216 protein-coding genes and 1 pseudogene (2 of these 217 only partly in view) are annotated in these 230,686 nt (G+C 44.7%); 85 read left to right on the top strand and 132 right to left on the bottom strand.

Annotation, left to right across the window (positions count from 1 at the left end; genetic code table 11):
- The 11 genes from tmk to ABXT70_RS06665 form a co-directional block, all read right to left on the bottom strand.
- Nucleotides 1-31 carry the 5' portion of a dTMP kinase gene (gene tmk, locus ABXT70_RS06715; protein WP_443642401.1) on the bottom strand. The gene continues 602 nt to the left of window position 1, outside the view, so 31 of the gene's 633 nt are visible here — the first part of the coding sequence; the start codon lies at nt 29-31; its stop codon lies beyond the left edge, outside the window.
- A 10-nt stretch (nt 32-41) separates the two neighbouring features.
- Complete coding sequence (gene mltG, locus ABXT70_RS06710; protein ID WP_443642400.1) at nt 42-1,046, bottom strand: endolytic transglycosylase MltG; 1,005 nt, start codon at nt 1,044-1,046, stop codon at nt 42-44.
- On the bottom strand, nt 1,040-1,939 hold the full coding sequence (gene pabC / locus ABXT70_RS06705; protein WP_443642399.1) for an aminodeoxychorismate lyase: 900 nt from the start codon (nt 1,937-1,939) through the stop codon (nt 1,040-1,042). Before pabC ends, mltG begins: the two co-directional genes overlap by 7 nt.
- Nucleotides 1,940-1,960: 21 nt before the next feature.
- Nucleotides 1,961-3,199, bottom strand: a complete 1,239-nt coding sequence (gene fabF / locus ABXT70_RS06700; RefSeq protein ID WP_443642398.1) for a beta-ketoacyl-ACP synthase II — start codon at nt 3,197-3,199, stop codon at nt 1,961-1,963.
- A gap of 166 nt (nt 3,200-3,365) precedes the next feature.
- Nucleotides 3,366-3,596 carry an acyl carrier protein gene (acpP, locus tag ABXT70_RS06695; RefSeq protein WP_046483788.1) on the bottom strand — a complete coding sequence of 77 codons (231 nt, stop codon included), beginning with the start codon at nt 3,594-3,596 and terminating at the stop codon, nt 3,366-3,368.
- 207 nt (nt 3,597-3,803) lie between these two features.
- On the bottom strand, nt 3,804-4,547 hold the full coding sequence (gene fabG / locus ABXT70_RS06690; protein ID WP_443642492.1) for a 3-oxoacyl-ACP reductase FabG: 744 nt from the start codon (nt 4,545-4,547) through the stop codon (nt 3,804-3,806).
- A 16-nt stretch (nt 4,548-4,563) separates the two neighbouring features.
- Complete coding sequence (gene fabD, locus ABXT70_RS06685) at nt 4,564-5,496, bottom strand: ACP S-malonyltransferase (RefSeq protein ID WP_443642397.1); 933 nt, start codon at nt 5,494-5,496, stop codon at nt 4,564-4,566.
- 42 nt (nt 5,497-5,538) lie between these two features.
- Entirely contained in the window at nt 5,539-6,540 is a 1,002-nt protein-coding gene (gene plsX / locus ABXT70_RS06680; RefSeq protein WP_443642396.1) for a phosphate acyltransferase PlsX, read from the bottom strand.
- A 1-nt stretch (nt 6,541) separates the two neighbouring features.
- A complete protein-coding gene (rpmF, locus tag ABXT70_RS06675) occupies nt 6,542-6,721 on the bottom strand; it encodes a 50S ribosomal protein L32 (RefSeq protein WP_443642395.1) in 180 nt (59 codons plus the stop codon).
- Between the two features lie 24 nt (nt 6,722-6,745).
- Nucleotides 6,746-7,255, bottom strand: coding sequence for a YceD family protein (locus ABXT70_RS06670; protein WP_443642394.1), 510 nt, complete (start codon nt 7,253-7,255; stop codon nt 6,746-6,748).
- 131 nt (nt 7,256-7,386) lie between these two features.
- Entirely contained in the window at nt 7,387-8,331 is a 945-nt protein-coding gene (locus ABXT70_RS06665; RefSeq protein WP_443642393.1) for a S49 family peptidase, read from the bottom strand.
- Between the two features lie 154 nt (nt 8,332-8,485).
- Here ABXT70_RS06665 and ppnN point away from each other — a divergent pair, with 154 nt between their 5' ends.
- Nucleotides 8,486-9,844: a nucleotide 5'-monophosphate nucleosidase PpnN gene (ppnN, locus tag ABXT70_RS06660; protein WP_443642392.1), complete on the top strand. Its 1,359-nt coding sequence runs from the start codon at nt 8,486-8,488 to the stop codon at nt 9,842-9,844.
- A gap of 15 nt (nt 9,845-9,859) precedes the next feature.
- Here ppnN and ABXT70_RS06655 read toward each other — a convergent pair whose 3' ends face one another.
- From ABXT70_RS06655 to ABXT70_RS06620, 8 genes are all read right to left on the bottom strand, one after another.
- Entirely contained in the window at nt 9,860-11,089 is a 1,230-nt protein-coding gene (locus ABXT70_RS06655; RefSeq protein ID WP_443642391.1) for a CaiB/BaiF CoA transferase family protein, read from the bottom strand.
- 10 nt (nt 11,090-11,099) lie between these two features.
- Nucleotides 11,100-12,278 (bottom strand): acyl-CoA dehydrogenase, encoded by a 1,179-nt coding sequence (locus tag ABXT70_RS06650; RefSeq protein ID WP_443642390.1) that lies wholly within the window; start codon nt 12,276-12,278, stop codon nt 11,100-11,102.
- Between the two features lie 169 nt (nt 12,279-12,447).
- A complete protein-coding gene (locus tag ABXT70_RS06645) occupies nt 12,448-13,200 on the bottom strand; it encodes an SDR family oxidoreductase (protein WP_443642389.1) in 753 nt (250 codons plus the stop codon).
- 4 nt (nt 13,201-13,204) lie between these two features.
- Nucleotides 13,205-14,110 carry a 3-hydroxyisobutyrate dehydrogenase gene (gene mmsB / locus ABXT70_RS06640; RefSeq protein WP_443642388.1) on the bottom strand — a complete coding sequence of 302 codons (906 nt, stop codon included), beginning with the start codon at nt 14,108-14,110 and terminating at the stop codon, nt 13,205-13,207.
- A gap of 19 nt (nt 14,111-14,129) precedes the next feature.
- The gene (locus ABXT70_RS06635) at nt 14,130-15,236 is read right to left on the bottom strand and encodes an enoyl-CoA hydratase/isomerase family protein (RefSeq protein ID WP_443642387.1); all 1,107 of its coding nucleotides are present in this window, start codon (nt 15,234-15,236) and stop codon (nt 14,130-14,132) included.
- Nucleotides 15,236-16,012 (bottom strand): enoyl-CoA hydratase, encoded by a 777-nt coding sequence (locus tag ABXT70_RS06630; RefSeq protein ID WP_443642386.1) that lies wholly within the window; start codon nt 16,010-16,012, stop codon nt 15,236-15,238. The genes ABXT70_RS06635 and ABXT70_RS06630 overlap by 1 nt, the downstream gene beginning before the upstream one ends.
- A 51-nt stretch (nt 16,013-16,063) precedes the next feature.
- Nucleotides 16,064-17,221 (bottom strand): acyl-CoA dehydrogenase family protein, encoded by a 1,158-nt coding sequence (locus tag ABXT70_RS06625; RefSeq protein WP_443642385.1) that lies wholly within the window; start codon nt 17,219-17,221, stop codon nt 16,064-16,066.
- Between the two features lie 58 nt (nt 17,222-17,279).
- The gene (locus tag ABXT70_RS06620; protein WP_443642384.1) at nt 17,280-18,458 is read right to left on the bottom strand and encodes a thiolase family protein; all 1,179 of its coding nucleotides are present in this window, start codon (nt 18,456-18,458) and stop codon (nt 17,280-17,282) included.
- A 110-nt stretch (nt 18,459-18,568) separates the two neighbouring features.
- Here ABXT70_RS06620 and ABXT70_RS06615 point away from each other — a divergent pair, with 110 nt between their 5' ends.
- From ABXT70_RS06615 to ABXT70_RS06580, 8 genes are all read left to right on the top strand, one after another.
- The gene (locus ABXT70_RS06615; RefSeq protein WP_443642383.1) at nt 18,569-18,970 is read left to right on the top strand and encodes a MerR family transcriptional regulator; all 402 of its coding nucleotides are present in this window, start codon (nt 18,569-18,571) and stop codon (nt 18,968-18,970) included.
- A complete protein-coding gene (locus ABXT70_RS06610) occupies nt 18,967-20,136 on the top strand; it encodes an isovaleryl-CoA dehydrogenase (RefSeq protein WP_443642382.1) in 1,170 nt (389 codons plus the stop codon). Before ABXT70_RS06615 ends, ABXT70_RS06610 begins: the two co-directional genes overlap by 4 nt.
- A gap of 1 nt (nt 20,137) precedes the next feature.
- Nucleotides 20,138-21,745 carry a carboxyl transferase domain-containing protein gene (locus tag ABXT70_RS06605; RefSeq protein ID WP_443642381.1) on the top strand — a complete coding sequence of 536 codons (1,608 nt, stop codon included), beginning with the start codon at nt 20,138-20,140 and terminating at the stop codon, nt 21,743-21,745.
- A 14-nt stretch (nt 21,746-21,759) separates the two neighbouring features.
- A complete protein-coding gene (locus ABXT70_RS06600) occupies nt 21,760-22,569 on the top strand; it encodes an enoyl-CoA hydratase-related protein (protein ID WP_443642380.1) in 810 nt (269 codons plus the stop codon).
- A gap of 5 nt (nt 22,570-22,574) precedes the next feature.
- On the top strand, nt 22,575-24,500 hold the full coding sequence (locus ABXT70_RS06595) for an acetyl/propionyl/methylcrotonyl-CoA carboxylase subunit alpha (protein WP_443642379.1): 1,926 nt from the start codon (nt 22,575-22,577) through the stop codon (nt 24,498-24,500).
- 2 nt (nt 24,501-24,502) lie between these two features.
- Nucleotides 24,503-25,420 carry a hydroxymethylglutaryl-CoA lyase gene (locus ABXT70_RS06590; RefSeq protein WP_443642378.1) on the top strand — a complete coding sequence of 306 codons (918 nt, stop codon included), beginning with the start codon at nt 24,503-24,505 and terminating at the stop codon, nt 25,418-25,420.
- A gap of 98 nt (nt 25,421-25,518) precedes the next feature.
- Complete coding sequence (locus ABXT70_RS06585; protein ID WP_443642377.1) at nt 25,519-27,480, top strand: acetoacetate--CoA ligase; 1,962 nt, start codon at nt 25,519-25,521, stop codon at nt 27,478-27,480.
- Nucleotides 27,481-27,489: 9 nt separating this feature from the next.
- Entirely contained in the window at nt 27,490-28,263 is a 774-nt protein-coding gene (locus tag ABXT70_RS06580) for a class I SAM-dependent methyltransferase (protein WP_443642376.1), read from the top strand.
- 10 nt (nt 28,264-28,273) lie between these two features.
- Here ABXT70_RS06580 and ABXT70_RS06575 read toward each other — a convergent pair whose 3' ends face one another.
- The gene (locus ABXT70_RS06575) at nt 28,274-29,116 is read right to left on the bottom strand and encodes a DMT family transporter (RefSeq protein WP_443642375.1); all 843 of its coding nucleotides are present in this window, start codon (nt 29,114-29,116) and stop codon (nt 28,274-28,276) included.
- A 9-nt stretch (nt 29,117-29,125) separates the two neighbouring features.
- The gene (locus ABXT70_RS06570) at nt 29,126-29,647 is read right to left on the bottom strand and encodes a hypothetical protein (protein WP_443642374.1); all 522 of its coding nucleotides are present in this window, start codon (nt 29,645-29,647) and stop codon (nt 29,126-29,128) included.
- A gap of 110 nt (nt 29,648-29,757) precedes the next feature.
- Here ABXT70_RS06570 and ABXT70_RS06565 point away from each other — a divergent pair, with 110 nt between their 5' ends.
- Nucleotides 29,758-29,973, top strand: coding sequence for a DUF1289 domain-containing protein (locus ABXT70_RS06565; RefSeq protein ID WP_443642373.1), 216 nt, complete (start codon nt 29,758-29,760; stop codon nt 29,971-29,973).
- Here the strand turns inward: ABXT70_RS06565 and aceK are convergent.
- Both aceK and tcdA read right to left on the bottom strand, forming a co-directional pair.
- Nucleotides 29,970-31,706 (bottom strand): bifunctional isocitrate dehydrogenase kinase/phosphatase, encoded by a 1,737-nt coding sequence (gene aceK, locus ABXT70_RS06560; protein WP_443642372.1) that lies wholly within the window; start codon nt 31,704-31,706, stop codon nt 29,970-29,972. The genes ABXT70_RS06565 and aceK overlap by 4 nt on opposite strands.
- A 9-nt stretch (nt 31,707-31,715) precedes the next feature.
- Nucleotides 31,716-32,516: a tRNA cyclic N6-threonylcarbamoyladenosine(37) synthase TcdA gene (gene tcdA / locus ABXT70_RS06555; RefSeq protein WP_443642371.1), complete on the bottom strand. Its 801-nt coding sequence runs from the start codon at nt 32,514-32,516 to the stop codon at nt 31,716-31,718.
- A 102-nt stretch (nt 32,517-32,618) separates the two neighbouring features.
- On the opposite strand from tcdA, the gene ABXT70_RS06550 reads away from it, so the two are divergent.
- A complete protein-coding gene (locus ABXT70_RS06550; RefSeq protein ID WP_443642370.1) occupies nt 32,619-33,236 on the top strand; it encodes an IMPACT family protein in 618 nt (205 codons plus the stop codon).
- Nucleotides 33,237-33,267: 31 nt separating this feature from the next.
- Here the strand turns inward: ABXT70_RS06550 and ABXT70_RS06545 are convergent, their stop codons facing one another.
- The 8 genes and pseudogenes from ABXT70_RS06545 to ABXT70_RS06510 all read right to left on the bottom strand — a co-directional run bounded on the left by ABXT70_RS06545 (nt 33,268) and on the right by ABXT70_RS06510 (nt 40,702).
- Nucleotides 33,268-33,606: a zinc ribbon domain-containing protein YjdM gene (locus tag ABXT70_RS06545; RefSeq protein ID WP_443642369.1), complete on the bottom strand. Its 339-nt coding sequence runs from the start codon at nt 33,604-33,606 to the stop codon at nt 33,268-33,270.
- A 66-nt stretch (nt 33,607-33,672) separates the two neighbouring features.
- Nucleotides 33,673-34,053 carry a hypothetical protein gene (locus ABXT70_RS06540; protein WP_443642368.1) on the bottom strand — a complete coding sequence of 127 codons (381 nt, stop codon included), beginning with the start codon at nt 34,051-34,053 and terminating at the stop codon, nt 33,673-33,675.
- A gap of 1 nt (nt 34,054) precedes the next feature.
- The gene (gene dbpA / locus ABXT70_RS06535) at nt 34,055-35,443 is read right to left on the bottom strand and encodes an ATP-dependent RNA helicase DbpA (protein WP_443642367.1); all 1,389 of its coding nucleotides are present in this window, start codon (nt 35,441-35,443) and stop codon (nt 34,055-34,057) included.
- A 177-nt stretch (nt 35,444-35,620) separates the two neighbouring features.
- Nucleotides 35,621-36,850, bottom strand: a complete 1,230-nt coding sequence (locus tag ABXT70_RS06530; protein WP_443642491.1) for an FAD-dependent oxidoreductase — start codon at nt 36,848-36,850, stop codon at nt 35,621-35,623.
- Nucleotides 36,848-37,036: pseudogene (locus ABXT70_RS06525) on the bottom strand (rubredoxin); the annotation flags it as partial. The gene ABXT70_RS06530 and the pseudogene ABXT70_RS06525, both read right to left, overlap by 3 nt.
- A gap of 10 nt (nt 37,037-37,046) precedes the next feature.
- Entirely contained in the window at nt 37,047-38,492 is a 1,446-nt protein-coding gene (locus ABXT70_RS06520) for an aldehyde dehydrogenase family protein (RefSeq protein WP_443642366.1), read from the bottom strand.
- Nucleotides 38,489-39,703: an aromatic ring-hydroxylating oxygenase subunit alpha gene (locus ABXT70_RS06515; protein ID WP_443642365.1), complete on the bottom strand. Its 1,215-nt coding sequence runs from the start codon at nt 39,701-39,703 to the stop codon at nt 38,489-38,491. Before ABXT70_RS06515 ends, ABXT70_RS06520 begins: the two co-directional genes overlap by 4 nt.
- Nucleotides 39,704-39,805: 102 nt before the next feature.
- On the bottom strand, nt 39,806-40,702 hold the full coding sequence (locus tag ABXT70_RS06510) for a LysR substrate-binding domain-containing protein (RefSeq protein ID WP_443642364.1): 897 nt from the start codon (nt 40,700-40,702) through the stop codon (nt 39,806-39,808).
- Between the two features lie 121 nt (nt 40,703-40,823).
- Between ABXT70_RS06510 and ABXT70_RS06505 the strand changes: the two genes are divergently transcribed.
- A complete protein-coding gene (locus ABXT70_RS06505) occupies nt 40,824-41,690 on the top strand; it encodes a LysR substrate-binding domain-containing protein (RefSeq protein WP_443642363.1) in 867 nt (288 codons plus the stop codon).
- Here the strand turns inward: ABXT70_RS06505 and ABXT70_RS06500 are convergent.
- Nucleotides 41,679-42,302, bottom strand: a complete 624-nt coding sequence (locus ABXT70_RS06500; RefSeq protein ID WP_443642362.1) for a LysE family translocator — start codon at nt 42,300-42,302, stop codon at nt 41,679-41,681. The two genes, ABXT70_RS06505 and ABXT70_RS06500, sit on opposite strands and share 12 nt — an antisense overlap.
- A gap of 287 nt (nt 42,303-42,589) precedes the next feature.
- Nucleotides 42,590-42,772, bottom strand: coding sequence for a hypothetical protein (locus ABXT70_RS06495; RefSeq protein ID WP_443642360.1), 183 nt, complete (start codon nt 42,770-42,772; stop codon nt 42,590-42,592).
- Nucleotides 42,773-42,821: 49 nt separating this feature from the next.
- Between ABXT70_RS06495 and ABXT70_RS06490 the strand changes: the two genes are divergently transcribed.
- Nucleotides 42,822-43,031 carry a cold-shock protein gene (locus ABXT70_RS06490; RefSeq protein WP_443642359.1) on the top strand — a complete coding sequence of 70 codons (210 nt, stop codon included), beginning with the start codon at nt 42,822-42,824 and terminating at the stop codon, nt 43,029-43,031.
- A gap of 82 nt (nt 43,032-43,113) precedes the next feature.
- Here the strand turns inward: ABXT70_RS06490 and ABXT70_RS06485 are convergent, their stop codons facing one another.
- Together ABXT70_RS06485 and ABXT70_RS06480 are read right to left on the bottom strand one after the other, a co-directional pair.
- Complete coding sequence (locus ABXT70_RS06485; protein ID WP_443642358.1) at nt 43,114-43,539, bottom strand: DUF934 domain-containing protein; 426 nt, start codon at nt 43,537-43,539, stop codon at nt 43,114-43,116.
- Nucleotides 43,511-45,181 (bottom strand): nitrite/sulfite reductase, encoded by a 1,671-nt coding sequence (locus ABXT70_RS06480; RefSeq protein ID WP_443642357.1) that lies wholly within the window; start codon nt 45,179-45,181, stop codon nt 43,511-43,513. Before ABXT70_RS06480 ends, ABXT70_RS06485 begins: the two co-directional genes overlap by 29 nt.
- Before the next feature lie 234 nt (nt 45,182-45,415).
- Here ABXT70_RS06480 and rsxA point away from each other — a divergent pair, with 234 nt between their 5' ends.
- From rsxA to ABXT70_RS06440, 8 genes are all read left to right on the top strand, one after another.
- Complete coding sequence (gene rsxA / locus ABXT70_RS06475; protein ID WP_443642356.1) at nt 45,416-45,997, top strand: electron transport complex subunit RsxA; 582 nt, start codon at nt 45,416-45,418, stop codon at nt 45,995-45,997.
- The gene (gene rsxB, locus ABXT70_RS06470) at nt 45,998-46,588 is read left to right on the top strand and encodes an electron transport complex subunit RsxB (protein ID WP_443642355.1); all 591 of its coding nucleotides are present in this window, start codon (nt 45,998-46,000) and stop codon (nt 46,586-46,588) included.
- A complete protein-coding gene (gene rsxC / locus ABXT70_RS06465) occupies nt 46,581-48,542 on the top strand; it encodes an electron transport complex subunit RsxC (RefSeq protein WP_443642354.1) in 1,962 nt (653 codons plus the stop codon). The genes rsxB and rsxC overlap by 8 nt, the downstream gene beginning before the upstream one ends.
- A 2-nt stretch (nt 48,543-48,544) precedes the next feature.
- Complete coding sequence (locus tag ABXT70_RS06460; protein WP_443642353.1) at nt 48,545-49,579, top strand: RnfABCDGE type electron transport complex subunit D; 1,035 nt, start codon at nt 48,545-48,547, stop codon at nt 49,577-49,579.
- On the top strand, nt 49,579-50,226 hold the full coding sequence (gene rsxG, locus ABXT70_RS06455; protein ID WP_443642352.1) for an electron transport complex subunit RsxG: 648 nt from the start codon (nt 49,579-49,581) through the stop codon (nt 50,224-50,226). Before ABXT70_RS06460 ends, rsxG begins: the two co-directional genes overlap by 1 nt.
- A 1-nt stretch (nt 50,227) precedes the next feature.
- Nucleotides 50,228-50,938, top strand: a complete 711-nt coding sequence (locus tag ABXT70_RS06450; RefSeq protein WP_443642351.1) for an electron transport complex subunit E — start codon at nt 50,228-50,230, stop codon at nt 50,936-50,938.
- Nucleotides 50,939-50,962: 24 nt separating this feature from the next.
- Entirely contained in the window at nt 50,963-51,598 is a 636-nt protein-coding gene (gene nth / locus ABXT70_RS06445) for an endonuclease III (protein WP_443642350.1), read from the top strand.
- A gap of 87 nt (nt 51,599-51,685) precedes the next feature.
- Nucleotides 51,686-54,421, top strand: a complete 2,736-nt coding sequence (locus tag ABXT70_RS06440) for an intermembrane phospholipid transport protein YdbH family protein (RefSeq protein WP_443642349.1) — start codon at nt 51,686-51,688, stop codon at nt 54,419-54,421.
- Here ABXT70_RS06440 and ABXT70_RS06435 read toward each other — a convergent pair.
- Nucleotides 54,390-57,347, bottom strand: coding sequence for an FAD-binding and (Fe-S)-binding domain-containing protein (locus ABXT70_RS06435; RefSeq protein ID WP_443642348.1), 2,958 nt, complete (start codon nt 57,345-57,347; stop codon nt 54,390-54,392). The two genes, ABXT70_RS06440 and ABXT70_RS06435, sit on opposite strands and share 32 nt — an antisense overlap.
- Before the next feature lie 171 nt (nt 57,348-57,518).
- On the opposite strand from ABXT70_RS06435, the gene ABXT70_RS06430 reads away from it, so the two are divergent.
- Entirely contained in the window at nt 57,519-58,889 is a 1,371-nt protein-coding gene (locus tag ABXT70_RS06430) for a DEAD/DEAH box helicase (protein ID WP_443642347.1), read from the top strand.
- A gap of 156 nt (nt 58,890-59,045) precedes the next feature.
- Here the strand turns inward: ABXT70_RS06430 and ABXT70_RS06425 are convergent, their stop codons facing one another.
- Nucleotides 59,046-59,246 (bottom strand): hypothetical protein, encoded by a 201-nt coding sequence (locus ABXT70_RS06425; protein WP_443642346.1) that lies wholly within the window; start codon nt 59,244-59,246, stop codon nt 59,046-59,048.
- A gap of 160 nt (nt 59,247-59,406) precedes the next feature.
- Nucleotides 59,407-60,627 (bottom strand): argininosuccinate synthase, encoded by a 1,221-nt coding sequence (locus ABXT70_RS06420; protein WP_443642345.1) that lies wholly within the window; start codon nt 60,625-60,627, stop codon nt 59,407-59,409.
- A 187-nt stretch (nt 60,628-60,814) separates the two neighbouring features.
- Between ABXT70_RS06420 and pyrC the strand changes: the two genes are divergently transcribed.
- Both pyrC and rnt read left to right on the top strand, forming a co-directional pair.
- Nucleotides 60,815-61,840: a dihydroorotase gene (gene pyrC, locus ABXT70_RS06415; protein WP_443642344.1), complete on the top strand. Its 1,026-nt coding sequence runs from the start codon at nt 60,815-60,817 to the stop codon at nt 61,838-61,840.
- 7 nt (nt 61,841-61,847) lie between these two features.
- Nucleotides 61,848-62,483, top strand: coding sequence for a ribonuclease T (gene rnt / locus ABXT70_RS06410; protein ID WP_443642490.1), 636 nt, complete (start codon nt 61,848-61,850; stop codon nt 62,481-62,483).
- Nucleotides 62,484-62,541: 58 nt separating this feature from the next.
- Here rnt and yidD read toward each other — a convergent pair whose 3' ends face one another.
- The 4 genes from yidD to trpS are packed head-to-tail and all read right to left on the bottom strand — an operon-like array spanning nt 62,542 to nt 67,009.
- Nucleotides 62,542-62,826, bottom strand: coding sequence for a membrane protein insertion efficiency factor YidD (gene yidD / locus ABXT70_RS06405; protein WP_443642343.1), 285 nt, complete (start codon nt 62,824-62,826; stop codon nt 62,542-62,544).
- 4 nt (nt 62,827-62,830) lie between these two features.
- Nucleotides 62,831-64,963: an ATP-binding protein gene (locus ABXT70_RS06400; protein WP_443642342.1), complete on the bottom strand. Its 2,133-nt coding sequence runs from the start codon at nt 64,961-64,963 to the stop codon at nt 62,831-62,833.
- On the bottom strand, nt 64,963-65,667 hold the full coding sequence (locus ABXT70_RS06395; RefSeq protein ID WP_443642341.1) for a response regulator: 705 nt from the start codon (nt 65,665-65,667) through the stop codon (nt 64,963-64,965). The genes ABXT70_RS06400 and ABXT70_RS06395 overlap by 1 nt, the downstream gene beginning before the upstream one ends.
- A 19-nt stretch (nt 65,668-65,686) precedes the next feature.
- On the bottom strand, nt 65,687-67,009 hold the full coding sequence (gene trpS, locus ABXT70_RS06390; RefSeq protein ID WP_443642340.1) for a tryptophan--tRNA ligase: 1,323 nt from the start codon (nt 67,007-67,009) through the stop codon (nt 65,687-65,689).
- Between the two features lie 278 nt (nt 67,010-67,287).
- Between trpS and msrA the strand changes: the two genes are divergently transcribed.
- The 4 genes from msrA (at nt 67,288) to ABXT70_RS06370 (ending at nt 72,312) form a co-directional block, all read left to right on the top strand.
- The gene (gene msrA, locus ABXT70_RS06385; protein ID WP_443642339.1) at nt 67,288-67,761 is read left to right on the top strand and encodes a peptide-methionine (S)-S-oxide reductase MsrA; all 474 of its coding nucleotides are present in this window, start codon (nt 67,288-67,290) and stop codon (nt 67,759-67,761) included.
- A gap of 163 nt (nt 67,762-67,924) precedes the next feature.
- A complete protein-coding gene (locus tag ABXT70_RS06380) occupies nt 67,925-70,450 on the top strand; it encodes a GcvT family protein (RefSeq protein WP_443642338.1) in 2,526 nt (841 codons plus the stop codon).
- A 172-nt stretch (nt 70,451-70,622) separates the two neighbouring features.
- Nucleotides 70,623-71,372 carry an electron transfer flavoprotein subunit beta/FixA family protein gene (locus ABXT70_RS06375; protein WP_443642489.1) on the top strand — a complete coding sequence of 250 codons (750 nt, stop codon included), beginning with the start codon at nt 70,623-70,625 and terminating at the stop codon, nt 71,370-71,372.
- Between the two features lie 10 nt (nt 71,373-71,382).
- Nucleotides 71,383-72,312 (top strand): FAD-binding protein, encoded by a 930-nt coding sequence (locus ABXT70_RS06370; RefSeq protein WP_443642337.1) that lies wholly within the window; start codon nt 71,383-71,385, stop codon nt 72,310-72,312.
- 485 nt (nt 72,313-72,797) lie between these two features.
- Here ABXT70_RS06370 and ABXT70_RS06365 read toward each other — a convergent pair whose 3' ends face one another.
- Complete coding sequence (locus tag ABXT70_RS06365) at nt 72,798-74,561, bottom strand: acyl-CoA dehydrogenase family protein (RefSeq protein ID WP_443642336.1); 1,764 nt, start codon at nt 74,559-74,561, stop codon at nt 72,798-72,800.
- 155 nt (nt 74,562-74,716) lie between these two features.
- Between ABXT70_RS06365 and ABXT70_RS06360 the strand changes: the two genes are divergently transcribed.
- Complete coding sequence (locus ABXT70_RS06360) at nt 74,717-75,145, top strand: MaoC family dehydratase (protein WP_443642335.1); 429 nt, start codon at nt 74,717-74,719, stop codon at nt 75,143-75,145.
- Between the two features lie 6 nt (nt 75,146-75,151).
- On the opposite strand, the gene ABXT70_RS06355 is transcribed toward ABXT70_RS06360, so the two are convergent.
- The 3 genes from ABXT70_RS06355 to rluC form a co-directional block, all read right to left on the bottom strand.
- Nucleotides 75,152-76,258: a hypothetical protein gene (locus ABXT70_RS06355; RefSeq protein WP_443642334.1), complete on the bottom strand. Its 1,107-nt coding sequence runs from the start codon at nt 76,256-76,258 to the stop codon at nt 75,152-75,154.
- Between the two features lie 81 nt (nt 76,259-76,339).
- A complete protein-coding gene (locus tag ABXT70_RS06350; RefSeq protein ID WP_443642333.1) occupies nt 76,340-77,953 on the bottom strand; it encodes an acyl-CoA synthetase in 1,614 nt (537 codons plus the stop codon).
- An 87-nt stretch (nt 77,954-78,040) separates the two neighbouring features.
- Nucleotides 78,041-79,006 carry a 23S rRNA pseudouridine(955/2504/2580) synthase RluC gene (gene rluC / locus ABXT70_RS06345; RefSeq protein ID WP_443642332.1) on the bottom strand — a complete coding sequence of 322 codons (966 nt, stop codon included), beginning with the start codon at nt 79,004-79,006 and terminating at the stop codon, nt 78,041-78,043.
- A 628-nt stretch (nt 79,007-79,634) separates the two neighbouring features.
- Between rluC and rne the strand changes: the two genes are divergently transcribed.
- On the top strand, nt 79,635-82,433 hold the full coding sequence (gene rne / locus ABXT70_RS06340) for a ribonuclease E (protein ID WP_443642331.1): 2,799 nt from the start codon (nt 79,635-79,637) through the stop codon (nt 82,431-82,433).
- 7 nt (nt 82,434-82,440) lie between these two features.
- Here the strand turns inward: rne and murB are convergent, their stop codons facing one another.
- The 5 genes from murB to ABXT70_RS06315 form a co-directional block, all read right to left on the bottom strand.
- Nucleotides 82,441-83,499 carry a UDP-N-acetylmuramate dehydrogenase gene (gene murB / locus ABXT70_RS06335; protein WP_443642330.1) on the bottom strand — a complete coding sequence of 353 codons (1,059 nt, stop codon included), beginning with the start codon at nt 83,497-83,499 and terminating at the stop codon, nt 82,441-82,443.
- Nucleotides 83,499-84,269, bottom strand: coding sequence for a 3-deoxy-manno-octulosonate cytidylyltransferase (gene kdsB, locus ABXT70_RS06330; RefSeq protein WP_443642329.1), 771 nt, complete (start codon nt 84,267-84,269; stop codon nt 83,499-83,501). Before kdsB ends, murB begins: the two co-directional genes overlap by 1 nt.
- Entirely contained in the window at nt 84,269-84,451 is a 183-nt protein-coding gene (locus tag ABXT70_RS06325) for a Trm112 family protein (protein ID WP_443642328.1), read from the bottom strand. The genes kdsB and ABXT70_RS06325 overlap by 1 nt, the downstream gene beginning before the upstream one ends.
- Nucleotides 84,452-84,480: 29 nt before the next feature.
- Nucleotides 84,481-85,488: a tetraacyldisaccharide 4'-kinase gene (gene lpxK / locus ABXT70_RS06320; RefSeq protein WP_443642327.1), complete on the bottom strand. Its 1,008-nt coding sequence runs from the start codon at nt 85,486-85,488 to the stop codon at nt 84,481-84,483.
- Nucleotides 85,489-85,651: 163 nt separating this feature from the next.
- Complete coding sequence (locus tag ABXT70_RS06315; RefSeq protein WP_443642326.1) at nt 85,652-88,081, bottom strand: DNA internalization-related competence protein ComEC/Rec2; 2,430 nt, start codon at nt 88,079-88,081, stop codon at nt 85,652-85,654.
- A gap of 117 nt (nt 88,082-88,198) precedes the next feature.
- On the opposite strand from ABXT70_RS06315, the gene ABXT70_RS06310 reads away from it, so the two are divergent.
- The gene (locus ABXT70_RS06310) at nt 88,199-88,705 is read left to right on the top strand and encodes a DUF2062 domain-containing protein (RefSeq protein WP_443642325.1); all 507 of its coding nucleotides are present in this window, start codon (nt 88,199-88,201) and stop codon (nt 88,703-88,705) included.
- Between the two features lie 4 nt (nt 88,706-88,709).
- Here the strand turns inward: ABXT70_RS06310 and ABXT70_RS06305 are convergent, their stop codons facing one another.
- The 14 genes from ABXT70_RS06305 to ABXT70_RS06240 form a co-directional block, all read right to left on the bottom strand.
- On the bottom strand, nt 88,710-89,387 hold the full coding sequence (locus ABXT70_RS06305; RefSeq protein WP_443642324.1) for an ABC transporter ATP-binding protein: 678 nt from the start codon (nt 89,385-89,387) through the stop codon (nt 88,710-88,712).
- Nucleotides 89,380-90,621 (bottom strand): lipoprotein-releasing ABC transporter permease subunit, encoded by a 1,242-nt coding sequence (locus ABXT70_RS06300; protein ID WP_443642323.1) that lies wholly within the window; start codon nt 90,619-90,621, stop codon nt 89,380-89,382. Before ABXT70_RS06300 ends, ABXT70_RS06305 begins: the two co-directional genes overlap by 8 nt.
- Before the next feature lie 63 nt (nt 90,622-90,684).
- Nucleotides 90,685-92,088, bottom strand: a complete 1,404-nt coding sequence (gene sthA, locus ABXT70_RS06295; RefSeq protein ID WP_443642322.1) for a Si-specific NAD(P)(+) transhydrogenase — start codon at nt 92,086-92,088, stop codon at nt 90,685-90,687.
- Between the two features lie 47 nt (nt 92,089-92,135).
- Nucleotides 92,136-92,384: a (Na+)-NQR maturation NqrM gene (gene nqrM, locus ABXT70_RS06290; RefSeq protein ID WP_443642321.1), complete on the bottom strand. Its 249-nt coding sequence runs from the start codon at nt 92,382-92,384 to the stop codon at nt 92,136-92,138.
- The gene (locus tag ABXT70_RS06285; RefSeq protein ID WP_443642320.1) at nt 92,385-93,455 is read right to left on the bottom strand and encodes an FAD:protein FMN transferase; all 1,071 of its coding nucleotides are present in this window, start codon (nt 93,453-93,455) and stop codon (nt 92,385-92,387) included.
- Complete coding sequence (nqrF, locus tag ABXT70_RS06280; protein WP_443642319.1) at nt 93,415-94,644, bottom strand: NADH:ubiquinone reductase (Na(+)-transporting) subunit F; 1,230 nt, start codon at nt 94,642-94,644, stop codon at nt 93,415-93,417. The genes ABXT70_RS06285 and nqrF overlap by 41 nt, the downstream gene beginning before the upstream one ends.
- Before the next feature lie 25 nt (nt 94,645-94,669).
- Nucleotides 94,670-95,281: an NADH:ubiquinone reductase (Na(+)-transporting) subunit E gene (gene nqrE / locus ABXT70_RS06275; RefSeq protein ID WP_443642318.1), complete on the bottom strand. Its 612-nt coding sequence runs from the start codon at nt 95,279-95,281 to the stop codon at nt 94,670-94,672.
- Between the two features lie 11 nt (nt 95,282-95,292).
- Nucleotides 95,293-95,940, bottom strand: coding sequence for an NADH:ubiquinone reductase (Na(+)-transporting) subunit D (locus tag ABXT70_RS06270; protein WP_443642317.1), 648 nt, complete (start codon nt 95,938-95,940; stop codon nt 95,293-95,295).
- A 2-nt stretch (nt 95,941-95,942) separates the two neighbouring features.
- Nucleotides 95,943-96,713 (bottom strand): Na(+)-translocating NADH-quinone reductase subunit C, encoded by a 771-nt coding sequence (locus ABXT70_RS06265; RefSeq protein WP_443642316.1) that lies wholly within the window; start codon nt 96,711-96,713, stop codon nt 95,943-95,945.
- Nucleotides 96,706-97,911, bottom strand: coding sequence for an NADH:ubiquinone reductase (Na(+)-transporting) subunit B (locus tag ABXT70_RS06260; protein WP_443642315.1), 1,206 nt, complete (start codon nt 97,909-97,911; stop codon nt 96,706-96,708). Before ABXT70_RS06260 ends, ABXT70_RS06265 begins: the two co-directional genes overlap by 8 nt.
- Before the next feature lie 2 nt (nt 97,912-97,913).
- Nucleotides 97,914-99,257: a Na(+)-translocating NADH-quinone reductase subunit A gene (locus ABXT70_RS06255; RefSeq protein WP_443642314.1), complete on the bottom strand. Its 1,344-nt coding sequence runs from the start codon at nt 99,255-99,257 to the stop codon at nt 97,914-97,916.
- Between the two features lie 198 nt (nt 99,258-99,455).
- Nucleotides 99,456-100,892 carry a glyceraldehyde-3-phosphate dehydrogenase gene (locus ABXT70_RS06250; protein WP_443642313.1) on the bottom strand — a complete coding sequence of 479 codons (1,437 nt, stop codon included), beginning with the start codon at nt 100,890-100,892 and terminating at the stop codon, nt 99,456-99,458.
- Between the two features lie 178 nt (nt 100,893-101,070).
- On the bottom strand, nt 101,071-101,757 hold the full coding sequence (locus tag ABXT70_RS06245; RefSeq protein ID WP_443642312.1) for an aspartate/glutamate racemase family protein: 687 nt from the start codon (nt 101,755-101,757) through the stop codon (nt 101,071-101,073).
- 8 nt (nt 101,758-101,765) lie between these two features.
- Nucleotides 101,766-102,734: a LysR family transcriptional regulator gene (locus tag ABXT70_RS06240; RefSeq protein ID WP_443642311.1), complete on the bottom strand. Its 969-nt coding sequence runs from the start codon at nt 102,732-102,734 to the stop codon at nt 101,766-101,768.
- A gap of 42 nt (nt 102,735-102,776) precedes the next feature.
- Here ABXT70_RS06240 and ABXT70_RS06235 point away from each other — a divergent pair, with 42 nt between their 5' ends.
- The 7 genes from ABXT70_RS06235 (at nt 102,777) to ABXT70_RS06205 (ending at nt 112,482) form a co-directional block, all read left to right on the top strand.
- Nucleotides 102,777-104,027 (top strand): NAD(P)/FAD-dependent oxidoreductase, encoded by a 1,251-nt coding sequence (locus tag ABXT70_RS06235; protein ID WP_443642310.1) that lies wholly within the window; start codon nt 102,777-102,779, stop codon nt 104,025-104,027.
- 35 nt (nt 104,028-104,062) lie between these two features.
- Nucleotides 104,063-105,037, top strand: a complete 975-nt coding sequence (locus ABXT70_RS06230; RefSeq protein WP_443642309.1) for a TRAP transporter substrate-binding protein — start codon at nt 104,063-104,065, stop codon at nt 105,035-105,037.
- A 61-nt stretch (nt 105,038-105,098) separates the two neighbouring features.
- The gene (locus tag ABXT70_RS06225) at nt 105,099-105,812 is read left to right on the top strand and encodes a TRAP transporter small permease (protein ID WP_443642308.1); all 714 of its coding nucleotides are present in this window, start codon (nt 105,099-105,101) and stop codon (nt 105,810-105,812) included.
- A complete protein-coding gene (locus tag ABXT70_RS06220; protein WP_443642307.1) occupies nt 105,809-107,113 on the top strand; it encodes a TRAP transporter large permease in 1,305 nt (434 codons plus the stop codon). The genes ABXT70_RS06225 and ABXT70_RS06220 overlap by 4 nt, the downstream gene beginning before the upstream one ends.
- Before the next feature lie 30 nt (nt 107,114-107,143).
- Nucleotides 107,144-108,142, top strand: a complete 999-nt coding sequence (locus ABXT70_RS06215) for an isopenicillin N synthase family dioxygenase (RefSeq protein ID WP_443642306.1) — start codon at nt 107,144-107,146, stop codon at nt 108,140-108,142.
- Nucleotides 108,143-108,259: 117 nt separating this feature from the next.
- Nucleotides 108,260-111,703: a transcription-repair coupling factor gene (gene mfd / locus ABXT70_RS06210; protein ID WP_443642305.1), complete on the top strand. Its 3,444-nt coding sequence runs from the start codon at nt 108,260-108,262 to the stop codon at nt 111,701-111,703.
- A 62-nt stretch (nt 111,704-111,765) separates the two neighbouring features.
- Nucleotides 111,766-112,482 (top strand): CsiV family protein, encoded by a 717-nt coding sequence (locus ABXT70_RS06205; protein ID WP_443642304.1) that lies wholly within the window; start codon nt 111,766-111,768, stop codon nt 112,480-112,482.
- Here the strand turns inward: ABXT70_RS06205 and ABXT70_RS06200 are convergent.
- The 3 genes from ABXT70_RS06200 to ABXT70_RS06190 are packed head-to-tail and all read right to left on the bottom strand — an operon-like array spanning nt 112,457 to nt 114,806.
- Nucleotides 112,457-113,053, bottom strand: a complete 597-nt coding sequence (locus ABXT70_RS06200) for a gamma-glutamylcyclotransferase family protein (protein ID WP_443642303.1) — start codon at nt 113,051-113,053, stop codon at nt 112,457-112,459. The two genes, ABXT70_RS06205 and ABXT70_RS06200, sit on opposite strands and share 26 nt — an antisense overlap.
- The gene (locus tag ABXT70_RS06195; RefSeq protein WP_443642302.1) at nt 113,050-114,153 is read right to left on the bottom strand and encodes a mechanosensitive ion channel family protein; all 1,104 of its coding nucleotides are present in this window, start codon (nt 114,151-114,153) and stop codon (nt 113,050-113,052) included. Before ABXT70_RS06195 ends, ABXT70_RS06200 begins: the two co-directional genes overlap by 4 nt.
- The gene (locus tag ABXT70_RS06190) at nt 114,153-114,806 is read right to left on the bottom strand and encodes a TetR/AcrR family transcriptional regulator (protein WP_443642301.1); all 654 of its coding nucleotides are present in this window, start codon (nt 114,804-114,806) and stop codon (nt 114,153-114,155) included. The genes ABXT70_RS06195 and ABXT70_RS06190 overlap by 1 nt, the downstream gene beginning before the upstream one ends.
- 157 nt (nt 114,807-114,963) lie before the next feature.
- Here ABXT70_RS06190 and ABXT70_RS06185 point away from each other — a divergent pair, with 157 nt between their 5' ends.
- Entirely contained in the window at nt 114,964-116,148 is a 1,185-nt protein-coding gene (locus tag ABXT70_RS06185; protein WP_443642300.1) for an MFS transporter, read from the top strand.
- Here ABXT70_RS06185 and ABXT70_RS06180 read toward each other — a convergent pair.
- On the bottom strand, nt 116,132-116,830 hold the full coding sequence (locus ABXT70_RS06180) for a glycerophosphodiester phosphodiesterase (RefSeq protein WP_443642299.1): 699 nt from the start codon (nt 116,828-116,830) through the stop codon (nt 116,132-116,134). The genes ABXT70_RS06185 and ABXT70_RS06180 overlap by 17 nt on opposite strands.
- A gap of 344 nt (nt 116,831-117,174) precedes the next feature.
- On the opposite strand from ABXT70_RS06180, the gene ABXT70_RS06175 reads away from it, so the two are divergent.
- Together ABXT70_RS06175 and ABXT70_RS06170 are read left to right on the top strand one after the other, a co-directional pair.
- Nucleotides 117,175-118,776 (top strand): GMC family oxidoreductase, encoded by a 1,602-nt coding sequence (locus ABXT70_RS06175; RefSeq protein ID WP_443642298.1) that lies wholly within the window; start codon nt 117,175-117,177, stop codon nt 118,774-118,776.
- Between the two features lie 144 nt (nt 118,777-118,920).
- Entirely contained in the window at nt 118,921-120,315 is a 1,395-nt protein-coding gene (locus ABXT70_RS06170; RefSeq protein WP_443642297.1) for an 8-oxoguanine deaminase, read from the top strand.
- 130 nt (nt 120,316-120,445) lie between these two features.
- Here ABXT70_RS06170 and ABXT70_RS06165 read toward each other — a convergent pair whose 3' ends face one another.
- Nucleotides 120,446-121,666 (bottom strand): M24 family metallopeptidase, encoded by a 1,221-nt coding sequence (locus ABXT70_RS06165; RefSeq protein ID WP_443642296.1) that lies wholly within the window; start codon nt 121,664-121,666, stop codon nt 120,446-120,448.
- 366 nt (nt 121,667-122,032) lie between these two features.
- Between ABXT70_RS06165 and speB the strand changes: the two genes are divergently transcribed.
- Nucleotides 122,033-122,971, top strand: a complete 939-nt coding sequence (gene speB, locus ABXT70_RS06160; protein WP_443642295.1) for an agmatinase — start codon at nt 122,033-122,035, stop codon at nt 122,969-122,971.
- 15 nt (nt 122,972-122,986) lie between these two features.
- Here speB and ABXT70_RS06155 read toward each other — a convergent pair whose 3' ends face one another.
- A complete protein-coding gene (locus ABXT70_RS06155) occupies nt 122,987-123,622 on the bottom strand; it encodes an immunity 22 family protein (RefSeq protein WP_443642294.1) in 636 nt (211 codons plus the stop codon).
- 96 nt (nt 123,623-123,718) lie between these two features.
- Here ABXT70_RS06155 and ABXT70_RS06150 point away from each other — a divergent pair, with 96 nt between their 5' ends.
- Nucleotides 123,719-125,128 (top strand): pyridoxal phosphate-dependent decarboxylase family protein, encoded by a 1,410-nt coding sequence (locus ABXT70_RS06150; RefSeq protein WP_443642293.1) that lies wholly within the window; start codon nt 123,719-123,721, stop codon nt 125,126-125,128.
- Here the strand turns inward: ABXT70_RS06150 and ABXT70_RS06145 are convergent.
- Entirely contained in the window at nt 125,125-125,442 is a 318-nt protein-coding gene (locus ABXT70_RS06145; RefSeq protein ID WP_443642292.1) for a VF530 family DNA-binding protein, read from the bottom strand. The genes ABXT70_RS06150 and ABXT70_RS06145 overlap by 4 nt on opposite strands.
- Before the next feature lie 126 nt (nt 125,443-125,568).
- On the opposite strand from ABXT70_RS06145, the gene ABXT70_RS06140 reads away from it, so the two are divergent.
- From ABXT70_RS06140 to ABXT70_RS06120, 5 genes are all read left to right on the top strand, one after another.
- Nucleotides 125,569-126,312, top strand: a complete 744-nt coding sequence (locus tag ABXT70_RS06140; protein ID WP_443642291.1) for a class II aldolase and adducin N-terminal domain-containing protein — start codon at nt 125,569-125,571, stop codon at nt 126,310-126,312.
- Nucleotides 126,313-126,539: 227 nt separating this feature from the next.
- A complete protein-coding gene (locus tag ABXT70_RS06135; protein WP_443642290.1) occupies nt 126,540-127,322 on the top strand; it encodes an ABC transporter ATP-binding protein in 783 nt (260 codons plus the stop codon).
- Nucleotides 127,319-128,023, top strand: a complete 705-nt coding sequence (locus tag ABXT70_RS06130; protein ID WP_443642289.1) for an ABC transporter ATP-binding protein — start codon at nt 127,319-127,321, stop codon at nt 128,021-128,023. Before ABXT70_RS06135 ends, ABXT70_RS06130 begins: the two co-directional genes overlap by 4 nt.
- A gap of 3 nt (nt 128,024-128,026) precedes the next feature.
- Nucleotides 128,027-129,049: a branched-chain amino acid ABC transporter permease gene (locus ABXT70_RS06125; protein ID WP_443642288.1), complete on the top strand. Its 1,023-nt coding sequence runs from the start codon at nt 128,027-128,029 to the stop codon at nt 129,047-129,049.
- Nucleotides 129,049-130,434, top strand: coding sequence for a branched-chain amino acid ABC transporter permease (locus ABXT70_RS06120; RefSeq protein WP_443642287.1), 1,386 nt, complete (start codon nt 129,049-129,051; stop codon nt 130,432-130,434). The genes ABXT70_RS06125 and ABXT70_RS06120 overlap by 1 nt, the downstream gene beginning before the upstream one ends.
- 33 nt (nt 130,435-130,467) lie before the next feature.
- Here ABXT70_RS06120 and ABXT70_RS06115 read toward each other — a convergent pair whose 3' ends face one another.
- Nucleotides 130,468-131,193 (bottom strand): pseudouridine synthase, encoded by a 726-nt coding sequence (locus ABXT70_RS06115; RefSeq protein ID WP_443642286.1) that lies wholly within the window; start codon nt 131,191-131,193, stop codon nt 130,468-130,470.
- 82 nt (nt 131,194-131,275) lie between these two features.
- A complete protein-coding gene (locus ABXT70_RS06110) occupies nt 131,276-132,475 on the bottom strand; it encodes an ABC transporter substrate-binding protein (protein WP_443642285.1) in 1,200 nt (399 codons plus the stop codon).
- A gap of 340 nt (nt 132,476-132,815) precedes the next feature.
- On the opposite strand from ABXT70_RS06110, the gene metA reads away from it, so the two are divergent.
- Complete coding sequence (gene metA / locus ABXT70_RS06105; RefSeq protein ID WP_443642284.1) at nt 132,816-133,745, top strand: homoserine O-succinyltransferase MetA; 930 nt, start codon at nt 132,816-132,818, stop codon at nt 133,743-133,745.
- A gap of 32 nt (nt 133,746-133,777) precedes the next feature.
- On the opposite strand, the gene ABXT70_RS06100 is transcribed toward metA, so the two are convergent.
- Both ABXT70_RS06100 and ABXT70_RS06095 read right to left on the bottom strand, forming a co-directional pair.
- Nucleotides 133,778-134,827 carry a PLP-dependent cysteine synthase family protein gene (locus tag ABXT70_RS06100; protein WP_443642283.1) on the bottom strand — a complete coding sequence of 350 codons (1,050 nt, stop codon included), beginning with the start codon at nt 134,825-134,827 and terminating at the stop codon, nt 133,778-133,780.
- Between the two features lie 31 nt (nt 134,828-134,858).
- Nucleotides 134,859-135,767, bottom strand: coding sequence for a DMT family transporter (locus tag ABXT70_RS06095; protein ID WP_443642282.1), 909 nt, complete (start codon nt 135,765-135,767; stop codon nt 134,859-134,861).
- A gap of 124 nt (nt 135,768-135,891) precedes the next feature.
- On the opposite strand from ABXT70_RS06095, the gene ABXT70_RS06090 reads away from it, so the two are divergent.
- Nucleotides 135,892-136,089: a 4-oxalocrotonate tautomerase gene (locus tag ABXT70_RS06090; protein ID WP_443642281.1), complete on the top strand. Its 198-nt coding sequence runs from the start codon at nt 135,892-135,894 to the stop codon at nt 136,087-136,089.
- A 4-nt stretch (nt 136,090-136,093) separates the two neighbouring features.
- Nucleotides 136,094-137,167 carry a polysaccharide deacetylase family protein gene (locus tag ABXT70_RS06085; RefSeq protein ID WP_443642280.1) on the top strand — a complete coding sequence of 358 codons (1,074 nt, stop codon included), beginning with the start codon at nt 136,094-136,096 and terminating at the stop codon, nt 137,165-137,167.
- 27 nt (nt 137,168-137,194) lie between these two features.
- Here the strand turns inward: ABXT70_RS06085 and ABXT70_RS06080 are convergent, their stop codons facing one another.
- From ABXT70_RS06080 to ABXT70_RS06045, 8 genes are all read right to left on the bottom strand, one after another.
- A complete protein-coding gene (locus ABXT70_RS06080; RefSeq protein WP_443642279.1) occupies nt 137,195-137,404 on the bottom strand; it encodes a hypothetical protein in 210 nt (69 codons plus the stop codon).
- Nucleotides 137,405-137,451: 47 nt separating this feature from the next.
- Nucleotides 137,452-138,726 (bottom strand): MFS transporter, encoded by a 1,275-nt coding sequence (locus ABXT70_RS06075; RefSeq protein WP_443642278.1) that lies wholly within the window; start codon nt 138,724-138,726, stop codon nt 137,452-137,454.
- A 200-nt stretch (nt 138,727-138,926) separates the two neighbouring features.
- Entirely contained in the window at nt 138,927-140,423 is a 1,497-nt protein-coding gene (locus ABXT70_RS06070) for an aldehyde dehydrogenase (NADP(+)) (RefSeq protein WP_443642277.1), read from the bottom strand.
- A 96-nt stretch (nt 140,424-140,519) separates the two neighbouring features.
- On the bottom strand, nt 140,520-141,275 hold the full coding sequence (locus ABXT70_RS06065; protein WP_443642276.1) for an SDR family NAD(P)-dependent oxidoreductase: 756 nt from the start codon (nt 141,273-141,275) through the stop codon (nt 140,520-140,522).
- A 48-nt stretch (nt 141,276-141,323) separates the two neighbouring features.
- Nucleotides 141,324-143,009 carry a thiamine pyrophosphate-binding protein gene (locus ABXT70_RS06060; protein WP_443642275.1) on the bottom strand — a complete coding sequence of 562 codons (1,686 nt, stop codon included), beginning with the start codon at nt 143,007-143,009 and terminating at the stop codon, nt 141,324-141,326.
- Entirely contained in the window at nt 143,009-143,665 is a 657-nt protein-coding gene (locus tag ABXT70_RS06055) for a hypothetical protein (protein ID WP_443642274.1), read from the bottom strand. The genes ABXT70_RS06060 and ABXT70_RS06055 overlap by 1 nt, the downstream gene beginning before the upstream one ends.
- A 57-nt stretch (nt 143,666-143,722) precedes the next feature.
- A complete protein-coding gene (locus ABXT70_RS06050) occupies nt 143,723-144,049 on the bottom strand; it encodes an NIPSNAP family protein (protein WP_443642273.1) in 327 nt (108 codons plus the stop codon).
- Between the two features lie 2 nt (nt 144,050-144,051).
- Nucleotides 144,052-145,509 (bottom strand): NAD-dependent succinate-semialdehyde dehydrogenase, encoded by a 1,458-nt coding sequence (locus ABXT70_RS06045; protein ID WP_443642272.1) that lies wholly within the window; start codon nt 145,507-145,509, stop codon nt 144,052-144,054.
- A gap of 147 nt (nt 145,510-145,656) precedes the next feature.
- Here ABXT70_RS06045 and ABXT70_RS06040 point away from each other — a divergent pair, with 147 nt between their 5' ends.
- The 5 genes from ABXT70_RS06040 (at nt 145,657) to ABXT70_RS06020 (ending at nt 151,526) form a co-directional block, all read left to right on the top strand.
- Nucleotides 145,657-146,532, top strand: a complete 876-nt coding sequence (locus ABXT70_RS06040; RefSeq protein ID WP_443642271.1) for a helix-turn-helix domain-containing protein — start codon at nt 145,657-145,659, stop codon at nt 146,530-146,532.
- A 196-nt stretch (nt 146,533-146,728) separates the two neighbouring features.
- Entirely contained in the window at nt 146,729-147,844 is a 1,116-nt protein-coding gene (locus ABXT70_RS06035; protein ID WP_443642270.1) for a Bug family tripartite tricarboxylate transporter substrate binding protein, read from the top strand.
- Between the two features lie 56 nt (nt 147,845-147,900).
- Nucleotides 147,901-148,383: a tripartite tricarboxylate transporter TctB family protein gene (locus ABXT70_RS06030; protein ID WP_443642269.1), complete on the top strand. Its 483-nt coding sequence runs from the start codon at nt 147,901-147,903 to the stop codon at nt 148,381-148,383.
- A 2-nt stretch (nt 148,384-148,385) separates the two neighbouring features.
- Nucleotides 148,386-149,888, top strand: coding sequence for a tripartite tricarboxylate transporter permease (locus ABXT70_RS06025; protein ID WP_443642268.1), 1,503 nt, complete (start codon nt 148,386-148,388; stop codon nt 149,886-149,888).
- Between the two features lie 78 nt (nt 149,889-149,966).
- A complete protein-coding gene (locus ABXT70_RS06020) occupies nt 149,967-151,526 on the top strand; it encodes a sulfatase-like hydrolase/transferase (RefSeq protein WP_443642267.1) in 1,560 nt (519 codons plus the stop codon).
- A gap of 220 nt (nt 151,527-151,746) precedes the next feature.
- On the opposite strand, the gene ABXT70_RS06015 is transcribed toward ABXT70_RS06020, so the two are convergent.
- Both ABXT70_RS06015 and ABXT70_RS06010 read right to left on the bottom strand, forming a co-directional pair.
- Nucleotides 151,747-152,691: an HpcH/HpaI aldolase/citrate lyase family protein gene (locus tag ABXT70_RS06015; RefSeq protein WP_443642266.1), complete on the bottom strand. Its 945-nt coding sequence runs from the start codon at nt 152,689-152,691 to the stop codon at nt 151,747-151,749.
- 454 nt (nt 152,692-153,145) lie between these two features.
- Nucleotides 153,146-154,024, bottom strand: a complete 879-nt coding sequence (locus ABXT70_RS06010; RefSeq protein WP_443642265.1) for an NAD(P)-dependent oxidoreductase — start codon at nt 154,022-154,024, stop codon at nt 153,146-153,148.
- A gap of 213 nt (nt 154,025-154,237) precedes the next feature.
- On the opposite strand from ABXT70_RS06010, the gene ABXT70_RS06005 reads away from it, so the two are divergent.
- The 6 genes from ABXT70_RS06005 to ABXT70_RS05980 all read left to right on the top strand — a co-directional run bounded on the left by ABXT70_RS06005 (nt 154,238) and on the right by ABXT70_RS05980 (nt 161,582).
- On the top strand, nt 154,238-156,259 hold the full coding sequence (locus tag ABXT70_RS06005) for a hydantoinase/oxoprolinase family protein (protein WP_443642264.1): 2,022 nt from the start codon (nt 154,238-154,240) through the stop codon (nt 156,257-156,259).
- Between the two features lie 3 nt (nt 156,260-156,262).
- Entirely contained in the window at nt 156,263-156,925 is a 663-nt protein-coding gene (locus ABXT70_RS06000) for a hypothetical protein (protein WP_443642263.1), read from the top strand.
- A gap of 132 nt (nt 156,926-157,057) precedes the next feature.
- Nucleotides 157,058-157,786, top strand: a complete 729-nt coding sequence (locus tag ABXT70_RS05995; RefSeq protein WP_443642262.1) for a GntR family transcriptional regulator — start codon at nt 157,058-157,060, stop codon at nt 157,784-157,786.
- Between the two features lie 17 nt (nt 157,787-157,803).
- Entirely contained in the window at nt 157,804-158,988 is a 1,185-nt protein-coding gene (locus tag ABXT70_RS05990) for a M24 family metallopeptidase (RefSeq protein WP_443642261.1), read from the top strand.
- Nucleotides 158,989-158,999: 11 nt separating this feature from the next.
- Nucleotides 159,000-160,031, top strand: coding sequence for a N(2)-acetyl-L-2,4-diaminobutanoate deacetylase DoeB (gene doeB / locus ABXT70_RS05985; protein ID WP_443642260.1), 1,032 nt, complete (start codon nt 159,000-159,002; stop codon nt 160,029-160,031).
- 147 nt (nt 160,032-160,178) lie between these two features.
- Nucleotides 160,179-161,582, top strand: coding sequence for an aspartate aminotransferase family protein (locus ABXT70_RS05980; protein WP_443642259.1), 1,404 nt, complete (start codon nt 160,179-160,181; stop codon nt 161,580-161,582).
- A gap of 10 nt (nt 161,583-161,592) precedes the next feature.
- On the opposite strand, the gene ABXT70_RS05975 is transcribed toward ABXT70_RS05980, so the two are convergent.
- The 4 genes from ABXT70_RS05975 to ABXT70_RS05960 all read right to left on the bottom strand — a co-directional run bounded on the left by ABXT70_RS05975 (nt 161,593) and on the right by ABXT70_RS05960 (nt 165,331).
- Entirely contained in the window at nt 161,593-161,925 is a 333-nt protein-coding gene (locus ABXT70_RS05975; protein ID WP_443642258.1) for a TfoX/Sxy family protein, read from the bottom strand.
- Between the two features lie 18 nt (nt 161,926-161,943).
- The gene (locus tag ABXT70_RS05970) at nt 161,944-162,237 is read right to left on the bottom strand and encodes an HlyU family transcriptional regulator (RefSeq protein ID WP_443642257.1); all 294 of its coding nucleotides are present in this window, start codon (nt 162,235-162,237) and stop codon (nt 161,944-161,946) included.
- Nucleotides 162,238-162,398: 161 nt separating this feature from the next.
- Nucleotides 162,399-163,889, bottom strand: a complete 1,491-nt coding sequence (locus ABXT70_RS05965) for a CoA-acylating methylmalonate-semialdehyde dehydrogenase (protein ID WP_443642256.1) — start codon at nt 163,887-163,889, stop codon at nt 162,399-162,401.
- Nucleotides 163,890-163,993: 104 nt separating this feature from the next.
- Complete coding sequence (locus ABXT70_RS05960; RefSeq protein ID WP_443642255.1) at nt 163,994-165,331, bottom strand: aspartate aminotransferase family protein; 1,338 nt, start codon at nt 165,329-165,331, stop codon at nt 163,994-163,996.
- Between the two features lie 105 nt (nt 165,332-165,436).
- On the opposite strand from ABXT70_RS05960, the gene ABXT70_RS05955 reads away from it, so the two are divergent.
- The gene (locus tag ABXT70_RS05955) at nt 165,437-166,348 is read left to right on the top strand and encodes a LysR family transcriptional regulator (protein WP_443642254.1); all 912 of its coding nucleotides are present in this window, start codon (nt 165,437-165,439) and stop codon (nt 166,346-166,348) included.
- Here the strand turns inward: ABXT70_RS05955 and ABXT70_RS05950 are convergent.
- From ABXT70_RS05950 to ABXT70_RS05940, 3 genes are read right to left on the bottom strand one after another with little or no spacing between them, the layout of a single operon-like run.
- Nucleotides 166,345-167,538: a M24 family metallopeptidase gene (locus ABXT70_RS05950; RefSeq protein ID WP_443642253.1), complete on the bottom strand. Its 1,194-nt coding sequence runs from the start codon at nt 167,536-167,538 to the stop codon at nt 166,345-166,347. The genes ABXT70_RS05955 and ABXT70_RS05950 overlap by 4 nt on opposite strands.
- 29 nt (nt 167,539-167,567) lie before the next feature.
- Entirely contained in the window at nt 167,568-168,767 is a 1,200-nt protein-coding gene (locus ABXT70_RS05945) for a diaminopropionate ammonia-lyase (RefSeq protein ID WP_443642252.1), read from the bottom strand.
- A gap of 34 nt (nt 168,768-168,801) precedes the next feature.
- A complete protein-coding gene (locus ABXT70_RS05940; RefSeq protein WP_443642251.1) occupies nt 168,802-169,704 on the bottom strand; it encodes a DMT family transporter in 903 nt (300 codons plus the stop codon).
- 348 nt (nt 169,705-170,052) lie between these two features.
- On the opposite strand from ABXT70_RS05940, the gene ABXT70_RS05935 reads away from it, so the two are divergent.
- Nucleotides 170,053-170,631, top strand: a complete 579-nt coding sequence (locus ABXT70_RS05935; protein WP_443642250.1) for a gamma-glutamylcyclotransferase — start codon at nt 170,053-170,055, stop codon at nt 170,629-170,631.
- Here the strand turns inward: ABXT70_RS05935 and ABXT70_RS05930 are convergent.
- Both ABXT70_RS05930 and ABXT70_RS05925 read right to left on the bottom strand, forming a co-directional pair.
- Nucleotides 170,628-170,771 (bottom strand): DUF2164 family protein, encoded by a 144-nt coding sequence (locus ABXT70_RS05930; RefSeq protein WP_443642488.1) that lies wholly within the window; start codon nt 170,769-170,771, stop codon nt 170,628-170,630. The two genes, ABXT70_RS05935 and ABXT70_RS05930, sit on opposite strands and share 4 nt — an antisense overlap.
- Before the next feature lie 100 nt (nt 170,772-170,871).
- A complete protein-coding gene (locus ABXT70_RS05925) occupies nt 170,872-171,324 on the bottom strand; it encodes a MarR family winged helix-turn-helix transcriptional regulator (RefSeq protein WP_443642249.1) in 453 nt (150 codons plus the stop codon).
- A gap of 88 nt (nt 171,325-171,412) precedes the next feature.
- On the opposite strand from ABXT70_RS05925, the gene maiA reads away from it, so the two are divergent.
- Nucleotides 171,413-172,039, top strand: a complete 627-nt coding sequence (gene maiA / locus ABXT70_RS05920) for a maleylacetoacetate isomerase (protein WP_443642248.1) — start codon at nt 171,413-171,415, stop codon at nt 172,037-172,039.
- Here maiA and ABXT70_RS05915 read toward each other — a convergent pair whose 3' ends face one another.
- Nucleotides 172,040-173,164, bottom strand: coding sequence for an MFS transporter (locus ABXT70_RS05915; protein WP_443642487.1), 1,125 nt, complete (start codon nt 173,162-173,164; stop codon nt 172,040-172,042).
- 223 nt (nt 173,165-173,387) lie between these two features.
- Between ABXT70_RS05915 and ABXT70_RS05910 the strand changes: the two genes are divergently transcribed.
- Nucleotides 173,388-175,160, top strand: coding sequence for an ABC transporter transmembrane domain-containing protein (locus ABXT70_RS05910; RefSeq protein ID WP_443642247.1), 1,773 nt, complete (start codon nt 173,388-173,390; stop codon nt 175,158-175,160).
- An 8-nt stretch (nt 175,161-175,168) separates the two neighbouring features.
- Nucleotides 175,169-176,233, top strand: coding sequence for a hypothetical protein (locus tag ABXT70_RS05905; protein ID WP_443642246.1), 1,065 nt, complete (start codon nt 175,169-175,171; stop codon nt 176,231-176,233).
- Here ABXT70_RS05905 and ABXT70_RS05900 read toward each other — a convergent pair.
- From ABXT70_RS05900 to ABXT70_RS05885, 4 genes are all read right to left on the bottom strand, one after another.
- Nucleotides 176,199-177,095: a DUF808 domain-containing protein gene (locus tag ABXT70_RS05900; RefSeq protein WP_443642245.1), complete on the bottom strand. Its 897-nt coding sequence runs from the start codon at nt 177,093-177,095 to the stop codon at nt 176,199-176,201. The genes ABXT70_RS05905 and ABXT70_RS05900 overlap by 35 nt on opposite strands.
- Nucleotides 177,096-177,132: 37 nt before the next feature.
- Nucleotides 177,133-177,981, bottom strand: coding sequence for an alpha/beta fold hydrolase (locus ABXT70_RS05895; protein WP_443642244.1), 849 nt, complete (start codon nt 177,979-177,981; stop codon nt 177,133-177,135).
- Nucleotides 177,982-178,136: 155 nt separating this feature from the next.
- Nucleotides 178,137-179,330 (bottom strand): amino acid aminotransferase, encoded by a 1,194-nt coding sequence (locus ABXT70_RS05890; protein WP_443642243.1) that lies wholly within the window; start codon nt 179,328-179,330, stop codon nt 178,137-178,139.
- 137 nt (nt 179,331-179,467) lie between these two features.
- Nucleotides 179,468-180,415: a GlxA family transcriptional regulator gene (locus ABXT70_RS05885; RefSeq protein WP_443642242.1), complete on the bottom strand. Its 948-nt coding sequence runs from the start codon at nt 180,413-180,415 to the stop codon at nt 179,468-179,470.
- Between the two features lie 165 nt (nt 180,416-180,580).
- Here ABXT70_RS05885 and ABXT70_RS05880 point away from each other — a divergent pair, with 165 nt between their 5' ends.
- The 3 genes from ABXT70_RS05880 (at nt 180,581) to ABXT70_RS05870 (ending at nt 183,722) form a co-directional block, all read left to right on the top strand.
- Nucleotides 180,581-181,921, top strand: coding sequence for an NAD(P)/FAD-dependent oxidoreductase (locus ABXT70_RS05880; protein ID WP_443642241.1), 1,341 nt, complete (start codon nt 180,581-180,583; stop codon nt 181,919-181,921).
- Between the two features lie 109 nt (nt 181,922-182,030).
- Nucleotides 182,031-182,921: a DMT family transporter gene (locus ABXT70_RS05875; RefSeq protein ID WP_443642240.1), complete on the top strand. Its 891-nt coding sequence runs from the start codon at nt 182,031-182,033 to the stop codon at nt 182,919-182,921.
- A gap of 117 nt (nt 182,922-183,038) precedes the next feature.
- Nucleotides 183,039-183,722 carry a glutathione S-transferase N-terminal domain-containing protein gene (locus ABXT70_RS05870; RefSeq protein ID WP_443642239.1) on the top strand — a complete coding sequence of 228 codons (684 nt, stop codon included), beginning with the start codon at nt 183,039-183,041 and terminating at the stop codon, nt 183,720-183,722.
- Nucleotides 183,723-183,742: 20 nt separating this feature from the next.
- On the opposite strand, the gene ABXT70_RS05865 is transcribed toward ABXT70_RS05870, so the two are convergent.
- From ABXT70_RS05865 to ABXT70_RS05855, 3 genes are all read right to left on the bottom strand, one after another.
- Nucleotides 183,743-184,222, bottom strand: a complete 480-nt coding sequence (locus tag ABXT70_RS05865; protein ID WP_443642238.1) for a methylated-DNA--[protein]-cysteine S-methyltransferase — start codon at nt 184,220-184,222, stop codon at nt 183,743-183,745.
- A 3-nt stretch (nt 184,223-184,225) separates the two neighbouring features.
- Complete coding sequence (locus ABXT70_RS05860) at nt 184,226-184,903, bottom strand: GntR family transcriptional regulator (protein WP_443642237.1); 678 nt, start codon at nt 184,901-184,903, stop codon at nt 184,226-184,228.
- 85 nt (nt 184,904-184,988) lie between these two features.
- A complete protein-coding gene (locus tag ABXT70_RS05855) occupies nt 184,989-186,308 on the bottom strand; it encodes a uracil-xanthine permease family protein (protein ID WP_443642236.1) in 1,320 nt (439 codons plus the stop codon).
- 210 nt (nt 186,309-186,518) lie between these two features.
- On the opposite strand from ABXT70_RS05855, the gene dapA reads away from it, so the two are divergent.
- The gene (dapA, locus tag ABXT70_RS05850; protein WP_443642235.1) at nt 186,519-187,385 is read left to right on the top strand and encodes a 4-hydroxy-tetrahydrodipicolinate synthase; all 867 of its coding nucleotides are present in this window, start codon (nt 186,519-186,521) and stop codon (nt 187,383-187,385) included.
- Between the two features lie 18 nt (nt 187,386-187,403).
- Here dapA and ABXT70_RS05845 read toward each other — a convergent pair whose 3' ends face one another.
- Both ABXT70_RS05845 and ABXT70_RS05840 read right to left on the bottom strand, forming a co-directional pair.
- A complete protein-coding gene (locus ABXT70_RS05845) occupies nt 187,404-188,507 on the bottom strand; it encodes a phosphoribosylaminoimidazolesuccinocarboxamide synthase (protein WP_443642234.1) in 1,104 nt (367 codons plus the stop codon).
- 64 nt (nt 188,508-188,571) lie between these two features.
- A complete protein-coding gene (locus tag ABXT70_RS05840) occupies nt 188,572-189,477 on the bottom strand; it encodes a LysR family transcriptional regulator (RefSeq protein ID WP_443642233.1) in 906 nt (301 codons plus the stop codon).
- Between the two features lie 107 nt (nt 189,478-189,584).
- On the opposite strand from ABXT70_RS05840, the gene kynA reads away from it, so the two are divergent.
- The 6 genes from kynA (at nt 189,585) to ABXT70_RS05810 (ending at nt 197,362) form a co-directional block, all read left to right on the top strand.
- Nucleotides 189,585-190,436 carry a tryptophan 2,3-dioxygenase gene (gene kynA / locus ABXT70_RS05835; RefSeq protein WP_443642232.1) on the top strand — a complete coding sequence of 284 codons (852 nt, stop codon included), beginning with the start codon at nt 189,585-189,587 and terminating at the stop codon, nt 190,434-190,436.
- Nucleotides 190,437-190,463: 27 nt separating this feature from the next.
- Nucleotides 190,464-191,699 (top strand): kynureninase, encoded by a 1,236-nt coding sequence (gene kynU / locus ABXT70_RS05830; protein ID WP_443642231.1) that lies wholly within the window; start codon nt 190,464-190,466, stop codon nt 191,697-191,699.
- A 715-nt stretch (nt 191,700-192,414) separates the two neighbouring features.
- Entirely contained in the window at nt 192,415-193,326 is a 912-nt protein-coding gene (gene cysD, locus ABXT70_RS05825; protein WP_443642486.1) for a sulfate adenylyltransferase subunit CysD, read from the top strand.
- Nucleotides 193,326-195,221 carry a sulfate adenylyltransferase subunit CysN gene (gene cysN, locus ABXT70_RS05820; protein WP_443642230.1) on the top strand — a complete coding sequence of 632 codons (1,896 nt, stop codon included), beginning with the start codon at nt 193,326-193,328 and terminating at the stop codon, nt 195,219-195,221. Before cysD ends, cysN begins: the two co-directional genes overlap by 1 nt.
- Before the next feature lie 2 nt (nt 195,222-195,223).
- On the top strand, nt 195,224-196,012 hold the full coding sequence (cysQ, locus tag ABXT70_RS05815; RefSeq protein ID WP_443642229.1) for a 3'(2'),5'-bisphosphate nucleotidase CysQ: 789 nt from the start codon (nt 195,224-195,226) through the stop codon (nt 196,010-196,012).
- Nucleotides 196,013-196,150: 138 nt separating this feature from the next.
- Complete coding sequence (locus tag ABXT70_RS05810; RefSeq protein ID WP_443642228.1) at nt 196,151-197,362, top strand: mandelate racemase/muconate lactonizing enzyme family protein; 1,212 nt, start codon at nt 196,151-196,153, stop codon at nt 197,360-197,362.
- 126 nt (nt 197,363-197,488) lie between these two features.
- Here the strand turns inward: ABXT70_RS05810 and ABXT70_RS05805 are convergent, their stop codons facing one another.
- On the bottom strand, nt 197,489-198,064 hold the full coding sequence (locus ABXT70_RS05805; RefSeq protein WP_443642227.1) for a GNAT family N-acetyltransferase: 576 nt from the start codon (nt 198,062-198,064) through the stop codon (nt 197,489-197,491).
- Between the two features lie 356 nt (nt 198,065-198,420).
- Nucleotides 198,421-199,050, bottom strand: coding sequence for a carbonate dehydratase (can, locus tag ABXT70_RS05800; protein WP_443642226.1), 630 nt, complete (start codon nt 199,048-199,050; stop codon nt 198,421-198,423).
- 140 nt (nt 199,051-199,190) lie between these two features.
- On the opposite strand from can, the gene ABXT70_RS05795 reads away from it, so the two are divergent.
- Entirely contained in the window at nt 199,191-199,769 is a 579-nt protein-coding gene (locus ABXT70_RS05795) for a 5-formyltetrahydrofolate cyclo-ligase (protein ID WP_443642225.1), read from the top strand.
- Nucleotides 199,770-199,780: 11 nt separating this feature from the next.
- On the opposite strand, the gene ABXT70_RS05790 is transcribed toward ABXT70_RS05795, so the two are convergent.
- The 3 genes from ABXT70_RS05790 to ABXT70_RS05780 form a co-directional block, all read right to left on the bottom strand.
- Nucleotides 199,781-200,227 (bottom strand): copper chaperone PCu(A)C, encoded by a 447-nt coding sequence (locus ABXT70_RS05790; protein ID WP_443642224.1) that lies wholly within the window; start codon nt 200,225-200,227, stop codon nt 199,781-199,783.
- Nucleotides 200,228-200,702: 475 nt separating this feature from the next.
- Entirely contained in the window at nt 200,703-201,656 is a 954-nt protein-coding gene (locus tag ABXT70_RS05785; protein WP_443642223.1) for a D-2-hydroxyacid dehydrogenase, read from the bottom strand.
- Between the two features lie 26 nt (nt 201,657-201,682).
- Nucleotides 201,683-203,044, bottom strand: a complete 1,362-nt coding sequence (locus ABXT70_RS05780) for a hypothetical protein (RefSeq protein ID WP_443642222.1) — start codon at nt 203,042-203,044, stop codon at nt 201,683-201,685.
- 67 nt (nt 203,045-203,111) lie between these two features.
- Between ABXT70_RS05780 and ABXT70_RS05775 the strand changes: the two genes are divergently transcribed.
- Nucleotides 203,112-203,585 (top strand): peroxiredoxin, encoded by a 474-nt coding sequence (locus ABXT70_RS05775; RefSeq protein ID WP_443642221.1) that lies wholly within the window; start codon nt 203,112-203,114, stop codon nt 203,583-203,585.
- Here ABXT70_RS05775 and ABXT70_RS05770 read toward each other — a convergent pair.
- Complete coding sequence (locus ABXT70_RS05770) at nt 203,563-204,621, bottom strand: AI-2E family transporter (protein ID WP_443642220.1); 1,059 nt, start codon at nt 204,619-204,621, stop codon at nt 203,563-203,565. The two genes, ABXT70_RS05775 and ABXT70_RS05770, sit on opposite strands and share 23 nt — an antisense overlap.
- An 8-nt stretch (nt 204,622-204,629) precedes the next feature.
- Nucleotides 204,630-204,875, bottom strand: coding sequence for a sulfurtransferase TusA family protein (locus tag ABXT70_RS05765; RefSeq protein ID WP_443642219.1), 246 nt, complete (start codon nt 204,873-204,875; stop codon nt 204,630-204,632).
- A gap of 171 nt (nt 204,876-205,046) precedes the next feature.
- Between ABXT70_RS05765 and ABXT70_RS05760 the strand changes: the two genes are divergently transcribed.
- Entirely contained in the window at nt 205,047-206,432 is a 1,386-nt protein-coding gene (locus ABXT70_RS05760; RefSeq protein WP_443642218.1) for a M48 family metallopeptidase, read from the top strand.
- On the opposite strand, the gene nadA is transcribed toward ABXT70_RS05760, so the two are convergent.
- The 12 genes from nadA to ABXT70_RS05700 form a co-directional block, all read right to left on the bottom strand.
- Nucleotides 206,425-207,471, bottom strand: a complete 1,047-nt coding sequence (gene nadA, locus ABXT70_RS05755; RefSeq protein WP_443642485.1) for a quinolinate synthase NadA — start codon at nt 207,469-207,471, stop codon at nt 206,425-206,427. The two genes, ABXT70_RS05760 and nadA, sit on opposite strands and share 8 nt — an antisense overlap.
- Before the next feature lie 22 nt (nt 207,472-207,493).
- Nucleotides 207,494-208,354: a tol-pal system protein YbgF gene (ybgF, locus tag ABXT70_RS05750; protein WP_443642217.1), complete on the bottom strand. Its 861-nt coding sequence runs from the start codon at nt 208,352-208,354 to the stop codon at nt 207,494-207,496.
- Nucleotides 208,355-208,488: 134 nt separating this feature from the next.
- Nucleotides 208,489-209,160 carry a peptidoglycan-associated lipoprotein Pal gene (pal, locus tag ABXT70_RS05745; protein WP_443642216.1) on the bottom strand — a complete coding sequence of 224 codons (672 nt, stop codon included), beginning with the start codon at nt 209,158-209,160 and terminating at the stop codon, nt 208,489-208,491.
- 101 nt (nt 209,161-209,261) lie between these two features.
- Nucleotides 209,262-210,605, bottom strand: coding sequence for a Tol-Pal system beta propeller repeat protein TolB (tolB, locus tag ABXT70_RS05740; protein ID WP_443642484.1), 1,344 nt, complete (start codon nt 210,603-210,605; stop codon nt 209,262-209,264).
- A complete protein-coding gene (locus ABXT70_RS05735; protein WP_443642527.1) occupies nt 210,605-211,651 on the bottom strand; it encodes a TonB C-terminal domain-containing protein in 1,047 nt (348 codons plus the stop codon). Before ABXT70_RS05735 ends, tolB begins: the two co-directional genes overlap by 1 nt.
- Nucleotides 211,652-211,707: 56 nt before the next feature.
- A complete protein-coding gene (tolR, locus tag ABXT70_RS05730) occupies nt 211,708-212,142 on the bottom strand; it encodes a protein TolR (RefSeq protein WP_443642215.1) in 435 nt (144 codons plus the stop codon).
- An 8-nt stretch (nt 212,143-212,150) separates the two neighbouring features.
- On the bottom strand, nt 212,151-212,822 hold the full coding sequence (gene tolQ, locus ABXT70_RS05725) for a protein TolQ (protein WP_443642214.1): 672 nt from the start codon (nt 212,820-212,822) through the stop codon (nt 212,151-212,153).
- Between the two features lie 228 nt (nt 212,823-213,050).
- Nucleotides 213,051-214,079, bottom strand: coding sequence for a Holliday junction branch migration DNA helicase RuvB (gene ruvB / locus ABXT70_RS05720; RefSeq protein WP_443642213.1), 1,029 nt, complete (start codon nt 214,077-214,079; stop codon nt 213,051-213,053).
- A gap of 82 nt (nt 214,080-214,161) precedes the next feature.
- The gene (gene ruvA, locus ABXT70_RS05715; protein WP_443642212.1) at nt 214,162-214,773 is read right to left on the bottom strand and encodes a Holliday junction branch migration protein RuvA; all 612 of its coding nucleotides are present in this window, start codon (nt 214,771-214,773) and stop codon (nt 214,162-214,164) included.
- A gap of 27 nt (nt 214,774-214,800) precedes the next feature.
- Nucleotides 214,801-215,364, bottom strand: a complete 564-nt coding sequence (gene ruvC, locus ABXT70_RS05710; protein WP_443642211.1) for a crossover junction endodeoxyribonuclease RuvC — start codon at nt 215,362-215,364, stop codon at nt 214,801-214,803.
- Between the two features lie 167 nt (nt 215,365-215,531).
- Nucleotides 215,532-217,304 carry an aspartate--tRNA ligase gene (aspS, locus tag ABXT70_RS05705; protein ID WP_443642210.1) on the bottom strand — a complete coding sequence of 591 codons (1,773 nt, stop codon included), beginning with the start codon at nt 217,302-217,304 and terminating at the stop codon, nt 215,532-215,534.
- Nucleotides 217,305-217,342: 38 nt separating this feature from the next.
- Nucleotides 217,343-217,585 (bottom strand): FmdB family zinc ribbon protein, encoded by a 243-nt coding sequence (locus tag ABXT70_RS05700; protein ID WP_443642209.1) that lies wholly within the window; start codon nt 217,583-217,585, stop codon nt 217,343-217,345.
- A gap of 204 nt (nt 217,586-217,789) precedes the next feature.
- Between ABXT70_RS05700 and ABXT70_RS05695 the strand changes: the two genes are divergently transcribed.
- The 4 genes from ABXT70_RS05695 to ABXT70_RS05680 all read left to right on the top strand — a co-directional run bounded on the left by ABXT70_RS05695 (nt 217,790) and on the right by ABXT70_RS05680 (nt 221,371).
- The gene (locus ABXT70_RS05695) at nt 217,790-219,520 is read left to right on the top strand and encodes a proline--tRNA ligase (protein WP_443642208.1); all 1,731 of its coding nucleotides are present in this window, start codon (nt 217,790-217,792) and stop codon (nt 219,518-219,520) included.
- 2 nt (nt 219,521-219,522) lie between these two features.
- A complete protein-coding gene (arsC, locus tag ABXT70_RS05690; RefSeq protein WP_443642207.1) occupies nt 219,523-219,873 on the top strand; it encodes an arsenate reductase (glutaredoxin) in 351 nt (116 codons plus the stop codon).
- Nucleotides 219,873-220,229, top strand: a complete 357-nt coding sequence (locus ABXT70_RS05685; RefSeq protein WP_443642206.1) for a DUF2069 domain-containing protein — start codon at nt 219,873-219,875, stop codon at nt 220,227-220,229. Before arsC ends, ABXT70_RS05685 begins: the two co-directional genes overlap by 1 nt.
- Before the next feature lie 209 nt (nt 220,230-220,438).
- The gene (locus ABXT70_RS05680; protein WP_443642205.1) at nt 220,439-221,371 is read left to right on the top strand and encodes a cation diffusion facilitator family transporter; all 933 of its coding nucleotides are present in this window, start codon (nt 220,439-220,441) and stop codon (nt 221,369-221,371) included.
- Nucleotides 221,372-221,488: 117 nt separating this feature from the next.
- On the opposite strand, the gene rluB is transcribed toward ABXT70_RS05680, so the two are convergent.
- The 4 genes from rluB to ABXT70_RS05660 are packed head-to-tail and all read right to left on the bottom strand — an operon-like array spanning nt 221,489 to nt 224,644.
- Nucleotides 221,489-222,367, bottom strand: a complete 879-nt coding sequence (gene rluB / locus ABXT70_RS05675; RefSeq protein WP_443642204.1) for a 23S rRNA pseudouridine(2605) synthase RluB — start codon at nt 222,365-222,367, stop codon at nt 221,489-221,491.
- A gap of 42 nt (nt 222,368-222,409) precedes the next feature.
- Entirely contained in the window at nt 222,410-223,012 is a 603-nt protein-coding gene (gene scpB, locus ABXT70_RS05670; RefSeq protein ID WP_443642203.1) for an SMC-Scp complex subunit ScpB, read from the bottom strand.
- On the bottom strand, nt 223,009-223,806 hold the full coding sequence (locus ABXT70_RS05665; protein WP_443642202.1) for a segregation and condensation protein A: 798 nt from the start codon (nt 223,804-223,806) through the stop codon (nt 223,009-223,011). The genes scpB and ABXT70_RS05665 overlap by 4 nt, the downstream gene beginning before the upstream one ends.
- Nucleotide 223,807: 1 nt before the next feature.
- Nucleotides 223,808-224,644, bottom strand: a complete 837-nt coding sequence (locus ABXT70_RS05660; RefSeq protein WP_443642201.1) for a PHP domain-containing protein — start codon at nt 224,642-224,644, stop codon at nt 223,808-223,810.
- 202 nt (nt 224,645-224,846) lie between these two features.
- Between ABXT70_RS05660 and ABXT70_RS05655 the strand changes: the two genes are divergently transcribed.
- Entirely contained in the window at nt 224,847-225,242 is a 396-nt protein-coding gene (locus ABXT70_RS05655) for an H-NS histone family protein (protein WP_443642200.1), read from the top strand.
- Here the strand turns inward: ABXT70_RS05655 and pgi are convergent.
- The 4 genes from pgi to smc form a co-directional block, all read right to left on the bottom strand.
- Nucleotides 225,239-226,921, bottom strand: coding sequence for a glucose-6-phosphate isomerase (pgi, locus tag ABXT70_RS05650; protein WP_443642199.1), 1,683 nt, complete (start codon nt 226,919-226,921; stop codon nt 225,239-225,241). The two genes, ABXT70_RS05655 and pgi, sit on opposite strands and share 4 nt — an antisense overlap.
- Nucleotides 226,922-226,976: 55 nt before the next feature.
- Nucleotides 226,977-229,061 carry an NAD-dependent DNA ligase LigA gene (gene ligA, locus ABXT70_RS05645; protein WP_443642198.1) on the bottom strand — a complete coding sequence of 695 codons (2,085 nt, stop codon included), beginning with the start codon at nt 229,059-229,061 and terminating at the stop codon, nt 226,977-226,979.
- A 24-nt stretch (nt 229,062-229,085) separates the two neighbouring features.
- On the bottom strand, nt 229,086-230,495 hold the full coding sequence (gene zipA, locus ABXT70_RS05640; protein ID WP_443642197.1) for a cell division protein ZipA: 1,410 nt from the start codon (nt 230,493-230,495) through the stop codon (nt 229,086-229,088).
- Nucleotides 230,496-230,673: 178 nt separating this feature from the next.
- Nucleotides 230,674-230,686, bottom strand: the final stretch of a protein-coding gene (smc, locus tag ABXT70_RS05635) for a chromosome segregation protein SMC (RefSeq protein ID WP_443642196.1). The gene runs 3,506 nt beyond the window's last position; the window shows 13 of its 3,519 coding nt (coding positions 3,507-3,519); its start codon lies beyond the right edge, outside the window; the stop codon is at nt 230,674-230,676.

Below are 230,686 nucleotides of genomic sequence, written 5' to 3'. Positions count from 1 at the left end.
CACCTTCAATGGATATAAATAATGGGGCCATGAAAACTCTCTTAATTTTTTAGCTGATATTTACGCACATTAATCTGATGTTGCGGGTAGGTATCCGCAAACTCGTGACTGCCATCGCCCTTAGCGACAAAAAACAAACTCAAGCCATCTGCTGGATGCAACGCTGCGTGTATAGCAGCACGACCCGGTAACGCAATTGGTGTAGGAGGAAGGCCACGATGAACGTAGGTATTGTAAGGTGTATCTGTGGTTAAATCGGAGCGACGAATATTACCTTTGAAGTCTGCACCCATACCATAGATCACTGTGGGATCGGTCTGTAGCTTCATGCCTTTTTGTAAACGTCTAACAAAAACACCAGCGATGATTGCCCGCTCATTGGCTAAACCCGTTTCTTTTTCAATAATAGAGGCCATAATAAGGGCTTCATAAGGCGTATCATAGGGTAAATCCTCTGCCCTCTCCGCCCAGGCAGATTGTAAAATCTGCACTTGTTTTAAGTGGGCTTGCTTTATAATGTCTAGGGGCAAATTATGCCGAGCAAACCGATAAGTAGAGGGAAATAGCAAACCTTCTGGATGCTGCCAGCGGCTGTGCATACTGGTGAGCCACTGATTAGCCTCCGGTATGGGTTTACCTTGCATGGCAGGGTGTTGGCTCAAGAGTGTAACAAAATCCTTATATCGAAGTCCTTCTGGAACCGTAAACTGGTACTCCAAAACCTTACCTGATACCAGTTGCGCAAGCACTTCTGCACTATTAATAGAACCACTGAATTGATATTCACCAGCTTTAATATAACGATCTAACTGACGCCATTTTGCGTAATATTTAAAACTATTAGCATGGGCAATAACCCCCACTTTTTGTAGTTTACCACTAATACTGCCTAACCCAGAACCAGCAGAGATAGTAACTAATATGGGTTCTGAAAGTGGCATGGGTTCATACAGCCATACTTGTACTTGTCGTATCGCACCGTAAGTGAATAAAGCCATCACTAGAATGCCAGCCATGAGAACCCAAAACCATATCTGCTTTAACATAGGTCAGCTACTGTCAATTGCTCAGACAAATGTTGAGCAAGAGCTTTTTGAAGTTTAATAATTAGCGGAGAGATGGGCCAGTAAGCGGGTGTTGAAGTACACCTAGGTGTATAAGATGCTAGCTCTATGATGGGCCAAATGCCATTAAGACTATTGGTAATGAAGGCCGCATCTGCATTAATAAGCGCATCCAAAGTCACCTCATGCTCTACTAATTTAATACCACATTGTTTGGCTATGGCACGCACTAATTGCGCCATAGTGCCTTTAATACCACATTGATCAAGTTTAGGCGTCATGAGTGCACCGTCGATTTCTATGAATATATTACTCATTACACCAGAAATCACATGGCCTCGCTGGTTAAGCATGATACCTTCGTGGATATCAATATCGGTCCACTCATTACGGGCCATGACTTGATCTAAACGATTAAGGTGTTTAACACCCGCTAAAGCCGCATTATTTGACCATCGATGTTGGCAGACTCGAACCCGCACACCTTCAGAAGAAAGGTGATTCCGATCTGGTGGCCAGGGCAACATAGAAACAATACGTGTAGGATGGGGCAAACTTGGAGCAGCATAACCACGCCCACCACTGCCCCGAGTTATAGTAATTTTGATCACCCCCTGAGGGTGACCAAACAAGAGGTAAGCGATTTTTATATCGTCAACGATGGTGTTGACCAGGTTTACAGCAGCAGCTTCATCAGCAACGATACCTAAGGTCATCAATCCAGTTACTAAGCGTTGTTGGTGACCTTGCCACAATTGCACTTGACCTTGCTTTAAAGCAATGGTTTCAAACACCCCATCACCATAAGCCAAACCACGATCACGAACATCCAAGGTATGTGATGGTTTACCATTAACTAAGGTTGTTGCATCCATAGCGCCAGCCTAACTTGTAGGTTAAATACGGGAGAAAATCAAAGTGCCGTTAGTGCCACCAAAGCCAAATGAATTGGACATCGCTGAGTCTATACGTGCTTCTTGTGGCTGGTGCGCCACGTAGTTAAGGTCACATCCTGGTGAAGGGTTATCTAAATTAATAGTAGGTGGTGCTACTTGGTCGCGGATAGCCAAAACCGAGAAGATGGCTTCTACAGCGCCAGCTGCACCAAGCAAGTGTCCAATCATAGACTTGGTTGAACTCATCCGGACATTTTCTGCAGCTGTACCTAACACCAATTTAGCGGCATTAGATTCGGCAATGTCTCCAGCTGGTGTAGACGTACCGTGAGCATTGATGTAATGAATATCATCACCATTCAAACCGGCATCTTTCATGGCGTTGCGCATCGATGCTGCAGCACCACGTCCATCTTCTGGTGGCGACGTCATATGGTATGCATCACCACTCATACCAAAGCCCGTAAGCTCAGCGTAAATTCTGGCGCCACGAGCTTTAGCTGATTCATACTCTTCTAGCACCATTACACCTGCACCATCACCTAATACAAAACCGTCACGGCCTACATCCCAGGGGCGACTTGCAGCTAAGGGATCATCATTGCGAGTTGATAGTGCACGAGCTGCACCAAAACCACCTAAACCTAACGGCGTAGTGGCCATTTCAGCACCCCCACACACCATAACGTCGGCATCACCATAAGCAATCATACGTGCAGACGCACCAATGTTGTGGGTTCCCGTAGTGCAGGCTGTGGTAATAGCGATATTAGGGCCGCGTAAGCCATACATGATCGACAAATTACCAGAAATCATATTAATGATGCTGCCGGGCACAAAAAACGGAGAGATACGACGAGGGCCACTCTTGTTGAGAGCGTCATGGCATTTTTCAATCAGGGGTAAGCCGCCAATTCCAGAGCCAATAGCAACACCAATACGGTCTGCATTTTCGTCGGTGACTTCTAGATTAGCATCCTTAATAGCTTGGATTCCTGCAGCCATACCATATTGAATAAACAGGTCCATCTTTTTGCCTTCTTTTGGTGGCAAGTAGTTGCTGAGATCAAAATCTTTTACACTAGCAGAAAAGTGCGTACCAAAACCTTCAGTATCGAAATGAGTAATATTTGCCACACCACTTTTTGCGGCTATTAGACTGCTCCAAGTGTCGTTCATGGTGTTGCCAACTGGGCTCAACATACCCATGCCAGTAACTACAACGCGTTTACGACTCATTCGAATCTCCTTTCTATGATAACCCACGCAAATTACGTAAGTGATGCTTCTATTATGGCACTTTTCTGCCATCAAGCAGATGTTTTAAAAGCTTTAGATGCAGAAAAGCCGCACCAAGTGGCGCGGCTTTTCTGACTTCACTTCGAAGTGCAAAAACTAAGCTAGCTTATTGATTAGCATTAACGTAGTCGATTGCAGCTTGAACGGTGGTGATCTTCTCAGCTTCTTCATCTGGAATCTCTGTTTCAAATTCTTCTTCCAAAGCCATTACTAGCTCCACGGTGTCCAAAGAATCTGCGCCAAGGTCGTCAACGAAAGAAGCGGTGTTGGTCACTTCGTCTGCTTTAACACCTAGTTGTTCAGCAACAATTTTTTTAACGCGATCTACAATACTCATAGTTTTTCCTAATTGGTTCTTATACGCCGTTAACATCTGCAATCCGCTAACGAATGTCCTAGAAAACAGTGGCCGGAGAATTCCGCTACATAGTTCTATTTTCTACTCAGTATAGAGTGGAGCTATTATCTACAAATCAGCCCAAAAAGCAACCTAAAACACTAATTTTTGCGACACAAAATAGCCTTAAAAGCAAAACCCTTAGGTTTAACTCATATACATACCACCATTGACATGAATTGTTTCTCCAGTGATATATGCGCCCGCGTCACTAGCCAAAAATCCTACTAGCTGAGCAATGTCTTCTGGTGTACCTAAGCGTTGTAATGGAATCTGTGTACGTAACGTGTCTTTTTGCTCTTCGCCTAATGCATCTGTCATATCCGTGGCAATGAAACCAGGCGCAATGGAGTTAACTGTAACATTACGTGACGCTACTTCGCGTGCCATGGCTCGGCTAAACCCTTCAACACCGGCTTTGGCAGCTGCATAGTTGGCCTGCCCTATGTTGCCCATGGAACCTACTACAGAGCTAATGTTAATGACACGACCCCAGCGCGCTTTTGTCATGCCACGTAAACAACCTTTAGACATACGAAAAATGGAGCTCATATTGGTGTTAACTACGTCATCCCATTCATCATTTTTCATACGCATTAATAGATTATCGCGAGTAATACCTGCGTTATTAACCAATATGGTAGGTGCACCATAAGCTTCAACAATTGCTTTGAGCATACACGTCACTGAATCAGAGTCAGAAACGTTAAGCACCATGCCTGTACCCGTATTGCCGATTGCAGTTAACGCTGTAGTAATAGCTTGAGCTCCTAATTCAGAAGTAGCAGTACCTATAACGGTTGCGCCTTGGGAAGCGAGTTGCAGCGCAATGGCATTACCAATGCCACGAGTTGCGCCTGTAACCAATGCTATCTTGCCGTCAATTGCCAACATAATTTAATCCGTCTTATTGTTCTAGTGTGGCTGCAAGTGACGCAGCATCATTAATGGACGCAGTTTGTAACGTCTTTTTAATACGTTTCGTTAAACCATTCAAAACTTTACCTGGGCCACATTCTACCACAAGGTCAGCACCATCAGTTGTAATACACTCTACACATTGGCTCCACAATACTGGCTGAATTAAATGAGCAACGAGGTTGCTGACGATAGCGTCAGCCGAACCAGCCACTTTGGCATCTACATTCTGTACCACGGGTATTGTAGGAACCCTAACCTGTATACCTGCAAGCATTGTCCGTAGCTTATCCGCTGCCGGTAACATTAGCGCACAATGAGACGGTATGCTTACGGGTAACGGCAAGGCACGTTTTGCACCTGCTTCTTTACAGGCAACCATGGCCCGCTCTACCGCTGACTTAGCACCAGCAATAACTACCTGCCCTGGTGAATTGTAATTAACAGGCACTACAATTTGCCCTTGGGCACTAGCTTCACAGACTGAGACAATTACATCATTATCCATGCCGATGATCGCCGCCATAGCGCCTTCTCCTGGTGGTACCGCGGCTTGCATAAATTGACCACGGGCCTCCACTAATCGCACAGCATCAGCAAAGTCTAACGCCCCAGCACAGACTAACGCCGAATACTCCCCTAAACTATGGCCAGCCACAATGCTTGGTGTTAAACCACCCTGCTGCAACCACAAACGCCACAGAGCCACACTAGCAGTAAGCAACGCAGGCTGGGTAATGTGCGTTTGGTTGAGCTGACCTTCTTCGTCATGCTGCACCAATTGCCATAAGTCGTAACCTAACACCTCACTTGCTTGGGCAAACGTTTCGATCACAATAGGGTGATTAGCACCTAACTCGGCTAACATGCCAACGCTCTGCGAGCCTTGTCCTGGGAATACAAATGCAATCTTAGTGCTCATTACAGTACCTTTTTCTAAATTCGATATCATATATCTGTAAACTTAACAGTCGTCCTGCAGACGCTCTGCAACTTGCATTTCAACATAATTCTGTGTCGCCTCGATGGCATATCGCAAGGCCGTGGCATTAGCATAACTATGGGACTTAACAACAAGACCCTGCAAACCTAATAAAAACGCGCCATTTAGCCGATCTGGATCAAACTGGAACTGCCAAGCTTGCATGATTTTTTCTATTTGAGCTGGCGTTAAATCGCTGCTGGTTAAATTATCCCTAAAGCCACAAGCCAACATATTGCTGACCCCTTCGCCCGATTTAATCAAAATATTGCCAGCATAGCCATCACAAACAACGACACTAGCCTGACCTTCAAAGACTTCTTGCGGTTCTATATACCCCAAGTAGTTAAGCTTAGGGTCTGATTCTAACAATGAGTCCGCTGCTTGCACTTGAACTTGCCCAGTACCCGACTCAGTGGCAATATTAAGTAACTTTAAACTTACATTAGGGTTTTGTTGCAAACTAGCCTCTAGCGCTTGGCCTAGTTGACCAAATTGATATAGCTGTTGGCCAGTTGAAGTAAGATTGGCCCCCATGTCCAGCACTAAGCACGTGCCTTTACGGGTTGGAATGTGGCTGGCAAACGCGGGCCTTTCGTAACCTGGTAACATTTTGATCAGATGACGACTGAGTGCCATTAATGCCGCAGAGCTCCCACCACTAATACAAGCATTAGCTTTACCTTCTGCCACTAAGGCTAAGGCAAGGTACATAGAAGAATTTTGTTTTTGACGCAAAATCACCATTAAATCATCGGTTTTTTCTACCACTTGGGGAGCATCAATAAAGTGTAGTCGCTGCAAGAGCGGCGCTTGTTTCTCAGTAACGGCAGCCAGTAATGGTGCAAGTATGACCTGAGGTCCAACCCAAAGGAGGGTTAAGCGGGGATGGCGCTCGAGGCAAGCTAATGCTGCCTCGAGGCTGGTGCTGGGACCTAAGTCCCCACCCATAGCATCGAGTGCTAGGGTGTAATACGCCGACAAATTACTCGGCGTCTTGGTTAACTATCTGACGGCCTTTGTAAAAGCCATCTGCAGTTACATGGTGACGACGGTGAGTTTCACCTGTAGTAGAATCTACTGATAGAGTAGCTACTTCCAATGCATCATGTGAACGACGCTGCCCACGCCTGGAACGGGTTACTTTGCTCTTTTGTACAGCCATGACTAAAAACTCCTAATTGGTAAACTAATCTTTTTGCAGTAAAGCCTGTAATCCCTCGAAAGGATTAGGCATTTCCTGCACGGTTTCTTTGTGGCCGTATTCAGTTGCAATTTCACAATCTGAATGATAGGCCACAATGGGTATATTTAAAATCATTTCGTGGTCAATAAGTTCACGCATATCAAGCTTCTTATCTTCCAATAACCAAGGGTCATATTCAGTAGGAAGTTTTTCAGCCTGCTCTTCGTTTAAAACTATGGCCACGTTCATGTCACCTATTATATCAATGCCAATGGCATCTAAACAACGCTGACAACTAATTTGTACGTTTTTTATGGCAGCGTTGCCCTTAATAATTGGCCGATGGGCGTTATCACGGGAAAAGTGCAACTGCACACTCACCTGGCCTTGGTCCGACTGAAGGTAGCTACAAAAACCGGTTAATGCTGATAATTCAACGTGTCCAGTAATGGTTTGCTGACCATCGCATAACTTACGCGGGTCTAAAAAACGAGGCAATACTATCTCAAACATGGCGCGATATGATATTCATGTAGCTTCCTTATGTCAAAGAAAAATCCTATTAAAGGTCAAAAATATGCACTTTATTGATAGCTTTCTACAGTTTTTGGCCAAATAATGGAAATATTACGCTTATCAACAATTTAGTGTATGACTAAGCTTTGGTTTAAGCCCCAACTGATGGCGGTTTTCGTTTGCGCACCTAACTCTTCCATTACTTCTTCTAATGGAGTTTTCTCAGGAGAGTACCACAACACATCTGCCACTCCTATCTGATCCCTTGCCACACTATGCAAATTACCTAAACCGTCTATCAAGCCCAACTCAAGGGCGCGTTGCCCATGCCAAACAGCACCAGAATATAAGTCTTCATGGGGCACCAACCGATCCCCTCTGCCTAGTTCTACTTGGGAAATAAACTGCAGATGAATTTGATTGAGCAGGTCTTCGAACATGGCCTTTTGTTTAGCCTTTTCTGGTAAAAATGGGTCCAAAAAGTCTTTATTACCACCCGCCGTGTATGTACGACGCTCAACGCCTAACTTTGCAATCAGTTGATCAAACCCAAAGCCACTGCCAATAACCCCTATGGAACCCACAGTGCTAGCCTTATCGGCATAAATATAATCCGCCACCGCTGCGATATAATATGCACCAGAGGCGCCGACATCACCAATCACGGCATACAGGGGCTTTGCTGGGTGAGCTTGTTTAAGAAGCTGCAATTCATCAAATAAAATACCCGCTTGTACAGGACTGCCACCTGGACTATTAATATTAAGCACCACGGCTTTGGCATTAGGTGCTGCAAAGGCATCAGCTAAGGCGGGCAACAAACGCTCCGAACTTGCCTCAGCACCTGTCATAATCGGCCCAAATATATCAACCACTGCCACATGATCTTGTGATGCTGACAAGGTTTCGACATCATCTCCAGACATAATGATGGCTAACACGCTAAACAGGAAAACAAAGGTTAGGCTCTTAAAAAAAATACCCCAGCGCCGAGACCGTCGCTGTTCAATCTGAATGCTCGATACCAATTGGCCAATCACTTGCCATTCTGGTTTATTTAACTCTTCACTCATGGACCCAACCTATGGAATGTATTTCTGAGATATACCGTTTATGGGCCCAAATGTTTGTTTTAAAAGCCCTTACGTTTGTATTTTTCTCTGTTATGCTAATCACTTAAGCACGCAAAACAAGACAACCCAAACGCGTACACATCAAAGGAACTATATGCACACTATTGACGCCCTCATTTCGCCTCAAGGAAGCCTAGATATACTCACCCTAGAGGAAATCAATCAGTTACACAAATCCGCTTCTACGGGCTTACACGAGCTTTTTAGACAGTGTTGCCTTGCCATTCTCAACTGCGGCACAGAAGAAGATGATATTGCGGCGTTACTGGAACGTAATGAACAGTTTGACGTCGATGTAGTGCCACAGACTCGTGGCGTATTATTACAGCTCAATAATGCTCCCATAAGCGCCTTTGTGGATGGTGAAATCATTCTAGGCATCAAGGAAAACCTCTATTCAGTGTTGCGGGACATCATCTACCTGAGCAACAGCTTACTGCATAATGAGCAGCCCCGCACAGGCACTGAGCTAACCGCATTGGTGTTTCAAATACTGCGCCATGCTCAGGCCTTAGCACCCAGGCGAAAACCTAACATTGTGGTTTGCTGGGGTGGGCACTCCATTAATCCTATTGAATACGACTACACAAAAAAAGTGGGTTACGAGTTAGGGTTAAGAGGTTATGACATTTGTACAGGCTGTGGGCCTGGTGCTATGAAAGGCCCTATGAAAGGCGCTCATATAGCCCATGCTAAACAACGGTGTCATGATTATCGTTATATCGGCATCACTGAACCTGGCATTATTGCAGCTGAGTCTCCTAACCCCATGGTTAACGAATTAATCATCATGCCTGATATTGAAAAACGGCTCGAAGCCTTCGTTCGACTTGGCCACGCCTTTATCGTATTTCCTGGTGGTGTCGGCACGGCCGAAGAAATTTTGTATTTATTAGGCATATTACTACACCCCAACAATGATCAGCTCACGGTGCCTTTAATATTTACCGGCCCCGCCAGTGCAATAGCATACTTCGAACAGATCGATGCCTTTATTGGCGCTACCCTTGGGCCAAAAGCTCAAGCCAAATACCAGATTATCATCGAAGACCCAAGCGCTGTGGCTATCGCTATCAAATCCCAAATGGAAGATGTGGTTGAACACCGGCAAACAGTTGGTGACGCCTATCATTACAATTGGCAGCTACACATCGAAGAGGATTTCCAGCGCCCGTTTATTCCCACTCACGCTAATATGGCAAATCTCAAGCTCGAATCTAGCCTACCCACTGCAACACTGGCAAGTAATTTACGCAAAGCTATGAGCGGCATAGTGGCAGGTAATGTTAAGACGTTTGGATTGGAACAAATACGTTTACACGGCCCTTACCAGCTTAAAGCGGAAGCAAAAATGCTCAATAAGTTAGACGTATTATTACAAAGTTTCGTGGCCCAGGACCGTATGAAACTCCCTGGCAGCAAGGTTTACCAGCCCTGCTACCGTGTAAGCTAGGGGCTAACTAACTGCTTAAGCAATCACCTGAGCACTTAATAAGGCATTATACTCAGGTTCTTCCATGGCCAGCCAATCTTGCAATACGGCAAGGGTATGCTCACCCAACATAGGTGGAGCTTGGCTGTACTGCAAAGGTGTAGCAGACAGCTTAATAGGGTTAGCTACGCTTTCTACCTTACCTAGTTGCAAATGGTCCAGCGCTATTTTCATTTCCCGAGCTTGGATTTGTGGGTTATCAAAAACCTGGTCGATAGTGCAAATAGGCCCACAGGGCACCCCAACTTCATTAAGCGCAGTTAACCACCATTGTGTTGTCTGTTGCTTTAGCAATTGGGAAACCTCTGGTACCAATTTATTACGATTAGCCACCCTGAGTGCATTACTGGTGTATTGCGGATTACTGAACAGCTCATTTGCTCCAGCCACTTGGCAAAATCTCTGAAATTGACCATCATTACCCACCGCCAAAATGATATGGCCATCGGTAGTGGCAAAGGCTTGATAAGGGACGATATTAGGGTGTGCGTTACCTAGGCGTTTAGGGTTATCACCTGTGGCTAGGTAATTCATAGCCTGATTGGCCAAGGTAGCCACTTGAACATCAAGCAAAGCCAAATCGATATGCTGCCCTTGCCCTGTGCGTAATTGATGAATGAGGGCAGCCTGTATGGCGTTAGAGGCATACAAACCAGTCATGACATCCGCTACGGCGACACCCACTTTCATTGGTTCACCGCCTTCACTGCCCGTGACGCTCATCAAACCACCCATGGCTTGAATCATAAAATCATAGCCTGCACGGTCTTTATAAGGCCCCGTTTGGCCAAAACCGGTAATTGAGCAATACACCAACCGCGGATTGATTTTGCCTAAAGTTTCAAAACCTAAGCCATACTTGGCTAAGCCACCCACTTTAAAGTTTTCAATCAATACATCAGCTTGTACAACCAATTGTTTGATAATGTCTTGACCTTTTGGTTGAGACATATCTACGCATAACGAGCGTTTGCCTCGGTTAGCAGTTTGGAAATAAGCGGCTTCTCTGGACTCAGAGTCTTCAAAACCTACTGAAGCAGGCATGTATGGAGGCCCCCATGAACGAGTATCATCGCCTGTCCCTGGTCGTTCTACTTTAATAACATCGGCCCCTAGGTCTGCCAGCATTTGCCCAGCCCAAGGACCTGCCAAAATACGACTGAGATCAAGTACTTTAATACCCTGCAACGGCATGGTGATACTCATAATTTGAGACCTAGTAGAAGGCTTGAATGCCTGTTTGTGCACGACCTAAGATCAAAGCATGTACGTCATGAGTGCCTTCGTAAGTGTTAACGGCTTCAAGATTCATTACGTGGCGAATTACACCGAACTCATCACTCACGCCGTTACCCCCATGCATATCACGGGACTGACGAGCCACGTCCAAAGATTTACCACAGTTATTACGCTTCATTAAGGAAATTAGCTCAACAGGACAGTTATCATCATCCATTAAACGCCCCATTTGTAAGCAACCTTGCAAACCAATGGAAATTTCTGTTTGCATATCGGCAAGTTTCTTTTGGATCAACTGAGTAGCTGCCAAAGGCCGGCCAAACTGAGACCGGTCCAGGGTGTACTGACGCGCAGCATGCCAACAAAATTCAGCAGCACCAAGAGAACCCCAAGCAATACCATAGCGAGCCTTGTTCAAACAGCCAAAGGGCCCTGCAAGGCCTTTAATAGTAGGGAATAGATTTTCTTCCGGCACAAATACGTTATCCATGACGATTTCACCAGTCTCAGATGCACGCAACGAGAACTTACCTTCGATCTTAGGAGTGGTTAAACCATCCATACCACGTTCTAAAACAAAACCACGAATCACTCCTTCTAACTTAGCCCAAACCACCATAACATCGGCAATAGGAGAGTTAGTAATCCACATTTTTGCTCCAGTAAGACGATAACCACCGTCAACAGCTTCGGCACGGGTAATCATACTACTTGGGTCTGAGCCAGAACCAGGTTCAGTTAAACCAAAACAACCCACCCACTCACCGCTTGCAAGCTTTGCTAGGTACTTGATACGTTGCTCTTCGGTGCCGTAGGCATAGATCGGGTGCATTACCAAAGACGACTGTACGCTCATAGCTGAACGGTAACCACTATCTACACGCTCTACTTCTCGAGCCACCAAACCGTAACTGACGTAATTGACACCTGCACAGCCATACTTTTCTGGGATTGTGGCTCCCAACAAACCTAACTCACCAAATTCTGTCATTATTTCACGATCAAAAATTTCTTCACGATTGGCCTTTTGTACCCGACGGGCAAGCCCGTCCTGACAGTAATCACGGGCTGCATCACGAATCATGCGCTCTTCTGAGGTCAGTTGCTGGTCTAAAAAGAAAGGGTCTTGCCAAGAAAATTCGGTGCGAGTTGCCATGATTAAGTCTCAAGTTTAAATACGCCAGGTAAGTTGACTCCTTGGCTGAAGTTTTAATGTATCGCCATTTATCAAAAATGTCGACATTTTTATGAAAAAGAAATATAAACTAAGTGTTAGTTTCTGGTTACTGTATGCGCGTGGAAGTGGGATTAATTTAGCGGCGGATTTAAAACCGCAAACCACCGTCAAGCTCAATTAATCGACCATTTATATAGTCATTTTCGATGATAAACATGGCTGTATTAGCCAGTTCGTTGCGTTCGCCTAAACGACCTGCAGGAATGGCTTTCTCAATGCGTTCAAGGGCTTCAGGTCTCATAGAGTCAGTCATGTCCGTACAGATAACGCCTGGAGCAATGCCTGCCGCACGAATACCAAAGCGCTTAAGTTCACCTGCCCAGGTGGTTACAAGGGCAGCAACACCAGCTTTGGTAGCAGCATAGTTGCTTTGGCCTATGTTGCCAGCCTTAGCAATGCTAGAGATGTTGATAATAACCCCACCATTGCCGGCCTTTGCCATGGCTATGGCGCCTTCACGGCCACACAAAAAGGTCCCCGTTAGGTTGACGTCGATGACAGACTGCCATTGGCTAAGGCTCATTTTACCCTGCACTTCGCCGTCTTTAAATTTGATCAACATGCCATCCCGCAATAGGCCTGCGTTATTAACTAACCCGTCTACACGGCCAAAATCTGTTAACACTTGCTCAAACAAGGCCTCAACTTTAGTTTCTTGAGTGATGTTACAGGCATAACCCTTACTTTTAGTGCCGCATGCGGATGCTGCTGCATCTACCGCAGCTTGGTCTAAGTCGACCAAGGCACATACACCACCCTTGCTAGTAATGGCTTGGGCGATGGCCAAACCTAAGCCACGTGCACCACCTGTAATAACAAACACCTTACCTTCAACATTCATTAAATCAGACCTTTTTATTGGAATAGCGTTGATAAATACTGGAAAAATCCAATCCACCATGGCCTTCTTCGCCGTGGCTCTTGAACAGTTCAGATGCTTTTTGGCCCAAAGGCACTGCAGAATCTGATGCTTTTGCAGCCGCTAAAGCTAAACCTAAATCTTTGTTCATTAGGTCTACCATAAACCCACCTTGGTAACCGTTGCTAGCTGGTGTGCCTTCCATTACACCAGGTACTGGGTTGTAAATTTCTAAGGCCCAGTTACGGCCAGAGCTTTTAACCATAATATCCGACAGCACCTTAGCATCTAGGCCATTTTCTACCCCCATACGTAGGGCTTCGGAAGTTCCTGCCATTAAAACACTTAACAGCATGTTGTTACACATCTTAGCCACTTGACCGGCTCCTGCGGGCCCCGCGTGGAAGATGTTTTTCCCCATGGCATTAAGAATAGGTTCGGCGCGTTCAAACGCCTCTACTTCACCGCCTACAATAAAACTTAAAGTGCCAGCTTTTGCGCCTGCGGTACCACCTGACACAGGGGCATCTACAAATTTTATACCTAAGTCATTGGCGCAAAGCCCCACATCACGCGAAGTTTCAGCATCTATAGTACTAGAATCTATTACTAAGGAATCCTTAGGTAGTTGAGCTAACAGACCCCCACTACCATGTTCGTCCCCTAAATAAAGGCCCGCTACGTGCTTGCCTGCAGGTAACATACTGATCACTACTTCAGCGTCAATTACAGCTTGGGCCGCTGAACTTGCAGCCTCACCACCTACCCTAACAAACGCATGCAATGCAGCTTCAACCAAGTCGAAAGCCACCACGTGATGCCCTGCGTTAACCAAGTTAGCGGCCATAGGGCCACCCATGTTGCCTAAACCTATAAATGCTATATTTGTCATGTTTGTTGTCCTGCCTTAGCTAAAAATGGGCGTCGGCCACATTCTTTGTTACAAAAAACTTTTCTATCCACGCGTCTGGTGTGCTTTCAACCGTGTCATAACGCCAACTTGGCCTACGGTCTTTGTCGATCAATAAGGCCCTCACACCTTCTTTAAACTCACCTAAGCGTGTGGCGTTGACTCCAACAATGTATTCATGGTGCAGCGCGTCAGTCACATTGGTAAAGTTGGCGCGAAACGCGTGGTAAAACAGGTGTAAGCTGGTGGGTGAACCATGGGCCATCGTCTGCAAGGCTTTATCTAGCCACTTATCTTGGCCTTTCAAGCTTGCCAAGCTAGCTACAATGCCAGCAAGGTCGTTTTGGCTTAGGGCAGATATTATGTTTTGACGATGGGCTGCTAGGTTAGAAACTGGTGCGTCTGCACTCGCCTTAGTCTCTAGCCCTGCAATAAGTTGCTTGAGGTTGCTTAGAGTGTCTGCGCCAGACTGCTTAGGCATCTCAGTTAGGGCTTGCATTACTTGTGAGTAATCGCTGTCATCTACTAAGCCATCTAATAAGCCTAGCTGGCGTGCGTCTGTGCCATTTAGCATTGCGCCTGTTAAGCCCAAAAAAAGCCCTAGGTTGTCTGGCACCTGACGTAAGAAGTAACTAGCACCTACGTCTGGAAATAAACCAATGGTGATCTCTGGCATAGCCAAGCGGCTAGAATGGGTACCAATGCGCAAAGCAGCGCCTTGCAGCAGGCCCATGCCACCACCGATCACATAACCACTGCCCCATACCAATAATGGCGTAGAGAGCTTGTGCAGCATTAAATCCATTTCATATTCGTGGTTAAAGAAGATTTCGCCAACGTTTTGGCTGCCTTTAGCCATTTTATGATACAGCTGACGTACATCGCCACCTGCACAAAATGCCTTGATGCCTGAGCCTCGCATTATAATAGCGATCACATTTTCATCAGCTTCCCACAGAGGTACATGCGCCAATAATAGGTCTACCATGTCGCCATTTAGGGCGTTAAGAGCTTCTGGAGTGTTAAGTGTCAGTTCCACCACTTGCTGTCCAGCAATTGTTTTGTAGACCTTTACTAATAATGGTCCTTGGTATAATTCGGTAACCATTATGAGTTAGTCCATTGTGGCTTTCGTTTTTCTAAAAAGGCTTGCACACCCTCTTTTTGGTCATTGGTGTCAAAAAGGTTGATAAACTCATCTCTCTCATATCCCATGCCTGCAAACATTGGCTCTTTACGTGCATTTTGAATTAAGCGTTTGCACGCTGCAATGCTGGTAGGGCTTTGTCTTTCAGAATTTTGTGCCCATTCAATAGCCTTAGCTAAGGCATGGCCTGGCTCGGTTACATCTTCTACTAAACCGATGTCTAGTGCTTGTTGTGCACTGACTCTTTCGCCACATAGAATCATACGTTTAGCCCAGCCCTCACCCACCAACCATGCCAAGTTTTGAGTTCCACCAGCGCAAGGCAATAAGCCTACGGCAGCCTCTGGCAAGGCCATCTGAGCTTGGCTTTCAGCGATACGTAAATCACAGGCTAAGGCCACTTCTAAACCGCCTCCCATGGCATAACCGTTGATTGCCGCAATGCTTAAGCCCCTAAACTGACTTAGCACTTCAAAGGCTCGCCCGAAGGCGGTAGACATGTCTGCCGCAGTTTGTTTGTTACCATCGGCAAACAGCTTAAGGTCTGCACCCGCGCTGAAGAATTTATCGCCTTCGCCAGTGATCACTAAGCTGTAGATATTTTTATCAGCGTTAAACGTCTGTATCAATTCTGCCAAGGCGTCTAGGCTTAAACCTGTCCATGTATTTGCCGGTGGGTTTGACATGGTGATGACAGCTACGTGCCTTTCAATGGTATAAGGTATTGATGTATTCATGGTTAGGTCCTAAATTGGGTCCATAGCTGACTTAATAGCTAAGAAAAGCAGTTATAAAATAGCTTGGGAATCTTTAAGTAATATGCGCCTGGCAATAATCACTCGCATTATCTCATTGGTGCCTTCTAAAATGCGATGTACTCGGCTGTCTCGCAAGTAACGCTCCATAGGGTATTCTTTAATGTAACCGCTACCGCCAAAGCACTGCAGTGCTTCATCACACACCTGATAGCCAATGTCTGTGGCGAAGCGTTTGGCCATGGCGCAATAAGTGGTAGCGTCTGGGTGTTTGTTATCTAGTTTAAAAGCTGCCAAACGCACCATCTGACGGGCAGCTACAAGCTCGGTATTCATGTCGGCAAGCTTAAACTGTATGCCTTGAAAAGCCGCGATAGGCTTGCCAAACTGCTTTCTGTCATTCACAAAGGCCAAGGCCTCAGTTAGGGCTTGTTGCGCAGTACCTAAGCCTACGGTGGCAATATTGATACGACCGCCGTCTAAGCCTTGCATAGCAATGGTAAAGCCATCACCTTCATTACCTAATAGGTTTGTGGAAGGCACACGCACCTGATCAAAACTCACCATGCGTGTCGGTTGTGCGTTCCAACCCATTTTTTCTTCTCTGCGCCCAAAGCTAATGCCGGCACTGTCTGAATCCACTATAAACGCCGAAATACCTTTAGCACCAGGTTCACCGGTGCGGGCCATTACAACTAATACTTCTGTTTCGCCAGCACCAGAAATAAAGATTTTATTACCAGTAATGACATATTCATCGCCTATTTTTACCGCCTTGGTCGTCAGCGATGCCGCATCAGAACCTGCATTAGCTTCTGTAAGGCAATAGGACGCTAACCACTGGCCACTAGTGAGTTTTTCACCATAGAGTGCTTTTGCTGCTTCGGAGGCATTGGCTGACACCATCCATGTAGCCATGTTATGTATGGTCAACATGGCTGTGGTAGTGGTGCAGCCCATGGCTAGCTGCTCAAAAATAAGTGATGAGTCTAACCGAGACAAGCCCAAACCACCCATTTCTACGTCGCTGTATAACCCACAAAAACCTAACTCTCCTGCTTGTTTAAGCGTGGCTTTAGGGAAAATAGCTTCTGCGTCCCACAAGGCAGCATTGGGAGCTAGCTCGTTGGCGGAAAACTGTTGAGCCAGATCTATATAGGCAATTTGGTCTTCATTCAAATCAAAGTTCATGTTTATTCCTAGTTAAACTTATCCTGTACCCACGTCAACGCTAGGCACCTGGTGGTCGCTAAACAAGCTCTATAGCAACCGCAGTTGCTTCTCCACCACCGATACACAGTGCAGCCACACCACGTTTCAGACCTTTATTCTTTAACGCCGTCATCAAGGTAAGAATAATGCGAGAGCCGGTAGATCCAATAGGATGCCCCTGAGCACAAGCGCCGCCATATACATTCACCTTACTAGCATCTAATCCAAGCTCCTGGGTTGCTAGCATGGTTACCATGGCAAAGGCTTCGTTGATTTCAAACAGGTCTACATCGTCAACTTGCCAATCTAATTTGCTCAACAAGCCCTGAATCGCTCCAATAGGTGCAATGGTGAATTCATCAGGCTCGCGGGCAAAGCTTTGCACGCCAAGTATGCGAGCCATAGGGGTTAAGTTGTTTTGAGCCACTGCATCAGCACTAGCAAGCAAAAGGGCCGACGCGCCATCAGAAATTGAGCTAGCATTAGCAGCAGTGATAGTACCGTCCTTTTTAAAGGCTGGGCGTAAATGTGGAATTTTGTCGATACGGGCCTGACCAGGCTGTTCATCGATGGTCGCGGTAGTTGTGCCCCTTCGAGTGGTCATTTCTACGGCTTCAATTTCGTTTTCTAACACGCCATCCGCTATTGCTGCATTGGCCTTAGATAATGAATTGATAGCAAAGTCATCCATAGCCTCACGAGTTAAACCAAATTCATCGGCTGTGGCTTGAGCGAAGCTGCCCATCAGGCCGCCTTTATAGGCGTCTTCTAAGCCATCAAGAAACATATGGTCTAGCATTTGCCCATGGCCCATACGCAAACCTTGGCGCACTTTAGGCAATAAGTAAGGAGCGTTGGTCATGCTTTCCATGCCACCACATACCATAATGTCCGCAGAGCCCGCTTTTATAGCATTAAAGCCCATGATGGTGGTTTGCATGCCAGAACCACACATTTTGTTTACCGTAGTGCATGGTGTATTTTTTGCAAGCCCTGCGCCTAAGGCGGCTTGGCGAGCTGGCGCCTGACCTTGGCCTGCCGCTAATACGCAGCCCATATACACTTCGTTCACCTGTTCTGGTGCTATGTTTGCTCGTGTTAAAGCGCCCTTTATTGCCACCGAACCCAGCTGTGATGCGGTTTGACTTGCAAGGCTACCATCGAGGCCTCCCATTGGCGTGCGACTGCCACTGACGATGTAGACGTATTGACTCATTTGAAGGCTCCAATAAAAGCGAATTAAACAGAATAAACATTTTGCTTGACCTTTACGTCAACGTCAACCAAAATATGTAGCAATAGATTAATAACTAGGGCGCATTATCCATGTCACCCACCACATTCACAATTAGCGAATTGTCGAAAGAGTTTGTCATTACAACTCGCAGCATACGTTTCTACGAAGACCAAGGCCTGCTATCACCAAAGCGTGAAGGCCAGAAACGCATTTACTCTAACCACGACAGAACCTGGTTGAAGCTGATACTGCGTGGCAAGCGACTAGGTCTTACCCTGGCTGAAATCAGCCAAATTCTAGACCTTTACGACTCGTCCTCCACCAACAATGATCAGCAATTAATTGTTTTTATTGAAAAAATTAAAACTAGAAAAATGGCATTACAACAACAGATGGAAGACATCAAAGCTCTAGAAGATGAACTAAATGCCGCGCAAGTGCGCTGTACTAACGCCCTTTCTAGCAATCAATCCTTGGAGACTCATGCATGATAAGCACTTACACCAGCCTCAATTTTGACCTAGGCGAAACCAATGACATGTTACGAGAGCAGGTTAATCAATTTGCTGCTGCTGAAATTGCTCCTTTAGCCCAGGCTACAGACCAAGATAATGAGTTCCCTAATGAGCTGTGGAAAAAAATGGGTGACATGGGTTTGTTAGGCATTACCTGTGATGAACAATATGGTGGTGCTGGCATGGGTTATTTGGCCCACAGTATCGCCATGGAAGAGATTAGTCGTGCTTCAGCAAGTATTGGTCTAAGCTATGGTGCCCACTCTAACCTTTGTGTCAACCAAATCCATCGCCATGGTACAGACCAACAAAAAGCCACATATTTGCCTAAATTAATTAGTGGTGACCATATTGGCGCCCTTGCCATGAGCGAACCTGGCGCTGGTTCAGACGTAGTAAGCATGCAGCTTAAAGCTGATTTAAAAGGCGATAAGTATGTACTAAATGGCAACAAAATGTGGATCACCAATGGCCCAGACGCCAACACCTACGTTATCTACGCAAAAACAGACATGTCAGCTGGCGCTAAAGGCATTACCGCATTTATTGTAGAGCGAGACTATGTAGGTTTTAGCCGTTCTCCAAAGCTAGATAAGCTAGGCATGCGTGGTTCCAATACCTGTGAATTAGTATTTATCGATTGTGAAGTGCCTGTAGAAAACATTCTTGGCCAGCTAAACGGCGGTGTACGAGTGCTAATGAGTGGCCTAGATTATGAGCGAGTTGTGCTTTCTGGCGGGCCGTTAGGCATTATGCAGGCTTGTATGGATATAGTCGTACCCTACGTGCATGACCGTAAACAGTTTGGTCAGGCCATTGGTGAGTTTCAGCTAGTGCAAGGCAAGTTAGCCGACATGTACACACAAATGAACGCGGCTAAAAGTTATGTTTATAATGTGGCAAAATCTTGTGACCGTGGTGAAACAACGCGTAAAGACTCTGCTGGCACTATTTTGTATTCTGCCGAACTAGCCACAAAAATGGCACTAGATGCTATTCAGCTTTTAGGTGGCACTGGCTACACTAACGAATGCCCTACAGGAAGGCTTTTACGTGATGCGAAGCTTTATGAAATTGGTGCTGGCACCTCAGAAATCCGCCGTATGTTAATAGGGCGCGAACTATTTAACGAGTCGCACTGATATGGCTACGTTATCTAGCAGCATTAACACCCAAAGTGACGAGTTTAAAGCTAAGTCTGACGCTATGCAGGTGTTGGTAGACGATCTAAAGTGCCAAGTTGGAAAACTGCAACTAGGCGGCGGTGAAGCCTATCAAGCCAAGCATTTGGGTCGTGGAAAGATGCTACCGCGCCACCGAATAGATGCTCTGCTTGACCAAGGCTCGCCCTTTTTAGAAGTAGGCCAATTGGCTGCCCATGAAGTGTATGACGTGGCAGTGCCTAGTGCAGGTATTATTTGTGGTGTGGGTTTAGTGAACGGCCGTTATTGTATGGTTATCGCTAACGATGCAACTGTAAAAGGTGGCACCTACTTTCCGTTAACGGTAAAAAAACACTTACGCGCGCAAGACATCGCCTTGCAAAACAATCTTCCATGCATTTACCTAGTAGATTCAGGTGGTGCAAACTTACCGCAACAAGATGAGGTGTTTCCAGACAAACTGCATTTTGGGCGTATTTTTTACAACCAAGCCACTATGTCTGCTCAAGGCATTCCCCAAATCGCTGTAGTTATGGGCTCTTGTACTGCTGGCGGTGCATATGTGCCCGCTATGGCAGATGAATCAATTATTGTAAACCAACAAGGCACTATATTTTTAGCTGGCCCACCGTTAGTGAAGGCAGCCACAGGTGAAGAAGTGAGTGCTGAAGAGCTGGGTGGCGCAGACACCCACTGCCGTGTATCAGGTGTGGCTGACCATTATGCGCAATCAGATGAGCACGCGTTATTGATAGCTCGTCAGTGCATTGCCAATTGCCCCAAAACCGCAGGCAATCCTTTGCTGCGTAAACCCAGTGCACAGCCTCGTTACTCTTGCGATCAGATTTATGGCGTGGTGGGTACAGACCTGCGTAAGCCATTTGATGTGCGCGACGTGATAGCACGGATAGTGGACGACTCCCAGTTTGATGAATTTAAAGCTTTATATGGCACCACATTAGTGTGCGGCTTTGCTCACATTGATGGTTATCCTGTAGGCATCGTCGCCAATAATGGTGTTTTGTTCTCTGAATCAGCCCAAAAAGGTGCTCACTTTATAGAGCTGTGCTGTCAGCGACAAATTCCTTTGGTATTCTTGCAGAACATCACAGGTTTTATGGTAGGTAAAAAATACGAAGCCGAAGGCATCGCTAAACACGGTGCAAAAATGGTGATGGCAGTTGCTTGCGCTAAAGTACCTAAATTCACCGTTATTATTGGCGGCAGCTATGGTGCTGGCAACTATGGCATGTGTGGTCGTGCCTTTGAACCTAATTTTATGTGGATGTGGCCTAACGGTCGGATCTCTGTAATGGGAGGAGAACAGGCTGCCGGAGTTTTGACCCAAGTAAAACGAGATCAACTTACCGCTCGTGGTGAAACCTTTAGTGATGCAGATGAACTAGCGATGCGTGAGCCAGTGCTTAACCAATATGAACGCCAGGGACACCCATATTACGCCAGTGCGCGTTTATGGGATGATGGCATTATTGATCCAAAGGACACCCGTGCAGTACTCAGCTTTGCTCTGGCTACTGCCCTCAATAAACCCGCCCAAGAAACGCGCTTTGGCGTGTTCCGCATGTAACTTAAGGTGTCAACATGAACCCATCACCACAGTGGTTAACATCTGAACTGAGCCAGTCTGGTATCGCTACTATCACTCTCAACAGGCCAGATAAACACAATGCATTTGATGACCAGCTAATTGAGCTGTTTATCGTACAATTACAAAGCTTGGCAATCGATGCAAGGGTTCGAGGGCTAATCCTTACCGGCACCGGTAAGAGTTTTTCAGCAGGTGCAGATTTAGCTTGGATGCAGCGCATGGCAGAATACGACGAAGCCACTAATATAGCAGACGCTGAGCAATTGGCTCTGTTGATGCAACTGTTAGATAGTTTCCCTAAACCTACCCTAGCCCTTGTTAATGGTGCAGCTTTTGGCGGCGCCGTGGGACTCATCGCCTGCTGTGATAGTGTAATTAGTGCCAACAGTGCGTCTTTTTGCTTTAGTGAAGTACGCATTGGACTCATCCCTGCCGTCATCAGTCCATTCGTAATCAACAAAATGGGTATGTCATGGGGCCGTCACCTCATGACCAGCGCCATAGTATTTACCGCAAATCAGGCCCACACATACGGTTTAGTGCATCAAGTAGTTGCACTAAACGACCTACACAGCGCTAGAGAGCAATGGGTTTCAGTGACATTGGGCAATAGCCCAGACGCAGTCACACACATCAAACAGCTACTGCAAGTGCTTAACACCCACTCACCTATTGCAAAGGATAACTTAACAAAAACTACAGCGCGCACCACCAAAGCCATCGCCAATAGTCGTGTGAGCCTGAGCGGCCAAGCCGGCTTAAAGGCTTTTTTAACTAAATCCCAAGCCCCATGGAAACAGTGAAGCCTATGTTGAAGTCTGTATTGATCGCCAATCGTGGGGAAATAGCCTGCCGCATAATGCGCAGTGCCAAAGCAATGGGTATGCGTACCATAGCCGTTTATTCAGACGCTGATGCCAACGCCCTCCATGTACAAGAAGCTGATGAAGCCTGGCACATTGGCCCTGCAACGGCGACGGACAGTTATTTGAGAGGCGACAAAATATTGGCCATTGCTACTCAAACTAGAGCTGACAGTATTCACCCAGGGTATGGCTTTTTGTCAGAGAATGCAGACTTTGTTGCAGCATGTCAGGCTCATAACATTGTATTTATTGGCCCAGATGTACCCGCCATCGAACAAATGGGCAGTAAGAGCGCCGCAAAAATTATTATGACTGAAGCTGGTATCCCTCTTGTGCCTGGCTACCATGGCGCTAACCAAGAAGATGAGGTGCTGCAACGTGAAGCTGATCAGATGGGTTACCCTTTGCTGATAAAGGCAGTGGCTGGCGGCGGTGGCAAAGGCATGCGTGTGGTTAATAACAGTTCAGAGTTCCTCACCCACTTAGCCGGTGCAAGGCGTGAAGGTTTAGCTAGCTTTGGTAATAGTGATGTATTAATAGAAAAATACCTTATCGCCCCACGCCACGTAGAAATTCAAGTCTTTTGTGACCGTCATAGTAATGGCATTTATCTTGGTGACCGGGACTGCTCGGCACAACGCCGGCACCAAAAAGTAATTGAAGAAGCGCCCGCACCTGGCCTATCTGATGACTTGCGTCAAAAAATGGGCACCACAGCTGTGGAAGCTGCCCAAGCCATCCAATATGTGGGCGCAGGCACTGTTGAGTTCCTACTAGACAGTGATGGCTGTTATTATTTTATGGAGATGAATACTCGTTTACAGGTTGAGCATCCTGTGACCGAAATGGTGACCGGAGTCGATTTAGTCACGTGGCAGCTTAAGGTGGCTGCAGGAGAGCATTTACCACTGTCTCAAGACCAAGTGTGCCTCTATGGGCACTCCTTTGAAGCCCGCATCTATGCTGAAGATCCAACCCAAGATTTTCAGCCTTCTACAGGCCGTATAGTGCATCTGCGCACTCCCACAACAGATGACTCTATCCGTATAGATACTGGCGTAGGTGAAGGCGATGAAATTAGCCCGTTTTATGACCCCATGATTGCCAAGTTGATCGTTTGGGCTCCAAGCCGTGCGCAGGCCTTAGCCAAACTAGACCTTGCGCTGCAGGACTATCATTTAGAAGGTATTCATACCAACATCGATTTTTTGCGACGCCTCGCGACATTAGATGAGTTTGCCGATGCGATTTTACATACGGGCCTTATCGAGCAACACCAAGACTACCTTATGGCACCTTCTTTGCAAGACGAGAATATAATTCTAGCCATGGCAGGGTTTGTCTTTGGCCAACAGGCCCAAAACCAATATGGCGAATTGACAGGGCTTAGGCTTAATCAGTTGAGTCTAAATTACTCTTGGACCTTGGAGGTTGAGTACTTAAATGACACCATTGTGATACCGACGAACATTGAAGGTGAGCTGAACACAGATTATTTGATATTACAGCACGCGGGTGGCCAACATAAGGCTGGCTATTGTTTAAACGGTGATAGACTGTGCTTATTTACCCCCCAGGGTAAGGCTGTAGTGACCGTTAAAACGCCTAGAATTGATGATTTTGTGGCTAACAATAAATCCAATACTGGAGGCATTAAGGCTCCTATGAATGGCAGCCTCATTGCTTGTTTTGTAACCAATGGGCAACAGGTTTTAGATGGAGAAGCTTTGATGGTAGTAGAAGCCATGAAAATGGAACATACCATCACAGCGCCCAATGCAGGCCTAGTTGGTGAAATCTATTTTAAAGTCGGCGACTTAGTGGACGCCGATTCTCAGCTTTTAGAACTCATTAACGAGGACGCATAAGCATGACGTTTAAAGCTGCAAGACCCATAACAAAACAGGTAAAAGTTGTGGAAGTAGGTCCCCGTGATGGTTTACAAAATGAATCAGGCCCGATGCTTGGTGCTGCAATAAAATCCACCCTCATTAATCAACTAGCAGCAGCCGGCCTTACCCATATTGAAGCAGCTGCATTTGTGCACCCTAGGTGGGTGCCACAAATGGCCAATAGTGCTGAAGTGATGCAACTTATAACACGTCATAACCACGTCTCCTATAGTGCCCTCACACCCAACATGCAAGGGTTAGAGCGAGCCTTAGAAGCCGGCGTTGATGAAGTTGCCGTATTTGGTGCCGCAAGCGAAAGTTTCAGCCAGCAAAATACTAACTGCTCCATTGCAGAGGCGCTAACACGCTTTGAACCCGTGGCTAAAGCGGCCCTAGACGCTGGCATAAAAGTACGAGGCTACGTATCCGTGGTGGTAGACTGCCCCTATGAGGGAGTGGTTTCACCAAGTGCAGTTGCACAGGTTGCCGAGCAATTAATACAAATGGGCTGTTACGAGGTATCCCTAGGCGATACCATCGGTTCGGCCACACCAGCACGGATGTTGGACATGCTTAACGCTGTTAGTCAAAATATCCCAGTATCTCAACTTGCAGGCCATTGCCACAATACCTATGGTCAAGCCTTGGCTAACGTATTGTGTATGCTTGAAGCAGGTGTAACCACGTTTGATAGTTCTGTAGCTGGTTTAGGAGGCTGCCCTTACGCCAAAGGCGCCAGTGGTAATTTAGCCACAGAAGACTTGGTGTATATGCTGCATGGTTTAGGCATACATACTGGTATTCAACTAGATAGATTAGCCCGTGTTGGCCAATCTATTAGCGACTTATTGGGCCGCCCTAACGGTTCACATGTGGGCCAGGCAATGACGTTTTAATCTGGTCGATTTTAATCAAGTTAATGTTGCGTTTATTGATTTAAATTGGCAGCTAATTTAACATTGTGCACCCTCAGTTTTATACTTAAAGGATCAGTATGACGCAGCCTTTGTGGCAACCTAGCCAAAGCCGTATTGAACAGACTAACCTATGGCATTTTATACAATCTGTTAATGCCTCGCATCACCTTAATATTACTGATTATCATCAATTACACCAGTGGAGCATTGATCATAGCGATCTGTTTTGGGACCAAATTTGGCACCAGTGTGGCATTCAATCAAGCCACAAAGGCAGTGTGATTATTGAACATGACAACAAGATGCCTGGCGCCAAATGGTATCCAGAAGCCAAGTTAAATTTTGCAGCAAACCTCCTTAAATTTCGTCATGACTCTACCGCTCTTATTTTTTGTGGTGAAGACGGTGCACGTGAAGAAATTAGTTATGCCCTGCTGTATCAGAGAGTGGCGGCGCTGGTAGGTGGTTTAAAGAAGTATGACATTAAACCTGGTGACCGTATTGCAGGGTTTATGCCTAATGTCATCGACTCCATAGTAGCGATGTTAGCCACAGCTAGTTTAGGTGCGGTATGGAGTTCATGCTCACCTGATTTTGGCATTAATGGTGTACTGGATCGTTTTGGCCAGATAGAACCTCGCCTACTGTTTACTACGGATGGCTATTACTACAACGGTAAAACATTAAACTCACTAGAACGAGTGGCAGGTATCGCTGCTTCACTACCATCCATTGAGACTATTGTAGTGTGTGACCACGTCACTCAAGCAGCAGACTTAAACCTGCTACATAATGCTGTACCAAACAAAGCCATACACCTTAAAGACTTTATCGATGTGAATGCTACAGAGATTGAGTTTGTAGATTGTAGTTTTGATGATCCTCTATACATTATGTATTCATCGGGTACTACAGGCGTGCCTAAGTGTATAGTTCATGGCATTGGCGGCACCTTGTTACAGCACAACAAAGAGCACTTTTTACATACAGACGTGAGCCCCGTGGATGTAATGTTTTACTACACTACATGTGGCTGGATGATGTGGAATTGGCTAGTGAGCGGTCTATCCTTAGGCTGCACAGTATTGCTCTATGATGGGTCTCCTTTTAAGACGCCCAGTATTCTTATGGACATGGCAGAAAGAGAAAAGGTCACCATTTTTGGTACTAGCGCAAAATACATTGCTGCCATTGAAAAGGCGGGAGTTAAGCCTGCTCAAAGCCATAACTTACAGCACCTAAAAAGCATTCTTTCCACGGGTTCTCCCCTGTCCCATGAAAGTTTCGATTACGTTTACCGAGAGGTTAAGCGGGATGTATTGCTTGCCTCTATTTCCGGTGGCACAGACATTGCTTCTTGCTTCGCTTTAGGCTGCCCTATTCTTCCTGTTTATCGCGGCGAACTTCAATGTCGTGGCTTAGCAATGGCGGTAGATATATTTGACGATGAGGGAAAATCCTTGCGCCAGACCAAGGGTGAGTTAGTGTGCAGTGCGCCGTTTCCTTCCATGCCTATCTATTTTTGGCAAGATCATGATGGTAAAAAATACCATGATGCCTACTTTGACCAATTTACCAATGTCTGGGCCCATGGCGATTATGGTGAAATAACTCAACACGGTGGTGTCATTATCCATGGTCGATCCGATGCAGTGTTGAATCCTGGTGGTGTGCGTATTGGCACAGCGGAAATCTATCGCCAAGTAGAAATCATTGAAGATGTATTAGAGAGCATTGTTGTTGGTCAAAACTGGCAGCATGACGTGCGCGTTATTTTATTTGTTGTTTTACGGCCAGGACGGGTACTAAACGAGGCTTTAATCCGCACCATTAAGCAGCAAGTGCGCGCCAATACAACACCACGCCACGTACCTGAAAAAATAATACAAGTCAGCGCTATTCCACGCACCATCAGCGGTAAGATTGTGGAACTTGCCGTACGTAAAGTCATTCATGGTGAAGAGGTTACAAACAAAGATGCTTTGGCTAATCCTGAGGCATTAGACTTATTTGTTAACCTTTCTGCCCTTTCGAGTTAATCATATTCCATGCTAAGTAAATTATCGTTATTACTTGGAAATAGCTCATCTAGAAACTGGAAAATAGAAGATTTTTCAGGTATTGACCAATTACATCTGGGGGGCATTCCTGCAACGCTTGCACTGCTTGATTGGCTACCTAGCAGTGCTAAGGACGGCTTAGATATAGGTTGTGGCCTAGGTGGCACTAGCCGGCTATTGTCCGCTACACGCGATTGCAATATGTTAGGGTTAGATCTTAATCACCAATACATTGAAGCGGCGATGCTGCTCAATAAAAACATTCACCCCGAACCAAGCTGCCAGTTTGTAGTGGGCAACAGCCTAAATCTACCTTTCCCAAAGCACAGTTTCGACTTTGTGATCAGCCAACACGCCTCCATGAACATTGATCAAAAAGAAACCTTACTGAAAGGCTTATACAGAGTACTTAGGCCCCAAGGCCACCTATTAATTCATGAAATCATGTTACAACAACAAGCCACTGAGAGTAACGTGCTTTATCCTACACCTTGGGCCCACGAAAAGAATGACAGCCACTTGTGCCATTGGCATACATTTAAGGATTTAGCGTTAGCTATAGGATTCAAAGTGGACAATTTTGAGGATAATACAGAGGCTGCACTGACTTGGATACGTCAAACCCGTCAGCAGAAGCTAAAACCGCCATTTACACCACCCTTAGCATTGGGACCCAGTGCAGCAGTTATGAGCACCAACGTATTGAGCAATATAGAAGCAGGCTATTTAACGGTCGTAAGTGCCCGTTTATGCAAACCATAGACGGTGCTAGCTAAGCAGCCTCTTTAATACGCCAGTGATTAACCAGGTTAGCCAGCAGCATAATGACACCTCCAAAAATCACCGACACTTCGACAGCTTCGCCATAGAGCAACATCCCTATAGTGGCAATAATTGGTAAGCGTAAAAAATCTAGAGTAATTACCACACTTACGTCCGCCAGTTGCATAGCCCTAAACATACAATAATGTGCAGACAAGCCAGTTAACGCCACAGCCATGACCCAAGGCCACATCCATGGTTCTGGCATAGTCCAATCAGCGCCAGCCATCAGTGCACCTAAAGGCAACTGAATTAAGGTCATGTAAAACACGAGGGTAAGCGGATGTTCAGTGGTGAGCAGCGACTTGCTTAGAATAAAGGTAATAGCGAAACACAGTGATGCAATTATCATCACTAGGCCGCCAACATCTAGAATTTGGATACCTGGCTTCACAATCACCACTACACCTATCAAACCTAGTGTGACAGAAGCAAACTTGCGTCGAGTGATAACTTCGCCAAGGAATATAGCGGCTATAATTAACACCCATAAGGGCACTGTAAATTCTATTGCAAAAACTTCCGCCAAGGGCAGCAAACCGATACCCACAAGCCAACTAAACTGGCCAATAAAGTGAAACAAGTTACGCCAAAAATGAGTTTTAGTGCGCTGGCTAAACATTAGCGTAGGCCGTTTGATAACATTCATAATGATCACCAGAAGCACAAAGCCGACCATGCTACGAATGGCTAGTAATTCAAACTTATCAATCTGACCATCTAACTCACGGGCAGCGATGGCCATGAGGCAAAATGAGGCGATAGCGCCCAACATCCACAAAACAGTGCGCATGGTCGTTTCCTATAAGTGGCGGTAGGAAGATTTAGGTAGTTCTGGATTCACTAACCCAGTGCCGGCATCCATGGCTACCAAAATGTGCCATCCTGTGGCTATTGCACCCCAAAAAAGGCCAACCACAACACCTGCATCCATTATCGGCCGCCAAGGCTGAGGTAGATTTACAGCAATGGTCACAAATAATAACACCATGATAAGAATGCTGTAGGAGACAATGATACGTTTCTTCGAGGCATAGATGAAACCCATAGCATATAGCGGCGCAAGAGCCACTAACCAAAACTTTGGATTTTGTTGCAGCCATATTAAACGGGCAGCAACACGGGGCGAGAATGCTTTTTGGAAACCGTTATAACCTTCAGAATAAGCCATAAAAATAACCCACGTCAGCAAAGCCAACCAATGCCAAATATCTGCAGGGTAAAGGAAGAATTCTAACGCAATGGTAGACAGGCGCACTACAGAAGCCATCAGCAAGCCTATGACACCAATACTGCCCCAAATGAATCCAATACGACCTAACATGAACAATTAACCTAAACCCAAAAAAGAGGCAGCATTCTAACACACAGGTCTTTCCTGTGCGCCTAAGGAGGGCCATAATACCAGCTTGAATATTAGCTAGACTCATTCCTATGCGCCGTCGACCACGCCCTATCCGTAACATCGATCACTCAATTCCCTCGCCTTGTATTAAAGTCTGTCAATTTCATACCGACCACCTAGTTTGTAAAGGTTGTTACCGCAGCCAAGATGAAGTGAGGAACTGGATGATTATGAGTAAAGAGGACAAACTAGCAAGTCTTGCCCAAGTGAAGCTTAGGCAAGCCAAAGCTCAAGGTTTGGATTAGGCCGATAAAAAACGTTTCTTGCGACGATATGGAAATACGTCTTTAACCTGGCCATCTTCAATAGCCCTCTGTAGCGACTGCCAATAGTCGGCATCAAAAATATCGCTATGTATTTGACGAAATATTTTGGCAATACGAGGCCTGCCAGCTAAAAACACATGAAACTCCTCTGGGAACACATCATATGGCCCTACAGAATACCATGGCTCGCTAGCGAGCTCTTGTTCGGGGTACATAGGTTCTGGAATTTTGCGAAAATTACACTCCGTTAAATAACAAATCTCATCGTAGTCGTAAAACACCACACGGCCATGACGAGTGACACCAAAATTCTTAAACAACATATCCCCAGGGAAAATATTTGCTGCGGCGAGTTGTTTTATAGCATTACCATATTCATCAATAACGTCATATAACTGATCATCACTTGCCGTATCAATATAGATATTCAGCGGTATCATGCGGCGTTCAACGTAGAGTTGCTCAATCACCACGTATTCATCCACAATTTGAATCATGCTTGGCGCTACAGCGAACAGCTCGTCAATTAACTCTTGAGAAAAACGGTGTTTGGCAAATGCAAAGTGCTTAAATTCTTGGGTATCAGCCATGCGCCCTACCCGGTCATGAACTTTTACCAAGCGGTACTTTTCTTTCACCACAGCCTTAGTCATGGCCTTTGGTGGAGCGAACTTATCTTTAATGATTTTAAACACAATATCTAACGAAGGCAGGGTAAATACACTCATCACCATGCCTTTGATACCAGGGGCAATAATAAACTGATCCTCAGATTCGTCCATATGCTGAAGATAGTCACGCATAAATACAGACTTACCGTGTTTAAAAAAACCTATATTTGTATAAATTTCTGCCAAAGGTTTAGCAGGCAATATTTGCTGCAAAAAGCCTACAAACTCTGCCGGTACTGGGGCTTTCACCATAAAATATGAACGGGTAAAACTAAAGATGATGCTCACGTCATCAGAATCTGTGATTAACGTATCTGTATAAATACCATGATTTTCATCGTTCAACAAAGGGACCACAAAAGGTTGACGATGATCTGGGTTTACCAACTGCCCTACCAAATAGGCACCTTTATTTCTGTAAAATACAGACTTTAATATCTGTATCCGCGTATCTGCACTAATAGCCATACGGAAATCAGTGTTTTCTTTGATATTACGAACTAGATTAACAACATCTAAGCGTTTGTTAACATAAGGTATGTCAAAGCAATAGTCATCTAGAATTTGACTTACCATGCTTGTAACACCCTTATTAGCATCATATTCACAGTACATATCTTGCGCTAATACTTTAGGTGCTGCATCAGTAGAACTAAACAAAAACATACGTTGTTCACGTAAAGCGCGATGACGAAAGGTGCGGCAAAATATAGAGTTATAAAAGGTTTCAGCCATCTCTGGGTCTGTGCGCTGGGGCATCAGCTGTTCAAATTTAGCTTTAACAACTACCCAATCCCGTGCTTTTTCTTGGCCAATATTTTCGTCACTTCTATATTGATCTAGCCTTTTGGTTACTTCGTTAACCATTTCGCCATATAGGTCAATTCTCTGCATACCGCTTGCTTGAACCTCTTGCCATAAGGCCTTCTCAAAACGCCGTTTCGCACCAGATGAAATTTCTTCAAATTGAACTCTATACTCGGTAAAACCGATATCCATAATTTGAGCAATTTGACCTGCTTGTTTGCTATTTAACGGCATGACAGTCCTCTATAATTCAGATTGAAGGCGTTGATATTTAGCAACAATCTTATCTAAGACACGAGCTACGGCAATAAAACCAAAGGTGCCTGTGACAAAACTCACGGCACCAAACCCGCGGCTGCAGTCCATTTTAGCACCTGCCACATTAGCGCTCTTAGCCCAGTCTACACTTCCGTCGGGTTGCGGGTAATGCAGCTGTTCTGTTGAACACACACACTCAATACGAAACCGGCTTTTAAGATTTTTACTAAAGCCGTATTGGTTGCGTAACACGGACCTTAATTTGGCGGCTAATGGATCCACCCTAGTCATGGCTAGATCAACAATTTTAACTTGCCTAGGATCTCGTTGGCCACCTGCCCCACCAATAGTGATAATAGGTAAGCGGTGGTGTTTACACCAAGACACCATCATAGCTTTGGCCTTGATTGAATCGCAGGCATCAATGACGTAGTCGTAGCCTCTGTCTAAACACGCTTCAAGGTTATTTTCACCAACAAACTCTTCGATCAAATTGACTTTACAATGAGGGTTAATGTCCTTAATTCGCTCAGCCATTACCTTAATTTTAACTTGGTCAACTGTGGAGAGTAATGCCACCAATTGACGATTAATGTTGGATTCGGCCACATCATCCATATCAATCAAGGTGATCTCGCCTACACCAGAACGAGCAAGGGCCTCAGCCACCCATGTGCCCACGCCACCAATGCCCACAACACAAATATGTGACTTACGAATCGCAGTGTAACTGTCAACACCATATAATCTTTCGACGCCGTCGAAACCTTGTTGTTCTTGAGTCATTAATTAAATTGCATGTCTGTGAAACTTAGAGGTATTGTACCTGCTTGTAGCGGTATACAAGTGAATTTTGAAGATATTTAGACAATAAACTTAAGGCCTATTTTGAGCTACCAAATTCCACAGTTAGATGGCAAGGACCTAGAACTGACTCTTGCAATAAAGAATAGCCACTTCATCGCCAATTTGCGCCATACGGTTGGTCGAGACGAAGGTGATGTTCATTTAAAGGATATGCGCAAAAAATACCCCGATGCCAGCCACCATTGTTGGGCTGTAGTAGCAGCAGCGCCTGAAAATAGCACCTTTTGGGGTTTAAGTGATGCTGGAGAACCTTCTGGAACCGCTGGAAAACCTATGCTACAAGTACTAAGCCATTGTGGTATTGGTGAAGTGAGTGTGGTGGTCTGCCGTTATTTTGGAGGCACTAAGCTTGGTGCTGGCGGGTTAGTAAAAGCCTATTCTGAGGCCGTAAAGCTTGTCGTAGAAGCTTGCCCTCGGAAGATCAAACGTCAACTTAGCCACATTAAGTTAACTTGTCCCTATGACCTTAGCGGTCGCATCGAGCATTTATGCCAAAAACACGAGGCACTTATTGATGAGCGAATATACACCGACGACCTCACCCTAGCCTTGGTCATACCCATCGAAAATGTTTCAGCCTTAAAAAAAGATCTTGGCCCCATGCCTCTCGCAAATATCCTGCCAACACAAGACAAATAATTTGCTATTAAACTTAGTTTAGAGACGGCAGTTACTGTTTCTTAACAAACTTGGACTTTAGCTTCATAGCCCCAACACCTGAGATTTTGCAATCGATGTCGTGATCTCCATCTACAAGGCGAATACCCTTCACCTTTGTACCTACCTTAACCACTAAAGAAGAGCCTTTAACTTTAAGGTCTTTGATCACAGTAACTGTGTCGCCATTCTGCAAAAGGTTACCGTTACTGTCACGAATTTCTTTGCTATCTGTATCATCGTCAGAACCATCCATCGACCATTCATTGGCGCATTCTGGACATACGTATTGAGCACCATCTTGGTAGCTGTATTCGGAACTACATTTTGGACAGTTAGGTAAGGCAGACATATTAATATCTCAGAAAATATGAAGGAAATGACGAAGTGAGTCAAACATGACAACAATAGTCCAATTCTACAAACGCCCTTTAAGCAGTTTGTAATGCCTAAATTGTAATGCCCCCATGGCAGCAGTGTACATGGCAATCACAAACGTCACTCTTATACCCATTGGATCAATAATAACTGCCCCGGCACTTATTAGTATGACAGTGAGCAAGGTCCAACCGTAGCTGCCTAGAACAAAGAAAAATACCTCATGGGGTTGAATTTTCTCACGCAAGGATGCAACTAAAAGCAGCATGCCATTAACCACTAAAATAATGCCAATGGAGTGCATCAACATGGTTTTTTCAGTGCCTAGTAGCAGATTAACTGCATCGGTTTTAAGTAACATCACTAAACCGAATAGTAAAAAAGACGCACTGTTAATGCGTAACAACAGATTTAAACTCATACTAACCTCGTAAACGTCTAACTTTAAAATTACGGCCTTTAAGCTTGCCTTCACTCAACTTATTGAACGCAGTGTTACCATATGCTTGCGCCACGGCCACATAGGCCCATTGGTCACCCACCTGTATGCGGCCTATTTCCGAACCTGGAATACCATCAGCCCCCGTTAACGCTCCAACAATATCTCCTGCTCTTACCTTTTGTTTTTTGCCGCCACCAATTTGAATGGTCACCATTGATGGGGAAAACGCAGGTTGGCGTAACAAGGATATGGGTGGTAAGTCGTCGCGCTCAAGCTTTTGTTTTAAGTAATCTTCTAACAAACCCACTTTGTGGTTTTCTTTTTGTGTATGTAAAGTGCAGGCAATACCTTGAGCACCAGCACGACCTGTCCGGCCAATACGATGTGTATGCACTTCTAACTCGCGAGCAATTTGATAATTAATCACCAAATCTAGGGCTTCAATGTCCAAACCACGGGCTGCAACATCCGTAGCCACCAAGACAGAGGCACTACGGTTAGCGAAACGCACCAAGGTTTGATCCCGTTGTTTCTGCTCTAAATCACCATGTAAGGCCAAGGCTTCATAACCTGCCGTACGCAACTCATTGGCCACTTGGTCAGTTTCAATCTTGGTATTACAAAAAATGAGCGTAGTCTCAGGTTGATGAGCTTGTAACAACAAACGCACTGCATCTATGCGTGCGTCATCACTTTCTACCTGATAAAGGGTTTGTGCGATGCTTTGTTTACTGTGGCTATCCTGTACTTCCACAGTGACTGGCGACTGCATAATTCGTTGTGCAGTCTTTTCAATCTTGGGAGGGTAGGTAGCGCTAAACAACATCGTTTGCCGTTGTTTAGGCATGTAGCTAATAATGTCATCTAAAGCCTGCTGAAAACCCATATCCAACATTCTATCAGCTTCATCTAAAACCAGAGTCGTGAGGTCATCAAGATTAAGGTTAGCTTTACGTAGGTGCTCTTCTACACGACCTGGCGTGCCCACAATAATGTGTGCGCCATGCTCCAAAGAGCCTACCTGCGGCCCAAAGGCCATGCCACCACATAGAGTAAGCACCTTAATGTTATGTATGCCACGGGCAAGTTTACGTATTTCTACCGCCACCTGATCCGCCAACTCTCGGGTTGGGCATAACACCAAGGTTTGTACCCGAAAACGTTTTACGTCAAGTTTATTGAGCAAACCTAAAGCAAAGGTAGCTGTTTTACCAGAGCCAGTTTTGGCCTTAGCAATGACATCTTTATTAGCCAGAATAGGTGGCAAAGCTTGCGCCTGAATCGGCGTCATTTCTGAGTAACCTAAGCTTGCAAGGTTATCTACTAAGGCCAAATTTAAGTCTAAACTGGCAAAATCATATTGTGACAAAGGATTTCTCGTATGTTGTTTTCGGAGCAAGGCAGCAGGATAGAGTGCTAAAAGCACAGACTACATCAACCACAGGAATATCAAACCAAACGACTTCGCTGATCAGAGTATTCATATCAGAATTGGCAATGGTATAAGTAATAGTTAGGCCACTCATTCTAACAGAATAATGCGCTGTTAGTTGCTTATCATCTCGTCTAACAACTGCTTACGCTGATCCACTTGATCACCCTGTAAGACAAAACCACAGATCCTACCCTCATTGCTTTTAAACCGAGCGATCATGCCCTTTTCACTTTGCTCCAACAGCCATTGACCATGATGGCCTTGTTGTGGTGGTAATAAGGTAATTGGACAAACTGGAGTCTTAACCACCACGGTCATTGGTGGATAACTAACCTCGGTAAAGGTGCCAGTAAGTGTCTGTGATAAGGCCTGGATACCCCAATAAATAGGAGCAATATAAGGTTGCAACTGACCATCAAACTCAACACAGTCACCCAAAGCATAAACATGAGGGATGTTAGTCATTAAACGAGTATCAGTTTTGATGCCCACACCACAGGTAATGCCACTGTTGATGGCAAGCTTAGTGCGCGCTTGTAAGCCCACAGCAGAGACAATAACGTCCACTTCTAACACATCTTCGCTTTTCAAAGTTACTGCATAGCCAGCCCGTGGGTTTGTTGGGTCAATATAATTGATGGATTTAACCGTATTATCCAACCACCAGTTCACGCCGATAGCAGACAATGAAGCCTGTAATTTTCGACCCACAGCTTCTGGCAACAAACGATCCATAGGCCAAGCGGTAAGCCCCACCACATTCACTTGTTTACCCACCGCGGCTAAATCGTTAGCAAATTCGCAACCAATCAAGCCATTACCAATCAAAAGTACGCGCTCCTTACCTTCTAGTAAGTTTCTATAGCGACGATAGTCTTGTAAGCTGTTAACACTGACAACATCTGCGCTAGCGTCACCTTCAAAGGGTATCTTAATCGCTTGCGCTCCCTGAGCTAAAACAAGCTGGCCGTATGGCTGCTGACCTATGTCAGTGAACAGCTGTTTAGACTGGGTGTCTACGCGCTCAACAGTGCAATGGGTCATGATACGGATGTTCAAACGATGCGCCCGATCTAGTGGTAGTTCTATGACCAAATTTTCAGCTGTTTGCTGCATTGTTAAACCCGTGGATAAAGCAGGCTTTGAGTAGTGCTTACCCGCATCTTGGGTTAATACGACGACGTCTACCTGGCCATCAAGCTTTCGAATGGCTTCTGCGAGGTTATAACCGGCATAGCCTGAACCTACAATGACAATAGGACCTTGAGGTTTATCTAAAGCTGACAATACTGACGCTGCAGCGGTTGTATTTTCACCTGATTGAATTGGCTCTGCTGGCATCTCAATCATTTCAAAATCTTCTTTGCCTACAAGGCAGTCTGGGCACAACCAATCATCAGGCACATCGTCCCAGCGAGTTCCAGGTTCTATACCATCATGGGGCCAGCCTAAGGCTTCGTCATAGATAAAACCACAAATAATACAAAGCCATTTTTTATAAGGCACAGATTGATTAGCAGAAGACATGCATAATTCTCTAGGGTGTTAAACGAATTGCTATATTTTTAGTACGGACGTAATTATACAAAGCTTCTTGACCTTTTTCACGCCCAAAACCCGATTTTCCTACCCCACCAAAAGGAGTACTGATGCCACCCGCAAACCATTCATTGACAAATACTTGGCCAGCAACTAACGCACGACTAGTGCGCAAAGCTAAACTTAAATCCTGAGTAAATACGCCTGCCACCAAACCAAATTCAGTACCATTGGCTATGTCATAGGCCTCTTGTTCACTGTTAAATTTCATTAATACTAAAACAGGACCAAATACTTCTTGTTGAGCTATTTCTGTATTTGCTTCTGCTTCTATAATTGTTGGTGGCATAAAATAACCTGCCCTAGGCAAAGCTGTGCCACCCAACAAGCAATTAGCACCCTGATCTTGGGCTCGCAAGCACATGGCTTCAATTTTATCGAGCTGCACCTTGGTTAATATGGGCGTGACATCAGCTTCACCCATACCAGACCCCACAGACTTAGTAGAAAAACAGGAAATTAAACGCTGTTTAACCTCTTCATAGATATCCTCATGCACAATAAGACGAGACATGGCAGAACACACCTGTCCTGAGTTGAAGAGGTTGCCTGCTTCGGCGCTAGCAATCACCTGGTCTAAATTAGCATCAGCAAAAACAACTCCGGCGGACTTACCACCCAACTCCATGACGCAAGGCACTACATGCTCTATAGCAGCGTTCATTATAGATTGCCCCGTGGCTACAGAACCTGTAAACACTATCTGATCAATATCTCCGTGGGCCACTAACGCTGCCCCTGTGTCGTGGCCATAACCACATAAGATATTCACCGCTCCTGCTGGCACTTTAGCGTTTACCATCGCCTCAGCTAACAAAGCCACCGCTAATGGTGTTAACTCAGGCGACTTGATTACCACACAATTGCCAGCTGCTAAAGCAGGCGCTAACGATCGAGCTACTAAGGAAACAGGGAAGTTCCACGGAATAATCTGAGCTGAAACCCCGAACGGTTCGTATTCGGTAAAGTCCACTAATCCATCACCCAGAGGAATAGATTGACCTTCAATCTTATCCGCCATGCCGGCATAGTACTCAAAGTATCGTGCAGCCTCCTCAAACTCACCCTCAGCTTGGCTTAATGGCTTGCCATTTTCCAGACACAAGAGTTCACCACCACGCTTGGCTAAGGACCTAATTTCAGCTGCAATCGAATGTAATAATTGCATGCGTTTGTATGGCAGCATACTGGCCATAAGTCGCCAATCGTGACATTGTCGAGCAGCGCTCACTGCTTGATTGACCTGTTCGGGCGTAGCACATGCAATGGTGCCAACAAGTTCGCCAGTAGCAGGATTTTCTACCTTGATGAGATGTTCACTGTCTACCCATTGACCATTAATAAAATTAGTCCAGTGGGTCACACCCTGTTGAAACTGATTCATGGTTTTATACTCCCGTTGTTTTGTGTGCTAGCGATTAAACGTTTAGCTGCCCATTGGTGAAAATAGTGTGTTGGGTTATCTAACACAGGAGAAAACTTACCCCCGCCAAATCCAGGTGAGGCCCTGCCTCGCTGCATGCCCTCAACTACTGCTACATCTTCACCAAAAACTTCTTTCCAAGCTGTTAAAGTCGCATCTCTGCAGCCCTTATATGTGGGACCAACGGCCTCATCGCCAACATACATCAAACGTAAATGTTCAACTGTCTGATTATTTGCTACCGGTTCTAGAACTATGGAAAAGGTATGATCAGCTTGAATGCCCAATAGCACATTGGGAAATACCGTGATGTATTCAGCCTCTTTCTTGCGATTTTGCTGCCACTCAGGGAACACTGGTAAGCGAGTACCCGCCGTATCAGTTAAATTATAAACCGTGGAACCTTGCCCCGAAAATTCATTGGCAAACATAATATGGTAATGATCTTGAATACGCGAATAAGCATTTAAGTTAGGATGAATCCAAGGTAGGTGGTAGCTTTCACAGTAATTTTCAACTGCCAGCTTCCAATTGCAAGCAACATTTAGGGTGAATGCTCCCTCTACTTTTCCGTCAGTTGCGATCTCTCGTCGCATGCGGCCGTAACCAGAATCACCCAGAAAAGGCTGCCAACGGTCAACAACAGGAGCAATAAACTGCTCAAATGGGTCTGCCTTTCCATCTATATTTACAAACACGATGTCAAACCACACTGCGCTTGAAACTTCCTTCATTCCATGTTTTTCGCATACGAAGCTGTCTAGTTTATGAATACCAACCCCACCTAAATGGGGAGTACCTTTCAGCTGACCACTTAAATCATAGGTCCACGAATGATAAGGACAACGAATATTTCCCTGAACTGGACCTTCTTCACTGATCAATTCCATACCACGATGACTACATACATTGTGAAAAACTCGTATTACATCATCATGATCACGCATAATAACAAGCGGCAAGCCCATAAAAGAAACTGGCTTAACATAACCAAGCTGAGGCAAATCTCCAGCAAAACCAACACCAGACCATGTCTTACCTAATAAACGATCGCGCTCTTCAGCAAACATATCTGGGTCGTTATATAAGGGGTTAGGGAGACCACTAGCATCTTCAATTGGAAGCATAGCGTTTTCTAGGCTGGTGAGTGGAATACGATCAAAGGCGTTCATGGTAGGATCCTTAAATTGGCGCACAACAGATAACACGGCCACTTTGCCTCAAACAAGACAGTTCAACAAACGATCATTTATCATTCATCCCATGAGGTTAACTCATAGATTACTCATTAACCACAAACGAAACTCGTCCAGATCTGGTTTCCTGCTCCCCATCAGAGACGTCATTAGATAGAAGCTAGCTTCTGTATCTAAAGTTTGGTCAAAGGCTTTGACCAAACTGCCCGTGGCCAAATAATCAGACAATAAATGGTCCCATGCCAGTGCCACACCCTGACCTTGCTGAGCCGCTTGAATCAGCATATTGTAATGACTAAAGGTAACTTTATGTTGCGGCACTACTGGCAACATATCCATCCCTTTAAACCAGTCTGGCCAGTTAAACCAACCAATGGTTGGGTTGTCCAATACCAACTGCCTTGTTGCCAGCAACTCCTTTGGAGATAGATCCTTGTGTAGTGCTAAAAAATCGGGGCTCGAAACCACAAACACACGCTGCGAAAATAAACGATCCACTTGGTAAGCAACAGGCTCAAAGGCACTAAAACCAATACTACAATCAAAGTCAGCAGCATCTACTTCGAGTACGTTATCAGCCACTAACAACCGTATATCAGTGTCTGGATAGGCCCGCAAATATTCTGTAATGCGAGGCATAAGCCACAATGAAGCAACAGCATGACTAGCAGCAATAGTAATTTGTTTCGCTTGCACTGGATTTTTAACGGCAAAGGTTGCCACAGAAATCTGATTTAAGGCATCAGCTATCTGCTGATGATATTCACGACCAGCAGAGGTCAGGCGTACTTGGCGCTGTTGGCGGTCAAATAAAACAATACCTAAATTTTCCTCTAAACTACGTATTTGGCGACTAATAGCGCCTTGGGTGACAAACAGTTTAGCTGCGGCTTGAGTAAAACTTATGTTCGTTGCAGCCGCATCAAAGGCCACCAATGCATTAAGGGGAGGCAAATTTTTTGTTTTCAATGGCATGACTAAAACTCATTTGTTATGAGCTATAAATTATGCCTCGACTATACCTAGTATTAAACCTAAATAGATTAATTATTTTAATAACTATTTATTCATTATTAATTTGCTTTATAATTTATCAATGAAGAACATCCCTACAGAACTACTACGCACCTTTATCACCATTGTAGATCTAGGTGGTTTTACTCTTGCTGGCGCATTACTAGGACGTTCTCAGCCTGCTATCAGCTTGCAAGTAAAGCGACTAGAGGAACTGCTAGATATTACAGTGTTCCAGAGAAATAACGGTCTGCAAGTCACAGAAGAAGGTGAAGTACTGCTTGGTTTCGCCAGACGAATGTTAGATATCAACGACAGCGCTGTGACTCGTTTAGCCAAAAGCAGAATTTCTGGGCAGGTACGATTAGGCATACCCAATGACTTTGAAGTGTCATTTTTGCCTCGACTGCTTAGCCAGTTTGGCCAAGCCCACCCTGAAGTTGCTTTAGAAGTGAATTGTGATTTAAGCGTGAAGTTGTTAAAAGATTTTCAACAAGGGCATTATGACCTTGTTTTGGCTACGGACAGCTTAGAAGAAACCCTACCAATTAATTCGGGTGATGAATTTTACGAGACCATTGTCTGGGTTACCAACGGTCATTTTGACTGGCCTGAGAACCAACCCGTACCCTTGGTGGTCTACCCCATCGGCTGCCGGTACCGGCAACAAATCATTAGCAAACTCAATGCTGCTGGTATTGCCTGGCGTATCGCCTATAGTTCATCCAGTTTATTGGGCATTCAAGCCGCTATTGAGGCCGGTTTAGGTATTAGCGCCCTAGCCCGCAGCACCGTTCCTCATGGGTTACACAGCCACTTACAAATACAAGAGAGCCCACAGTTGGGCCACGTCAAAATAGTATTCAAGCATGATAGAGGTAATCAAACAGATGCAACAAAGCGTCTTTATGAGTACCTCTATACTGGCCTAGAGCAATCAGCGAGTTAAGATTAGTAGCCCTGCAGTTCCCATAAGACCTGCTGTAATTTGGTTTAAACGCTTTACCGCCTTATGCTGGCTAAGTAATTTTCGGGCCTTGCTGGCACTAAAGGCGATCAGTATTAACCCCAACATCAAGGCAATAAAATTAAGCCCAACAACTAACGCCACACCTTGAGTGGTTAACACGGTTAAATCTACAAAAGTAGGTAAGAACGCAATATAAAACAGCATTACCTTAGGGTTGGTGGCTGATATCAGCATGCCTTCTGCAAAACTCAGTATAAAACCTGCTCCCTTATTACGAGCAGGAGGAAGATCAACTGCATTCAGTTCGATAGGTGCATGCCAAACCTGCCAAGCCAAATAAAACAAGTAGGCGGCACCACACCAGCGAATTAGCGTAAAAATAACTTGATATTCATTAGCGATATAAGCAAGCCCCCAAACAACCAATAATAAATACGCTATATCGCTCATAGTCATACCGAGAGCTAAGCCCCAACAGCCATGACCCCCGTGCTTTAAGGCTTTAGCAATAAGCGCAAAAACGCCTGGCCCAGGGGTAACAGAAAATATGAATACTGCCAAAAAATAGGCCAAAGAAAATTCCAAAGTCATATAACCACCGGAGCACTCATGAATAAAGCTATAAGCCGCATAATACCTGATCTTTAATCAGCCATGATAATGTTTTTACAATTGATCCATTAAATAGATAGCGCTACCATTCTTACCTAGAATACGGTAGCTACTTCAATAACTGGTATCGCCGTAATGCCCTCAAGATGTGGACAGGCTGGCCATCATTTCCAATGATTTTTATCAATGGTATTTTAATTGGCGGTTCCAGCGATTTAACGGCTCTGATTGAAGCTAATAAACTGACCAAACTGTTCTAGTAAAAACTAAGGCGGCAAGCTATGCTGTAACGAGTCCAACTTTTTCGCACCTATGACTTTGTGCATCCACCTATCAGAGAGGCTGACTTTTAACAGTTCGTCAGTTACAGGGTCTAGCATACTGCCATCGAAGATTTTTATTATAGTGCCTTCGATGCTAGAGCCCAGCGCTGCATAATGGGTGTTCATGTTTGTAATGTGCCAAGGTGGTATTAGTTAATCATATCAAGGAATAATCATGTCAGAAGTAATCACTGGTACCGTAAAGTTTTTCAACAACACCAAAGGTTTTGGTTTTCTAGAACAGCCTAATGGTGCAGACGTGTTTGTTCACTTTAGTGCCATCGTTAAAGAAGGTTATAAAAGCCTAGAGCAAGGCCAACAAGTACAATTTACCATTACTGATGGTGACAAGGGTTTACAAGCAGCTAACGTTTCTCCATTATAATTTTTCAACTTATAAAGCAATAAAGCGCTCTAGGGTAACCTACAGCACTTTACTTATGTTTATCTTAAAACTGAGTTAAAGATTAGGCCATATAAGCTGGGCCTTTACCATCTGCACTAGGCTGAAAATGCACTGACACTTCACCCAATTTGGTAAGCGCTTGCGCGGCATGTTGGTCATCACGTAACTCAAAGGCATTAAAACCAACCCGATGCATAAAGTCGATGCGATCCATTGCCACGTCGCCGACAGCACGAATTTCACCCAGGTAACCATCACGGCGTAACATGCGCGCCATACTAAACCCACGCCCATCGGCAAAAGTCTCAAATTCAATAGCGATCATAGACAACTTATTAGCACTGGCTAACAAACTTGGCAAATCATCTTCGCCGTTGGTTAAGACTGTGTCACCTGCAGCCTGTTCATGATTGAGCCAATCAGAAAACCTAATTTCTGGTGTTGCAGCATGGTTAACACTAAGCTGCTGATCTTTGATGAGTGCCATAAACACGCTCCTTAAATGGTACAACACCTAAACGGCGCACAAGTTGTAAAAATGTTTCATCGATTTGACGTAGCTGTACATAAACGTCCAATATCTGCCCAATCACCACTACCACCTGGTCTTGTTCGATAGAGCGACCTAGAGTTTTGCCTAAGCTTGCGTCATTAGACGCCGAACCACCTAGAGTAAACTGATAGACTTGCTTACCACCCTTTTCAACACCCAAAATACCAATATGTCCTACATGGTGGTGACCACAAGCATTAATACAACCAGAAATTTTTAGCTGAATTTCACCAAGTTCATACTGGTAATCCATATCATCAAAGGTTTCATTGATTTGGCGTGAAAGCACCAGAGTTTCGGCATTAGCTAAGCTACAAAAATCTAATCCAGGGCAGTTAATCATGTCCGTTAGGGTACCCACGTTGGCGCGAGCCATATCCAAATCTTGTAACTTTAGCCACAAAGCCAATAAGTCACGTTGAGCTACATCTGCTAACACTAAGTTTTGATTGTGAGTTGAACGTAATTCAGCAAAGCTAAACTCATCCGCTAAAGCTGCGATGCCATCCATCTGTTGATGGCTTACGTCACCTGGTGCTTGCAGTTGGTTTTTAAGAGCCACAATCACAATACGGTAACCAGCCTGCTTGTGGTCTCGGGTATTTTGTCGATACCAGGTGGCAAACTGAGGATGTTCTACAAACACACCTTGCAAATCACTTCCTGCATGCACGGCAGATAAGTAGTCTGGGCCTGTAAAAAAGCCTTTGACCCGTTCAATTTCTGACTCGGGCAAACGTAATTCTGTGTCCTTTAGCAGTTGCCATTCTGCTTCAACCATTTCAGTAAAGGCATCAATGCCAATGGCATTAACAAGAATCTTGATGCGAGCTTTGTATTTATTGTCCCGGCGGCCGTTAAGGTTGTAAACCCTTAGTACAGCCTCCAAGTATGACAGTAGCTCTTGTGGCTCAAGAAATTTGCGCACGGTTTTGCCAATAACTGGCGTGCGACCAAGGCCGCCGCCTACCAGCACCTCAAAACCAATCTCACCAGTTTCATTGTGATACAAATGTAACCCAATATCGTGTACCTGAGACGCTGCACGATCGTTAGACGAGCCCGACACAGCAATTTTAAATTTTCTAGGTAAGTAGGCAAACTCAGGGTGCAAAGTGCTCCACTGGCGAATAAGCTCACACCAAGGCCGTGTGTCCTCTATCTCGTCTGCACTAACACCTGCAAATGGGTCGGTTGTGGTATTACGAATACAGGCACCACTGGTTTGAATAGCATGCATCTGCACCTTGGCCAGATCTGCTAAAATATCAGGTACAGATTCTAATGTAGGCCAATTAAACTGTATGTTCTGACGTGTAGTAAAATGGCCATAACCCTTATCATAAGTCCGTGAAATTTGTGCTAATGTGCGTAATTGCTCGCTTTTCATCAGGCCGTATGGAATCGCAACTCGAAGCATAGGAGCAAGGCGTTGAATATAGAGCCCGTTCATGAGTCGTAAAATACGAAACTCATCTTCTGGAATTTCTCCAGCTAAATAACGGCGGGTTTGGTCACGATACTGTTCCACTCGTTGGTCTACGAGTGTTTGATCAAATTGGTTATAAGCGTACATTTGTTGGTCCTAATCAAGCTACAGGCATTTTATCCAGCCATAATAACCTAATACTCTTATAACACAAAATAATAAAAACTGATTTACTTATACTTAAATGGAATATAAAATGTTGCAAAATGAATCGACTCAATTAACGTTTTAGGCTGATTTTTGCGTTACAATAATACCCGACTAATTTGGTCAGACTTTGCCATACCTATCAGCTCTTGGTACTAAGGATTTAAAGACAAAATGGTAGACTATTTACTCATCCTAGTTAGCACCGTGTTAGTGAATAACTTTGTGTTAGTTCAGTTCCTTGGGCTTTGTCCTTTTATGGGCGTTTCTTCACGCTTAGAAACGGCGATGGGAATGTCGTTAGCCACTACCTTTGTGCTTACTCTTGCCTCTTTGTGCAGCTATCTTACGTATACCTATTTACTCGAACCTTTTGGGTTAGAGTTTTTACAAACCATTAGCTTTATTTTAGTCATTGCGTTCGTAGTGCAATTTACAGAAATGGTGGTGCATAAAACCAGCCCACTGTTACATAAAGTTCTAGGTATTTTTCTACCTTTAATCACCACAAACTGTGCAGTGTTAGGTGTCGCCCTGCTTAACATCAAAAAAGCCAATGGTTTTATAGAGTCTATTTTATATGGCTTTGGTGCTGCAGTTGGTTTTTCTTTGGTGCTCATTTTATTTGCGGCTATGAGAGAACGCATTGCAGTTGCAGACGTACCAGCACCTTTTAAGGGAGCGGCTATTGCTATGATTAGTGCCGGCATCATGTCTTTGGCCTTTATGGGTTTTACCAGCTTGGTGGCCATATAAATGCAAACATTTTATTTTGCCATCGTCATATTGGCTTTGCTTGCCATAGTTTTTGGTGCAATTTTAGGTTTCGCCTCGATCCGCTTTAAGGTAGTAGGTGACCCTATAGTTGACCAAATAGACAAGCTGTTGCCACAAACACAGTGCGGCCAATGTGGTCACCCAGGCTGTAAGCCTTATGCTCAAGCAATCGCTAACGGTGAGGCCATAAATCACTGTCCTCCAGGTGGTGAAGCCACCATTAAAGCCCTAGCAGACCTGTTAGATTTAGAAGCTATTCCACTGGATGCAGAGCATGGTAGCGAAGCCATACGTACCATTGCTTATATCAGGGAAGATGAGTGTATCGGCTGCACAAAGTGTATTCAGGCCTGCCCCGTTGACGCTATCCTCGGTGCCGCCAAACAAATGCACACAGTCATCATTGATGAATGCACTGGGTGCGATTTGTGTTTAGACCCCTGCCCTGTTGATTGTATTGACATGATCCCTATCGAAGTTACGCCCGTAAACTGGCACTGGCAACAGCCAGAACAGCTTATTGCTACCAGCAGTTCACCCTACAGCCATGGAGCACCTGACCATGCGTAAAACTTGGAACTTCCATGGCGGGGTCCACCCGCTCGAAAATAAGACACAATCCAATCAACTGCCAATTGTAGTTATGCCTGCACCTAAACAATTGGTGCTGCCTCTGAGCCAGCACATGGGCAAAGCAGGTAAAGCTGTTGTTAAACCCGGCGACTATGTTTTCAAAGGCCAGCTTATTGCCAGCGCTCAGGGTTTTGTAAGTGCAAATATCCATGCACCAAGCTCTGGCTATGTCAGTGCGCTAGAAGAGCGAACTTTGCCTCACCAATCTGCCCTATCTGGCCCATGTATCGTCATCGATACTGACGGCAAAGACCAATGGGGTGATCTAAACCCAACAATCGACCCCAAATTACTTTCTAAATCTGATTTGCTATACCTAATCCAAGCAGCAGGCATTACTGGCATGGGCGGTGCTGGTTTCCCTGGCGCTGTTAAATTACAACCAAAGAGCAGCATCCACACCCTCATCATTAATGCCGCTGAATGCGAACCGTATATTACTGCCGATGACCGTTTGATGCGTGAATACGCTGATCAAATTATCTCTGGCATCCAATTAGTGCAACAGTTACTTGATCAGCCTCAATGTCTGATTGGTATAGAAGACAACAAGCCTGAAGCTATAGCTGCGCTTAATCATGCCCTTAACCAACACATGAACATTGAAGTATGCGTTATTGAAACTAAGTACCCCTCGGGTGGTGAAAAACAATTAATTGAAATCCTTACAGGGCAGCAGGTTCCCAATGAAGGCATACCTGCAGATATTGGTATTGTGTGCCAAAACGTGGGTACTGTTAAAGCCGTTTTTGATGCTATCGTGTTGGGCCAACCACTGATAACGCGCATTACTACGGTAACTGGCAAAGCCGCGGTAAATGCAGGTAATTACGAAGTGCTCATTGGTACTAAAGTTGCGGACGTTTTAGCCTTTGCCAAGGTTGACCTCATTAAAACATCCCGTTTAGTGATGGGCGGACCAATGATGGGATTCACGATTCAAGATACCCAAACACCAATAATAAAATCAAGTAATTGTATCTTGGCAGCTGCAGACCTAGAACTAGCTACTGTAGCCGACCACCACTCTTGTATACGCTGTGGTCTTTGTGAGGTGGCTTGTCCAGCAGAGCTGTTGCCCCAACAACTATTTTGGTTTGCCAAGGCTGAAGAGTTTGAAAAAGCTCAGGACCATAACCTATCTGATTGTATAGAGTGCGGTGCTTGTGCATGGGTTTGTCCAAGCCAAATTCCCTTGGTTCAGTATTATCGGTATGCCAAAGGCCGGATCAAAGCACTTAATAATGAAACCCAACTAGCAGAACTTTCTCGCATGCGTTTTGAAACCCGTGAACAACGCTTAGTTGATGAAAAATCAGCTAAAGAAGAGAAACGCAAGCTTAGGGCTACAGCAGCTGCTGCAGCCCAAGCTGCTAAACGTGCAGCCAATCCAACATCAGCAGACCCCATTGCCGCTGCCTTGGCTCGGGTCAATAAACGAAAGCAGGAACAACAAACTGCCACAACACCAAAAAGCCCTGAAGAGGTGTATAAAGAGCTTAAAACTGCCGCTGCTATTACTCGAACCAAACTTAACAAGACCAGTAAAGCACTAACAGATGCTAAAGCCCAAGACCATGAGCAAGCAGCTGGTTTACAAGAAACTGTAATTGCGCTCACCACCAAAGCCGCTGTAGCTCAAGCCAAGTTGCACGCTTATGAAACAAAACTTGGCCTGGACCCAGAGAAAGAAAAAATATTACAGGTGTCTGTTGCAAAAGCTAATGGGACGATCCGTCAACTGGAAAAAATCTTAGCCACTGCAGCAGATCCAAAGCGTATAGAGGCAGATATCCTTAACGCCAAAGCCACTCACGAAGCCGCCACCCAAGCCTTAGCAGATCATCAGACTAATCTCACAAAAAAACCAACATCGGCTCAGGAATCATAACCATGGCCTTAGTTAATTTATCGTCGCCCCATCATCATAGCTTAAATAAAACATCGCGCTTAATGGTTTGGGTATTACTGGCCACACTTCCAGGTTTAGCCGTACAAAGTTACTTTTATGGCTATGGCACTTTAATCAACTTATTATGGGCCAGTTTCCTTGCCCTTGGCTTTGAAGCCATAGTCCTAGGTTTGCGACGACGGCCTATTATGCCGTACCTGACCGATGGTAGCGCACTTGTGACGGCCTTTCTGATAGCGTTGGCGCTACCTCCATTTAGCCCATGGTGGCTCACTTTAGTGGCAGTTTTATTCTCTATTATTTTTGCTAAACACCTTTATGGAGGTTTGGGGAACAACCCGTTTAACCCTGCTATGGTAGGCTATGCCTTATGCTTAATTGCATTTCCCGTATCCATGACCCAGTGGGCCGGCACAGAAGCCACATTGACCTTTGGCCAGCAATGGCAATGGTTTTGGCTAGAATCAGTCACAGGAGGTATTGACTCTTGGACCAGAGCTACTCCTCTGGATTTAATGCGTCGCACCAACGGCCTCACATTGACTGAAGTTGCGAGCAGCAATCCTCAATTAGGCTTAGGTCTAGTAGCAAGTATGTGGATAAACCTAGCTTATCTTTTAGGCGGCCTTATATTGCTAGCTGCGAGAGTTTTTACCTGGCATGCACCTGTGGCTATGCTAGCCGGTTTAGGGTTTTGTGCGGGGCTATTTCATATGGGTGAACCCGACCTTTACCCTAGTGCCTCGCAACACTTATTGACTGGTGCAACCATGCTATCAGCTTTCTTTATCGTCACAGACCCCGTGTCTGGTGCTACCAGTCGTAAAGGTAAACTGGTGTTCGGTGTGGGCGTTGGTATTTTGGTATTTATCATTCGCAGTTTTGGTAGTTATCCCGACGCCTTCGCTTTTGCAATACTCCTGATGAATTTATCTGCCCCTTTGATCGACACTTACACTCAGCCAAAAGCCTACGGACATCAACCTAAAAAATCTCGCTCACAAGGTGAAGAGTAATGAGTTTAAAAACCCCCACTAGTTTAATGGCCTCCATTCGTGCTGGCGCCACTAGTTTAGGCTTATTCGCGGTACTTGCTGCAGCAGCCATTAGCCTTACCTACATTGCTGGTAGCGAAAGTATTGCCGCCAACAAAGCAGCTGCTAAGGCTCGTGCATTGTCAGCTGTGATGCCACCTCACTTTTATGATCAAAGCTTATTATCGGCTCCTTTAAAACTAGTGGACTACGCCCAACTCAACCTTTCACCACCAGCTGTCGGTTACGCTGCTGTCAAGTCTGGTAGCACCCAAGCCATTATCTTGCCTGTAATCGCTAAAGATGGTTACAGTGGTGACATTGCCCTGCTAGTGGGCATAGATCAATATGGTTTTATCCAAGGCGTACGCACCATCGAACACAAGGAGACACCTGGTTTAGGTGACAAGATAGAACGTAAGAAGTCAACTTGGATAGACAGTTTTAACGGCAGGTCTCTTGCCAATACACCTTTAAGTGATTGGGCCGTAACTAAAGACGGTGGAGTGTTTGACGGCTTTACCGGAGCTACAATTACCCCTAGAGCTGTAGTCAATGCTGTTCATCAAGGCCTGTTGTATCATCAACGCCAATACAGTGCGCTTTATACCACTGCAGAGGATTATTAACATGTCGACAGAGCAAACAAAACTAGTGATGGATGGGCTTTGGAACAACAACCCTGCACTCGTACAATTATTAGGCCTTTGCCCTTTATTAGCAGTTACCGGCAGTGTAGTGAATGCACTAGGCTTAGGTTTTGCCACACTTTTGGTTTTAGTTGGATCCAACTTGTTGGTCTCATTAATTCGTAATCGTGTGGCGGACGACATTCGTTTACCCGTGTTTGTGATGATTATTGCTGCTTTGGTGACCATTGCAGAGCTCACCATGCAAGCCTTAACCTATGAGTTGTATCAGATATTAGGCATTTTTATTCCACTAATTGTCACCAATTGTGCCATCTTAGGTCGAGCAGACGCCTATGCTCGCAAAAACCCTCCCCACCTAGCAGTGCTGGATGGTTTAAGTATGGGCCTTGGGTTCGCAATAGTGCTGGTGCTTCTTGGTGCTATGCGTGAATTACTCGGTCAGGGAACCTTGTTTGCAGACATGCATTTGCTGCTCGGCCCAATGGCACAAAACTGGACTTTAGTCATTATTCATGACTATCGTGGGTTCTTATTTGCAGTACTGCCTCCAGGTGCATTTGTTGGCATGGGCTTAATCATTGCGGCAAAAAATACCTTTGATTACTACCAAAAGACACAGCAACTTAAAGCGCATCCACTAGCTGAAGCAGGAAGTAAGCGTGTACGGGTAACGGGAACGATAGCTTAAATTATAGAACAAGCGGACGCAGCAATGAATAAAGCTAAACGTGAAGAAATTTTTGCCAGACTCAAGGCAGACAACCCTCATCCCAAGACTGAACTAAGTTTTAGTAACCATTATGAGCTTTTGGTGGCTGTGGCTCTTTCTGCCCAAGCCACAGATGTGAGCGTCAATAAAGCTACCGACCATTTGTTTAAAGTGGCTAATACCCCTCAAGCCATGCTCGACCTTGGTTTAGAAGGATTAAAACAACATATTAAAACCATTGGCCTTTACAACAGTAAAGCTAATCATGTAATCCAAGCTGCCAAATTGCTGGTCACGCAACATAATGGCCTGGTCCCAGACACCAGAGACGCCCTACAAGCCTTGCCCGGAGTCGGCAGAAAAACTGCCAATGTAGTACTTAACACTGCCTTTAGGCAAATTGCCATGGCCGTAGATACACACATTTTCCGGTGGTCTAATCGTACCCGTGTAGCTCCAGGCAAGGACGTGGTGGAAGTCGAAAAAAAACTACTGAAGTTAGTACCTGAGAAATACTTGTTAGATGCTCACCATTGGATGATACTCCACGGACGTTACGTTTGTATTGCCAGAAAACCACGCTGTGGTGCCTGCACTATTGAAGATCTTTGTGAATTTAAACAAAAAACCTCAGATTAGGTTTTCATCACGACGACTTGGCATTTATGCAAAACTGGACCATACTTATCGTCAAATTATAATAAACCCATTCAAAGACCACGCCCTATGCTAAGGCTTTTGTTCCGTTATGCATTAATACCTCTTATCGTACTTCTACCGCTTAGCTACGCAGCTATTCCTTTGTGGGTACCTAGCCTTGCAGGTCCGTTACTCAAACCTTATGACTTGCACGACATTAATTTAAGTGTAGGTTACCCAAGTCAACAGAACTGGCACATCAAGCAGCTCAGTTGGCGCCATACAAGTGCGGCTGGTACCTTTACTGCATCCCTCAGCGATGTATCTTTAGCCTATACATGGCAATCAATAAAAGCCCGAGAATGGCCTAACTTCAATATTGGTAGTGCCATAGGCGCCATAGAAACTAACCCAAAAGGTCTGCTACAGGTTCCCAACATAGCTTTAATACCCAGCCAATGGTTATCTGAGTGGCCTGAATTCAAAGTTGATAAATTTAACCTAGATCTCACCTTACAAGGGCAGCAGTTTGAATTGTCTGGGCAACTAAAAAACCAACGTGACGGCCTGAGTATATTAAGTAAAATTTTAACACCCACCCAGCAACAACTATACCTAGATGTAACCTTAGACACAGGCGATAAGGTAACAGCTAAATTATTTGCGACACAAAATAGTGCTCCTGTGGCTAAAATCACCTCCGCTATCAAGCGCCAAGCTGCAGCTTACGTTTGGCAAGGCCAAGGAGCAGTTAACCTAGCTTATAGCCAGCAATTTTTATCTAACATGCTGCCCTTAGACTTGGCGCAAACCACCATTACCCAAGGCAAGCTTAACAGCCACTGGAATATCACCCTGCCTGCTGGCACTGAAGATGGTGGTCATGCAGATTTTGATACCTGGTTAAACCAAGCCCAAGGAGAACTACAAAGCCAAATACAATTGGCTGCAAGCAACCCTAAGGTAAAGGAACTCTACTTAGATGCTAGCTTAACTCAAACATTAAGTCCCAACACTGCGCCAGAATGGCGGCTTAATGAAGGCAGTATGGTACGAGTCTCTCCAGCTTGGGATAATACAAAAATAGACCCCAATTTGTACCAATCACTGCTCCTCCAGCAAGCACAATTAACCTTCAGTGCGGGCAGCCCTGTGACGATAGAAAGCCTGAAACAACCGAACTTATTGGGTTCAAGTGCAGGCCTGCTTTTACATGGTGATATTAATGCTACCTTAGAAAATACTCACTCTGTGTATCAAGTATTTGGACAGTTATCACAACTTCAGGTGCATGCCCTTAACCATTGGCAAGGGAGTGCTAATTTAAGTGGCTATTATCTCGCTCAAACCGATGCTAACCCATGGATGACACAGCTCCCCATAGATATGCGTCAACTACAGTTTTTGAGTAACGTAGAGTTTGATTTTAACCCTAAGCAATGGCAATTTAAAGTTCAGCCCAATAGTAAAATATCTGCCACACAAGTGGTAAGTCGCAGGGAGGCAGGCGCCGTTCAGTTGTTTGCAAGTGACAAACTTAACCTAACTAATGACCAAACTATCCACCTCGCTTACCTTCCAGACCAAGATTATTGGACCTGGTCAGATTCGTCCGTTAATTTAAGGCCAGAATCGATTCCTAGTCAAGGTCTTGCAGTAACCCTTGGAGAAGGCTCCACTTTATTATCTAATCGACCACTTGAAGGATCTTTTGAACTTCTTCCTACGTCCGTAAACCTGCCGCATTGGCCAGCCTTCCAAGCACTGGCGACAGGTCAATTAAACTGGCTTGATGGCCAACTTAACATCAACTTTACATCACAGTTGCCGCCTTATATCAGCGCCTTAAATGGGCAATATATTTGGCATGCGGATAATGCAGATCACCAATTATTGGTGCAAGTAAAAAACGTAGATTTACCACCTTTAATGCCTCAACTAAATCAACTTGAAAACGCCCTTGAACTGCCAGCTCCACTGTTAGCTAATATCAGCCATGGGTTAGTAGATTACGAAGCTGATTGGCGTTGGAATACCCGTCAAATAGTTGGTTTACAAAAATTCAATTATTCTAATGTTGATGCCAACAGTGCCAACCTAAGTGTCACCGGCCTATCAGGAAATAGTCAGCTAGACTATAGCCTCATCCGCGCCAACGTTAATCAAAACAATAACCAAGATAGTGACGCTAAGGAAAAAATAACTGTACAGCTAACAGGCAAGCACCAACTTGAAGCAGAGCAGCTAAGCTGGGCAGCCAATGCAAGCGAAAAACTGCTCAAGCCGCAGTTAGCACTCAGCACTAAAGGTTGGTCAGATATTCAGTATCAAATAGATAAAATTGAGGCCAATTGGCTAGGCGGTCGCATCGTAGGACAAAGTGCTGCCATACGGTCGGCACGTTTGAATATCTTGCCAATGACCTTACAGGACATCCAACTCAACCGCCTGATAAAACTAGCTAACGCTCCTGCACTCAATGTGACAGGAGAAGTTTCCGGTGTAGTAAATTTAACTTTAGATTTAACATCTAATGGCAGCCAAACATGGAGTTTAGCTGATGCAAACCTGTCAAGTAGCAAATTGGGCACTATTCAATATTCAGGAAATGATGATACAAACCCATCAGATGAAACCGCCTACTTACAAGAAATTCTTAGTGAATTCCAATTCCAGAAACTCTCAGCAAAGGTAACTAACAATGCAGATGAAAAATTGCAATTATTAACCCGTATTGTTGGCTCGAATGAGAATTTTAAACAAGGTAAAAAAGTTAATCTAAACCTAACTATCAATCCTCAACTTCATCAAACAGGCAATTAAGGTAAGTAAGTGGATGCTGAGGGGTTGCCCCCGTCTGTTGACGTATTTGACTGCGACATGAATAGCCTGTAGCCAATACTGTATCCGTGTTATTTATAGACGCTTGTGCGGCCTGTTGCCAGCTCATTTGATAGAGTCTGGTGGATAGGGCACGATGTTTTGCCTCATGGCCAAAGGTACCCGCCATGCCACAACAGCCTACTGCAGGAGTATGAAGGTCTACAGCGAATTTGGCAAAAATATTGCGCCAACTTTCTAAGCTCCTAGTTACTAACGCATTCTCTGAGCAGTGCCCCAGCAGAGACACCACTTGTTTGGGTTTGTTTAGTGACTTAGGCAACTTCACCTCATGCAAGTGACTGGTTAACCACTCCTGCAGTAATGCAACCTCTGGAACTTCTTTAGCACCTAACCTCTGGCAATATTCATCACGATAAGTTAGGCCTACACTGGGATCGACTGCAACTAACTCAAACCCTTGCTCCCTTGCAGCTTTCAACTGTTTTACAACCTTACCCGCTTGACGATCGAATGCACGCAGGAAGCCTTTAACATAAAGTGGTTTACCAGATGGCATCATCGGCATAACTAGAGGTTTAAAGCCCATATTTACCAGACAAGATAAAATCTGTTTCATTTGTGGTAAATCGTAGCAACTCGTAAACACGTCCTGCACTATGACGGGATAACGCTGCTTATGTTGCTCAGACAAGCCTTCAAATCTCTCTTTATGCCACATTTCCACGCCATCAATACTAGCCAGTCGCTCTATGCCATAAGCATGGACTTGGGGCATGTTGACCATGCCAAATAACCTTTGAATCAACCACTGGCTAGGCCGTAGTTGAATTAATGCGTTACTTACCCATGCCACTTTACTCGCATAAAGCCCAAAGTGTTCTACCAGACCAACAGCGTAGTCTCCTAACGGCCTTCTGTGACGATTATAGTAATGCTGCAAGAAGCGACTGCGATACGTAGGTATATCTACTTTAATGGGACAAGCAGTGGTGCAGGCTTTACAGGCTAAGCAGCTTTGCATGGATTGGTATAGCTGATGTTCTAGCTCAGGATCAGCACCGCCTTGAGACTCTTGACGCAACCATTCACGTAATAAGCTTGCTCGACCCTTAGGCGACTGAACACGATCCTTAGTAGCTTTATAAGAGGGGCACATAGCTGATTCTGGCTGATAATTAAAACAAGCACCATTACCATTACAAGCAACAACAGGTTGCCACTGTTCAACGATCAGCTCACCAATTTGACGATCTTGGCTGCCACGGGTCCTAGGGTCATCCACCTTAACCAGCTGGTTGCGGGGTCCTAAGGGGCTGCATATTTTTCCAGGATTAAGTTGATTGTGAGGGTCGAACCAAGTTTTTATGCGTCTCATGTCGTGATAAAGCTCTGCACCGATGGTTTCTTCGGTGTATTCACTCCGAAAACCTTTACCGTGTTCGCCCCACATGACCCCTTGGTATTTTTGTACTAAAGCTTGCACAGCATCGGAAATTACTCTAAGTTTTAATGCATCTTCAGGATCACGCATATTGAGCGCAGGTCTTACATGCAGGCAGCCTGCATCCACATGACCATACATGCCATAGGACACTCCCATGCCATCGAGTAAATGTCTAAATTCAACAATATAATCTGCTAAGTGTTCTGGGGGCACTGCAGTGTCTTCCACAAAAGCGATAGGGCGTCTTGAACCTGCAAGATTGCCTAACAATCCAACACCTTTTTTACGCAATTCCCAAAGGTTTGCCATATCTTGCGGACAAGAAATCCTTTCATAACTGGCATGGTTAGCCTCTAACACACAACAGATTGCATCTACTTTAACAGCAAGCTCAAGGCCATCCATTGCACCAAATTCAACTAAGTTGATAGCTGCTAATTTATCTGCATTCCCTTGGTCTAAATAGCTAGCAACTTGGGGCCAAATAACATCTTCTTTGGCTAGATTTAAAATGGTGTCGTCAATGGTTTCTATAGCGTCAGGATTATGTTGCACCAAAAGATTGGCATCACGTAATGCAGCGTCAAAGGAATGATAACGCAGCACCAATAATTCTTTTGCTCGAGGAATTGGTGTTAGTTTAAGGGTTAGTTCTGAAACTAAGGCCAAGGTACCTTCAGAACCACAAATTAGTTTACTTAAATCAAAGCCATTTTCGCTGTCTATATGGGCCAAATTATAGCCTGTCATAAAACGATTAAGTTTAGGAAAACGTGCATTAATAGCGGCCTGCTTTTGCCTCACCAAATTACTCACCTGTTGATACAGTTTGGCAACCTCACTACCCGCTTCAATTTTTAAGGCTAAGGCATTACTAGTGATAGCTTCAGTGGTGATCTGCTGGCCATGCGCTAATACAATATTTAACCCTAGAACATGGTTGCTGGTACGGCCATAAATACGAGAACCTTGGCCACACGCGTCAGTATTAGCCATACCCCCAAGGGTGGCCCTGTTACTAGTAGACAGTGTGGGAGCGAAAAATACGCCAAACGGACGCAAGTAATCATTTAACTGGTCACGAATGACGCCCGCCTGCACTTTCACCCAACCTTCATCCACATCAATCTCAAGTATATTGGTCAAATGTCGAGAACAGTCTATAACTAAGCCATCGGTTAAGGATTGACCGTTGGTTCCCGTGCCACCACCACGGGGAGCAAAATAAATATCGTTAAATTTTGTTTGGGCAGCAAGGGTAAAGATAGTTTTTAGGTCTTCTTCGTGTTTCGGGTAAAGCACACCCTGTGGTAATAACTGATACACACTATTGTCTGTAGATGCAATCAATCGATCAGCTTGATGAGGGGAAATTTCCCCTGAAAACCCAATTTGGTCTAGGGCGTTAAGAAAGTGTACAAATTGTTCTGCAGGCTCAATCAGAAACTGTTCACTTGGCATTTTTAGGGGCTTCATATTAGGTTAACTACGGTGCTTCAAGTGTAACGCAACCAGCTTAGCTTGCCCATTATCCAATTGTACAAGAAGGCCATAAGACAGTCTTTAAATGGCGTTTTTAACCCATATCCTGTATGCTCCAGCGCCCTAACACGCCTATTACAGAGATACTCCATGTCATTTGCCGAACTTGGTCTTGAGCCACGCCTATTAACCGCTATAGAGAGCAAAGGTTATACCGTTCCAAGCCCAATCCAAGAGAAAGCTATTCCAGCCATTTTGGCGGGTGACGATGTCATGGCAGCGGCCCAAACGGGGACAGGCAAGACCGCAGCCTTTACCTTGCCGCTGTTACAACGGCTAGCAAAAGGGCAGCGAGCACAGGCCAACCAAGTACGAGCCCTCGTGCTTACTCCTACTCGGGAACTAGCTGCTCAAGTAGCAGAAAGCGTAGCCACCTACGGCGTAGACTTGCCGTTAACCTCAGCGGTGGTATTTGGTGGCGTTAAAATTAACCCACAGATGATGCGTTTACGTCGCGGTGCAGATGTTTTAGTTGCTACTCCTGGCCGCCTATTGGATTTATTTCAACAAAAGGCTGTGAAATTCAATCAACTCGAAGTACTTATTTTGGATGAAGCCGACCGTATGTTGGACATGGGTTTTATCAATGATTTAAAACGCATCTTGTCTTTCTTGCCGAAAGACCGCCAAAACCTCATGTTCTCAGCTACTTTTGCAGATCAAATAAGAGACCTTGCTAAAGGCCTCATGAACAACCCTGTAGAGATCAATGTCAGTCCTGCTAACAGTGCAGCCCCCACTGTCAAACAGTGGCTGTATCCCGTAGATAAAAAGCAAAAGGCTGCACTACTACAGGAGCTTATTATCAGTAAGAAGTGGGCACGGGTATTAGTATTTTGTCGTACTAAGCACGGCTGTAACAAGCTAGCTAAGTGGCTTGTAGGTGGTGGTATAAGTGCTGACGCTATCCATGGCAACAAGAGCCAAGGTGCCCGTACACGAGCTCTAGCCCAGTTTAAGGCCGGTGAAGTTAAAGTATTAGTTGCCACGGATATCGCTGCTCGAGGGCTGGACATTGAGCAACTGCCTCAAGTGGTTAACTATGACCTACCTAATATTTCTGAAGATTATGTTCACCGTATTGGCAGAACTGGTCGTGCCAACAAGACAGGCGAAGCAATCTCTTTAGTTTGTGCCGATGAAATTGAATTTCTAGAATCCATTGAGCTCCTTATTCAAAAGCACATTGAACGGGACTATATTGAAGGCTTTATACCTACTCATGCACTGCCACCATCACGTGACCTTCGTACACTAAAAAACAAGAAACCAAAAAAACCTAAGCTGAAGTCTGAGCAGTTGACTTTACAGGCCCCTAAAAAAAGAAAGCCACAGGTAAAGTCTGCCTTATCTAAATCGAACCAACGCAGATCTTCTCAATCTCCTTCTGGAGATGCCAGGCCAGCCAAACAGAACCCTTGGACCAAATCCAACGGACCCAGCAAGCGCCCTGCTCGCTAGCCTGCAGCGACCAATGTGGGGCATTTGTCAAAGCCAAAAAAATAGCAAAAAAATGCCCTGTACAAACTAACCGAAGGGGAAGCGGTTACCTGTATAGGGCACGGATTTTTACTAGATGTACAACTAAGACCAACGCTTAAGTTAAAAGTTCATAATTTATATGGCTTGAACCTTTTGCTTACCGTTTTCGTTAAATGAGCAATCCGTTGGCGCCAAAATCTTTGCTTGATCTGGCGACACCACCTCAAATTCCATAGTGTAGTGTAAATATTCTTCACGGAATGGCACTAACCCACTAGCTAATAGCTCAGGGTGTTGCTCTAAAACTTCCTCAGAAAAGGGTATGAAACACTGCATTGGTAACTCCTTGTTATCATCAATGCCTATTAAAGACTGGGAAGATGGATAAAAATTGCACCAATGATGGAGAAATAATGGATCTTTTGATTAATTACCGTTAAATAACAAAAAGCCAAGCAATTGCTTGGCTTTTTGTTTGCTTAAGACTGTCTAAATGCTACTTAAGCAAATCACGACCTTTGCTAGCTTCAATACGCATACGTAGCGCATTCAACTTGATAAAACCAGCCGCATCCTGTTGATTATAAGCACCCGCATCGTCTTCCATGGTGGCCATTGCCGCATCAAAAAGACTGTCCTTGGATTTACGGCCTATTACGTCTACATTGCCTTTGTATAGCTTCAGTCTAACCGTACCGTTGACATACTCCTGAGACCGGTTAATTAACGCTTGCAACATTTGACGCTCTTCAGACCACCAGTAGCCGTTATAAACTAATTTAGCATACCGTGGCATAATTTCGTCTTTAAGGTGGGCGGCTTCACGATCCATGGTAATAGACTCAATTGCACGATGAGCCTTGAGCATGATAGTACCGCCTGGCGTTTCATAACAGCCTCGAGCTTTCATGCCAACATAACGGTTTTCAACGATATCTAAACGACCTATACCATTTGCTCCAGCTACTCGATTAAGTTCCGTTAATACGGTCGCAGGACTCATGGATTCGCCATTGATGGCAACAATATCACCTTGTTGGTAATCTAATTCAATATAGGTAGCTTCATCTGGAGCTGCTTCTGGAGCCACGCTCCAACGCCACATGTCTTCATCTGATGGGTGCCAAGGGTCTTCTAACATGCCGCTTTCATAGGAAATGTGCAACAAGTTCGCATCCATAGAGTAAGGCGAGCTTTTCTTATTTTTGAAATCTACGGGGATACCATGCTGTTCGCAGTAGTCCATTAAACTTTCACGAGAATTCAAATCCCACTCACGCCATGGGGCAATTACCTCTACTCCTGGCTTGAGGGCATAAGCACCCAACTCAAAACGCACTTGGTCATTACCCTTGCCAGTAGCGCCATGGGAGATTGCATCTGCTCCCGTTAGATTGGCAATTTCAATCAGACGTTTAGCAATTAATGGGCGAGCAATAGAAGTGCCTAACAGGTATTCTCCTTCATATACCGCATTGGCTCTAAACATAGGGAATACAAAATCTCGTACAAACTCTTCTCGCAAGTCTTCAATATATATTTCTTTAACACCTAAGGCCTCGGCTTTAGCTCGAGCAGGTTCAACTTCTTCGCCCTGCCCTAAATCGGCGGTAAATGTCACCACCTCACAGTGATAGGTTTCTTGCAACCATTTAACTATAACGGATGTGTCTAAACCACCAGAATAGGCTAATACTACTTTCTTTATGTCTGCCATAGCAGTGAAATCCCTGTAACAAAAATAATGAGTCATTATGCAAATAAAGTATACATGGATGCTTCTAACAGCACAGCATTAGCGCATAAAAATTACCTGATTGTGAGTATTTTATTAACCCTACTCCTGATAAAATGAGCTGCATTGTTTGATCTAACCGACTGGCCACTGGGCTCGAGAATTTCCCATGCATTCACTTACTATAATCCGCCCTGACGATTGGCACTTGCACCTGCGTGACGGGGCTGTGCTAGCGCGCACTGTGCCCGACACAGCGTCACAATTTGGCCGCGCCATGATAATGCCCAACCTTACTCCGCCCATTGTAGACACCAGAATGGCTGTTGCCTATAAAGCTCGCTTGGATGCTCAAAAAAGCTCTTTGATACCGTTAATGACATTGTATCTAACCGACCACACCAGTGCGCTAGAAATTCAGCGCGCTTTTGATTCTGGTATTGTTAAGGCGGTTAAACTCTACCCCGCGGGCGCCACCACTAATTCTGCAGCAGGCGTTACCAACATTGAACACATCTACCCCGCTATAGAAAAGCTTGCAGAACTTGGTATGCCATTGTTGGTTCATGGTGAAGTCACTGACTCCCATGTGGACATTTTCGATCGTGAAAAAGGCTTTATTGACCAACATCTGGCCCCCTTATTACATCGCTTCCCAAATTTGAAGTGTGTGTTTGAACACATTACCACCGATGATGCAGCTCAATTCGTCGCTGGTGCCAGTGATTTGGTTGCCGCTACTGTTACACCTCAACACTTGCTGTATAACCGCAATGACTTATTGGTAGGTGGCGTTAAACCCCACTTATATTGCCTGCCAGTGCTTAAGCGCAACACCCATCAACAAGCTTTACAGACTGCGGTATCTAATGACAGCAAAAAGTTCTTTTTAGGCACAGACTCAGCGCCCCATGCTCAAGGCGCTAAGGAAAGCGCATGTGGCTGCGCCGGCTGTTACTCTTCCCCTGCAGCTATTGAACTCTACGCCCAAGCCTTTGAGTCTTTTGATGCATTGGATAAGCTGGAAGCTTTTGCAAGCTTAAACGGCCCTGATTTTTATGGTTTGGCTCGTAATAGCGACACCATAACCTTAACTCGACGCAGCTGGCAGATCCCTTCTAGCCTAAGCTTTGGAGATGAGGTAATTATTCCCTTAGGTGCGGGCGAAACCCTTAACTGGAAAATGGAGGCATAAGAGCGTGATTAAAGATCGTTTTCGGGGCTATCTGCCTATTATTGTTGATGTAGAAACAGCTGGTTTTAATAGCCATACAGACGCTCTCCTAGAGGCTGCTGCAGTAATTATTGATATGGATGAAGATGGCTTACTCTATGCCAAAGAAACTATAGATTGCCACATCGAACCTTTTGAAGGTGCAAATTTAGAAGCAGCTGCTTTAGAATTCACTGGCATAGATCCGTCGGATCCAGAACGTGAAGCTATTACAGAACGTGAGGCGTTGGATCAGTTGTTTAAGCCAATTCGTAAAGCTATGAAGGCAAGCGAATGTAAACGCGCTATTTTAGTAGGTCATAACGCTGCCTTCGATTTAAATTTTATAAATGCGGCGGTTCATCGTTGCCAACAAAAGCGCAACCCTTTCCACCCTTTCTCTTGTTTTGATACAGCAACATTGGCAGGCTTGGCTTATGGGCAAACAGTATTGGCTAAGGCTTGTGCGGCGGCTGATATACGTTTTAGCAATCAAGATGCTCATAGTGCACGTTATGATGCAGAAAAAACTGCTGAATTATTCTGCACTATTGTTAACCGATGGAAACAACTAGGTGGTTGGCAAGTGGAAGACGACGAGTTCCCCTTCGCAGGATTAGATTAGTCTAACTTATTGGTCCTGCACCGCATTGAAGGATGTTCAATGGGAAATGATGGTCGAATCAGCTTACCTTGTCGTCCTGAGCAGAAAACTGGCTATGCTCATAACTACCCGGTACTGGCTCATAGCCACCTTTAGAAAATGGATTGCAACGTAGAATACGCCATGCTGCCATAGCAAACCCCTTGCCCGCACCATGTAATTTAATAGCCTCTATCGCATAGCTAGAACACGTTGGTTGGTAGCGGCAGTTACTGCCTAACAAGGGACTTAATAAGTATCGATAGCCTCGTACTAAAATGATTAACACCTTAGCAAAGATAGAGATTTTGGTATTTTTGGTCATTTTACTACACCAACAATATGGGTAATCGAACCCTAAACATAACACCTTCGGGTTGGCTCAAGTTATGGGCAGAAACACTTCCGCCATGGAATTGGCTAATCAATCGTACAATATATAATCCTAGACCAAAATGGGCATGGCCAGCGCCAGCAGCGCGAGCCGAGACCATTGAGTTAAACATTCCAGCAATAAGTTCTAGTGGGATATTGAGGCCATTATTTTCCACTTCTAGATAGCAATCATACTCTTGTTGATACAGACGCACCGTAATCAAACTGCCATCAGCACGAAAGTCTCTAGCATTGTCGAGTAATTTATCGAGCAGTTGCTCTATACGGTAGTCAACACCTGCTACATAAATCACCTGCTGATCTGACTCAAACACTACGTCTGCTAGCCCTCCTAGCGTGCCTGGATTTTGGTGATGGACATAGGTCTGTAACAAATGCAACAAATTCAACGGTTCCAACTCATCCTCATGCAAGGCGGCTTCCAAGTTAGCAGCATCAGCCAGCTTCTCAACAATTGCGCTAATCTTAACTAATCCTCTTTGTGCACTATCAATATAACGTTGCTGACCCTCTGCAACCCCATGCATTTGCAAATTTTCCAAGGAAGTCATGGTAGCATTGAGCGGGTTATTAACCTCATGACGCAAGGTGCGCGGCATGGTGCTCATAAATTCTTGGTGTTCATGAAGCCTAGCAACAACACCAGAAAAACTTCGAGCTAAATCGCCAATTTCGTCGCCAGCACGTGTTTCGTTGTGCAACCGGTCTGTCCTTAATCTGCCATCTGGATCAACAATTTGCTGAGCTTCCCTACCCAAACGTCTGATGCGCATAGCTTGACGCCATGAGAACAGCAACAAAACCAACAAAATAACCAGCATGGTAGATAGGCTAAGCAAGGCAATGTTCTCCATAGCCTGCTTCTGTAAACCCAGTATTTGTGCAGTGGACTGTTTAATCAGCACCACCCCCAGCAGTTCGCCTTCTTGGTCTGCGATAGGTGCAGCAACGGCAAAAACTTGTTCTGTAGGTCCTTTATGCCAGCGCCCACTGGCAAACTTTTTATCCAAGGCCCGGTTAAGTAGATCTCGCTCTTGGCTGGCAGCTTGGACCGGGTTTAAATAGGCCGGAATAGCGATAAACCAGTCTAACCCTTGATTAAGCCAACTTTGAATACGTTCAAAAACGTCCTGAGGCTTAATCTGTTCAGACTGTGGAGGACTCACTTGGCCTACACTAGCTCGCACTTGTAAATGATTATCGTAAATCACGATTTGCGAGTCAGAGCGACTTAAGCTCGACAATATTTTGTGAGCTTCGGGTGCCCGCATAGCCAATAAGTTAAAGTGGCTCTCTACCGTAGTATCGGCCCCTACTAATGTTTTTAAATGACGCATGGTGCCATCTTCGCTATCTACATCAGCCACAGCTAAACCAAATTCTTGACGTTGATTCAAAAAGTATTTTGGTAAAGCAAATTCGACCAAATAGCCATCAACTAATTGGCGCATAACAGCTTTAATAATAAAAGATGATGAGGGGCTTCTATATTGGGGCGTGGCCCAGTCTTCCTTAACGTACCACACCTCCATAGCACCAGCATTGGTGGCCACCATGACTAGACGTCTCTCATTACCATTTCGATCTGGCAAGGTTAACCGTAAATGATCGCTCAAATCTAACTTGGGTGTACCCTTGGTTCTTAACACCGTTTTATCGTCTTGAATTCGAACAAGGCCAAAGATACGATCGTCTTTTTCACCTAGTAATAAACTATAACCGTCTTCACTACCCTCGCCAGAACCAAAATGATTAGCAAATAGTTGGAAATCTAGCCATTCGTTGGTATAGCCATCTACCTTAGTTTGGCCTGTTAGTGGATGGCTAAAAACCACCTGCTGGCTATCCAAATAAGGCAACTCAGCTAACAGATCATCTCGCCCTTGAAATAAAGTAACAATACCACGGGCCAACTGCTCTTGAGCCTGAGTTTGGCCTTCAATCATGAACACACGAGTTTCGGCCACAAAACGGTAGGATAACCAAGGGATACTAATCAACACCAAAGCAAAAACTAAGACTTGGGTATTAAGTCGAAACCGTGGGCGCCTATTAGCAGAAGACATTAATTATCCGACCAGCGATAACCCATACCATATTCTGATTTGATAGCATCAAACTGAGCATCTATCTTTTTTACTTTACGCTTTATGTTGCGAATATGGGTACTTATGGTGTTATTAGACACATAATGTTGATGAGTGGCTTGAGCCAATGTGTCATAGGTTAGGATATTACCAGGCCTGCGGGTAAGGGCTTCAATCATGCGAAATTCTGTTAACGTAATGCCTACTATTTCTTGGTTACGCCATTTAGCCTGACGGCTTTCTTCAAGCAGTTGTAAATGGCCTATATTTCGTATTTTTTGATCATCTGTTTCTGCGGTCACTACTCTAATATCGCTTAAACGTATTAGTGTTGCTACTTTTTCCGCTAAAAAGTCCAACGATACAGGTTTTGGTTGATAATCCCACGCGCCCATCCTCAGGCCTAGAATTCGATCGATTTCGCCCACCCGTTCTGTCAGAAACAACACTGGAAGATCTGGATGGATTTTAAGCAAGGCAGCGCATAACTGAAACCCTGCATCAATATTGTCATCCATAATGATGTCGAGTATCACTAAATCTGGGCGCTGTTGTTTTAAGCCCACCTCGGCCTGATCTTTGCCAGCGTAGACGGTCACACGGTAACCACGCTGCTCTAGCGCGAATTGGTAATTATCTCGCTGGTCACGGTCATCTTCTACAATAACGATGTGCTTGGCCAAAGGTGGCTCCTTAACTCGGCTAACTAATTAACCGTTGCTCAAGTAATTGAAATGTTTGCTGTAGGTTTTTTTTGGCTTTCTTTTTTGCGCCGTCAATTTGTACTTGCAAGCCCAAGAGGGCTTCTTCACCTGCCACTTTAGGGTCACTACTGGCTTCAATAGTGTTGATCAAATCATCTACCTGTGAGGCCAATTGCAAAACTTCTTGTTCGGCCCTTTGTTTGGCAATTGCCATCGCTTTAGCTTTACCAGCATCTACTTTGGCCTGTTCTTCTTGAGTCAGCTCTTTTTTTACCTTAGTTGCAGTGTGCTTAGCACCCATATCCCCAACCAAAGACATAATGCCCACAGCCGAGCGCAAGCGCTCCATAAAAGGTTCGCTTTGGGCACGGGCTTTAGCTGCACCTTTTTGTAATTCGGATTCAATATAGGCAGGGTCTGTAATAATTTCGTCGTAACGCTTACGCGCAGGGGTTAGATAGTCGTTTAGGTACTCAAACAGCTGGCCCTTCATATCCCCCCAACCGATGCCGTTGGCATAGGCTTTACGTATTGCCAAGGTTTCTTCATGACTGGCAAAAGCACTGTATATTTCAAACAAAGTACAGGTATCAGGGTCCTTCACTTCGCCGGGTTGCAAGCTATTGGTGGTGATCTGAAAAATAAGTTTTCGTAATTCATCGGCAGGGGCAAATAAGGGAATGATATTGCCGTAACTCTTACTCATTTTACGGCCATCAAGACCCGACAAAACCTTTGGTTCACCTTCTTCAACCATCGCTTCTGGCAACACAAAGTGTTCTCCATAGGTGTGGTTAAAACGCATGGCAATGTCGCGACACATCTCAATATGCTGAATTTGATCTTTACCCACAGGGATTTGGTGGGCATTAAACATAAGGATATCTGCTGCCATAAGAACGGGATAGCTGTATAAACCCATGCTAATGCCCTGATCTAAGTCGGCATTGGATTGGCGTTGATTCTCGTCTACAGAAGCTTTGTACGCATGGGCTCTATTCATCATGCCCTTGGCAGTCACACAGGTTAAAAACCACGCAAGCTGAGGAATTTCAGGAATATCCGACTGACGATAAAAAGTGGCTTTATCGGTATCTAAACCTAAAGCTAACCAAATTGCAGCGATTTCACGACCAGAACGATGAACCGTTTGTGGGTCTTGGCATTTTATGAGGGCATGATAATCGGCAAGAAAATAAAAACTATCAGTATCCATTTGTTGGCTGGCAGCCACAGCAGGCTTAAGTGCGCCTAGGTAGTTACCTAGATGAGGTGTTCCGGTCGTGGTAATACCTGTGAGCACACGTTGTTTGGCTTGCATGGCTTGAGTCTACTGTTACAAATGAAAGCGTCATTATACACTGGGCATTACGCCTGCGTTAGCCCCAAATAAGGGATATGGAAAGTTATATTATTTTGCACATGGCAATGCCCTTCTCTTACTACAGTTTGATATAAAACTGAGCCTGCAGGTAACCTTGGTAAAAATAATCATAGTAGATATGTGCCTACCTAAAACTGTCGCTTTTAAATTATCTTGCTTCAATTGCATTGCACCGTTAAGGTACGATGATTCAACCTATTCACCAAGGTCACTCCATGGAACAATTAGCTACATTTGGCGCAGGCTGCTTTTGGGGTGTAGAAACCTTATTTGCTGAACAACAAGGCGTTACATCCACCTCTGTAGGTTACATGGGTGGGCACACCACAAATGTTACATACGAAGCCATTTGCCAGGGTGATACCGGCCACGCCGAAGTTGTGCAAATTACCTTTGATGACAACGTAATAGACTTCTCACAGCTGTTGCAGATATTTTGGCAAAACCATAATCCCACCACCCCTAATCAGCAGGGCCCAGACTTTGGCACTCAATATCGTTCGGTAGTGTTTTTCCATAATCAAGACCAACGACAACACGCCTTTGAAATGCGTCAACAACTGACCGACAAGGGTACATTTAAAGCACCCATTATCACCATTATTGAAGCTGCTGACCGTTACTATATCGCAGAGGATTACCATCAGAAGTATTTGTCAAAACGTGGCAAAACTAGCTGTTATATTTAACTGCTTTAACCCATTACTTCTAAGGGGTCTCTTGTTTCGTTAGTGTGCGTCGCTTTTTGACAAGTTAGCCCCAACCCCCATGGGTAAAATTTGCTCGTTATTTTTCGCTCAGTGGCAATCGTGCTCATTGGGCTACTTACCCTTTCTTCGGGAGCAAGCACACATGAAATCTTCTGCTAAAGTTGTCGTTATCGGCGGCGGCGTTGTCGGCGCAGGCACTTTGTACCATTTGGCCAAAAAAGGTTGGACCGACGTAGTGTTGGTCGAACGTAAAGAGCTTACTTCTGGCTCTACATGGCATGCAGCTGGTTTGCTACCGCTTTTTAACATGAGTTATTCTGTAGGTAAGCTACATCAGTACTCTGTTGACTTTTACCATGAACTAGAAAAAGAAACCGGTATGAGTGTCGGTTTCTCCGTGGTGTCTAACATCCGTTTGGCGAACTGCGAATACCGTATGGACGAATACAAGTATTACGCTGGGGTTGCAAAGACTGTGGGGGTAGAGACTAAATTTCTTACACCTGAACAAGTGAAAGAAGTATGGCCTCTTTGTAATACAGAAGGCTTACTTGGTGCAATTCAACATCCAGATGATGGCTATATTCAACCAGCCGACCTCACTCAAGCTCTTTGCAAGGGTGCCCGAGACATGGGTGCTGAGATTTACCGTTTCACTTCGGTAACTGCAATTGAGCAGCAAGTTGATCACACTTGGATCGTTAAGACTGATAAGGGTGACATCGCGTGTGACCACGTAGTGTCTTGTACTGGCAGTTTTGCCCGTAAGACAGGTGAAATGGTTGGCCTAGATATTCCTGTAATCCCAGTAGAACATCAATTCATTGTCACTGAACCACATCCAGAAATTTTGGAGCGAAAAAAGCAAGGGTTGCCAGAGATGGGCGTATTACGCGAATCAGACGGTGGTTACTACTTACGTGAAGAAGCTGGTGGTTTGTTGTTAGGCCCATACGAAAAAGGCGCACCTTGCGTTTATGTAGATGGTCCAGCAGACGACTGTGAATACGAACTATTCAACCAAGAGTTGGATCGTTTAATGCCCCACATTGAATTCTGTATGAACCGTGTACCTGCCTTTGCCGAAGTTGGCGTTAAGGAAGTTTACAACGGTGCAATTGCATATACGCCAGATGGCAATCCTATTGTAGGCCCTGCTCCAGGCCTTAAGAACTTTTGGCTTAACGAAGGTCACTCCTTTGGTATTACTGCTGCCGGCGGAGCTGGCTGGCAATTAGCTGAATGGATGATCGATGGCGAGCCTACCGTAGACATGATGGGTGTAGACCCACGTCGCTTTGGTCCTTACGCCACCCGTGGTTACCTTAAGGAAAAGAACCAAGAAGCTTACTCTAACGTATTCACCACTCACTACCCAGACGAAGAGCGTGAAGCGGCTCGGCCTTTAAAGACCACGCCATGTTACGATCGTATGAAAGCACTAGGTGCAGTATTTGGTAGCGTTTACGGTTGGGAACGTCCTAACTGGTTTATACCTACTAAAGACTACGCTTTAACCGCAGAAGAGTTAGCCACCGACAACGTTGACCAGGTGCTGTGGAATCAAAACTTCTCTGAGCCACTTGATGGTGGCCCTATTGTAGAAAAGAACTCATTCCGTCGTTCTAACTATCATGAGTTTGTAGGCAACGAATGTAAACATGTGACTGAGAAAGTAGGTTTGCTAGACATGTCTGCTTTCGCTAAAGCCATTGTTAAAGGCCCCGGTGCAGAAGCATGGCTAGAGTACATCTTTGCTAACAAGATGCCTAAAACCATTGGTCGTATTTCACTGGTCCACATGCTAACTCTCCATGGTGGTGTGCGTGCTGAATTCACCGTTTACAAGACTGGCCCACAGAGCTACTACCTTGTATCTGCCGGTGCCTTTGAAACCCACGACCATGATTACCTATTCAAGCTTAAACCAGCCGATGGCAGTGTAGACGTGCAACGTGTGACCACCAATACCGGCGTACTTGTATTGGCTGGACCACGTTCACGTGACGTGTTGCAAAAAATCACTGACGCAGATTTGTCTAACGAAAATTTCAAATGGTTAACAGGTAAAAAGATCAACGTAGGTTATGCTACGGCAGAAGCTCTACGCGTGAACTTTGTAGGCGAATTAGGTTGGGAATTACACCACCCAATCGAAATGCAAAACTACATCTTTGATGAAGTCATGAAGGCTGGTGCCGAGTTCGATATTAAGCCATTTGGTATTCGTGCTATGGACTGCATGCGTTTAGAGAAATCTTACCGCTTGATTCCACGTGAAATGTCTATCGAATACTCTGCTATGGAATCTGCCCTAGGCCGTTTTGTACGTGTAGACAAGGAAGGTGATTTTATTGGTAAAGAAGCACTTATTGCTTGGGAAAAGCGTGGTGCTCAAAATGCCTTCGCTACCATCGAAGTACACGGCGTAACTGATGCAGATGCACGTGGGTCTGAAGCTATCTACAAGGACGGCAAAGTCATCGGTCGTGCCACTTCTGGCGGTTACGGCTGGCGTGTAGGTAAATCTCTCGCCCTAGGAATGGTTAAACCAGAACTCTCTGTTATTGGCACAGAACTCGAAATTGAAATTTTGGGTGAGATGTACAAAGCCACTGTGGTTGAAGAGTCACCTTTCGACCCGACAAATGCCAAATTGCGCGCTTAATCAGTTCCCGTAATAATAAGCAACAATTATTGGCCAAGTCATGCATTTGACTTGAGCCGAGTTTTTCATACTAAGTAGCGTTGACTTCTTGGTACGCAGGTTTAAAATGCCTGCTTTTATTAGCGTTAGCAAAAGCCAACGCTACCTTTTATATTTAAGTGAGATCATGTCCATGAAAGTTTTAGTTGGCGTAAAACGCGTACTAGACCCTCAGGTTAAGGCACGCGTTAAGGCAGACAAATCAGGTATCGACCTAACCAATGCCAAGATGACCATGAACCCGTTTTGCGAAAATGCTGTAGAAGAAGCCATTCGCCTACGTGAAGCAGGTAGCGTTGAAGAAGTTGTGGCAATATCTATTGGCGCAGCCAAGTCAGAAGAAACTCTACGTAACGCCCTAGCATTAGGTGCAGACCGTGCCATTTTAGTTCTCACTGAAGAAGTGTTGGAGCCGTTAGCCATTGCTAAAGTGCTTAAAGCCATTGTAGAAAAAGAAAATCCTGACTTAGTTTTGGTTGGCAAACAAGCCATCGATGATGAATGCAACCAAACAGGACAGATGTTGTCTGCCCTATTAGGCTGGCCACAAGCCACCTTTGCTTCAAAACTAGAACTTATTAATGGCAGAGCTCAGGTGACTCGAGAAGTTGACTCAGGTTTAGAAACCATTAACGTCAATATGCCTGCGGTAATTTCCGCAGACCTACGTTTAAACGAGCCACGTTATGCCTCTTTACCTAACGTAATGAAGGCCAAGCGCAAACCACTTGATAAGATAGACCTTATCGACTTAGGTTTAGACACAGCTAACCGCATGACGACCCTTGAAGTGATGGAGCCCCCTGCCCGTGCAGCTGGTGTGATGGTGGCAAGTGTTGCCGAATTAGTTGAAAAGCTACGTAACGAAGCCCAGGTTATTTAAGGAGTCCACTATGAGCATTTTAGTTATTGCAGAACATGATAACGCCAGCTTAGTTGGCGCTACTTTAAACACAGTGACCGCTGCCCAGCAAATTGGCGACGACATTGACTTACTTATTGCTGGTAACGGTTGTGACGCAGCGGCTCAAGCAGCGGCTCAAGTTGCTGGCGTAAACCGTGTGCTCATTGCAGACCACACTAACCTAGAAGGCCTACTAGCAGAAAATGTTGCCAACCTAGTGGTTTCACTAGCTGGCAACTACAGCCATGTGTTGACTGCTGCCACCACCTTTGGCAAAAACTTCATGCCTCGCGCTGCAGCTTTATTAGACATGAGTCAAATTTCTGAAATCAGCGAAGTTATTTCCACAGATACCTTTGTAAGACCTGTGTATGCAGGCAACGCCATGGCTAAAGTCCAATCTAGTGATAGCATCAAATTTATCACCATTCGTACTACCAAGTTTGAAGCCGCTGCTGAAACAGGTGGTTCTGCCACTGTGGAAGCTGTCGATGCCGTTACCGATTCTGGCCTTTCTCGTTTTATTGGTTTATCTTCCTCAGAATCTGAGCGTGTTGAACTGACCTCTGCTTCCATCGTTATTTCTGGTGGCCGTGGCATGCAAAACGGTGAAAATTTCCACATGTTGGATAGTGTTGCCGACAAACTAGGCGCCGCTGTGGGTGCATCTCGTGCCGCCGTAGACGCAGGCTTTGTGCCTAATGACTACCAAGTTGGACAAACGGGTAAAGTAATCGCTCCAGACCTATACATCGCTGTAGGCATTTCTGGTGCTATCCAACACTTGGCTGGCATGAAAGACTCTAAGACCATTGTTGCCATCAACAAAGACTCAGAAGCCCCTATCTTTCAGGTTGCCGATTATGGTTTAGTTGCAGACCTGTTTGAAGCAGTTCCAGAGTTAGAAAAAGCCCTATAAGCTACAACGCTTTGGTATAACCAGAATATGTCGCTCAGGATGACGCGATGGTGTTATAGACCATGACAGCGAGTAACAACAGGCACCACCACCAAAAAACCAGCTATTTGCTGGTTTTTTTATTTGATTGAGAAAGTAATTCGATGTTTTTCAGCTACCACTGCAAGGTCAATGATATGGTGCATTACTTTTAAGCCATAGGCGATAACTACTAAGGTAAAACACATATTTTCTTGTAATGTTTTGAACAAGCTTCTTACTTGCACTTAAATAGACACGGGTAGGCCAATACCGGCTCGTCACAATCCACAGGCCTTGGTTTGAGGTCACAAGCAAGGCACTAACAATACGCTAACATTGACCGCCTAAGAGCCCGTGGGAGTAGTTGTTGATTAGGTTGGAATAATATCACCAATGTTCAGCCGTGGATTTAGACAGGCCAAATATCCTTATAACTGCACCGATGGAGCATGCCTCATGACCTATTACAGGTTGTCAGCACCAATTGCCATCACACTGCTGCTACCCGCGATAATAGAACGACGGTGAGCCTCAAAACGGGGTAATATGTGGTCTAAGTAATAAGCTACAGTAACCAGCTTATTAGCTTTAAAGCTCTCACTTTCTTCCATGGCCACTAAATCAGCACTACGAATCATTTGCCATGCACCACAAACGTAACCACTCAACATTAATAAATCAAAACTTATGGCCCCAGCAAACATCACGTCATCCTTGGCTTGCTGCAGTAATTGTTTGTAGCTAGACTCAAGCCCATCGATGGCTTCAGACATATTACCTCGATGCTGCTCACTCACAGCATGACCATGCAAGCTTAAGTCATCACGCATTTGCTGCACTAGATCAGCCATGGCTGCGCCTTGGTCGTATACAGTTTTTCTGCCCGCTAGGTCTAACGCCTGAATACCCGTAGTACCCTCGTAAATCGTAAGTATTCGAGCATCCCTCTGGTGTTGTGCAGCACCCGTTTCTTCAATGAATCCCATACCACCATGTATTTGCACACCTAATGAAGTAACCTCCTGAGATACCTCAGTACACCAACCTTTAGCAATGGGAGTTAATAACCCCACTCGCTTTAGTGCGAGGCCTCGGGTAGCAGCATCAGTTGCTTTGTGACTTAGATCAATCTGAGTTGCAGTTGCATAGGTAATGGCTCGACCCGCTTCAGTGAGGCTACGCATGGTCATCAACATTCTGCGCACATCCGGATGGTGGATGATTGCGCCACGCTGCTTAGTGCCTGGGGCAGCACACTGAACACGTTCTCGGGCATACTCTAGCGCACCTTGATAGGCGCGATCAGACAGGCTAACTCCTTGCAGGCCTACTAGTAAACGGGCGTTATTCATCATCGTAAACATGGCAACTAAGCCTTGATGGGGTTGGCCAACAAGATAACCAATAGCACCACCATTGTCACCATAACTCATGACACAGGTTGGGCTAGCATGAATACCCAGCTTGTGCTCTAAATTAATTGCGTAGACATCATTACGCTCACCCAAACTACCATCTCCATTAACCAAAAATTTAGGCACCAAAAACAAGGATATGCCTTTTACCCCGTCAGGGGCATCAGGTAATTTGGCTAATACTAGGTGAATGATGTTATCAGTCATGTCGTGATCACCCCAAGTGATATAGATCTTTTGACCTTTAACAAGAAAGTGATCGCCATTAGGTACAGCAGTGGTAGTTATAACAGCCAAATCTGTGCCTGCATGGGGCTCAGTAAGGTTCATCGTACCTGTCCATTCACCACTAATCATTTTAGTTAGGTAAATATCTTTCAAGTGTTCGCTGCCATGGGCAAATATGGCTTCTGTGGCGCCAGAAGTCAGCAAGGGGCAAAGCCCAAGAGACATGTTAGCTGCATTCATCATTTCCGCAACGGGCATAGAAAAACTGAAGGGCAACCCTTGTCCACCATATTGCTCGTCAAAATATAGGCTATTCCAGCCCCCTTGAGCGTATTTTTGATAGGCGTTCTTAAATCCATCAGCAGATTTAACACCACTTTCAGCTAACTTAACGCCCTGTTGATCGCCTGCATAGTTGATTGGAGACCAGACTTCACTCGCTAATTTATCAGCTTCTGATAGCACCGCTTGCAGTAGGTCTTCACTGGCATCTTCGTTGTCAATCGCTGCGGCAAAGTTAGGCAAATCAAGCAAGCGATTGACTACAAAATTCATTTCTTCTAAAGGGGCTTGATAGTCGTTCATTTTAATCGCTCTTTTAAATTAGTGTGTCGTGTGACGCCGAGGGTCGATTTGGCTTAATTTTAGCCTGACATTTGTAGCCAAGCGAAATAATGCCTATCATGCTGACCCACGGGTTCCACAAAGAACTCATGAGACAACTTTTAAAGGAGCAGCATGTGGCCAACCAACACGGGTATTATATAGAAGATTTAAGCATTGGTATGACGTCAAGCTATGAAAAAACTGTTACAGCAAAAGATATTGAAGCCTTTGCTGCAGTCACAGGCGACACTAACCCAGTACACTTAGACGCAGAATACGCTGCAACTACGCCATTTAAAGCGCGTATTGCTCACGGCATGATTAGCGCAGGAATAATTTCTACAGTGTTAGGAACACAGCTGCCTGGACCTGGCTGCATCTACTTAGATCAGCAGATTAAATTTAGAGCAGCAGTGTTTATAGACGACACCGTTGTAGCAACAGTTACAGTTGAGGATATTAACCAGCGCCGTGGCCGCGTCAGCCTAAAAACCCAGTGTTTTGTAAATGGCAAACTGGTGGCTGACGGCATGGCATCGATGATGGTCGACAAGAAAGGCTAGCTACGCTCAGATCTTGGCGGTTATGCGCCTTATTTCTTCTTCGCGTGCAATCAGTGTGCGTTTAAGTTCGAGGACCGTGTTATTCAATAGAAAAGCTTCGCCGTCTTTAGACTTTAATTGTTTACGTATATCTTTTTCACGTCTGGTAGTAGCAGACTTATCTAGCATCGTTCGATTTTTTAATTCCTTCATATCAGTCTCACTTTGCTCAAGTTCACCTTCTAAACGTTTTAATCGGTTAGACGATGCCAAGACCTTACTGGTGGACTTAGACATATTACGAGACTGGCTAGTAATCTCCCCTCGATACTTGCGCAATTCCTCATCTTGGCTGCGAATCTGACTAAACTGATTATCGTGAGTGACCGTACTTCTTGCCACTTCACCTTGTAAGTCTTGAATCTGGGAATTTAAAGCCATTTCCTTTTTGCCCCATTCGTCACGCAGCTTATCCAATTGATGCTTGTAATAGCTCATCTTGCTCTTTACTTTGCTGACGTTTTCTTGGTGACGGACCCCCTCTTCTTTCAAGCGGACATCAAGCTGTGTCTTGGCCTCATCACTACTTGTTTGTGCACGCTGCATTTCACCTTTAGACTCAGTTACTTTGTGACTCATAGAAATCATATTGGATTCGGCGGACTGCAAATTGCTGCGCAGCATTGCACGTTCAGCCTCCAAGTTTTTAACACTACGTTTGTGTTCACTCAACTGCAGACGCAACCGCTGGTTGGAGTCTTCTATAGCTTCTAGCTGAGCCTTGGACAAATAGAGCTCGTCTTCCAAAGATTTTCCATTAGCCGCCATAGGCGTATTATGGTTTGTTCCTAATTCCAGCTCTAAATGAGCATCTTTTAGGGCATTTTCCCAAATCAACTGTACTGACTGATAGACTGTTTCTGGCACATCTGGACGATGGTGGGATCCCATACTTCGATGAAAATCAACTTGACTTTCTTGCTTCACCCACCAACGCTCTAACCTGCTACGTAATTCGTCAGAGGCTTCAATATGCATTTTATCTGCAATAGCTTGCACACTTACTTGTTCGCCAGAGGACATCAGCTCATTAGCAAACTTGTGTACATTAGCTGTATCAATACGGTCATCCATTGGGTCTATATGTCTCCAATAATTACAAATAATCCAAACCATATGGTTTTAGATAATATTTAAAAGTTTACCTTATTTTATTCATGCTGGCACCATTTTGCGCAGCACAAATTTTTGAATTTTACCTGTGGCAGTTTTTGGTAAAGCCCCAAAAACAACATGTTTAGGCACTTTAAAACGTGCCATGTTGTCCTTACAATAGCCAATCAATTCTTCTGCCGTGACTAGTGCATCAGGTTTGAGCGTTATAAATGCACAGGGAGTTTCTCCCCATTTTTCGTCGGGCCTCGCCACTACTGCTGCTTCTAACACGGCAGGGTGACTATACAAGACTCCCTCAATTTCAATTGAAGAGATATTCTCTCCTCCTGAAATGATAATATCTTTGGCTCTGTCCTTAATTTCCATGTACCCGTCTTCGTGCCAAACAGCAAGATCTCCAGTACGGAACCATCCCCCTTCAAAGGCCTCAGCTGTAGCTGTTGGATTCTTAAGGTAACCTTTCATTACCATATTGCCACGTAGACATATTTCACCAATGGTTTCACCATCTTTAGGCACAGGCATCATTGTTGCTGTATTCATCACCATGTGATCCTCTTGAGCAGGACCTCTAACACCTTGGCGAGACTTTAACGCAGCTTGTTGCGACTTTGATAAGTGACCCCAAAGGTGGGGCTGCCACTCGCAAATAACACACGCCCCGTAAGTTTCTGTTAAGCCATAGACATGTGTGACCTCAAAACCCAAGTCTTCCATAGCTTCGATAACCGCAGCTGGAGGCGCCGCACCCGCTGTCATTACTTTCACTTGGTGCTGGATACCCTGTTTATACTGGTCATCGGCATTATTAATCATATTAAGCACAATAGGTGCACCACCAAAGTGCGTCACTTTCTCTTGCCTAATAAGCTGGAGCATGGTTTCTGGTTTTAAATGGCGAATAAATACATTGGTTCCAGCCAATAAGGCTGTGGTCCATGGAAAGCACCAGCCATTACAATGAAACATGGGCACAATGGTCATAAACTTTGGGTACTTCGGCATATCCCAGCTGAAGGCCATACTCATGGCCGTTAAATAGGCTCCTCGGTGATGATAAACCACCCCTTTAGGGTTGCCTGTAGTGCCCGATGTATAATTTAAACTGATAGCTTGCCACTCATCATCTGGCATTTCCCAATGACTATCCCTGTCGCCTTCTGCAATAAGCTTTTCATAGGTCAGTTCGCCTATGAGTCGACCACCCTCAAAAGTCGGGTCATCTATATCTACTACTAAGGGTTTTGCTTCACACAAGGTTAGCGCAAGGGCAACAGTCTCAGAGAACTCACGATCTACAAATACCACTTTGGTTTCTGCATGATCAAAAATAAAAGCAATAGTCTTTGCGTCTAAACGGGTATTGATCGCATTAAGCACTGCACCCGCCATCGGCACAGCATAATGAGACTCAAACAATTCTGGTCCGTTATGGGACACTACGGATACTGTGTCTCCTAAACCAACACCTCTGTTTTTAAGGGCATTAGCCATAGCACAAGAACGTTGATAAGTTTGTAACCACGTGCGACGTAGGTCGCCATAGACTTGAGCTTCTATAGATGGATACACCTCTGCAGCTCGTTTAAGCAACGATAAAGGCGAAAGACTTTGAAAGTTAGCCTGGTTTTTATCGAGAGCAGTGTTATACATAAGCGGCACCTAGGAGTGTATTTAGACGGACTGCAGCATAGCTAAAGAAATCAAATAGCACCAGCACAAGTACGCATTAGTCGGACATTAGCTCAAACGTTCAACGGCGTTTTGTAGGCGCTGATCTAAGGGTGCGCGTACATCAATTTTCTTTTCTGTACTCGGATCAACCAAGCGCAACTGGGCTGCATGTAAGAATAGACGATTTAACCCTAACTGCCGTTGCAGCTGATTAATTTCATCGACACCGTACTTAGGGTCACCTACGATAGGGTGGCCCATATGCTGGCAATGCACACGAATTTGATGGGTTCTGCCGGTAATAGGCCTAGCCTCAATTAAGGTAAACTGACCTAAGCTTTGTAACACTCTATATCGCGTAATACTGCGCTTACCTTCCTGAACAACCCGCACCATCCGTTCACCAGATTGTACGACATTCTTCAGCAGCGGCGCATCCACTTTTTGACAAGATTTGGGCCAACCTCCGATCACTAACGCTTGATACATCTTGTCGATGCCACCGTCCCTAAGTTGGGCATGAATAGCCCTTAACGTAGAGCGCTTTTTGGCAACCATGATACAACCTGATGTATCTCTATCTAAACGATGCACAAGTTCCAGAGAACGTTCATTAGGAAATAGCTGACGTAAACTTTCAATTAAACCTAAGTTAATGCCGCTGCCACCATGAACAGCTAAGCCATGAGGTTTATTAATAATCAATAAGCCTGGACTTTCATACAAAATAGCGTCACGTAACTGTTTTTCTAAACCTTTGCCGACTGCAGCTGGCGCATTAGGCTCTGGCAGTTTAACCGGCGGAACACGCACTATGTCACCATTTTTTAGCTTATAGTCAGGCTTAATACGGCCTTTATTGACGCGCACCTCTCCCTTCCTGACGATACGGTATATAAAGCTTTTGGGCGCACCTTTAAGCTGGGTAATGAGAAAATTATCGATACGCTGACCTGCCCTATCTTCATCAATAGAGACAAATTTAACAGCGGTGGCGGTCAATGCAGGAGGAGGTGTCGGCTTTTGTGGCATAAATGGAAAACTAATGACTTTATTAATTGCGGGCTAAGGGCGAGAATGGTAACATAAGGGCTACTGAAACTGACACTAATTCAGTGACTGGGTACAAATTTAATGACCCATTTCAGTTAACCAATTTTTAGGTGGGGCCTGACAAACCCAACCCGTTGATTTTGCCGTTTTATGCTTAATGTATACCTAGCACCGCAAAATCCAAATGAAATAGGCTGTAACTCGGTGTATTCCCAGTTATTTAACGTAAAACCACCCGTTTTACCCAGTTACGGCGAATTAATTTATGCTTGGTGTTTAGGTGTAGATGTACCCTACCCATGGACTGGTCTGAACAAAAATTACAGTGCTGAGGCAAGCACACAGGGACAGTAGCTAAATCAATAGAATAAACAGGGCCATTTTTGAATTTAAATTGAGCTGCTGGTGAGTTAACTTACACGTTAACCTATATGATTAATATTGTTAGAATACTCAGACCAATAACATAATTTGGAATGCACAGTGCAATTCAAATTTATCCGAGAAGGTAACGGTTTCCTGCACCGTAAGGGCTTTTATTAGCTTTCGTACACCCGTAAAAATATTAATTGCCGTAGGGTAAATGGGCTTCAAGAAATTGAAAACCATGAAAAGAATGCTCATTAATGCAACCCACTCTGAAGAGTTGCGCGTTGCACTGGTCGATGGCCAGCGTATGTACGACCTAGATATCGAATCTGGTGCTCGTGAACAAAAAAAGGCCAATATTTACCGTGGCCGCATCACCCGTGTAGAACCTAGCTTAGAGGCTGCGTTTGTTGACTATGGTTCAGAACGCCATGGTTTCTTACCCCTTAAAGAAATTTCTCGAGAGTACTTTAAAGACCCGTCACAAAGTGGCCGTTCTAGTATTCGTGAACTTGTTAAAGAAGGTCAGGAAATTGTTGTTCAAGTGGACAAAGAAGAACGTGGCAATAAAGGCGCAGCCTTAACCACATTCATTAGTCTTGCTGGCCGTTATTTAGTATTAATGCCTAATAACCCACGTGCCGGCGGTATTTCTCGTCGCATTGAAGGTGAAGAACGGTCTGAACTACGTGACGTAATGAACCAACTTACTGTGCCTGCTGAGTCGGGCGTAATTGTTCGCACCGCAGGTATTGGCCGCAGTGCTGAAGAAATTCAGTGGGACCTAGATTATTTACAGCAGTTGTGGGAATCCATCACCGCAGCTTCTGACAAACATCCAGCACCCTTCCTAATATACCAAGAAAGCAACGTTATCATTCGCGCTATGCGTGATTATCTGCGTCAAGACATTGGCGAAGTATTGATCGACGAGCCTAAGGTTCACCAAGACGTATTAAGCTTTGTGCAACAAGTGATGCCTAGTTATGAGAACAAAATTAAGCTCTATGACCAGGACATACCACTATTCAACCGTTTCCAAATTGAATCACAAATTGAAACCGCTTTCCAACGTGAAGTAACGCTTCCTTCTGGTGGCGCCATTGTAATCGATCCAACAGAAGCGTTGGTGTCTATCGACATTAACTCAGCTCGTGCTACTAAGGGCAGCGACATCGAAGAAACGGCATTAAATACAAACTTAGAAGCCGCAGAAGAGATTGCTCGACAGTTACGTTTACGTGACATGGGCGGTTTAGTAGTGATTGATTTTATCGACATGGGCCCAATGCGTAACCAACGTGCAGTAGAAAACAAACTACGTGATAGCCTAAAGCTAGATCGTGCTCGTGTGCAGGTTGGCCGTATTTCTCGCTTTGGCTTAATGGAAATGTCTCGCCAGCGTTTGCGTCCCTCATTGGGCGAAACATCGGGTATCGTTTGCCCACGTTGTAGCGGCCAAGGCAGCATCCGTGATGTTGCATCATTGGCGTTGTCTATCATTCGTTTAATCAACGAAGAAGCAAGCAAGGACCGCTCCGCAGAAATTCGTGTAGTATTGCCAGTTAATATGGCAACCTATCTACTAAATGAGAAACGTGCTGAAATTCTAGAAGTAGAAAAAACTGTCGGTGTTCGCGTAGTGATTATTCCGAACCCACAAATGGATACACCTCATTTCGAAGTCAGCCGCTTACGGGATGACCATGAATCAGCTCAAGTAGGTGAAACTAGCTACGAAATAGACTTGATTCAACATAATTTTGATGCCAAAGAGTTTGATGCTAAAACGCCACTAGCCATGGAAAAACCAGCAGTGGAAAGCATGCAGCCGGCCAAACCAGCACCACAAATAGAAGCTTCTGCATCTGGCAAAGCCAGAATGACTCCAGTGAAAGCTGCTAAGCCTGCTGGTATAGGTGCACGTATGGTTCGCGCCTTAGGCCGTTTAGTTAACGGCGACCCGAAAGTCAAAGTAGATGAAAAAGCACCCGTTAAAAGCTCTTCAGCTCGCAACGAGTCACGCAACGGTCCTCGCAATACTCAAAGCCGCAACCAAAACGATGATCGTCGTCGTGGACGTAACGGCAACCGACGCAATGATCCTCGCAGCGATTCACGTGAAGAAAAGCGTAACGAAGCAAATACAGACTCACGTAACGCGCCTCGTAACGAAGCCAATGTGGACTCTCGTAATGAAGAACGTAAGAATGACCGTAACACAGATGAAAAACGCAGCAATCGTCGCCAGGACACTCGCAACAAGAGCCGTGAGCCAAAGGTAGCTGAAGTAGTAGAGGCTGTAGTTACACAGGCGCCTGCAGTAGCAGAGGAAGCCTTTGAATCCAATGCAAACCGCACCCGTGATCAAAAGCGACGTCGCGATCGCAGTGGTAAACGCAGCAACCCTAAGCCACAAGTTGAGGAAACCTCAGAAGCGAATAACGAAACAGTTGCTGAAGAGATTTTAGACGTTAATGTTGCAGTCCAAATCGAAGCAGTCCCTACTGTAGGAGTTGAGACTAACTCTGAAGTTGAAGTTGAAGCAACCTCTAAAAAAGAAACTTCAGATAAGAAGCCTCGTCAGCGTAAACCACGTGAACGCAAGCCGAAAGAAGCTAAAACGACTGCAGCCGTAGTTGAAACATCTGCAGCAAGTGAACAACCTCCTGCTGAAGCTGTTGTTGAAAACGCTAGCGAAGTAGTAGTTGAAACTGTGACTGAAGTGGTTGCTGAAGCTCCTGTAGAAGCAAAGGCTAAAACTCCTGCAAAAGCAAAGACCAAAACTCCCACAGAAACTCCTGCCGAAGAAAAGACTGAAGCAATTGTTGAGGTATTGGTGAAAAAGGCCACTGAAGCAGTCATTGAGAAAACTGCTGAAACCGAAGCAGTGGTCATTCTAGAAGAAGTGCAGCCAGCATCTGCTGATGAAGCACCTGCTCCTCGCTCTTCTCGCCCACGTGCTCACAATGACCCTCGTGAGAAACGTCGTCGTGAAAAAGCTGAAGCAGAGAAATCTTCAGCTAACAAAGGCTAACCTAACCTTATAGGTAAAACTCGCCTCGGTTGTCAAACAACCGAGGTTCTATTTCTAACGTGACGCCAAACTTCACGGCCACATCGGCTTTAATCCGTTTAGCCAAATCCAAAACTTCCTTACCCGTAGCGCTGCCTGAACAAACCAAAACTAATGCTTGGTACTCATGAACACCCACTTCTCCTTGTCTAAAACCTTTCCAACCTAATTGGTCAATCAACCAACCAGCAGCTAATTTATGCTTCTTTGGGTCCACAGCGTAAGTCACAAGGCCTGGCCACTGTTGTGCTAATGCCTGCTTTTGTCCATTACTTACCATAGGGTTTTTAAAAAAACTGCCTACATTAGGAATCTTTTTTGGGTCTGGCAGCTTCGAACGGCGAATATGGATCACAGCATCGCGTACCTGTTGTGGCGAGGCACTTATTGCAGGCTTACCCAACTGTGATGTAATGGTATCTTCAATAATACCATAGCTGACCTTAGGCTCAGTATCGCGGCTCAAGAGCAGCCGCACTTGGGTGATGATCCAGCACTGATGGCGTTTAAATACACTGTCTCTGTAACCAAACTCGCAGTCAGCGGAGGACAGCTCAAACTCTTCTCCAGTATCAAAATCAAACACCTGAACACCACCAAGGCAGTGTTTAAGCTCTACACCATAAGCGCCAATATTTTGAATAGGTGCGGCACCTACCTGCCCTGGAATCAGAGACAAATTTTCTAAGCCACTAGCACCACGCATGATCGATTCTTCAACCAGCAGATCCCACTCATAACCCGCTTGCACACTAACAATAAAATTTTTAGATATTCTATCTAAGGATTTTTCGGCCGGCCAAAACACCTGATCCATTGCCATAAACATAACTAAACCGTCAAAGTCTTGAGTTAATACAAGGTTGCTACCACCGCCTAACAGCAGCCATGGGCAGTGCTTATCCTGACAAAATTGACGAGCTGCACGCAAATCAGCAATACAGTTTACCCTAACAAAATAGGCAGCTTTAACGTCTAAACTTAACGTATTATATGGTTTAAGGCTAATGCTGTGTTGTAGTTCCATTAACTTTCCAAGGCTGTTGAAGCTAGGAATTCACGCATCCGATTTAAGTCTTCAAGTGTGTCGACACCAGCAGGCATGCCTTCAGGAGCTAAGTCCACATGAATACTTTCGCCATAATGTAACGCTCTAAGTTGCTCAAGGGTTTCAAGGGTTTCATAGCTTGACTGCGGCCAGCTCACATAGCGGTGCAAAAAACCTACTCGATAAGCATAAAGCCCTATGTGGCGCAGGTACACATCCTTGTGCGCAAGCTTATTTTCGTCTTCATTCCAACTCCGGTCCCAGGGCAAAGGAGCACGAGAGAAGTACATGGCCATGTTAGCTGCGTTACGCACCAGTTTCACAGCATTAGTATCAAACACCTGTTCAAAGTCATCTATAGGCTCAGCTAAGGTCGCAATAGCCGCATTGGAGTACCGCTGTAAGTTATTAGCCACCTGATTGATTAAATTGGGAGGAATTAAAGGCTCATCCCCTTGTACATTCACCACAATATGATCATCTGGCAAAGCCAGATACTCTGCAACTTCTTGTAATCGATCAGTGCCCGTTGTGTGGTCTTCACGGGTCATGATGACCTTGTCACAAAAACCTTTTGCGTGATTTACAATGTCCATATGGTCTGTCGCTATATAGACCTGCGATGCATCACTCTTGCATGCCTGCTGGTAGACCCGCTGCAGCATACTTAAGCCACCAAGGTCCAACAGTGGCTTGCCTGGTAGGCGGCTCGAGTAGAACCGCGCTGGGATCACCACGGAAAAGTCCATTACGCTTGCTTCTCTTCATCTGTAAGGGGCCTTGCTTGCGCTTCTAATAACACCGGAATACCCGCATCAATAGGATAGGCTAAGCCACTGGCAGGACAAAAAAGTTCATTTGTCTGTGAATGATAAAACAGTTGGCCGTGGCTCACTGGGCAGGCAAGAACTTCTAATAACTTCTTATCCATGGGAATCCTTATTCAATGGGTGTCATAGGTTATAAACCTAATTGTAACAACAGCGCGTCGATTTGCGCAGGTGCAATAGTTAATGATTGAGTTGCGTATAACCAAGGCATTGGTGGTTGATTGTTGTTAGCTTGGGCCAATACCTTACATTTAACAGCATCTTTGGCAGTCATAATGAGTTTGTAGTTGGGCAGATCATGTACTTTGAATTGATAATGATCTGCATACTCTTGGCCGTCAACCTCGTAGCCACGATGACGTAAATCGTCAAAAAAACGTTTTGGGTGACCTATAGCAGCGATTGCATAAATTGGATTCTGAACATCAGGCCAGGGTACAACTAGGTTATCGTATACCCGCTTTAGCTGGTCGAGTTGAGGTATAAGGTGGCATAGCGCTTTACCTTGCATATGTTGCAATAATTGTTTACTTATAGTGCCGTTAGGCACACCAGTGGTGAATACTTGGTCCACTTGAGAGAGCCTTATAGCAGGTTCTCTTAGGGGGCCAGCTGGAATGCATAAACCATTACCAATGCCTCGGCTACCGTCAATCAAACACCACTCCACATCACCTTTAATAGCACTATGCTGCAAACCGTCATCACTAATAACTAAGTCAAATTGTTGTTGCTGTGCTAGCCAAGCAATACTGGATTTTCGGCACCAACCTACTACTACGGGTACACCAGTTAACTGACTCAATAATAACGGCTCATCGCCAACGGTATGAGCGTCATCTTCTGTACTTACGCAATGTGGCCCGGGCCCTACCTTACCCCCGTACCCTCTACTGATAATTGCACAGCGCAAACCTTTATTTTTTAAGGCCGCAACAAGGGCTACCACTAAAGGTGTTTTACCTGTGCCACCAATAGTAATGTTTCCTATTACCACTAGGGGTAGCGGGTTTATGCCCGCTTTAATTTGCCTAGACAGGTGCCAAGCCTTAAGCCATAAGTACAGACTAGCAAAGGGCCATAATAAGTATAACCACCAAGCCCCTCTATACCATGCGTTGAGTAATTTCTGAGTCACCTTGGTTCCATATTGAGCCCATACTTAGCTATCATTTGTCTATCGATTCGCCATCGCTTGACATTACTGCAGATTAATCTGTAATACATGCCTCTATGACATTATTATAACCCACACCAGAGTGCTATCAAGCACTTATATATAGTGCTTACGTATAGCACCGCTAGGGCACATATGGGATCACTTGATATTCACCATTAGTTTCAAATACCACCCGTATTTGACCGTGACGGCCAGTGTTATACCAATGACTACCATGGCGCCAATAGGTATCGGTAATCTGTTCATGGGGGTGGCCATATGAATTATTTTTCCCTGCAGAAACCAACACGTATGCAGGCCTTACCTGGGTTAAAAGCTTTTCTGTAGATGAGGTTTTACTGCCATGATGGGGTGCGATCAGCACGTCGCTAGCAAGGGTCATGCCGCCTGATTTACTAGCAATTTTCACCAACAAATCTTCTGCCTTAGCTTCAATATCTCCAGCAATTATCACCTGCCTACCATATACATTAAGCAATATCACACAAGAGGCATTATTGCCTGATAGGCCATAATCTGCCAAAGCAATTTGGCGCCACATAAGTTTGTCATCAGAATCTTGCCAGAGGTTTTCCCAAGCTGTACTAACACAACGACTCACCTTTATTGCAGCCGTAACTAGGTCTTGCTCCCGTTTTGCTTTACTTTCTGAGGGTAATATTAGACGTTGCACCGTTTGCTGCTGCAGCAACGCATCTAGGCCACCACTATGATCCATATCCCAATGACTTATTACCAACACATCAAGCTGGTTCACACCTTGGGCCAGCATCTCTGGCAAAATCACTGCGTCTACCAAATTAAAACCACTGCGATAACGATTACCAACGTCATAAAGCATATTTTGTTCGCCTTGACGCACCCAAACGCTCAAACCCTGGCCTACATCTAACATTGTGACTACAACCCGTGGCTGAATATGAGTTTGGCTTTTAGGGAAATTGGTTTCAAAGATCTGAATCATTATAAAAAACACAAGCGGCATCAGTAACATCAATACTGGCCAGTGCCAACGCCTTATAACTAGACAGAGGCACCCAACTATTAAGGTAGACACCCAGACTTCGAGTGGCAACCAAGCCACAAACACCTGAGACCAAGTGAATCCTGCAAGAGATTCTAACCCTTGCCATAACAAGGACAAGGTTATGTCTATGCCAGTGAAAAAAAACTGTGGAAGGGTGGTAAAAATTGTAGCAATACTAATTAGTAGTAAGGCAGGAATGAGCAACACACTAAACAGCGGCACTAAGAAGATATTTACTAGGGGGCCAACAAGGCTCACATAGCCAGTGCCCAATGCAATCACGGGCACTAACAACAAAGACAAAGCACCTTGGGCTGCTAATAACTGTATAACCCGATGCCACCATCGCTGACTAGCTGACTGATACCACACTAAACCTAAGGCAAATACAGCAGTATAAGACAACCAAAAGCCTAAGCTGGAGGCGCTGATGGGTTGCAAGACAAGAGTCACAAAAAACGCGATAAATAATCGTTGAGTAAAGCTCAACTGCAAACCCCACATAGAGCCCCACATCAGACCAGCTAACATAATAACCGCTCGCTGTGCTGGCAAACCAAAACCACTAAGCAACGCAAAACCTATGGCGGCGCCTAAACCTACCCACGCACCCACTCGTATACCCAAACTACTATGGATACTAAAGGGCAATATCAATAAACGCATCAAAAGCATCACTAACACGGCCACCAAACCCACGTGCAGTCCAGAAATCACCAGCAAGTGGGTTGTGCCAGTAGCTGCTAGCACCCGCCATTGTTTTGCTGTTAGAGCTGAGGTTTGACCAACAACAAGAGCGCCCCACAAAGCAATAGATTCAGGCGACATAGATCGTGTTTCGGCATAGCTCTGTAAGCCCTGCCATAGCTTCTCGCGCAGCTGTTCCAATGACAACTTTGGCGAACTTATAACGCTACAAGTGTTTCCGGTAACGAGCCATTGCTTAACGTAACCAGACGCTACTTGGCCCTCTAGCTGGCTCCAACGAACATAGTCATAATTTTGCAGATTGTGGTAGTTTTTAGCACCTTTTAAACGCACGATCAATTCAACCTTGTGGCCAATTAAACCTGCTAGGCCCAAGGCTTGATCCAAGGCTTTTAGTTTAGGTTGAGCAACGTCCGTATAGGGATAAATGTTCACTTTTACTTTCCCAAGCAGCGGTTGTGACAACGCCTTATAGACAGGTTTAGCTCCTTTGTTATCTGCCACTATAGGCACATCGACTTGAGCATCGCTTAGGAGCAGACTGAGGCCCGCATAGTTAGATGTAAGTTTGGATACACAAGCATTGATACGTAGATCCTTACCAACCCATGGCTGAGGAAACTGACTATAAACATGATCATACTGGCCCGCACTGGCCAGCAAAAATGTAATCAGGCCTAAGGCGGCTTTGCGACGTGTATAAGCTACTAAAAGTCCACTCAATAACACGATGACTAGGTAGAGGCCATTTACAAAGCCGAACTCAGCCCAACCTAAACACCAAAACAGTAAAAAAAACAAACCATTTATATACATAATGTCTCATCCTTGAGTGCACTAAACCTTGGCTTAGTTTGTATATAAGCGCATAATCAGTGAATAAGGCCTGCGCCTGAAAAACGTCTTACCCGCTACTATTAATAAGGTTAGTTCATGCCGCGTAAGTTTTTTAAACGCATCAGCCCAAATCCAGAAAAATTGACTAAATATCAATCGCTTGGCTGGTTAAGCAAGTTAATGCACGATACTCAGTTGTGGGGATTCAAACGTACAAGTGTAGCTAAGGGCTGCGCTATAGGCCTTTTTTGTTGCATGATTCCTATGCCACTCCAAATGCTCCTAGCAGCTAGCATAGCTCTTGTTTGGAAAGCTAACATTCCACTGTCTGTAGCTTTGGTTTGGGTTAGTAACCCACTCACCATGGCACCTATCTTATACGCCAACTACAAATTTGGATCTTGGATACTACAAACGCCTGCCTATCAGTTGGACTTTGAATGGTCTAGGAGTTGGCTATTTCAACAGCTGCACATGCTATGGAAGCCCCTGTATGTCGGCTCTTTTGCTGGTGGCCTGATTTTGGCTGTGGCTGCTTTTTTTACCGTACAATTACTTTGGAGCTGGCAGGTTAAACGTAACTGGCTTAAACGTAAACGTTAGTTAGCTAGCTCGTTAGTTTTCCATCTTGCAACTTTAGTTGTGAATCCAGTTGGCCGGCTAACTCTAGGTCATGGGTAACCGCAACAAAAGCAGTCCCTAGATCTGACTGCAGTTGTTTTAGTAACCCCAAAGTTTGTTGTGCATTGTGGCGATCTAAATTACCTGTGGGTTCATCCATCAGCAAGCATGCTGGTTCATTAATTAGTGCGCGAGCTATGGCAACACGTTGTCGTTCTCCACCGGACAGAGCTCCAGGCCTATGGCTAGTACGATCTCCTAAATCCACCCTTTGTAACATTGCCAAGGCTTTTTGTTCTGCTTTAGCAGGTTTATTACCTGCCATAATATGGGGCAGCATAACGTTTTCTAAGGCGCTAAATTCTGCTAATAAATGATGGAACTGGAATACAAAGCCTAGACGTTGGTTACGCAACTTGGCCGCTTGATTACCGTTTAGATCAGACAAACATTCACCCACAACCAATACCTCACCGGCATCTGGCTGTTCTAGACCTGCCAGCAGCTGCAACAAGGTGCTTTTGCCAGAACCCGAACTGCCAATGATAGCCATACTTTGGGCTTGGGCTAGCTGTAAATCTAAACCTTTAAGTACATCCACCTGCCGCTCGCCATCTTTGAATGACTTCACTAACCCAGTAGCTTGTAATACCCAATTACTCATGACGTAACACCTCTGCTGGCTCTACTTTTGATGCTCGCCAGGCTGGATAAAGTGTCGCCATGACACATAGGATAAAAGAGCTAATACTGATTAAAAGCACATCTTCCAAATTAACTTGAGAAGGAAAATAACTAATAAAATAAACGTCAGCGCTAAGTACTTTAAAACCAAATACTTGTTCAGCCCAGTCAACAATACCAGTAATATTAAGTGCCAGCACAACACCTATTAATGTGCCCAATAAAGTCCCTAAAAACCCGATGATGCTGCCTTGAACAATAAAAATGCCCATGACATCTCTTTGACTTGCCCCAAGAGTTCTCAGAATCGCGATGTCAGCCTGCTTCTCAACCACTAGCATCACCAATGTAGAAACGATGTTAAACGCCGCTACGGCAACCACAAGCATCAATAACAGCCCAAGCATGCGGCGCTCTAACTGAATGGCTTGAAATAAACTACCGTGGGTCCTTGTCCAGTCACTGGTCCAGTATTGACCAGGCAATTGCAATGCAACTTGCTGTGCTTTCGCTGGGGCAGTGAATAAATCGTCCAGCTTCAATCGCAAACCTTCCACCCCACCGCCTAAGCGTTTTAGCTTACTGGCATCAGCAATATGCATAATTGCCAAATTAGCATCTAATTCTGCACCCACTTTAAAAATGCCAACCAAGTTGAAACGCTTCAAACGAGGAATAATGCCTGCTACGGTCAGTGAAGCTTCAGGCAAAAATAAAGTCACCTTGTCACCCAACCGTGCACCTAATTGGCGAGCCAGTAGATCGCCCATAAGAATATTAAATTCTCCAGCCTTGAGGTCTGACACAGTGCCATGGGTCATGTGATTTGGCAATATAGACACTCTAGCTTCGGCTTCTGGTTCGATACCATGTAACAACACTGGTTGGACTCTACCCAGGTTGTTAAACATACCTTGCCCATGTACAAAAGGAGCCACGCCAACAACACCTTCAACCTGCATTGCCAGCTTCGCAGGGTGTTGCCAATCCATAATTGGTTTGGCAGTTTGAACAATTGCATGGGGTACCATGCCTAAAATACGTTGTCGTAGCTCTTGATCAAAGCCGTTCATCACCGACAGCACTAGTATGAGTACCGTAACGCCAAGCACTAAGCCCAACATAGAAATGAGTGAAATAAAGGAAATGAAGTGGTTTTGCCGCTGAGCTCGGGTGTATCTTAGGCCAACAGTCAAAGCAATAGATTGAAACATAAGTTTCCTAATGGGATAGAAAAACCCGCCACATGAAATTATCACAGGTTACGTAAGTGTAGCTTAGTTATTAACTTGTCGAGCTCTATTCAGGCCCAATTGAGCTGCTACACGGTAGGCTTCCGCCATAGTGGGGAAGTTAAAGGTGTTATTTACAAAATATTCTATAGTATTCGCATCGCCTTTTTGGTTCATTATGGCTTGGCCGATATGAATGATTTCTGAGGCGCGGTCACCAAAACAGTGGATGCCCAGAATTTCATAAGTTTCACGGTTAAACAAGATCTTCAACATGCCCACCACTTCACCACTAATTTGTGCACGAGCAAGGTCTTTAAAGAAGGCTTGTCCCACTTCGTAGGGCACCTTATCTTCAGTGAGTTGTTCTTCAGTTTTTCCTAAGGAGCTAATTTCTGGAATGGTATAGATACCAGTTGGAACGTCATCTACAAATCGGAAGCCTGGCAAATCTAGTAAGTCTGTAGCGGCTGAACGGCCTTGATCATATGCAGCAGAAGCCAAGCTTGGCCAACCTACTACGTCGCCTGCTGCGTAAATACCTTCTATATTGGTTTGATAACGGTGGTCAATTTCCAACTGGCCACGGCCGTTAGTTTCAATTCCAAGGTTTTCTAATCCAAGGCCTTTGGTATTGCCGGAACGCCCATTACAGAACAAAAGCATATCTGCGCGAATACGCTTGCCAGACTCTAATTCTATAGAGACTGAAATATCGTCCGCTGAGACACTCTTATAAGTTTCGTTGTGGCGTATACGTACACCGTTGTTTCGTAAATGATAACTCAGCGAATCTGAAATCTCGACATCAAGGAACTCTAGCAGATTAGCACGGTTATCGACCAATTCAACTTTAACACCTAATCCAGCAAAAATAGAAGCATATTCAGAACCGACTACGCCAGCACCGTAGATAATCAATGTTCGCGGTGTGTGCTTTAGATTAAGTACTGTGTCACTGGTATAAATGCGTGGATGGGCAAAGTCCACATCATCTGGTTCATAAGGGCTAGAGCCAGTAGCGATAACTGCTTGATCAAAACGCAAATTTTCGCTGGCATCATGACCTAGCACTTCAATGTTGTTACGGTCTAAAAAATGCGCAAAGCCAAAAAACACATCGACACGGTTACGGGCATAAAACTGTGTATGAAGCATGACTTGTTTAGCAATGACTTCGCTGGCAGTTTTTAAAACTTGAGGAAAAGAGAAGTTTTTAGGCTCACCAATCGCACGGAACATCGGATTGGTATTAAACTCAACGATCTGTTTAACGGCGTGACGCAAAGCCTTAGAAGGGATGGTTCCTTTATGGGCACAAGCGCCACCGACCTCATCGCGCATTTCTACTACTGCAACTTTACGACCTAGTTTGGCAGCGTTAATTGCCGCAGCCTCACCCGCAGGGCCTGTTCCAACAACTACTAGATCGTAATCATAATCTGCCATGTTTTCTCTCGATACCACTGAATTTTTATTAGATGAGCAAACCGTGTTTAGCGACCAGCATCATAGCTAGTATTGTCTACTAGGTCTTGCGCCAGTTTATCCGCTTTGATGGTCTTTTGCTGCTCTGTTTCGCACACCTCTGGGTCACCTTTACACACGTCACAAGCTACGTCCATACCTAAAGCTGTCATACCGCCACAAGATCCAGCAATAGGTTTACGTCCCATCAACACACCTACGGCCATACCCACAACTATAAGGATTAAGACCATAAAAGATAACATCATGGTTTGCATTTAGTTCTCCAAATAACCACTAAAGCCTGCAGTAGATTGTGCCACAAAGCCATTTGATTGTTTCATTATAAAGTATGCAGGCACTTGATGCATAGTTGCCCAAATCACTCCCTTCTCTCCACCCATTACCATCAAAGCTGTAGCCAAGGCATCTGCTTTGGCAGCACTGGCGTCAATGACTGTTACCGAGGCTAAGTTATGGGTAACAGGCCTTAATGTACTAGGGTCCAACGTATGGGCGTAACGCACACCATCTAGCTCATAATAATTACGATAGTTACCAGAGGTTGCAACAGCCATATTGCTTACTTTAACTACTTGATAAATTTGCTGAGTGTCCAAAGAGGGTGTTTCTATGGCAATGCGCCAAGGTGAGCCATCAGGTTTGAGGCCCCGGGCACGAAGTTCTCCCCCCACCTCAACTAGATAATCGCTAATTTCATGCCCCTCTAGCCATAGGGCAACTGCATCAACACCATAACCTTTAGCGATGGCCGACAGATCGATTGCACTGTCAGCACGTTTTAATATGGCAGGTGGATTTTGTTGCACCTGTAAATATTGATAACCAATAACTGGCCTTAATGCATCAAGAGCACCTTGGCTAGGAATGTGTTCTGGCACAGGATCAGGGCCAAAGCCCCATAGATCTACCAAAGGGCCCACGGTAATATCAAACGCACCGTTAGTTTGTTTACTGAGTTCAAGGGACAGAGCCACTAAACTTGCCATTGCTGCCGGCACTGTATGCCATTGGTTGACTTCCGCACCATTAAAACCACTTAGGTCAGAGGCATCCATATAGTTCGACATGCTCGATTCAACCCGTGCTAATTCAACTGCAACACTATTAGCAATATCATCGCGGCTGTAACCTTCGTGATTGACCCATTTTACCGTATAACTGGTACCCATGGACAAACCTGTAATGGCCTCAATTTTTGGTGTTTCAGACGCAGAGCAGCCCAGCAACATGGTGAGTATTAATACACACCATGCAGCCAGGCTGATTTGTTGCAAGGGTTTTAGGTTATCCGCCAAAATCATCCAACATAATGTTTTCGTCTTCAACACCTAAGTCCTTGAGCATTTGTACAACAGCAGCGTTCATCATTGGAGGTCCACACATGTAGAACTCACAGTCTTCTGGTGCGTCATGTTCTTTAAGATAATTGTCAAACAATACGTTATGAATAAAACCAGTAAGGCCGTCCCAATTATCCTCTGGCTGAGGATCAGAAAGGGCTAAGTGCCAGTCAAAGTTGGCATTTTCCGCCGCTAGGGCATCGTAATCTTCACCATAGAATGCTTCACGCATACTCCGTGCGCCATACCAAAAAGACGTTTTACGAGTAGATTTTAAACGCTTAAGCTGATCAAAAATGAGTGAACGCATTGGCGCCATGCCAGCACCACCACCAATGAAGATCATTTCTGCTTCTGTGTCTTTGGCAAAGAACTCACCAAACGGGCCATAGACTTTCATCTTATCACCTGGTTTCAAGTTAAATACGTAAGAAGACATCTTGCCAGCAGGGATACCACTGCTACCTGGAGGAGGAGAAGCAATACGAATGTTAAACTTAACCACGCCATGCTCTTCTGGGTAGTTCGCCATGGAATAGGCGCGCACTGTAGCTTCATGTACTACTGACTTATGCTGCCAGACATTAAACTTATCCCAATCACCACGGTACTCTTCGTCAATGTCGAAGGTCTTGTAGTCGATAGAGTGTGATGGGCATTCTAGCTGCACATAACCACCTGCGCGGAAGTCAACACTTTCACCTTCTGGCAAACGCAAGGTAAGCTCTTTGATAAAAGTGGCAACGTTAGGGTTAGATTCAACAGTGCATTCCCATTGTTTCACACCAAATACGTCCTCTTCAACTTCAATCACCATATTTTGCTTCACTGCAACCTGGCAGGATAAACGCCAGCCATCTTTTGCTTCACGCATGGTGAAGTGGCTTTCTTCCGTGGCCAACATAGAGCCGCCACCGTCTTTAATAATGCAACGACACTGGGCACAGGTACCGCCACCACCACATGCTGAGGCTAAAAAGATACCTTGGGCAGAAAGTGTCTGCAGTAGCTTATCGCCAGCTGCAACCGTAATGGCTTTTTCTGGATCATCATTGATAAAAATAGTGACCGCACCAGAGCTCACTAATTGGGCACGAGCAACTATAATAATCGCTACCAAAGAGAGAACCACTGCGGTGAACATTAATACACCGAGGATAATTTCATTATTCATACATCTATACCTTGTGTAGTGCGCTTTACAGCTGGATGCCGGAGAAAGACATAAAACCAAGTGACATTAAACCTACAGTCACAAAAGTAATGCCAAGACCGCGTAGGCCTGCGGGTACGTCTGAGTACTTTAGTTTTTCACGAATACCTGCAAGAGAAGCGATAGCTAATGCCCAGCCTACACCTGCACCCATGCCATACACCACTGATTCACCAAAATTGTAATCACGCTCTACCATGAACAGTGCAGCACCCATGATGGCACAGTTAACTGTGATCAAAGGCAAGAACACGCCCAAGGCGTTGTACAAAGCTGGCATGTACTTATCTAGCAACATTTCCATAATCTGAACAATGGCAGCAATAACACCAATGTAAGAGATCAAACCTAAAAAGCTTAGGTTAACTTCTGGCAAACCTGCCCATGCAAGGGCACCATCAGCTAGCAAATAGGTGTAGATTAAGTTGTTTACCGGTACGGTGATAGTGAGTACCGCAATTACCGCGATACCAAGGCCAATAGCTGTTTTAACTTTCTTGGAAATCGCTAAGAAAGTACACATGCCCAAGAAGAATGCCAAGGCCATGTTTTCTACGAACACGGCTTTAACAAATAGGCTTAGATAATCTTCAATCATTGTTTCAGACCCTATTTAGTGTGCGAGGCAAGTTTGTATTCAACAGGTTCAACCTGATCAACCTTCGAGTTACGAAGTAACCAAATGAACCCGCCAATTACAAAAAAGGCGCTTGGTGGTAGCAACATAAGGCCGTTGGAGTAATACCAGCCGCCATTGGTTACCAAAGGTAGGATTTCGAAACCAAGCAAGGTACCAGAACCGGTCAATTCCCGTACCGTAGCCACAAACAACAATACAACTGAGTAGCCTAAACCGTTGCCAATGCCATCAAAGAAAGATGGAATAGGTGGGTTTTGCATTGCAAATGCTTCTGCACGGCCCATAACGATACAGTTGGTAATAATTAAACCAACAAATACCGAAAGTTGCTTGCTCACTTCATAGGCATAAGCCTTAAGAACCTGATCTACCACAATAACCAAAGAAGCGATGATGATCATCTGTACGATGATACGTATACTGCTAGGTATATGCTTACGGATCAAAGCAATAAAGAAGTTAGAAAACGCTGTTACCACAGTCAGTGCAATACACATAACAATGGTGACGTTCAAACTACTGGTTACCGCTAGCGCAGAACATACCCCCAAAATTTGCAAAGCAATAGGGTTGTTAGTAAAGATTGGTCCTAACAAAATTTCTCTTGTCTTAGACATGATTATGCTTCCCCTGCTTTAAGCTTGGTTAAGAAAGGTGCAAAACCATTCTTGCCCAACCAGAATTTAACTAGGTTAGTTACACCGTTACTGGTTAAGGTTGCACCGGCTAAACCGTCTACTTTATGTAAATCGCCTACAGGAGCCTTGCCCTTAATTAAACCAATGGCTGGGGCATAAGATCCATCTGCATAGACTTTCTTACCAGGCCACAGCGCTTTCCATTTAGGGTTGTCCACTTCACCACCTAATCCAGGTGTTTCTGAATGCTCGTAAAAGCCTAAACCAGCAACAGTATTTAAGTCGCTTTCTAGGGCGATAAATCCATAGAGCGTAGACCACAAGCCGTAGCCATGGATAGGCAAAATGATACGTTCGATACCCTGCTCGCCTTCAACCAAGTACACAGTACTGTATAAAGACTGCTTGCGGATGCTAGCGATATCTTGCTCACTCGTTAAAGCACGTGATTTTGCAGGATCTTTAACAGCTTTGCGCATATTATATGTCATGACATCTTCGCCAGTACTAAACTGACCCGTACGCATATCAACTAGCTTAGGCGTAATGGTTGCAAAAGCCGCCTCCAAATCACCATCCACTACTTCAATACCAGCAGCGGCTAGAATATTAAATTTCTTTTCGTTAATAGCATTTTCTTGTTGCTTGCCCCGCAACATCACAGCAGCAGCCGACACAATTACAGAACAAACCACACACAGAACCAAGGCCACCATCACTGTGCGTGATACAGAATCTTTTGCATTAGACATTGCGTGCTACCCTCCGCTTAATGTTTGCTTCAGTGACATAGTAGTCAATCAAAGGCGCGAATAAGTTGGCAAACAAAATGGCCAACATCATACCTTCCGGGAAGGCTGGGTTAAGTACACGAATCAATACCACCATGACACCAATCAAAGCACCAAAGTACCACTTACCCGTGTGAGTCATGGACGAAGACACAGGATCAGTGGCCATAAAGATCATACCAAAAGCAAAGCCACCCAATACTAAGTGCCAATAGAATGGCAGCGCAAAGAGAGGGTTGGTGTCAGAGCCAATGAGGTTAAGCAACGAGCTCATAGCTATCATTCCTACCATGACACCAGCCACAATGCGCCATGCTGCGATACGAGTCCAAAGCAGCACTGCACCGCCAGCAAAGATAGCTAAGGTAGACACTTCGCCCACAGACCCTTGAATATTGCCAATAAAAGCATCTGCCCAAGTAATTCCTGCATCAGCCATAGCTGCAATACCACCTGTGTTAGCTAAACCTAGTGCAGTTGCACCAGAGAAACCATCTACTGCGGTCCAAACAGCATCACCAGACATTTGAGCAGGATAGGCAAAGTACAAGAACGCACGGCCAGTAAGGGCTGGATTCAAGAAATTCATGCCAGTACCACCAAATACTTCCTTACCTACAACCACTCCAAAGGTAATGCCTAAGGCAGCTTGCCAAAGGGGCACGTCTGGCGGAAGAATCAAAGCAAATAACACAGAAGTAACAAAGAAACCTTCGTTTACTTCATGGCCACGAACAGCGGCAAACAAAACTTCCCAGAAACCACCTACTAGAAACACCACCATATACACAGGTAGCCAATAGGCGGCACCCAAAAGGATATTGTCCCATAAACTTGCCGCATCAAAACCAGCAATAGCAGAAACAAAACTACCACGCCAGCCCTCAGCTTGGGCAACACCCATGGCTTCCATAGCAGTGTTCGCTTGGAACCCTAAGTTATACATACCAAAGAATATAGCGGGGAAAGTACACAACCACACCGTTATCATCATACGTTTAAGGTCAATACCATCACGTACGTGGGCGCCAGTCTTAGTCACGTAGCCTGGAGTGTAAAAAATAGTGTCTGCTGCTTCATATAAAGCATAAAACTTTTCGAACCTACCACCTTTATGGAAGTGAGGCTCCATGGAATCTAAAATGCTACGTAAATTCATGCTTAGCACTCCTTCTCAATACGCGTTAACACGTCACGCAATATAGCGCCGTATTCGTATTTGCCAGCACAGGTATAGGTCATTAAAGCTAAATCAGCTTCTTCAAGTTCTAAACAACCTAGTTCTTGTGCATTAACGATATCACCCACCACCAAACTGCGCAGCAGTTGCGTAGGCAGAATATCTAAGGGCATCAAACGTTCAAATGTACCTACTGGCACCATGGCACGTTGTGAGCCATTGGTAGAGGTATTGAGAGCTACTTTCTTAGTACGGTTCAAAGACGATAAGAAAATATTCAGCACAGAGTGTTTTTGGCTACCAGCAGTCATCCAACCCATGAACTCACGCTTTTTGCCTTCTTCAAGCACTGTAATTTGGTTGTTATAGCGGCCTAAGAAAGCCGTAGTTCCAGAAGCTGTATTGCCACCGAGTACAGAGCCAGAAATAACCCGGTTGTCAAATTTGCCCCGTTTAGTTTCACCAACTATAAGTTCAGTGGTAGAAGCGCCTAAACGAGTGCGGATTAAACGCGGTTTAGTTACCATTGGACCAGCCAAGGCAACAACTCGCTCAGTAGGTAATTTACCCATAGCAAATAGCTGTGCAAAAGCGATCACGTCTTGGTAGCCCACAACCCAAACTGTTTTGGTAGCACTCACAGGATCCAACATGTGAATATGTGTAGAGGCAAGACCCGCAGGATGCACACCTTGAAAACGCTCAACTTGAGTACCGGTAACCTGAGGCACTTGCGCGTCTGCAGCAGCACAAACAAATACCTGCCCGTCAGTTAACTTGGTCAGCAGTTGTAAGCCTTGTGCGAAAGCGTCTTGCTGAGCGGCAATAATAGGCGCAGGATCTGCAGCTAGAGGATGAGTATCGATGGCCGTAACAAAGATAGAACGAGGCTTACTATCAATAGCAGGCACCTTGCTGAATGGACGTGTGCGTAGTGCAGTCCACAAGCCAGACGCTTGCAGGTTTTCGGCCACTTGCTCAGTAGTTAGGCTTGTTAAATCACTGGCAGCGCAGGTTGCAAATTCAACAGCATCATCGCCATCGATGTCAATTACAACAGATTGCAACACCCGTTGTGCGCCACGGTTAATTGCACTTACCACACCAGCGGCAGGCGCTGTAAAGTAAACGCCAGTGGTTTTCTTATCAGAAAACAACACTTGGCCGAGCTTTACTCGATCTCCAACTCTGACTAGCATGGTAGGCTTCATGCCTACATAGTCAGCACCGATCACAGCCACTTGGTTTACCGCTGCAGCATCTTCGATGCTTTGCTGCGGCGCACCAGACAATGGCAAATCCAGACCGCGTCTGATCTTGATCATAAGTCGTACCCAATTGAGAGTTATGGTCGGCTTTAGTGATTAACGTAAGACAGAGCATGCGCAACTAAAACCAATAAAAAAAGCCGGCTTATTATACGAAAATTTACTCAATTCTTCTAGCCTTATCACAAAAAAGGCCACCCTAAGGCAGCCTTTTATTAAATTGAGTCATTAACAGGAGCACAACAGCTTGAAGATCTAGTCTTCGACAGGGAACGCTGGTAATCCTGTGTTAGTTACATGCTGCAACATACGAATCACCTGACAAGAATAACCAAACTCATTATCATACCAAACATAAACCACACAGTTCTTCTTGCCCGTAGCGACAGTCGCCAAACCATCTACCACGCCAGCGGCACGAGAACCTACAAAATCACTAGACACGGCTTCAGGAGAATCTGTGTAGTCAATTTGTTTTTGCAAATCAGAGTGCAAAGCCATATGACGCAAATAATCATTTAGCTCATCACGTTCAACTTCTGAATCAAGGTTAAGGTTAAGAATCGCCATAGAAACGTTAGGCGTTGGCACTCGAATAGCATTACCGGTTAATTTGCCTTCTAATTCAGGCAAAGCTTTAGACACGGCTTTAGCCGCACCCGTTTCCGTAATAACCATATTAAGACCAGCTGCGCGCCCACGACGATCGCCTTTATGATAGTTATCAATTAAGTTTTGATCATTAGTATAGGCATGCACAGTTTCAACGTGGCCGTTGGCTACGCCATACTTGTCATTCAATGCTTTCAAAATAGGGGTGATGGCGTTAGTGGTGCATGAGGCTGCAGACAATATGGTATCTGTGTCTTCAATATCTTTTTGGTTAACACCCATAACGACGTTTTTAATGCCCTTACCTGGCGCTGTTAACATTACTTTAGACACCCCGTTAGCACGCAAGTGCAAAGATAAACCATCTTCGTCACGCCACTTACCAGTGTTATCAATTACAACGGCATTACTAATGCCATAATCGGTGTAATCAATTGAATCTGGCGAACTTGCATAAATTACCTGAATGACATTACCGTTAGCAATCAAAGCATTTTGTTCTTCATCTACAGTAATCGTACCTTGAAAAGTGCCGTGCACTGAATCGCGACGCAACAAACTAGCTCGCTTAGCAAGGTCGTTATCTCCACCTTTACGCACCACGATGGCACGCAAACGCAAGCTTTGACCGCCACCAGTCTTCTCAATCAACAAACGGGCTAACAAGCGACCAATACGGCCAAAGCCATAAAGCACCACATCTGCCTGAGTTTTAGCACTGTCTTTATTTACCGCACCAATTAAGGCAGCAGCAACATAGCTTTGTAAACTTTGGCCAGCACCGTTATCACGGAAACCTATGGCCAACTTACCAATATCTACATGTACGTTAGATAGCGCCAGGCTCTGCAGCACTTCAATTACTGGGAAAGTTTCATGGACAGATAACTTGGTGTGTTCCAGCATGCGTGCTGCACGATGGGATTTAAGAATACTAATGACAGAACGATTCACAACAGAGCGGCCGAATACGGAAACCTCTACATTATCTTCGCGGTAGATTTTACCAATCAAGGGGATCATGGCTTCGGCTAACGCTTCACGGTCTTTCCAGTCTGAAAACACTTGTTCTTGGCTCACAGTGAGTCCCTTTGTTCACCGTATAAAAACGGCTTGGTTGCGGTTCAGGTGTTTAACCTTTTAGTTACCCATCATTGGGAGCACATATTATCGTGGAAATAGCCAGATTTGGCAAACGACTACGGCAAATATTAAGCATTATTTAAACCTATAAAGGTCAAGCACATTTAAGCTAAATCTAACTCGTAAACTGTGGTGGCGCTAGACTCGTCTCAAACCAACTAATGAGGTTATACATACTATAAACTGGTAAGCCAGTAGCAGTGGCAATATCTGCTGCATATGGCACCATATTAGTACATTCCAATACTAATGCGCCAATACTTGGGTCTGACTGCACGAGTGCGCAGGCCGAGTTAATGTTGTCTTTTCTTGCCAGTTCAACATTGAGAACAGGCTCATCGTTAAGGATACAACGACTAAACTCCAAGCCTCCCTCCGTGGTGCCAATTGGGGTATCCAGCGGCACGTTAGCAGCACATAAATATTCGGAGGTTAACGCTGAAGCAGAAATCGTCAAAATTGCTGCGCATTTTCCCTGTGGCAAGGTGGCATTAACACTGGCTACTTGCATTAGGGATGACGTTAATACGGGTACGCCTAATGCCTTTGACAGATCGTCCTGGTAAATAGACAAGAAACCACAGGTTGTGGTAATGCCAGACACACCTTGTTTAACTAATCGCTGTCCCGCAGCAATGAATGGGTCTAACAAATTCTCCCCACGGCATACCACTGCCTGAGGCGTCGCTTTGGGCACCACTTCGATTGCAACATCAAACCCCCAAGTAGTGGGATTACCAACATCGCCATAAATACGTGGGAATTGTGAGTCAAGCATAAGAATACCAATTATAGGCCGCATAACACCCTTCACTCCCGCACTTTAATAGATTTACAGCTAGCCCAAAGATGGGACTCAAGCTGGCCAAGAAAGGCTTGCCCCGTATCTGATACGGGTCTACTCTTCGAGGTAATAATAGCCACATCCAAATTAATATTTGGCGCAAACGGGCGAGTAATGAACCTGTCAGAAGAATCATTACGTAGGGAAATCACATCCACCAAGCCAATCCCCATACCCTCTTTAATAAAACTCAACTTATTAGCAAACAAATGCGTATGAACTACAGGATTCCACCTTGCTCCAGCTTCCACGAATGCCTCCTTAGCGCGCCGTGTGACCATATGCTGCGGTCCCATAATAATTAACGGCTCGCCTGACAATAAGCTTGGTGTCAGCACTTTATGACAAGCTAGGGGGTGATCACTAGGCATCGCGCAAAGAGTTTCGATTTTAAAAACCACGGTATTAAACGGCCCTGTAGCAACTGGCATCTCACTCACACCTATTTCAAACAGCCCAACATCAACCCATTCTTGGATTTTCTGTGAGTACTGAGACTGAAATGACACCGAAAGATTTTCGTATTGCCTTGAAAATTGTGCAATTTGTGCCTGCATAAACCCAAATGATAAGGCGTGAATAGAAGCAATTTGCAGTTTACTTGTCTGCTTATTTTGTAAATCGACAACGGACTGCTCTACATGAGCCAAGCCTCTCACTAATGTGTCAACTTCATTGTACAAAACCAAACCCTCATTGGTAGGGATCAGTTTACCCTTAAGTCTGTTAAATAACTTCAGTTGACAGGTATGCTCAAGTTGACTCAATAAGTTTGAAACGCCTGGTTGGGAAATATTCAATTGCTCAGCCGCTGCCGATACTGTGCCAGATTCGACGACCTTATGAAGCGCTTGTAATTGGCGGAACCGTAGATTCATATATACATCACTTAAACTTATAGGTATTGAATAAATTGATATTTGAAATGATACCATTGATTGGCGATACTCAGTAAGTATAAATTGAGGGATAGTGCATTGGTAAAAAAAGTCAAACGTGTTGCCATCATTGGCAATGGCATTATAGGGATTGCCACCGCCATTTGGTTGCAGCGAGCAGGCCATCAAGTCATCCTTATTGATAAATCGAGCCAAGACCAGCGCGCTAGCTATGGCAATGGTGGCGTACTGGCTTCATGTTCTGTGGTGCCCGTCAACAGCCCAGGATTATTAACAAAAGCACCACGCATGTTACTTGACCCCAATGAACCCCTATTCGTAAAATGGCGTTACTTGCCCAGAATGTTACCTTGGTTATGGCAATATTTGCGTAGAGCAAACGTCAAAAACTGTAGCCAAACTGCTGCCGCACTGCAGCCATTAGTATCAGAGAGTATCGGCAATCATCTAGCTATGGCTGAAGGTACTGGGGCCGAAAAGTTCATTATTCCTACGGACTATCTTTATGTATACAAAAACCGCAAGCACTTTGAAAGTGACGCGTTTGGCTGGTCACTAAGATCGCAACATGGCATCAAATGGACAGAACTTGATGGCACAGAATTTGCTGCTTATGACAACTGTTTTGCCGACAGCTTAACTTTTGCAGCTAAGATGAAAAATCACGGCAGAATTAGTGACCCAGGAGCATATTTGCAAGCCTTAGAACAGCATGTAATTGACCACGGAGGTGTCAAAGTAAATGGTTGCTTTGAAGATGTCGACTACCTGGGTAACGAACTCAACGCAGTAATCATTGACGGGCAGAAGATACTTTGTGATGTGGCCGTATTGGCTACTGGGGCCTGGTCTAAAAAACTGGCAGCTAAACTAGGAGTTAATGTCGCTCTCGAAACTGAACGGGGTTACCACATTGACCTATGGCACCCTAACTTCACACCTAAAGCTCCTGTCATGGTGGCTGGCAGCAAGTTTGTTATCACTCCAATGAAAGATAGAATACGACTTGCTGGCATCGTTGAATTTGGGGGGTTAGACGCAAAACCCTCGGCAAAAGCCTTCGATTTATTGCGCAACAGCATCAAACATGCTATTCCTAAATTAACGTGGAGTCATGAAACTGAATGGATGGGGCACCGCCCTGCACCCTCTGACTCAATCCCTATCATTGGAGAAATTTCCCAAAAGCCAGGGGTGTTTTTAGGTTTTGGTCACCACCACATCGGCCTAACCAGTGGCCCTAAAACAGGCTGGATGCTGGCTCAAATGATTAATGGAAACATGCTGCAAGAAGACGTTAGCATTTATTCCCCAAACCGCTTCATTTAAGAAGCATACCAACAACAATAAAAAGGTAAATGATTATGACATCAATTAAAAAACTACTGACAGCTACTACCGCGTTAGCCGCCATCTCTGCGCCAGCAATGGCCGAGCAATGGGACATGCCCATGGCTTATTCAGCGAGTAATTTCCACTCCGAAATGGGGGTAGTGTTTGCAGACAAAGTGCGTGACTATACCGGTGGTGATGTAGACATCACCATACATGCCGGAGGCTCACTCTTTAAAGGTGGTGAAATAAAACGTGCTGTACAAACAGGCCAAGCCCCTATTGGTGAGCGCTTTATGTCTGCCCATGCAAACGAATTACCCATTTTAGGGTGGGATAACGTACCGTTTTTAGCCACCACTTACGCAGACAATGACAAACTTTGGGCTGCTGCAAAGCCTTATGTCAACAAAGCTTTGTCAGCACAAAACTTAGTGGCTTTATACACCTGTCCATGGCCAGGGCAAGGGTTCTATTTTAACAAAGAAGTAAAATCTAGTGCCGACACACAAGGTATTAAATTCCGTTCATACAACTCTGCAACCGCAACCTTTGCAGAAGAGTTAGGTATGATTCCAGTACAAATTGAAGCAGCCGAGCTAAGCCAAGCGTTGGCAACAGGCGTAGCGGAGTCCTTCATTTCTTCTGGCTCAACAGGGTACGATCGTAAAGTATGGGAAAGCTTGTCTCATTACTACAAGGTTAACGCTTGGTTACCACGTAACTACGTGATGGTTAATAAAGGCGTGTGGGATGGTTTAGATTCCACCACTCAAGGTCAAGTTCAAAAAGCAGCCGATGAAACGGGTGCAGCATGTTCTGCCAAATCACAAGCGCTTGCCAGTTGGTACTTTGAGCAACTGTCATCTAATGGCATGAGCGTTGAAGATGCTGGTCCAGTATTCTTGTCTGAGCTAAAGGCTATTGGTGTCAAAATGACAGCAGACTGGTTAGCTAACGTAGGTAGTGATGGCCAAGCCATTCTAGACTCGTATAACGCACAGTAATTCCAATTGAGTCAAACTAGCGGCGGGAACCTCCGCCGCTCATTTTTTATTGGAGAATACAATGAACGATTGGTCACCTGTTTTAGGCGTACCTTTGTGGTTTTTGTTGTTCGTATTACCCTCAATCGTTTGCCTTGCTTCTCTACTAAAGCCCAAGGTATTACGGTCGTGGCTCACCCCTATTTGGCCCTGGTTAGATAAGCTATATCGTTTGTCTGGGCTTATAGCAGCTTGCTTTATGGTGATGATTTTATTACTTATTGTGGCGCAAATGATCGCCAGATGGAGCAACATTGCGTTTCCTGGATCAACTGAATTTGCAGGTTACGCCATGGCTTGCACATCATTCTTCGCCCTAGCTTATGCGCTAACAACAGGCGCTCACATTCGCGTATCGGTTCTATTAAATTGGAATCAATGGCTCAAGTTTAGGCTTGATGCTTTAGCAATGTATGTTGCTGCATTTATTGCCACTTACTTTGCCCGTTATGCCATTAAAACCAACCAATTATCTGCCATGCTCAACGACACTACTCAAGGGCAAGATCAAGTTCCCCAATGGCTTGTGAATGTTATCTCTATGTTTGGTTCATGGCCTACAACGTGGAGCGACATTTGGAGTCAACCCGCTAACGTTTGGATCTATACCCCCATGTGGTTACCACAAATCGCCATGTCTATTGGCTCAGTGCTATTGGCTATTGCCGTATGGGACCATTTAACTAGGCTGCTTGTCACCAGAGAATCTCAAATTAGAACGGAGTCAATAGAATGAATGAGCTCTACGCTGTAGGCATATTTTTATTGGTTTTGTTCACTTTATTAGGCGGCTCTGTTTGGATCGGCCTTGCTCTTATGGGTGTAGCTTGGGTAGGCATGGAGTTGTTCACCGTACGCCCTGCTGGAGACGCCATGATCACTACCATTTGGACAGGCGCTTCCAGCTGGACCTTAACAGCCCTGCCCCTGTTTATATGGATGGGGGAGATTTTATACCGCACCCGTTTATCCCAAGACATGTTCAAAGGACTAGCACCTTGGATGAGCTGGCTACCTGGGGGTTTACTCCACACCAACATTGCCGGCTGTACCATTTTTGCTGCCGTGTCCGGGTCATCTGCTGCCACACTAACCACCGTTGGTAAAATGTCGATTCCAGAGCTCCGTGCTAGGAATTACCCAGAGCACATGATCATCGGTACCCTTGCAGGAGCCGCAACCTTAGGTTTAATGATTCCGCCATCATTAACCTTGATCGTATATGGCGTAACAATTAACGAGTCTATTACTAAATTGTTTATGGCAGGTATTTTGCCAGGCTTAGTGCTTGCCGGCTTATTTATGGGCTACATTATTTTGTGGCACTACTTTGGTAAAGGCCCCCGCCCTGACCCAGAACCTCCTATGAGCTTTGTGGAGATGGTAAAGACTAGCCGTTTTTTAGTGCCTGTACTATTATTAGTGTTTTCGGTCATTGGCTCCATGTACATGGGCTACGCCACCGCTACAGAAGCCGCTGCTGTTGGCGTTGTTGGGTCACTGTCCTTAGCTGCGGCCCAGCGGTCACTTAACTGGGATACATTTGTTGCTAGTCTGCTAGGCGCCACCCGAACTTCAGCAATGATTGCGTTAATTCTCATGGGTGCTGCGTTTTTGTCCCTATCCATGGGATTTACTGGTATTCCACGAGCATTGGCAGCTTTTATCGACAGCATGAGTTTGTCACCCTTAACACTAATCATGGCATTGACAGTATTTTACATCATCTTAGGTATGTTCTTAGATGGCATTTCATCCGTGGTTCTCACTATGGCCATCGTTGAACCAATGATCCGCCAAGCAGGTATTGACGTGCTCTGGTTCGGTATTTTTATCGTTGTGGTAGTAGAAATGGCGCAAGTAACTCCCCCAATTGGGTTTAATTTGTTCGTCTTACAAGGCATGACTAAACATGAGATTTCTTACATCGCTAAAACAGCCCTGCCTATGGTGGGCTTGATGGCGCTGATGATTGTCATTCTAGTTATTTGGCCTGAATTAGCCACTTGGCTGCCAGACACCATACGGGCGCGTTAAATCCAAGAGCAAATACAAAGAGTAACGGCAATGAGTCGCGATTATGCAAAAGCAAAACCTGTGTCAGTTGGAGATATTCCAGTCATCGATTTTGCACCACTGATGTTACAAGGCAATGTTACAGAAGTATCCAAACCTTTAATGTCAGCGGCTTTAAATACTGGTTTCTTTTATATAAAAAACCATGGTATCGATCCTCAAGTGATCCAACAAGCATTAGATGCCTCGCGGCATTTTTTCCACTTAAGTCAGGAAGAAAAAGCCCTAGTCGCGGTTAATACCAACCAAAGAGGATGGTTAGGTCCCAAAATGGCCACCTTAGAAGGCGCAAAAACCCACGATTTAAAAGAAATATTTTTTACTGGGCCAGAATTTTGGTCTGATGAAATGTGGGCTAAACGAACCCAAATCCCTCTCATCACACATAATTTATGGCCTGCGTCACTGCCCGAATTAAAACGTGACCTGCTCGCGTATTATGATGCAACCTGCTTGCTAGGCAGGCAAGTACTTAAAGCCATCGCCGTAGGTTTGGGAGAGAACTCTGATTTTTTTGAACATCGATATACCAGCCCACTAGGTCGCAGCCAGTTGGTGTATTACCCTCGTTCAAGCCAACAGGATGAGGCTGATGAGCGTTTTGGTGCTGCACCCCACACAGATTTTGGCGTCATTACACTCTTGTATCAAGATAACAACGGTGGTCTGCAAGTCCTAAATAAACAACAAGAGTGGGTTGAAGCCACACCTATTGAAAATACCTTTGTATGCAATATAGGGGATCTATTACATCGCTGGACCAATGGATATTTATCTTCAAACTTGCATCGCGTCATCAATCGATCTAACAACGAACGCTACTCTATGCCCATATTTTTTGACCCAGATGCTGATACGATCGTTGACCCAAGGGATTTCAAAAAGTTTGTTAACGATGTATCAAACTATGCACCTATTAAAGTAGCTGATTATATTCACAGCAAAAATAGCAAAGCCTTCGCTCAATATAACCAATCACAAGATAAATAGTACACAGCCATACTTAATATAGGCCATTTTGCAGGGTTTTAATGCAAGTTAAAACAGAAGCCACTACAATAGCAGGGTATTTTTTTGCCTTTACGGCCAGTGCTTTAGGACTCTTGCTTGTTATTACAACCCACCTCTATACCCTCTAAAGTTGGTCATAAGTCTAATTGGGGACAAACCCACGGCGCAGCTTCGGCCTTGGCCATTGCCGAAGCCGCAGAAGTCCACCAAGGGCCTGTACTAGCGCTGGTAAAAGACACAGATGCCGCACTTAAATTGAGTGCGGAAGTTGACTTTTTCCTAACCGGTACTGGGCTTGATTGTTTAATGCTGCCAGATTGGGAAATATTGCCCTACGATAGCTTCTCTGCCCACCCAGATATTGTGTCAGAGCGCATTAGCACGCTCAACCAAATCACTCATTTGAGCAAAGGTGTGGTCATCGTTCCAGTGGCCACACTACTCCATCGCCTGCCCCCGATGAACTACTTAGCTGGCAACAGCTTTACATTGTCGACTGGACAAGAGTTACCCCAAACTCAATTTCGCCAACGTTTAGATCAGGCGGGTTACCTGCTCACAGAAACCGTATCCCAAGCAGGTGAATATGCTTTAAGGGGTGGTTTAATTGACCTCTACCCCATGGGCAGCCACGCGCCATTACGAATTGAATTATTTGACGATGAAATTGAAAGTCTGCGCTATTTCGATGCTGATAGTCAGCGTACTACGGCCCTAATTACTGAATTCAATTTACTACCCGCCCGCGAGTTTCCATTAACCGATGTCGCGATTAGCCACTTTAGGCAAAACTTTACCAGCCAATTTGATTTAGACCCAAAAGCCTGCCCCGTATACCAAGACGTAAGCCAAGGGTTTGCACCCGCCGGTATCGAATATTACATACCCCTATTCTTTAACTCCATGTCAACCTTACTGGACTACCTTCCAGGTTCCACTCTTGTGGTAAAACAAGGTGATATTGAAGCTCAAGCCACGCATTTTTGGTGCGACATTGAATCACGTTATGAAGATTATAGTCATGATATAGAACGCCCACTGCTAGCACCTAAACAATTATTTTTGTTTACCGATGAAATGTTTTCTGGCCTTAAAAATTTTCCCATCATTGATCTACAAGAAGGCGCTTTTGTTGAACCTGAAGCCAACAAGGGTTTATATAATTTAGGTGGTGCCCAAAACCCTCAAGTTGCGATTAATAACCAACTGGCTAAGCCGCTCATTGCTTTAGAAACAGTGCTCAAAGGCCAGCAGCAAAGTATATTGGTCTGCGCTGAATCAGCCGGCAGAAAAGAAGCATTACTCGATTTATTTAAAGCATTACCGACGGCCCCAGAGGATGTAGATGACTGGCTTGATTTTATTACCAAAAAGCCTAATTTTGCGATCTGTGTTGCACCTTTAGAACAAGGCCTAAATTTACCTGAACACAGTCTTATTCTTGTCTGTGAGGCACAACTATTTGGCCAAAAAGTACTCCAGCGACGTCGCCGAGACAAAGTCACAGAAAATCCCAACACCGCTATTCATGACTTAGCTGAACTAAGTATTGGCAATGCTGTGGTTCACCAAGATCACGGTGTTGGCCGCTATAATGGTTTGCAAAGCCTTAGTATAGATGGCCAAGATGCCGAGTTCTTAGTATTACTCTACGCCAATGAAGCCACCCTTTACGTCCCCGTTTCTGGTATTGAGCTACTGTCCCGTTATTCGGGTGGTGAAAACGCACCGTTACATAAATTGGGTGGCGAACAGTGGACTAAAGCTAAGCGCAAAGCTGCAGAAAAAATTAAGGATACCGCCGCAGAGTTGTTACACATCTATGCCCTGCGTGAAGCTCGTGATGGGTATGCCTTTCCAAAGCCAGATGAGAGCTATCAAGCATTTTGCGACGCTTTTCCCTATGAAGAAACACCGGATCAAGAACAGACCATAAAAACCGTATTAAGCGACATGATGGCAGACCAACCCATGGACAGGCTAGTCTGTGGTGATGTAGGTTTTGGCAAAACAGAAGTTGCCATGCGGGCAGCGTTTATGGCGGTTAACGGTGGTAAACAAGTAGCGTTATTAGTACCCACCACACTTTTGGCACAGCAGCATTACGATACCCTACGGGACCGCTTTGCCAATTGGCCAGTGAATGTTGCGGTGATGTCACGTTTCCAAACGGCCGCTGAACAAACTAAAACCATGGTTCACGCTGAGGACGGCACCCTAGACATTTTGGTAGGCACCCATAAAATTTTACAAGGTAAACTTAATTTTAAACGTTTAGGTTTGCTTATTATTGATGAAGAACACCGTTTTGGTGTACAACAAAAAGAGTCGTTCAAAAAGCTCCGCTCAGAAGTGGATATTTTAACTCTCACAGCCACACCAATTCCTAGAACATTGAATATGTCCATGGCAGGCATGCGTGACCTCTCCATTATTGCCACGCCACCAGCAAGGCGTATTTCCATCAAGACTTTTGTTCGACAAAACGACAAAAAACTCGTTAAAGAAGCTATTTTGCGAGAACTGCTTCGTGGAGGGCAAGTTTATTATTTGCATAATGAAGTTAAAAGCATAGAAAGTAGTGCTGAAAAACTGCGTGAACTAGTACCTGAGGCACGGGTTAGTGTGGCCCACGGGCAAATGCGTGAACGCAAGCTAGAACAGGTAATGGGAGATTTTTACCATAAGCGCTCAAATGTGCTTGTGTGTTCTACCATTATTGAAACTGGCATTGACATACCTACCGCCAACACAATTATTATTGAGCGTGCAGATAAGTTTGGTTTAGCTCAGCTGCATCAATTACGTGGTCGTGTAGGTCGCTCCCATCATCAAGCTTATGCCTACTTAATGACGCCTCACCCAAAACTGTTGAGCAAGGATGCCATCAAACGTCTCGAAGCAATTGAAGCTACAGCTGACCTCGGTGCCGGTTTCACCCTTGCAAGTCACGATTTGGAAATACGTGGTGCTGGTGAGCTTTTGGGTGAAGAGCAGAGTGGCCAAATGCAAGGCATTGGTTTTAGTTTGTATATGGAAATGCTCAACCAAACCGTTGAAGCTATGAAGAAAGGCGAAACACCAAATCTAGACCAACCACTATCGCGTGGTACCGAAGTTAATTTACACTTGCCTGCGCTTATTCCAGAAGCCTATTTACCTGATGTACATAATCGCTTAGTTATGTATCAGCGGATTGCCAACGCCGAAGACAATGCGGCATTAAAAGAGTTACAAGTGGAAATGATTGACCGCTTTGGTTTACTGCCTGATCAAATAAAAAACCTTTTCCGCCAAAATCGTTTAAAGTTAAAAGCTCAGGCTATTGGTGTTACACGCATTGAAGCCTCCGCAGGCAATGGCCGCATGGAGTTCGGCAAGAATACCAAGATAGACCCCATGGTGTTAGTAAAACTAGTACAAACTCAACCTCGAAACTTCCGACTTGAGGGTGGCACCAATTTAAGGTTTACTTTACCTATGGAAAAAACTGAAACACGCTTCCAACGAATGGAAGACCTAATTAAACAAATGAGCTAAACATGCGATCAAGATTTCTCCCACATTGGCACGTGTTTACTGCGTTTTTTATGGTTTTATTAATGTTACAACCAACGTTAGCATTGGCCGCTGACGACAAAGACGAGACCTGGTATCAAATAGAGATCATTATTGCCAAACGAGGAGATAAGGTTCCTACGTTAGAAGCATTCCCATTTCAGCCAGCCCCTATATCATGGCATCATGGTAGGACCCTTGCCCACTTTGACCCAGAAGTAAGTGACCGAAACGAACTAGAGAATGTTGAGTTCATAGCCTTGCCTGCAGACCAACGCATCCTCAATAACGAGGTCCAAACACTAGCAAATCATGAGGATTATGAAGTTCTAGTACATCAAAGCTGGCGCCAAATTCTAAAGGGCAACAAAGCCATTCACTGGATCGATATTAAGGGTGATTATACTTGGGCCGGCCATCAGCAGCTTGAAGGTAGTTTGGGATTCAGCAAAGGACGTTATTTACACATCCACAGTGAATTGCATTTAAACCAATTCCCAACCATCGAAAGCGCAAGCAGTCGGCACACCAAACAAAAGTTCTTAAGCGACAGGCAAAGCTTGGTGCCAATTATTGAAACTCGCTACAGCCTCATCCAAAGGCGTAAGATGCGCAGTAAAGAATTACACTACTTAGATCACCCTAAACTAGTGCTTCTGGTTAAAGTGATTCCCTACACGCCAGCAGAGCCTATTTTGGAAGCAATACCAGCAGATGAACCTAAATTGGTAGACCTTACGGCGCCAAGCACCGCCGAGTAAAAGCTTGAGGCAAGAGTTCCGCCAATAGCTGATCTAGCTGCATGGCTTCTGAATGAGATTGGGCACGAGGATAAACAGGTTGGTGGCGATCATCATGCCAAATATCCCAATTAAGGGTATGTACTATAAATTCCCTTGCAAATGTGGGCGCTATTTCCTGGCAACCCAACAAAATCACATCAAGGTAGGATTGTACGATAGGCGCACTCTGTAACCCATGGCCTTTATGGTTGTATAGATAAACCCAGACCTGACTGTTTTCATCGAGCGCTTGGTCTCCTTGCAGGTAGTCTACCTGTGATAGATCTAGTTGGGCCCTTCTATAATGCGTTTCTCGCTCATCAAACTTTTCTAACTCAGACTCTGGCACCTCAAATAACACTCCATTACAGCATGCACCTGCCATCGGTCTTGCAGCAACGGCACGCATGCCAGTCCCTTCCCAACCTACCCATGTCCGCTCTAATCCCTGCACTCGTACGGCTAATGAATCACCTGCAATACCAGTAATTCGACGGCTAGAGCTGCTAATTAAACTACCATAGCCAAAAATATAGTGCTGCTTACTCATGAACCGTTGGTATCCATTACCTGTTGAGGCATGAGATGAATAGTTTGGGTGGGAAATGCAAAATCTGCACCATGGAGGGCTACGATATCGCTGATTAAACCAAGCAACTGCTGCTTAATTTCATGGAACTCGGCCCACTTAGTTGTTTTGGTAAAACTGTACACAAAAAAATCTACACTGTGAGAGTTAAAGGTATTAACGTTGACCATGAGAGTTTGTTGAGTATCTATGGCTGCATGGGCCAATAACATTTCTTTAACCGCTACAGTAATGGCTTGGACTTTGTCTTGATCTTCATAGCGCAGGCCAAAAGTCTCGTAAAACCTCCTATTATGCATACGCGAAGGATTTTCTACGGAAATACTGGTGAAGGTTGCATTAGGCACGTAGAGCGGGCGCATATCAAAGGTGCGGATACGGGTGATGCGCCATCCAATGTATTCCACCGTGCCTTCAATTTCCTTATCAGGCGAGCGGATCCAATCACCTACAGAAAACTGACGATCCAAATAGATCATCAAGCCCCCAAAAAAGTTAGACAACAGGTCTTTGGCAGCAAAACCAATGGCGATACCACCTACCCCACCAAAGGCCAATACGCCAGAAATAGAAAAACCAAAGTGTTGCATCAACGCTAAAATAGCGGTGATTACAACAGCCGCCTTAACTAGCTTACCCATAGCTTCTACAGTGGTTTTATCCCATGCATCTCTATGTTTACCTGGTCGAGCTAACGTAGAAACAACCACACTCACCAAGCGTACTAAAAACCAAGACACCAAAACAATGAGTAAGGTGTCACGTAAGCTCGCTACAAAACTTAAGGTGTCAGCATCAAAAGCGTGGCTAACAATACCCACAACCCAGGCTATGCCTAAAACCCACACTCCCCAAGCTAAAGGTTTACGTGCGGCATCGAGCAGAGCGTCATCCCATTCATTTTCAGTTTTTTTCAGCTGTACGGCTAAACGCACAAATATTCTACGCACTACAAAGTTAAATAATAGTACTGCTAATACCAACAGAAACACTTTAGTAAGCAAAATCGATTGTGAAGTATCTATCCCTACATTTCCTAACAACTGGTTCATCGAGTTCATTAAAACTCTCCTATAATTGGTGCTTGGGCCGCACTCGCCATAACGGGTACGATATCCACCATAATTTGATCCAAACTACGGTTGCTAGCGTATTCTCGCTCACAAATAGCTAAAAGAGCTTCACTACTGGAAAGGGAAAAAACCAATATGCCCAATAGATAATGAAAACGCCAAAAAAACTGCTCATCAGTCATCTCTGGCATATGTTTACGAAGCAGTTTCATAAAGTACAAAAATGAAGCACCGTATTGATAGGAAAGGTGCTTACGAAGGTGCCCTTGGGACTGGCTATAAGCGGTACTTATAAGGCGTGCAAACACAGCTAAACTATGATGATTTTGTTGCGCAACGTGCTGGCAAGATCGTGCCAAAATAGCCAACAAAACCTGCAACTCTTGCTCATCATTATGGCTTTTGCTAAAAGACTTTTCATAAGCACTTAACTGTGCATGAAGATTTTGAGTTAGTGGCCCTAAAAAACGATCTGTTACAGCTTGAATTAAGCCTTTCTTTGAACCAAAATGATAATTTACTGCGGCTAAATTAACCTTGGCCTTGCTAGTAATGGTTCTAAGAGATGTCTCTACAAAACCATGAGCTGAAAACTCAGCTTCTGCGGCATCTAAAATACGATCAATGGTGGAACTTGTCATTGTTGTTTTTTACTAATAATTTTTGTTTAAAACATGCGTTTAAAACTAACACGACTATTATAGCTCTAGCAAGCTCTGTAAAGTCAGAAATCTCCTAGTTCCAATTAGTTAGATCAGTTACCATAGCCACCTCCATAATATATTAAGTTTAATTCATATGCTCGCCCAATCCTTTAGCCGTACCGTGTGGTTGTTGTCGGTATCGCACGCTTTTTCCTTTACTGCCGCTTCCGTCACTTTCTTTTTAGGTGGTATTATTGGTGCTCTACTGGCACCCTCTGTCACCATGGCCACCCTTCCAGTTGCGGCCTCGGTGGTAGGCACCGCATTAGGCACAGTGCCAGCAGCCATGCTAATGAGCAAAAAAGGTCGAAGATTTGGCTTTATTGGTGCTGCAATACTTGCTTCAGGGTCAGCCTTATTAGGCGCCACAGCGATATGGCATAGTCTATTTTGGCTCTATTGCTTCTCTTGTTTAAGCTTAGGAGCTAGCTACGCCTTCGTTCAGCATTACCGTTTTGCTGCAGCGGAAAGTGTAGCAACAGAAGTTGCGCCACAGGCCATATCTGCGATTTTGTTATCAGGCATTGCAGGTGCATTTTTAGGCCCAAGTGTTGTTAATTATGCTAGCGACTGGATTCCTCAACATACTTTTGTTGGTTCATACCTCGCCTTATCGGTGATGGTGCTCATACCAGCCATCATCCTAATCTGGCTGCAAACGCCTGAGCAAAAAATAAAAACTAAAGATTATCCAAGCAAAACTGTTAGACAGTTGGCACAGCACCCAAACTTTGTCTTAGCCGTGTTTGCAGCAACAGTGTCTTACGCATTAATGGTATTTCTTATGACTGCTGCACCAGTCAGCATGCACGTGATGGATGGCCACAGTATTAACGATGCTGGTATCATCATCCAGTGGCATGTTGTTGGCATGTTTTTGCCATCTCTTTTCGTTGGCAAATTGATAACAAATTATGGCCATAGGGCCATAATGGTTGCAGGCATATGTGCTTTAGGGATATGTGCTGGCGTTAGCCAAGTAGATCAAACTGTAGCGGGTTATTGGGTAAGCCTGGTTACTTTGGGTATCGGTTGGAATTTTCTATTTGTTAGTAGCACTTCACTTCTCATTACAACGTATCAAGAAGCAGAGAAATACCGCGCCCAAGCGTTTAATGAGCTTATGGTTTTTGGCGCTCAAGCCATAGCATCCTTATCTGCAGGTTGGCTCTTAAGCGCCACTAGCTGGAAAACTATTAATTTAATGAGCCTGCCTTTGTTAGGTTTATTGCTGGTAGTAATTTGGTGGAGTCATAACAAGCTCAGCCAGCAGCAGTAAGCACTTTCCTAGCCCAAGCTACGTCATTTACAAACACAGCGTCAATGCCGATTTGCTTTAAACGTAGTAGATCAGCAGCCTCTGTCACAGTGTAAACCCTAATGGCCAATTCACAGCCATGTGCGTCATTAACAAGTTCTGCATCAGTGGTTTCTGTGTGGCTGTGTAAGGCTTGAGCACCCATGTCGTAAGCTAACTGAGATAATGAAACAGGGCATGAAGAAATGAGTGGTGCAATATTAATGTGAGGTAATATCTTTTTTAAAGCTATTAATAAACGATGATCAAAGGCTGAGACACATAATTGCGTTAGCTTGAATCCAAGGTGATCTATAGCATAGGTCAATTCTACAGCCACCTGCACCACTACGTCAGAAGACTTAAGCTCTATATTAACTTCACAGCACCCAGCTACTAGTTCTAGCACCTGTCTTAAGCTAGGTGGCACTTCACCATTGCCAGCATCTAGCAGCTGCCATTGCTGGACGCTTAGTTGATTAACAAGGCCTGTACCATTGGTAGTGCGGTCTACGCTAGCATCGTGCATCACCACCACCTGACCAGACATTAAACGTACATCCAACTCAATTCCATCGCATTGCTGCTCCAGTGCTAACTCAAAGGCCGCCATAGAATTTTCTGGCGCTAAATCACTAACACCACGGTGGGCAAATAACTGCATTGGGTCTGCAACCTAAGCAAATTCGATAAGTGTCTATTGTGCTCTCAAACTGGGTTCCTGCCAACCTACCTACTCCAAACATGTGGTTTATCGTCAATATTTTTATCAGTATAAAACACAAGGAAAGCTAAATTATTGCTCTAAAGCAAACAAAAACCTGTTCATGGCGAGATCCGTTGCATACCTGTTTAAAGAGTCAAGTTATTGATACACTATCAGCGTAGCTGAAGCTAAATATATGGTGCGCAGCCTAACCTTAAAGCCTAATTGTCCATCGTCTAAACCCTTTGTAAACGAGCCCCTCACAGCTCATTCACATCTAAATACTCACAATAGGCCCTGCCATGACCACAGACAACTCAAGCTACGATTATATTATTGTAGGCGGTGGATCAGCCGGTTGTGTGCTTGCAAACCGACTTTCAAAGAACCCAGAAAACAAGGTTTTATTGTTAGAAGCAGGTGGCAAAGATAATTATATTTGGATTCATATCCCTGTTGGATACCTTTACTGCATGGGTAACCCGCGCACAGACTGGGGATTTAAAACATCCAAACAAAAAGGTCTAAACGGTCGACAAATAAATTACCCACGTGGGCGTGTTTTAGGAGGCTGCTCATCAATCAATGGAATGATCTATATGCGGGGGCAGGCCAATGATTACGATGGCTGGCGTGATATGGGCAATACTGGCTGGGGCTGGAAAGACGTCTTGCCTTATTTTAAAAAATCAGAAGATTATTATGCTGGCGCTGATGACTTCCATGGTTCTGGTGGCGAATGGCGTGTTGAAAAACAACGCCTATCGTGGGAAGTTTTAGACGCATACCGCGATGCTGCCCAACAAGCTGGTATTGATAAAATTGAAGATTTTAACCGTGGCAATAATGAAGGATCTTCGTACTTTCGTGTAAATCAAAAAAACGGCTGGCGCTGGAACACATCGAAAGGGTTCTTACGGCCAGTGCTGAAACGTACCAATCTGAAGGTAATAACCCAAGCACAAGTTCAGCGAGTTATATTTGATGATCAACGTGCCTGTGGTGTGGAGGTGATGCTTAAAGGTAAAGCCGTCACCTATCACACAAATGGCGAAGTCATCCTGTCCGCAGGGGCTATTGGCTCACCACAAATCCTCGAACTGTCTGGTATTGGTAACCCCAATTACTTGCGTAAAGCAGGCATTGACGTTGTTTATCAGTCCAATGAAGTGGGAGAAAATTTACAAGATCACCTTCAATTACGTGTTGCCTTTCAGGTTGAAAATGTAATAACCCTCAATCAACGTGCTGGAAGCCTATTTGGCCGTGTGGGCATCGGGCTTGAATACTTATGGTCGCGTAAGGGCCCCATGTCAATGGCGCCCAGCCAGTTAGGAATATTTGCTAAATCCAGTCCCGAAGTGGAAACCGCTGATCTAGAATTTCATGTACAACCACTGTCATTAGAAAAGTTTGGTGACCCACTACATCCCTTCCCTGCATTTACAGCAAGTATCGTTCCATTACGCCCACAAAGCCGCGGGTCAAGCCACATTGTTTCTGCCGATCCATTGGCACACCCCGTTATTAACCCCAACTATCTAACTACAGAGTCTGATAAACTAGTTGCAGCAAAGGCCATCAGGTTGGCCCGCAATATAGCTGAGCAGTCGGTGATGGAAAAGTATAGCCCCACTGAAATCAAACCAGGCAAGGCTTATCAATCGGATACAGATTTAGCTAAAATTGCTGGTGAAATAGGCACTACCATATTTCATCCAGTAGGAACCTGTCGTATGGGCCCAGATGATCAAGCCGTGGTTGGCACAGACTTACGGGTCAATGGCGTTAGCGGTCTGCGTGTTGTAGACGCATCCATCATGCCAACAATCACATCAGGTAACACCAACTCTCCAACCATTATGATCGCAGAGAAAGCTGCTGATATGATTTTACAGGGTTAAAAAACCAACAAGGTAGGTTACATCTAAGCATTCAGTGCCTAAGTACCTCAGTGTCTTCCACTAGGGGAATAAGATATATTAACTTAAGAAACTTAATTCTGAACCTCAAATACTATTGCGTAATCACGTGGAAGCTTCGCCCCTATGTCATTAAACAAGTCATTAAGTCCGTCATCAAGTAATACAATTTGGCTTAAAAACCCCCTAGCGATATTAGCTAGCAACGCTCAGGGTGGCTTAGTTATTCAAGGGCAGACAATCGTGGAATTGGTACCCCAAGGACAGCAACCTAACAGTGTCTATAATGAGGTAATGGAATGCAGTGATCTTGTCATACTTCCTGGTTTAATCAACGGTCACCACCACTTTTACCAAACCCTAACTCGCGCATTACCAAAGGCCCTTAACAAGCCACTTTTTGGCTGGCTTACAAGCCTTTATCCCGTATGGGCAGGGTTAGAACCAGATATGCTGTACCAAGCCACACGCTTAGCTTTAGCAGAACTATTGTTGTCTGGCTGCACCACAGCTGCAGACCACCACTACTTGTTTCCTGAAGCACTAACAGATGCCATGGATATACAAGCAGAAGCGGCTGCAAGCATTGGTATACGTATGACCATGACCCGAGGTTCCATGAGTTTAGGGGTAGATGATGGTGGCTTACCTCCACAAAGCACCGTACAGCAAGAAGATACGATTCTGGCCGATAGCGAGCGCGTAATTAAGCGTTATCACGACGCCAGGGAAGGCAGCATGTTGCAAGTGGCCTTAGCACCTTGTTCACCTTTTTCTGTAACCCCGGAATTAATGCGTAATTCTGCAACCCTTGCCGCACAACACAAGGTTATGCTTCACACTCACCTAGCTGAAACCATTGACGAAGAGAACTTTTGTTTACAACGCTTTGGTTTACGCACAGTTGATTACCTTGACAGCGTAGGTTGGCTTGGCCCACAAACATGGCTAGCCCATGGCATTCACTTTAACTCTGATGAAATTCAACGCTTAGGTGCGGCGGGTACGGGCATATGCCACTGCCCCACTTCCAACATGATGTTAGCCTCAGGCATGGCGCCAGTACTAGAACTAGAAGCTGCAGGCTGTCCTGTGGGGTTAGGTGTGGATGGATCAGCTTCTAACGATGGGTCTAATATGATTCAAGAAGTGCGCCAAGCTTTATATTTGCAACGATTAAAATACGGTGCACACGTCAGTCACTTTGATGCCTATCGTTGGGCCACAGAAGGCAGCGCAAAGATGTTAGGGCGCTCTGACATTGGGTCGTTAGAAGTGGGCAAACAAGCAGACATTGCTTTCTTCAAACTTAGTGAAATGCGTTTTAGTGGCAGCCACGACCCGTTAGCCGCCCTGTTACTATGTGGTGCCCACAAAGCAGAACACGTGATGGTTGCTGGCCAATGGCGAGTAAAATATGGCGTTATTGAAGGTTTAGATGTAGGCCCATTATTGCTACACCATGGCGCTGCAGCTCGGGCTTTAGTTGCAAAATTTTACAACCCTAAAGCTGTTTTTTGATCATCTTGTTTGTGCAAATAGAAATATAACGTCTAATGTTAGCTTCTCATTGGGCTATTGGTAGACATAAAAAGTCAGCCTAATGAAAACATTAGGCTGACTTTTTTGAACTAAATTGGTCGAACCAACATTAACCCTTAATGATATTGTGCTCTGGGCCGAATGGGAACTTAGTGATGTTTTCTGCACCTTCTTCGCCAACCACTAGGATGTCATGCTCACGGTAACCACCAGCGCCTGCCATGCCTTCTGACAACATGATCATTGGTTCAATAGAAACCACCATACCTGGCTCTAATACCGTGTCTACATCTTCACGGAACTCAAGGCCCGCTTCACGACCGTAGTAATGGCTTAAGGTGCCAAACGAGTGGCCATAGCCAAAGGTGCGATGTTGTAGCACATCGTGCTCAGCAAAGATTTCGTTAAGTTCGTGAGCCACATCACTGCACTTCACGCCTGGCTTAACTAACTCTAAGCCACGACGGTGTACCTTACAGTTGATTTCCCACAGCTCTAAATGACGGTCGCTGGCATGCTCAGAGAACAAAGTACGCTCAAGTGCAGTGTAATAACCAGCAATCATTGGGAAACAGTTAAGGCTAAGAATGTCACCAGCTTCAATCTTGCGGCTGGTAACTGGATTATGAGCACCATCGGTATTCATACCCGATTGGAACCAAACCCATGTGTCCATCAACTCTCCGTCTGGAAAAGTCTTAGCAATTTCACGGATCATAGCTTGAGTACCTGCCAAAGCCACTTCGTACTCTGGCACACCTACGGCAATGGCATCACGAATAGCTGCACCGCCGATATCACCAATACGGGAACCGTGCTTAATCACTTCAATTTCTTCAGCAGACTTGATCATGCGCATTTGCATAGTTGGTACGCCGATATCAGTAAACTCAGAGGTTGGGAAAGTAGATTTAACAATGTCCATAGTCGCCAAAGGCATGTGGTCATATTCTACGCCAATACGGCTGCCTGACTTAATTAGGTTCTTCAGAGCAACAAAGAAATTACCTTTTTGCCAATCGGTATAAACCACATTATCGCCCAATTGGTTACGACGGAATGGCTGACCACCATCAATGTTAGCAGTTACGGTAGTGTAGTTGTCTTGTGTTACCACCAAACCGTAGTCCCGGCCAAAACGACAGTAAACGAAGTCTGAGAAGTAATTAATGTTGTGATACGAGGTCAATACCACAGCATCCACATTAGCTGCAGCCATGTGAGTACGTAATTTAGCAAGACGATTACTGAGTTCTTGCTTAGAAAAAGTGGCAACCACTTTTTGGCCATTTAGGATTTCGATGGTACGAGGCATGTTTTGTGGATTCATGGCATTCACCTATTTGTTACACTGATAGAGATTAATATATTGGCCTACTAGAAAATAAACTAGAGGTACAAAGGATGGATGCATTCTAGTTTTTATATAAGCATTAGTAAAATAAATAAATTAAATTACACCATTAATTAAATTTATACATTAATGACCATTATCAAGCTCACTAACTTATGCGGTACCGTGCCCCTCACCTGTTTAAACAAGTGTCATAAAGCTACTATTTTTATAAATGCTTATGTTGCGATCCACTCCATAAACCACACAAAGCTCTCCTATCGAATCAAAATCTTGCAATATGCACCTAGATTGGCGATATTGTGCGTTATTCTGAACACAGTTAAAGAGAGCGTTTTTTACATGGCCAAGAACAAGCTTATCGGCGATCCTACTATCATCTCTATGTACGCTAACCAGTTTAGCTTTTTAGCACGCCCCCTTACGCGAGACATGACACAAGGTTTTGATGCTGCCATCGTTGGTTTGCCATTTGACTTGGCTACTACAGGCCGCGCAGGCACGCGTTCTGGCCCTAATGCAGTGCGGCAGGCAAGTGGCAACCTAGGCTGGGAAGGCAGGCGCTGGCCATGGCCATTTGATGCCTTCAAATACCTTAAGGTGGCAGACTATGGTGATTTGGACTTTATTCCTGGTAACCCAGATGACCTTAATCGTGAGATAGAACACCACGCTGAGAAGATTATTACTTCAGGCACACGGATGCTGAGTATTGGTGGTGACCATTATGTGGCCTTGCCGTTAATTCGGGCTCACTTTAAACATTATGGCAAGATGGCCTTAGTTCATTTTGACGCTCATACAGACACTTATCCTAACGATACAGAAATTGACCATGGGAGTATGTTTTATCATGCCCCTAAGCAAGGGTTAATAGACCCTGAGCATTCGATACAAGTGGGTATTCGTACAGAATACAGACCAGAAGACCATGCATTTGAAGTGATTGATGCAGCACAAGCTAATGACATCAGTGCTGATGATATTGTCGCGTCGATTATAAAAAGAGTGGGCGACCTTCCAGTTTATTTATCCTTCGATATCGACTGTTTAGACCCTGCGTATGCACCAGGTACTGGCACCCCTGTAGTCGGTGGGTTAACTACGGATAAAGCCTTGAAAATTATTCGTGGCTTAACAGACGTTAACATCGTTGGATTTGACTTAGTGGAGGTAAACCCTGCTTATGATCATGCCGACATTACGGCCTTAGCAGGTGCTACAATAGTACTTGAATTCTTGTATTTGTTGGCTCACCAAAAACATCAATTAAGCCTATAGAAAACGACATTTAGGTTAGTCTTTCAACCAAGGGTTATGGCCTTTAGGCTCTACTTTTTCGACCCTTGGTTCAACCGCTGTGGATACGGGAGCTGGTTCAACTGCAGGCGCTAGCCCTAGTTCAGATGCTGTATCGACTAGGGCGGCCTCAGTGTGCAATATCAACAGAGCTTCTAAACGCAGTTTTTCTTCATGAATGGCATCTAATTGGTCTTGTTCAGCCAAGCTAATGGAATCCATGTCATACACAAAAGAACCCACGTATTGCACGTATTCATCTTCATGGATTTTGGTGATTTTATTACGATATTCAAAATCAAATAACAAAATAATCCAGCTTACTTGCTGGTGACCCATCTTATTGATTTTATGAACGACACCTTCGCCGTAAGCACTAGAATAAGAACAATCTTCGATAATATTTTTAACTAACGCCGTGCCGCTTGCCACACCATTAGTTTCCATGTTTTCATGGTCGTATTCATTGATAATAAAATTTCGAGCCCACGCATCTACACCTTGATCATCTTCTTCAAAATAACTATCTGGAATAGTGTCGTAACTGACAGTAGAACACCAAACAGACACTTTGCCGCCTTTTTCAAAACTGGGTAGTGTAGTGTTATCAGTTGACGTTATTGATGAAGCCATTAAGAAAGCCTAAATATTGGTGCTTGCGCGGATGGCGGAAAAGTAACACAAACACCCTAATCCTACAATCACATTTGCCTTTTTAAGGGACTTACAGTGCAACCATACCTGGACATATTTCAGCAACTCGCCTCACAATATTTTCGTCAAGATCGCCCAGTCAGCAAGCCTATTAGCGCCACAGAACTTGAACAAATTATAGATTTTAGCCTAGGCGTGGAAGGAGCCGAGTTAGGGGCTTTAAAACAGGCAGCTGGCGACTACTTGAACTATCAACCCGCTAGTGCTCAAGTCGATTTTTTTAAATTGCTCTATTCCGGACACAACAATCCTGCACTATTAGGTGATTGGGTCACTAGCCTTAGTAACGCCAACATGCACACATACCAAATGAGCCCAGTGGCCACTTTGATGGAACAGGAGCTAATCAACCAATGGAATCGTTTAGTTGGTTTTACCACCGCCTCACAAACAGGTGATGGCGTTATGGTTTCTGGTGGCAGTCAAGCTAACCTCATCGCCATGATGATCGCTCGCCATCAAGCGTGTCCCGACATTAAAGTCAAAGGTTTTAGTGACCAAGCCTTGGTGGCCTTTGTTTCAGATCAAGCTCATTATTCAGGTCAGAAGGCTGCTAATGTATTAGGTATTGGCACAGATAATTTAATTGCAGTAGCATCGGACAACCAAGGTAGGTTGTGCCCATCTGCACTCAAAGAAGCTATAGAGTACAGTATTAAACAGGGCCATAAACCGTTTTACATAGGCCTCACTGCAGGCACAACAGTACTTGGCGCCTTTGATCCAGTACCAGAGTGCAGAGCCATTGCCGACCAATATAACCTATGGTTACATATTGACGGCGCTTGGGGGGCCCCAGTGTTATTTTCACAACAACATAAACATCTATTAAAAGGATGTGAGTTGGCCGATTCCTTTGCATGGGATGCCCATAAGCTGATGAACGTTCCTATTACGGCGGCGGTTATTTTAACGCGTCACCAAGGCATGTTAGAGCAGACCTGCGGCGGAGGTGGAGCTGATTATTTATTCCATAGCGATGAAAATTCAGCCTATAATTTAGGTCAGAAATCCATCCAGTGCGGCCGACGAGCTGATGCCTTGAAGGTATGGCTAAGTTGGAAAGCACTTGGAAACAATGGCTTTTCAGATAAGGTGGACCAATTACAAGTTCTAAAGCAAGGCTGCGTTGAAGCCATCGGAATATCTACCGAGCTACACATGATTGGCCCTGCCCCATACCTCAATGTGCTGTTTCAATACCGCCCATCAACTGACTTGAACGAAGAACAGCTTCGAGTATTAAATATTGCCATATGCAAAAGCATGCAAACTGAAGGTGGCGCCTTTGTGGATTATGCTAAATATCAAGGTAAAACAGGTATTCGCCTTATACTGGCAAACAGTGATACGCAAGCAAGTGACATCAGTAGGTTACTCACTAACTGTATTAAAACGGGTCAATCCCTGGTTACCACAAGTTAACTAGGGGTTTTCCAGATATTGCTATTGGTCGCCGCTGACTTTGGTGCAGGCTTAGCTTTAGCTTGGTATTCATTTTGAGGTTTGAGTGGTTTACCACGCACAATAGCATAAACATATAGAGACTCTACTTTATCGCGAGCCCATTGAGTTTTACGTAAAAATTTAAGGCTAGATTTAATACTAGGATTAGCCCTAAAACAGTTTACATTCACCTGCTCAGCCAATGCTTCCCAACCAAACTCATCAACTAGATCGGTGACAATTTGTTCGAGCTTGACACCGTGAAGTGGATTGCGAGGTTGTTCAGTGTTCATAGTGCCCTAACCTGACAAAATTTGGCAGCTGCTGGGTTTGTTTGTCGACTTTCATAATTCACTTCACATAACAAAATATTGGGCCTATTATCACCAACATGAAGTGACTAAACAACTGGTATTGATATGACCGACCAACAAGCTGCAGCTATGCAACGCGCTAGGACCGAACTTGCGGCATGTTTTCGCTGGACGGCAAAGATGGATATGCATGAATCCATCGCCAATCATTTTAGTGTCGCTGTATCTGATGATGGCCAACAGTTTTTATGCAACCCCCAAGGCCGACACTTTAGTACTATTAAAGCTAGCGAATTACTGCTACTGGACGCTAACAACCCCAGCACCATGAAACAAGCTAATGCTCCAGACCCAACGACTTGGGCCATCCATGGCGCATTACATCGAAACTTGCCTGATGCAGGCTGCATCATGCATCTGCACAGTCGATACGCCACTGCACTGGCCTGTCTAAAAGATAAAACTATGTATCCCATAGACCAGAATACCATGCGCTTTTATCAGCGAGTCGCAATTGATACAGGTTTCGATGGCATGGGGTTAGGTAATGAAGCTGAACGCTTAACCACGGTAATGGGTGACAAACGTATTTTGCTCATGGGCAACCATGGCGTTTTGGTCATTGCCAATAGTATTGCCCAATGTTTTGACGACATGTACTATTTTGAGCGAGCCTGCCGCACCTTACTAGATTGTTATGCAACGGGCCAACCCCTAGATAAGGTAACTCATGAGGTCGCCGAAAAAACTGCTCGTCAGTGGCAGAATTACGGTTTTGACTTTGGCCAACAACACCTAAATGAAATTATGACAATTCTCGATACGCAAAACAACTCATATCGCTTGTAACCGTTGTCCAAAATATACCTAGGGCGACACTCCTTGTCATATTTTTGCCATTGGCATGTATTTTGAGCAACCTCACCTTTTCCTGCCTTTAGTTAGCCCGTATAATTGTGCACATATAAGCCGACCTCTGCGTCGGTTTTGTTACAATTACATATAACTAAAAAATCATCAGCGTTGGTTAAAACAGCTAAACCAACTTTGACGCCTTGAAGACAACAGGATCACCCATGATCAAAGTCGAATCAGTGAGCAAACGTTTTGGCGGTGTGCATGCCGTTAGTAACGCCACCATCGAAATTGCCAAAGGGTCCATTACCGGACTCATCGGCCCTAATGGGGCTGGTAAAACCACATTATTTAACATGATTGCTGGCAACTTAACACCAACCTCAGGCCACATTTACCTAGATGGTGAAGACGTAACTGGCGTGCCCCCCTATGAGTTATTCCATAAAGGCTTGCTACGCACGTTCCAAATCGCCCATGAGTTCGGCACCTTGACGGTACTGGAAAATCTTATGATGGTGCCTTCGCAACAAGCCGGTGAAAAACTCATGGATGCTTGGTTTCGCCCCTCCCTAGTGCGTGAGCAAGAAGCCAAAGTACGTGATAAGGCCATGGAAGTGATCGACTTTCTCAACATGGGCCATGTTGCTCAAGAGTTAGCTGGCAACCTTTCTGGTGGCCAAAAGAAACTCCTAGAACTTGGCCGTACCATGATGGTCGATGCTAAAGTGGTTCTGCTAGACGAGGTAGGCGCTGGTGTAAACCGCTCACTACTGCGAGAAATTGGCGAGGCCATCGTGCGCTTGAACCAAGAAAAAGGTTACACCTTTTGCATGATCGAGCACGATATGGATTTCATTGGTCGTTTGTGTGATCCGGTTATCGTTATGGCTGAAGGTGCCGTGCTAGCCCAAGGCACAGCCAAAGAAGTTATTGCAAACGAGGCAGTGATTGAGGCTTACCTAGGCACTGGCTTAAAGAACAAACGTGAGGTAAGCGCATGAGTTATTTAGTTGCAGATCAATTACGTGGTGGCTATGGCGGTGCAGACATCCTTAATGGCTGCTCATTATCTGTAGACAAAGGCGAAGTTGCTGTTATTGTGGGTCCTAATGGTGCTGGTAAGTCAACCGCCATGAAGGCCTTACTAGGCATGCTTGATCTACGTCAAGGTAGCGTCACTTTAGGTGGTAAAGACATCACCCATATGTCTCCACAAGATCGTGTTGGCGAAGGCATTGCTTTTGTACCTCAAACCCATAATGTATTTGCTGGTATGACAGTAGAAGAAAACCTTGAAATGGGCGCCTTTCTTCGCACTGACGATTACACAGGCACTATGGAACAGGTCTACGATCTGTTCCCTGTTCTTAAGCAAAAACGCCGTCAAAACGCTGGTGAACTTTCTGGTGGTCAACGTCAACAAGTGGCGGTAGGACGGGCCATGATGACGCAACCGAGCGTGCTAATGTTAGATGAACCGACTGCAGGTGTGTCTCCCATCGTCATGGACGAATTGTTTGACCGTATTTTAGAAGTAAAGCAACAAGGTATTGCCGTGTTGATGGTTGAACAAAACGCAGCCCAAGCTTTGAATATTGCTGACAAAGGCTATGTTTTAGTAACGGGCACTAACAAACACACTGGCAGTGGTGATGAACTGCTGGCCGATCCTGTGGTGCGTCGCACCTTCTTGGGAGGTTGAGCCATGCCAGAATTTATTGATATTTTAAATGCTATCGTGCTTTTCTCTAACTTCGTGTTAGTGCCTGCCGTATCTTACGGTGCCCAGCTAGCTCTTGGCGCATTAGGCATCACCTTAGTGTATGGCATTCTACGCTTTTCTAATTTTGCCCACGGCGACACAATGGCCTTTGGTACCATGATGGTTATCCTAGTGACTTGGGGTTTCCAGACTATGGGGATTAGTTTCGGTCCGCTGCCCACTGCATTGCTGGCACTGCCCTTTGGTATTTTGGGTGCAGTAGCCTTGACCTTAGCGTTTGATAAAACCGTGTATAAGTTTTACCGTGCTAAAAAGAGCGCACCGGTAATTTTTGTAATTGTGTCTACGGGCGTGATGTTTATGACTAACGCCATCGTGCGTTTTATCATTGGCCCCAGCGACCAACGCTTTATGGACGGCACTAAGTTCATTTTTCGTCCTCGTGAATTTAAAGAGTTCACAGGTTTAAGTGAGGGCTTGGCTCTTAAATCTACTCAGGTTCTTACCCTGACAGTGACCATTATTTGCGTAGCTGCTTTGTTCTACTTCTTACAAAAAACCCGCACTGGTAAAGCCATGCGCGCTTTTTCAGACAACAAAGACCTAGCACTGCTATCAGGCATCAATCCAGATCGCGTGGTGCTAATTACTTGGATTCTTGTTGCAGCTTTAGCAACCACTGCTGGGACTTTGTACGGCTTAGATAAAAGCTTCAAACCCTTTACCTATTTTATGCTCTTATTACCCATGTTTGCTGCTGCCATTGTAGGTGGTATTGGTAGCCCTATTGGCGCAGTAGTGGGTGGTTTTGTCATCGCCTTTTCAGAAGTTATCGTCACTTACGCCTATAAAAAGTTCTTCATCTACCTTATGCCAGAATCTTTAGAGCCTACAGGATTAATGCAGTTCTTATCCACCGATTATAAGTTTGCCGTGTCTTTTATCATCCTAGTGGTGGTACTGCTAATTCGACCAACGGGTATCTTTAAAGGGCAATCAATCTAATGAAAGCACTATTGAATCAACAAAATCGCGCCCCACTAGCTTTCGCAGCGATGGGACTATTACTAGTTGGCGTGGGCATGGGCCAATCTTGGCCTTTTGCTTTGGCTATTTTAAACTTGTGCCTTATCTCTGCAGTTATGTCCTTGGGTGTAAACATTCAATGGGGCTACGCTGGTCTACTTAACTTAGGTGTAATGGGCTTTACTGCACTGGGAGGCCTAGCAGCTGTTTTGGTGTCTGAAGCACCGGTACTAGAAGCATGGTCCGTTGGCGGCCAAGGAATGGCTGTAAGCTTTATATTAGTCATCATTACCATTGTGTTATCCATCTTGGTTTATCGCAACATGGTTGCAAGCTGGCAACGGCGCCTTGCCTTAGCTGGGTTGTATATTGGTGCATATTTTGTCATCAACTACTTTTATAGGCCTGCCGTCTACGCCATTGAAAGTGTCAACCCTGCTACCTCTGGGTTCCTCGGCGGCATGGGTATGCCAGTTATCTTTTCATGGTTTTTAGGTGGTGTTATGGCCGCTGGTGTAGCTTGGGTGGTAGGTAAAATCACCCTAGGTTTACGCTCAGACTACCTCGCTATTGCCACCTTAGGTATTTCTGAAATTATCATCGCAGTATTGAAAAACGAAGATTGGTTAGCCCGTGGTGTGAAGAACGTGGCCGGTCTAGATCGCCCTGTACCTTTTGAACTTGATTTACAAGCCACGCCTTGGTTTGTTGATATGGTGCAGTCTTTATTCAGTGCTCACTTAGCTGAACTTGCAGACGCACAACGTGTTGACACTCTTCATCAGCTGGTGATTCAAAGCTCAAGCATCTTCGTTAAGCTCTGCTACACTGGCCTATTTAGTGTGGTACTAGTGTCAGTATTGTTGTTAAGTATGAAAGCCTTAAATTCTCCTTGGGGGCGCATGATGCGCGCTATTCGTGATAACGAAGAAGCCGCTAATGCCATGGGTAAAAATGTGGTGCGTCAACACCTGCAAGTTTTTGTGTTAGGTAGCGCCGTGGTAGGTATTGCAGGGGCTATGCTGGTTACCATAGATGGCCAATTCACTCCTACGGCCTACCAACCCTTACGTTTTACCTTCTTGGTGTGGCTGATGGTAATTATTGGAGGCAGCGGCAATAACCTAGGTGCGGTATTTGGAGGCTTCTTTATTTGGTTCATGTGGATAGAAGCGGAACCCTTGTCTATAGCCTTTATGGACCTTATTACTACGGGTATGGATCAAGCCAGTGACTTACGTCAGCATTTGCTCAAGAGTGCGCCACACATGCGTTTATTCATTATGGGTTTAGTCTTATTATTGACCATGCGGTTTATGCCTAAGGGTATTATTCCTGAAGAGACACGCTTACACTCTGTGTAGTTTATAGGTTGGCAGTTAACTGATAACTGCCAGCTACTCACTGCCAAGTTGTTTTAAAACCTGATCAAAATCAGCCTCTAACGATGCATCAATTACTAACAGCCTGCCATCCCTCCCTACAAGTGTCATTTGTGTACATGCCAGCCACAAGCGACCTGCACCAAAATAACCCTCACAGGCACGATTCAACAGCCCCTTGCCGTGACGAGAATCACCTACAATAGGATGCCCTATGTGCTTTAAATGGCGTCTGATCTGATGTTTACGCCCCGTTACAGGTTCACACCGCATTAAAGATAACCGAGTGGTCGGATAGCGATCTACCACCAGCGGTATCTCAAACTGGCGCACACACTGGACGTGGGTCAAAGCTTCCTTAGCCTTACCACCCAATTCAATACCTGCGTATTTATCCCCTTCGTCCCTTAGACTATGATCGATGGACATGGTTTCTGGACCATGCCCCCTTACTAAAGCCAAATAGGTTTTTCTTACCTGGTGGTCACGGAACTGCTGACTATAGAAACTAGCGGCCTCGTTAGAGAGTGCAAACATCAATACCCCAGACGTGGGTTTATCGAGGCGATGTAATGGATACACATGTCGGCCTAATTGATTGCGCAGTTCCTGCACTGCAAAACGAGTCTCATGCTTGTCAATGGGGCTGCGGTGTACTAACAAACCGCTGGCTTTTTTAATGGCCACAAGATCGTCATCTTGGTGAATGATTGATAGTGGTTGAGATGAGTTAATTGACATAAATAAGACGGTTCAGACATTAAAAAACCCAATTTAGATTACGCTAAATTGGGTTTTTTTGTTTAAGGCTTTAAGCTAATGCTTAGTGAACCTTAATAGTAGTGAATGCACCACCTTTTACTTCTTGCTCTTTGTACGATCCAGCAGGATCACCGTTAGCATCAAATTCTACGTTGGTTGCACCTTCGTAGTTAACTTCGCCACCATCTGCCAAGATCTGTAGACCTTTAGCAAGTTCACCGGGAAGGATAATTTCGCCAGGAGCGTTAGCAACTTTGCTCATGTGGGCAACAATACCTGCACGATCAGCAGATCCAGCAGATTGCATGGCTAGGGCGATGAGTGCGCCTGCATCGTAAGACTGGGCTGCATATGGCGCTGAACCATCTAGGCCAGCTGCAGCAGCAACGTCATTAAACATTGATGCGCCTGCAGACTCTGAACCTGGAAGAGTACCAAAGGTACCTTCGATGCCACCGTCTACATCTAGCAAGGAGTCACCGATCATGCCATCAGCTAGGATGAAGCGGTCAAATGCTCCAGAATCTAAAGAAGACTGAATGATGCCACGGCCGCCTTGGTCAACATAACCTAGAACAACTAGTTCAGATGCACCCGATGCAGACAAAGCACCTACTTCAGCAGAGTAATCTGCTTTGCCATCTTCGTGAGCAGCTTCAATGGTAATGGTACCACCAGCAGAACGGTATGCCGTAGCAAATGCATCCGCTAGGCCTTTGCCATAATCGTTATTAGTATAAGTTACAGCTACAGTGTCAATACCACGTCCCATAACGATATCGGCCAGCACTACACCCTGTCGTGCATCGGAAGGTGCAGTCCGGAAGAATACACCATTGTCGTCGATGCTGGAAAGTCCAGGTGAAGTAGCAGATGGAGAGACCATAGCAACACCATTTGGCGCGCCTACGTTCTTAGCAATTGCACCAGTTACACCAGAACAGTCAGCACCCATTATGGCTACCACATTATCAGAGTTTACCAAACGCTCAGCAGCTGCAGTCGCCGCTGCAGAGTCTACACACGTAGAGTCTGCACGTACTGGAACAATTACCTTTCCATCTAGTAATAGACCAGAATTGGATACTTCAGCAAAAGCCAACTCTGCACTGTCAGCCATAGCTGGCGTCAAAGATTCGATTGGACCAGTAAAACCTAGGATTACACCTACTTTTTCTTCGTGCCCTCCTCCATGTGCAGTGCCTGCAAGCAATGTTGCAGTTGCTGCTGCAAGAAGTGTCTTTTTAAATATGTTTTGCATTGACCTATTCCTCTGGGGATTTTATATTTTTGATATTGGTATGGGCTGCCCACAATAGTTCGAGGAGCGGCCATGTAGTCGAAAGCTAAGTTAGGTATAACGAAACTACTACCTATCGTCTCACAGCCAATAGACTGCAGCGAAGGTCTGAGTATATCCGCTCCTTGTAGTTAAGTTCAAACGTTAAATGCGACATTCACTTGCATAAACCCACTTTTTTATTAGATTTTATATGATTTCCCATTTACTAATGGTTTTTATAAGCTCATTAGCAAGGCTTAGGTTTTCTGCTACAATTATGTTTGTTACTGTTTAGTCGATTAATTAAAAGAGCTTTATCATGCCTATCCGTATTCCAGATGCTTTACCTGCCACAAGTGTGCTGCAAAAAGAAAACGTGTTCGTCATGACAGAAACACGCGCCCTCAACCAAGACATTCGCCCACTTAAAGTAATCATTCTCAATTTAATGCCTAAAAAAATTGAGACCGAAAATCAAATTATGCGATTATTGTCTAATTCTTCTTTGCAGGTGGATATAGAACTATTGCGGGTAGATAACCGCACTAGCAAAAATACACCGCCAGAACATCTGAATAGCTTCTACCGTAATTTCGCTCAGGTCAAAGATCACAATTATGACGGCCTCATTATTACCGGTGCCCCACTAGGTTTGGTGGCCTTTGAAGACGTAATTTATTGGCCTCAGGTAGACGAAATAATTCAATGGTCTCGCACTCACGTTACCTCTACCTTATTTCTGTGTTGGGCGGCCCAAGCCGGCTTAAAGTCCTTATATAATTTACCCAAACAAACACGGGCACAAAAATTATCAGGCGTATATCAACAAACAGTGAACCCTGGGCATGATGCATTAACCCGAGGTTTTGATGACCAATTTTTAGCACCTCAATCTCGTACAGCAGATTTCCCAGTTGACTACATCATTGCCAATACAGATCTAATCATCTTGGCCCAATCTGATGCCTCTGGAGCTTATTTAATGACTAGTGAAGATCGTCGTCAGGTTTACATCACTGGCCACCCCGAGTACAGCTCCCACACCCTAGCAGAAGAGTACCACAGAGATCACGCTGCGGGTTTAAACCCTATGTTGCCAATCAATTACTTCCCTAATGATGATGCTAGCGCCACGCCTAAAGCGTCCTGGCGGAGTCATGGCTATCTGTTCTTTAGCAACTGGTTGAACTACTGCGTTTATCAAGCAACACCATTTGATTTAGAAGATATGGAACCTACGCTGGATTAGGGTGCGTCTATAGGCCAGCGGTCGACTGCAAACTATCCACCACCCACCATGGTTGCAATCTCTTGCTCGTAAGGTGCTGTATCTCCTAAGTGTTCAGATACCCACTCTGGGTCATGGTAGGTTTGTAAGTAGCGATCACCACCATCACACAAGAGGGTAACAATGGAGCCTTTAATACCTTGCGCTTTCATTTGTTGAGCCACACACATGGCGCCCCATAAATTAGTACCCGTTGAAGGCCCTGCTTTGCGGCCGGTCTGCTGTGCTAGCCAAAGCATCGCTGCAACACTGGCTAAATCAGGCACTTGAATCATTTCATCCACAACATCAGGCATAAAGGAAGCCTCCACCTGCGGTCGCCCAATGCCCTCTATACGACTGCTAATGCCAGTAACGATACTCGGATCTTGGGCCATGTAACTTGGATAAAAGGCTGAGTTTTCAGGATCAACCACCACCAACTTAGTGTCATAGCCCATGTAGCGTATGTAGCGTCCAAGCGTAGCCGAAGTGCCACCAGTTCCCGCACTCATGACCATGGCGTGGGGAGTTGGATGAGGTTCGTTAGACATCTGTTTAAAGATACTTTCAGCAATATTGTTATTACCACGCCAGTCTGTAGCCCTCTCCGCATACATAAACTGATCCATAAAATAGCCATTAGACTTCTGAGCTAGCAAAACAGCGGCGTCATGCATTTGAGTGGCGCAATCAACAAAATGGCACCGGCCACCAAAGCGCTCAATCTGCACTATCTTTTGTACTGAGGTAGATTTAGGCATAACCGCAATAAACGGCACACCAATAAGTCTGGCAAAGTAGGCTTCCGATACAGCCGTACTGCCAGAAGATGCTTCCACTACGGTAGTATTAGCATCAATTTTGCCGTTACACAGGGCATATAGAAACAGAGAACGAGCAAGTCGATGTTTTAAACTACCTGTTGGATGGGTACTCTCATCTTTAAGGTATACATCAATACCCTCAAAGCTTGGCAGTGTCAGTTTGATTAAATGGGTATCTGCTGAGCGTTGGTAGTCTGCGTTTATTGCACTAAGTGCGCTGTTAATCCAATGTCTCATTAACTATTTCCTAGGTGTATTTTATGAGTGTTTAAAGTATATCTATACGGCCATCCTGTGCGGCACGGGCTCTTTTGCTCAGCTGTAATTCTCGCCAAGATACATAAGCGCCACTGGCACAAATAATGGCAATACCCAGCCAAACATAAACATCTGGAAAAAAATCAAATGCAAAATAACTAATTCCTGTTGCTGCCACAATTTCAAAATAGTTAAACGGGCTTAGCTGTGATGCCGTGGCATATTCACAGGCCATAATAATTAAGAAGTGTCCCATTGCCGCAAACAGTCCCATACCGGCCATCATTGCTAAACCAGTTAAATCTGGGGTTTTCCATACACTTCCTACCAGCGGAGTAAGGACAAGCACACCACCTACGGCAGTATAAAATAAAGTGAGCAATGGCGGTGATGATGCACTCAACTTTCGGGTAAACATAATATAGAAAGCGTAACCCACACCGGCTACAAGAGCCCATAATATAGTGGGTGAAAAACTGTCTGCCGTAGGTCGCAATACCACCACAACACCCACAAAACCACATACAACAGCAAAGCCCCTTAGGGCGTCAAATGATTCTCCCAGCCATATCGGCGCAACAACAGCGACTATCAAAGGCGAGACAAATAACAGCGTTAATGCGGTAGGTATAGGGTTATCTTTTATGGCGGCAAAGAAGGCCACGGTAGTAACCGTTAGCATCAAGCTACGCAACAACTGGTAAACCGGCTGCGTTGGCATACGCCACCAAACAATCCCCTTCCAGGCAAGTAAAGGTAACAACCATAACCCATGAAATACAAACCGTGCCCAAGTAATTTCTATCACTGCATAATCTACCGACAGGAGTTTGGCAAATAGATCGAGTACCGGCACAAATACCATCGCTAGCATCATCAGTCCCATACCGATAAGTGGGTTCTTTTTCTGAATTTTCACTGTCCATCCCTGTAGAAGCTAACAGCGGCCACTTTAGCCCAAGTTTTTTGCCTTGCATAGGACTTTAATGAGGTTATAAAATGAATATTCTGAGTTAACGTTTATACACTTCATGGACCCTCCTATGCCCTTAATCACCGTAGAACTATTTGAAGGCCGTTCGGTCGAACAAAAGCGTCAAATTGTCGAAGGACTCACTAAAACCATGTGCGATATTACAGGTGGTAATCCCAGCTCAGTTCAGGTGATGATCCGTGATGTACCTAAGTCTAACTGGGGTTTTGGCGGCGAATTATGCAGCGACCTATTTCCGGACAGATAAAACTATGAATTTCAAATTAATACTCAGTTTACCAATATTATGCCTAGGGCTCATTTGGCCTTTAACAAGCCATGCTGCCGATAGTTTTAATATCCTGCTCTATCATCACATTAGTTCTACTATGCCGCGCTCTACCTCCCTAACATCAGAGGAGTTTGAAGGGCATTTAGAGTATTTAAAGATCAATGACTACAATGTGATAGATCTAGCATCGGCTATAGCCTCGATACAGCAAGGCGAACCTCTGCCTGACAAAGCCATTGTGATCACGTTTGATGATGCATGGCGCGATATCTATCTACAAGGTCTACCCTTGTTAAAAAAATATGATTACCCCTTTACAGTGTTTGTAAATACTGACCCAGTGGATCAAAACAACCGTCATACCATGACATGGGATATGTTGAGAGATCTTAAACAACAAGGCGTAACGTTAGCTAACCACACGAGAGATCATGACTACCTTGTGCGCAAGCCCCTTTACGATGAGCAATGGTTAGACGCCACCTTAGACAATATTAACTATGCTCAGCAACGCTTAACTGACGAACTTGGCCCAGTACCTAAATGGTTAGCCTACCCCTTTGGTGAATACAACGACCAACTGAAACTTGCTTTAAAAAACCGAGGTTACATTGCCTTTGGACAACAGTCTGGTGGTGTAGCGGAATTTTCTGACTGGCAGGCATTACCTAGGTTTCCTGCCGCAGGCCGTTATAGTAATTTACAATCCCTTAAAACTAAGCTTGCATCTCAACCCTTGCCTGCCAAATACTCTGGGTTCACGGACCCAGTCATTCGTTTAGATGAAGGTGAGCAAAACCAACCATTGTTGCACGTTGAGCTGACAGAATCACAGCGATTGGGTGTACGGCAGCAACTGTCATGTTTTATTGTGGGAGAACAACAGAAACCAAAATGGCAAGGCAAAATGAACTTTACGGTGCAGGCGAATAAGTCCTTAGTTAAAGGACGTAATCGATACAACTGCACAGCACCGATATGGGGGCAAAAGAACTACTATTGGATGTCCCACCAGTGGTTGGTTTATGGCGGTGAAGCCCCGCCAAAACAATAACATTGCACAAGAGTTACCCTATCTCTGCTAACCTTGCAAAACCTTGTAATCGTGCTGGGCCCGCTTAGCTACATGCCCAGGGCTTGAAAATGGATTAGCTTGTGCGTTGTTGACGATCTTATACCCTTGGGTGCTACTATGGTAGTTTAGCCAAGTATGGGTGGGCAGCAAGACACAATCAGGGTCGGTGGTATCCACTGGGGGTAGTAGCTCATTCAGTTCGTCTAGGGACATCATTTGGCCCAGCATAAGTTTACAGTCTTACACTTATCGACACATAAACATTAAGGTTTAGTTTCGTCCTCTTGAGGGGATAAAATCTGTGGTTCATCAACGTACTGATGCGCCGCTAAATAAAGCTCTTCAGAACTGTACTGATTTGATGGTACCGCCACAAAAGGCTGCACAGGCTTGACAAAAATAGCTTGGTAAACCCTTCGATATATTGCCAAGGTAGCTAATGAAAAGCTGGTCACCGCGCTGACGATGAATAAGGCTTGTACGCCCAGCAGATCAATTAAAGGTCCAACAACAATGGGCCCAACAATCGCGCCAAAGCCATACAAAATAAGAATAGCACCAGCAACTTTAACCCTTAACTCGGGGCCAATAATATCGTTTATTAATGCCACAGCAATTGAATACAACGTAAACAAAAAAGCACCATAACAAGCCACTGCAAACCAAATCACATTAGGTGCATAGTGGGCAGCCAAAATCACACCAACAGCCGAAAAAGAGATACATATTGGGACAAGCATCATCAGCCAACCACGGCCAACCCTGTCTGATAAGCGCCCCAAAGGCCACTGCAATAGCAAACCACTAATTAACAACGTGGCTGTGAACTGAGGAATCAAACTCGCATCACCAAGCACCGAAAGCGCATAGACTGGCGCAAAAGCATGCACACTGGCATTACTGGCACCGGCAACAAATACTCCTAAAATTGCTAATGGGCCTACTTGCGCCAAGAGCCCAAAAGAAAGTTTACTGTTTGTGCTTATAGTAGGTGCAGATTGTTTGGTCAGTAGCACTGGAATTAATGCTAGCGAAAAAATAATAGAAGCCAAACTGAACAATTCAAACTGACCTACGTCTCCCAAGTTGAGTAAGAATTGGCCGCAGCCTGCAGCCATATAATTAACCATCATATAACTGGACAGCACACTCCCTCTTTGATGGCTGGGTGTCGCTTCATTGAGCCAGCTTTCGGTCACGATAATCAAACCAGCCATACAAAAGCCAGAGATCAAACGCAAAAGCATCCAATGACTCACTTCTAAAAATAAAGGGTGTAATAAAGCTGTAGCAGACATAAGTGATGCGAACACCGCAAAAGCCCGAATATGGCCTACTCTGGATATGATGCGCACGGCAAACAAACCACCCAGCAAGAGGCCTAAAAAGTAGCTCGCCATGATGAATCCGAGCCAGCTTGTGGTTACGCCTTCAAGGGTGGCACGCAAACCTAAGAGAGAATTAAAAAGACCATTGGCCAACAGCAAAAAGCCATAGCTCAATAACAAAGAAAATATTGATCGAAAAACAGAAAACACTCGTTTATCCTGTATTACATCCTTGAAGAGTCATATAATCATAGCCTAAGGTGTTCGCTTTAATCCATACGCCTTAAAAAATAATGACTTCGTTATGTAAACGGAAGTCATTATTTTTAACAGTTTGAGTAGAATGGCTCTACCTAAATCGTACTGTTCTATTTAGTTTTTATCATGATGGTGGAATTGAGGTTCCCCGTTTATATGGATAAAATACTTTCTGGAATGTTTTGATAACTCACCGGACGTAGGAATCTCCTGATAGACATTGTACCAACAGATGTGGCCCCAAAATTGGTACTAGCTGGATAAGGCCCTCCATGTACCATTGCATCACTCAATTCCACGCCAGTTGGGAATCCGTTGGCTAAAATCCGACCTGCTTTACGTTCTAAAATTGGTATAAAGCTAGCTGCGACCTCATTATCTTTTTCATCCATATGCAGGGTGCAGGTTAATTGTCCAACCAAACTTTTGGCGATACTAAGCATTTGATCCAAATTACTAGCACGTACTATTAGTCCAAGCGGACCAAATACTTCTTCTCTTAATTCATGGTTCGCTAACCAAGTATCAGCAGAACAATCATATAAGTATGGGGATGCTGACCGATCGTTATTATTTGTTCCTACCAATTCGGTCACATCATTTGCATCTTGTATAGTTTTTACGCCACAACGATAGGCATTCGCAATACCGTCAGTCAGCATAGTTTGTGGGCCCATTTCTTTTAAAGCCGCAGTCATTGCATCGATCATCACTTCCGCATCAGGGCCGTCTAAAACAACGGCAATGCCTGGATTGGTGCAAAATTGTCCTGCGCCCATCGCCAATGATCCAGCCCAGGCTTTGCCCATATCCACCGCTCGACTAGCCATTGCATTCGGTAAAAAGAACATTGGGTTAACAGAACCAAGCTCCCCAAAAAACGGAATGGGTGTTGGACGAGCAGAACATAAATTGAATAACGCCCGACCACCACCAAGAGAGCCTGTAAAACCTACTGCATTGATTAACGGGTGTTGTACCAATGCGGTTCCTACATCACGACTTTTGGCTTGAATGAGTGAGAATACACCGGGGTGAATATCACATGCCTTGATGGCTACATCAATTGCTTGAGCAACAATGTCGGCGGTACCAGGATGAGCTGAGTGACCTTTAACTACGACTGGACATCCTGCGGCTAAAGCAGCTGCGGTATCGCCACCTGCTGCGGAAAATGCTAAAGGAAAATTTGATGCGCCAAAAACAGCCACAGGACCAATAGGTCGTTGGATTGATTTGATATCAGGTCGCGGCAGTGGTAAACGATCAGGGAGTGCTATGTCATGTCTCGCATCCAAATAATTTATTTTTTCAATATGACGTGCAAATAGACGGAGTTGTCCGACTGTTCGTCCTCGCTCACCTTCTAACCTTGCAGTTGGAAGTCCAGTTTCTTCAGAACCGATCTTAGTGATGTCACTACCACGAGCATCAATTTCTTCGGCAATTTTGTCTAAAAAGGCTGCTCGAACTGCAATGCTTGACGAGCCAAAACTCCAAAAAGCATCTTCGGCGGCTTTTGCTGCCTTATTAACCAAATCAACAGTTCCGTTAGCAAATTTATGAGCACCACCATGAGCTGGGCTGGATGTAAAAGTAGTCTCACCTGAGAGCCATTCTCCAGCGATGAGATGTTTGTTTTTTAGCATAATAAAAACCTTTTTGTGCGGCATCATTCGCGTCATTTATAAAAACAAATGACAAAAATTCATTGCCTGAAAATTTGACACCCTCCCCCGTTAGGTTCAGTGAAAATAGGCCCCACCATCAACAACGAGGGTTTGGCCTGTGATGAATGCTGATTCTTGAGACGCAAAATACATCACTGCTCCGACAATATCTTCGGGCATTTGATCACGTTGAATAACTCGTGCTTTCAAAGATATATCTTGTAGTTTCTCAATCTGTTCAGGGTTCGCAAGAACGCCATCAGACATTGTAAAACCAGGCGCAACTCCATTAACTAAAATACCAGCGCTACCAAGTTCTTTAGCTAATGATTTTGTCATTGCGTTAACTGCCCCTTTACTAGCAACATAATGCAACATGAAAGGTACTCCTTTAAATGGAGTACCAGATGAAATATTAATAATGCGACCATCACCTTGTTTGCGCATTGTCGGCACAACGGCACGAGAAGAAAGTGCTTGTCCCATAACATTAACTTCAAGTACTCTCTTCCATTCATCCACGTCCAAATCTTCAAAAGCCGTCGGTTTAAGAGAAGAATAAATACCAGCATTATTGACCAAAACATCGATCCGACCGAATTTGTCTAATGCGGTTTTGGCCATTTGTTCGGTATCGCTTTGACTAGAGACGTCACAAGACACACCCACAACACGATCCCCAGTTTTATCTAAATCTTTAGCGGCATCATCTGCATTTGAGCAGTCTGCAATAACAATATTTGCGCCTTCCGCTAAAAAGCCTTCAACAATTGATCGACCAATGCCCATAGCTCCGCCAGTAACTATCACTGTTTTACCCTGAAATTTCATGTTATGTACCTTCTCAGTTTTAATTTGTATGATTATTATCTGCTCGGCTTATCTAACTGCGATTAGTTTTCTTCCATCATTTCTAATATCAGATAAAGTTTTTTGGGGTGTTAAAGCCTGAGGGTCTATCGGAAGCTCTATCAGTGCAGGGCCATTCACTTCCATTGCACGCTTTAGAGCGTCTGTAAATTCTGAAGAGTTCTTAACTACTTCACCGTGACATCCATAAGCCCTTGCTAAGGCCCCAAAATTCGGATTAGTTAATTCTGTAGCACTTACTCGATCTGGATAATTACGTTCTTGATGCATCCTAATAGTTCCATACATACCGTTATTAACGATTAAAATTATGAGGTTTAGGTTATATTTACGAGCCGTGGCAAGCTCTTGTCCGTGCATTAAAAAACATCCATCGCCAGCAAAACAAATTACGGGACGATCTGGAGATATTCTAGCAGCAGCAACGGCAGCAGGTAAGCCATAACCCATGGAACCAGATATAGGAGCAAGCTGTGACCGGAACCTGGTAAACCGATAAAAACGATGCACCCAAACTGTATAGTTTCCTGCTCCATTGGTTACAATAGTATCTGCTGGCATCAGAGAATCAATGGATCGCATAACATCAGGCATTTGAACATCACCAATGCCTTCAGGTAGCGTGCTCCATTCCTTATATTCTATGTTTGCCATCGCTGTATTTTCAGCTTGTTTAGTAGATATATTAGATGGCTGCCTTTGATTAAGACGCTGTACAACAATTGTAGGACTCGCAGGCACCCCAAGAGTTGCAAAATAGACACGGCCTATTTCAGATGGGTCAGGGAAAATATGCACAAGTTTTTGACGTGGCTTTGGAATATCAATAAGTGAATATCCGCTTGATTCCATTTCACCAAAGCGGGTACCAAGTAAAATCAATAGATCGGTATTTTTAACACGTTCGGCTAGCTTTGGATTTACACCAATGCCTACATCTCCCGCGTAATTAGGATGAATATTATCAAAGAAATCCTGACACCTAAAGGAAGCTGCAACGGGAATACTCCATTTACTAGAAAACTCCTCCAATGCATTTTTTGCTGATTGGTTCCATGGCCCACCACCGACTACAATCAAGGGATTAGATGCATTTTCAAGGAGCGCTATAAGCATCTCGAAATCATCTTGTGCAATATCAGATTTTGGTACCGTGACAGCAGGCAAAGCAGGCACCGGGGCACAGAGATCAGTCAGCATATCTTCAGGTAAAGCGAGGACTACCGGTCCCGGACGGCCAGAACACGCAACATGAAACGCACGAGAAACAAGTTCGGGAATACGTTCCGGTTTATCGATTTCGGCTACCCATTTGGCTACTTCTCCAAACATTTTTCGATAGTCTATTTCTTGAAAGGCTTCTCGTTCTCGCATATCTCGTGCGACTTGCCCCACAAAAAGAATCATCGGTGTCTGATCTTGAAAAGCAACATGTAAGCCCGCCGATGCATTAGTTGCCCCCGGCCCACGAGTAACCATGCAAATGCCTGGGCGTCCAGTTAACTTCCCATGTGCATCAGCCATCATCGCAGCCCCGCCTTCTTGGCGGCAAACAGTGAGTTTTATTTCTGGTGCATCAACGAGAGCATCAAGGACAGAGAGATAACTCTCTCCTGGCACTAAAAATATGTGCTCTACATTTTGCACCTGAAGACAATCAACAAGTATCTGGGCACCTGTACGGTTTTCTGACATTAGTTATTCCTTTCAACTAAGTTGATCGCTGTTTCAGAAAATACACGATAGGATTGTGATTTTGGTTTGTGTTTATCATCTTCGTTTACGTACTTAATAGACGAAGTTCCAAGCAACGCTTGTGGCAGAACCATTGCACGAATAAACCGACTAGTTTTTTCCAAATCAGCCTGAGCAAAAACATGATTGGATCCGTTCTCAAACCAAGCACCACCGGGGCAATAAGAAGAGGACTGGCCTAGAGTGTCGATTCTGATTGAACCTTCCCGCAAACATCTAATTCCTGGACCTTGATGCGTGTGAAGAAGCGCACAGCCTTCTGGTGGGAATTCAACGCTATCTAAGCGCATTAAAAATTCTTCACCTATGCTGCCTAAATCTATTTCTCCTGTTAAACGAAGAGTACTGCGAATACTTATGGGATCTGAGGGATTATCAACTGATTCAATTTCCCAACGCCATATAGTAGCGCCTTCGTTTCCTGCACGAATGTTCAATGCTGTAGTTGAGACCAAACCCTCATCTTGAGCCTTACTTTCACTGTTCACTATGATTGCGCCCGCTGAGACATAAAGAGCTCTTGGAGAGTCAGAGGACAGATAAAATTGTTCATCTGCATATGGAGTATCTTCGTAAAGTCTCAATTCATATGTCATTTTTTTGTTCCTACTCGATTTATAATTTATGGGTGTTTCTAGAGCTCAATACGGGATCTAGACAAAGTTATCTGGGACCGGTGAAAAAGCTGTTGGTGTGAGTATTTTATTTTCTTGAAGCAGAACTAACGGTCTTATTTTTTTCACATAAGTTTGCCAGGCCTCACTATCTGCTAGTTCTTTACGGCGATCCGTTCTATCTTGAAAATCTTTATAGGCCCAAAGATGTACAATTTGATTTTGCGGTCCCACTTCAACTTGATAGTAGCCAAGCATATTGCCCAAGATTTCTTTTTGAACAGCTAGCCCTCCTTCACGATATAGGGATAAATATTGCGGTACTTTACCTGGGTATAAAGTATAAATTCGTTCTTCAACAATCATGATTATTTCTCCAAGCCAGAAAGGCAAATATATTTTATTGAGGTCCAATCATCGATGCCATACTTGGAGCCTTCTCGTCCTGTACCAGACTCTTTAACACCACCAAAAGGTGCTATTTCTGTGGATATTAAACCGGTGTTTACACCGACAATCCCAACATCAAGCGCTTCTGCTACACGGAATATTTTTCCTACATCCCTGCTGTAGAAATAACCTGCCAATCCATATGGCGTATCGTTTGCTATCGATATGGCTTCGTCTTCAGTTTCAAAGCGCATAATTGCGGCTACAGGGCCAAAAATTTCTTCATGGACAATTGCCATTTCATTTGTGACGTCACATAAGACCGTTGGCTCATAAAATGTTCCCCCAAGCTCATGGCGTTTACCTCCTGTCACTAATGTTGCGCCTTTATCTATTGCATCTTTTACAAGACGCTCAACTTTTTCCATGGCTCTTGATTCAATAAGTGGGCCCTGCGTAACTCCGTCTTCAGTTCCAAGACCAGAGATTAATTTTGCAGCACAATTAGACAAAGCTTCGACAAAACGATCATGAAGTTTTGAATGGACAAGAATTCTATTGGCTGAGATACAGGTTTGCCCAGAATTTCGGTATTTGCAAATTTGTACGCCAAGTAAAGCATCATCAAAATCTGCGTCATCAAAAACAATAAAGGGTGCGTTTCCACCAAGCTCTAAACTGAGTTTAGTAAGATTATCTGCACAAGAGCGCACTAAAAACTTACCAACCAATGTCGATCCCGTAAAACTGATTTTTTTAACAATTGGACTAGAAGTAAGAGCGTTTCCAATTTCTGGGGCATCTTTTCGAGCACCAGTTACAACATTGAATACTCCAGCAGGTACACCAGCTTCTTCAGCCAGTGTGGCAATAGCAAGTGCTGATAGTGGGGTTGTCTCTGCTGGTTTTAAAATCATACAATTACCGGCAGCTAATGCAGGTGCAGCCTTGCGTGTTACCATGGCCGAGGGGAAGTTCCATGGTGTGATACCTGCACAAACGCCGATAGGTTGTTTTATAACTAAAATACGTGAATCTGTTCTGTGAGAAGGAATCGTGTCTCCATAGAGCCGTTTACCTTCACCAGCGAACCAGGACAAAAAACTGGCAGCGTATTCGATTTCTATTCTAGATTCTGCAATAACCTTCCCCTGTTCTAAGGTTAGCAATTGCGATAATTCTTCACTATGCTCGCGCATTTTTTCTGCCCACAGATCCAGTATGTTCCCACGTGCTGCTGCGGTCATTGCTTTCCATTTGGGGTATGCAGATTCAGCAGCTGTTATCGCAGTTTGAACATCTTCATGTCCCATTCGTGGAACGCTAGCTAAGACCTCTTCAGTAGCAGGATTTATAACTTCAAAAGTTTTGCCTGACTTTGAACCAACCCACTTGCCTCCAATAAGACATTCCGTTCGAAGAAGTTTTGGTAACATTTTGAACAACTCCTATTGCTTCTATAGTTTCTTAGCGTTAACTTATTATTAATAACATACGTAAATACTCCCACTCTGGAACTGAAATGTCTTTACCGCCAAGTCTCCACATTTACCAATCTGTCCAATTATGTTAGTGTTTTAAATATGTCAAAAATTTTAGGTTTTTTCACTGGTCGGTTCGGTAAAGTAGTTCTCTTTGATGCGAATGAGCCCGTACATGAGCATGCACACTCGCAGCTTCATGTTTTAATTAAGATTGAAGGGGCTGATAGCTCTTTTGATGTTGGTGGTGAGAAAGTCTTGCTAACGAACGATCAAATGGTACTGCTAAATCCTTGGTCTCCACATGCTAATCCTCGCGATTCAGGTGCAGAGTCAACAATTCTACTCGCTCTTTATCTTGAACCAGTTTGGCTTGGAATGATCGGGCAAAATATGAGTACTGAAAGTGCTAATACACTTTTTTCAGAAAACTTTGGTCAAATGTCTTATGAAGTTAAGCAATCATCTTTTGAAGTAGCAAGGCTAGTACAAGACTCTATAGGGCAAGAAGAAAACTTAGAAGAATTGCTGTTTAACTTAATGCGTGAGATTGTCGTGCAATTTTGTAACCAATCACTCCAGCGACAGTTGCCACATCCCAGTCGGCAAATAGACTATCGTATTCGTGCAGCTGTAAAATATATGAGAGATCACACAAGCAAAGAAGTAAAACTGGATAGTTTAGCTAAACATGTTAGCCTCTCTAGGTCACGTTTTTACGAGCAATTCAAAGCATGTGTTGGTGTTTCCCCTAGAGTCTACTTAGATGCGTTGTGTATTGAAGAGGCCATTCGATTGCTATCAAGTAAGAATAAAACATTAGCAGATATTTCAGAAACCCTCGGCTTCAGTGCACAAGCACACTTCACACGGTTTTTTCGATCAAAAATGGGTGTACCACCAAGTGATATTCGTCGTGTTATTTATGACCTGATGGAATCTAGGATGATTCTGCAGCTCGAAGACAATTTGGCCTGACTGTCTAGTTTAAGCGATCTATCAGATAAACAAACTTACCTTCGATCCGTGGAAAATTAACTGGCTAACAAATTAATCGGACATAAAGGTAAATTATCGGACGTTAGTATATCGACTGCTCGGTTTAGTTAGACAATACTTTAGTTACGGATTTAAGGTCCGGTACTTAAATTATTGAAACCGAGGAGAATAAAAAATGTTAAATATACTAGGGTTCTTTAAACCAAACTCTTTTGTGAACCACCAATCGGCCAGCGCTCGCGAGAATGATTTGGACGGATTCACATCTTCCGATTGCAGCAGTACATTCGGAAGGATAAAAATGCAATACTCAAGAAGGAAGGTACTAATGGTGGCAGCAGTGGCTGCACTATGTGTTCAAGGTCTTGCCACTACAGCTCAAGCACAATATCCTGAGAAGCCAATTTCGATCATTTATCCTTGGTCTCCTGGACAACCATTCGAGGTCGTCTTACGTAAGCTGAGCGAGGAAATGGCCAAAGAACTTGGACAGCCAGTTGTCATTAATACCGTTGCTGGTGCAGGTGGTAAGAAGTCAATGGTCGCAGCCGCCAATGCTAAACCCGACGGCTATACTTTGGTCAATAATTGGGTCGCTCCCCAGATCGCGGGTAAACTATTCGATCCGTCACTACCATATGACAACAATGATTTTACGCCTATTTCTGGAGTCATGGCAATTCCGTTCACAATGACGGTCTCAAAAAGCCATCCCGCTAATACTATGCTTGAATTTATTGATTGGTCAAAGCAAGAAAGCCGCACACTTAACTTCGGCGTTTGCGCACCGCAATCGGTGCCACGTCTTGTAGGTGAACAATTTATGCGCGTAGCTGGACTTAAATTCAATTCTATCCCAAACAGTGGAGGATGCATGAGTGACAACATGACTGGTCTTCTAAATGGTTCACTGGATATATCAGTTGGTATAGTTCCGGCTACTCAGATCATGGAAGGTCAGCTCAAACATTTGGTTCTACTGAGTGATAGCCCCCATCCGCTTGCTCCAGATCTTGCCACAACAAAGGAAGTAGGTCTTGAAATCGGTTGGGGTTCAGCGGTTCTTGGTTGGGGAGGCCTTGCAGCTCCGGCAGGAACTCCCGATGATGTGCTTGTCAAACTTCGAAATTTGGTTGGTCGAATTCTTCAGGACGAAGCCTTTTTGAAAGATCTTGGTCCTCTGCGCAATATGATCGACTATAAAACGCCAGAGGATTTTCAGACTCTCTGGACGGATACTGAAGTGTTACTGAGTCCACACGTAGCCGTACTAAAGAAAGGTAACAATTAAATAGACAAGGTCAGGTGTGTCCGAAAGTTCACATCTGACTATATTGAAGGCACCCTATGACCTTACGACAACGGGAAATAACAGGCGCAATAGCGATAATGGTGATTGTGAGTTTCTACCTTCACCTGACTACCCAGATCGATCTGGCTTTTAGTTCAGAACTAGAAACCATTGCAGGTCCAAGGGCTTATCCGCGTATAATTCTAGTCATTATGGGAGCGCTTTGCGTTTTGCTTTTGATTCAGTCATGGTTTGCGCAACCTAAGGAAACATCAGAAGAGACAGGTGAAAAATCGTTAGTTTCAGTCGTGCTGGCGATCCTAATGCTCTGTATTTTCGCCTCAGCATTCGAACCTGTTGGATATATCTTTACTGTACCTCCTCTGGTATTTGCGGCCGCCCTACTTAACCGCGCTAGAAACTGGAAATCAGCCGCTCTGACTGCATTGATTTCGACAGCTTGCCTACTTATCATTTTTCGTTACGGATTGAATATCGTGCTGCCAGAAGGGCTGCTTGGTATCGATTGGATTTTTTAATAATGGCCGAATTCTTTGACACCATCACGGGCATCCTTGGTTTGTTAACTTGGACCCAGTTATGTTTCCTAATCATCGGTGTAGCAGCAGGTGTTATCGTTGGGGCTCTCCCGGGTGTTGGACCGTTACTTGGCGTTGTGATGGCGATTCCATTTACGTTTTATATGGATCCTATTTCGTCAATGGCGCTTTTGATGGGGATTTATCAGGGAGGCAGCTACGGTGGCGCCTTATCAGCTACGATTATTGGTATTCCCGGAACTCCTATGGCCGCTGCTACATTGCTCGATGGACATCCTATGGCCTTAGGGGGTAGAGCATCTTTTGCGGTTACACTTTCTACAATTGCGTCCTCGTTTGGAGGTGTTCTCAGTGGTATTGTGCTAATCGCTGTTGCGCCAGCTTTAGCCTCCATTGCAATTAAATTCGGGCCATCCGAAGTCGCGGCCTTTGCATTTCTGGGTCTTACTACGATAGGTGCTTTGTCGGGTGGATCTGCAGCTAAAGGATGGCTGATGGGCTTTCTAGGTCTGCTTATCGCATCGGTAGGGCTTGACCCTGTTAGTGGGGCCTCGAGGTTCACCTTTGGATCCGTTTATCTTGGCAGTGGCATCAGCCTGATTCCATTGCTAGTTGGCTTGTTTTCTATCTCAGAAATTTTACGACAGATTGAGAGACCAATGCGTGTGCACGACACTTCGTCTAACGTGTCGGCCTCAATGGAGGCTTTCCGTACAGTTATTACGCGGCCAATAAATTATATACGCAGCAGTTTAATGGGTGTATTCATTGGGATTCTCCCAGGGATAGGTGGTGTAACTGCATCTTTCCTGAGCTACCGTGCAGCAATGGTATTCAAAAAGAAGGGTGATCCCAAATTCGGCAAGGGTAATCCCGATGGGGTGATATCCAGCGAAGCGGCAAATTCCGCTGTTGCCGGCGGTGCTCTGATCCCAATGTTGGCAATGTCGATACCTGGTGACCCCATTGTTGCGGTGCTGATGGGTGGTTTGATGATTCAGGGGATACAGCCAGGGGCAACAATGTTTTTGAACTATCCCGATGTCATTGACGGCATATTCGCAGTGTTCGTTTTGGGAGCTCTATTTATTTTACCTATCGGTCTGTTTTTTGTCCGCATCATTGTTGTTCTGATGCGTTTGCCCCAATGGGCAATCATGAGTGTCGTCCTGATGATTTCGGTCATCGGCACTTACACCGTTGCACGGGAAATCATGGATCTATGGATGTTATTGTTTTTTGGCGTGGCTGGCTATCTTTTGCGAAAAGCGGATTACCCACTCTCGCCAATCGTGGTAGGTTTTGTTTTGGGCCCAATTTTTGAAAATAATTTTCGACGCACAGGCCTCGTCAGCCAGGGTGATATTGTTGGATATGTTGCGGATCGACCAATTACTCTGGCAGTTTTGGTTGTGATTGTGCTCTTCTTAGCTTTTCCTCTTTTTAATGCCCTAAAACGAAAAAAAACCAACATACCAATCTAGAAAGACAGTAAAACTCTGCCTTTCTACCTTTTCGTCTACAATTCTTAAATCACAATTCCAGATAAGAGAAATGCTTTTATGAAAGATCCAGTTCGCAATGTTCTATTTATTATGGTCGACCAATTAAGATGGGATTATCTTAGCTGTACGGGTCATCCATCGCTTAAGACCAAAAATATCGACAAGCTTGCGAGCCGAGGGGTCCTTTTTGATCGAACCTATGTCCAGTCACCTATTTGCGGGCCATCCAGAATGTCGTTCTATACTGGGCGCTATGTTTCATCGCACCGATCTACATGGTTGTTTGTCCCGTTGCCATTAAGCGAACGTACACTTGGAGACTATATGCAGGCTAATGGAAGAGATTTTTCGCTGATTGGAAAAACACATTTTCTTCCTGACCTGAAAAGCATTGAACGTTTGGGGGGGCTGAAAGACCCCGAAAAGGCGCGATACGCAATGGAAGGGGGGTATGAAAATATTGCACGGGACGATGGGCTTTTCGGCAGTGGTCCGATTGATACAAAATATGCTCGCTACCTCCGTGAAATGGGGTACAAAAGCCCAAACCCTTGGCATGATTTTGCGAATTCGGCCGAAGGACCAGATGGCGAAATTCTTTCAGGTTGGCATCTTCGATACGCAACCGAACCCTCACGGGTCAAGGATGAACATAGTGAAACTGCCTATACAACTGATCGGGCTATTGACTTCCTTGAGGACAAAGATGACCAACCCTGGGCTTTGCATCTGAGTTACATTAAACCTCATTGGCCTTATGTAGTTTCGGCACCTTACAATTCGATGTACGGACCTGAAGATATACCTCCGGTTAATAGAGATATCTCCGAATTGGAGAATCCCAATGCTGTTTACAATGCCTTCGTCAATCGCGAAGAAAGCAAAGAGTTTATGCGCGATGAGGTTCGTGAAAAAGTGGTGCCAGTTTATATGGGCCTTATCCAACAACTAGATGATCATTTAGGACGGCTCTTTGACAAACTAGAAGAGTTAGGAAGAATGGATGATACTCTTATCGTCTTTACATCAGATCACGGCGATTATCTTGGCGATCACTGGCTTGGCGATAAGGAACTCTTCCATGACCCATCCGTTCGGGTTTCAACAATCGTATATGATCCGAGACCTGAAGCGGATTTGACTCGCGGGACGCGTAACGAATATCTTGTTGAAAGTATTGATCTTATTCCCACCTTTCTTAGTGCACTACAATTCCCAGAAGAGCAAGAAGCACTTGAAGGACGCTCATTAATTCCCTTACTTCATGGTGAAAAAACTCAATGGAGAGAGCTTGTTTTCAGTGAGCTGGATTATGCATTTCACGCCGATGTACGCTCTGATTTAGGACGATCGGTCAACGAATGTCGAGGCTATATGGCTTTCGATGGACGATGGAAATATGTGTTCTGGGAAGGATTAGATCCGATGCTATTTGATCTTGAATCTGACCCTCAAGAGTTGCTCGATCTAGGGAAATCAGCAGCACATATGGATATCCGGACGCAAATGCGTGATCACCTTTTCCATTGGCTTCGAAACCTCAAGGATCGAATTACTGTGGACAACAAGTTTGTGGAGGATTGGAGGGAAACAAATATAAAAATTGGCCAATGGTAGACATCATGACTGATTAATTCTAACTTTTTTGAGCATAAACTAAAATAATGACATACTAAAGTACAGTGCTCAGTTTTTGTATGATTCGTTAAGTTATGCTAAGTTACTGAAAATCAAAATAGCTTCTTCTAAACTAACTTTACGCTAATTACACCTGATTATCAGTAACTTATGATTTAATAGGGAACTTAAAGTCTAATATTGCCTATGGTTTAGACTCTTACTTGCCTTTGGAGGCAATGATATTTGCAACGTTAACCACGTTCTCTGCCATACGGGCAGAAGCAGCATCAATCATCTTGCCATCAAGTTGGGCTGCACCCTGGCCTTTAGCTTGTGCTTCTGCAAGAGCTGAGATAATACCTTTAGCGCGGTTTAATTCAGCTTCTGGTGGAGAGAATACATCGTTGGCTAGAGCAATTTGAGATGGATGAATAGCCCACTTACCTTCTAAGCCAAGTGCTGCTGCACGCTTTGCTGCCAAAATATATGAATCTGGATCACTAAAATCACCAAATGGACCGTCAATAGCTCGTAAACCATAGGCACGACATGCCACAGTCATACGCGAAAGCGCAGCGTGCCATTGGTCACCTGGGTAATCTGGGTTTAAGCCACCAATAACCACAGTGCGGGCACGGTTGCTTGCTGCATAGTCAGCCACACCAAAATGCATGGCTTCTAAACGTGGGCTAGCTTGCGCAATGGCCTCTACATTTGCCATACCTAAAGCAGTTTCAATTAAAGCTTCCAGGCCGATCTTATGGGTAAATCCTTTAGCCTGTTCAATTTGGTTACACATGGCCTCTACCATGTACAAGTCTGCAGGCACACCAACCTTGGGCACTAGTATGGTGTCTAAATGTTGGCCTGCTTGCTCAACGATTTCCACTACATCACGATACATGTAATGAGTATCTAAGCCATTAATACGAATACAAATGGTTTTGCCTTTAGCTTTCCAGTCAATGTCGTTTAATGCTTCAATAATATTTTTGCGAGCTGCGACTTTGTCTAACGGCGCCACTGCATCTTCTAAGTCTAAAAAGACATAATCCGCAGCGCTATCTGCAGCCTTTTCGATCATGCTTGGGTTAGAACCTGGCACTGCTAGTTCACTACGTTGTAAACGGGTCTTTACTGGCTGATGGTTTGTATGACTCATGATATTACCTACTATTTAAATTGAGAAGCGTCTAGGCTTAATTTGAACAGGGGTCACTATAGCGAGGTTAAGGAAACAAGGTCAATCGCCTAATACCAAGCGTTACCTTACAAATTATAGGGCATGATTAAGCAATATTTCCTAACCTCAGGAAACACTGCTTAATTTAATATATTTTATTGTTTAAATACAAATAATTAGAACGTTTCCTAGCATAAAAAAACGTTTAAAAAATGGTTCACACATAAGCCTGGCTGCTTTACGTGGTGTCACCCAATGCGTCTTAAATGTCGCTCTTTGAACAATGCCTCAGCAGGGAGGATGGGCCATCAATAGTCCCTATTAAGAAACTTTTTTCCTATACTCCGTGGACTTTTCCCAGACAACCCATTTTCCCATCAACAAATCCATGGCGGCTAACTCTACTAAACACCACATAGTTAGAGAGGCAGGCTTAAAGTTTATCTTTTCTGGGCAAACGGCGCAGTAGGCTAGAGGTATCCCAGCGGTTGCCACCGTGGGCTTGAACTTGCTCATAAAAACCGTCAACCATTTGCGTCACAGGCAATTCTGAACCATTATTTTGTGCTTCATTTAAACAAATGGCCAAATCCTTACGCATCCAGTCTACGGCAAAGCCAAATTCAAACTCATCGTCCACCATGGTGTTACCACGGTTATGCATTTGCCATGAGCCTGCTGCACCCGCACTGATTGCTCCAAGCGCTTGCTTGGCATCTAAGCCAGCGTTAATAGCAAAGGCTACACCCTCTGCAAGCCCCTGCACTAAGCCGGCGATACAAATTTGATTCACCATCTTAGTGAGTTGCCCATTACCAACGGGACCTAAGTGAGTCGTAGTTTTTGCGTAGGCCTGCATAATGGGTTCAGCTCTGAGGTAATCTTCCACGCTGCCACCACACATAATAGCCAAGGCGCCATTTTCTGCCCCGGCCTGACCACCTGATACGGGTGCATCAATAAAACCAACCCCTTGCTGACCAGCAATGACTGCAATTTCACGGGCCACTTGAGCGGATGCCGTGGTATGGTCTATCAAAGTCGAACCTGCTGCCATACCTGCTAAAACTCCTTGATCACCATAACAAACACTGCGTAAATCGTCGTCATTGCCAACACAGATGCATACAAAATCAGCTGTTAGAGCCGCTTCTGATGGAGATATAGCCACGTGTCCTCCATGGGCACCTTGCCACGCCTCAGCCTTTGCCATGGTACGGTTATACACATAAACCTGGTGGCCCTGTGATGCTAAATGTCCTGCCATGGGGTAACCCATTACGCCCAAACCAATAAATGCAATTTTGCTCATTTCGAGCTCCCTTTTATAAACCAATCAGATGCCATTAAAGGCTATACCGAGTTCTAAAACAAGCCTAAAAAGTAACTTCCCGTTAGCCATTACAATGACGCTTTTAAACCCACCTATGCCGCTCCATTTAGGGCACCTAAAATGGGCTTGCGTTAGTCTTTTACACAGGGCAAAATGCCGCCAATAATATACATTTTTGAGAGTTTACTTATCATGTCCCTACGCCTAGGCATCGACACTGGTGGCACCTATACAGATGCTGTCATCATCAATGAGAACAATCAGGTGCTGGTGGCGGTTAAAAGCCTAACTACACGACATAACTTGGCCATTGGTATCGGCGAATCTATTGGTAAAGTAGATGCTGAATTGTTGACGGACATAGAAATGGTGTCCTTATCGACCACCCTCACCACCAATGCGGTAGTTGAAGGTAACGGTGCCCCAGTCTGTGCGCTGGTGGCAGGCCTAAGTGAAACTCAAGTCAGCAAGAGTGGTCTGGGTGAGATAATAGATGACAACTTAATTATTCGTCTAGCAGGCGGCCATGACGCCTCTGGCAGGCAAGTAGAGCCATTGGATGTTGAAGCCGCCACGGTGGCCATTTTAGCCAACAAAGATAAGGTCTCTGCTTTTTCAGTTTCCGCTCAGTTTGGTGTACGTAACCCAAGCCACGAAATTAAATTACAAAATTTAGTCACAGAACTTACACAAATGCCTGTCACCTGTGGTCATGAACTCGCTACTAGCCTAGGCGCACCACGCCGGGCCCTAACGGCTACACTTAACGCGCGCATGATTCCGTTTATTCAAGATTTAATCCAAGCCGTACAAAATATTTTGCAACAACTTAACATTCAAGCCCCCTTGATGATTGTTAAGGGTGACGGTTCCATTGTTAACGCCGAAACTGCCCTTGTTCACCCTGTAACCACTATATTATCTGGTCCTGCAGCCAGTGTAATAGGTGCCTGTGCCTTATCTGGCAGCCGCAACGCCATTATTGCCGACATGGGTGGCACCACCACAGATATTGCTATTGTTACCGATGGCCAACCTGAGCTCGCCAGCGAAGGTGCCCGAGTTGGTGATTGGCAGCCCATGGTAGAGACCGTTAAAGTGTACTCCATAGGTTTAGGCGGAGACAGTGAAGTACGTTTTTATGGTGGTAGTATCGCCTTAGGCCCAAGACGTGTGGTGCCTATGAGCTTATTAGCTCAGCAATACCCCGAAGTGCTAAAGCGCATGCAGGCCCACTTGGACGATACACCTACCCCAAGGCATAATCGTTTTGTCACGCGCTTAGAGCGTAACCAAGCACTGATAAATCAGCTCACCCCTATTGAGCACCAAGCATGGGAAATGCTTGAACATGGCCCTGTAGAAATGGAAACCTTGGTTTTTAAAAACCAAGATTTAGCTAAAGCTATGGCACGGCTAGAGCGAAGAGGCATGGCTATATATTCTGGCTTCACACCGTCTGATGCGGCTCACGTATTAGGCAATAGTAGCCACTGGAGTGTGGAAGGTGCCAAGCTCGCAGCGCAAATTTGGGCACGCCAAACGCGCTTCCTTTATGGCTTAGGCTCTTGCGAAAAAGGCAATGCTGTAGAACCTGCACGCAGGGTATTCACTTTGATGAATGACGCCATTTGCCAAACCTTGCTGGAGGCGGGTTTACACCAAGAAAATCTCCTTAATGAAGCGCGCTCTCGCAATTTGGCAGAGTTAATGGGCAAGCTCATCTTGAAAAATGGTGATAAAGACGATGATAATGCATTGTTTGGCATTAACTTTGGCAAAAGCCACCCCATAGTGGCAGTAGGTGCACCTGCCGAAACCTATTACCCACAAGCGGCAAAGAGCCTTAATGTGGATCTTATATTACCTCAGTACGGCCATGTGGCAAATGCTGTCGGTGCAGTTATGGGCAGCGTAGTGCAGCGTTCAGAAATTGTTATTACTCAACCGACTCAAGGTATTTTCCGCATCTTTCACGGCGCAACACCGTTTGATTGCATAGACTTAATAGATGCGTTCAGTCAAGCTGAAACCATCGTTAAACAACAGGCCTACACCCTAGCTAAATCTGCAGGAGCTGCTGAAGTGGACATTCGGATCCGTCATAACAATAAACACGTTATTTCTGAGCTAGATGGTGAATTATTTGTAGAAGCTAAAATCAGTGCAATTGCCACGGGCAAACCTGTCTTAGACCTAAACGTAAATGCCTAGGTGATGACAAATGCCACATTAGAAGAGCAATTACAAAACCATGGATTGAAACTGCTTAGTGTTATTCAACAAGGTTCAATGCTCACGAGTGGTCAAAGCTTAGTATTAATAGGCAACAGCAGCAAAGGTATGTGGCCTGCGTTTAGCCAGAGTGAGGAATATAAATTAGGGAAAAGCAATCCCTTGGATCGCTGGAGTAAGCGCCTCGGTCAACAACTGGCAAATCAATACGGTGGCCGTGCTATTTATCCTTTTACTGGGCCACCCTATCAACCGTTTTTGAGTTGGGCACAGCATAATGGTGATAGTTTTCAAAGCCCACTTGGATTGCATATACACCACCAGTATGGTCTCTGGCACGGGTATCGATTTGGTCTCATCCTTGATCAGCACCACCTACGCAAATCTAATTTCGACCAACCCAAAGTAACTCATCATCCATGCCCCACCTGTATACAACCCTGCATGCAGGCTTGCCCCGTAAACGCCTTTACCTCCAATGGTTATGATGTCGTAGCTTGTCGCACTTATGTTCAACAAAACCCTCAAACTTCTTGCGCTCAAAATGGATGCGCAGCACGCTTGGCCTGCCCAGTCGGTCCAACTGCTGGTTATATTCCTGAACAGCACCAATACCACATGGCTGTTTTTGCTCGCCAAGTTTAAAAAACCTAATTTATCTATGTATACAAAAATATCAATTTATTTATTTATTGGTTAAATAACTGATAAAAATAAATACTTGTATACAAGTAATAATTTAGCTAGTCTTAATCATCACTCTATAGTCGATACCTAATGATGCTCGCTACATCCCCACTACCACCAGTTTCACTGAGCTCTATTGGGGCTAATCCACGGTTATCTAACGAACACATTTTACAACATTTACGACGCCGAATTTGTACCCTACAACTTGCACCTGGTCTGCGATTGTCTGAGGTGAAATTAGCACAGGATTATTACGTTAGCCGCACTCCCATACGGTGGGTATTAAATCGTTTAGAAATGGAGGGTTTGGTTAATACACGCCATGGCGCAGGCAGCTACGTGACCGATGTGAATTGGCAGAAATTGCGCTCGATTTACCATTTACGCATTGATTTATATGACACGGTGATTCGACTAAACCACTATTCTATCATTGACAACGATGTAGCCTGGTTACAGCGTTTTCAAAGCCGAGTTGAGTCCAGCCAATGGACTAACCAAAGCTTATCAGAAGCAATCATGGACCTGTTCGAGTTTAGCAGCACCTTGATCGACGACCCTCATTTGACCCAATTTTCCAACCAACTCTATTTTAACACCACCCGATTTTGGTGGTTATTACATTCAAGCAAAGATGCCTTACATATAGAACAGCAGAGCTTAGAAACAGAACTTACTCAACTCATCAAGGCACTAAATCTTGGCCAAATTGATGTCTATTTTGCGATTAGAAAAAGTTACCTAATGGCTAATTATCGCAAGCTTAAACAGCTTTACCAAGATAATTGGGGATTTGATAAAAGCGCCACCTACTAATTTGATGGAAATGTTAGATGAATGATCTGACCTTGAATTTTAGTCGTGATGAATATGCCCAACGCTTAGCAAAAGTGCGTCAAAGCATGGCTGAACAGGGTATTGACACCTTACTAAGCCATGATCCATCCAATATTTCTTGGCTTACAGGTTATGATGGTTGGTCATTTTACACCCCACAATGTGTCATTGTTGGCCCCATCGGTGAACCCGTTTGGTATGGTCGCGGCATTGATGCCAACGGTGCACGGTGCACGGTGTATATGGATGAAGAGCAAATCAGTGGTTTTGGTGATCATTATGTGATGAACCCACCTCATCACGCTATGGATTATCTCAGTGCAACAGTACTGCCAGAACGGGGTTGGGGCACAGGTACCATAGGCGTGGAAATGGACAACTATTATTACACTGCCCAAGGTCATGCCGCTTTAGTGAAGGGTTTACCTCAAGCTAAACTAGTGGATGCGACGGGATTGGTAAACTGGTGCCGTAAAACAAAATCGCCACTAGAAATTGAGTATATGCGTATTGCAGGCCGCATCGTCAGTAAAATGCACCACACTATTCGTGAAAAAATTGTCGTAGGTTTGCCAAAACATCTGCTAGTGGCAGAAATTTATCATGCTGGCATCAGTGGTGTAGATGGTTTAGCTGGCGATTATCCAGCCATAGTACCTATGCTGCCTTCTGGTGCTGATGCTTCGGCTCCTCATTTGACATGGGATGCACGCCCCATGAAGTCTGGCGAGGCTACTTTTTTTGAAATCGCCGGTTGTTATAAACGTTATCATTGTCCCTTGTCTAGAACTGTTTATTTAGGCACACCAGATGCTACCTACATGAAAGCCGAAGAAGCAGTGCTTGAGGGCCTAGAAATCGGGCTTTCTATTGCCAAACCTGGTGTACGTTTCGGAGACATTGCCGCTAGCCTAAGGCAAACCTTGTCCACACACGGGTTCGATCGTGGCGATGCTCGTTGCGGCTATCCTATTGGCCTAAGCTATCCACCAGATTGGGGCGAGCGCACCTATAGCCTGCGGCCCAGTGACGACACACTACTGGAAGCCGGCATGACCTTTCACTTTATGCCCGGCCTTTGGATGGACACTTGGGGTATGGAGACCACCGAATCTGTACTGGTTACGGCTACCGGTTGTGAGCCACTGGCCAATGTCAGCAGAGCAACTTTTATTAAATAATGTGAGTCGTTATGAGTTCTGACCAATTACCTAACAGCAGCATTAGCGCCACTATCGACTTTAATGCCGATGGTGTACAACACGGTTTCTTGCAACTGCCCTATTCCAGTGATCGCTCTGCTTGGGGCAGTATTATGATTCCAATTTGTCAAATAAAGCATGGTCATGGGCCCACTGCGTTGCTCACTGGCGGCAACCATGGTGACGAGTATGAAGGCCCCACAAGCCTACTTAAGTTAGCCAACTGGCTTGACGAAACCCAGGTACAAGGCCGTGTCATCATTGTGCCCATGATGAACCAACCTGCTTTTGAAGCCGGCAGTCGTACATCACCTATTGATGCTGGCAATATGAACCGCGCTTTTCCAGGTCACCCTTGCGGTACCCTGACCGAACGCATTGCTGACTACTTTAATCGTATTTTGGTACCTATGTGTGATTATGCGCTAGACATCCATTCTGGTGGTAAAACTTTGGACCTTGTCCCCTTTGCTGCCGCCCATCGTTTAGAGAATAAAACCCAAGAACAAACCTGTATCAATGGTGCTTTATTATTTGGCGCGCCTTATACCCTGTTAATGGTAGACATCGACGCTACCCAACTCTATGACACCGCCGTTGAAAGCCAAGGTAAAGTATTTGTTACAACGGAGTTGCGAGGTGGCGGCACCACCACTCCATGCTCGATGGCCATTGCCGACCGGGGGCTACAAAACTTCCTTAAGTTTACCGGCATCATTGCTGGCGAGCCTGATCTACCCCAAGCAACAAAGCTATTAGAAATGAAAGGCGCATCCTGTTATCACGTTAGCCAAGACCAAGGTGTATTGGAACTTATGGTGGCCATTGGCGAGCACGTTAAGCATGGTGATTTACTCGCCAGCGTACATAACCGTCATCGCACGGGCGCCCCTGCTAGCCACTACTACGCTGAAATGAGCGGCATAGTTCTTGGTCGTCGACATGCTCCCCTGACAGAAATTGGTGACGTTATTATGGTACTAGCAAGTGTGCTTGGTGGTGCCAAGGACTACCAGCCATGACACCAGTCTGTGCAGTTGGCATTGAGCATGCAGTAACAACTAACAAACCAGCATTTATGGTTTAACTGGAACAGACGCACAAGACAACGCTAATAAGTGTTTCGCAGCCCAGTGTGTAGGACCATATCAACCCTATAGGAGTTTTCCATGAGTATCGATACCCAAGCCCTACTGGCAAGTGATCGTAAAAACGTATTCCACGCCTCAACCCACCTCAAACAATATGCCGATGGTGATTTAGCTGGCCGCATTATTACCGGTGGTAACGGCATTCGCATACGCGATTCTGAGGGTGTAGAACTGATCGACGCCTTTGCAGGGCTGTATTGTGTAAACATCGGCTATGGCCGTCAAGAAATGGCCGAGGCCATTTATGAACAAGCAAAACAACTGGCCTATTACCACACTTATGTAGGCCACACCAACGAGGCCCTTGTTGAGTTGTCGGAACGTATCATTCAATTATGCCCGCCGGGCATGAGCAAAGTGTATTACGGCATGTCCGGCAGTGATGCCAACGAAACTCAAATGAAGCTCGTTTGGTACTACAATAACGTCCGTGGTTTAACCGATAAAAAGAAAATAATTAGTCGCGACCGTGGCTACCATGGCTCTACCATTGCTTCTGGCTCACTCACTGGCTTACCGTTATTTCATAACTATTTTGACCTACCATTAGACCGAGTAAAACACACGTTAGCGCCTCATTATTACCGCCGTGAAGACAGCAATATGACAGAATTGGAATTCTCTCAACACTGTGCCAATGAGTTAGAAAAGATGATTCTAGAAGAAGGCCCAGACACGGTGGCGGCGATGATTGCTGAGCCAGTGTTGGGCACCGGCGGTATCATCCCACCACCAAAAGGTTACTGGAACGCGATTCGTAAAGTGCTTGATCAATACGATGTGCTGCTCATTGCCGATGAAGTTGTATGTGGTTTTGGCCGATTGGGTGAAAACTTTGGTTCCATTTTATATGATATGAAACCTGACTTGATAACCGTAGCCAAAGGTCTTACATCGGCCTACCAGCCTCTTTCGGGGGTTATTGTGGGAGACAAGGTGTGGCAAGTATTAGAGCAAGGCACAGACCAGTGGGGAGCCATCGGCCATGGTTACACCTATTCTGGTCATCCCATCGGCGCAGCTGCTGCCTTGTGTAACTTAAACATTATTGAACGCGAAAATCTCACTGCTAATGCCAAAACTACGGGTGACTATATGCAACAACGAATGGCCCAAACCTTTGCAGATCATCCACTGGTAGGAGAAAGTCGCGGTGTGGGAATGCTCCACGCATTAGAATTTGCAGCCAATAAACAACAGCGTAAAGGGTTTGATGCCAACCTAAAAGTTGGCCCACAAATTTCAGCTGCATGTATGGCTGAAGGCATGATTGCAAGGGCCATGCCCCATGGAGATATCTTAGGATTTGCCCCTCCTTTGATCGCAACGCCAGATGACGTTGACGGCATGGTTGAACGAGCTCATGGAGCTGTTAACAAAGTGATGAATCAGCTCATCCGTAGTGGTGATTGGAAGGGTTAACAAATATACGCTAGTGTTTTGGCAACAAAGCACTAGCAAATTGTTCGCCGCGCTCAAGCCATTGGGCCAAATCTTCGTCCTCAGCAAGCCCGTGGGCATCCACCATAACCCAACCTTTCATAGGTCGGCCAGTAAAATTAAACTCCTGTGTATGTGGCAGAGCTAACGCATGAGCATAGCAGGGAGGGCCCACCCTTACTACCATGCCTTCACCCATAATACCCACACACATGTTACCAGAGATCATAAAACCCAAACCACCGAACATCTTCTTCTCTGTGGCATAAGGGTTGTCAGCCAACAGTTCCCTAACACGTTGCGCTAAACCTTGGTCAAAAGCCATTAAATGCCCTTGTTGGAACTATGATTTAAATATGCTATCGCCAAGTTGATCAATGCACTGTTTAGCTTTGAATAAACTTAACTCGTGACAACCTTCGATGCTGTGTGACTGATCAGCACGAATAAAGTGATGCTCTTTACCGTCATTACGAATCCACCCCTGCACTCGAAAACTGCCACCTTCTTTTAACGGCTGGGTTTCAATACTAAAACCTTTATGTTCGTGATGCTGGCTGTCCCTAGCGCCTTTTTTGTCAGAGCCTTCTTCGGTTGGCCGAAAGAGGAATTCTTTAATATTAGATAATAAACCCATGACTTAAATCGCCTGCACGTAAATAATGATGAGCATATGATTTTAAAGTAAACCACGACATAATTTAAGTCATGGATATAAATAAAGCCACTTTGCGTAAAATTGATTATAAAAAAGCCCAGCAAGTGCCAGGCTTTATAGGTTTTGCTTAAAACTTTAGATCAAGAAGGAAACGCGAACTGCTTACCTTCACGGACACCACTAGAAGGCCAGCGTTGAGTTACCGTCTTACGTCGAGTGTAGAAACGAATGGCATCAGGGCCATGAGCACCTAAATCACCGAACAAAGAACGCTTCCAACCACCAAAGCTATGATAAGCAACGGGCACGGGTAGTGGTACGTTAATACCCACCATACCTACTTTAATATTGTCAGTGAAATAACGCGCTGCTTCGCCATCACGGGTAAATATGCAGGTACCATTACCAAATTCGTGATCATCAATCAGCTGCATGGCTTCTTGCATAGTATCAACACGGACAACGCATAACACAGGGCCGAATATTTCTTCTCGATAAACCACCATGTCTTTGGTGACCTTGTCGAACAAACAACCCCCTACAAAGAAGCCGTTTTCATGTCCGTCAACAACTAATCCGCGGCCATCCACGACGAGATCTGCTCCTTGCTCAACACCTTGACCTACGAGACTACGCACACGCTCTTGGGCTGCGGCAGTAATCAATGGCCCCATTTCGTTGCTAACATCGGTACCATTGCCTACCCGTAGCGCTTCTACTTGAGGTTTTAGTTTGGCCACCAATTCGTCAGCAGCTGCATCACCTACACAAACAGCTACAGAGATAGCCATGCAACGTTCGCCACAAGAGCCATAAGCAGCGCCCATGAGTGCGTTTACTGCATTATCCATATCTGCATCAGGCATTATGATAGCGTGGTTCTTAGCGCCTCCTAAGGCTTGCACACGTTTGCCATTGGCAGTGCCTGTGGCATAAATATATTCAGCGATGGGCGTAGAGCCTACAAAGCTCACCGCCTGTACACGAGAATCTTCAAGAATTGTGTCCACGGCAATCTTGTCACCGTTAACAATGTTAAACACGCCATCTGGCAAACCTGCTTCTTTAAGCAACTGACCAATAAGTAGAGGCGCACTTGGATCCCGTTCAGACGGCTTAAGTATGAACGTATTACCACAAGCTATGGCCATTGGGAACATCCACATAGGCACCATGGCTGGGAAATTAAACGGCGTAATGCCAGCAACCACACCTAAGGGTTGGAATTCAGACCAGCTATCAATCGCTGGGCCAACGTTTTTGCTGTGTTCGCCTTTTAACAATGTAGGTGCACCACAGGCATATTCCACTACTTCAATGCCACGAATGAGCTCACCAGACGCATCGTCTAGCACTTTACCGTGTTCGTTAGTGAGGGCTGCACATATTTTGTCAGAATTTTCTTCGAGCAGTTGCTTAAAGCGGAACATCACCCGAGCACGTTTTTGCGGTGGAGTATTTCGCCAGGCTGGAAAAGCTGCCTGTGCTGCAGCAATAGCATCTTCTACAGTGCTTTTGCTGGCTAAGGCGACTTGACGCACAACCTTACCAGTAGCTGGGTTAAATACGTCTTGTACACGCTGAGTATCAGCAACAATTACGCCATTAATAAAATGTCCTACAACTTGCATTTTGTTTCCTCACTGTCCAAATTTAGGACTTAATTGGTTATATGGTGAAATATAGTACACTTGCAATATCAAAAGCACTATTGGCTAAATATCTAACTGGGGGGTTAGTCCAAACTTTGAATGGCATCACCTAAAGCATTTATTAAACGAGTAATATCTTCTTTTTCACTCACAAAATTTGGCCCTAACTGAATAGTATCACCACCATAACGCACATAAAAACCAAGATCCCACGCCTTCATTGCAATTTCGTAGGGACGTCTGGCAGGCTCGCCTGGATAGGATTCTATGGTTAAAGCCCCTGCTAAACCATAATTGCGAATGTCACTAACATAGTTTAAGCCTTTCAAGCTATGAATAGCCTCTTCAAAATGAGGAGCAAGGTCTGCCGCGCGCTGGGCCAATTGGTCATTCTCGAATATATCCATAGCGGCTAAACCAGCAGCACATGCTATAGGATGCCCAGAATAGGTATAACCGTGGGGGAATTCCACCATGTACTCCGGCCCCCCGGCATCCATAAATGTTTGGTATATCTCACTTTTTGCAACCACAGCACCCATTGGAATTGTGCCGTTAGTTAATGCTTTAGCAAGGTTCATTATGTCAGGGATCACACCAAATGCATCGGCACCAAAAGCTGCACCTGCACGACCAAAGCCAGTAATTACTTCATCAAAAATCAACAATATATTGTGGTCATCACAGATTTTACGTAAGCGCTGTAAATAACCCTGAGGTGGCACAACAACACCAGCTGAACCTGCAAAAGGCTCAACAATAACAGCGGCAATATTTGATGCGTCATGCAACGCAATTTGTTCTAACAAATGGTCAGCGAGTTCAACGCCGTGTTCTGGCAAGCCTTTACTGAAAGCATTTTGAGGTAACAAAGTATGGGGTAAATGACCAGCTTCTATGCCAGTGCCATACATCTTACGATTAGCAGCTATGCCTCCAACACTTATGCCACCATAGTTTACTCCATGATAACCCTTACTGCGCCCAATTAGTTTAGTTTTGCTGGGCTGACCACATTGACGCCAATAAGCGCGGGCCATTTTTAATGAGGTGTCAGCAGATTCTGAACCAGAATTAGTAAAGAACACGTAATCTAAACCTTCTGGTGTCATTTTGGCTAATCGGTCTGCCAATTCAAAGGCCTTTGGATGACCGTACTGAAAGGCTGGAGCATAGTCCATGGTTTTCATTTGTTGATGCACAGCTTCTGTAATTTCTGGTCGATTATGACCAAAACCACAACACCATAAGCCTGAAAGGCCATCATAAATACGACGGCCATCCGCAGTAATATAATGGCTTTGTTCAGCCGACACGATCATACGTGGCTTTTCTTTAAACTGACGGTTAGCGGTAAACGGCATCCAATAGGCTTCGAGCTGTTCGCGGCTCAAATCCCCAGTCAATGATTCAAAACTCATGGGTGAAACTCCATCGTTAATATTAAATATAGTTTAGGCTTGCATTTAAAACAGTTAAATATTAAGTTATTTACACTAACTTAACTAAATGGTTAACTAATTACGATGTCAAGACACCTTGGTTTAAGCCGCTTGTCCGATATAGATTTGCGCCTATTACGCATCTACAGAACAGTTGTTGAGGCAGGCGGTTTTGCCGCAGCTGAAGTTGAGCTTAACATCAGTCGGGCAGCTATTAGTATGGCCATGGGGGATTTAGAAACTCGCTTAGGGTTACGCCTCTGTCAACGTGGGCGAGCGGGTTTCTCTGTAACCGATGCAGGACAACAGGTATATGAAGCCATTTTACAATTATTCACCTCTATAGAAGGCTTTCGCACTCGGGTTAATGCCTTACATGACCAACTCAAAGGTGACTTGAATATAGGAATTGCTGGCACCCTTGTCACCCTACCACACATGAAAATCACTAATGCGCTACGCCAATTAAAGTTACAGGCATCCGACATTGGCATAAACATTAGCATGATGCCGCCTAATGAGATTGAAAAGGCAGTATTAGATGGTCGTTTACATGTGGGCGCTATTCCCCGTCTAAGAAAAATTGCCGAACTAGAGTACATGCCGCTTTATGAAGAGAAATCTAATCTGTATTGCAGTCACCACCATCCATTATTTGACATTGCCGAACAACAAGATGTGATTCCCTTGGTGCCAAATTATGCCGCTGTGGCTCCAGCCTACGCTCAAACAGCGGCCACAAAAACTCAATATCAAAAGCTAAAAACCAGTTCCACTGCCAACGATAGAGAAGGCGTTGCCTTTCTTATTATGACAGGCTGTTTTATCGGTTATTTACCTACCCATTACGCTGCCCAATGGATACAACAAGGTAAAATGAAACCCCTGTGTGAGAGCCATTTCCACTACACCACTGATTATGCTGTAATTCATAAAAAAAATGCGCCAATGAATTACCTCGTGGACGCATGGTTCAAAGAGCTAATAAAGACTTAACCCAAATGTGGTAGTTGCGCCGCAGCCCTAGTGGATAACCACTGGGGCCCCTGTTCAGTGATAACAATATTCTCCTCATGAACCATCTGCTTCACTTTACCGTCACCATTTAGATAAGACATACCAGGTTCCAGAGTCATAATCATACCCACTTCTAGCACAGTGTCATCGGTTGCCGTGTTAGATGGCCATTCTGTAAGATCTGAGCCAAGACCGTGGCCTAATCGTCCTACGTCATTTCCCAAGGCACCACCTGCTTGCATGATAGGCCACATGGCACGATATAAGTCACTGGTTGTATTGCCAGGTTTGGCGACAGCAAACCCCGCATCCGTAGCAGCATAGACTGTTTCATAGGCTGCTTTTGTTTCTTGAGAGCAATCCCCAAAGCACCAGTTACGGTCGAAATCACAAAAGTAGCCTTGCCACACAGTACCCGTATCAATGATTAATAAGTCGCCTTCTTCAATCACCCTGTCCGTTGGCCCCATAATAATATCGTCGTAGCCGTCTGGGCCTGAAGACGACACAATAAAGGGTGAATGATCTGCCCCCTGGCGTAACAGCTCCATTCTAAATTCAGCCACCACGTCACGCTCAGTCATGGCAGTACTAGCAAACCCTGGAAGTTGAGCAAATGCTTTAGAAGTAATCCCACACACGTGGGCAACACGATTAATTTCTGCTGCAGATTTGATACTGCGCAAGTGTAAGACTTCACGACTTACATTGACCAACTCAAGATTGCTTGATGTATACAAAGACTGCACTTGCTGCTGAGGCATGCGTAAGTGTGTTTCTCGGCCAAGGGTCATACCTAAACGACCAAACCGCTTAGGTAATTCGGCCAGGGTTTGGCTCAACAAGCTTACCCCATCATCTTCTGGAAATGGTGAGGGCCAGGCACGCACATCATCCACCCATGTACTACTCATGCCTACTACACCAATTGTGGGAATCACAGCAATAGGTTTACCAATTGCCGGCAAGATCAAAAACCAAGGCCGCGTAGGACTTTGCCAAAACTGGGTAAAATAGCCAGAGAAATAACGCACATTGGTTTCGGTGGTTAATAAAACACCATCTAAATTAAGCTCTCGCATCATGGCTTGTGCACGCGCCATGCGATGCTCAAACTCAACTAAAGAAAACTGCCGCTGCGGTGCGCCTGTTAATGGGTATTGAGTCATTATATTTACCTCAGTTTAGTTAGACATTTTTAAGTGCCAAACACTAATTGCTGATAAAGCTCAGGATCAGTAGCACCCTCTGTGCCTAAGACTAATACTGTGCTTTGTTCATTAAGCCCTAAAGTCGCCCGCCATTGAGGGTGTTGCGCACCAATAATGCAAGCAGCTAAACCTGCAACAGCCGATTCTCCAGCTTCAATACTTGGGCTATTTTGCTCCAAGGCGCGCATACATGGAGCTACGGCATCCTCACTTAAAGTGATAAAGTCATCCGCCCCTTGGTCTAATATATCCCAAGCAATATGAGAGACTTCACCACAAGCCAAGCCTGCCATTAACGTATCTAAGTCGCCTTCTACTACTTTTAACTCTCCAGCCTTAGCGCTTTCTTGTAAACAATTTGCAGCCTCTGGCTCTACCACAACAAACCGAGGGCGTTGCTCTGCCCATAGGTCCCAAAAGTAGCCACATACTGCCGCAGCTAAGCCACCGACCCCAGCTTGGATAAAAACGTGAGTGGGTATTACGCCATTAAGTTGTTCAACGGCTTCAGACAACATCACCGTATAGCCTAAAGCTACATTGGCTGGCACTTCTGTGTAACCTTCGTAGCTAGTATCAGAAATAATCGAACGGCCATACTGTTTTGCATCTATTGCGGCTTGACGGACAGACTCATCATAATTGCCCTTAATACGAATCACCTGAGCAGCGTAGGCTTCCATAGCCGCTTGACGGCCAGTAGAGACATCACGATGGATATAAATAATGCACTGGCAACCAAACATTTGTGCACCCCAAGCCACAGATCGACCATGGTTACCGTCGGTCGCACAGCTAACTACCACGTCTTTTAATTGCTCTTTGTATTGCCCCGATAATAGCTGCGCCATAGTCGGTTGTTCGCCGTTCAATTGGCCTAAATGCTGCTGTAGGAATTGGGTCACAGCGTATGCACCACCTAAGGCTTTAAAGCTCTTTAAACCGAACCGGCTACTTTCATCTTTATAATAAATTTGGCCTATATTAGCCTGCTCAGCCATGCCAACCAGCTGGTGCAAGTCGGTAACTTGGTAATTGGGCCAAGTAGAAATCATTTTTAAAGCTTGCTTGCCTTTAGCCACGCTAAGCATAGCTTGGCGCTGGGGGCCATAAACTAACTTAGTATCAGCTTTAGGATTGTGAAAAAAATCTAACCGACCCGGTAAAACGGCAGTTGATGATGTCATATAAACAACTCCAAAAAAGTATTCAATTAAATAACTAGTTGCGGCTTGGCCACATGGCCTGTGCCACACCAGCTGCAATTAAAGCGATACCCGCCAAACCCTGCAGGCCCATGGCTTCACCAAATAAAAACCAGGCCTGTATTGCTACTGCTGGTGGCACCAAATAAAACAGACTACCCACCTTGGTCGCAGCACCTTGGCGCATCATAATCATGAGCAATAACACCGCTCCAATAGATAGGGCTAATACTTGCCAAGACAAACTCACAATAAACTGCCACTGCCAATCTACAACGCGTGTTTCAAAGGTAAACGCAATAATCAAACTAAAACCTAGCGCCGCAGCATACTGCAACCAAATAGAGGTTAGGTGATCTGCTCCATGGCAATATTTCTTTTGATATAGCGTACCAAAAGAGATTGCCAACAACGCTGCTCCTACCAGCACCGGGGACCAGCCAGAAAAGCCGTAAAAAATAGTACTTGCGTCAACAGAAAACTGTTCACCTAACACCAAGTAGAGCCCAGCCAAACCCATGAACAAACCCAGCCACTGGCGCTTTGATACACGCTCGCCCAACATAACTCCTGCGAACAAAGCCATAGTTAAGGGCTGCAAACCAATGACCATTGCACTTAAGCCAGCTGGCATACCTAAGGATATGGCTTTAAAAATACCACCCAAATATACCCCGTGCAGCAACAACCCAACCACCATACAATGAGCAGCTAAACGCCATGTTGAGGGCCAGCGGCTATTAAATAACTTGGTGATTACCCACAGCACCGCAAGGGCAAGGGCAAAACGATAGCTTAGTAAAGTAAAGGGCTCAGCATAGGATTTGCCTAATTTAGCAGCCAAAAAACCCGTACTCCATACCCATACAAAAATCCATGGCATTAGGCGAACGAAGGTGCGGTTTAAGGTTATAGACATAACAATCATTAGGCTGGCAATTTGGCCGCCTATCTTGTCACACGCTGAGGTTTTTTTACAAGGGATATTATGACCAAATTCGTGTCAGCCTTAATCGAGTCGATCAGCACCTATTTATTGTATTTTTTATGCCTTGTAATATTTCTCATAACCCATGGTCTTTTATGGCTTTTTAACGAACATAATTCTAATCAATAGAACCAAAACTCTCATCATAAATTCTATAAAACGTGGTGTATTACTGCGCTGTATTGTAGGGTTAGCTTTTGCTGGCCAAAATACCTTTGGTATGACAGCATAAGGCCTGCCTCTTAATTGAAGCAGGCTTTTTTATGTACAGGATCAATTATGTCAGTCTACCCACAAACGCAAATCCTAGATGCCCTTAATAGCTACCTAGCAGAATCCCCTTTACCTGACGAGTTATGGATTTTTGCCTATGGTTCGTTAATGTGGAATCCAGAAATGCAGGTCATAGAGAGCCAGCAAGGAAAAGTCCACGGTTTACAGCGAGGCTTCAATTTATTGTCTACGGTGCACCGAGGCACTCAAGAGCAGCCTGGGCTAGTTTTATCTTTAAGAGATGGAGGCTATTGTGAAGGCTTGGCATTTCGCATTGCACAAGCATCTAAGCAGGAAGATTTTAAAAACTTGTGGCTACGAGAAATGGTGACTATGTTTTACCAGCCCCATATATGCCAGGTTACAACCGACATTGGCATAATCAATGCTATTACCTTTGTTGCAGATCAACAGCACGAACAATACGTCGATTTTGACGCCGCTCAATGTGCCAGTATGATAGACCAAGCTCACGGTGGCAGAGGCAGTAATATGGATTACTTCAACAATACTTCTACGCACCTGCAGAAACTCAACATCCATGACCCATTATTTAGCAGTATTAGTGCGCATTGGGCTCATTAAGGCTTTCTTTTTGGTGGTATTTTTTCCAGCTGATAGATTGACTCACCTAAATGCTCCAGTTGTGCTTGTAGCAAAGCTCGTGCGTCATCAATGCCACGGTTGTAATAAAACGGACCCATGGTTTCACTAATAAAATCCAGCAGGAACTGCGCTTAAAAACTGCCTAACTCTCGGTTTAATTCAATGGCACAATAATGCTGCAAACGCCCCATTAAATCGGCCTTTTCATCAGCGTCAAAGTTAATTGTCATTAGATGGATCCAGCTTGTCGATGATAGTGGCTAAGTGAATAATCTCTTGCGCTGAAAGTTTTTCCAAAAAACTTTCCTCCCATGCTTGGACTTTCGGCACCATGGCCTCAAAGAGCTTTTTACCCTCCATCGACTGGGTTAACAACACCGCCCTTTTATCGGTTGCATCCTGAGTGGTTTGCAAATAATTTAATGCCACCAAACCATTTACAGCGCGAGAAACTTTTACTTTGTCCATGTAGGTCATGGCACAAATTTGTTTCGCCGTAAGCCATTGGTGTTGTCCTAATAAGGCCATCACACGCCATTGGGAGCGACTAATACCAAAGGCATCGGTATAGATGGTTGCGAGTGAAACACTCACGTTGTGGGCCAATCGATTTAAACGGTAAGGCAAAAAACGGTCTAAATTAAGGCTAGCATTAGAGGGCTTTGTAGCCATAAGTAGTACGCCATATAGTTGCATAAGTAACAATGTCTGCTAGCATAGAGGATATCCGTTTTTTTCTCCATCTATGGGGTCCAATGACATGACTAAAGAAATTATTTTATATGACTATCCACGATCTTCAGCGGCTTATCGAGTGCGAATTGCACTAAATTTAAAAGGCATTCACTACCAACAAGTGCACGTTGACCTAATTAATAAAGATCACAACAGTGACTTTTATTTAGCGACAAATCCGCAAGGCCTCGTGCCTAGTTTAACCATAGGAGACCAAATCATCACCCAATCCATGGCTATAATTGAATGGCTAGACGAAACCTACCCCCTGCAACCCCTACTACCTTGCGACCCAATGGAAAAGGCCCAACTGCGAGCACAAGCCTATACAATCGCCTGTGATACCCACCCCCTAAACAACCTTAGGGTACTCAACTACCTCATTAATGACATGGGCCACGATGAGGACGAAAAAATGGTGTGGTATCACCACTGGATCAAACTTGCCTTCGCTGCTATAGAGACTTACCTCTGTGCCACGGTGCAAATTAACCAAGCCAACGTGCTAGACGTTTTACTGGTGCCACAAGCATTTAACGCCAATCGTTTTAACCTTGATATGACGCCTTACCCCAACATTAATCAACGCGTTGATTGGTGTAACCAACAAGCTGCATTTAAGCAAGCTCACCCTGATAAAGGTCTCACTTAATTAGGTTGTGGGGCTAAAAGGGTTTTGCCATTCCTGGCCGTTAGAAGGGCTAGAGGGCACCCAACGGGCTAACATCAGCGAAATAGCAGCCATAACAGCACCCGATATAAATACCCATGAGGGCGACACTAACCACAAGAGCCCCATTAACGCAGGCAACACCACAGCGGCAATGTGGTTAATAGTAAACGAAACTCCTGCCGTAGAGGCCATGTCAGCAGGATCTGCGATTTTTTGAAAATAGGTTTTATGGGCAATAGCCATAGCAAATAACACATGGTCTAACATATACAAAACCACTGCCAGAGGCGCCCATTCCACAACACTGTAGGCCAAGAACACAAATATTAAACCAATATACTCTAGGGTGAGTGTCCGCTTCTCGCCCCACCGAGCTACTAAAGCACCTATCTTTGGTGCTAACCACATGCTCAAAAGGCCATTCGCCAAAAACATTAACGCCACTTCATCGGCACCAAAACCAAAACGTTCCACCATCATCAGTGCGGCAAATACTACAAAAATTTGACGGCGGCCACCAGCCATAAACACCAAAGCATAATAAAGGCTATAACGTTTTCGCAGCACCAATTTTTTTGTTTGTGGAACCTTAGACTCATAGTTAGGAAACATAACTAAAGCAATAAGTGCAACAACAACAGTTACGCCCCCACCAAACGCGTATACCCATGCCACAGGCAGGTGAAACACTTGCAACGCAGCCCACACCCAACCATAAGCCAGTAAAGAAGATGCTGCACCAATTGAAATTAAGCGCCCTAGTTGCACGGGGGCTTCTTGTTTACTGAACCATTGCAGGGCTAGCGATTGCTTAACAGTCTCATAATAATGAAAACCCACAGACATCAACATGGTAGTGACTAACAGCCCACTAAAACTCGGCAACCAGCCTGTTAATGCAGTGCCTACTCCAAGCATAACTAAAGACAAGATTGCTAAGCGTTGTTCAGCAATAACGATAAGTAAAAACACCACACCAAAGGCCAGAAACCCAGGCACTTCACGCCAAGATTGAAGTACGCCAATATGGGCACCATTCAAGGCAACTTGCTCTATGGCAAAATTATTGAAGAGAGCCATCCACACTCCAAAACTAAAGGGCATGGCAAAAGTCATAAGCTTAAGTAGGCCAACTGGATTTCGCGCCCTGCCTAAACTTAACATTGAGATGTTCATTATCTATAACTAACTAGAGGTAAGTAGGGGCGAGTATAGCTTATAGCCCATTCATTTAACCATCGGTTTACCTAACCATTTGCCCAACACAATTGTAAACAGCTAGTCTGCCCACACATAGACACTTAGGCCTAACTTTTATGAGTGCTATATGACCACTGACAACAGCAACAAAACACCCGCTAACAAGCAGGACTTACGTTTGTTGATGCGACTATTACCCTTCATTAGGCCGTACAAAAAAATGGTGATGGGTGCCGCTCTAGCCTTGATCATTACCGCCTGCGTATCTCTTGCCTTAGGGCAAGGAATTCGTCTTCTCGTAGACCAAGGCTTCGACTCCACGGACCCAAGCAGATTAAACCAAGCTATGCTGGTGTTAGCGGTAATTACCTTGCTTATGGCAGCTGGTACTTTTACTCGCTTTTATCTGGTGTCTTGGCTCGGAGAGCGAGTAAGCAACGACGTGCGCTTAGCAGTATTTAATCACTTATTAACCCTAGACCCCTATTATTTTGAGATGAATCGTAGCGGTGAAATCAATGCTCGACTCACCACTGACACCACTCTATTGCAGTCGATTATTGGTTCCTCCATTTCCATGGCCTTACGCAGTAGCCTAACCTTTGTTGGTGGCTTGGTGATGATGCTCATTACCAACCCCAAATTGGCCTTAATCGTACTGGCTAGTGTGCCGCTCATTATATTTCCAATGATAATTTATGGTCGCCGGGTACGTAAGCTATCTCGTCAAAGCCAAGATAGAGTGGCCGATATAGGCACCTATGCTGGCGAAATTGTACAGAACATCAAAATTGTCCAAAGCTTTACTCATGAAGCTGAAGAAACCAAAGCCTTTGGTCTGGAGGTAGAAAAAGCCTTTAACGTCGCCAAAAAACGCATATTGCAGCGATCTATCCTAATCGTAGTGGCCATGACGTTGGTATTTACAGGCCTTTCCAGCATGATCTGGGTTGGCGCTCAAGATGTTGCGAGCGGTCATATCAGTTCTGGTGAACTTGCCGCATTTATTTTTTATGCCCTCATGGTTGCTATGGCAGTGGCAACCATATCGGAAGTGTACGGAGAGTTACAGCGGGCCGCTGGTGCCACCGAGCGCCTGCTAGAATTGCTGGCTGAACAAGCCGACATCAGTGCGCCAGAAGACGCTGTACCATTAGCCAATGGCCCCTTAGCACTGTCCTTTGATAGGGTAAGTTTTAGCTACCCATCTCGACCAGATCAAGCCGCCTTAGAAAATATTTCGTTTAACGTGTCCGCGGGCGAGACAGTGGCTATTGTTGGGCCTTCTGGCGCTGGAAAAAGCACCTTATTTGAGTTGTTGCAACGTTTTTATGACCCCAAAAACGGCAACATTAAAGTGTCTGGTCACGATATTAAACAGCTCAAACCACAAGACTTACGTAGCCATTTAGGTTTAGTCCCACAGCAGCCCACGTTGTTCAGTGCAGACGTTACCCATAACATCCGTTATGGCGATCCAAGTGCCACCCAAGCGCAAGTACAACAAGCCGCTCAAAAAGCCTATGCTGATGAATTTATTGACCGTTTACCAGAAGCTTACAGCAGCTATTTAGGTGAACAAGGGGTGCGCCTGTCGGGTGGCCAAAGGCAGCGTATTGCCATAGCTCGCGCCATGCTCAAGAACCCTTCTATATTGCTATTAGATGAGGCCACCAGTGCCTTAGATGCAAACAGCGAACACAAGGTTCAAGCAGCACTAAAAGAATTAATGCACGGCCGTACCACCCTCATTATTGCCCACCGATTAGCCACGGTAATGCATGCAGATCGTATTATGGTGTTTAACGAAGGTAAACTAGAGGCTGAAGGCAAACATGAAGACTTAATCGCTACGTCATCACTATACAAACGTTTAAGTGAATTGCAGTTCAACCACTGAGGTACACCATGGTCACCAGTACACGTCCTAATCTTGCCGCCGTCGATGCTCTTTTACGAGATGGCTACTGGGATCGCACAGAAATTATCCGCATGGTAGATGGGTCACAAAGGGTGCGGAAGCAATCTAAAGGACATCAATCTGCAGGCCCTTGGGGCATGGATAACCTGCGGGCTGAGGCTCAATATTTGCAAGATTTGGAGCCTCATTTGCTCGACTTATTCCCTCGGCTCATTGCCTCATGGGAACAACCCGCACCCGGTTACGACATGTCCTATAAAAAAGAATGTGTGGACCTAGGTCAACTCGCACGAGCTAAGGCATTTAATCAGCAACAGGCGAATCAGTTTCAAACCCATTTAGGCAAACGAGTGTTCGGGCAGTTGCACACACCGTCCAACGCCACATGCAAGCTGTCCGCTAATGTTTTAGATACCTTAAAAAAAGCCGCATATACTATAAATGCATCGGCTGACTTAACTTGCTTATTAGAAAACAAACTCAGCATCAACAGCCTAGATTGCTTCCCACTTGCTACTAACATCACTCGTCTTACAACTCAAACCCATTTATTGCAGGCCATCGATAGCCAACCCCAAGTTAGGCTCCATGGTGACTTATTTCTAGAAAACATATTACTACCTAAGTTTTCTTCGCTAAAACAATGGCCCACACAGTTGGTATTAATTGACCCTGTATCTGTTGCCGGCATTAGCACAGGCCACCCACTATTTGATTTAGCCAAATATGAATCCTATGGTTCTGGCGAGTTACCAGCCATGCGTCGTGGGCATGTACAAATATCAGGAATGGGTGGGGGTTATGCCCAAGACCTTGGCTTTACTATTGACTGGCATAACAAAGACATGCAAGCCTATACAGAAATCAACTGGCACAGCTGTTTAAGACAATCCTATGTGAACCATTACGGCCCTGTAGATGAAGCTATATACGCCTTATTAGAGGCATACTTTGCCGCAGCAATGGTCATATGTACTGAGGGAGTTGAACGACAAGCCAGGGCCTTAAAGGCTCTCGTTAGCCTAGAGCGCGCAATCTTGTTATCAGTGTAATCAGTCCTAGCACCGCTAGTCCTGTAATAACACCTACACCCGAATTGGCGAGCATAGCCCATAGGCTTGTGAGCGGTTCAAACCAGTGGTGGAGCCAGGGCCAACCATGAACCAAAATTCCACCACCCACTAAAAACATAGCAATAGTACCCAACACTGATAAGGCGTGCATTAATGGACCTGCAGCATTAACTAAGCCGCGGCCCAGCAAACCACCAACACGGCCATTACGCCCCGCTTTTTCTGCTTCAACTAAATAGAGACCTACATCGTCCATCTTAACAATGGCAGCCACAAGGCCGTACACCGCTATGGTAAAAAACAAGGCTAGGCCAGCAACAACGATCACTTGATTAGTAAAGCTGGTATCAGCAACAGAACCCAAAATAATCACTACAATTTCTGCCGAAAGGACAAAATCTGTGCGAATAGCACCTTTGATTTTATCTTTTTCTAAAGTCAGTAAATCTATCTTAGGCAAACTAAGGTGATCCAATCGTTCTTGGGCCGAAGACTCTTTGGGCTTATGGACGATCCATTCATGTAGTTTTTCAGCCCCCTCGTAGCACAAGTAAGTACCACCAAGCATCAATACAGGGGTAATTAACCAGGGTGCATACAAGCTCATGAGTAATGCCGCAGGTACAAGAATTAGCTTATTTAACAATGACCCTTTCGCCACTGCCCAAACCACTGGCAGTTCTCGCTCAGCCCTAACACCAGAAACCTGTTCAGCGTTTACCGCTAGGTCATCTGCTAATACGCCAGCGGTCTTTTTAGCAGCCACTTTAGATAGCACTGCAATATCATCTAGCAAGGTAGCTATGTCATCAAGTAGAGCCAGTAAACTTACTCCGGCCATGTTAATTCCCTCAGTTGATAGGTTCTCAATAGGCTAATTAAAGCATGCACCGCTTAACTTGATCAGTGACTTGTTCTGGTTGTTCTAGAGGCAAGAGGTGCCCATAACCAACAAAGTTAACAGCCCGAATGTGTTCTGGCAAGCCAACGGCAGGGCGCAGGGCTTGCCAGCGTTTCCAAGCAAGGTCATCCACCGTGTCCGAAGATTCCCCACGCAAAACTGATATTGGTACCTGACTTCGTTTTAAGTGAGGCCAGATATTGGGGACGCTTCCATACATTAAAGCTTCCCAATACTTGCTATACAATAGTTTTACACCATCTTCCTCAGGCACCACGGCGGCATTTATGTAATGCCACAAAACTTCATCGCTAATGCCAGCAAATACCCGCTTAGGCCGGTGGAAATCAAATGCTTGCTGGAGATTATGCCAGTGATCTGGCCGCCCTAAAGCCTTAGCAACGATAGGCACTTTATTAATCAACATTTGGGGGCCAAAGCGCATAATACGAGCAATAGTTTGTCGTAAAAATACCGGTTCTATGAGAATCAGTTGGCGATATAAATGTGGTTTTAACTGAGCCGCCAAAACACCAACGTTAGCGCCCATGGAATGACCTATGTAGGTAACTGGGGCCAATTGATGTTGTTCGATAAAGTCATTTTGATCCTGTGCCATTTGTTGCCATACTGCACGATTACTAGCGCTGGTTTGAAATTCAGTTAAGTCTTGCCATAAAGGCCGAAGATGAGGTGCTAGGATACGGTAATGCTGGCCTAGTTTAGCCAATAAAGCGGTGTAGGTACTGGGTGGAAAACCGTTAGCGTGGGCAAATAATAGGGCCTTACCTTGTTGTTTACCGAACTCTTGATAAGGTTTAATCATAACTGGCGTATTCCATCGGTACAATTTTTCCAGCAGTTAATAGCTCGTGCCTTTGCGACCTTCCCACACTATTGCGAATACAGTTAAGCAAAATAATACTGCAACCTTTGGATTATTATGTCGCTTCGCTCCTCGCAATAGCAAGGCTGAGAGATCTAAAGCACGGCAGCGATAGACTTGGCCACATAAGCAATATTGTGCTGATTAAGGCCCGCTAAATTAATACGGCTAGAACCTACCAAATACACACTGTGCTCGTTTACCAGCTTATCAACTTGCTCTGCATTAACGCCCAAAAAAGAGAACATGCCTCTTTGACGTTCAATAAAGCTAAAGTCTTGCTCTACTCCCTCGGCTTTAATGGCATCAACCAATTGGCTGCGGAGGTCTGTAATGCGTTTGCGCATGATTTTTAATTCATCACGCCACATCTGCTTAAGCTTTGGGTCTGCTAAAATAGTTTCGACAACCAAAGCACCATGGGAAGGTGGCATAGAGTAGTTGGCGCGAATTAGGCTGTTCATTTGGCTTTGGGCTAAGCTTGCATTTATTGAAGTAGAGGTAATAATAATGGCTGTACCCGTCCGTTCGCGGTATAAACCAAAGTTTTTTGAACAAGAGCTAGCGATGACCATCTCTGGCACACTATTAGCCATTAAACGTAAACCAGCTGCGTCTTCATCCATGCCTTCACCAAGGCCTTGGTATGCAATATCAACATAAGGCAATAGGCCTTTGGCTTTAATTAAATCTGCCGTAGCTTGCCATTGTTCTAGGTTCAAATCAGCACCTGACGGGTTGTGGCAACAACCGTGCAGCAACACTACGTCACCTGCTTTTGTGTCTGTTTCTAACGAAGCCAACATCGCCTCAAAATCTACAGTTCGTGTTCTGCTGTTATAATATGGGTACTGCTTAATCGTAAGACCCGCACTTTGCATGACCGGGATGTGGTTAGCCCATGTTGGGTTACCTACCCAAACTGTCGCACCAGGTTTAGCAACATTAATAAACTCAGCTAACACTCGTAAAGCACCACTGCCACCCGGGGTTTGTGCCACGGCAACACGTTTGCCTGCTAACACCTTGTGATCAGCACCTAAAGTCACTTGAGCCAATAAATCACAAAACCGTTTTGACCCTGCCATGCCGACGTATGCCTTGGTGTCTTCTTCTACTAAAAGCCGTTCTTCTGCTCGCGACACTGCTTCCATAATGGCCGTGTGTCCCGTCTCATCTTTGTACACACCTACACCTAAATCAACTTTCTTAGGGTTAGTATCTTGGCGATACAGTACTGACAAATGAAGGATGGGATCAGCAGGCACAGCGCGCAGCGACTCAAACATGAGCAATAGAACTCCTATGGGATAAACTAAAACGATTAAATACAAAGACTAGGTGTTTTTAACGGAAACAATTATACGGCTTTCACAGCCTTAAAACTAGCCAGAAAACGCCATATAATTAGGCGTATTAAAAGCCATTAGCGGTTACTGTTGCGCGCCCTTTCCTGCCGTGGCGAACAGCTATACTTCTTTTGGTAACACCGTGCCAGATAAGACGTTGAACTAAATCCACAGGCCGTAGCTATTTGTAGAACTGACAAACTGGACTGACGCAACAATTGCTGAGTTTTTTCTAACCGTAAGTGCAAGTAATACTGTCCTGGACTTTGTTGCAAATGCTGCTTAAACAAGCGCTCCATTTGCCGCGCAGACATATTAGAAGCATCTGCTAACTCTTGACAAGTTAGGGGCACCTCTAAATTTTGGCGCATAATATCAATGGCTTTAATCAAACGTGGATTATTGATATTTAAGCGAGACTGTAAACGCATCCGTTGGTCTTGGTGAGGTGGGCGGATATGGGGATGCATGTACTGCTCTGCTACCAATAAGGCCAGCTCATAACCATGTTGATCAGCGATGATTTGCAACATCATATCTAACCCAGCAGAACCACCAGAACAGGTGAATAAGCTACCATCAAATTCATACAGTTCACCGCTCATCCACACGTCTGGAAATTGCTCACGAAAACTATCCACATATTCCCAGTGAATGGTACAGGTTTTATGACGTAACAGTTTTGCCTTGGCTAATAACAAAGATCCTGTGGATGTGGAACCCACAAGGTCTACTTGACGGGCGGCTTGGCGCAACCAAGCGAAAAACTTATCATTACCATAAGAGGCAACATTAATTCCGGCTACAATCAACAACACATCAAGGGTTTTTACTTGGTCTAAATTAATGGTCGGTGCAGTGACCATTTGATTACTGGCACTTACAGGTAAGCCATCCCAACTTAAAAACTCCCATTGATAAAGTCCGTCCTTTGCCTGCGCATTCGCCATACGCAAGGGTTCCAAAGCCGCCGCTAATGACAGCATGGAAAACCCTGGTACTAAAAAAAAGCCAAATCGTTGCATCGTAGATCCATTGAAAACATAGACCGCTAGGCCATTTTCTTACTAGATTAGCCCTTATTGTCGGTTTTGTCTCATTAAAAGTCGTCTTAAGTGGTTTTTATTTAAACATGAAAGCGCATTATGACTACCACTTGATAAATAAACATAATCCAATTGGAGTCCTTGATGGCCTTTCCTTCTTCTTCTCCCTACGTCATTGTAGGTGCAGGTATTCATGGTTTAAGTACAGCTTATCACCTCGCTTTAGAACTTAAAGCAAATGGTAAAGGCGATGGTCGTGACATTATCATCCTTGATAAGAACGGCATTGCTGCTGGTGCAACTGGCATTGCTTGTGGTGTAGTTCGCAACAATTACTTCCAACCTGCTATGCGTGAACTGATGGCTCATTCTGTAGAAGTTTGGGAATCAGATATGCAAGCCTATTCATACCACCCTGTGGGTTACATGCAAATTAGCCCTGAGTCAATGCACGCAGACGTAGCTACAATCTACCAGCAGCAAAAAGCCATTGATTACCCTTCTACTTTTATTGAAGGCGAAGCCGACTGCACTAAATACATGAAAGGCATCTTCCACGATTGGCAAGCACAGGGCATCACCTCTGTATTACATGAAGCTAAAGGTGGTTATGCCAACAACACTAAAGCCATGTATGGTTTAGCGGCCAAAGTAGAGAACGAAAACATTCGCATTATCAGTGGCGTAACCGTTACTGGTTTCACTCGTAACGAAGGTTGTGTCACTCACGTTGAGACAGACCAAGGCAACATCGCCTGTGATTACGTTGTCATCGGTGCTGGCCCATGGGCTAAAAGCTTGTGGGAAATGCTAGAATTGCCTAAGACCGTTAGCATTAAAGGAGCGGACGACCTTATTCACACGGACATTCCAATGTGGATATACTGGTCTCTCCAGGAAGGTACCTTGGGTGTTGATCCCAAGCTACAAGTGGACAATGAGGGCAACATGCCTCCAGTTATCCACGTAGACTCTAACGCCCCACTTTACTCATGTGAAGACGGCAGCTTAGTAACCGACGAAATGTGGGGCATTTACTACAAGCCAGACTTCCACTTTGGTGGAGTTCAAGGTGGTGCTGCACCATTCCCGGTAAAGACCAACCCAGACGAAGTAGCTGTTGACCCATACGGCCCAGACTCTCCAGAGTTTGTGGTTGGCCAAGAATTCGCACATATGTGGGTTTCTGCTTTGGCTCATTGTCAAAAGCGTTTTGAAGGCACAATGGCTAAATTCAAGGATGAGCCAAGTGGTGGTATTGGTTGTTTCACACCAGACTCTTTCCCGATCTTTGACGTATTCCACAACAATGCGTACTTCATTGCTGACTCAAACCACGGCTACAAAATGTTGGGCGTAGGCAAATTGGTAGCGAATGAAATTGCAACTGGCCAAAGCCACAGTTTGCTTGAGCCGTTCCGCTTGAGCCGCTACGAGCAGGGTAAACTACACCCTGTATCGAGCAGCCCATTCCCTTGGTCATAAACCTTACTTTGTAAGCAGAACCAAGCTAAAAAAGCCCTGTTTATCAGGGCTTTTTTGTGCCTGTTATTTAACGCATAATGGCGCCTAGAATGTTGCAGTGGACACAGGCATGAAAGAAATTGATTGGTTAGGAAAACCTGCCCTAGGAGCAACCTTAGTGGCTGCTATATGGGGCGTTAACATTGTTTGCATGAAAGTCGCCCTCAATGACATGGACCCCTTATTATTCACCTCGGCACGCTTTCTATTACTTGCCATAGTGCTGCTACCCTTTGTGAAAATATCCACAGCTCAGTTACAGCCATTGCTACCTATTGCTCTAGTTATGGGGCTTGGCCACTTTTACCTATTAGCAATAGGTATCTCTATGGTGCCAGGAGTAATTGCTAGTGTTTGTTTTTTATTAGGCGCGCCCTTCTCAGCCTTATTGAGTTACTTATTTCTTAACGAACGAATTACGCCACTGCAAACTATAGCCATCATTTTAGCCACCTTGGGGGCTATGTTACCAACGTTACTATTAGGCCAAAGTGACCTTCAGTGGGGTATATTAATCGTCATACTAAGCACATTTATGTGGGCCGTTGGTAACATCCAAATCCGCAAACTAAAACAACTGCCAGTACTTTCTATTCAGTTCTGGATTGCCATTATTACTGCGCCTTTGTGTTTTGTAGCCTACCTGTTACAGGCAGACGCTGCACCTATGCTGCCACAGTTCACCACCAGCACTATGCTATCCTTAACTTACGTAGTGCTGTGTTCGTCCATCTTGTCTTACAGCCTTTGGTATGGGCTAATTCATCGCCATGGCATGAGTCGTTTGGCGGGTTTTATATTACTTCAACCATTTTTCACCCTCACTTTTGGCTACCTAATCTTGGGTGAAACCCTTACCCTTTGGCAGTTGGTAGGAAGTTCAGTCACCCTTTCAGGTGTATATATCTATTATCAACAAAGCAAACCTACTAAACCGTTAGCTAACAGTATCACTGAATAATTTATGCCAAATGTCGAACAGTGGATTCTGCTATAGATAAAGGCTAAGTACGCGTACAAGAACTTGTTGGCACGCTATAATTTAAGGCATCAGGAAATATAAGCGGAGCATCATTGCATGATTGACCTATATTATTGGCCTACACCCAACGGTAAAAAAATATCTATATTATTGGAAGAACTAGGTGTGCCCTATCAAACCCAGTGGGTCGATATGAGCAAAGGAGAACAGTTTAAGGCTGAATTTCTAATCATTTCGCCTAACAACCGCATACCCGCTATTGTTGATCATGCGCCAGCTGACGGTGGTGCGCCGGTCAGCATTTTCGAATCGGGTGCGATACTGCTCTATCTGGCTCAAAAGTATGGCCGATTTTACAGTAATGATTTGCGACAGCAGCAAGAAATCAACCAATGGTTGTTTTGGCAGATGGGAGGCTTAGGCCCAATGGCAGGCCAGGCCCATCACTTTCGTCATTACGCACCAGAACAAGTGCCCTACGGAATAGAACGTTACACCAACGAGTGTAACCGCCTATATGGTGTGTTAAATCATAGATTAGCTGATCGGGAGTTCATCGCTGGAGACTACAGTATTGCTGACATGGCCAGTTGGCCATGGGTTTTATTGTATCAACGCCAGGGCCAAGATCTGGCGCAGTTCCCGCACCTCAAGCACTGGCTAGATACAATACAAGCAAGGACTGCCGCAGCCAAGGGCGAACGTTTAGGTGATGAGCGTCGAACGAGCATTATCAACAAAGAATCACGTAAAGTACTATTCAATCAAACTGCACGCTAACACATGGGTTTAAGCAACAGCTAACTTATTGCGCCTTCTAGGCGCAGCAGAAATGCCTTGGCATCTAAACCACCACCAAAGCCCGTAAGACTGCCATCAGCGCCTACCACTCGGTGGCATGGGATAATCAATGGGATGGGGTTGCGTCCATTAGCAGCCCCTACGGCACGCATTGAATTAGGGCGACCTATGGCCTCTGCAATATCTTTGTAGCTACGCATTTGGCCAAAAGGAATTTTTTGTAGCGCACCTAACACCTGCATTTGAAATTCAGTGCCGCTGGGTGCTAGCGCCAGATCAAATCGTTTTAGTTGGCCAGCAAAGTAGTCGTCTATTTGATGCCGAGTTTGTTTAAAGGCAGCTGCATGATAATCCCAATCTGGCTTTGGTTTGAAGCACATTTTGCCACTGGGGAAACTCAAGTGATGCAATACTTCGCCCTCACCAGCTAACATCAGCTGCCCTACGGGGGTCTCCATGTAGGTGTATTCAAGTTGCATTATTCAAACTCCAAATGTTGCAGAACTATCTAACCCTCTGCCGTTAATAAGTGTCAAATCCGCTTCAATATGCTCTAAATGCTCGAGCATCAAGTCTAATGCTATGTGTTGATCTTGATTTTTTATTGCATCTACTAAGTGGCGATGCTCACTAGGAGGACAATTAGAAAAACTGTGCTGACCATACATAGCAATAATTAAGCTAGATTCTGTAACTAAGGTTTGCATAAAACCAGTTAGCAAATAATTATTTTGGAAACTGGCAATGAGTAAGTGAAATTCACAAGATAACCGAATCAATTCATGACGGTCATTGTTAATAAATGCTTGTTCTTCCAATGCCATATGAGCGTTGAGTGTAACAATATCAGCGTCACTTCTTTGCAGCACAACGTCTTTAATAATAATAGATTCAATTGACTTTCGAGTTTTAAATAAGGTGACAGCTTGCTGCAAAGTTGGCCTACGAATGCTGGCACCTTTGTTGGCCTGTAACTCTACAATGCCTTTATTAGCCAAGGTTAGTAAAGCCCTTCTCACGTACATTCTACTGGCACCAAAACGGTCACACAGAAACTTTTCACTTAAACGTGCACCAGGCCCTATACGTTGTTCCATGACATCATTAACAATAGCACCAACAATGGTCTCATCAATAACAGTAACTTCCTGTTTATACATAAAATGCCCAATTCCCTATATTAGAACCAAAAAAAGGGCAACCTTAGTTGCCCTTCATATACTTAACTAAGTATGTGGATGTGATTTAAGCATCGTCTGGCAAAATCTGGTTCAATACAATTGCTAGAAATGCTGTTGGAGCAACCGCTGATGTGGCAAGGGTGTTCCAGATACCTGGCAAATATTGCACAGCAGTTGGTACCAAATTGAGACCCAAACCAACCGTTAGTGATATTGCAATAATAATCATGTTACGCCGGGTCATTGACACCTCTGTCAGAACATTCATCCCTGCCGCTGCAACCATGCCAAACATCACAATCACACCACCGCCCAGCACAGGAAAAGGCATTGAGGCGATAGTCGCGCCCACCTTTGGCAACAGGCCACAAATTAGCATTATGACACCAGCAATGGTCACAACGTGGCGGCTCATGACACCGGTCATACCGACGATGCCCACATTTTGACTGAACGAAGTATTTGGCAAACCGCCAAACACACCGGCAACGGCTGTGCCCAAGCCATCTGCATAAGTCGCTCCAGAAATTTCGTCGTCCGTTGCTTCGCGACCAGCGCCTGCTTTTGTGGTTGCTGAGGCATCGCCCACCGTTTCAACCGCCGACACGATCGATATCAAAGTTACCCCGATGACAGCGCCTAAGTTGAATTCAAAGCCAAAGGGCATGACTTGAAGACCGGTAATCCAGCTGGCCTTTTCAACCGCGCCAAAGGATACCATCCCAAGTATGTAGGCCAAAACATAACCAGCGACAAGACCCATTAAAATCGCCGCATTAGATAAAATGCCATTGGTTTTGAATTTAACCACCAGAGCCACCAAAATAACGGTCAAAGCGACAGACCAATGCTTTAAAGATCCAAAACTGTCCGCAGCCATTTGAAAGTCAGCCGCACCACCTGCGGCATATTTGATGCCAACGGGAATGAGATAAAGACCAATCGCCAAAATAACCAAACCTGTAACCAACGGAGGGAACCAGCTCCGAATACTGACGATCACTGCGCCCAAAGCGAAGTGAATAGCGCCTGCAATGATGCATGAGGTCAAGGCGACCCCAAGCCCCTGCGTTGCTGCAATCCCAGCGAGCACTCCTACAAAGGCAAAACTTGTACCTTGCATGATTGGCAACCGAGCTCCGATGGGGCCAATCCCAATGGTTTGAAAAAGAGTTGCGATTCCTGCAAATAACATTGCCATCTGAATTAGATACACCTGTTCGGCGCCTCCAAAGGCCAAACCGGCGGCACCAGCAACGATAATTGCAGGTGTTACGTTAGAGGCAAACATTGCAAGGACATGTTGCAGCCCCAACGGCAGCGCTTCATGCATTGGGGGGGTTAGGTTTGCATCGCTGTAGACGGAGGGATTTACTTTTGACATATTATTCTCACTGTTTTTGAGATGATTAGATCTCTAATTATTATTATAGGTAACTTAGTCAACCTGACCTTGTTACAGCAGATTGTTAACAACATGTTGTCATTTTTTTTCATTAATGTCTAGGCCTTGCAAAATAACCTGTATTGCAGGCTTGTTGATACCCTTACATAGGTTTAAAATCAGTTCTATATAGTCCTAGGAAGCATCTCAATGTTTAGTGGTTCATACGTCGCTTTAGTTACCCCTTTTATTAACGGCAAGTTAGATGAGGCCGCTCTACGCCGCATCGTTAACTGGCAGCTAGATAAAGGCACCCATGGTTTAGTCCCTGTAGGCACTACCGGTGAATCACCTACCCTGTCTGAAATAGAACACAAACGAGTGGTAGAGATCGTTGTTGAGGAAAATAATGGCCGGGTACCTATCATCGCAGGAGCCGGTTCTAACAACCCAGTAGAAGCTTTAGCTTATGCACGCCACGCCAAAGATTTAGGCGCAGACGCGGTATTATGTGTCGCCGGATATTACAACCGCCCTAACCAAGAGGGCCTTTATGCTCACTTTGAGTACATCGCCCAAGGCGTAGACATTCCAATGGTGATTTATAATATTCCACCACGTGCAATTGTTGATATAGAGCCACAGACCATGGCCAAACTTGCGGCGCTACCTAACGTTGTGGGCGTAAAAGACGCCACTGGTGATATTTCACGTATTAGTTTAGAACGCATGGCACTAGGCAATGACTTCTCTTACCTGTCTGGTGACGATTTAGCGGCTGTTGCATATAATTCAGTCGGTGGTAATGGGTGTATTTCTGTAACAGCAAACGTTGCACCTAGCCGTTGTTCAGCGATGCAAACAGCCTGCCTTAAGGGTGATTATAAGGAAGCAAAGCGCATTCACGACGAGCTTACGCCACTGCATGCAGCCATGTTTAACGAACCTAGTCCAGCGGGTGTGAAGTACGCCGCTTCGTTATTAGGATTATGTAGCGAAGAAACCCGCTTGCCGGTAATGCCACTGAGTACAGAAAGTAAGACTACACTAGATAGCTTGCAGCATTTGATGGGTTAACTGGTGGGTTGCCGTTATCTAACGGATCAAACCATATTCTCGGTCTAACACGTCAATAATTTCTTCCTTAGGCTGCTGGCTCACAGCCAGCTTGCAGCCTATAATTTTCTCGGCAATACCGATGTAAGTATCAGAAATATCTTGCATAGCCTCCAAGGGCAACGCATTGTCTCTTGCCAAAGCCGCGCGCTCTACCATGCGTTTTTTATTAAGTAAGATATTTGCATCATCAACATAGTTAAGCAAGAACTGTCTAAAACCCTCTTTAGAGTTCTCCACCACTTTACCTGCTCTTAACTCTGCACCATCCCAAATTCGAGATGAATCTGGTGTGCCTATTTCATCCATATAAATGAGTTGATCGTCACCATTAGCATCCGTCACGTAGCCAAATTCAAATTTTGTATCGACAAACACTTGATCTTGGGCTGCTAAATCTTGACTAATTATAGAAAAGCCATCACGTAACAAGTTTTCATAACGGTTTATATCAGTGGGGGTGGCAAAGTTAAATGCTCGATAGTTAGCTTCTAAATCTGCTCGAGTAACATTGACATCATCAGCTTCTGGCACATTAGGTATACCCTTAAGAATGCCTTTAGTAGAGGGAGTAATGAGCAATTCGGGCAAACACTGATTCTGCTGCAAACCTTCTGGTAATGTTATGCCACAGAATTCTCGTTCACCACCCGCATAAGCACGCCACATAGAACCGGTAATGAACTGACGCGCTATAGCTTCCACCATCACCGGTTTAGCCTTTTGTACAATCCAAACTAATGGGTGAGGGGTATCTACAATATGGCTGTCTGCCAACCCTGCTTCACGAAAGCGAGTAAACCAATGGTTAGCTACAGCATTAAGCGCTGCGCCTTTGCCTGGCACACCTTGTAACCCACCTTCACCGTGCCATATGCAGTCGAAGGCAGAAATACGATCGCTAATCACCATCACAGCCAAAGGCGCATCAGCAGCCACATTATAACCTTTGCTAGCAATTAAGCGTTTGCTTTGCTTGGCGCTTAACCAATAAACACTTCGTACTTTGCCACTGTGCACAGGTAGATTTGTGGCAATGGGCAGATCATCATTGGTAGCAAGTACGTTATAAAAAGCAGACATGTAGAGTGTTTTCTAAGACAAATCGAGCGAACATATTACCTAAATTAATGGCAAGGCGCAGCTATTAGTCATTAAAGCTGGTTATATTTTTTATCATCCGCATCACCTCTGAAATAGCTTCTCTATTAGCCACTTGGTGTAAGCCGGCAAGGTACCATTGAGTTGTTAATTCCCCGTCACCTATAGGACGGGCCACTAAGCCGTATTTCGGCCCTTGCGACAGAGCAGTCCAAGCAGGAAGAATAGTGATGCCTTGGCCGTCACCTACAATAGTCAAAACTGCTTCAGTGACTCCCGCACTTATTACATTACTGGGAAGAACATGGTGACGCCGAAACACTAAGTCATATTCACGGCCCTGTTCCGGATTTGTATGGTAAGCCACATAAGGAAAATCAGCGAACATCTCCGGTAGCACACTTGGGTGATGTGCTAAGGGATGAGTGCTGGCCATTAGTGCTAACAATGGGTCTTCACCCAAATGAATACAATTAAAGTCGCTTGCAGGTGGCAGCCCAGAAATCAATGCAATATCAATGGCTTGTTGGCGTAACGCTGACTCAGGATGTAAACCCACGTCAGCGGCAATTTCAAGGCCAATGTATGGGCACTTAATGGATAACTGCTGATACAACTCAGGCAACCAATGGTGCGATGCATAAGCCTCTAAACCCAAGCGCACAGTTGTTGTCACGCCTCCACTCATGTGCGCCACATCTTGCTCAGCGCGCTCTAATTCTGCTAACACCCTTTTCGCAGCAAATTGCACCCTTAAACCTGCCGGTGTGGCCAACAGTTTTTTATTTTGCCGGCTATACAAAGCCGTATCTAACAACCGTTCTGCCTCGCGTATACGGTGGCTCAGGGCCGACTGGCTCACCTGCAAGGCGACAGCAGCAGCAGACACACTGCCTGCCACCTCCAAAGCCCGAATCATTTGTAACTGTCTCACACTTAATTTAATCGCCATTGATCACTCATATATATGCATTTAATTCATACTTAACCCCCAAATTATGACATTTACTTCAACAATTACACACCCTAAACTATAAAAAATGTTAACAAGGACAACCTATGACCTACAAATGCCCATACGCATCTAGTGCCATCGACATCAGCGATGAACATATTCATTGGCAGCAAGATATCAGTTACGGCCAATACCTTGGTTTGGAAAGTCTTTTAGAACAACAAAATCCTCGCAGTGACGCTCATGACGAAATGTTATTTATCGTCATCCACCAAGCCTCTGAATTGTGGATGAAGCTGTGCCTGCATGAAGCCCATGGCGCTACTAAATTGATCGCCCAAGACGATTTACGCCCTGCCTTTAAAATGCTTACCCGCGTAGCCCGTATACAACAACAAATGGTGAATGCATGGGAAGTGTTAGTGACCATGACACCCGCAGACTACGCCAGTTTTAGAGACAGCCTAGGACAAAGTTCAGGCTTTCAATCATTCCAATACCGCGAGCTTGAATTTTTGTTGGGCAATAAAAATGCTGCATTAATTCAAGCCCATAAAAATCATCCACACAATTACCAACATTTAACCACTGTACTCAACGCTCCCAGCTTGTACGATGTATGCCTGCAACTGCTCCTGCAGCGTGGTTTTGATATTCCAGTAGCCCATACTAAAAGAGACTGGCAACAACCTTATTCACCTAATGCACAGGTTGAAGCTGCATGGCGAAAAGTCTATCAAGACACTGACACCTATTGGGATTTGTACGAATTAGCCGAAAAATTGGTAGACTTGGAATACCATTTTCAACAGTGGCGCTTTAATCACATGAAAACCGTAGAACGTATCATTGGCCACAAACACGGTACTGGTGGAACATCTGGTGTGGATTACCTACAAAAAGCCCTGTCTTTGCAGTTTTTTCCCGAGCTTTGGTCTGTACGTACAAGTCTTTAAACCACAGACCATTTATAAGGGCATAACATGACGAAGTTAATCAGAAAAAACTTTGAGCTATTGGACCAAAATGATTCCCTAGCACCTATGAGGGACGAGTTTATCCTACAAGAAGGCCTCATTTACCTCGATGGTAATTCCCTTGGGGTATTACCCAAAGACACTGCAAACCGTGTTAATGAGGTGATACAACAGCAATGGGGGGTGGATTTAATCCGCAGTTGGAACTGTCATTATTGGATGCAAAAGCCCATAGAATTGGGCGATAAAGTTGGCCGCTTAGTAGGTGCAGAAGCTGGTCAAACGTTAGTTTGCGACACCACCTCTATTAACATTTTTAAATTAGCGGCCGCCGCCGTAAAAATGCGCCCAGACCGCACCAAACTCATTACCGAAACTGGCAATTTTGCAACAGACCTTTATTTATTGCAGGGTTTAGCCAAACTACTAGGTGATCAAGTTCAAGTCGTTGCCCTGCCCCGGGACCAAGTATTACATGCCATTGATGACGACACTGCATTAGTATTATTAACTCATGTACATTTTAAGACAGGCGCCATGTGGGACATGGCTACCGTCACTCAGCTTGCACAAGAGAAAGGCGCGTTAATGATGTGGGACCTATCTCACTCAGCAGGCGCCATGCCCATTTCTTTGGATAGCTTTAATGCCGACCTAGCTGTAGGCTGTACCTATAAGTATCTTAATGGCGGCCCAGGTTCGCCAGCTTTTGTATATGTAGCCAAACGCCATTTAGCCCAGTTTGAACAGCCCCTCACAGGCTGGTTAGGCCACGCCAAACCGTTTGCGTTTAATGACGACTACCAAGGTGCAGAAGGCATTGAGCAGGCCATGTGTGGCACCCCTTCCGTGTTAGCCAATGCTGCATTAGAAGTGGCTTTAGACCTGATGCTAAAAGCGGACATGGAGCAGGTACGACTTAAATCGCAGCACATGGGCAAGCTGTTTATTCAGTTAATCCAACAACGCTGTCCATGGTTTGAATTAGGTTCTCCCATAAACGATGAACAACGAGGCAGTCAAGTGTCGTTAATACACACCCAAGGCTACGCCATTATTCAGGCCTTAATAGAGCGCAATATTGTGGGTGATTTTAGGGCTCCAGATAATCTACGTTTTGGCTTCACGCCACTGTATTTGAAGTACGTAGACCTCTGGGATACAGTAGATGCGTTGGTGGATATCATGTCAAACGAGCACTGGAACCAACCTCAATTTTTGAATAAGAAGGCCGTTACCTAAACCTTTCTACCCATCTGGCTTCATTAACTTAAAAATGTCTTAAAATGTATTGATTAAGAATAAAAATAGAGTATTATTATAATAATAATAATTTTACTTAATTTTTTAACTAAATTACATTTTAAGACAATTCATCATGCAACTAGACTCTCTTTATCAAACCCACTTACAAGGCCAACCCTTAGTGTGGGATACCGAAAGATTAGCCACCTACTTACAAGAATTAGGTTTAGCAGAGCACCGCCGTGCCGCAGATCGCTGGATAGAGAAGAATCAATTTTTGCCATCCAGCTTAGACATCACATCCATCGTAGACGAGAGTGGACGCAACCTAAAACCCCAAATACGTGATCATCTATTGACACAGGCTAAAAAACGTCGTCATAGTGTGCTAGCGGTGCAGTTGTTCAATAACACAAATGGTCAACAAGGGCTATTCGCAAACGACGCTCGCCTTGGCCGCTGCTGGATTTGGTTGGACACTTCTACTGAGCACCCTTTTACTTGTGTAACCTTAGTACTGGCCTTAAATGCTCTCACCTTTTACAAGGGCAAAGATACTTTGTACCTACCCCATGGCCACTGCACAACCATAGCCCGTGAAGTGCAACGTAACCAACCTCAAGAACAATTGCACACATCATGTGGGCAAGGAACTTTAGGATTAGCAGCTTACCCTAGCACCCTCTACATAAACACAGGGGCCAAGGCTAAAATCCCTGTTTCCGATGGTTACAGCCAGCTTGATAGATTAGAAGCCGAAAGTATTCACATTATGCGTGAAGTTATGGCCAATGCTAGCAACCCTGTGATGCTTTACTCCGTTGGCAAAGACAGCGCAGTTATGCTGCATTTAGCCCGCAAAGCTTTTTACCCTAGTCCACCACCGTTCCCACTATTACACATAGATACCCGTTGGAAGTTTCAGGAAATGTATCAGTTCCGTGACTATATAAGTCGACAAGCAGGCATGGAGTTACTTGTACATACTAACCCAGATGGTATTGAGCGCAACATTAGTCCATTAGCTCATGGTAGTGCTCTTCATACAAACATTATGAAAACCGAGGGTTTAAAACAAGCCTTGGAAAAATACAGTTTTGATGTGGCTTTTGGTGGTGCGCGAAGGGATGAAGAAAAGAGCCGAGCTAAAGAACGTGTTTTTTCTTTCCGCAATACTACCCAACGGTGGGACCCAAAGAATCAAAGGCCAGAATTGTGGAACCTATACAACGGCCACAAAAAGTCCGACGAGAGCATTCGTGTATTCCCCATATCTAACTGGACCGAATTGGATATCTGGCAATACATCTACCGAGAAAACATCCCCATTGTGCCTTTATACTTTGCTGCTCCTAGGCCCGTAATCGAACGTGATGGCATGCTCATAATGGTAGATGATGAGCGCCTAAAACTCATGCCTAATGAATCCGTAGCCATAAAAACGATTCGTTTTAGAGCCTTAGGCTGCTACCCCCTTACGGGCGCTATTGAGTCGCAAGCGCAAAACCTAGAAGAAATAATCCTAGAGCTATTAAAAGCCCACACCAGCGAACGCCAAGGCAGGGCTATCGATTCTGACAGTACAGGATCCATGGAAAAAAAGAAGCAAGAGGGGTATTTTTAATGACTACTACCAATTCACCAGCCAATCCTGTTGATCATTTCTTGCAACAACAAAACCAATTGGATCTATTACGTTTTATTACCTGCGGTAGCGTGGATGATGGCAAGTCAACATTAATTGGACGCCTGCTTTACGAAGCCAAATGCATTTTTGATGATCAAGTCTCGTCGTTACAAAAAGCATCAATTACTTACGACACCCAAGGTGGTGACATAAATTACTCTTTATTGGTAGACGGCCTAGCTGCTGAACGAGAACAGGGTATTACCATCGACGTAGCCTACCGATTTTTTAACACCGATAAACGTAAATTTATAGTGGCAGACACCCCTGGGTACGAACAATACACTCGCAACATGGTCACTGGGGCCTCCACTACAGACCTTGCCGTTATACTCATTGATGCCCGTAAAGGCGTATTAGAACAAACTCGGCGTCATGCTTTGATCTGTTCATTGTTGGGCATTAAGCACGTGATGTTAGCCATCAATAAGATGGATTTAGTGGACTACCAACAATCCATCTTCGAAACCATTGAACAAAATTTTGCAGAGTTCGCCAAGCAGCTGGATTTCAAAAAACTAACCACCATCCCTGTATCCGCCTTAAAAGGTGATAACGTGGTTACCCGTTCAAGCCAAATGACTTGGTTTAAAGGCCCAACCTTACTCGCGTTTTTAGAAACGGTGCCCACTATTCAAAAATTAGATGAACATGCCTTTAGAATGCCGGTGCAATGGGTTAACCACCCTCACCTAGATTTTCATGGTTTTTCTGGCACTGTGGCAGCTGGTGCGGTTGAACTAGGTAATGAAATCCGCATTCTGCCTTCTGGCTCCATTGCCAAAATAAAAGACATCATTTTATTTGAACACCAGTTACCTAAAGCCTTTACCGGCCAGGCCGTCACCATCACCCTAGACAGAGAGGTCGATGTCTCTCGTGGAGACATGCTCGTAGCAGCCCAAACGCCTTGCCAAGTGTCTGATCAATTTGAAGTGGACCTGATCTGGATGGACCAAGAACAGGGATTTATAGGCCGCTCTTATGGTTTACAAATTGGCAGCAACTGGGTCAACGCACAGATAACAGACATTAAACATACCATTAACGTTAATACGTTAGCGCGCAACGCCGCAAGAGCCTTAGGCTTAAACGACATTGCGGTGGTAAAACTAAGCCTAGACAAAGCCGTGGCCTTCGAAACCTTCGCAGATTGCCAACCTTTAGGTAGCCTTATTTTAGTCGATCGCTTTAGTAACGCAACAGTAGCCGCTGGCATGATTAAACACGCCCTACGCCGCTCCAGCAATGTTCATATGCAAGCCTTAACAGTCGCTAAGCAAGATCGTTATCAGCTCAATGGTCACCCTGGTAAAGTATTATGGTTTACTGGTTTAAGTGGCTCTGGAAAATCTACCATTGCCAACTTGGTAGAAAAAAAGTTACACCAAAAAGGTATTCGTACCTACCTGCTAGACGGCGACAACGTGCGCCATGGCCTTAATAAAGACCTGGGTTTTACCGAAGCCGACCGAGTGGAAAACATTCGCCGCGTTACCGAGGTAGCTCAATTAATGGTGGATGCGGGTTTAGTGGTACTCACCGCGTTTATTTCGCCTTACGAAGCTGAACGCCATGCGGCTAAAGCACGTTTTGAAGACGGCGAGTTTGTAGAAATATTTGTTAATACCCCTTTAGACGTAGCTGAGCAGCGCGACACAAAAGGATTATACAAAAAGGCGCGGCGCGGAGAGATTCCTAATTTTACTGGTATCAACAGCCCTTACGAGGCACCAAAAAACCCTGACTTTGAAGTAGATACCAGTGTATTGACTGCCGAACACATTGCTGAACAACTTGTTGCGCAAGTAATTACAGAATTGGAGCTATAACCATGAGTCAAGCTGATACTATAATGTCTAACCCAAAATTGTTGTCAGAGTTAGTCCAACTCACCAGTGATGCTGGCGACGTCATTTTGAAAATTTACCATAGTGACAACTTTAATGTGCAAAACAAGTTGGATGAATCGCCAGTAACAGCAGCTGATTTGGCGGCTCATCATTATATTATGGCAGGCCTCAAACGGCTTACACCTAGCATTCCTGTAGTCTCAGAAGAAGATGCAAACTCCTTAAGCGTTGCCCATAACAACACCTGTTATTGGCTCATAGACCCATTAGATGGCACTAAAGAATTTATTAACAAAAACGGTGAATTTACCGTTAATTTGGCTCTAATTGAGGCCAATAAGCCTAGTTTTGGATTGGTAGGTGTACCTGTGGCTAACCATGTTTATTGGGGAGGCAATCGGCTCGGCGCCTTTAGGCAACTGCAAAACCAATTAGAAGATGCCTCTTACATTCAGTGTGTTAAAACACAAATTCCTATCCGTGTATTAGCCAGTAAAAGCCATTTAAATGATGCTACCAAGCAACTCATAGACCAGCTAGGCTCAAGCACTCTCATTCAGGCTGGAAGCTCACTTAAGTTTATTCGTATTGCCGAAGGGTTAGCAGACTATTACCCCCGCCTAGCGCCCACATGCGAGTGGGATACTGCAGCAGCGCAGGCGGTGTTAGAAGGTGCTGGAGGAAGTGTTAAACAAGCCTCTGGACAGTCCATGGTTTATGGCAAGGCAGATATTTTAAATCCGCACTTTATTGCCATGGGCCTGAGTTAAAGCTAACACCACAATCGCACTATTAATAACCAGTTGTCTCTTTGCACATGTATCAATATCAAAATAGCTAGCATAAAATTCCCCAAAAGAGCAATATTGCGGCCAGTCCTTTAGATTAAGAACAATAAGAGACATGTTATGAAAATAGCCACTATGCAAAGCCACATTGTGGCCGTACCCCCACCTCATATTGGTGGCATGTATTGGATTTTTGTCACCCTACAAACCAGTTGTGGCATACAGGGTGTGGGGGAGGTCTATGCCTCTACCTTTCATCCGGAGGTGATGGCGAAAGCGTTAGATGACGTATTTGACCGTTACCTAAAAGGACACGACCCCCATCATATCGAACGTTTTTATCGCGAATGCTATTCTAGTGGTTTTACCCAACGCCCAGACCTCACCATGATGGGGGCCTTTAGCGGCCTAGAAATGGCCTGCTGGGACATTATAGGTAAAGCTGCCGGCAAACCTGTGTATGAGCTGATAGGCGGCAAAGTTCATGATAAATTACGTTCGTATACCTACCTCTATCCTACCAACAGCAAAGGCGAGCATGATTACTATTGCCCAGACTTAGCCGTTGAATGTGCCCTGAAGAACATGGAGCAAGGCTTTACCGCTCTTAAGTTTGACCCAGCTGGACCTTATAGTGTCTATTCTGGCCACCAAATTTCACTCGCTGCCTTACAGCGCAGTGAAACTTTCTGCCGCAAAATTCGTGATGCGGTGGGCAATAACTGTGACTTATTATTTGGTACCCATGGCCAAATGACCCCAGCCTCAGCCATTCGTTTAGCCCAACGTATAGAACCCTATGACCCTTTGTGGTTTGAAGAACCAGTGCCACCTGGCCAACCTGAAGCTATGGCTAGAGTTGCGGCCAAAACCAGTATTCCTATTGCAACCGGCGAGCGGTTAACCACTAAATATGAATTCCACGACGTATTGAAGCACAAGGCTGCGTCTATTTTGCAAATGAACTTAGGCCGGGTAGGCGGCATTTTGGAAGCTAAAAAAATCGCTGCCTTAGCCGAAGTATATTACTGCCAGATAGCCCCTCATTTGTATAATGGACCCGTAGGAGCAGCAGCTAGTATTCAACTGGCAACGGCTACACCTAACTTTTTAATTCAAGAAAGTATCGGTATTTGGGATGGTTTTCATGGAGAAGTGGTTGAGGAAAAAATTGACTGGCAAAAAGGTTATATTATTCCTAATACTAAACCTGGTTTAGGTATAGAGTTAAACATGGACGTGGTGAAAGCCAATTCACCTTACACTGGAAAACGTTTGCACTTAATAATGGATAGTCAAGTCTATAACGATCACGCTAACACCATAGTGTAAGAGCTGAGGTGTAAGAGCTGAGTGATAAGGTCTAAAGCTTAATACTAGGAAAAGGCTAAAATTTAGCTTAATCACCACCAAAAGCTAGCGCCAGCAATGGGGCAACCAGGAACTCATTAAAACAAATTATCGCTGCTGCCAATGATCTCTATTGATGTGGTAAAGCGCATGACGCAGCAAAGAGTCATCGTCCTCTAGGGCTGGGTGGTCAAAGTCAGCTTGGCTATTAACCATGCCTAAACGCTCCATTACCGCACGTGAACGAGCATTTACCGAAGGTGTAAAGGATACTACTTGATCTAGACCTAGGCCTTCAAAGGCAAATTTTAATGCCTCATTAGCGCCTTCTGTTGCCATACCTTGGCCCCAAGTGTCGCGCGACAAACGCCAGCCAATCTCAACACAAGGGCTAAAGGGGAATACATACATGGGCTCGTGTAAACCAACAAATCCAATAAAGCGCTCATCTTCTAATCGTTCTATGGCCCATAAACCCCAGCCATTGGCGGTAATTAAAGACCCAATTTGATTAGCCATTGCATCACTTTCTTGTCGACTTAAAGGCGCTGGGAAAAATTTCATCACCTCTGGGTCTGCATTCATGGCAGCAAATACAGGCAAATCACGGGGTCGCCACTGGCGCAACTTAAGCCGTTCAGTCAACAATTGCACTGGCGTATCAAATTCTATGGTTCTGGGCATAACATTCTCCGCTCTTCCACTCTTCCACTCCTTAATTAACTTTTACACTGTGATCGTCAATTTGGGACAGGACTAAAAGTCAAATTTACCACAATTTTAGGCCAAAAAAAGCGCTTGTTTTATGTACAACTGAGGTTCAGTTAAGTCTTTATGTTGTTCATTTACTAAGAGATCACCCAACAGACCTAAGGTTATTAAATTATGTATGGCGGTTGTGGGTTTTTACAGGGTATAAATGTCATTGGCACAGCCAAGGCTTTGGCCAACATAACTGCAACACAATTTGGTGGCAATTGTGTTTATTCCAAGTCCTCATAATTATTTTCAAGGGGTGTTTATTTTAACTAATTAAATAATCATATCTCCACTTGATAGATGTCATCGACATCTTCCAAGCCTTTTCGACTAACATTTAGGTCCTTTATTACGCCGTCATTAATACCATAGATCCAACCGTGTATTTCTAGAGGTTGGTTTTTTTTCCATGCCGTTTGCACAATTTTTGTATGGGCTAAGTTAGCCACTTGCTCGGCCACGTTAATTTCACACATACGGCTCAAACACGCTTCCTTATTGTGCAAATTTTGTAACTCATCACGGTTACGTAAAAAAATATCTTTAACTGACCGTAACCAATAATCGCTTATACCCGCGTTGGTATTTTCCATAGCCACCTTGATACCACCACATCCATAGTGACCACAAACGATGATATGCTCAACTTTTAAAACATCAACGGCATATTGAATAACCGATTGGCAGTTGAAATCGACGTGCTTTACTAAATTAGCTACATTTCTATGAACAAACAGCTCTCCAGGCAGCATTCCACAAATTTCATTAGCTGGCACGCGGCTGTCAGAACAACCAATCCACAAGTACTTAGGTGCTTGTTGTTGCGCCAAAGTAGCAAATAGTTCAGGCTGTTCTAGAGCCACTTTTTTAGCCCACACTTTATTCTTGTCTAGCAGTTCTTCAATCGCCATAAAATCACCCTAATGACTTAAATAAATTTAATCTTGTTACCTAAAATAGTGATAAAAAACTATGCTTTAAGCGAGATCTAGTGTGTACTAGCCAGTAAATCAAAACAAGCCTTTCTTGAGCCTACTTAAGAGTATTAGCGATGCCATCGATAGATGAAAAAAAACGGTTACTACGTATTCAAGCCAAACAACAAAGAGCTACAGCATTTGCTCTAAACCCAAACGTGGGTGAGCAAGTATGCCATCAGTTATTAGCTTCAAATATGCTACATAATCATCAAATCGTAGCGGTGTATTGGCCTTTAGGCGATGAGCTTGACCCCATGCCATTACTAAATACGCTACACTCCCTAGGTCATCAAATGGCTTTACCTGTCATGCTTGGGGCAGGAAAACCACTTATTTTTCGCGCATGGCGCCCAAAGGACGAATTACAGGGCGCTGACTTTGGGACTCGTGAACCGAGTGAAGATAAACACGTATTAGAACCCGATGTTATTTTGGCGCCCTTATTAGCATTTGATAGTAGCGGCTTTCGCCTTGGATACGGTGGTGGTTTTTATGATCGGACGTTAGAAAAACTACGACAAAAAAAATCCGTATTAGCTTATGGCGTTGCTTACGCTGCACAAGAAATGGATCAAGTCATTAAGGGGTCGTATGACCAACCCCTCGATGGAATAGTGACCGAACTGGGTGTTACTTATTTTTCACAGTAAAACATTAACAATCAAGGCAGGGATGTTTTCACAACTGCCGGCACCGAGATCCAACCCATTCCTTCTATATTAAATTCTAACGAGGTTGCTGAATGATTTTGTAATAGGGACTTAAGGCCCATTAACATGGCATGTTTGCCACCAGGCGCTAAATTTAGGGTAGCCCCTGGTGCGATGATCCAGCCATCACCTGCATGACGCATCTGCATCACATTATTAACCATGACCATCTCGTGCAATTCTGACATTGCACTGAATGAAGTCCTTACTGCAATTAATCGAAGATCAGAAGTGATTAGGTTTTCTATATCAACGAAAGCCGCCGTCATATGCATCCCAGGCATCGGCATTTTGACCCATCCATTAGAAAATCGAACTTGGTCTGTTGCTGATTGACTAGCAGCCACATTGGCAGACAGTACTGCTATCACTATTAGAAACAACCGTATGAATTGCAATTTATTCTCCATTGCATTATTTAAAATCCCAACATTAAGTCGCAAATTATACTAACAAAAAACTTATTTAACTATATACAAACGAGTGTATTATTTAATTGCGATAAGCCTAATGTAACTGCAAATAGTAAGCCTCAGGAGCTTCTATACTTTATGCACACAAGCTGTGGATAAGTATGTTAACAAATATTGTAAAAATGCTTCAAAGCCTATTGTATGGGCCTTATTAACAAACTGGTTAAAAAACAACCACATGTATTTTATTGTTTTAAATCAGTATCTTATGAATGTCAATTCGTTTATATGAGATTATTTTAAGTCATTAATTTAATTCATGACAGTGTTTAAAAAAATGTGTACAACACCCACCATAAATTTCAATGAGTTAGGGATGTCAAGAACAAATACCCATAAAAACAACAAAAACTAAGGTCTTTTTGAGCACCATCTATAGACACTTTTAAAAATCAATCACTTACAGCTGGCGCACAACGGCTTGACCTGGTATTAAACTCATTAGGTTTTCTACAGCTTGATTTAAGATGGCTTGGCGAGCTTGACGCGATGCCCACGCCGTATGAGGAGTAATGATAAGATTATCTCTTTGTACTGCTAACAATGGGTGATCTTTCGGCGGAGGTTCTTTTGTCAAGACATCAACACCCGCTCCAGCTATTTGCCCTTCATCCAAAGCTCTAATTAGGGCTGGTTCATTTACGATTCCGCCACGGGCACAATTAATTAATAACGCAGTGTTTGGCAAAGCACAAAGCTGAGGCCAATCAATTAAATTAGTTGTGGTTTGAGTGAGGGGACAATGTATAGATAGTATATCCACTTGAGGCAACATATTTGATAAGGCCATACGTCCATGACTAGGCTCTTGCCCTTGCCTAGCGGCAATCAATATGGTCATACCGAAAGCACCCGCTAGGTTAGCAACACCCTTGCCAAGATCTCCATACCCAACGATGCCAAGGGTTTTCCCCGCCAAACTCTCTATGGGGTAATCTAACATACAGAATTGCGCACTACGGCTCCAGTCACCATTATTGATTGCACTCCGATAGTTAAGCATTTTAGTACTGAGGCTAAGCATCATCATTAAACAATGCTGTGCCACTGAGTCTACCCCATATGCTTGGCAATTTTGTACACTAATGCCTAGTTTTGAAGCAGCTTGTAAGTCAATGTTATTAACCCCTGTTGCAAGCACTATAATATGTTTAAGTTGGGGCAATTGGGAAAGGCGCGCTGCGTCTAAGACAACCTTATTGACTAAGGCAATATGGGTATTTGCGAGGCGCTCGACCACTTCATCGGGCTGAGTGTGTTGATAACACCGTAAGCTATCAACCGCTGCCTGTAAGTGACTAAAATCCAGATCTTCAGGCCCTAGTGTTGCCGCATCCAACATGACTGCCTGCATGCCTTAGATCTCCTGTAGCAAGTATCTTATTGAGCCAATTGTTGTTGTAAGCGCCAAAGGATCTCTTCTGCATAAACTTTAGCAGCTGGCTGACCTTCGTTATTCAATATTTGCAAGTACACACTAGTTAATGTTTCTTCAAAATTTAACTGGAACTGCCCAGTATAGGTATATTCTCCAGTCTCACTTATGTCGCCCTGATCTTCATCTTCGAATACGTAAATTATTTTTCCACCTAACCAAATTTTATAACCCTTCTTATCAGCCAAACTAGTTTTCTTTTCCGATAACTTTGGATCAGATGAATAAATAGGCCGATCGTTTGCTTGGTCTGCAGACTCATCACCACCCAACGGGGACAGGCTAATTTTTATACCGGGCTCCCTAGGCTTGGCACTGTGCAACCCTTTGAACCAGCCCCACATTCCACCAGAGCTAGATGCCATTTCTTCCGACGTCCGTAAGTGGCTCACATGGGTAAAATAAACCTTCTTAGACACTTCATCGTAGCTGCCAACATCAAAAGAAGACATGGCCACAAGAACCTTTCGCAAGGCCTTCTCATAACTCATGTTAAGTTGTACCAAAGGGCGTCCATGTTGATCTTTGCCCAACAAAGGCACGTGATGTTGTAGATTATTTTCATCTGTTTTTTGAGCTACCTGTGCTGTGCGGCTGAGATAACGCAGTAATTCAAAGGTGATTTCAGACTCATTGGATAACTCACGACCAGTTTCTTGCCAATCCAAAGTTTGGTTTTGAGCGATTTCTAACTGAGTATATTGCAAAAAATACAAAGACAGTTCAATACGATCAGTTGGTGTTTCACTTAACTCTATTTTCACCCGCCCATAGGCGATATCTTCGTCAGATTTAGTTAAACTTCGGATCCAGCGACTGATAAAGTCATCTGAGAGAGCATTTTCAGACAGAGAAAACCACTCGGTCTCAATGGCATTAATGCCCGACCCAGTTTCTACAGCGATACCCTGATTTGACCAAAATTGAGCAACTTGGCCCTGTACCTTGGTTAGATTGCCAGCGACACTGATACGTTTTAGGTTTACACCACCCATTAAATGTGCAGAATTACTACCCGCTTCAGCAAACACAAAATCAGGCCGTGGTGCAGTTTCAATTCCTGTCGTTAGTTCCGTCAACTGCGCGCGTGGTATGGTGAGCAGATCGTTCTGAACTTGAGCGTCGTTTAAACCGTCTGGCACAACGATACGATCAATCACTTTAGATAGTGCATAATCTAAGCTTTTGTCTCTGAGAATACTCTCGCCATCGTTATTAAGTAAAGGGTTACCGGAGCAGGCAGCAAGTACCATTGTTGCTAAAAATAGCGGAAGAATACGCGTAAATCCAAAGCCTTGTTGTTTCAAAATGTCGTCCGATTGTTTAAGATGGAACAAAAAGCATATTATAACACTTTTAATTGAGACTACCCATATGAGCCTTACTATTGGACACCCAGTGCCCCACTTAACAGCCCCAGCTACAAGCCAAATTGAATTTAGTTTAGATCAGTTAAAAGGCCAATTTGTTGTGCTTTATTTTTACCCAAAAGACGCAACTCCTGGTTGCACTACTGAGGGCCATGATTTTAACAACTTACTTAGTGAGTTTGAAAAGCTCAATTGTAAAATATTTGGCATTTCAAGGGATTCTATTAAACAGCACGAAAGTTTCAAAGCTAAACAGGGTTACAACTTTGAACTCATTAGTGATGAGAGCGAGGCGTTATGCCAACTTTTTGATGTTATCAAGTTAAAAAAGCTATACGGAAAAGAATATATGGGTATTGACCGCAGCACCTTCGTGATTAACCCAGCAGGCATTTTGGTACAAGAGTGGCGTGCTGTAAAAGTAACGGAGCACGCTCAGATAGTTTTAGATTACCTTAACCAGCTAACAACTTCTTAGGCCAGGCATTCATTACGGCTTTAATTAATGTTGCCAAAGGAATGGCAAAAAACACGCCCCACAGGCCCCACAGGCTGCCAAAAAATAACACAGCTATAATAATAGCCACTGCGTGTAAGTTCACTGCTTCTGAAAATAACAAAGGCACAAGTACGTTACCATCGAGGGTTTGAATGATTCCGTAGATGATGATTAAGGTATAAAATTCCGTAGAAACGCCCCATTGTACATAGCTAATCAATGCTACAGGGATAGTCACAAGTGTCGCTCCTATGTAAGGAATGAGCACAGATAAACCCACAATCATGGCTAATAATGCGGCATAATTCAAGCCTAACCACAAAAAAGCAACGTAAGTAACGGTCCCCACAATCACAATTTCAACCACCTTGCCACGCACGTAATTAGAAATTTGCTGGTCCATTTCAAGCCATACATGGCTTAAAACGTTACGTTTATTTGGTAAAAATGAGGTTAACCAAAGCACCATCATATGGCCATCTTTTAGAAAGAAAAATACTAAAATTGGCACCAGCACCAGGTACACTAACCAAGTGAGCGACTGGCCAATAGACGCTAAGGAGAAGGATACTAATAGCTGTCCAGCATTACCAGCCTCTGCCATAGCAGCATCAGCCAGTTGCTTAATTTGGTCGGCACTAACCAATTCAGGATATTGTTCTGGTAATAACATAAACAAGTCCCGCAGTTTTTCTAGCATTAATGGCAAATCACTTAGTAAGGCCGTTGCTTGGTGCCATAACAAGGGCAATACAACAAAAATAAACGCCATAAGCGATGCTATAAATAAACTATAAATACCCCACACCGCAGGCAAATGATTAACTCCAAAACGCTCTAACCACTGCACTAGACCAAGGGTTAAATACGCCAGTATCATACTTGCAATTACTGGGGCTAAGGTGGATCCAAACATCAAAATTGCAGCTAAACCAGCAGCCAATAAAACCAGCAATAACAGTGCCTGCTCATCGTCAAAAAAGTGGTCCAACCAAGAACGGAATACTTTAAACATGTGTTATCCTAAATTATCTTTTCAATGAGGTAGTGATAAACACCATCAATACATTGATTTTGATGTAAGTGGTGGCCAGTTAATCGGGTCCAGGCTGCAAAGTCTCTTTGCGAACCAGCATCTGTCGCTAGCACTTTAAGCTTTTGACCCGCTTCTAATTGACTTAAAGCCCGTTTAGCTTTTAATAGAGGTAACGGGCATTGTAAACCTTTCGTATCGAGCATTTTCTGCCACTGTGCTGTACCCAATGTCATATCATAGCCCATATCAAATCTCACCTTCGTTAATAGGAATTTGCAATGAGAAGCCACATTATAGGTCAAGCGGTCCTCCAGTCCTATCTATGCTTGATATATTTTATTAATCCTATACTGCGGGTTAGCTGCTCGCTGGTTGCGGTATTGTCATTGTCAGGCATTATTCAAATGGTTCATGCAGGCAATTTACCACTAATTAACACCCACAACTCCACTGACATGAGTCTAGAAGATGAGTATCGTTTTGGTAATCTCATAGCTGCTAGCATGCGCAAACAACTGCCTCTGTGGAACGACCTTGCCGCCCTAAAATTTATTACAGATCTAACTCAGCCATTAATTAGCCGGAGTCAACTTAGCAACAAAAATACCCACCTTTTTCTTGTACGAGATAGCAATATCAATGCCTTTGCAGCTCCAGGTGGTATTATTGGCATTAATACTGGCTTGATACAACAAGCTGGATCTGTAGACGAATTAGTAGCTGTACTAGCACACGAAGTAGCCCACCTTAGCTTACGCCATTATGTACAGACCCAAGCGCAAGCAAAGGCCCGAGCGCCGTTGTATTTGGGTGCATTTATTGCTTCTATATGGCTTGCGGGAAACGTTGATGGTGATATTGGGGAAGCTGGTATGTACGCCACCCAATCAGTTCTCCAGCGCAGTCAACTTAGTTATAGCCGCAGTCATGAGCGAGAAGCGGACCGTGTTGGATTTGATTTAATGTACCAAAGTCCTTTTGATGTCACCCACATGCAACGCTTATTACAACGATTACAATCACCCTACGTCACGGAGTCCCCTCAGTGGGATTGGGCCCGCAGCCATCCTATTAACAATGAACGCGTGGCAGACATTAGTCAGCGCATTTTAATAACTCAACAGAGCCAGACTGAACATGGTTTTGACCTCAGTTTTGAGTTACTAAAAATTTACCAAACTATTGCTCTATTTGGCTCTCCTGTGCCCTCCGTTAGTCAACTAATGCGTAACATTGACCCGCTAGTTAATCACTACAGTACCTTAGTTGCATTTTCTGAGGCACTTATTAACCAAGCTTCGGGGGAATTAAACTTAGCCACGCAACAACTCCAAGACTTGTCATTGAGACAACCTAACGCAACATTACTTTGGTATAGCTGGATGCATAGCTTACTGAACCAGAAACAAACACAAGAAGTATTCAAGCAGTTGAAGCTACGAAAACTTCACCGCCGTGATAATAGTTTATCCCTATGGGTTAATGCCCAAGCCTTACGCCAAGATAATAAGCCCAAGGCCGCCATAACTGTTTTATTAGCAGTATTAGAGAACCAAGCTACATGGACTATAGGTTGGCGCACACTAGCTGAATGGGCCGCCACTGATCAGCGCTTGCAACTGAACCATATGGCCCAATCACAGTGGCATTTATTACGCGGCGAAGCTCAATTGGCCCTTAAACAGGCCAGATACGCCAGCCAACAACAAGCAGATGCTCAAGCAGGTTCGGTGTCATTACAAAAGCAAAACGCCTTAAACCTTTTAACTGATCAAGCAGAGTTTAATTAACTGCCGAAAAATCCATAAGTCGTTGTAGCGGTTTTAAGGCCCGTTGCTGCAAATCTGCAGCAATAACAATTTCATTGTGTCCAAACAATAGCACCTGCTCTATCTTATCTAGGTCGTTCATGGCCATCCAAGGACAATGGGCGCAGCTGCGACAGGTAGCGCCATTACCGGCTGTAGGCGCTTCCATAAGCACTTTGTCAGGGGCTGCCTGTTGCATTTTATAAAAAATGCCACGATCGGTTGCCACAATGAATTCTTTGTTAGGCATCTCTTGTGCCGCCTTAATAAGTTGTGTGGTGGAACCTACAAAATCTGCAATTTCAGCCATGGCGTAAGAAGACTCAGGATGAACCAATACCGCAGCATTAGGGTAAACCTGTTTGAGCTGCTCAACTCCTATCACTTTAAACTCGTCGTGTACGATACACGAGCCTGGCCAGAGCAACATTTCGGTGCCTGTCTGTTTAGCAATATAGCGGCCTAAATGTTGATCTGGCCCCCAGATGATAGGCTTATCTTCGGTAGCCAAGTGTTCCATCAATTTTAACGCAATACCTGAGGTGACTACCCAATCTGCACGAGCTTTAACTGCCGCTGAGGTGTTAGCATAAACAACTACCGTATGGTCTGGATGTGCATCACAAAAAGCTGTGAACTCATCGACTGGGCAACCAATATCAAGAGAACATGTCGCCTCTAATGTAGGCACTAAAACCCGTTTTTCTGGGCTAAGAATTTTCGCTGTTTCACCCATAAAGTGAACACCAGCAACAATCAAAGTAGACGCAGAAGTGTGGCTACCAAAACGTGCCATTTCCAGAGAATCTGATACACATCCCCCAGTCTCTTCCGCCAGTTCCTGGACTAAAGCATCGGTATAATAATGCGCTACCAAGGTAGCATTTTGTTGTTTAAGCAAGCTTTTAATGCGTTTCTTTTGTGTATCTAAATCTTTTACAGTGGCCATGGTTTGTATATGTTTATGGGCCAAGTGTTCTTGCACCAGCACTCTTGTGGCGATATCTTTTTGGCTCATCATCATGGCAGGGCTATCGGACATGCTAGTTTACTCGTTCTTGGGCTAAACGAGCGGCAGAAGAGTCTGGATACTCCAGCAGCACGCGTTGTAGCATCTGGTTAGCTTTATCAATATTGCCTAGGTTTTGGTACGCAACTCCAGCTTTATACAAAGCATCTGGAATTTTTCTGTGTTGTGGGAACTCACCTATCACATGTTCAAAGGATAGGGCAGCCAAGGATGCATCGCCCTGCACCATGTATACCTCTCCTAACCAATAGTGCGCATTGCCAACCAATGAACCTTGCGGGAAGTCTTTTACAAAGGCCAACAATGCAACAATGGATTCATCATACTGACGCTCTCTAATGAGGGTGAATGCAGCCTTATAGGCCGCTTTTACAACCTCAGGGTCATAAGATTCCTTAACCACTATCGCTTGTTCTACGGATGTTGCATCATCACCTTGGCCTCTGGTGCCATTATTTTGCATTGTTTGACTAACAACGGAAGTGGTCTGCGGTTCATTCACTGCCAGGGGTTGACTGGACAAACTAACAATTCGACGGTCTAAATCCAAGTAACGTTGTTTTTGATCGTTTTTAAGACGCTCTAAGTTGTAGTTAAGCTCTTCAACTTGCCCACGTAATTGTTGCAATTCTTGCTGCAAAAGCTCAACTAGATCAAACATTTGTGCATTGGCATTTGCCTTTACAGTGCTAGCCACCAGTGTCTCCTTACTAGGCTCAACTTGCTTGGGCTGCACAGCAGGAGAAGTTGCTAAAGACTGGGCAGCGACATCATTTACCAAATCACTGACAGGTACAACACTATTGGCAGATACTTGAACTGAGGTAGCCAATACAACTAACAAGAGAGTAAAACATCTAATAGTTTGAGACATGCAAGTGAACCTCAAAAAGCACCAAGTTAAAAAACAAAAACCACCGTTATGCAAAGCACAACGATGGTGTTTAGGGCGTATAACAGTCTACATTATCCTGCTGTTGCTGCAGCAACAGCAGTAACTAAACCTAATTAGTAATTAATGTACCGAATTTCTACGCGGCGGTTCTCAGACCAAGAAGCGCTATCGTGGCCCGCATTAACTGGACGTTCTTCACCAAAACTAACCACTTCAATGGCATCTATTGAAACGCCTTGCACTACCAGATAACGACTTACAGCATTGCCACGACGCTCACCCAAAGCAATATTGTACTCACGGGTTCCGCGTTCATCGGCATGCCCTTCTAACACGATACTCGCAGAAGGATTTTGGCTTAAATACGCAGCGTGGCCGTTAAGTGCAGTACGGAACTCAGCTTTAATGGTGGACTGGTCAAAATCAAAATAGATGATGTGCGCCAGTGCTTGAGCCGCTTCCTGTGCTTGCTGCTGTTGTTGAGCAACATTTGCTGCAGCTTGTTGTGCTGCATCTGCTGCAGCTTTAGCTGCATCTGCTGCTGCTTTAGCTTCGGCTTGAACCGCTGCTGCTGCCAGTGCTTTAGCTTCTGCCGCTGCTGCTTTAGCTGCTGCCGCTGCTTCAATCAGCGCTTGAGCTTCAGCCAGTGACGTATTATCTACAGCCACCTGCGCTGCTTGCGTGCTTGCAGTTGCATCAGTGGTTTCACCAGTAGTACTGCAGGCTGCTAAAAAAGCCACCATTACACCGGATATGATGAATTTACTTAAGTTACCCATTTGCATGGACGTGCTCCCCATTCATTTCTAGTTATTGTTCAAAAAATTCGTTACTAATTCTAGCATACATAAACACCAGACCACTAGGATTACTGATCTTATGATGATTAATTCAGGTAAGGTGACCACGCTGGCTCTCTAACAACACCTTCATTTGCAGGAATATTAAATTTAACTTTGCCATCTATCGATACTGCTGCCAAAATATCACGGCCGCCTTGTTGCGTAGAATAGATCACCATACTGCCATTTGGTGCCACACTTGGAGATTCATCTAAACTTGTTTGGGTTAACAAGGACATGGTACCTCGCTGTAAATCTTGCACCGCAATATGGAAACGCGTATCGTGACGACTGACAAGCACTAAAAACCGCCCATCATGCGTTAAACTGCCACGGGCATTGTAATCACCTTCAAAGGTCAATCTTTCTACCCAGCCAGAATCTAACGTTACCTGATATATTTGCGGTTTACCCCCTCGATCAGAAGTAAACAGGATATGCTTACCATCCACGCTCCAAGAGGGCTCCGTATCAATACCATAGTGCTTCGTTACTCGGGTAAGGCGTTTGCTTGTCAAATCTAAGACATATATTTCTGCATTGCCATCTTTAGACAACACCATAGCTAACTTTCCTCCATCAGGAGACCAAGCTGGGGCGCCGTTGATACCTTTAAAAGACTTGATGCGCTCACGTTTACCTGTGGTGATGTCTTGAACGTAAATAGCAGGGCGATTTGTTTCAAAAGAAACATAAGCCAACTTGCTGGCGTCACGAGACCAAGATGGCGACATAATCGGCTGATTAGACTTGAGTATCTCTTTGGCATTATACCCATCGGCATCAGCAACCAATAATTTGTAATAACTGGGATTAACCTTTTTATCGGCGGCAACATAGGCAATACGGGTTCTAAAGGCACCCCTAAGGCCTGTTAATGCTTCATATACAGCATCACTTACAGAATGGCCCAAGGCTCGTAAATCATTTTTGCCACCAGAAAAGCGTCCAGTTGCAATAGGTTCTCCGCGTTGTACGTCGAAGAGCTGGTAATCGACTTGATAGCCCCCTGAATTAGTGGGCAAAACCTGACCTATGACTAAGTATTCAGTCGATAGATAACGCCAGTCGCGGTAATAGACATCTTCGGTTTGATAAGGAAAACTGAGCATCAACGAACGTTTTAGGGATTTAAACTGACCACTACGCTCCAAGTCCGCATCAACTACCAGTGCGACATCATCTTTCAAAGCCTTATCACCAGACCACTGAAACGGCACCACGGCAATAGGCACAGGGTTATCGACACCCTGAGTTATTTCAATAACCAAATTTGACGACCATGCTGAAAAGGAAAACAGCAAAGTAAAAACGGTGGATAAAAATACTGAGAAGGATATTGGTTTAGGTGCTCTTTGAGCTAATTGAACAATTTTTTTTACTCGCATCACAATCTTAAATCCTCTGGTTTAAAAACAAGGGTAACTTTACGGAAGTTTGCATCAAATAACGCTGAATCTAGTTGACTTAACTTATCAAAGCGTCCAACTTTATTCACGGCCTTTACTACCGACGCTACAAATGCATCTGTAGCACTGGCATCGCGATAACTTACCCCTATAGAAAGGATTTCACCCGTAGGGAGCAGTTGAATAACTAGTTCAACTACCATTCCCGTACGAGCATTAGCAGGCCTAACCCACTTCTGGATAATTTCGTTTCTTATATATTGTACTGCAGAGGCAACCGCTTGACCATCAGTGGCTTGCTTTTCCAAGGCCTGGGTTTGAGCTTCTTCATCAACTAACAAACTATCTAACGCCTGCTGATCTTCAGCTAACTGTTGCGCCACTCTCTTGTCTGCCACTCTCTTGTCTGCCACTCTCTTGTCTGCTGCTCTCTTGTCTGCTGCTCTCTTGTCTGCTGCTCTCTTGTCTGCTGCCTTCTTTTTGGCCACTTTCTTATCTGCTGCTTTCTTATCTGCTGCTTTCTTATCGGCTGCTTTTTTATCAGCTGCCTTCTTTTTGGCCACTTTCTTATCTGCTGCTTTTTTGTCTGCTGCCTTCTTTTTGGCTACTTTTTTATCAGCTGCTTTTTTGTCTGCTGCCTTCTTTTTGGCTGCTTTCTTATCTGCTGCTTTCTTGTCTGCTGCCTTCTTTTTAGCTGCTTTCTTATCGGCTGCTTTCTTTTCAGCTGCTTTCTTATCGGCTGCTTTCTTTTCAGCTGCTTTCTTTTCAGCTGCTTTCTTTTCAGCTGCTTTCTTTTCAGCTGCTTTCTTTTCAGCTGCTTTCTTTTCAGCTGCTTTCTTATCGGCTGCTTTTTTATCGGCTGCTTTTTTGTCTGCTACTTTTTTGATTGCAGCAGAATCAGTCTGCTTTTGTCGGGCTAACAAAGAATCTAAATCAATCAGAGTTGCTTCAACACGGTGTTTTATCAGCACAGGTGGTGTGCGTTGACTGTTGCTCTGCCATTCTGAAATAACAATGAAGGCCACAAGGATATGTACAATGAACGCAAATATACTGGGTAAAATATAGGTGTGGTCTAGTTTCACGGACTTTCCGAAACCAGCCCAACACTTTGGGCACCAGCCTGCTGTAACACGGTCATAATTCGAACTATATGCCCGTATTCGATGGCCCTATCGCCCCGCAATAACACCGGTGTATCTGGAGCACGTTGCAATATTTTTCCTACTTGTACACTAATGCGCTCTAAGCTAATGGGCTGCTTGTTATTCTCACCCAATTCCAAGTAATAATCACCCGTTTTAGTAACCGAGATCACTAAGGGTTCCGATAGTTCATCGCTGGCTACTGGGTCAGACTTAGCTTGAGGCAAATCTACATTTACCCCTTGAGTCAACATTGGTGCGGTCACCATAAATATAACTAACAGCACCATCATGACGTCGATATAGGGCACTACGTTTATTTCTGCGTTAGGTTTATGGCGCTTAGTTCTAGGCCGTCTAATATTACTCATAATGAAACCTATAGCTCAGATGCGTGGGCTTTTCGATGTAAAATGCTCGAAAACTCTTCTGCGAAAGTCTCATAACTAGATAATATGGAATCAACCGTGTGGGAAAACCGGTTATAAGCGATAACTGCAGGTATAGCAGCAAACAAACCCATAGCCGTAGCAATTAGGGCTTCTGAAATACCAGGCGCTACAGTGGCCAAGGTGGCCTGATGGGCATTAGCGAGCCCTCTAAAAGAATTCATGATACCCCAAACCGTTCCAAACAAGCCCACGTAGGGACTGGTGGAACCCACACTTGCCAGAAATGACAAATGAGCTTCGAGCTTTTCTTCTTCTTTAGCAATAGCTACACGCATGGCGCGCTGAACGCCTTCCATTACCGCATCACCATCGGCGTCAGTTTGTTGCCTTAAGCGGGTAAACTCTTTAATACCAGCACGAAATATGTTTTCTGCACCATTATCTGGGTTAGGTTCGGCACTGACTTGACGAAACAATTGACTTAAATCAATACCTGACCAAAACTGCTCTTCAAACGCCTTCATATTACTGCGGGCATATTTTAAGGCAGTGCGGCGCTGAAAAATCATCACCCAAGACATGACCGAGGCGATCAACAACAAGAGCATGACTATTTGCACCAAGAAACTGGCGTTCAAAATCAAACTCAATACTGACATTTTATTGTCCACAGACGACTCCCTTCAAGGCCTTACACATTTTTCTATGCAAAGCTGATACACAATATAGTTGTATAAACACGGTAATGTTAAATTATTTTTTCCATGTTACCAGTTTATTAGCATTTAACTGGCTAGCAATAATACCATTATAAACACTAAGTTAGCTCAATAACTCTTGCTTTGAGCTGTGCCTTGGAAAAAAGTTCCAACTGCTGCGGCGTCTATTTAACTTTTGGCACTGCCTTTAGCAGGAACAAGCCCAAAGTGATCATAAGCTCGATCAGTTACAATTCTGCCTCTAGGCGTACGCATAATAAAACCCTGTTGTATCAGGTAAGGCTCCAGAACATCTTCTATGGTTTCTCTTTGCTCGCTAATTGCTGCCGCCAAATTGTCAATACCAACAGGTCCCCCTGCAAACTTCTCAATAATTGCCAGCATCAAACACCGGTCCATGTGGTCAAACCCGAGGTGATCAACATTGAGCATGTTTAGCGCTTTATCTGCCACATGATCGCTAATTACGCCGTCAAATTTAACTTCAGCATAGTCACGAGTTCGACGCAGAAGGCGGTTGGCAATGCGTGGAGTGCCTCTGGATCTGCGGGCCACCTCTGCGGCGCCAGAAGCCTCTATTTGTACTTCGGACAAATGTGCAGAACGTAAGACTATGGTAGTTAAATCTTCTATTGAATAGTATTCCAAGCGCTGGGTAATACCAAAACGGTCCCGCAAAGGAGACGTAAGGGACCCGGCACGCGTGGTTGCACCAACCAGTGTAAAGGGCGGCAAATCTAGCTTAATCGACCTTGCAGCAGGCCCTTCCCCTATCATAATATCTAATTGATAGTCTTCCATTGCTGGGTAAAGAATCTCTTCTATTACAGGGTTTAGACGATGAATTTCGTCAATAAATAACACATCTCCGGCTTCCAAGTTGGTCAGCATGGCAGCTAAATCACCTGCTTTTTCTAACACTGGACCAGAAGTCGTTTTTAAATCACCTCCCATTTCATTAGCAATGATATGGGCAAGTGTGGTCTTGCCAAGGCCAGGAGGTCCATATATTAGCGTATGGTCTAGAGCCTCTGCTCTGCCCTTTGCTGCAGCAATGTAAATCCCCATTTGCTCTTGAACCACCGGCTGACCAATATAATCCTTCAACAACTTTGGTCTAAGAGCCCGCTCTAAATGGTCTTCACCTAACTGACTTACCTCTTCTACTGGCGAGCCAAAACGATCCGCTTCTATCATGCCATACCCATCATTGTTAACATTTGTTGATTACTCTTAACAGCTACCTAGTCAAAGTGTATTGAACGCACAACACCCAAGCCTATATCATACCTTTTAAAGATAAGCGGATGAGGTCTTCGCAACCTCCATCTGGTGAAGACCTAATAGCTGCCGCTACTGCTTTACTGGCCTGTACGGGCTTGTAACCTAAAGCCACCAAAGCACTTTCCGCTTCTGACTGGGCACTAATAGCAAATAGTGCAGGTTTAACAGAGCCGGCTTGAACACCAGTATTAGCTCCAGTTTGCCATGATGAAAGCTTATCGCCTAGCTCTAAGACTAAACGTTCGGCAGTTTTTTTACCTACACCAGGAATTTTCACCAAGGTGGCCGAATCTTGGTTTTGAACGCAGTGGCAAAAAGCATCAGCGTCCATGCCTGATAAAATGGCTAAACCCAATTTTGGGCCTACCCCATTGACCTTTATTAAGATCCGAAACAGGCTCCGTTCTTCTAGTTGAAAAAACCCAAAGAGTAGTTGGGCATCTTCACGTACAACAAAATGCGTATGTAATACGGCAGTTTCACCTTCAGTTGGCAATTGGCAAAAACTATTAAAAGAAATTTCAATTTCATAGGCTACACCCTGCACATCTATAACCACTTGAGCAGGTTGTTTGTGTACTAATACACCACTAATACGTGCAATCATTTTAATCGACCTATATGGGTATTGGATTTATCGAACGCGTCCACGGCGACTCCCCTTAAGCTCATTAAGTAATACTTGTGTTCTGGCACTTGCGGGGCTTCGACTAGTGGCCAAACGAACAAGACTGGCATGGGTATTGGCATGACAAATAGCAATGGCTAGGGCATCGGCAGCATCTTCCTGGGGCAAGCCGGGCAGTTTAAGCAACCGAGCCACCATTTCTTGCACTTGATGTTTTGCCGCTGCTCCATTGCCTACAACAGCTTGTTTTACCTGCCGCGCCGAATATTCAGAGACAGGCAGACCGTGATTAACTGCGGCTACCATAGCTACACCACGGGCTTGGCCAAGTTTAAGAGCAGAATCGGCATTGCGAGCCATAAACACTTGTTCGATGGCAAATTCTTGAGGCACATAGGTTTCAATAATCTCATCTACGCCACGGTATATCTGTCCTAGGCGCCCAGCTAATTCATCACCAGAAATTTTTATATGACCACTGGCTACATAGATACGTGATGCTCCCACCGCATTAATAATGCCATAGCCAGTTTTACGAGAGCCGGGGTCAATTCCTAATATGAGTGCCATGAGATAGCATTCGCTGGTGAGTTTACTGATAGGCCAATACTAGCAAATACTGTACAAAATCACAGTAGTTTTTTTCCTATCAATAAAGTAACCACAAAAAAAGGCCCAACAACTTAATGATGGGCCTTGTTCACCTGCTAGCCGGCTAACCTCAATAAATAGGTCAATTATTCAGCAGTTACTTTTTCACGTAACTTAATGTTCAGTTCGCGTAATTGCTTAGTGGCCACAATACCCGGTGCTTGAGTCATGACACAGGCAGCACTCTGGGTTTTAGGAAAGGCAATCACTTCACGTATAGAACTAGAGCCAGTCATTAACATGACTAAACGATCTAAACCAAAAGCCAAACCACCGTGTGGAGGACAACCAAACTTCAAAGCGTCCAAAAGGAAGCCAAACTTCTCTTGCTGCTCTTCTGCACCAATATTCAACAATTCAAACACTTTGGTTTGCATATCTTGCTGATGTATACGAATAGAACCACCACCTAACTCAGTACCGTTAAGTACCATATCGTAGGCACGAGACAAGCCCGTTAACGGAGAGGCTTCCAATTCTTCTGGCGTACAAGAAGGTGCTGTAAATGGGTGGTGAATAGCAGTAATGCCGCCATCTGAAGTCGCTTCAAACATTGGGAAGTCTACCACCCATAAAGGCGCCCATTCACAAGTCATTAGCTCCAGATCTTCGCCAATTTTACAACGCAAGGCACCCAGCGCTTCGTTCACTACTTTTTCGCTGTCTGCACCAAAGAAGATTAAATCGCCATCTTTGGCATCTAAACGTTCAAGTAAGGCCGCTCGCACTTCTAAGGGCAAAAACTTAACAATAGGAGATTGTAAACCTTCTTCCAAGTCACTGGCGTCGTTGACTTTAATGTAAGCCAAGCCCCGAGCACCGTAGATACCGACAAACTTGGTATAAATATCAATTTTCTTGCGGGTTAAGCTGGCGCCATTAGGCACCTTAAGACCCGCTACACGGCCATTGATATCGTTAGCTGGGCCAGCAAAAACCTTAAAGTCTACATCTACCATCAGGTCACTAACAGTTACTAACTGCAAAGGAATACGTAAATCCGGCTTATCACTGCCGTATATTTCCATAGCTTCACTGTAAGACATACTAGGAAAGGTGCCTAGATTTACATTGATCTGGCTGTTAAATAACTCTACAACCATTTTCTCAGTGATAGCCATAATCTGAGTTTCATCCATAAAGGATGTCTCAATGTCAATTTGAGTAAATTCTGGCTGACGATCTGCGCGAAGGTCTTCGTCGCGAAAACACTTAGCAATCTGATAATAACGGTCCATGCCAGACACCATTAACAATTGCTTGAACAGCTGTGGTGACTGAGGCAGCGCAAAAAAGTGGCCTTCGTGAGTTCGGCTAGGCACTAAATAATCTCGTGCCCCCTCTGGGGTGGCACGGGTCAAGATAGGTGTTTCAATGTCTAAAAAGCCATTCTGATCCAAGAAGTTACGGATAAAAGTGCTGACCTTAGAGCGCAGCTTTAATTTAGCAGCCATTTCTGGGCGACGTAAATCTACATAACGATATTTAAGACGCACGTCTTCACCCACAGACTGGTGTTCGTCTAATTGGAATGGAGGGGTGTCAGATTTGTTGAGAATCTCAAGCTCTTGGCCTAGCACTTCCACAGCCCCTGTAGGCATGTCTGGATTGTCAGTGCCCGCAGGGCGAGCACGGACTAAACCATTGACCTTAACCACAAATTCATTACGGCAAGCGTCGGCTAAAGCAAAGCTATCCTCACGGTCTGGGTCAAACACTACCTGCACGATACCCTCGCGGTCACGCAGGTCTAGAAAAATCACACCACCGTGATCGCGGCGACGATGAACCCAACCGCATAGAGTAATTTGTTGGTCAACATCGCTGGCTCTTAGTTCGCCGCAATAATGGCTTCGCATAATTGTACTTCCTAAATCTTAAATAATGTTAATAGGTATTATGGTGAATCATTAGCCACACTTGAGCTTTTTGCATCCCCCGCTAAATTCTTTTTAGCACCGGTTTTAAAATCTGTTTCGTACCAACCTTGGCCCTTAAGCCTAAAGCCAGCCGCAGAAATTTGTTTACGGTACTGATCTTTGCCACATTCTGGGCAATCTGTTAACGGTGCATCGCTTAACTTTTGCAATACGTCTTTACCAAAACCACATGCTTGGCAGATGTATTCATAGATAGGCATAGTGTACTCCAGCCGGACATCTCAAAACCCGAAATTATACCCCATTCCACCTCCCCAGAGGCAGTAGAAAATGCACCTTTATTACCCATTCATACAACTATTATCTAATTATTACTAATTTAACCGTCAAAGGCATTTATCCCACGGCCATGGCAACATACAATAGCGGCTTATCTTTTTAGTTTTTATCGGATCCACTACCCCATGCGCGCCAGCCAGTTTTTAATTGCCACCCAAAAAGAAACTCCTGCAGATGCAGAAGTTATCAGTCATCAACTTATGCTTAGAGCTGGCCTAATTCGTCGCTTGGCTTCAGGGCTCTATACGTGGCTACCTATGGGTTTACGTAGCATTCGCAAAGTTGAACGTATTGTAAGGGAAGAGCTGGATGCCGCAGGTGCTCAAGAATTATTAATGCCTGCGGTTCAACCTGCTGAACTGTGGCAAGAATCTGGCCGTTGGCAACGATATGGCCCAGAGCTTTTACGTTTAAAAGACCGCCATCAGCGTGATTTTTGCATAGGTCCTACCCACGAGGAAGTGATTACCGACATGGTGCGTAAGGAAGTTCGTAGTTATAAGAACTTACCCATGAACTTTTACCAGATTCAAACTAAGTTTCGTGACGAAGTGCGCCCCCGTTTTGGCGTAATGCGTTCCCGCGAATTCATCATGAAGGACGCTTACTCGTTTCACCTAGGCCAAGAATCCCTGCAACAAACCTATAATACAATGCACACGGCTTACACTAACATCTTTACTCGCTTAGGCTTGGACTTCCGTGCCGTTCGTGCAGACTCTGGTAGTATAGGTGGCGACGCTTCACAAGAGTTTCATGTGCTGGCGCGCTCTGGTGAAGATGATATAGCCTTTAGCAATAGTGCTGGCAGCAGCTTTGCTGCTAACGTAGAAACCGCCGAAGCCATGCTACCTGTTATGGAGCGCGCTGCCCCAAGTAAGGTTATGGAAAAAGTTCATACGCCAGATCAAAAAACCATAGACAGTGTATGTGAATTTTTAGGCTTAGCTAAAACCCAAAGCCTTAAAACGCTAGTTGTTCTTGGCACTGCAGACGACGAAGGATACCAACCGTTGGTGGCCTTAGTCTTACGTGGTGATCACAACATGAATGAAATTAAAGCCGAGAAGCACCCTCTTATTGCTGAACCACTAACCATGGCACCAGAGCAGCGCATTATTGATGAATTAGGCACCACGCCTGGGTCTATAGGGCCGGTTGGTTTAACTATCTCAATCATCGCCGACCGGGCCGTTACTGTAATGAGCAATTTCACCGCAGGTGCCAACGATGCAGGTTATCACCACACCAATGTTAACTGGCAACGCGACAGTGCCTATACTGATGTAGCCGACATTCGTAACGTGGTGGAGGGCGATCCCAGCCCATGTGGCGATGGCGAAATTGAAATTAAACGTGGCATTGAAGTAGGACACATCTTCCAATTGGGTGATAAGTACTCCCGCGCTATGAACGCTACTGTGTTGAATGAAAGTGGCAAAGCCCAATTCATGGAAATGGGTTGTTATGGCATCGGCATCACCCGTATAGTGGCGGCCTGTATTGAACAGAACTTTGATGACAAAGGTATTATGTGGCCCCTAGCTCTTGCACCTTTTGAAGTGGCACTTATTCCCCTTAATTATGAAAAATCAGAAGCTGTGCGCACTGCAACAGACAAGCTATACAACGAACTTAAGGTTCTAGGTATTGACGTCATTATGGACGATCGCGCTATGCGCCCAGGCGTTAAATTTGCCGATGCCGAGCTTATTGGTCTACCACATCGCATAGTAATTGGAGACCGCGGCTTAGACAGCGGCACATTGGAATACCGCGACCGTCGTGCTGAAGCTAATGAAGACATGCCTTTGGCAGATGCCTTAGAGTTTATTAAGGCTAAATTAGGCCGTTAATCATGAGCGTAACTTTATATCACAACCCAAGCTGTTCTAAGTCGCGAGCCACCTTAGCTTTGTTAGAAGCCAATGATGTTAAGCCAGAAATCCGTTTGTACCTAGAACAGGGCCCAAGCTCAAAAGAACTAGAGCAATTGTTGTCCATGTTAGGCATGGACGATGCTCGTAACCTTATGCGTAAAGGAGAAGATGCTTATAAGCTGGAACAGCTTGCTAACATTCATTTAACTCAGTCAGAATTAATTACCGCAATGGTCAACCATCCTCAGCTGATCGAAAGACCTATTGTTATTCATCAAGACCAAGCTCGTATTGGTCGCCCACCTGAATCCGTTTTGGAGATTTTGTAATGCAGTACCAACAAAAACGTAAATACTCACGTACCGTCAGTTTAGCTGCCTATATAGCGCTACTCGCCTATTTTGTTATTAGCACCTTGGCACACCCCTATGCAGAAATTGGCAGTATCGTTATCATTGGCATTAAGTGTTTTCCTCTGCTCGGCTTTGCGTTAGCTATGTATAAGCAGCACTTACGTCAACTGGCGTGGATGTGTTTTGTATTACTGATCTATTTCACCATCGAAATAATGTACGTACCCGTAAACGGCGTCTTAGGCGCTTTTGTTATCACCCTACTTTACACCAGCACCATGCTACACATTCGCTGGCACAACCGTGCCAATGAAGAAGCCAAAGCTGCTTAAACCGTTTGCGGGCAGCACCCCTACTGCTCGCAATAATCATCAAATTGTAAGCTATATTGCGTAAATACAAACACCCAATATCCGCAAGAACCAACATTGGAAGTAGTGCAAATGACTGCACACCAATAGATTAGCCTTTGCGTTTTTTAATACTTAACTTGATCAGTTTTGGCTAGTGTTTGATAAAATTAACCCAGGGCTGAACTCATTTGAGCTATACTTTAGCAATGACATACAGCCAACTCATCAAACTTGCCACTTGGGCCTCGGTCATTGTTGCGCTTGTTTTAATCATTATCAAAACATGGGCCTGGGACCAAACTCAAAGCGTAAGTTTACTGGCCTCTTTGATTGATTCCATCATGGATAGCGCGGCCTCGCTAATTAATTTTTTCGCCGTGCGCTATGCTATGGCCCCCGCCGACGAGGAACATCGTTTTGGTCACGGTAAGGCAGAAGCTCTTGCCGGTCTTGCCCAAGCCTTGTTAATTTTAGGCTCAATTGGGTTGTTACTTTCACAAACTGTAGGTCGTTTATGGGACCCAGTGATGGTTGAAAACAGCGCTATTGGTATTAGTGTCATGATAGCCAGTATGGTCCTTACCGGTGCACTAGTATTATTACAACGGTTAGTTGTAAAGCGTACTCAATCCACTGCTATTGAGGCGGACTCGCTGCACTACGCATCCGATTTATTAATGAACTTTGGCGTTATCATCGCCCTTATTCTAGCGGCTTATGGGTATTACGGTGCTGATCCATACCTAGCACTGGGCATTGGTGCATACGTCGTTTACAGCGCATGGGGCATTGCAAAAACGGCTTTCCACTTATTACTAGACCATGAGTTAAGTGATGAGCAACGGCAAATCATTACTCAATTGGCTCTGACTCAACCACTTGTTTTAGGTATGCATGACTTGCGCAGCAGGCAATCTGGCCACATGCAATTCATTCAATTACATTTAGAACTTCAGGACAACATGCTATTAATGCAAGCCCACGATGTAGCAGATGCTCTAGAACAACGTATTATGGAAGCATTTCCCTACGCCGACGTCATTATTCACCTTGACCCAGTGAGCGTTGCTGATCAAAAAATCGATGGTAAAACAGAGCGCTTTACCGCACCTCACCATTAGGCTAAAAAAAAGACCAAACCCCTTATCCTAGAACAAGATAGTGCCAGTCAGGGGTGCGTTGGTGTTAAGTGACACAATAAAATGAACTAGGCCGCTTTGTGAGTCTGTATGCTCGGGTTACGCGTGACGACGGGTGCGTTGGCGTTTCTCTTGACGATCAAAACTCTCTTGCTCTTTAGGCAAACGACGTTTGACTTTCTTCGGACGCATACCCACAAATTGCGATAGCGCGTTAATTTCTGGTTGTGGCATTTCCATCCACATACCAGCTCTAAGTTGAGGTGGTAGAAATACGTTACCATAACGCACACGTTTTAAGCGGTTAACTCTCAAGCCTTGAGACTCCCATAAACGGCGTACTTCACGGTTACGGCCCTCCATGATTACCACGTGATACCAGCGGTTAATACCTTCACCACCAAATTCTTGAATGTCATTAAAACGTGCCATGCCGTCGTCTAATAACACCCCTTGGTGCATAGCAGTCACTTGCTCCATTGTGACATGGCCCATAACACGAACGGCGTATTCACGCTCAATAGTGGTGGATGGATGCATTAATGAGTTAGCCAGTTCACCGTCTGTGGTAAATAACAACAGGCCTGCGGTGTTGATGTCTAAACGACCCACAGCAATCCAGCGTTCGCCTTTCAAGCGCGGCAGCTTATCGAACACCGTGGAGCGATTTTCTGGGTCTGAGCGAGTAACAATTTCACCTTCCGGCTTGTTATAAATAAGCACGCGTCGTTCAATGTTGTTAGGCGAGACTATGTCTACTTGTTTGCCATCCACAGAAATGTGATCGCGCCAAGTAACACGATCACCCAATTGGGCTTTTTCTTTATTGATAGTCACTCGTCCTGCGGCAATCCAACGTTCCATTTCTCGGCGCGAACCTACACCCGCTCGGGCAAGTACTTTTTGAAGTTTTTCGTCGCTGGCTTTTTCTTCAGCGAGCTCTGGAAGTTCCCCGAGGGGAAGGTTTTGATCTGTCATGATAGTCCCATCAATACAGTTAATCTGAGTAATTATTATAGCTTAATGTATTGACTCCGTCACGACCTCGATTTCTTGTTGTTGAGGTTGTTTTAATTTGGCTGGGGCCATGGTTGCCTCATCCCACGAGGCTAACTCCTCAAGGGCAGGCAAATCACTGAGTTGCGTTAGATTAAAGTGATCTAAAAACTCTTTAGTGGTAGCAAATAACTCAGGACGACCAGGCACCTCTTTGTGTCCAACACTACGTATCCAGCATCTTTCAATCATGGTATGAATGATTGGAGAGCTCACTCCTACGCCACGTATCGCCTCAATTTCTCCCCGCGTAATCGGTTGCTGATAAGCAATAATAGAGAGGGTTTCAAGCAATGCTCTGGAGTACTTTTGAGGTTTCTCTTGCCATAAGCGCGCCACCCAAAGGGCATAGTCTTGATGCACTTGAAAACGGAACCCAGAAGCCACTTCAATTAACTGATAACCTCGCCCCCCATAGCTTCCTTTTAGGTCCCTAAGAGTTTTTTTAATGCGTTTATTGTCAACACCATCACTCTCATCAAATAGTTGACATAAACGCTCAACGCTTAAAGGTTTATCTGCAGCCAATAATAAGGCTTCCAATACTGGGCCAAGTTCAGTAATCATAAGGAAAGTTCCTGGTTTGGGGATTCAATCTGCCCCCCTAAGCTTACGTGAATTGGCCCGTACTCTTGAACCTGCACCAATTTAATCAATTTTTCCTTAACTAACTCCATCATTGCCAAAAATGTAACTACCACACCCATGCGTCCTTCCGATACATGAAATAGGCTGTGAAATGACATAAGTTGATGCTCTTGCAGTTGCGCCATTAAACTAGACATCCGTTCACGTGTAGAAAGACGCTCGCGGGAGATAGTGTGATGTTCATACATGTCACAACGTTTCAGTACACCAGCATAAGCCGCTAGTAACTCGTCCATTTGCACAGTGGGCTGAGGGCGGACCTGTTTAATATCAGGCATATCCATACACACAGGAAAATTATCTCTACCCATACGTGGCAATTCAGCTACTCTTTCTGAGGCGTTCTTAAAACGTTCGTATTCTCGCAGCTGCATTATTAGTCGTACCCTTGGGTCTTCCTCTTCATCATCTATGGCTTGGGTACGTGGAAGTAAACTACGGCTTTTTATTTCTGCTAGTGTCGCCGCCATAACTAAGTAATCACCTGCCAATTCAAATTGATTAGCCTCCATCAATTCAATGTAGGCAATATATTGGTAGGTAATCTTAGCCACATTAATACTTAGTATATCTAAATTATGACGTCTAATTAAATAGAGCAATAAGTCTAGTGGCCCCTCAAAGGTAGTTTCTAAAATAACTTGTAACGCGTGGGGTGGAATATAAAGATCCACAGGCATTTCGTATTCTTTACCCTCTACCCTTACCTCCATGTTAAAACAACTCCCAAACAGGCCGGCATAATTTTGGCAATTGAGGGTACTGACCCAGCTTCACCCATTGATAGTCTGGGTTATGAAAATCACTACCCACCGAGGCATGAAAACCAAATTCATCACATATAATAGCCATTTCTTCAGCTACCCCTGGCACTTGGTTACCAGCACAAACTTCTATGGCTTGGCCACCTGCGTCTGAAAAATCTGCCATCAGACGCCGGCGTTTGGTACGGGTCATTTTATAACGACTCGGGTGAGCCACCACGGCAATACCACCGGCTGCATTAATCCACTCAACAACCTGCTCTAAATCTGGCCAAACATTAGATATATCGCCAACTTTACCGGCTCCTAAATACTTATTAAACGCCTGACCTACACTTGATACCAAGCCTTCCTCTAACATGTATTGAGCAATATGGGGGCGCCCAACTTGGCCATCTCCAGCGAGTTTCATTGCACCCTGAGTAATATCTGGAAAACCTCGCTGAGTTAATTTTTTAGCGATGGTTTTTACTCTTTGCAAACGCAACTGTGTTTGATGGGCTACGGCAGTTTTAATTGATGTTGAATTAACATCAATATTTAAACCAACAATATGCACTCCCATATTATTCCATTGACTAGAAAACTCTATACCTTTAATAATGCATATTTTGTCAGCTTCAAAACAATAATTATTTTCAGCTAACTGTAAGTGTGCTTTAACGGTATCATGATCTGTAATTGCAAGGTGTGTAATACCGCGTTCAATTGCCAAATCTATTAGTTCTGTAGCAGATAGACTACCATCTGAGAATTTTGTGTGACTGTGCAAATCGTATTTATTCATTAGTATAAGTTTTGTTTTAAATTAAATAAAAATTAAGTTATTATGTGTTGCACACATTTTATAATAAAAAAATACATTAATTGTTTACTATTTTAAACTGCACTAGAATAAAATTATTAATATTTCTTTATTGACGCTGATTAAAAAAAATTTACAACTAAAATTCTGTGCACCATTAAGTGCAACTAATCGTGGAACCATTATGACTGAATTTTCTAAAATTGCCCGTAATAAAAACCGTTTTCGTGCCGCCTGCAAAAATCTTAGTGTAGAACAGCTACAAACTATAGCTAATCATTTGTCTGAGTTTATCGAAAAACGCATCCAAGAAGAAGTAGCCCTTGCTGAGCACTCCGTCAAAAAAGATGCGGAAAAACAAGCCATACTCGCGGCTATTACAGAAGCTGGACTGACCCCAGAGGATTTTTTCTCAACCGACGCACCTAAGATCAAGAAACCTCGTAAGCCAGTAGCCCCTCAGTATCGCATTACCGACACACAAGGCATCAAGCACGAATGGTCAGGTCGAGGGCGCACCCCCAAAGCATTTGACCACTACTTTAACAACGGTGGTAGCAAAGACAGCTGTCGTATTTAATAATGGTGTTTAAACATATGGTTTAATAAACCTTCGGTAGAAGCGTCAAATTCGGCGCCTTCTGCGGAGGTTGCTCCTGCCTGTCTCTTTTGAATAGCACTGAGAGTGGATTTAGCGATCTGCTTACCTAGTTCAACACCCCACTGATCGAAAGGGTTGATATCCCACACCACAGCCTGCACAAACACCTTGTGCTCGTATAGTGCTATCAAAAGCCCCAGACTCTCTGGCGTGAGTTCGTCAAACATTAGCGTACTAGACGGGTGATTACCTGGATACAAGCGATCTGGCGAAGCGGCAATACTTTGCTCCCAGTTGAGTACATCATCACCTAACATGAGCACCCTAGATTGCGCTATGCAATTGGCTAAATTTAACGCCTGTTGATACTCCAATTGGACACGCGTGGCGTTGGTATATTCCTTAGAAGCAGTGCGTTTGACGGGCACAATGAAGTCAGCATAATAGGCTGGAGTGCCCTGATGCAATAACTGAAAAAACGCATGCTGAGCATTAGCGCCTACGTCACCCCATATGACTGGACTAGTATCAAAATCAACTTTTTCCCCAGCATTTGTCACAGACTTCCCGTTACTTTCCATCTCTAGCTGACTAAGGTAATTAGGCAATAACTTAAGACGCCCATCATAAGGTAAAATGGTATGGGCCTTTAATCCTAAAAAATTAATATTCCAAATGCCCGTTAAGGCCAGCATTACAGGCAAATTTTCATGCAATTTTGCGTTTTGAAAGTGCTCATCCATGGCGTGTGCACCTTTAAGAAGCTGCTTAAAACTGGCCATGCCTAATTTAATGGCTATAGGCAGGCCAATGCCACTCCACAATGAATAACGTCCGCCTACCCAATCCCATAAAGCAATTTGATTTTCAGAAGGTATCCCCCAAGCTGCCATACGTTCTGGAAAAGCGCTACAACCCACAATGTGGTGTTGGCCAATAAGGCTATCACTAGGTATTTTTTTACGTAACCAAGCTCGTGCAGTCTCCGCATTCGCTAAAGTATCTACAGTGGTGAAGGTTTTAGACGCAATGATAAACAGGGTTGAACCTTGATCTAAGTGTTGCAACATCTCTGCCAACTGGCTGCCATCCATAGAGGAGACAAACATCACATCAAGTGGGAATTTGGTCTCTACACGAAACTCAGCTAAGGCATGACACACCATATGAGGCCCAATATCAGAACCCCCTACACCAATATTGACTACCGTAGTAATAGGCTGTCCAGAATAACCTAGCCACTCACCTCGTTGTATTTTGCTAGCAATTCTTTCCATATCCAGCAAATTTTCATCTACCAGTTGGTTCACATATTGACCATCAATTTGAACTGCACTGTATTGATCTGAAGAAGCTGCTCTTAAGGCTGTATGTAACGCTGGTCGCAGTTCAGAACGGTTGACTTTGCCACCGCTATAGAGCTTTTTTGTAGCTTGTGCTAAGCCTTGCTGTTGGGCTAAATCAATAAGCAGATGCAATGTTTCAGGGGTGAGTTTCTGCTTGGACAAATCCAACAATAACCCTTGAGTAGTTATGGAAAGATCGCCAAAACGCTGGGCACCAGCCCCATTGAACAACTGTTTAAGGGAATAGGGCACAATATCCTTCTGCAAGTGCGCTTCGAGGGCCTGCCACGCAACGCTTTGTTTTACCGTCATGGTAATTGTATTCCTTTAAACTGTGTTAGAAACTGAACTGGATGTTATGCATTACCTACTCAACAACCTGGTTAAACTTGGACACTTGTTCTAGGGCATTGGCAACCAAACTAAGGGCTTGAGACTCATCAAGTACCGTCACTTGTAGATCTTGAGCCTTAATTAGTTTAGACCCTGCTTTCTCTCCCGCCACAAGGTAGTCCGTTTTCTTTGATACACTTGACGCCACCTTCGCTCCCAACTCTTGTAATTGGGATTTTAGCTCATCTCGCGATAAGCTAGATAGAGTGCCAGTAACGACAAAAGAAAACCCTTTAAAAGGTAAGTTTTGTTGGTGAGATTGCACTTCCACAGGATCAAATTCGGGCCAATGCACACCCGCACGTTGCAGTTCATCAATTATTGTAAGGGTATCATGGTCGGCAAAAAAGTGAAGGATACGGTTAGCCACAATAGGACCAACATCTTCAACCGCCAGTAAACTTTCAATATCGGCCACTTTAATGTTTGTTAGGCGACCATAGTGCATGGCTAAGCTGCGAGCCGTAGCCTCACCAACTTCACGAATACCTAAACTAAACAAAAATTTAGCCAAACTTGTAGATTTACTTTTATGCAAAGCAGATAACAGGTTGCTGGCAGATTTTTCCCCCATGCGTTCCATCGCCGCTAAGACGGCATGGTCCAAAGCATATAAATCTGCAACATGTTTTATTTTACCTGTTTCGACTAAAGCTTGAACTTGTTTTTCACCTAAACCATCAATGTCCATGGCTTTACGAGACACAAAGTGTTTTATTGCCTGCACAATTTGAGCACCACAACTTAAACCGTTAACACACCTTAGCGCAGCTTCACCTTCTTCCCGCTCTACGGGGCCTTCGCATATAGGGCACGTTGTGGGGGTCTGTATCGCTTCCGCTGAAGCTGGTCGACGCTCCAATACCACCTGTACAACTTTAGGAATCACATCGCCAGCGCGCCTTACAATAACCGTATCGCCTAAATGCAGGTCTAAGCGCTGTATTTCGTCCATGTTATGTAAGGTAGCATTACTTACGGTGACTCCACCCACAAACACTGGTTCTAGCCTAGCTACGGGAGTAACAGCGCCTGTTCGCCCAACCTGAAAATCAACTTTTAATAAGCCGGTCATTTCTTCTTGCGCAGGAAATTTATGAGCGATTGCCCAGCGAGGCGCCCGAGCCACAAAACCTAAACGTTCCTGTAGCTCTAATTGATCAACTTTAAACACAATGCCATCAATTTCGTAGGCCAAATGAGTGCGCCTGGATGCCAGCGTTTGGTAATAGTCTAAACAGGCTTCAATACCTTGCACACGTCGCATTTCTGCATTGATCTTGAAACCCCACACTTGCAGTTGGTGAAGAATATCGAAGTGTTGCTGCGGTAAAGTATTGTCATCACTGACCAACCCTATGCTATAGGCACATAGCTCCAACGGCCTTTGTGCAGTAATTTTACTATCTAGCTGCCTTAAGCTTCCAGCCGCCGTATTTCGTGGGTTTACGTAAGTCTTTAAGCCTTTTGCAGCTAGCTTTGTATTGAGGGCCTCAAACCCAGCACTGGGCATATACACTTCACCGCGGACTTCTAGAGTTGCAGGCCAGCCTTTACCTAACAGACATAGGGGCACCGAATCTAAAGTACGCATATTTTGAGTAATGTCTTCTCCACGACTGCCATCACCACGCGTTGCTGCAGTTACTAATAATCCATTTTCGTAAGTAAGGCTTACGGCAATGCCATCAAGCTTAGGCTCACAGGCATAAATGATGGGGTCTTCTATGGCTCTGTCAGAATGCTTACTTAAGCGCTCCCTCACACGGCGATCAAATTCTCGTAAATCATCGCCATCAAAGGCGTTATCTAGAGACAGCATTGGTAAGGCATGGGTGACTTGCTGAAAACCTTCTAGGGGCTTATCTCCTACTCTTTGACTAGGAGAATCTGCTGTCACCCATTGCGGATGAACACTCTCTATAACTAACAGTTGTTGCATAAGCCGATCATATTCGGCATCGGGAATGCTGGGGTCATCCAGTATGTAGTAGCTGTGGTTATGTTGGCGTAGTTGGTCTTTAATGGCGTCTAGATGCGCCATAGCGGTATTTAGCATTGTTCACTTCAGACTAGTAGTAAGTTAAAGCTGCGCACGGCGAGTCATATTACGTCGTTCAAATTCACGAATTTGCTGGCGGCAATGTTCAATCGTTTGTGGACGCATCACACTGCGCTTTTCATCAAGCACCTCACCACTAAGATTAGCAGCTAAACACTGTGCAGTTTCAAGCATATAGTCAAACGCCTGCATATTATCTTGAGCCGTTGGCAAAGTTAAAAAGAACACCACTCCAGGAGTGTGTAAGTGATCCATTCCCGTTAGATTGAAGGTCCCAGGTTCCATCATATTAGCCATACTGAATTGGGTTTTGCCTAGCCTTAGGCCATCTTCAAAGCGATGGAAAATATCCATTTCGCCGTGAACGAGGCCACATGCTTCAACCAGCTTAAGTAACTGAGGGCCGTAAAAACCCTGACTGTCGTTGGCTGTAACCAGGATGCTGATGACTTGTTCGACAACGAGTATATTATTTCTAGATCGTTCTTCTACAGTTGCATGCTCAATAGCTTTCTGCGCTGCTAAACGCTTTCGGCTTAGCAGTTTTTTACCAAAGGTCATAGAAGTTACTTTGGCTATCTTTGTTGAGAGGCTTTCATCTTGGCTGTGTTGTGCCGAGTATTCAGCACCGCTTGCAGCTAAATCTTCTTCGCCTAGGTCTTCGATTCCCGTGTCGCTAAACAAAATATCGTCACTGGTTTCAAGCAGCTCGTGGGCTACATAGTTTTTAACAGTAACTGATACTGTGAGATCCTGTTCTGCAAACAAATCACTTTGCACCATTGAGTTAGTTTCTACCAATTCATGCACAGGTCGAGTAGGGTCAAAGTCTAGTGCAAGCATTGCATGCTCTGCTGCAACATCAGAAAATATACCGCCAGCGTTAAATGTTGTTGTTAAGGCTTTAATTTCTTCAGCACTTAAGCTAACTGGCGTAGAGTCAAGGATAAATACTTCTTCATTGGAGACAACATCAAGGGTATCTAGCATTCGGTCAGCGTCATGATCTAATTCATCATGCTTAACAACCGCAGCATCAGTATCATCCAACTCTTCAACTAGATGATTAACTGCTGCAACCTCTAGCACGAGGTCTGCTTCTTCAAATTGCTTATCTGGCACTGATTCAACTATTAGATCCTCAACCGCTAGATCTTCTATTACAAGCGCCATGGGTTCTAGATCAACGTACAATTCAACTTCTACATTGTGATCGTTGTTAATGACTGTGGTTATAGATTCATCACCAACACTGCGTGCTCCACCATTTGGTAGTTCGCTGGTGTATTTTTCTTGAGGTAGGCCACACAAACTTTCGTCTATATCTATCTTTAACGCTGCATGACTTACAAACATACGCCGCAAACCATCGATTACTATGGCAGTAACAGTTAAACCAGCAAACACCAGTAACCACGTTGTTAACATCATAAGATAGTTGATCTTTAAAAAAATTATTATTATGGTGCCGCAAAGCAGCTAAACCAATAGATTTAGACTATACCCCCAAAATAATAGATATAAAACCTTTAGGCGTTGTTTTTATAGACATATTTAATTATATACAGGTTAAATTTGATAAATTCGCAAATAAAGACTAATTCAACCCTTATAATGGCAAC

The organism is Candidatus Njordibacter sp. Uisw_039, assembly GCF_047730075.1.
GTDB lineage: Bacteria > Pseudomonadota > Gammaproteobacteria > Pseudomonadales > Balneatricaceae > Njordibacter.
Note: the sequence above shows the minus strand (reverse complement) of the source record. Positions and strands in the feature narration are given on the sequence as shown.

Excerpts from the sequence above, each read along its gene's own strand:
- mltG (WP_443642400.1), bottom strand. The coding sequence starts at position 1,046 with ATGTTAAAGCAGATATGGTTTTGGGTTCTCATGGCTGGCATTCTAGTG.
- pabC (WP_443642399.1), bottom strand. The coding sequence starts at position 1,939 with ATGGATGCAACAACCTTAGTTAATGGTAAACCATCACATACCTTGGAT.
- fabF (WP_443642398.1), bottom strand. The coding sequence starts at position 3,199 with ATGAGTCGTAAACGCGTTGTAGTTACTGGCATGGGTATGTTGAGCCCA.
- acpP (WP_046483788.1), bottom strand. The coding sequence starts at position 3,596 with ATGAGTATTGTAGATCGCGTTAAAAAAATTGTTGCTGAACAACTAGGT.
- fabD (WP_443642397.1), bottom strand. The coding sequence starts at position 5,496 with ATGAGCACTAAGATTGCATTTGTATTCCCAGGACAAGGCTCGCAGAGC.
- rpmF (WP_443642395.1), bottom strand. The coding sequence starts at position 6,721 with ATGGCTGTACAAAAGAGCAAAGTAACCCGTTCCAGGCGTGGGCAGCGT.
- ABXT70_RS06670 (WP_443642394.1), bottom strand. The coding sequence starts at position 7,255 with ATGTTTGAGATAGTATTGCCTCGTTTTTTAGACCCGCGTAAGTTATGC.
- ABXT70_RS06665 (WP_443642393.1), bottom strand. The coding sequence starts at position 8,331 with ATGAGTGAAGAGTTAAATAAACCAGAATGGCAAGTGATTGGCCAATTG.
- ppnN (WP_443642392.1), top strand. The coding sequence starts at position 8,486 with ATGCACACTATTGACGCCCTCATTTCGCCTCAAGGAAGCCTAGATATA.
- ABXT70_RS06655 (WP_443642391.1), bottom strand. The coding sequence starts at position 11,089 with ATGAGTATCACCATGCCGTTGCAGGGTATTAAAGTACTTGATCTCAGT.
- ABXT70_RS06650 (WP_443642390.1), bottom strand. The coding sequence starts at position 12,278 with ATGGCAACTCGCACCGAATTTTCTTGGCAAGACCCTTTCTTTTTAGAC.
- ABXT70_RS06645 (WP_443642389.1), bottom strand. The coding sequence starts at position 13,200 with ATGAATGTTGAAGGTAAGGTGTTTGTTATTACAGGTGGTGCACGTGGC.
- mmsB (WP_443642388.1), bottom strand. The coding sequence starts at position 14,110 with ATGACAAATATAGCATTTATAGGTTTAGGCAACATGGGTGGCCCTATG.
- ABXT70_RS06635 (WP_443642387.1), bottom strand. The coding sequence starts at position 15,236 with ATGGTTACCGAATTATACCAAGGACCATTATTAGTAAAGGTCTACAAA.
- ABXT70_RS06630 (WP_443642386.1), bottom strand. The coding sequence starts at position 16,012 with ATGAATACATCAATACCTTATACCATTGAAAGGCACGTAGCTGTCATC.
- ABXT70_RS06625 (WP_443642385.1), bottom strand. The coding sequence starts at position 17,221 with ATGAACTTTGATTTGAATGAAGACCAAATTGCCTATATAGATCTGGCT.
- ABXT70_RS06620 (WP_443642384.1), bottom strand. The coding sequence starts at position 18,458 with ATGAGTCAATACGTCTACATCGTCAGTGGCAGTCGCACGCCAATGGGA.
- ABXT70_RS06615 (WP_443642383.1), top strand. The coding sequence starts at position 18,569 with ATGTCACCCACCACATTCACAATTAGCGAATTGTCGAAAGAGTTTGTC.
- ABXT70_RS06610 (WP_443642382.1), top strand. The coding sequence starts at position 18,967 with ATGATAAGCACTTACACCAGCCTCAATTTTGACCTAGGCGAAACCAAT.
- ABXT70_RS06605 (WP_443642381.1), top strand. The coding sequence starts at position 20,138 with ATGGCTACGTTATCTAGCAGCATTAACACCCAAAGTGACGAGTTTAAA.
- ABXT70_RS06600 (WP_443642380.1), top strand. The coding sequence starts at position 21,760 with ATGAACCCATCACCACAGTGGTTAACATCTGAACTGAGCCAGTCTGGT.
- ABXT70_RS06595 (WP_443642379.1), top strand. The coding sequence starts at position 22,575 with ATGTTGAAGTCTGTATTGATCGCCAATCGTGGGGAAATAGCCTGCCGC.
- ABXT70_RS06590 (WP_443642378.1), top strand. The coding sequence starts at position 24,503 with ATGACGTTTAAAGCTGCAAGACCCATAACAAAACAGGTAAAAGTTGTG.
- ABXT70_RS06585 (WP_443642377.1), top strand. The coding sequence starts at position 25,519 with ATGACGCAGCCTTTGTGGCAACCTAGCCAAAGCCGTATTGAACAGACT.
- ABXT70_RS06580 (WP_443642376.1), top strand. The coding sequence starts at position 27,490 with ATGCTAAGTAAATTATCGTTATTACTTGGAAATAGCTCATCTAGAAAC.
- ABXT70_RS06575 (WP_443642375.1), bottom strand. The coding sequence starts at position 29,116 with ATGCGCACTGTTTTGTGGATGTTGGGCGCTATCGCCTCATTTTGCCTC.
- ABXT70_RS06570 (WP_443642374.1), bottom strand. The coding sequence starts at position 29,647 with ATGTTAGGTCGTATTGGATTCATTTGGGGCAGTATTGGTGTCATAGGC.
- ABXT70_RS06565 (WP_443642373.1), top strand. The coding sequence starts at position 29,758 with ATGCGCCGTCGACCACGCCCTATCCGTAACATCGATCACTCAATTCCC.
- aceK (WP_443642372.1), bottom strand. The coding sequence starts at position 31,706 with ATGCCGTTAAATAGCAAACAAGCAGGTCAAATTGCTCAAATTATGGAT.
- tcdA (WP_443642371.1), bottom strand. The coding sequence starts at position 32,516 with ATGACTCAAGAACAACAAGGTTTCGACGGCGTCGAAAGATTATATGGT.
- ABXT70_RS06545 (WP_443642369.1), bottom strand. The coding sequence starts at position 33,606 with ATGTCTGCCTTACCTAACTGTCCAAAATGTAGTTCCGAATACAGCTAC.
- ABXT70_RS06540 (WP_443642368.1), bottom strand. The coding sequence starts at position 34,053 with ATGAGTTTAAATCTGTTGTTACGCATTAACAGTGCGTCTTTTTTACTA.
- ABXT70_RS06530 (WP_443642491.1), bottom strand. The coding sequence starts at position 36,850 with ATGCCAGCAGAGCCAATTCAATCAGGTGAAAATACAACCGCTGCAGCG.
- ABXT70_RS06520 (WP_443642366.1), bottom strand. The coding sequence starts at position 38,492 with ATGAATCAGTTTCAACAGGGTGTGACCCACTGGACTAATTTTATTAAT.
- ABXT70_RS06515 (WP_443642365.1), bottom strand. The coding sequence starts at position 39,703 with ATGAACGCCTTTGATCGTATTCCACTCACCAGCCTAGAAAACGCTATG.
- ABXT70_RS06510 (WP_443642364.1), bottom strand. The coding sequence starts at position 40,702 with ATGCCATTGAAAACAAAAAATTTGCCTCCCCTTAATGCATTGGTGGCC.
- ABXT70_RS06505 (WP_443642363.1), top strand. The coding sequence starts at position 40,824 with ATGAAGAACATCCCTACAGAACTACTACGCACCTTTATCACCATTGTA.
- ABXT70_RS06500 (WP_443642362.1), bottom strand. The coding sequence starts at position 42,302 with ATGACTTTGGAATTTTCTTTGGCCTATTTTTTGGCAGTATTCATATTT.
- ABXT70_RS06495 (WP_443642360.1), bottom strand. The coding sequence starts at position 42,772 with ATGAACACCCATTATGCAGCGCTGGGCTCTAGCATCGAAGGCACTATA.
- ABXT70_RS06490 (WP_443642359.1), top strand. The coding sequence starts at position 42,822 with ATGTCAGAAGTAATCACTGGTACCGTAAAGTTTTTCAACAACACCAAA.
- ABXT70_RS06485 (WP_443642358.1), bottom strand. The coding sequence starts at position 43,539 with ATGGCACTCATCAAAGATCAGCAGCTTAGTGTTAACCATGCTGCAACA.
- ABXT70_RS06480 (WP_443642357.1), bottom strand. The coding sequence starts at position 45,181 with ATGTACGCTTATAACCAATTTGATCAAACACTCGTAGACCAACGAGTG.
- rsxA (WP_443642356.1), top strand. The coding sequence starts at position 45,416 with ATGGTAGACTATTTACTCATCCTAGTTAGCACCGTGTTAGTGAATAAC.
- rsxB (WP_443642355.1), top strand. The coding sequence starts at position 45,998 with ATGCAAACATTTTATTTTGCCATCGTCATATTGGCTTTGCTTGCCATA.
- rsxC (WP_443642354.1), top strand. The coding sequence starts at position 46,581 with ATGCGTAAAACTTGGAACTTCCATGGCGGGGTCCACCCGCTCGAAAAT.
- ABXT70_RS06460 (WP_443642353.1), top strand. The coding sequence starts at position 48,545 with ATGGCCTTAGTTAATTTATCGTCGCCCCATCATCATAGCTTAAATAAA.
- rsxG (WP_443642352.1), top strand. The coding sequence starts at position 49,579 with ATGAGTTTAAAAACCCCCACTAGTTTAATGGCCTCCATTCGTGCTGGC.
- ABXT70_RS06450 (WP_443642351.1), top strand. The coding sequence starts at position 50,228 with ATGTCGACAGAGCAAACAAAACTAGTGATGGATGGGCTTTGGAACAAC.
- nth (WP_443642350.1), top strand. The coding sequence starts at position 50,963 with ATGAATAAAGCTAAACGTGAAGAAATTTTTGCCAGACTCAAGGCAGAC.
- ABXT70_RS06440 (WP_443642349.1), top strand. The coding sequence starts at position 51,686 with ATGCTAAGGCTTTTGTTCCGTTATGCATTAATACCTCTTATCGTACTT.
- ABXT70_RS06435 (WP_443642348.1), bottom strand. The coding sequence starts at position 57,347 with ATGCCAAGTGAACAGTTTCTGATTGAGCCTGCAGAACAATTTGTACAC.
- ABXT70_RS06430 (WP_443642347.1), top strand. The coding sequence starts at position 57,519 with ATGTCATTTGCCGAACTTGGTCTTGAGCCACGCCTATTAACCGCTATA.
- ABXT70_RS06425 (WP_443642346.1), bottom strand. The coding sequence starts at position 59,246 with ATGCAGTGTTTCATACCCTTTTCTGAGGAAGTTTTAGAGCAACACCCT.
- ABXT70_RS06420 (WP_443642345.1), bottom strand. The coding sequence starts at position 60,627 with ATGGCAGACATAAAGAAAGTAGTATTAGCCTATTCTGGTGGTTTAGAC.
- pyrC (WP_443642344.1), top strand. The coding sequence starts at position 60,815 with ATGCATTCACTTACTATAATCCGCCCTGACGATTGGCACTTGCACCTG.
- yidD (WP_443642343.1), bottom strand. The coding sequence starts at position 62,826 with ATGACCAAAAATACCAAAATCTCTATCTTTGCTAAGGTGTTAATCATT.
- ABXT70_RS06400 (WP_443642342.1), bottom strand. The coding sequence starts at position 64,963 with ATGTCTTCTGCTAATAGGCGCCCACGGTTTCGACTTAATACCCAAGTC.
- trpS (WP_443642340.1), bottom strand. The coding sequence starts at position 67,009 with ATGCAAGCCAAACAACGTGTGCTCACAGGTATTACCACGACCGGAACA.
- msrA (WP_443642339.1), top strand. The coding sequence starts at position 67,288 with ATGGAACAATTAGCTACATTTGGCGCAGGCTGCTTTTGGGGTGTAGAA.
- ABXT70_RS06380 (WP_443642338.1), top strand. The coding sequence starts at position 67,925 with ATGAAATCTTCTGCTAAAGTTGTCGTTATCGGCGGCGGCGTTGTCGGC.
- ABXT70_RS06375 (WP_443642489.1), top strand. The coding sequence starts at position 70,623 with ATGAAAGTTTTAGTTGGCGTAAAACGCGTACTAGACCCTCAGGTTAAG.
- ABXT70_RS06370 (WP_443642337.1), top strand. The coding sequence starts at position 71,383 with ATGAGCATTTTAGTTATTGCAGAACATGATAACGCCAGCTTAGTTGGC.
- ABXT70_RS06365 (WP_443642336.1), bottom strand. The coding sequence starts at position 74,561 with ATGAACGACTATCAAGCCCCTTTAGAAGAAATGAATTTTGTAGTCAAT.
- ABXT70_RS06355 (WP_443642334.1), bottom strand. The coding sequence starts at position 76,258 with ATGGATGACCGTATTGATACAGCTAATGTACACAAGTTTGCTAATGAG.
- ABXT70_RS06350 (WP_443642333.1), bottom strand. The coding sequence starts at position 77,953 with ATGTATAACACTGCTCTCGATAAAAACCAGGCTAACTTTCAAAGTCTT.
- rluC (WP_443642332.1), bottom strand. The coding sequence starts at position 79,006 with ATGCCACAAAAGCCGACACCTCCTCCTGCATTGACCGCCACCGCTGTT.
- rne (WP_443642331.1), top strand. The coding sequence starts at position 79,635 with ATGAAAAGAATGCTCATTAATGCAACCCACTCTGAAGAGTTGCGCGTT.
- murB (WP_443642330.1), bottom strand. The coding sequence starts at position 83,499 with ATGGAACTACAACACAGCATTAGCCTTAAACCATATAATACGTTAAGT.
- kdsB (WP_443642329.1), bottom strand. The coding sequence starts at position 84,269 with ATGGACTTTTCCGTGGTGATCCCAGCGCGGTTCTACTCGAGCCGCCTA.
- ABXT70_RS06325 (WP_443642328.1), bottom strand. The coding sequence starts at position 84,451 with ATGGATAAGAAGTTATTAGAAGTTCTTGCCTGCCCAGTGAGCCACGGC.
- ABXT70_RS06315 (WP_443642326.1), bottom strand. The coding sequence starts at position 88,081 with ATGTATATAAATGGTTTGTTTTTTTTACTGTTTTGGTGTTTAGGTTGG.
- ABXT70_RS06310 (WP_443642325.1), top strand. The coding sequence starts at position 88,199 with ATGCCGCGTAAGTTTTTTAAACGCATCAGCCCAAATCCAGAAAAATTG.
- ABXT70_RS06305 (WP_443642324.1), bottom strand. The coding sequence starts at position 89,387 with ATGAGTAATTGGGTATTACAAGCTACTGGGTTAGTGAAGTCATTCAAA.
- ABXT70_RS06300 (WP_443642323.1), bottom strand. The coding sequence starts at position 90,621 with ATGTTTCAATCTATTGCTTTGACTGTTGGCCTAAGATACACCCGAGCT.
- sthA (WP_443642322.1), bottom strand. The coding sequence starts at position 92,088 with ATGGCAGATTATGATTACGATCTAGTAGTTGTTGGAACAGGCCCTGCG.
- nqrM (WP_443642321.1), bottom strand. The coding sequence starts at position 92,384 with ATGCAAACCATGATGTTATCTTTTATGGTCTTAATCCTTATAGTTGTG.
- nqrF (WP_443642319.1), bottom strand. The coding sequence starts at position 94,644 with ATGAATAATGAAATTATCCTCGGTGTATTAATGTTCACCGCAGTGGTT.
- nqrE (WP_443642318.1), bottom strand. The coding sequence starts at position 95,281 with ATGATTGAAGATTATCTAAGCCTATTTGTTAAAGCCGTGTTCGTAGAA.
- ABXT70_RS06270 (WP_443642317.1), bottom strand. The coding sequence starts at position 95,940 with ATGTCTAAGACAAGAGAAATTTTGTTAGGACCAATCTTTACTAACAAC.
- ABXT70_RS06265 (WP_443642316.1), bottom strand. The coding sequence starts at position 96,713 with ATGTCTAATGCAAAAGATTCTGTATCACGCACAGTGATGGTGGCCTTG.
- ABXT70_RS06260 (WP_443642315.1), bottom strand. The coding sequence starts at position 97,911 with ATGAATTTACGTAGCATTTTAGATTCCATGGAGCCTCACTTCCATAAA.
- ABXT70_RS06255 (WP_443642314.1), bottom strand. The coding sequence starts at position 99,257 with ATGATCAAGATCAGACGCGGTCTGGATTTGCCATTGTCTGGTGCGCCG.
- ABXT70_RS06245 (WP_443642312.1), bottom strand. The coding sequence starts at position 101,757 with ATGCGGCCTATAATTGGTATTCTTATGCTTGACTCACAATTCCCACGT.
- ABXT70_RS06240 (WP_443642311.1), bottom strand. The coding sequence starts at position 102,734 with ATGGTATCATTTCAAATATCAATTTATTCAATACCTATAAGTTTAAGT.
- ABXT70_RS06230 (WP_443642309.1), top strand. The coding sequence starts at position 104,063 with ATGACATCAATTAAAAAACTACTGACAGCTACTACCGCGTTAGCCGCC.
- ABXT70_RS06225 (WP_443642308.1), top strand. The coding sequence starts at position 105,099 with ATGAACGATTGGTCACCTGTTTTAGGCGTACCTTTGTGGTTTTTGTTG.
- ABXT70_RS06220 (WP_443642307.1), top strand. The coding sequence starts at position 105,809 with ATGAATGAGCTCTACGCTGTAGGCATATTTTTATTGGTTTTGTTCACT.
- ABXT70_RS06215 (WP_443642306.1), top strand. The coding sequence starts at position 107,144 with ATGAGTCGCGATTATGCAAAAGCAAAACCTGTGTCAGTTGGAGATATT.
- ABXT70_RS06205 (WP_443642304.1), top strand. The coding sequence starts at position 111,766 with ATGTTACAACCAACGTTAGCATTGGCCGCTGACGACAAAGACGAGACC.
- ABXT70_RS06200 (WP_443642303.1), bottom strand. The coding sequence starts at position 113,053 with ATGAGTAAGCAGCACTATATTTTTGGCTATGGTAGTTTAATTAGCAGC.
- ABXT70_RS06195 (WP_443642302.1), bottom strand. The coding sequence starts at position 114,153 with ATGAACTCGATGAACCAGTTGTTAGGAAATGTAGGGATAGATACTTCA.
- ABXT70_RS06190 (WP_443642301.1), bottom strand. The coding sequence starts at position 114,806 with ATGACAAGTTCCACCATTGATCGTATTTTAGATGCCGCAGAAGCTGAG.
- ABXT70_RS06185 (WP_443642300.1), top strand. The coding sequence starts at position 114,964 with ATGCTCGCCCAATCCTTTAGCCGTACCGTGTGGTTGTTGTCGGTATCG.
- ABXT70_RS06180 (WP_443642299.1), bottom strand. The coding sequence starts at position 116,830 with ATGCAGTTATTTGCCCACCGTGGTGTTAGTGATTTAGCGCCAGAAAAT.
- ABXT70_RS06175 (WP_443642298.1), top strand. The coding sequence starts at position 117,175 with ATGACCACAGACAACTCAAGCTACGATTATATTATTGTAGGCGGTGGA.
- ABXT70_RS06170 (WP_443642297.1), top strand. The coding sequence starts at position 118,921 with ATGTCATTAAACAAGTCATTAAGTCCGTCATCAAGTAATACAATTTGG.
- ABXT70_RS06165 (WP_443642296.1), bottom strand. The coding sequence starts at position 121,666 with ATGAATCCACAAAACATGCCTCGTACCATCGAAATCCTAAATGGCCAA.
- speB (WP_443642295.1), top strand. The coding sequence starts at position 122,033 with ATGGCCAAGAACAAGCTTATCGGCGATCCTACTATCATCTCTATGTAC.
- ABXT70_RS06155 (WP_443642294.1), bottom strand. The coding sequence starts at position 123,622 with ATGGCTTCATCAATAACGTCAACTGATAACACTACACTACCCAGTTTT.
- ABXT70_RS06145 (WP_443642292.1), bottom strand. The coding sequence starts at position 125,442 with ATGAACACTGAACAACCTCGCAATCCACTTCACGGTGTCAAGCTCGAA.
- ABXT70_RS06140 (WP_443642291.1), top strand. The coding sequence starts at position 125,569 with ATGACCGACCAACAAGCTGCAGCTATGCAACGCGCTAGGACCGAACTT.
- ABXT70_RS06135 (WP_443642290.1), top strand. The coding sequence starts at position 126,540 with ATGATCAAAGTCGAATCAGTGAGCAAACGTTTTGGCGGTGTGCATGCC.
- ABXT70_RS06130 (WP_443642289.1), top strand. The coding sequence starts at position 127,319 with ATGAGTTATTTAGTTGCAGATCAATTACGTGGTGGCTATGGCGGTGCA.
- ABXT70_RS06125 (WP_443642288.1), top strand. The coding sequence starts at position 128,027 with ATGCCAGAATTTATTGATATTTTAAATGCTATCGTGCTTTTCTCTAAC.
- ABXT70_RS06120 (WP_443642287.1), top strand. The coding sequence starts at position 129,049 with ATGAAAGCACTATTGAATCAACAAAATCGCGCCCCACTAGCTTTCGCA.
- ABXT70_RS06115 (WP_443642286.1), bottom strand. The coding sequence starts at position 131,193 with ATGTCAATTAACTCATCTCAACCACTATCAATCATTCACCAAGATGAC.
- ABXT70_RS06110 (WP_443642285.1), bottom strand. The coding sequence starts at position 132,475 with ATGCAAAACATATTTAAAAAGACACTTCTTGCAGCAGCAACTGCAACA.
- metA (WP_443642284.1), top strand. The coding sequence starts at position 132,816 with ATGCCTATCCGTATTCCAGATGCTTTACCTGCCACAAGTGTGCTGCAA.
- ABXT70_RS06100 (WP_443642283.1), bottom strand. The coding sequence starts at position 134,827 with ATGAGACATTGGATTAACAGCGCACTTAGTGCAATAAACGCAGACTAC.
- ABXT70_RS06090 (WP_443642281.1), top strand. The coding sequence starts at position 135,892 with ATGCCCTTAATCACCGTAGAACTATTTGAAGGCCGTTCGGTCGAACAA.
- ABXT70_RS06085 (WP_443642280.1), top strand. The coding sequence starts at position 136,094 with ATGAATTTCAAATTAATACTCAGTTTACCAATATTATGCCTAGGGCTC.
- ABXT70_RS06080 (WP_443642279.1), bottom strand. The coding sequence starts at position 137,404 with ATGATGTCCCTAGACGAACTGAATGAGCTACTACCCCCAGTGGATACC.
- ABXT70_RS06070 (WP_443642277.1), bottom strand. The coding sequence starts at position 140,423 with ATGCTAAAAAACAAACATCTCATCGCTGGAGAATGGCTCTCAGGTGAG.
- ABXT70_RS06065 (WP_443642276.1), bottom strand. The coding sequence starts at position 141,275 with ATGAAATTTCAGGGTAAAACAGTGATAGTTACTGGCGGAGCTATGGGC.
- ABXT70_RS06060 (WP_443642275.1), bottom strand. The coding sequence starts at position 143,009 with ATGTCAGAAAACCGTACAGGTGCCCAGATACTTGTTGATTGTCTTCAG.
- ABXT70_RS06055 (WP_443642274.1), bottom strand. The coding sequence starts at position 143,665 with ATGACATATGAATTGAGACTTTACGAAGATACTCCATATGCAGATGAA.
- ABXT70_RS06050 (WP_443642273.1), bottom strand. The coding sequence starts at position 144,049 with ATGATTGTTGAAGAACGAATTTATACTTTATACCCAGGTAAAGTACCG.
- ABXT70_RS06045 (WP_443642272.1), bottom strand. The coding sequence starts at position 145,509 with ATGTTACCAAAACTTCTTCGAACGGAATGTCTTATTGGAGGCAAGTGG.
- ABXT70_RS06040 (WP_443642271.1), top strand. The coding sequence starts at position 145,657 with ATGTCAAAAATTTTAGGTTTTTTCACTGGTCGGTTCGGTAAAGTAGTT.
- ABXT70_RS06035 (WP_443642270.1), top strand. The coding sequence starts at position 146,729 with ATGTTAAATATACTAGGGTTCTTTAAACCAAACTCTTTTGTGAACCAC.
- ABXT70_RS06030 (WP_443642269.1), top strand. The coding sequence starts at position 147,901 with ATGACCTTACGACAACGGGAAATAACAGGCGCAATAGCGATAATGGTG.
- ABXT70_RS06025 (WP_443642268.1), top strand. The coding sequence starts at position 148,386 with ATGGCCGAATTCTTTGACACCATCACGGGCATCCTTGGTTTGTTAACT.
- ABXT70_RS06020 (WP_443642267.1), top strand. The coding sequence starts at position 149,967 with ATGAAAGATCCAGTTCGCAATGTTCTATTTATTATGGTCGACCAATTA.
- ABXT70_RS06015 (WP_443642266.1), bottom strand. The coding sequence starts at position 152,691 with ATGAGTCATACAAACCATCAGCCAGTAAAGACCCGTTTACAACGTAGT.
- ABXT70_RS06010 (WP_443642265.1), bottom strand. The coding sequence starts at position 154,024 with ATGAGCAAAATTGCATTTATTGGTTTGGGCGTAATGGGTTACCCCATG.
- ABXT70_RS06005 (WP_443642264.1), top strand. The coding sequence starts at position 154,238 with ATGTCCCTACGCCTAGGCATCGACACTGGTGGCACCTATACAGATGCT.
- ABXT70_RS06000 (WP_443642263.1), top strand. The coding sequence starts at position 156,263 with ATGACAAATGCCACATTAGAAGAGCAATTACAAAACCATGGATTGAAA.
- ABXT70_RS05995 (WP_443642262.1), top strand. The coding sequence starts at position 157,058 with ATGATGCTCGCTACATCCCCACTACCACCAGTTTCACTGAGCTCTATT.
- ABXT70_RS05990 (WP_443642261.1), top strand. The coding sequence starts at position 157,804 with ATGAATGATCTGACCTTGAATTTTAGTCGTGATGAATATGCCCAACGC.
- doeB (WP_443642260.1), top strand. The coding sequence starts at position 159,000 with ATGAGTTCTGACCAATTACCTAACAGCAGCATTAGCGCCACTATCGAC.
- ABXT70_RS05980 (WP_443642259.1), top strand. The coding sequence starts at position 160,179 with ATGAGTATCGATACCCAAGCCCTACTGGCAAGTGATCGTAAAAACGTA.
- ABXT70_RS05975 (WP_443642258.1), bottom strand. The coding sequence starts at position 161,925 with ATGGCTTTTGACCAAGGTTTAGCGCAACGTGTTAGGGAACTGTTGGCT.
- ABXT70_RS05970 (WP_443642257.1), bottom strand. The coding sequence starts at position 162,237 with ATGGGTTTATTATCTAATATTAAAGAATTCCTCTTTCGGCCAACCGAA.
- ABXT70_RS05965 (WP_443642256.1), bottom strand. The coding sequence starts at position 163,889 with ATGCAAGTTGTAGGACATTTTATTAATGGCGTAATTGTTGCTGATACT.
- ABXT70_RS05960 (WP_443642255.1), bottom strand. The coding sequence starts at position 165,331 with ATGAGTTTTGAATCATTGACTGGGGATTTGAGCCGCGAACAGCTCGAA.
- ABXT70_RS05955 (WP_443642254.1), top strand. The coding sequence starts at position 165,437 with ATGTCAAGACACCTTGGTTTAAGCCGCTTGTCCGATATAGATTTGCGC.
- ABXT70_RS05950 (WP_443642253.1), bottom strand. The coding sequence starts at position 167,538 with ATGACTCAATACCCATTAACAGGCGCACCGCAGCGGCAGTTTTCTTTA.
- ABXT70_RS05945 (WP_443642252.1), bottom strand. The coding sequence starts at position 168,767 with ATGACATCATCAACTGCCGTTTTACCGGGTCGGTTAGATTTTTTTCAC.
- ABXT70_RS05940 (WP_443642251.1), bottom strand. The coding sequence starts at position 169,704 with ATGTCTATAACCTTAAACCGCACCTTCGTTCGCCTAATGCCATGGATT.
- ABXT70_RS05935 (WP_443642250.1), top strand. The coding sequence starts at position 170,053 with ATGTCAGTCTACCCACAAACGCAAATCCTAGATGCCCTTAATAGCTAC.
- ABXT70_RS05925 (WP_443642249.1), bottom strand. The coding sequence starts at position 171,324 with ATGGCTACAAAGCCCTCTAATGCTAGCCTTAATTTAGACCGTTTTTTG.
- maiA (WP_443642248.1), top strand. The coding sequence starts at position 171,413 with ATGACTAAAGAAATTATTTTATATGACTATCCACGATCTTCAGCGGCT.
- ABXT70_RS05915 (WP_443642487.1), bottom strand. The coding sequence starts at position 173,164 with ATGCCCTTTAGTTTTGGAGTGTGGATGGCTCTCTTCAATAATTTTGCC.
- ABXT70_RS05910 (WP_443642247.1), top strand. The coding sequence starts at position 173,388 with ATGACCACTGACAACAGCAACAAAACACCCGCTAACAAGCAGGACTTA.
- ABXT70_RS05905 (WP_443642246.1), top strand. The coding sequence starts at position 175,169 with ATGGTCACCAGTACACGTCCTAATCTTGCCGCCGTCGATGCTCTTTTA.
- ABXT70_RS05900 (WP_443642245.1), bottom strand. The coding sequence starts at position 177,095 with ATGGCCGGAGTAAGTTTACTGGCTCTACTTGATGACATAGCTACCTTG.
- ABXT70_RS05895 (WP_443642244.1), bottom strand. The coding sequence starts at position 177,981 with ATGATTAAACCTTATCAAGAGTTCGGTAAACAACAAGGTAAGGCCCTA.
- ABXT70_RS05890 (WP_443642243.1), bottom strand. The coding sequence starts at position 179,330 with ATGTTTGAGTCGCTGCGCGCTGTGCCTGCTGATCCCATCCTTCATTTG.
- ABXT70_RS05885 (WP_443642242.1), bottom strand. The coding sequence starts at position 180,415 with ATGCAACGATTTGGCTTTTTTTTAGTACCAGGGTTTTCCATGCTGTCA.
- ABXT70_RS05880 (WP_443642241.1), top strand. The coding sequence starts at position 180,581 with ATGGCCTTTCCTTCTTCTTCTCCCTACGTCATTGTAGGTGCAGGTATT.
- ABXT70_RS05875 (WP_443642240.1), top strand. The coding sequence starts at position 182,031 with ATGAAAGAAATTGATTGGTTAGGAAAACCTGCCCTAGGAGCAACCTTA.
- ABXT70_RS05870 (WP_443642239.1), top strand. The coding sequence starts at position 183,039 with ATGATTGACCTATATTATTGGCCTACACCCAACGGTAAAAAAATATCT.
- ABXT70_RS05865 (WP_443642238.1), bottom strand. The coding sequence starts at position 184,222 with ATGCAACTTGAATACACCTACATGGAGACCCCCGTAGGGCAGCTGATG.
- ABXT70_RS05860 (WP_443642237.1), bottom strand. The coding sequence starts at position 184,903 with ATGTATAAACAGGAAGTTACTGTTATTGATGAGACCATTGTTGGTGCT.
- ABXT70_RS05855 (WP_443642236.1), bottom strand. The coding sequence starts at position 186,308 with ATGTCAAAAGTAAATCCCTCCGTCTACAGCGATGCAAACCTAACCCCC.
- dapA (WP_443642235.1), top strand. The coding sequence starts at position 186,519 with ATGTTTAGTGGTTCATACGTCGCTTTAGTTACCCCTTTTATTAACGGC.
- ABXT70_RS05845 (WP_443642234.1), bottom strand. The coding sequence starts at position 188,507 with ATGTCTGCTTTTTATAACGTACTTGCTACCAATGATGATCTGCCCATT.
- ABXT70_RS05840 (WP_443642233.1), bottom strand. The coding sequence starts at position 189,477 with ATGGCGATTAAATTAAGTGTGAGACAGTTACAAATGATTCGGGCTTTG.
- kynA (WP_443642232.1), top strand. The coding sequence starts at position 189,585 with ATGACCTACAAATGCCCATACGCATCTAGTGCCATCGACATCAGCGAT.
- kynU (WP_443642231.1), top strand. The coding sequence starts at position 190,464 with ATGACGAAGTTAATCAGAAAAAACTTTGAGCTATTGGACCAAAATGAT.
- cysN (WP_443642230.1), top strand. The coding sequence starts at position 193,326 with ATGACTACTACCAATTCACCAGCCAATCCTGTTGATCATTTCTTGCAA.
- cysQ (WP_443642229.1), top strand. The coding sequence starts at position 195,224 with ATGAGTCAAGCTGATACTATAATGTCTAACCCAAAATTGTTGTCAGAG.
- ABXT70_RS05810 (WP_443642228.1), top strand. The coding sequence starts at position 196,151 with ATGAAAATAGCCACTATGCAAAGCCACATTGTGGCCGTACCCCCACCT.
- ABXT70_RS05805 (WP_443642227.1), bottom strand. The coding sequence starts at position 198,064 with ATGCCCAGAACCATAGAATTTGATACGCCAGTGCAATTGTTGACTGAA.
- can (WP_443642226.1), bottom strand. The coding sequence starts at position 199,050 with ATGGCGATTGAAGAACTGCTAGACAAGAATAAAGTGTGGGCTAAAAAA.
- ABXT70_RS05795 (WP_443642225.1), top strand. The coding sequence starts at position 199,191 with ATGCCATCGATAGATGAAAAAAAACGGTTACTACGTATTCAAGCCAAA.
- ABXT70_RS05785 (WP_443642223.1), bottom strand. The coding sequence starts at position 201,656 with ATGCAGGCAGTCATGTTGGATGCGGCAACACTAGGGCCTGAAGATCTG.
- ABXT70_RS05775 (WP_443642221.1), top strand. The coding sequence starts at position 203,112 with ATGAGCCTTACTATTGGACACCCAGTGCCCCACTTAACAGCCCCAGCT.
- ABXT70_RS05770 (WP_443642220.1), bottom strand. The coding sequence starts at position 204,621 with ATGTTTAAAGTATTCCGTTCTTGGTTGGACCACTTTTTTGACGATGAG.
- ABXT70_RS05765 (WP_443642219.1), bottom strand. The coding sequence starts at position 204,875 with ATGACATTGGGTACAGCACAGTGGCAGAAAATGCTCGATACGAAAGGT.
- ABXT70_RS05760 (WP_443642218.1), top strand. The coding sequence starts at position 205,047 with ATGGTTCATGCAGGCAATTTACCACTAATTAACACCCACAACTCCACT.
- nadA (WP_443642485.1), bottom strand. The coding sequence starts at position 207,471 with ATGATGAGCCAAAAAGATATCGCCACAAGAGTGCTGGTGCAAGAACAC.
- ybgF (WP_443642217.1), bottom strand. The coding sequence starts at position 208,354 with ATGTCTCAAACTATTAGATGTTTTACTCTCTTGTTAGTTGTATTGGCT.
- pal (WP_443642216.1), bottom strand. The coding sequence starts at position 209,160 with ATGCAAATGGGTAACTTAAGTAAATTCATCATATCCGGTGTAATGGTG.
- tolB (WP_443642484.1), bottom strand. The coding sequence starts at position 210,605 with ATGCGAGTAAAAAAAATTGTTCAATTAGCTCAAAGAGCACCTAAACCA.
- tolR (WP_443642215.1), bottom strand. The coding sequence starts at position 212,142 with ATGAGTAATATTAGACGGCCTAGAACTAAGCGCCATAAACCTAACGCA.
- tolQ (WP_443642214.1), bottom strand. The coding sequence starts at position 212,822 with ATGTCAGTATTGAGTTTGATTTTGAACGCCAGTTTCTTGGTGCAAATA.
- ruvB (WP_443642213.1), bottom strand. The coding sequence starts at position 214,079 with ATGATAGAAGCGGATCGTTTTGGCTCGCCAGTAGAAGAGGTAAGTCAG.
- ruvA (WP_443642212.1), bottom strand. The coding sequence starts at position 214,773 with ATGATTGCACGTATTAGTGGTGTATTAGTACACAAACAACCTGCTCAA.
- ruvC (WP_443642211.1), bottom strand. The coding sequence starts at position 215,364 with ATGGCACTCATATTAGGAATTGACCCCGGCTCTCGTAAAACTGGCTAT.
- aspS (WP_443642210.1), bottom strand. The coding sequence starts at position 217,304 with ATGCGAAGCCATTATTGCGGCGAACTAAGAGCCAGCGATGTTGACCAA.
- ABXT70_RS05700 (WP_443642209.1), bottom strand. The coding sequence starts at position 217,585 with ATGCCTATCTATGAATACATCTGCCAAGCATGTGGTTTTGGTAAAGAC.
- ABXT70_RS05695 (WP_443642208.1), top strand. The coding sequence starts at position 217,790 with ATGCGCGCCAGCCAGTTTTTAATTGCCACCCAAAAAGAAACTCCTGCA.
- arsC (WP_443642207.1), top strand. The coding sequence starts at position 219,523 with ATGAGCGTAACTTTATATCACAACCCAAGCTGTTCTAAGTCGCGAGCC.
- ABXT70_RS05685 (WP_443642206.1), top strand. The coding sequence starts at position 219,873 with ATGCAGTACCAACAAAAACGTAAATACTCACGTACCGTCAGTTTAGCT.
- rluB (WP_443642204.1), bottom strand. The coding sequence starts at position 222,367 with ATGACAGATCAAAACCTTCCCCTCGGGGAACTTCCAGAGCTCGCTGAA.
- scpB (WP_443642203.1), bottom strand. The coding sequence starts at position 223,012 with ATGATTACTGAACTTGGCCCAGTATTGGAAGCCTTATTATTGGCTGCA.
- ABXT70_RS05665 (WP_443642202.1), bottom strand. The coding sequence starts at position 223,806 with ATGGAGGTAAGGGTAGAGGGTAAAGAATACGAAATGCCTGTGGATCTT.
- ABXT70_RS05660 (WP_443642201.1), bottom strand. The coding sequence starts at position 224,644 with ATGAATAAATACGATTTGCACAGTCACACAAAATTCTCAGATGGTAGT.
- ABXT70_RS05655 (WP_443642200.1), top strand. The coding sequence starts at position 224,847 with ATGACTGAATTTTCTAAAATTGCCCGTAATAAAAACCGTTTTCGTGCC.
- pgi (WP_443642199.1), bottom strand. The coding sequence starts at position 226,921 with ATGACGGTAAAACAAAGCGTTGCGTGGCAGGCCCTCGAAGCGCACTTG.
- ligA (WP_443642198.1), bottom strand. The coding sequence starts at position 229,061 with ATGCTAAATACCGCTATGGCGCATCTAGACGCCATTAAAGACCAACTA.
- zipA (WP_443642197.1), bottom strand. The coding sequence starts at position 230,495 with ATGATGTTAACAACGTGGTTACTGGTGTTTGCTGGTTTAACTGTTACT.